The organism is Pseudoalteromonas sp. KG3 (genome assembly GCF_030436385.1).
GTDB classification, from domain to species: domain Bacteria; phylum Pseudomonadota; class Gammaproteobacteria; order Enterobacterales; family Alteromonadaceae; genus Pseudoalteromonas; species Pseudoalteromonas prydzensis.
On sequence record NZ_CP098524.1, the window covers coordinates 922,743 to 1,153,428 of the forward strand.

Here is a 230,686-nt window from a genome sequence, read left to right on the forward strand (position 1 = left end):
GCCCGTTACGCGGCTAATTTTGCGGTAAAACACTTTGCAGCAGTTGCCAGCACGGCACGGTTTGGCTTAACCAGTTTGGCCGTTATACGTAATATTATTGGTGCGCCTATGCTGCGCAGTTTAAGCAAACCTGCTAATAAGTTGCTTGGCACGCCGCTTTATTACTCCGCGTGGCCGCGAGGGGAGCAGCCAATTAATCGTAAACAGCAGCAGTTACCGCAACTAGATAAAGTGGTGTACTTACCAAGCTGTGCCAGTCGCGTTTTTGCCCCAGATGAAAGCGCGGCGGATAAACGTTCAATCATGCAAATCATGCACAGTTTAACGAGTAAAGCGGGGATTGAATTATTATTACCAGAGCAAGCCAACGAACTATGTTGTGGAATGCCATTTGCGAGTAAAGGCTTACCCCAGCAAGCAACTAGCAAGGGGGAGCAGTTACTCGCTATTGCAGAGCAGTTGTCTGAAAATGGCCGTTATCCGGTTGTTTTTGACGCTAGCCCATGCGCGCTAACCACGACCTCAGCGGCGCAACAACGCGGGCTAACTGTGCTGGAAAGTGCCGAATTTGCGTATCAGTATTTATTGCCTAAATTAACACTCACAGCACAATCAGAACCGGTAATGCTGCATGTCACGTGCAGCAGTAAACGCCGTGGCAGCGAGCAACAATTGGTGGATCTAGCAAAAGCGTGTTGCAGTGAGGTGATTATTCCAGCCGATATTGAATGCTGCGGTTTTGCCGGTGATAAAGGTTTTAACTTACCAGAGCTTAATGCTAACGCGTTAAAAACCTTGCGCAGCCAAGTGCCTAACAATTGCAGCTCGGGGATTTCTAATAGTCGCAGTTGTGAAATTGGTTTAACACAACACAGCGGCATTAATTATCAATCCGTGTTGTATTTACTTGATAAAGTGAGCTCAAAAGCCTGTTGATGAGGCTTAAACTTTCCAAAAAATACGGCGTTTATAGCAAGCATACATCACTGCATAAGAGAGTAATAAAAATAATACTGAGAAAGCAAATGAGCCCATGTAATTTCCTAATAGTGGTTGCAGGGCTTTGCTAAAAATAACCCCTTTTAAGCTCGTTTCTCCAACAGGGATCATAATTAAAATACGGGCAACTACCCCAGCAAACATAAAAAATAAAATCGCATTAGCACCAAACACTAAAAAAGGTGCGCACCATAAGCGAACTTTACGAATATCGAGAATATAGCTACACAGTGCATAGCACAACATCGCGAGTCCTGAGCTGATCATTACATAGCTTGGCGTCCATAGCGCTTTATTTATTGGTGTTACAAATGAAAGTAAGCACCCGCAAACAATGCTTGTAATAGCCACTATGGTAAATATTTTGACTTGTTTGCCAAGGTTTTTTTCAGTACTTATATAGTATCCGCATAATACCCCTGATAACGCCGTTGCTATGGCTGGTAAGGTTGAGAGTAGACCTTCAGGATCAAACGGCAAAGGCTCAGCATTGGCATAGTAAACATGTTGTGCGCCAAGTAGTAAATTATCGAGCCAAGCGCTGAGATTATTACTATGTAACCACAGCCCTTTAACGATTTCGCCGTTAGGCAATGAATAGGGCATATATACCATTAATGTGCCGTACCCGATTAATAAGTTAACAAAGGTGAGTGCAATATACCTTGGTTTTATATAAAGGTAACAAGCTAAGGCAACGAGATAAACTAGACCGATGCGTTGTAAAACGCCCATGATCCTAATACCTGCTAAACGTTCATCTAGCCAGCTGAAATTAGGGTCGCGAAAATTGTAGTAAAACAGGGCTAAAAACCAACCTAATGCAATTAGCTTTAGCGTGCGTATTACGCCAGCTCTGAGTATGCTTCGCTTGGTAATTTCTTTGGCCTGCATGGCATTAACCGATAGCGTGATCGACATCCCAACAATAAAAATAAAAAATGGGAAAATTAAATCAGTGGGTGTGAGGCCATGCCAATCAGCATGTTTAAGCGGCCAGTATAGATATAACCAACTTCCTGGGTTATTAACTAAAATCATCGTCGCGATAGTCAGCCCTCGCATCACGTCTAAGGCGAGCAACCGATGACTGGGTAATTGCTGTAATATTTTTTGGCAGTGAACAGACAGCATAATTATTTTTATTTCATTTAAATTGGATTCATTATAATAAATTATTCCTGAAAGGGAAGTCGTAAATCAATCGCTTTTAGCTAAAAACTCCTGTACCTTATATGTGGTTTTTTAAATTAAGGATTGATAATGGTTACTAAATACTCACTTGGCGGCATGACTTTGCTTATGTTAAGCACAATGACGATGGCAAAAACGACTTATGCTGATGTACAAATTAGTCACTTAAAGCCATCAAAAGAGCAGATGATATGGATACGCGAAAATCCAAATACGCCTAAATATCCATTAACACTTGCAAAAGCTGGCGTGCGCGGATGTGCCGTTTATAGTTTTGATATTACGGGAGAGGGTGATATCGAAAATATTGAATTGATGTCAGCAATACCAGGTAAAACATTGTCAAAAGAAGCTAAGAAATTGCTAAATAGTTGGCATTGGCAAGTTGCTAACAACAAGCAAGCAGCGCTTGAACATAAAGTTATTCGGCTAGATTTTTGTATTGGGGGCGACACTATTGAGCAAGCCCAGCAGCAATGTATTGCTCAGTCTCAATTGGCTTGCAGCGCAAACGGTTAGTATAAATACACTGTTAACTTGTGCTAAATCAAGTTTAGAGCAAATTGAATTGGAGCTGGTGAAAGTAACTTGCTAGTATAGGTTGTTTAGATAATCGCCAAGGAAATACAAGGCCAGCATAGAGTAGACCTATTTTGCGAAGCCTTATTAATATCAACCTTGATTTAAAAAAATTAATCTTGTTTTTAGCTATTTCAGTGACGATGATCACCTTTTTAAATAGCTTTTATTCCAGCTACCAAGTACAAAAGCAGCAACTGCAATCCCAGACCTTAAAAAATCATAATGCGTATGCGGCTAAACTCGTCTCTGCAACGGATCGGTTTTTATTGGCATCGCAACAGCAACTCGCTTATTCAGCAAAAGTCCTTGCGACTGAATTTAATGATGCAAACACGCTCGAACAAGAGGCGCAGCGACTTAGGTTGCAAACTGATAGCTTTAACTCAACGGTGATCGTCGATAAAAATGGCGTGGTATTAGGACTTTCGCCATTGAGTCTAAAGATAAAAGGGCAACTATTAGAAAGTGATGGTGCAAAACAAGCGTTGGCGTATAAAAAACCAATGATCAGTGAGCCTTATATTTCTGTCACCGGCAACCTCATAATATTTATTTCGCATCCTATATTTAACCTTCAAAATGAATACCTTGGCTATATAGGAGGGACCTTATATCTCAAGCAAAAAGGAATTTTACATGACTTACTGCAAGTACATTTTCATAAAGACGGTTCATATATTTATGTAGTTGATAAAAGTAGACGCTTACTTTATCACCCAGATGTTTCTCGGGTCGGTGAGCAAGTTTTTAACAATCCAGTGATCGAAGCGGTGCTAAGAGGTGAAAGTGGCACTAGGCAGTTAACCAATAGTCAAAACATAGTGATGTTGGCAGGTTATGCACCATTAAAAAGTGCTTCTTGGGGCATTGTTACGCAACGACCATTAGACGCTACATTTGCGCCATTAGACGATTTAATGATGAATGTTTTATATCGAACTCTGCCGGTCGGATTGGCAACCTTTGTGTTTATTTGGGTGTTAGCTCGGTTAATTGCAAAGCCTTTACGGCAACTAGCAGAAACCGCAAAAACACTTGATAACCCGTCTACATCGCAGCAGTTAAAACAAGTACGCTCTTGGTATTATGAAAGCTCTGAACTGCGTTTAGCGATGCTAAAAGGGGTTGGTTTATTACAAAACCAGATTGGTTTATTAAAACATGAAGCACAAACAGATCCCCTTACAGGCTTGCATAATCGACGTAGTCTGGAGCTCATGTTAGAGCAACTCACTTTACAGCAAACGCCATTCACTGTGCTTGCTATCGATATTGATTTTTTTAAACGTGTGAATGATGAATTTGGCCATGATATTGGTGATATTGTTTTACAGTCGTTGGCTAAAATTGTTGTTGATGTAACCCGTGAAAATGATTTTGTTGCACGTACGGGGGGTGAAGAGTTTATTGTTATATTACCTAATATTAACGCCAAATCAGCTTATTTACTCGCGGAACGACTACGTATGCGGGTATCAGAAACAATCATCGAACCAGTAGGAAGTATCAACATATCGATAGGTATTTCTGGCTGGCCACTGATGCAATTAAGTGTTGAAGATATACTCAAACAGGCGGATCAGGCTTTATACAAAGCGAAAAAAACGGGTCGTAATCGGTGTATTATTGATTCTCAGCTTATCCAATCTGAGTTTGTCGAACAGCAATAATATGCTGATAGAGTATTCCGCTGATTTTATTTTTATGTCAAGTTCCATGGAATAATTTATTGGCAATGGTTTTTAATTATGCAATATTAATAGCCTGTTTTTAATATTCAAAGTCACAACTATGTTGTTAAATATCAGTTTTAAATTAATCTCACTGCTGGGTGTTGGTACGTTTAGTTGTGCGGCAATTGCCAGCGAAGCTAACAATACAAATGTTGACCCAGCTCAAAGCCATCGCAGTGAGTTTGTTGATGTGGCAACCTTAATACCGACCGCATTATTTGATATCCGCTACTTTAGCGAGCGGAACTTTGTCGGTGAACCAATTGCAGGTTATAACGCGCCTAAATGCTTACTCCATAAAACAGCAGCTGCAGCGCTGCTAAAAGCACACTCTCAGGCGGAGCAGGCTGGCTACAATTTTAAGATTTACGATTGCTATCGTCCGCAACGTGCGGTAGATCACTTTGTCCGTTGGGTGAATGATGAAAACGACACCAAAACCAAAGCGGCTTATTATCCTAATCTAGGAAAAGATCAGTTGCTAGGCGGTTATATTGCTGCCAAGTCTGGTCATAGTCGTGGTTCAACCATTGACTTAACATTAACCGATCCACAAGGACAAGCGCTAAATATGGGCTCGTTATTTGACATGTTCGATACTATTTCAAATACTGACGACCCACGTATTACCGAAGAGCAAAAAGCGAATCGTTATAAACTTAAAAATATTATGATGGCTGCAGGGTTTTCGCCTTACTCTATGGAGTGGTGGCACTTTACCTATAAACCGCAAGCATACCCTGATACTTACTTTAATTTTGTGGTGAAATGATTAAAACTGCTCTTCTATAGGTGAATAGTTAACAGCGATTTCAACACTTTCAGTTGATGTAAATTGTTTTAAATCACTCGTTGTTAATTCTAAGTCGATACTTTTATCAACTATAAAACGATAAGTATGCTTTGTAATTCTTTTTAAATCGTAGGTATTTTTAAGTTCCAATGGCATCTTATCGTCTTTCAAAGTGATATAAACTGTCCCAGTCACAACTCCTTTCTCATTGGTTGCATGATTATAAACCACAGTACCTTTAACTAATTTATCTGCCTTATAGCTAATTTTATCTCCATTATTATTGATAGATTTGCTTACTAATTGCTTTTCAACTGAATCACTTTGTTTTATTGAAGAATTAAGCGTCTGCTGTTTGTTTATTGCGCTTGAGTTGATTGTATCATCACCAGTAGTTAAGGGCTGTTCGTTTTTTTTGCATCCCCCCATTAACGCAATTGAAATTATAACTATTTGTAATTTATGCTTATTATTCATTTTAACTCGCTTTTCTTTACTTTCATTTACATTTTTATGTGTTTTTTGTTAATGCTATACGGTACTTTAACTTTGGTTATGATTGTTAACCGAAATTAAAAATATAACAACAGGGAATCAATAATGTCTCAATTTAAGGTAACAGCTGTTGCTACAATAGTCACTGCTATTTTGGCTTCGACTCAAATTCAAGCGAGTGAACAAGTTCGATTTTATAATGCGCCAAGTGTCGGCTCTCAAGTGCAGTTTAATCCTAAAGTGACACAGCAACGAGCATTAGCAGAACGAAGAACTATCTCGGGGCATAATTCAATTTTTGATGCTCAGCTTGGCAAGGCCACTTTTCTTTGGCAAGCTGTAGGTCAAGCAAAACCTAATATGTCAGTTGTTTTACCTGAGCAACGCAATGCTTATGCAGCAGATTATTATCTAAATGCATTAACAGGCGTTAGTACTGCTAAAAGAGGTATTGCAAATGCGGTATTGACCGACTTGTCAGAACAAAAACTTGGTTCTATAACTGCTAAATATAAACAACAAGTACATGGTGTGGAAGTATTTAACCGCGAATATAACCTTATCATGGATAAGGAGCATAACTTAGTTGCAGGATCTGGTTACTTCGCTAATACCAGCTTACATGCTAGTCGCTCATTAGCACCATTAGCTGGTTTTGTTGGAGCTGAACAAAGCATTTTGCAAGCGATTAAAGAGCTTGCAGATATCAATGTATCTCTTACAAAATCAGCGGAACAAGGCGATTACGTTAAATATAATGTAATGAATCAAAGCGGTGATAAAGTAGTACTAGGTCAACCACGTGCCAAAAAAGTATTTTTTGAAGTAAATGGTAAGCTTGAATCAGCTTATTATGTTGAGGTTGAAGTCGCTAATAAAAACAGTTTAGAAAGTGACTATTTCAGCTATGTTATTGGTGCTCAAAACAGCAAAGTCTATTTCAAAAAAGACTTAAAAGCACATGCGGCTGATTTTAACTATCGTGTCTGGGCTGATGCTGATGGTTACCCGTGGGAAGGACCTCATGGGGATGTGATCCCTGCCGATGGGCCAGATCAAATAGATGAAACTGAAATTCTTGATGCTCCTTTGGTTAGTCTTTCTTATTACAGTAAGTTAAGCACAATGGACCCATGGCTTGCTGATGACGCTACCACTACATCTGGTAATAACGTATTTGCATACGCAGATGTCATTGCTCCACAGGGCTTCACTGAAGGTGACTTCACTGCTGAAACAACCTCTGATTTTACATTTGATTACCCATATCAAGTTGATCAAGTAGCTAATAGCTACGACAACCGTAAAGCTGCAATTGTTAACTTATTCTACATGAACAACTTTCTGCATGACTTCTTTTACGACCACGGTTTTGATGAAACTTCGAATGTAGCTCAGCTTTCTAACTATGAGCGTGGTGGTGTTGAAGGTGATCCAATTGAGGCACAGGCGCAAGATAATAGCGGTTTAAATAACGCAAATATGTCAACTCCAGCTGATGGCGCAAGTCCGCGTATGCAAATGTATTTATACAATAGTAAAGATGCAAAGGTTGGTATTGATTTTGGCGTAGTAGTTACTTCTGATGAAGGTATTGGCCTTCTTAATTCTTCGAAAGTATCTGGCTTTGGTCAAGCCCAGTTTTCAGATATTACAGCTGAAGTTGTAAGGCTAGTTGATAGTAATGATATTGATTCAGGGAGCGTTTTCGATGGTTGTGAGCCTGCAACGAATGGCGCAGAGTTATCTGGAAAAATTGCTTTAGTTGATCGTGGCTCGTGTAATTTCACTGCAAAAGTTTTGCATGCACAAGAAGCGGGTGCAATTGGTGCTATTGTCGTAAATAATGATCCAGACTCCGCCGAGCCCGCTCCTATGGGGGGAGAAGATGATGCCGTGTTAATTCCTAACATGGGTCTGAACTTCGTTGATGGACATATGATGTATGACTCTATCGATGCAGGTAACACTGTTACAGTTAATATGTTCAATAATGCGAAATTAAAAGATGGCACACTTGATAACGGTATTATTGCTCACGAGTGGGGTCATTATATTAGCAACCGTTTAGTGGGTAACTCTGCTGGCCTAATTAACTTCCAAGGCCGTGCTATGGGTGAAGGCTGGGGTGATTTCCATTCACTTATGTTTATTGCCAAAGCAGACGACATAAACATTGCAGGTAATGACAAGTTCCAAAAAGCATATGGTAGCGGTACCTTTGTAGAAGACTTCTACTATGGTATTCGTCGTGTTCCTTACTCTACAAATAAAGAAGTTAACCCGCTATCATTCCGCCACATTACTCAAAATGCCGGTGAGGATGTGGGCATTTCTCCAACTAGTGTTGAATCACCTCATGCTGCAGGTGAAATTTGGGCAACGATGCTTTGGGAAAGTTATGTTGCATTAATCAATGAACATGGTTTCGAAGAAGCGCAAAATCGCATGGCTAATTACCTTGTTGCGGGTTATAAACTCACACCAATTGCACCTTTATATACAGAAGCACGCGATGCAATATTGGCAGCAGCCTACGCTGTAGATAGCAAAGACTATGAGCTAATTTTAGGCGCATTTGCGAAACGTGGTATGGGCTTAGGTGCGGTTGCACCAGATCGCTTTAGTGAAGATTTAACGGGAGTTGTAGAGTCGGACAAGATGGAACTAGCGAGCTTTAACCTAAAAGATGTTGCTGTAGATGCAAGTTACAACGGTGTAGAGCTCGGTTTTTGTTCAAATGACGGTATCGTCGATAAGGGTGAAACAGCTACATTGACTGTGAGTATTACAAACACTGGTAGTAAAATGCTTACGGGTACACAAGCTCAATTGACTGTAGTCAGCGATCATGATGTAACATTTGAAAATGACGGCTTAGTCACATTTGCCGATACAATGCCATTTGCAACCGCAACGAGCTCGCCAATTGAATTCACATTAAATGAGTCAGGTACAGCCGAGAGCCTAAAGATAGAAGTTTCATTTCCTGAGCTATCAGCAGATGATGAAGTTGTTGAAGCGCAAAGCGAAACATTTACTTATACGGTCAACATGGACTTTGAAGAGAAGCAGCCTGTAAGCGCTAAAACGATTGATGATATGGAAGTTGCTACTACGTCACTGTTTGATCTACAAGAAAATGTAATGACTGGCGGTGATTTAGCCAAAGGTACACAGAGTATGGCGGCTGATGATAATGTTGCCTTCTTCAATAGCTTTGGTTTTGGTCTTGGTGAGCAAACTATGTTCATACAAAACAATGATTTTGAATCAGACGTAGCTGTAGAAACAAAAGCATTCGATATTGGTTTCTCTGGTAACTTTGAAGTGTCATTCTGGCATTTTTATCTAATTGAAAATGAATGGGATGGTGGTGTTGTTGAAATTAGTGTTAACGGTGGTAATTGGGTTGATGTTACTGAAATGGGCGGTACATTTAATCGCGGTTATGATGGCCCGTTAATTGAGAACGACTCACAAGCCATTCAAGAGCGAGATACGTTTACTGGTAATAACATCGACGAGAATGGTGTGTACGGCAACTACGAAACAATTAATTTTGGCAGTGAATTAAATGGTAACAGAGCTAAGTTACGTTTCCGTCTTTCATCTGATGGCGCTGTAAGTGAGTTTGGGTGGTGGATAGACAACCTTACATTTAGTAATGTAACAACACCTATTTTCACTTCTCTAATTGCTGGAGACTCAGTTGCGTGTGATAACGCAGCACCTATTGTAACAATTACTGGTGAAACGAGTGTTACTGAATCTGCTACGAGTACTTTAACTGCAGTTGTTACTGATAGAAATAAAGATGAACTTACTTATTCTTGGACACAAGTGAGTGGTACATCAGCAACTATCTCTAATACAGATACTGCTGTTATGAGCTTTACTCCTGGCACAACCACAAGTGACGAAGATGTTGTATTTGAAGTTACGGTAAGTGATGGTCAAGCATCAGTTACTGAGCAAGTAACTGTTGCTGTGAGCAACGAGGCTGAACCTGTAGTTGAACAGCCGCAGTCTAAATCAAGTAGTGGTAGTTTCGGCTTCTTGATGTTATTGCTAACTCCATTTGCATTACTAGGTCGTCGCCGTAAGCGTTAATCTAAACAGTTTACAGTGATAAAAAAAAGCCCTTGTAGTTCGCTACAAGGGCTTTTTTATTAATTTAGATTGCTACTGAACTGTTGCTTTTAAACCACGGCGTTTTAATAACGCAGAGGTGTCAGGCTCTTGTCCACGGAACGCTTTATACGACTCCATTAGGTCACGTGAGTTACCAACCTCTAAGATTTCTTTACGGTATTTATCACCCATTTCACGGCTTAAACCACCTTGCTCTTGTACGAAAGCAAAGGCATCCGCCGCTAGAATTTCACTCCACATGTATGCATAGTAGCCCGCTGAGTAACCGCCACCCATTGAGTGAGAGAAGAATGCAGACTTATAACGTGGTGGTATAAATGGCACGTTTACACCGTGTTTTGTTAAAGCTTGTTGCTCGAACTTCTCGATATCTTGTAATGGCGCATCTGCAGAGAGTGAGTGCCATTCCATATCTAAAAGTGCAGCTGCAACGTACTCTAAGGTATCGTAGCCTTGGTTGAAGCTACGCGATTGAATGACTTTAGTCAGTAACTCATCAGGAATTGGCTCACCTGTCTCATGATGTTTCGCATAGTTTGCGATAACTTCAGGGTGCATAGCCCAATCTTCTTCAAACGTTGATGGGAACTCAACGAAGTCACGAGACACCGACGTGCCCGATAACGTTGGGTACTTCACTTTAGAGAGCATGCCATGTAGGCCGTGACCTAACTCGTGGAAGATAGTAGTCGCTTCATCATAACTAATAAGCGTTGGCTCACCTTTAGCGCCTTTTTGGATGTTCATGACATTCACAACTACCGGCTTTTGCTCTTTTAAGCCAGATTGTTTTACAAACGAGCTCATCCATGCACCACCACGTTTACCTTCACGGGCAAAATAATCCGCAAAGAAAATCGCCAGACTAGTACCATCAGCATCAAATAACTCATACGCTTTAACATCTGGGTGATAAACTGGAATGTCAGTGCGTGGTTTGAAAGTAATGCCGTATAAGCGGTTCATTGTGAAGAATACACCGTCTTCAAGCACACGGTTAAACTCAAAGTACTCTTTTACTGCATTTTCGTCTAGGTTGTACTTATCTGTGCGCACTTGCTCTGCATAGAACAACCAATCCCAAGGCTGTAGCTTAAATTGCTCGCCAGAGGCATCGATTTTTGCTTGGATAGTCGCAGCTTCGGCATTCACGTTTTGCATTAATGCTGGGATCATGCTGGCAAACATATCAAATACAGCTTCTGGTTTTTTCGCCATTTGTGACTCTAAACCAAACGCTGCCCAGCTGTCGTAACCCAGTAATTTGGCTTTTTGAGCGCGTAACTGAGCAAGCTCAGCCACAATTTCGCGGTTATTATTTTCGCCAGATAGTGCACGCTCTGCAGATGCGCGCCATATTTTTTCACGTAGCTCACGGTTTTTAAGCGTAGCTAAAATAGGTTGACGGGTGGTGTTAGTGATTTTGATCAGGTACTGACCAGGGTGACCCGCTTGTGTTGCTGCATTGGCAAGTTGTTCAATTTGACCCGCAGGTAAACCATCAAGTTGGGCTTTATCTGCAACGAGCACAACATTACTTTTAGTCAGTGCTAATAAGTTTTGCGAGAACTGTGTTGTTAAGCTTGAGTGTTTGGTATTGATATCACGAATTTGCTGTTTTTGTTGATCGTTTAATTGCGCACCAGCGCGTACAAAGCGTTTGTAGTAAACGTCTAACAAGCGTGTTTCTTCAGGGCTAAGTGTCAGTGTTTCTGACTCTGCGTGGAGCGCGGCCACTTTATCAAATAATGCTTTATTTAAGAAAATGTTATCGTTGTGTGCGGCCATTTTAGGCGCGAGCTCTTTTTGTATTTCACGACGCGTTTGGTTTGAGTCACTGCCAGCAAGGTTATAAAAAATGCTGCGAGTGCGGGTTAATAACTCACCACTTTGTTCAAGCGCAACAATGGTATTTGTAAAATCAGGCTTTGCAGGGTTGTTGATGATCGTCTGCACTTCAGCCATTTGCTCCGTCATGCCTTTATTAAACGCAGGCAAGAAGTGCTCGTCTTTAATGGCATTGAAGTCAGGTGTTTCGTACTGTAATGCGCTTTTTACGAACAGTGGATTAGCTGGCTGTACTTCAGCGGCTGTTGTTGCTTGCTCAGTTTGAGTATTGTTATTGGTTGTTGTTTGAGGTTCAGAACAGGCCGTTAATAATAACGCTGAACTGATCGCGGTTGCGAGTAATAAATGTTTCATTGTTTTTCTCTTGTCATTTTTAAAAATTAAATTATGCCGATAGTGCCGTGAGCGCTCTGAAATCATCTAGATTGCTTGCTGTCCTATACTGAAATTGTATAAAAGGTGCTAGCAAAGCGAACTGAGACAGAGCAAATGCCTCTCGATAGTTAGTCCCCGAGCATACTGTGAATAGCGACAAATGACCTCATCCGTTGCGATAAGGCGATTACAGGCTGCGATAAGTGGTGAGATTTCACAAAAAATCGCCATGCTTTTTATTACTTTTAACATTTAATCTAATTTAAATAAACCACAAAGTGATTGACATAGCTAATTAACTCTATATAGTGGGCCGCAGCTAGAAAGAAAGCATGAAAGCTATAAATCTCCATTTCGATGTTGTATAAGTAATACTTGTAGTACCGTCCTGAAGTTTTTAAAGTACCATCTCATTTTTTGCTACACCCGCTCATATGAGCAATTTATTTTATTTTTATATCAGGATATTACTATGTCTAACATCGTATCAGGTACAGTTAAGTGGTTCAACGAGTCTAAAGGTTTTGGTTTCATTGAGCAAGAAAATGGCCCAGACGTATTCGCTCATTTCTCAGCAATCAAAAGCGAAGGTTTCAAAACTTTAGCTGAAGGCCAACGTGTAGAGTTCACTCTTTCACAAGGTCAAAAAGGTCCACAAGCTGAGAACATCACTCCAGTTTAATTTTACCTTCTAGGTAAAATAAGAAAAGCAAGCTACGGCTTGCTTTTTTGTGTCTGAAAATTGACGTAACTTCGCCTTCCACCTATATTTATCTATTATAAATTCCTCTGTAGTGAGACGAGTTATCTTCCGACCTATTTTTCTCGTATTTAGTTTTATTTTTGCGGCTTTTTGCAGCGCGAAACCATTAATTACTATTTATACTGAGCAGTTTCCACCCTATAACTTCTCCAATAAAGGGCAGCTACAAGGGATCAATTTAGATATCACTCGTACTTTGTGTGAACGTGCGCAAGTGGAGTGTAAGTTTGAACTACTACCTTGGACACGCGCCTACAACTTAGTGCAAAAAAATTCGCTCTCAGGTTTAGTTTCGACTGCGCGTACAGCGGAGCGTGAAGAGTTGTTTTATTGGGTTGGCCCATTAGTTTCGTCCCGAACTTTTTTTTACCGTCTTACGAGTAATGATCACATTAACCCAACCAACCTTAGTGAAGTAAGTGCTTATACATTAGGAGTTGTTAGAGGTAATATCTATGCAGAGTTAGTGGAGGGGATTGGCTTTGAAAAAGATAAAAACCTTCTAAAAGTGTCTCATCACTATGAATATATGAACTTATTTTTTAAAAACAAAATTGATTTAATACTAGGTTCTGAATTAACGCTAGATTATCAATTACAGCAATTTGGCCACGGTGGTAAAGAAGTTGTGAAACTTGTAGAGCTGCCAGTTGACGCTGTCAAAGGCAATTACTTAGTGTTTAATAAAGCAGTGCCACTTGAGGTTGTTGAACGTTTTAACCACCAACTACAGCTACTCAAAGAGCAAGATAATTTAGCTACCTACCGTAACCGCTATATGAAATAAGCTAGTTAGCTAGAGTTCAGGTTAGTTATTATTAATCAGCTGCTGGTATTGCGGGGTGTTTTTGACTTTAACAAAAGCCTGACGTAACGCCTTTACCACTTTCTCATCGGTATTAATGTTTGCAGCTAGATAACCGTCCCCCGTCAATCCCTCAATGGCATGAACAAATGCCAGCGTATCAGCATTGATAGCTAATTCCTCGCTCATTGCGGCAATATAGTTGGCATCATCAATCACAAGGTCAACTTTTTTTGCCAGTAATAACTGATATGACTTTTGAATATCTGTGGTCATGAGAAGTTCGAAACCGCGCTTTTCCAACACTTCTGAGGCTAGGTCGTGGCGTTGTACTGCAATCTTATATTGTTTAGCTTGGTCAGTGCTATTAAAGTTTATATCACTACGCTCTGTAAGCTTTACAAAGCCCATTTTAAACTGTGCGACTGGGCCTATCCAATGAAATAGTGCTTCGCGCTTTGGCGTGCGCGCCATACTATAAATGAGCGTGTTGCTGTTATGACTTGCCATCTTATATGCCCGTGCCCAAGGGTACATGCTGATTGGTGCATTGAGCTGCGCTTCTGATATTATCATTTTTACTAATTCAGTGCTGTAGCCAGTTACCTGATTATTTAATAACATTTGATTCGGCGGTGACAGCTCGGTGACAACGGTTAAATTTGGCTGTGCAACACTATGAATACTGATGATGAGTAGAAAGCTAATCAATAGTCGCATTTATTTACCCAAATTAGAACAAGAATACTAAGTATAACAATAGCAAAGAAAAGGTTGATGAAACTAATAAAAATTTTGCGTTAAAACGATAAAAGGGCCTTGCGGCCCTTGGTGAAGTATCGTTCAATTCAGATAAGGCTTTAACCCCTTAAAGCGTTATCCTATTGTTTTGCAACATAAGGTTCATCTCAAAGTTTCTAAGCTAGCGAGAGGAAAAAACCTGCAATTGCGGCGCTCATAAGGTTAGCCATAGATCCTGCTAACACTGCTCTGAGCCCTAAGCGTGCGATATCCTTTCGCCGACTAGGCGCCATACCGCCTAATCCACCTAGTAAAATGGCTATCGATGATAAGTTAGCAAACCCACATAACGCGAATGTGACAATCGCTTGTGTGTGTGCGCTTAACGTATCGCGATAATTTATAAAGTCTAAATAAGCAACAAATTCATTAACTACTAATTTTTGACCAATAAAGCTACCGGCTATAATTGCTTCACTCCACGGTACGCCAAGTAACCAAGCAACCGGCGCAAATATATAGCCTAAAATTTCTTGTAGTGTCAGTGTTGGATAATCAAACCAACCACCAATACCACCTAACAATCCGTTTAATAATGCGATAAGGGCTACAAATGCCAGTAACATAGCACCTACATTCAATGCCAAATGCATGCCGTTAGCCGCACCCGATGCCGCAGCATCGATTACATTAACTGGTTTGTCTTCCACATCGTCTAAGTCAGCTAAAGTATCTTTAGGGGTTTCGGTCTCCGGCACAATCATCTTGGCCATTAAGAAACCACCTGGTGCCGCCATAAAGCTGGCTGCAATTAAGTACTTAAGCTCCACACCAATAATCACGTAACCGGCCATGACAGAGCCTGCTACCGTTGCTAAGCCACCCACCATTACGGCAAATAACTCTGACTTAGTCATGGTTGCTATAAACGGCTTTACAATCAGCGGCGCTTCAGTTTGGCCAACAAAAATGTTAGCAGTTGCTGAAAGCGATTCTGTACGCGATGTTTTTAACAGCTTTTGTAAGCCACCGCCGAGGATTTTTATAATCCAATCCATAATGCCAATGTGGTAGAGCACTGCAACCAATGCAGAGAAAAACACAATAACGGGCAAAACTTGTACGGCAAAAATAAACCCTAAGGTATCTTGGCTGGCAAGCGGACCGAATAAAAACGCTATCCCGTCATTTGCAAAACCAATAACCGATGATACGGCCTTTGACATGCTCACTAAGGCGTTTTTACCTGCATCAAAAAACAGTACAAAACCACCGATAATAAATTGCATGGCAAACGCAATACCAACCGTTCTTAAACTAATCGCTTTGCGGTTGGTTGATGCCGCAAAAGCAATGGCTAGCAGCACGCACATGCCGACTAAGCTCATAAATGTTGTCATGTTTAGTTATTTCCCGTTGTTATTTTTGCAGTAAATATTTTATTTTACTTTTAATTATATCAATCGCAACACGATTCATACCACCGCGCGTAACCACTAAATCAGCGTTGTGCTTTGAAGGCTCAATAAACTGATAAAACATCGGTCTCACAGTTGCTTGATACTGCTCAACAACGGACTGTAATGTTCTGCCTCGTTGCTCCATATCACGTTGCATACGGCGCATCAGGCAAATATCAAGAGGTGTATCAATAAACACTTTAATATCAAATTCTTTACGTAGCGCTTTATCACTGAGCAATAAAATGCCTTCCACTATGAGTATTTCAGCAGGCATCACAGTGCGCGTTTTGTCACTGCGGGTATGCTGCGCATAATCATAGGTAGGTACTTCTACCGCTTTACCACTGCGTAATTGCGTTAAATGTTTATACATTAACTCATGTTCAAACGCATCAGGGTGGTCGTAGTTAGTTTGCGTACGATGGTCAAACGGCAAATGCGATTGATCTTTGTAATACGCATCTTCTTCGATCACGGCGATGGCACCAGGTTCAAGCTCATTAACCAATTCATTATAAATAGTTTGGCTAAAAAGAGATTTGCCTGACGCAGAAGCGCCAGCAATGGCTATTATTGTTCGTGTCACTAAAGTTCTCATCCACACAGAAGGATACATTGTTGGTAGATCACAATAGCAAAAAAGACACGAATAATCTCTCTTGCTTCGTCTTAAGGAGTGAAATTTATAATGTTTAGGTTTTATGAAACAGGACTTATGTCCTGTACGCTAAAAAGCAACAGCAGATAAAGTAGCCATATTGGATAGACGAGGTAAGTATGGCAAGAGCAATTATATTGATGGCAGATAGCCTAGGCATAGGTGCAGCTCCAGACGCAGATAAATTTGGCGATTTAGGTGCAAACACGTTTGCGCATTTGCTTAAAGCTTACTCAGAAGAAACAGGCGAACAGTTATCACTCCCTAATTTATCATTATTAGGTTTAGTGGATGCCTGTGAAGCCGCAGGCAATGAACCATGCCTAGTTAGCGACCGTCAAACACCGATTGCAGCGTGGGGTTATGCTAAAGAGCTCTCAAGCGGTAAAGACACGCCATCAGGTCATTGGGAAATGGCAGGCGTGCCAGTGTTATTTGATTGGGGTTACTTTCCTAATACCCAACCTTGTTTTCCACAAGAATTTATTGACGAGCTAATTGCTCGTACAGGGATCCCTGGCATTTTAGGCAACTGCCATGCTTCAGGAACCACTATTTTAGAACAGCTAGGTGAAGAGCACGTAAAAACAGGTAAACCAATCTGTTACACCTCAGCTGATAGCGTGTTTCAAATAGCCGCGCATGAACAAACTTTCGGTCTAGAAAAGCTTTATCAGGTCTGCGAAATCACACGGGCGCTGCTTGATGAAATGAACATAGGACGAGTGATTGCGCGGCCATTTTTGGGTTCCACTAATCAAGACTTTGCCAGAACGGGCAATCGTCGTGATTATTCAGTATTACCGCCAGCACCAACATTGCTTGATAAATTAGCAGAGGACGGCGGTGAAGTAATAAGCATTGGTAAAATAGCGGATATTTACGCGCACCAAGGTATTACCCAAAAATACAAAGCCCCCGGCTTACAAAATTTACTCGAAAAAACCTCTGAGGTGATGGCGTCAGCGCCTGATCATAGTTTGATATTTACGAACCTCGTTGATTTTGATGAAAAGTTTGGTCATCGCCGCAACCCAGTAGGGTATGCCAAAGCGCTTAAAGAGTTTGATGATTATTTACCAACGATCCTTAAGCAGCTTAAACCAGACGACGTACTAATTATTACGGCGGATCATGGTTGTGATCCTACATTCCCGGGTAGTGAGCACACTCGTGAATATGTACCTGTACTTGCTTATCAACCAGGGCTTGAAAACACCCCGCTTGGTGAACGTGCTAGTTTTGCAGACATAGGTCAAACCCTTGCCCAGTGGTTTAACTTACCTGCACTTGAATATGGTGATGGCTTTATCGATAAGCTAACAGCACCAATTGTAAAAGGAAACGAATAATGAGTACTCCGCATATCGAAGCGAACAATGGTGATTTCGCGCAAACGGTTTTAATGCCAGGCGACCCACTACGCGCGCAATATATTGCAGAAAACTTTCTTGATGACGCAGTTAAAGTAACAGGCGTTCGTAATATGTATGGCTTTACCGGAACCTACAAAGGTAAGCCTGTCAGTATTATGGGCTCTGGGATGGGTATTCCATCTATGTCAATTTATGCCCGTGAATTGATAGTTAGCTATGGCGTTAAAAACCTTATTCGTATCGGCACTTGTGGCGGTATTGGTAGCGATATAAAAATACGTGACGTTATCTTCGCACAAGGTGCCAGCACCGATTCAAATGTAAATCGTGCTCGTGTTCGTGGTTATGATTTTTCCGCAATCGCCGATTTTGACCTACTTGTAAACGGCGTTAACGCTGCAAAAGAGTTAGGCATTAAAGCAAAAGTGGGTAATGTATTTACCACCGACACGTTCTATCAAGCTGACAACACTTTTTATCAAGAACTTGATAAATTAGGCATGCTAGCGGTTGATATGGAAACTGCAGGTTTATACGGCGTAGCCGCTGAATATGGTGCAAAAGCAATGGCGTTATTCACGGTTAGTGATCATGTGATCACTGGTGAAGCAACACCAAGCGATGAACGTCAAAGCACCTTTAATGAAATGGTTAAAATTGCGCTTGAGTCAATCGAAGCGTAATAAGCAAAAAGTTCCTTGGTAACGTATTCACTCGTTTGGAGACACGCCCAAATACAGTGAGACTAACCTCCAAAGCCGCCTAGTAACCCTAGGCGGCTTTTTTTATAAAACAAGCCGTAAGCTATCAGCTTTCAGCCTGTCTCTTGATCACAAGTCGAGTTCCTTCATAAAAGCATAGGACTCGACTAAAAATACCAACTTCACCCAGCCATCCCACATGGCTTTTGTGCCAACACGCCCTGTTCGTTTACTATCGTGCCAACCTCCCAATTTGGCTATCGCATAATATGCCCACTTTAACGACGGGGCTTTCTTCGGCAGTGCAGCCTGCTGATTTGTCGCTTTAAAGAGTAATTTCCAACTTAATGTGTCTAAATAGACTTCGCAGCTGATTTTTTCTGCTTCTTCTCTATTTTGAGCAAGCTCCCTTAATTGCAAAAGTCTGACCGCTATAAATGCCTCTATTACTGCTGCCTTTTTTAAATTATCTAAGTGTTGCATGCGTAACTTTTCAACTTCTGTTCCTTCCGTTTTCCAAATCTTATGGAACTCTTCTATGCGCCACCTTAACTCGTAATAACGCGCTATTTTTCTTGCTTCTACTGCATTTGTAACCGACTCTGTTGTATACAGTAACCACTGTAATTTATTCTTGTTGTCGTTATTTTGTTCCGTGCATACCACGAGGGTCAGCGGGGCTTCTTTTTCACCTTTTGCTCTTTGTGGTTTTTTCAATTTAATCGATGTAAAGCTTACATCTATATGGGCTGTTCGTGCTTTTCTCCCGCCTCTTTGTTGAATATCTATTTCATACTGACCTGCGGGAGTGAGTGTCGGTAAAATATCTTCTAATTTATGATATTCACCTACAAGACGACGATTGTCTTTTGCTCTGACAATAAAGCGGTGTTCATTTTGTATTTGGTAATCAAGGTATTCATACATGTCCGCTTCGCGGTCACATACGTCTATTACATTACTTAAATCACCAAGGCGCTCTTTAACTTCTTCAACATTATTTTGCCATTTGTAGCTTTCTTTTAGCTCTCTATCACGGCATTGCAGCGTATTTTGTTTACCCGTTTGTTTCTTCTCTCTATACCAGTAATGTTGGTATGCAAGCCCTATTGCTTTTTCTTCATTTGCATCGAGCATCAGTGTTGAGTGAGCGTATAAAGTGCGACCTTTAGAGCTGCGCTTTTCATCAGATGCCGAATTGACCTCACCTAATTCATCACATACTGAATGTTTATAGCTCAGCCCTGTTGTATCTTGAAGAGCAAGCACGAGTGGTCGCTCTTTAACGATGGTGTCAGTATGCGCAAACCCAGCTTGCGCAATGTCATCAGCAGAAATATTATCGTTACGGATAAAGCGATATGCGCCTTCAATACTTGCAGGGTCTGGACAAGATGACATTAAGGACTTACCGGCATTACTTGCCAAAGAAGCGGCTATCTTTACAAGGCGTTTAGTGCGGCGAGGATCGTTAAGCTTAGCTTTACTGAAAATAAGTTGCGCCCATTCGAGAGATTCATTGCTTACCATATTCATGACCTATTTTTTTTGTATATTAGATCATGAATATAAGAAAATAGAAACTTCTGTATAAGAGACAGGCTTTCAGCCATCAGTTTTAATACGATCAACAATTCGTAGGTTCTAGAGCATTAAGAGTTTGACAGAAATTAATGAGCTTTTATTTTTTGACCGCTGACCGCTGACCGCTGACCGCTGACCGCTGACCGCTGACCGCTGACCGCTGACCGCTGACCGCAAACATTGACACCTCCCATTCCCTTTGCCACTGTTATATAAAGTAATAATAAAAGGAGTGTGAGTTGTGTCTAATTGGATTGAGGCGAATGTTAAAGATATTGTTTGGTGGACAGATACCTTATTCAGCTTAATTGTAAATGCGGATGTAGCGCCGTTTAAAGCGGGGCAGTTTACTAAGCTATCTATAATGATGGATGAAAAACGTATTGCGCGCGCTTATTCTTATGTAAATTCGCCAAGCTCGTCCGACTTAGAGTTTTATCTTATCAATGTCGCTGATGGCTTGTTATCACCGCGTTTAGCTAAGCTTAAACCAGGTGATACAGTGATGATTGAAAGTCGTGCCAGTGGATTTTTTACACTTGATGAAGTGCCTGCCAGCGAACAGTTATTTATGCTCAGTACCGGCACTGCAATTGGTCCGTTTTTATCTATACTTGAACAAGGTGATGTGTGGCAGCAATTTAGTGAGATTGTTTTAGTTCATGGTGTACGGTTAAATGCTGATCTTAGTTATCAGCAAAGGATCACTCAGTTGCAACAAACTTACCCACGATTGCAGTATCTGCCAGTGGTCAGCCGTGAGCAGCCTAAAGCTGGTTTAAGTGGCCGGATCACAACTCATATTGCAGATCAGAGCTTATTTCGCTATTGCAAATTGACCCCTTCACCGAGTACTACGCAATTTATGATTTGTGGCAACCCAGAGATGGTAAAAGAAACCAGTGAGATATTGACTACCGCAGGCTATAGCCGCAATCGGCGCCGAGAGCCTGGACAGATCACCGTGGAGCAATACTGGTAAACCTGTTACCCGCAGTCGAGGTTAAATAACTATCGCGGACCGTTAAATTTTGTTATTTTAGCGTTTCTTAAATTACTCAGGAACCGTATGAAACCGTTATTTTTTGTCGTTAGTTTATTATTTTCGTGGCAATTATTAGCAACTGAGAGTACATCAGTTGAGTCACAAGTTAAAACTGAAACAAAAGCAGCTGAGACAAAAGCTGCCGAAGATAAAGTCGAGCCAGTTAAAACCACAGCGCCAGTTACTGCGATAAAACCGACTGAGAGTGATTTACAAGATGGTCCTGCGGTGATCACCTTAACACCTGAGAATGCAGAGCAGTCAACGCCGACAGATATTGAACCAACACAACCCATAGTTGTTGACCCCTATAAAAACAATATGATTGAAGTGGTTGATACCAGTAAGATACTTGGCACTGAAACAGCAAAACCTGCAGATACACCTAAAACTCAACAAGAAAAAGAAGTGGCGGTAGCGCAAGCAGAGCAAGCCGTTATTCAAGCGAAAGAAGCTCTTACTTTAAAGCAACAAGTTAAAGCAAAGCAGTCGCGAGAGTCGCTTGCGGTTATAGAGCAATTAATTAAAGCCTATAACGCCAGAAACATAGACGCATTTATTAGCATGTATGATGAAAACGTTGAGTTTTATGCTTTTCCAAATGAGCTACTATTTAAAGGTAAAGAAAAACTGATCGCCCGTTACGGCATCGTGTTTAAAAAATTAAAGTGTATTAAATCATCACCGATTAAACGTATTGTGCACGGTAATATCGTGATTGATCATGAGCTGTCAGAAACCTGTTCAACCGATCCTAACGTGGTTGATAAGCGCACAGAGCTGATCTCTAGTTACCAAGTTGAAAATGGCAAAATAACCAAAGTACTGTTTTTTAGATAAGCTTTTATAGACAAATTTTTTATAAGTAAATAACGGGGCCGTAACGAATATGGAGATCAGCGAAGATAAAAAAATTCAGTTACTTTATCGGGTCGAGCCAGGTTGTTTAGGCCCGACCGGTGCACAAATAATTGAACACTTCTGCGTCTATGCTAATCAGCACCTAAGCGCCCCTTATTTTGCCCATTATCACTTTATCCCACGGTTTGATAAAAGTAAGGCTGAGCGCGAATACAGCATTAACGCCCGGCTGTTGTCAGAGCCACAAGTGCAAACGTATTTAACTCACTTTAAAACCACGAAAGATGGATTTGAAGAGCAACTCGACGAGCTACTCACCCAAGCGATTGAAAGCTTCTTAGAACGATAGCAGCATAAACAGCGACTAAGCTTTATCCCCAGCGACAATGGTATTAAAGCTGTGATTGTCGTGTAAACTGGCAAACGCACTTTCGTGTAATAGTTCGTTACGTAAATTGGGTGAGTATTCCAACGCCATTTTTATATCTGCCAACGCATCCGCATGTTTGTGAGTGAGCGCGTAAGCGCATGCTCGTTGCCAGTATGCATAACCGTAGTCGCTGTCTATATCGAGGGCTTGGTTACATAGCTCAATCGCTTGCTCAGTTTGGTTTAGCTCCAGTAGTGCATCAGCTTTATAGGCAATCGCTTCAACATCTTCGGGTTTGCGATTTAAAATCTCATCAAAAATTTCAATTTTATTCGCAATATCGCTTTCTAAATTAGCTCGCATCCATAATGAGTGAACCTCATTAGTGACTGATATTTTTTCTTGGTTATTAAGGATTTCTTCGGAGCGTTCACGTAACTTTTCTTCAAAGGTATTTAATCGCGCTTCGTATTCATTGGTGATCACACTAACACGGGTATTTACAATATCTTCGACCTTATTTTTTACATCTCTGAGCGAGTTCCAACCCACTAATACTAAAATAGAGGCGGTAGCGGTAATGATAAAAAATACATTATTAATGGTATCTGTAGTGTAAGTCAGCGCGCGATCAGCGGTATCGAGTTGCGCATGCGTTACTTGTTTTGTGACATCTTCGCGAAGTTTTTGCTGATCCTGGCGTACAGCTTTAAGTTCATCAAGAATATAACGCTCCATCAATGGCTTATACATTGGCTGTTGCAGCTTTTCGAGCGCTTGCTGTTGCTGGTGTGGATCAGGCTCAGCGCGAGCTTCCTCGGCCATTGATGGAGCCGTAACTAAAGTAGCAAAAAGAACTAAAACGGATAAAAAATAATGGTGCATAGTGCTGCCTAGTCGATAATTGAGACTGTAAGAATAAGTTAAACTGTAACATGACAGCCTAGGAGTAACTAGGGCATGACGGGCTTTATAGTAGTAATGTGTGCTTGTTAGCAAAGGCGCAGTCGCTGAAATAATACCGTGTGATTTATTCATCACAGGGTAACGTAGCAGCAAAAGCGAGCAGAATTGTTAAATTGCAGACAAAAAAAACCAGCTCAAAAGGAGAGCTGGCCAAACTGCTTAAACAACATAAAGTCGTCAGGGGTATCAACAGGAGTGAGTCTGTATAATACCCAAGTCTATCTGAACAATGTCTTAATATAGAAACGCTTATAAAATTTAGGTGGACTTTAATTTCATCAACTAAACTAACCTTAAGATTATAAATAGAACAAGGTTTTTGTAATGCGGCAGCAGCTTGTGCAATTACTTTATAAAGTATCTACCTCATCCGCGTTGGATGATGGCTATATAGAGCTTGCAGAACAATTGATTGTAAATGCCATCATAGACGGCCTTAATACTGCGCGTGCCAGTATATGGCTACTCAATAACGATAATAGCCAATGTCATTGCCAATTACTGTTAGATAAAAATAACGCAGAATCAGTTCAGTCGCTAATTTTAACCCGTGCTAATTTTCCTGCTTATTTTAGGGCACTCGATACGCAACGTGTGATCATTGCTAATAATGCGCATACAGATCCAGCAACCGCTGAATTTTCTGAGCATTACTTAACACCACTGGGTATTAATTCTATGCTGGACGCGCCGCTGCGCTTTAAAGGTAAAATGATTGGTATTTTTTGCTGTGAGCACACCGGCGATTTTCGGCAATGGGAGGACGACGAGTGTACATTTTTGTCGGGATTGGCAGATCTCTATGGTCGGGCTTTGTCGGCACAAGAGAGTCGCTTAGTTAAACAAGAGCTAGAAGCGGCAAACCGCTACCTTGAAGAACGTGTTGTTGAGCGCACCAATACGTTACAAAAAACTTTAGAAACACTCACGGGCACGCAAGAAAAACTAATCGAGTCGGAAAAAATGGCCGCATTAGGCAACCTTGTGGCAGGGGTTGCCCACGAAGTAAACACCCCAATTGGTGTTGCCGTTACTGCCAATAGTTCGGCAACCGATAACCTCAAACAACTAAAGCAACAGTTAGAGACAAATACGTTATCGAAAAATAGCTTGATGACTTTTCTCACCCACATTGATGAGTGTTTAACTATCTCAAGTAGTAACTTGGATAGGGCGGCAGCGTTGATCTGTAGTTTTAAGCAAACAGCCGTTGATCAATCGTCTTTAGATATTAGCTCTGTGATGCTAAAAGAGTACTTAGCTAATACTATCCATAGCCTCACACCACTTACCCGCAGCCATCATATCAGCACTGAAATTGACTGCGACGAAACACTCAGTGTAGTGACTGTATCAGGCGCTTTAAGCCAAATTATAATGAACTTGGTCAGCAATAGCTGTGTGCATGGCTTCAAAGAGCGAACTAATAACCAGATCAACATTACCGTCCAAGTAGATAAACAGCAGGGCAGTTACTCTTTATGTTATCGCGATAACGGTCACGGTATGAGCACAACCGTATTACAAAGTGTCTTTGAGCCCTTTTTTACCACTACCCGTGGCAAAGGTGGCAGTGGTTTAGGCATGGCGATTGTGTATAACCTCGCAACTCAAGCACTACAAGGCGATGTAAAAATTCATAGCCAACCACAACAAGGTATAACCATCATTTTTACTTTTCCACTTAATTTGAGCTGAGTGAAAACAGTCCGCTTGGCGAAGATATATTCTGGTGACAGGGTAATTAAAATATAAAGGAGCGGTGGGTTCGGGCTTCGAACCACGGGCTACGGGCTGCGTGTAAATCCTAGCATCATTTCCCGTAGGAAACGGCTTTAGCCGTGAATGTTACTTAAAACCAATTTGCACAAAGAGAAGATAATGAGGGTAAATGAGAAGACAAAGTGAATTATCAGTTTTTGTGTTCACTATAAAACTGATCGGTTATGATAATTACAGTTTACTATTAATGGTTTTGTATTGTGGGAAATGACGTTATTCAAGAAGTCGGTAAATATTTGCAGCAAAATAGCGACATTGAAGTGGTTTGGTTATATGGATCTCACGCTAAAGGGTCTGCGCAATCACATAGTGATATCGATCTTGCTGTCGCTTTTAAGAATTTTGACTTGAGTTCATTTGATAAACGGCTCAGGCCTAAAGAACTTGAGCTTGAAATCAGTAATATACTTAACTTGAATGAACAACTTATTTCGATTGTAGATATAAATTTGATCCCCAGTTACCTTGCCTTCAATGTAGTAGAATACGGGCGTATAATTTTAAGTAAAAATAGCCTTAGAGCAATGAAAGAACAACAGCGTATTTATAGCCAATTTGAGTTTGAAACAATAGCGAGCAAACATGACTGATATAGGGATCTCACTTTATATAAGCGAAGTAACACGTCATATCGAGGAATATATGCAAGAGCTCGACGAATTAAGCCAAGTAGAGCAGCTTAATAGTCGAGATTACCGTGCTGCAGAGCGTTTGTTGCAGTTGATGACGGAAGTGTGTATTGGTTTATCAAAGCATTGGCTTAAAAAATATAAAAGCAGTACCAGTAGCAATGCATATCAAACATTTAGCGAGTTAACTCAGCTTGGAATTTTAACCGATGAAGAGTTGCTGTCATGGCGTAAAATAATTGGTTTACGCAACGCGCTTGTGCATGATTATTTGAATATAGATCAAGAAATAGTAAAAACGATTATTAAGAAACAGCATTACATAACTATGCATGCGTTTAGCCTAAAAGCGATAACTGCGTTAGCCAAGTGAAATAATAAAATGCCGGGGGCGATTTCGAGCCACGAGCTTGTGTAAACAACCTAGCTCCTAGTTACTTCCCTAGAACCTAGCCACTTTTATGCACAAAGAGCAGTGAATGAGAGTAAATGAGCAGACAAAAGCGGCGGGTTTCGGGCGGCGGGCTAATCCTAGCACCTGCGATTTTTTAAAAACCTTTTTACCACCGAGGGCACCGAGACGCTGCGCTACACAGAGAAGACAAAAGCAGAGGGCTTCGAGCTATGAATTAACCCTAGCACCTAGTCACTTCCCTAGAACCTAGTGCCAGTTACTCCTATAACCTAGCACTTTTCTATTCTATATCTGGTATAACACTTTCTAAGCGTTTTATATCTATATCGCTGATATCAGCAAAGCGCTTAAAGTGGCTCGGCCATTGCTGCGTGTAGTCTTTGAACTGGCTGATTATTTTTGTCGCTTTTGCCCTCGTTAAACCAAAGCGTTTAGCTTGTGATAATAAATTGTCGATACTGGCATATCGGCCATCATCGCCAAGGCCTATACCATGTTGTTTTGAGTTATTGATTGGGGTGATGTCGTAAGCTGGGCTCAAGCGCCATGTTTTATCAGTAAGGTGATATAAAAAAGCATGGTTGCGGCTGTGATCGTCAGTGTTACCAATCAACGCATTAAACACCATGCGCTTGTAAAGCTCTGTTGCATCATCAGCATACTCACCAGTATGGTGGCGAATAAACTCAGCCAGTTCACCGTAACTGTAGTACGTTGCTAAATCACTCATCGCCACTTTAGGCTTTTGCAGTAAGCTGTTAGCACTTAAAAAGTGATTGGTGGGTAAACCATTACTCACATCAAATCGTTCGACTAATAGCACATCCCCGTTTTCCGTTTCATGAACTTGGGTATTTGCACAGCGAATACCTAACTCTTTCGCCATACACATGGCTGCGTGTTCAGCTCGTACTAAATTGAATAAATCATCTTGACGATTAAACTTAGCCAAATAAAGCTTAGTGCCAATTTGCACTGAGGTCTTAGGCCTTGCGCCCCCCATGCTTTGACCAAATTCAAATGCCTTTTTAGCCTCATTTGAAATAGCTTTATTAGCTAAAAGATCATCTTTTGCTTGATCCAGCAATGCTAAATCAGCCAAAGTATTTTTATTGGTTTTATGTTTAGAGGCACTGCGCGATAAGCTAAATACCAGTGCGCCCACGCCATAGCCTGAGCCTGCAAGTAAAAATTCCAGCTCATTTTGTGGTTTGGTTGTATGCAAAGATAAAATCAGCTTACGCCCCCACGAATCAGCGCCCGCATCACTTAAAACGCCAAAAACACCGTTATTAGCGGTATAACTGACAATGCCTGGCTGTAAAGGCAGATGAATTGGGTCGAGTGCAAAGGCATCATCGCGGGATAGATAACTTTTACCATAGTTAAACTCACCTCGGCCGGTTTGTGTATTTAACTTAAAAAAGCCACAAATAATGGGTTTGTCTTCTAGCCCATCAATAAACACATAACACTCAGAAGTCATCGTTAATCACCTGGGTTTTATTGGTTTTACGTTGCCGTGCATTGTAGCCGCCTACATCAGCCGCTAATTCGTTAATTTCATCGAGCAGTGATCCTTGTAATTGCAACACCACCAGTGCTTCAAATAAAACATCACTTTTAACCACTTCCCCTTGCTCCAGCTTTTGCACTGTAGAGCGCGATACGCCAATCATCTTCGCAAAGGTGCTCTGCGTGTAATGCAAAGTACGGTGCTGGCGGATTAAATCCCCCAAACGTTGCGCCATTTTTAATGCTTGTTCAGATTTCAAAATGATTACCTACTCAGTCATTAGGTTGCTAATGATTAGTTTAGCGGTATTTGATGTGTTTGCAAGGTGATTTAAAAAGATCAGCGCCGAGATGCGGGTGTCGAGTAAATCTTGCACCTGTGATTTTTTTAAAGCTATTTTACCACCGAGAACACCGAGGCGTTGCGCTACACAGAAAAGGTAACGGGCGGCGGGTTAATCCTAGCGCCTAGTCACTTTCCTAGAACCTAGGGCCTTTTACATACCTAGCACCTTCGCTCAATAAATATAACCAAGACTAAATTCTTAATTTTAACTAAATAGGCCCTATGTACTCACGGCTAGCGCATTTTAATCCCAGATTCTAACAGGGTTGAGCGATAATCATCGTCTAGCCCTGCCATTTTCTTTTTTCTCGCCATACTGGCTGTTTTAGTTGTATCTTGTTTAAATAACGCCATGGCTATTTTTCTCATTACGTTAAAAACAAGGGGTCCTTGCTTCTTACGGATTCTTGATTCATCTTCCCTAAAGTTCATATCCAACATCCAATGCATACTTTCAACCTGCCAGTGGCTTCGTACCGCATTAAGTGCTTGCTCCGCACCTAACGCTAACGAACTAATATACCAACGCGTTTCTATCGTGTCTGTACCTGATGATTTATCGTGAACCTCAGCGGTTACTTGAATAACACTCTTTAAGCCAGACCATTGGTAGATTTTATCTAACCAGCTTTTATCAATAAGCAATTGCTGACAAACCCTTGTTTCAATGCGCCCATGCCCTGAGCTTATTTCGGTATGTTTATCATAGTTGCTATTGGTCAATCCTTCGCGCTCACTCTTGTGCCACCAAGCTTCTAATTCACTCTGCATACCTGAATGGTTACCTTTGAGCGCTAGGATATAATCAGCTTTTTGTTTAATTATTTGTTTCGCTATTTCTTGCTGGCAGCCCATAGCATCAAGTGTAATGATGCTATTTTCAATATCTAGCATGGTGAGTAACTCAGGTATGGCTGTGATTTCATTTGTTTTGCTATCAACGGCTGTTTGCCCTAAAACTAACTGGTGTTGGCAGCTCCATGCACTGACGGTATGTAAAGCACTTTTTCTATCTTTGGTTGTAAATGAACGACGTGCAGTTTTTCCATCCATAGCAATAATATCAGCACCCGTGGTTTCAATAAGTGAAGATATCCAAGATTGAAATGCATGCTCTATTTCATCTGATTTTAACCGACAAATGACACGGGCTATGGTGTCGTGTCTTGGAATACCCGCGTTGAAAGCGCCATATCTTTTTAACCAATCAAGTTTTAGATGCCCAAAGTCTTCAATATCCTCCCATCCTTGTGCACCGGAGATTACTGCACTAATGGCTAAAAGGAGAATATCGATAAGCTCATGCTTTTTACAGCGTTCAATGCGAGGATCGGTAATTGAATTAAAGTGTTTCAGAAAAGTAGCGCTCATATTTTACGTGACCAAGGTGATTATTATGCCTTGATCTGATCACTACATATTCTATAAGTTCAATTTATAATGATCTTGCCGTGCCTATGTACTTGGTGCTCATCGGAAAACTCTATATTTTTAATACATTTTCATGTTAGGTTAGAGTTAAACTTAATGAAAGCTTAACACTCTAATCATTAAGTACCATTAATTAACCACGGAGCGGTAGATTTAGTGCCTACTAAAACACTCAGTTACTACAACCAAAACGCACAGAGCTTTAGCGACTCAACGCTTAATGTTGATATGTCGGCGCTTTACGCTGAGTTTTTACCGCTTATCCCTAAACACGGCCATATTTTAGATGCAGGCTGCGGCTCTGCCCGCGATGCCATGTATTTTAAACAGCAAGGCTTTACCGTAAGCGCGTTTGACGCAAGCGAAAATCTTGCAAAGTTAGCAAGTGATTACTTACAGCATCCTGTTGAAGTTAAAACCTTTCAGCAGCTTGATTGCAGCAACCAATACGATGGTATCTGGTGTTGTGCCAGCTTATTGCACGTGCCTAAAAACGAACTCCCGCAGGTATTTGTAAACCTACAAAATGCCCTTAAACCAAATGGTGTTTTGTATGTGTCGTTTAAATACGGCACGCAAGAACGCGTGCATAACGGCCGTGAGTTTACAGACTTAAACGAAGCGGGTTTAACCGCGCTGATTACCCAGCACACCGAATTTAAAATAATAAAACAATGGCAAACGGTTGATCAGCGCCCAGGTCGTGAAAGCGAAGTGTGGCTCAATGCATTAATCAAAGCCGTGCCTGTTTTATGATGAGCGCAATGCAGCAGCAACTCGACTTTATTGCGTATATTCAGCGCATGCTCGTTGAGGGTGATTTTAGTGCAACCTACAAATTTGCATTGCTGCATGCTTTGGCTGATGTATGTGTAGAACAGCCAATTCAGTCAGAGCAAAGTGAACTAGTCATAGAACTGCCAACTCTTGCTGACAAACTCATTACCTTGTATTGGCATCATGCAATGCCGTTTCCCTCAGAACATACTGGTGAAAGTGCATTGCTTTTACAAAATACCGGCACGCAATCAAAAGTAATTAGCGTATTGTTTGAATGCCAACAAAACAATATTCGTAACTTACGCCAGCTAAAGCAAAGTGGTTTTTACAAGTCGACTTTTAATGCAGCTATGGCCACATTAAAAAGTGGCCCACTTTGGCGCTTACAAATACTTGCCAAGCAAGAAGAGTGCTTTTTATATCCGCACACTAAAAGTTCTAAATACATTACTTTGAATGCAGGCATTGCCAGTTGTTTTAGGCGTTTTTACGATCTAGTAACGTATTTAGCTAAAAATGCGTGGCTACAAAAAATTCAAAGCATAAAGCACAACCAAACACTTATTGGCCCGCAAAGCCAACTGCATGATTTTTTATTTGGCTTTGACCGTAACGCACTCACCAAAGCAAAACCTGTTTTGGTAGAGCTGCAATCAAACAGCTGTTTTTATTGCCAAAAGCCAATGAAAAACGATGTTGAAGTCGATCATTTTATACCGTTTGCCCGCTACGCAAACGACTTAGGCCATAATTTTGTGGCAGCGCATCGCACATGTAATAACAATAAACGTGACTTTTTAGCTGCACAGCAGCACCGCGAGCGTTGGCAAAACCAAAATTTGGTTGTTAACAGCCAAGTTATTAGCAACGAGCTAAGTGCGTACTTTCACTGCGATGCAGATAAATCTCTCGCAGTAAGCAATTGGGCCTATCAGGTAGCACAAGCAAACAACGCAAAATTATGGCTTGGAAATAAAGACCATTTTGAACAAGCAAAACCAACTGCTGAGTTGTTTACGTTTCCAAATGCACCACAACCTGAGTTAAATCAAGTTGTTAAGCCCGAAGTTAGCTTAAAATCAATAGATAATGCATTAAAGCTGCCGTACTTCCCGAATATAAAAATTGCCTGTGGGCATTTTAAAACAGGGGATGAAAGCGATATGGAATTAATGGACGCGCCACTTGGCGCGGGCAAGCTCGATCCGCAAGTGCATTTTTTAGCGCACGCATCGGGTAACTCAATGAATGGCGGTAAACACCCAATACTTGATGGTGATTTACTGCTACTTGAGCTTATAACCTCCGATAAAGCGGGATCGCTGCGCGGGCAAATAGTGGCGATAGAACGAGATGATATAGGCGGAGAAGGGCAATATTTACTGCGTAAAGTGAATAAGTTACCCAATGGGCAATATGAGCTAATTGCACAAAACCCAGATTATGAGGTAATGATTGCAGATGAAAGCATGCGAACCTTCGCGCGGTTTAAACAAGTGGTTGCAGAGTAGTTTGTAGTCGCGCTTTAGCTTGCTCACGCGAAAAGCGAAGCTTTTAGATGTGTAGGTCGTGGCGTAGGCGGGAGTTTACCTCGAGCATTTAAATTGTAGGTCGTGCTTTAGCGCGTCAATGTGATTGATAATATTAGGAATTGTGAAGGGATTAATAACCTCTATTCGAGGTTTATCGCGTTGGCGATGGCAACCAAAGGGCGGCTGCCGCCGACCGCCCTTTGGAATCCCACGGCGCACCCGAGGATCACACTGTGTCCTCAAGTTAAAAATTGATGTGAACGTAAACGCCGTGTATTCGCCATCCATGGCGAAGTCACGGCTTAACTTGCATCCATGCAAGTGATTACTCATCAATTTATAACTTTCGGGTGTGATCACGGGGAATTGGAGTATGTTGGTAGATTGGTGTTATATAGTTTTAAAAAGATAAGTTTTGATAGCAAAGCTCAAACGTATTCGCTCAACTTAAATTTGAAAGGGATTTAAAATGCATTATGAGAACCTTTACCCTTCACCATCCTCACTTATGGAGTCCTTGCGTGATATCGGTTATTCAATGGAAACAGCTTTAGCTGACGTTATTGATAATAGTATTACTGCGGAAGCGACAGACATCAACATTGATTTTTCTTGGAATGATGCAGAGCCTTGGCTAGCAATTTCCGATAATGGACACGGAATGGATTACCAAGAATTGCTGCTCGCAATGAAACTTGGCAGCCTAAATCCGCTTGAATCTAGAGAGGATAATGATTTAGGTCGATTTGGACTAGGGCTTAAAACAGCTTCTTTTTCCCAGTGCAGAAAACTAACTGTCGTATCAAAAAAAGAAAATAGCATCTCTGCGATGGAGTGGGATCTCGACCAAATAACTGAAAACCCTGATACAGGTTGGAAAGTAATAGTTTTAGACTCAAATGATTTACATCAAGTTGTAGAGTTAAATGAGCTGCTTTTAAACTTAGATCAAAAATCTTCCGGCACAATTGTATTATGGAGGAAGCTAGATAGATTAGATTCGTTTGATTCTCTCGCCATTAGGGAAAAAAAGCTAAATTTAATCATTGATCATTCAAGAAAGCATCTTGAATTAACATATCATCGTTTTCTCAATGCAGGGCCCGGCAAAAAATCTATACGAATATTTTTAAATGGTGGCAACCTTGAAGGTATTGATCCCTTTAACATTTCTCATAATGCTACATTGGAGCTTCCATCACAGTCTATTTATGTAGACTCAAAAGAAATTAAAGTCCAACCTTTCGTGCTCCCACACTATACAAAAGTTTCTCCTCAAGAATATGAGAAATATTCTGGAGATGGAGGGTACCTTCATAACCAAGGCTTTTATGTATATAGAAACAAAAGATTAATTATCAAAAGTACTTGGTTTAGATTAATGCCCAAAGAAGAGTTGACTAAATTAGTTCGAGTAAGAGTAGATATACCAAATTCACTAGATCATATTTGGAAAATTGATGTTAAAAAATCAAATGCAAGCCCTCCTGAAGTCGTAAGAAGAGGATTAAAGCAAATTATCTCAGAAGTAGAATATTCAGGAAAACGGGTATTTAAACAAAAAGGTCACCGACTTAAGTCAAAAATTTTAGAGCCATTTTGGAATAGGAATGTAGCTTCTGGAAAGGTGAGTTATGAAATAAGCAAGAGCCACCCTTTAATTGAGTCTCTCAAAAATAAGCTGGGAGATGACTTACAAAAAGAATTTATCAATATTTTAACGTCTGTAGAGTCTTCTTTCCCTTCAGACTTATATTTTAATGATTTTGCAAATTCACCTGAAAACGTTGTTAAACCAAGTGTGCCAAAAGAAGAATTGAAAAATATTATTCAAGTATTTTTGCCGATCTACAAAAATGAAAAGTTATCTAAAGAACAAATTGTAGAAAAGATTACTCAGATAGAGCCAATGGCTTCACATGCTGATTTAAGCCTTAAAATAATCGAAGAAATGGAACTCTAATTATGACTGATATCGTTAAACTAAACCAAATAGAAGATTTAAGTGAAAAATTTTTAGTAGCTAAAGTCGGCGAAAAGGAACTAGATCAGATTGACTCAGAAATGATTCTTGAGACAGTAAAAATGATGGCGTATAGCTTATCTGTTACTGATGAAAACGATATAAATTTGATAGTCACAAAACTGGAAGAACGATTTGATATAAGTATGACTTTAGGGTCCTATTTTGAAGCACAAGACTATATTCCTTGGTTAGAGGATAACCGTGGCGACATTGATTGGTTCTTCTGGAATAGATATAAAAGACACTTATCGCATTCAAATTTCCCACCGAAAGTAGTAACGCAGTTAGATCTAGTGACTGACAAAATATTGGACCATTTAGAAAACCCCAAAAAAGAAGGTGATTGGTCAAGAAAGGGGTTAGTTGTTGGTCACGTGCAATCAGGTAAGACTGCTAACTATACTGGTGTTATAAATAAAGCGGCAGATGCTGGTTATAAAGTTATTATTGTACTTGCTGGTATATTGAGTGCTCTCAGAAGTCAGACACAAGAAAGGATTGATGAAGGCTTTAGAGGGGTTGATAGCTCTAAGCAATTAGATGACATCCCATTGAAAGATAGGCTTGTTGGCGTAGGTAAATATTCACATGACAAAGTTCCAATTTCATTTACAACTACTGTTCATGACTTTAAAAACAGCATAGCTAAACAAATAGGATCAACTTTAGATAATTTTAATCAGCCTGTTGTCTTAGTTATCAAAAAGAATAAAGCTATACTACAAAACCTCATAAACTGGTTAAAAAACAATAACCTTAACTTAGACCAGTTTCCGTTTCTTCTAGTTGATGATGAAGCTGACCATGCTTCAATAAATACAAACAGAGAAGACTCTGATGTGACTGCGATTAATAGTAAGATCCGCGAGTTACTTAAGCTATTTCGACAAAATATGTATCTAGGCTACACAGCTACACCTTTTGCAAATATTTTTATCGATCCAGATAACAATGATGAAATGATAGGTGATGAGCTTTTTCCAAGAGATTTTATTATTAGCTTAGACGCTCCCTCAAATTATGTTGGCTCGAAGAGAATATTTAGCTCAGATTCTGATTTAGACATAGTTCGAGAGCTACTAGATTTTGAAGATTTGCTTCCTCCTTCCCATAAAAAGGATTATGTACCTGAAGCTATTCCTGCGTCACTGGAAGAGGCAATTAGGGTATTTACCTTAATTAGAGCTATTCGGATCTTAAGAGATCAAGAATTTAAACATAATTCTATGCTGATAAATGTTAGTCGGTTTACTGATGTACAAAGCCATATAAAATTATTAGTACATGATTATGTTGATGAACTTAGAAGAAACATTATTAATCATTATGCATTGGATGAATTACAAGCAATTAAAAATGAATCTATTAGAAGCTTGAAAGAAACTTTTGATAAAGAGTTTTCAGAAGTTGAATTTGATTGGAAATCGGTTCAATTAACTTTAAAAAGAGCGGTATCCCCAATTAAAACAATTGAGGTCAACGCATCAAAAAATTCAGAGCCTTTAGATTACAGTAAAGAAAATTACCCTAAAGGAAGAAGCATTATAGCTGTTGGTGGATTAAGCCTATCTAGGGGGCTAACTTTAGAAGGCTTAACAGTTAGTTATTTTATTCGAAACACGCAGATGTACGACACTTTAATGCAAATGGGCCGATGGTTTGGCTATAGAGACGGTTTTGCTGAACTTTGTCGGTTATATATGCCTTATGATGCAATTTCTTGGTATGAACATATCTCTGACGTTACCGAAGAACTAAGAGATGAATTTAAAAGAATGGAAAATGCCAAGCTTACGCCTGAAGAGTTTGGATTATGTGTTCGCAGCCACCCTGAATCACTTATTGTAACAGCAAGAAATAAGATGCGTACGGGTACAAGTGTATTGAGGCAAATTAGTTTACATGGACGACATGTTGAAACAACTGTTTTAGGTACTTCTAACAGCTTACAGGACAGCAACAAAACAGCTTTAGATTACTTAATAAAGGATTTACTGCTTACTAATAGCCTGATTAATACCTCAAGTACCAATTATTTATTTCAAAATATTAACGATGAGCCTATTAAAAGGTTTATCGATGCCTATACAAATCATCCAGCTTCCATAATGACAGAACCAAAGCCTATTTTAGATTACATCGGAAAAATTAATTGCAATTGGGACGTTCAATTAATCAGTAACTCTAAGCCTCAGAATGAATATAAGGCCCACACAAGGCAAAGCATTATCATGCACCCCTTAATGCGGACTGTAAGTCTGTATAAGGAAACGAAAAGTGCTATAACATCCAGCAAAAGGCGGTTTAGTGATCCCAAATGGGAAAGAGCAGGAGTAGACAAAGCAAAAATAGATGCGCATATTAAAAAACTAGAGAATCCTAGATCTCTATCAGGAAAGTTATTACGACAATTAAGAGATCGTCCATTATTGACCGTTTACCTATTAGATTATGAGTTAGGGGAAACAAAAGAACCTGCAATAGAGCAAACAGCTTTAGCATGGAGTATTAGTTTTCCGGGCGAAGCAGGTAAAGGCAGACCTGAAAACCTTGTTGAATACATCGTTAATACAACATGGTGGAAGCAAGAATTTTCCAGCTTACTTGAAGAAGAGGATGAATTAGAAAATGATTAATCCTTGGGAAAGCATCAAAACACCAAAAGCAGACTTATCGGCAAGACGAATTGACCATAAGCATCCGTTAGATATTTATTGGGCTAAAGATAGGTTGGGTAGGTACTTATTTGTTTGTAAATTAACGAATGAATGTAAATTGCCACCAAAATATCCGTCTCTATTAGGAATAGAGGTTACTTCTATAGCAGAGACTAAACAATTAGTTTTGAGTCTCAAAAATCCCAGCGACTGGGAACTATTTTTTTCGTTATGCAATGACATTATTTCTGCTACGCGAGTGTTAAAACCATCAGCAGTAGTGCCTGTTATTTTTAGAAGAATTGAGCGCTGGAGAGAATTCTTAAAAAAAGATAAAGAAAAGTTATTACCAGAACGAATAATTAAAGGGCTAATAGGAGAGTTGGTCTACTTAAATCATCATTTGGCAAAAAAGTATGGAGTAGCTCAAGCAATAGACTTCTGGACCGGGCCGGAAGGCAGTCCGCAAGACTTTAATATTCAAAATGCGGCTGTAGAGGTAAAGTGTCAAATAGGCACATCATCGCCAAAAATAAAAATCTCATCCGCAGAACAGCTGTGTGGGCAGTTAGATGAACTCTATTTATTCGTGATCACTCTAGGAAGAACTGAGCCTGAAGCTCAAGACGCACTGTCACTTCCTAACTTAATTTTGAGTATTCAAAGCATACTTGAAGAAGAGGGACACTCACAACAGCTTGAAAAATTCCAAGACGCTTTACTAAACATAGGGTACGCGCATAGCGAAGAGTATTCCACTTTTAGTTATATAGTAGCTTTTAAGAAGTTCTACTGCGTATCAGGGGACTTTCCGAGAATTACTTTATCAAATATTCCAAATGGGGTTTCCAACGTAACTTATGATTTGGAATTGACAAATTGTGAACCATTTTTAATTGAAGAACCGTGGGTATCAGCAGTATGAGTTTAGAATTATTTTACACAAACTTTATGCAGGAAATTTATAGCGAGGCTGAAGTTGGAAGTAAGTTTAATGAACCTGTTTTTGTTGAAAAAGTTTGCGATTATTTGGTTGAACAAGCTGTTATAGAAAATTACAGTCTTTGTAGTTATAAAAAAGACTCTTTAGGGCTTAAGCTAGATGCGTGGCACCAAAATGATGAAAATGGAGTATTAACATTAATCGTATCCCATTATAAAGATAGTCTAGAAACTTTAACGACTTCGCTAGCGACACAAATTTCAAAAAGGGCTGTTCGATTTTTTGAAAGAAGCCTAGATAGTAGTTTCTATCAAACTATGGAGGAGACAGATCTTGCGTATCCACTTGTACGGGAGATATGTCTTAAGTCGTCTGGGATCACAAGTATTAAAGTTATTATAATTACCAACGGTGAAACAAGTAAGTCAATTAAATCTATTCCCTCTGTTGATAGCGATAACGGCATAAAAATTAATTTTGATATATGGGACATTGAGAGAATTTATCGTATTGACTCATCTAAAACAGGTAAGGAATCAATAGAAATTGATTTTAAAGAAGAGTTTGGTAACTACCTTCCTTGTCTGAAGGCGTTTTCGCAAACAGATGAATACCAGTCATATTTATTAGTCTTACCCGGCTCACTACTATCCAAACTTTATGACAAGTATACCGAGAGGCTACTAGAGCAAAATGTACGAACATTTCTTCAATTTAAAGGAAAAGTAAATAAAGGAATGAGGAATACCATTATAAATCAGCCAAATATGTTTTTTGCATTTAATAATGGTTTAACAGCTACAGCGGAAGAAATCACGACATATGAAGAGCATGGCAATACCATGATCTCCAAACTAAAAAATTTACAAATCGTGAATGGCGGGCAAACTACAGCGTCAATATACAATACATTGAAAAAAGAAAAAGCAGATTTATCTCAAGTTTTTATTCAGGTGAAATTAACCATCGTGCCGCCGGAGTTTGTAGAAACAATTGTTCCTAAAATTTCGGAGTTTGCTAATACTCAAAATAAGGTTAATGCCGCAGATTTCTTCTCTAACAGCCCTTTTCACTGGCGTTTTGAAGAGCTTTCTAGAAGAATTTGGGCACCATCTTCTGAAGGTGGGCTTCAAGAAACTCATTGGTTTTATGAAAGAGCACGTGGTCAATACATTACAGCCAAAACTAAACTAACTCCTGCTGAACAGAAAAAGTTTGAGAAGGTTAACCCTAAGCCACAAATGCTAACTAAAACAGATTTAGCTAAGTTTTATAATTCATGGGAAAAAATGCCACATATTGTAAGCCTAGGTGCTCAGAAAAATTTCGGTAGATTTGCTGATGTAATGACGGAACAATGGAATAAAGATGATAAACCATTCAATGAGTTATTCTTTAAAGAATCAATCACTAAAGCAATTCTATTTAAAGAATTAGATAAAAAAATTATGAAACAGCCGTGGTATGGCGGATATAAGGCCAATATTGTTACTTATACAATATCGAAGTTCCGACATATGATTGATGGCAAAGGTAAGTTACTAGACCTTATGGCAATTTGGAATAAACAGTCTTTGCCTCCTGAGTTGCTAGAGAACCTTCTTGATATCGCAGCAAAAGTAAATGAAGCTATTAAAGATACGCCTCAACACGTTACTAACATTGGTGAATGGTGTAAAAAGCCCGATTGTTGGGAGAGAGTGATAAACACGCATGTTCCTTTAAATAGTGCTGTAGAAAATATGTTAATAGATCCAATCGTAGCTAAAGAACAAAAAAAAGAAGCTGCTACTGTCCAATGCATCGATAATGGTATCGAAGCTCAGAAATATGTTTTCGATAAAACTGATAAATACTGGAAGAAAATGCAAGATTGGAATAAAACTTCGTTTGTATTGAGTCACAAAGAAAAGGGGATTTTAGATATAGCAGCAGCCATTCCTACTAAGATACCAACTGAGAAACAATGTTTATCTTTATTAGACATTGAAAAGAAAGCCTTAGTAGAAGGCTTTCACTTTGCTTAACAAAACTATTGTTTTGCGTGAAGTAAAAAATTACTTATTAATTGCCCTATTTGGAAAGCTAAGTATGGTGGTACAGCATTACCTATCTGTACGTATTGATTTGTCCTTGTACCTTCAAAAAGATAGTTATCAGGGAATGTTTGTAAGCGTGCGGCTTCTCTAACGCTTAAACTTCTGCATTGCTGTGGATCGTAATGCACGAAATAGTGGCCATCTTTTGAGATATGGCTTGTTACGGTAGTAGCGTATTTATCTGCTACTTGAACCCTAAAACGGTCTGCGTGTGTGCCTGTATCCCAATTTGCATGGGCTGGAGCTAACTCTTGTGGAAAGTGACGAGATTTAGGTGATGAGCCTTCTATTTGGGCATATGCGGCACAGTAAGCGTAGCGAAGTAAATCATTGACCATATGCCCTCTGGTTTCATGGTTTAGCACTACATTTAAGCTAGGGTCTATATACCAGGCTTTTAATGACTCTGGCATAGCTGGAGTTTTGTCGCTCAATGCAGTTTCTATTCTAGATAAACCGATTTTTGGTTGAAGATTTAAGCTATTTGCTGATTCTGGGTCAAATTGCTTTGTTAGAATCTGTTTTAATTTCTCTGCATTTTTAGTAACAGCTGCTTCCCAATCTTTTGCGTTATCTTTTTGTTTTGAAAAACCGCTGCGTAAACTTGGTAAGTCACTAATAGCTTGCTCTACGGTAACTTGGTGTTCGCATAGTTTTAGTGTTTCTGGAGTTGCTTTTATATCCTCACGCACACCCAGTAAAATCACACGATGCCTTGCTTGAGGTATACCGTATTGCTCACAGCGAATTAAGAAATCGGCAGAGTCCTTGTATTGTGGATCTTTTGGGTTCTCGGCATCAACCACTAATGAATAGATTTTATATTTTGGAATCTTTTTTTGTTTAGTTACTGAGCCAGGGTTACGCAAGTCTTCCAATATTTGCGGAAACATAACTTGGCCATTAACTTTGGCTGTTAGGATTCCGCGAACATTCTCCATTACAAAAATATCTGGTTTAGCTAGGCTTATTACCTGTAAATATTCTTTGTATAAAAAGTGACGAGCATCATCTTCTGCAATATAGCTTTTATTTCCGGCATTACGTGAGCGGCCAGCTAATGAATATGCTTGGCAAGGAGGGCCACCGATTAAAACTTTCGGACCTTTATGTTTTTTAACCAGCTCTGTAATTCGCTTGTGTATAAGCTCATTGTCTTTACCAAGCTCTTTTGCGCCGTTTAATGTTTCTAGATTGGCTTCGAATGCAATATCGGGGTGAAGCTCAAATAACTCATCTCGTGTAATTTTTCCATGTAGGTAATCATAGTAATTATCTAACGGCTGAGACTTGTTTTTGAGTAAACGAAAAAAAGCGCGAGTGGTTAAAGTTTGATGTGCATTAGTATCTTTTTCAACAGAAATACCAATTTGAAAAGGTGTTTTACCGTCATCTGTTTTAGCTGCGGAAATCCCTTCACCAAGGCCGCCAGGCCCTGCAAACAAATCAATGACAAGAATTTCACCGTTTTCCATAACTAAGCAACTACAAAATAAAAAAGACAGAGAATCATACCAGGCATGATCCGAGTCATAAAGAGTTATATGAGATTAAAGAGGATGACTGGCTAAAATAGCAGCTAATTGTATAAATATGAACACAGAAGCTAAGCAATTCCCCCGTGATCACACCCGAAATTGAATTAATGATGAGTAATAGCAGCGCATGGATGCGCGTTAAGCGATGCTTACACACGGACGTGTTTCATCGCGTTTACGTTCATATCATTAATTTAAATTGAGGAAACAGTGTGATCCTCGGGGCGCCGAGAGATTCCAAAGAGAAGTCGGCGTTTACTTCTCTTTGGTTGCCGTCGCCAACGCGACATAACTAAAAATTTGCAATTAAAAAAATTGATCGCGATTTAAGTTTTGTTCAATTACCTGAGTAATTAACTGCTCGTAAATACCAATTTGCTGCATTAAATCGCTCCCTGTTTGCGAACATTCAGTTTACTAAAAAATGCAATGTAAACAAGCATTAACTCATTATTGAATTAAAAGCTAATGCTAAGACAATTCCCCCGTCATTTTGCCCGAAAAACCTTAATTGATGAGTAATTAATTGCATGGATGCAATCAAAGCCGTGACTTCGCCATGGGTGAAAAACGCAGTTTTGAACGAGAGGGTAGGGATACCCGAACTGGGGAGCGTACAGGGATGTGCAAGTTGGGCGAATACACGGCGTTTACGTTCATATCAATTGAGGTTTTGAAGAAACTGCAAAATGCTCGGGGCGCCGTGGGGTTTCAAGGGGCGTACGGCGCTATGCGCCCCTTGGTTGCCGCCAGCAATCTGGCAAAAACCTCGAATGAGGTTATATTTTAAAAGTTAAGCGTAGTCTTATTGCTAACTACAATATAATAAAAATATGCCCGCCCGCGCTTTTCAAACTTAAGCTCACCACGTTCACGGCGGTGCATAAGCTCACAGCCTGATATTTTCAGATACGCCATCGCCTCTTTACTCGAAAGCCATTTACCTTTTTGATCTTGAACAGCCATTTTAGTTACTCAAACTAAGTTGAATTTAATATACATAACTCTTTGTACATCGACAAACTTTGTATAAAGACTGCTGTTAAGACAATTCCCCCGTGATCACACCCGAAATTAAATTAATGATGAGTAATAACAGCGCATGGATGCGCGTTAAGCTGTGACTTCGCCATGGGTGAAAAACGCAGTTTTGAACGAGAGGGTAGGGATACCCGAACTGGGGAGCGTACAGGGATGTGCAAGTTGGGCGAATACACAGCATTTACGTTCATATCATTAATTTAAATTGAGGAAGCTGTTTGATCCTCGGGGCGTCGTGGGTGACGATTGACCGAAACGAAGTTTCGCAGCGTGAGGAAGTGGAAGCATGGATGCTGACAGGAACCCAGCTTCATGGATGAATTATTTGCAGCAGAGTTGATTTAAAGACAAATCACACTTTGGTTGCCGTCGCCAACGCGACATAACTAAAAATTTGCAATTAAAACCCAAAGCGCGATATAAAATCGCATCTACCTATTTAAAAATTGCGCTTTTCGCGTCAGCAAGTTTAACGCCTACAGTAAATTTAAACGCTGCTGACAAGTTAATCCCTCGTTACTTTGCCCTAAAACTCAATTGATGAGTAATAGATTGCATGGCGGAATTTAATTTTCTCATTGATTTTTAGTCTTTAAATATATACATTGAACCTAAATTAGGAAATATAAAAAAGGATTTTTGCTATGTTGAAAGTACATGTTTGGCTACCTCATGGTAATATGGTTGGCCATGCCTCAATCTCATTTGGCACAACTTATATTAGTTTTTGGCCGGCAGATGGCGCAGGTAAAAAAGATTTAAAAATAAAACGACGCCAACCAGGGCATTTTATGCGGGCTCTTGAACTCGACATTGAGAGTGAAGGTAACCGTCGCCCACTAACTGTCACCATTCCAGATGCTAATACAGATGCCTTGGAAGATTATGTGGTTTCTTTGATGGAGAATATACCACAATATCAACTCGCCAAATTTAATTGCTCAAATGTTGTGGCTGATTGTTTAAAAGTAGCTTGTAATAAAGAACCCAGTTTTAAACCAAATGCAGCTGCATATGGCAAATTAGCAAGAGTACTAGGAACGGGTATCTGGACACCTCATGAAGTATTACGTTACGCTAAAGAACTTGCTGATACGGAAAACGCATAAACATGAAAGTTATTTATGAACCACGCTTTAACTATCAATTAGGGGTACTGAAATACTTGCATCCATTTGATGGTGAAAAATTTGCTAAGGTCGTTTCTGAGCTTGATGGCTTAAACATTGAAATAATCCATCCAAATGGACCTATTTCTACTAAAGTGATCAATGAGTATCTTAATGAATTAATGAGAAAGTTGGTTTTAAGTAAAACACTTGTTCTCCGTGCACTTGAAGTTCCAAAAATTCCTTTTGTTGGCTTTGATTTTCTAGATAAAAAAATCCTGACACCTATGCGCTTAGCTGTTGCTGGTACTTTATTAGGGGCTGAAAAAGCCTTGGAGTCTGGTGGGATTATGTGGAACTTATCAGGCGGCTTTCATCATGCTAGTAATTTAAATATGGAAGGTTTTTGTATTTATAATGATATTGGTATTAGCTATCAACAATTGCGAAAGAGTGGCCACTTGAGTGAAACTGATAAAGTATTAATTATCGACGTTGATGCTCATCATGGTAACGGTAATGCGTACTCATTCAAAGACAACGAAAATGTGCATTTACTAGATGTATACAATGAGGATATTTACCCAACCTCACAATTTACTCGTAACAGGGTGAATTTTCCGGTTCCGTTAAAAAGTGGTGTAGAAGGCTGCGAATATTTAGAAAAGTTAACCCAAGCGCTTGAGTTAATAACGGGTCATTATGCTTTGGCCTTTGTTATAGCAGGGACTGATGTATTGGCTGTTGATAAATTAGGTGGTTTTAAGCTTACTGTTGAAGATGTTGCTAAGCGTGAAAAAATCATACTGTCTCACTTAAAAACGCTTGAAATACCAACAGTGGTTACTGGTGGCGGCGGATATTCAAAACAAAGTGCTTCTGCCATAGCGGCTGCGATTAAGGCATGTTCAACATTATAAGCTTACCCATTAAAAATATAATAAAATCAAGGCCGGATATAAGCTCCCGCCTATAATTTAAAAACTGCGCAATACTCCGAAAACAATGTGTCATGTGAATTTAATTTACTATTAGCTATTTTGAAGATAGGTAATTATACAAAGACACACTACTGTGCCTGCCACTGAAATAGAGTGAATTGCGCCAATTATTTTATCAACAGGTCTTGCATGTTTGGCTACAAAGCGGCCATCAAACATCGGAGTCGGGGTTCGGGACCTTTCAAAAAACATGGCGAAAATATAGAATGAGGCACTAGCACCGATACCTCTATCCCAACTAGGTGGGTCCACGCCATCTTTCTCCATATTTTTATTAATATACTTAATCGAAATTCTTGAAAATAATATCGATGAAGCAAAAGTACTAATGCTTGAATTCAAGTATTAAGTGCAATCATTATGCAGCCACCAGAACTTCTGATTGCCCCGTAAATAATTCATGAGGGGTTTTATACCCTCTTGTTTTTCTTGGCCGATGGTTGAGCTTATCAACTGCCGCCTGTATCTCTGCTTCACTTAGCGCCATAAAGTCAGTTCCCTTGGGGAAGAAGCGTCTAAGTAAGCCGTTGGTATTCTCATTTATGCCCCGCTCCCATGATGAATAGGGATGAGCGAAATACACATCAGCTTCTAATTTTTGTGCAACATGCTCATGGTGAGCAAACTCTTTTCCATTATCTAACGTCACGGTAATAACCTTACCTTTATATGGTGTCATACACGTGATCAGCGCATCGGCTGTTATTTTCGCATGCTTGCTTTCAATTCTGTGAACGACTGTATATAACGTTTTACGTTCAACCATTGTGACAAGCGCATTTTTACGCCCTTTACCTATCACTGTATCGCCCTCCCAATCACCAATCCTAGACTTTGAATCCACAATACTTGGGCGTTCATCAATGCTGACTCGATTAACTATCTGTCCACGTTTATCATAGCTTCCATAGCGTTTTTTATACTTTTTACATGCACGAGTGAGTGTCTTATGTAGCTTGCCACCACGAGCCTTGTCTCTGTAAATATATTGATAAATTGTTTCATGATGTAAAACGACCTGTTTCTCTAAAGCTAAGCGGCCTGCCACTTGCTCAGGGGAAAGTCCGTCATGCAACAATTTATTAATCCAGTGAGTGACGTCCTCTGTTAACTTACTTGCTTTGAAAGATGACTTACGTCTTTGTTCAGCAAAGTTATTGGCTTGGTTAGGCCGATAGCCTTTAAGTCCTTTATTGCGTTTTAGCTCTCTAGAAATAGATGACGGTGAACGAGTTAGTTCTTCAGCTATCTGCTTTTGGTTATTTCCTGCTTTTATTAACGCGTAAATCTGGTATCTTTCTTCTTGTGTCAGCTGTTTATATTTCATTAAAGCAATTTCCTTTGGCGAGAAAATGGCCGAATTATAACAGCTGGCCATCTAATCTGAGAAATTGCACTTATTATCCGAATTTAGGATGAGAAAAATATAGAATAAGTAAATTAAAAAAGGTGCTAACTCCATCTATAGAATATTCCTGTGGATAGGCTTACGATCATAAATGTTTTCCGTTGTTTTTTTGAAGACAAATCGTCCTTGGTTGCCGCCAGCAATCTGGCAAACACCCCGAATGAGATAGTTACAATAAAAATCCAAGCGCGAGGTAGGCTTCTATCTATAATTTAAAAGCTGTGCTTTCGCATATTTCAGTTATTTTTTACTTACCAAAAAATTGCAAGCTTAGTAAAAAAAAGCCTCTAAAACGGAGTTTTTCAAGTTAGTTGTCGCCTCAAGTTAAATTTTATGCCGCCCGCATTTCTTCTTTTTTCTCAGGATTCAAATTTACTTCGTTTATCATTGACCAATCTCGTGACTTTCCTGACCAACGACTTGGGTTATTCAATTTAGCAGCATCGTTTACCTGCTGACGCTTGGCTAATATCTCTTTATCTAAACCTGAATGACGTTGATTTGGCGTCACAAATTTTATACCACTGTGTAGGTGCTCATTATTGTACCAATCAACGAATCCGCTTACCCATTCTCTTGCTGCGCTTATATCTTCAAATGCCTTTTCTGGGTATTCTGGGCGATACTTTAACGTTTTAAATAACGACTCAGAGTACGGGTTGTCATTACTTACTGACGGTCGGCTAAATGATGGCACAATGCCTAGCTCCTGTAATGTTGCCAACAATGTCGCGCCTTTCATTGGGCTGCCATTATCTGAGTGCAACGTAACTTGCTCTCGCTTTATTTGCTCTCGACTGCAAATATCCTTCATTAAATCTGCGGCTAATTCACTTAATTGTGTGTCGTGAATTTGCCAACCGACAACCTTTCGACTAAAAATGTCCATCACTAAATATAAGTATAAAAATTGCCCTTTTACGCTCGTTGGTAAATAGGTGATATCCCAGGTATACACTTCATTTGCACGCACTGCCTTCAATGCTCTTGGCTTTTTCATCGGCTTTGCCGGCTTTACTTTTTCTCTATGTGTTAATAAGTTATGTGCCTTCATGACACGATAAAATGAACTTTCAGACGCTATCCATATGCCGTTATCAAGCAGCTTAGGGACTATTTTACTGGCCGGTAAATGCCCATACTCAGTTGAGTTAACCGTATTAATAATACGCTGTCGCTCTAACTCTGTGAGACGGTTTGGTGGCCGTTTTATCGTACTTGTTCGCTTGTCAGTCATATTGTCAGCTTCAATCCAACGTTGAACGGTTCTTACCGTCAGCCCAAGTAACTCACATGCTTTTTCTTTCCTTGCCCCAGAATCCTGCGCGTTTGTAATAAGCTTTATTAATTCATGTCGCTCAGCCAGTGTTGTTAATCGTCCTCGTTGAAACCCCAGAGTGCATCCGCTTTTTTTTTGAGAACAAGCAGAGCGGCTGTTTCAGCTAAGGCCTTATCTTTACGATTCAGTTCTTTTTGCAGCTGTTTTATCTCTTGCTTAAGCTGTTTACTGTCTGATTTAGCTAGTTTCGTTGTAGGTCCTTGGGCAAAATCTTGCTTCCACTGCTTAATATGATGCGGGTAAAGCCCTTTATTACGACAGTATTCATTAATGGCTGTTTCATCTAAATGACCACAGTCAATAATCGCGCTGAGTCTTTCTTCTAAACTCCAGTCTTGTGGTCGTTTTTCTGCTGTCATTTGGCTACCCGTCTGGTGTGTTTCAAGTTGATGTTTTTTTGCGAGTGCTATCCAACGCTGTAACGTTGAATAACCGACACCTAAATCATCTGCAATATCTTCTAAGCGAACATCATCACATTGAGATAATGCTTTTTCAACCGCTTGAACTTTAAATTCTTGTGTAAATCGACGTCTCATTATATCTGCCTCTATTAAAAGTTAGAGGCGACAACTATCCTGACACAGGGGGAAAATCATCATAGAAAAAACACTCAACAAAAAGCCAGTGGTAGAAATAAGGTGTAAAAAAGCTAAAAACTTGTCTATTGGTCTTGCATACTTTGCAACATGACTTCCATCAAACAGTGGTGTTGGTTTTCGTGCTCTTTTACAAAAAATAGCCATAGCATAAAATGGCGCACTTGCACCTATACCTCTATCCCAGCTTGGGGAGCTAATTCCATCTTGTATCATTTTACTATCAATGTATTTAATTGAAATACGTGGAAATAAAACAGCCATTATCATTAGATAAAAAAAGAAAAAAATGGTGCTGTATAATAGTATTTCTAGTATGTGCATTAGAAAACAACAAAAGCTAAAAATAAACACTCTGATAAATGAGTCGAAGTCACCATAACGCTCCCTAAATTATAGTTTTACTTTATTTGATTAACCAACTGAAAAATAAGAAACAATACAAAGGCAAAGCATCATTCCTGTGACTGAAACCAAATGGGTTGCGCCTATTACTTTATCAACTGGGCCTTGCATACTTGGCTACAAAACGTCCATCAAACATTGGTGTTGGTATGCGGGAGCGTTCAAAAAACATCGCAAATATATAAAATGACACACTAGCATCGATACCTCTATCCCAACTAGGTGGGTCCACGCCATCTTTCTCCATATTTTTATTAATATACTTAATCGAAATTATTAAAAATAATATCGATGAAGCAAAAGAAATAACAAGAAAAATTAAAAGCGAATACCCTGCAAGCTCAGCTAAAGGCATCTAAGAGCCTCCTTTAAATAGAGGTTTTCGATCGTATATATCCTCAGTGGTTTTTTTAATAAAGTTGTTCATTTTTATGCTCGCTGTTAACCCTGCTATAAGACTTACTCCAATAACAACTGCCCAGCCATAAGGTGTTAAAATTAATATTGAGCTTAGCGCTGTTATTAAAGATGTACCCACAAATAATCCGAATACAGTAAAAGCCCCAAAACTAGTTAGTTCAGTTGATAAGCTCCTATGCCTCTAAATACATAGCAGTAAACGTACTTATGAGTAGTCCCATTGTCGTTATTAGATGAAAAAATGCTAAAAATCTATCAAGAGGTCTCGCGTATTTTGCTATATAACGTCCATCAAAAAGTGGTGTTGGGACGCGCGAGCGTTCAAAAAAAATTGCCATAGCATAAAAAGGAGCACTTGCTCCTATACCTTTATCCCAGTTGGGTGAGTATACGCCTTCTTTTTCCATATTTTTATTAATATGTTTTATTGATATTCGAGTAAATAAAACAGCAAATAAAAATGTCATTATCATAAAAAGGAACATAATGGATAGTGCAATTTTAAATGGTGGCATTAGTATCATGCTCAAAATATTGGTTTGCGATCATATATATTCTCTGTGATTTTTTTAGTATTATTATTAATGAAAAGTGAAGTTTCAAACCCTACATACAACCCTACAGCTATCGCAACAATCCATCCATAAGGAGTTAGCATAAGTATAGAGCTTAGTGCTGTGGTAGTGATAGAGCCTAAAAAAATACCAGATGCAGTAGAAGCCCCAAAACTAGCCAATTCAGTTGATAAACTTCTTTGCCAGTCGTCACCATTTCTATAATCGTTGTAAACCGAGTTAGCTCTAAAAGCACCATCGAGTAAGATCATACCATTACCAAGCCAACGCCCTGTGTTTTCAATGTATTTAATTTTTTTAAATTCTGCGGTGCTGCTTATATCTAGTTTAGTTGAGTGTCTGGCACTTTTTGCTATGTGAACACCACGATTAGGGTTAGACCAAATAGTGCCTCTTCGACTGGCACGGTTTGTATTCATAAAACGTTGTAATTCAGCTTGATATTTAACTTGCAGCTCTTTAAATATAGCAAGCGCTTTTTGCTCTAAAGCGACCATGTGGTATTTGGGTGTGCCTGACTTATGTGCAGCTCGTATGTCTTTTAAAGCTACTTCATATTTAGACGCTAAAGCGACAAACTTTGAGCTGCGGGCTTGAACTGATGTAGCACCAGAGCCGACAAGGCCATGTGTGTTGTTTGCTAAAAAGGGGATAACTTGGGCTTGAAAGTCTGAAATTGCCAGCAATGTTTCGCTGCCAAAATCACGCAGCATACCTGCTATATTTCGTCTGGATTGTGCTGGTAGAAGCGAAAATTGATTGACTATATTTTTTTGTTCAATTGAGGGGGCATTCAAGGAATTTGAGTATTCCTTTCGCCAAATATAAGGTGTTCCAGAAGTTATTACTTCATTCTTTATATGGCTATTGTCTTTTGAGAAAGTATCTTTTTCGTCAGTTTTGCATTGAACTGCTTTTTTTGTCACTGGATCAAAACAAATAACTATATCTATCGCCACGGTAATTCCTTTTACGTTGATGGGTACGCTGTGATAATAAAGCGCACAGTAATTTTAGTCAAATACATGAACTCATTAAAGTGATAGTTTAAGGTTGCTTTGTGATCTAGCTTTTTTTGCCATTTTGCCCGAAAAGACTCAATTGATGGGTAATCGATTGCATGGAAGCAATTAAAGCCGTGGGGTTCCAAGGGGCGGGCGGCGCTTTAATTTGCTAAAGAACGCTCCTTGGTTGCCGTCGCCAACGCGACATTTACACATAATTTGAAATTAAAACCAAGGTGTGAGGTAAACGCCGCCTACAATTTAAAAGCTGCGCTTTTCACGTCAGCAAGCTGCACGCCTACGGTGGGAATAGGTAAAAGGTTTTAGGTTAAAGGCGCTAGGCTGAATTCATAGCACGCCGCTCGCGACTCGTAGCCCGCTGCATTTTTGATCTTCTCATTTACTCTCATTATCTTCTCTTTGTGCAAATATGTTTTTAAGTGATTCATTCACAAAGAAGTTATGAGGCGCTGCGCTGAAGAGGAAAGACTAAACATAGATTTGAATACATTCACGGCTGAAGCCGTTTCCTACGGGGAAAGGGCCTAGGTTCTAGGGAAGTGACTAGGAGCTAGGGTTTGCGCAAGCTCGTTAACTCAAACAATGAGGCAATTAAGTTGGTTATTCGCCTCATTGTATGAGGCGAATAGTTGTCATATACTGGTCTTAATTAACCTTGAGGTGAATAATAATGTGGATATGGCAACAACAAAACTGGCCTGATTTTAGTTGGGATCAACAAGCATTGGCGTCGATTTTGCGTGAAGTCACGTATAACCAAGGGCTGTTAATGGGGCAAATGGGCTTGCAAAACGTTAAATTAAAGCAGCAAGCGCTTGATACCTTACTCGCTAATATTATTCATTCAAGTGCAATTGAGGGGGAGAAACTTAACGCATTTTCTGTACGCTCGTCACTTGCTAAAAAACTCCACATTGATGAGCAGCCTTATCCAACGACAGTGCAAAGTGATAACCTTGCTGAAATGATGTTAGATGCAATTAATAATACCCATACTCCACTTGATTTAGAGCGAGTACTTAATTGGCATCGTTTATTGTTTGCTGGTGAACAGAGTTTATTTACGCAAATAGAAGGTGGCCAATTACGTGGGAATGAGCCAATGCAAGTAGTGTCGGGACGCTTAGATAAACCGGTATTACATTTTACAGCGCCACCTAGAGAGCGGATTGAAAGTGAGCTATCGGGGTTTTTTAATTGGTTTAACAGCAGCCTTAATGACACAACGCTAGATCCTTTTATTCGCGCAGCTATTGCACATTTATGGTTTGTAACTTTACATCCACTTGAGGATGGTAATGGGCGTATTACGCGACTTATTACTGACTTAGCACTGGCGCAAGAGCATGCCGAGGCAATCCGGTTTTATGCGATGTCGGTGGCTATTTTAAAGGACAGAAAAAGCTATTACGAAGTACTTGAAGCGACCCAACGCGGCGATCTTTGCATTACGCAGTGGATCTGCTGGTTTTTGGGCACGCTTAATAAAGCAATACAGCATACGCTAAAAAATATTGAGCAAACAGTTTTTAAAAGTAACTATTGGCTTAGTAAAGACCAAACAAAGCTAAATGAACAACAAGTCAAAGTGCTTAATAAATTACTTGATGGTCAATTTGAACACGGTATAAGTGCTAGCCAATATCAAAAAGTGGCTAAGGTGAGCCGTGCTACCGCTACGCGCCATTTAGCTGATTTGCAGAGGTTGGGGTTTATTGCAAAAACTGCAGCTGGGGGGCGAAGTACACGTTATGCTGTAACGCAATCACACAGTGAGGCAATTAAGTGAGTTTATTGCCTCATTTAGTGAGGCGAATAATAATTATAAGTGCTGTGTTAAAAACGCAAATTGAAAAGTTTGCGCTAGTAATAGCTCTATGGCTGTGTTTATGGGATGCGTTTGCCATTAACCTTTTGTTTTGGGTCAACGGTTATAAACCCAAGCGCGTTGTGAGATGCACGTAGCCCGCTGCATTTTTGATCTTCTCATTTACTCTCATTGTCTTCTATTTGTGCAAATATGTTTTTAAGTGATTTATTCACAAAGAGGTTATGAGGCGCTGCGCTGAAGAGAAAGAATATAAAGACCGCGTCAGCAAGCTTAACGCCTACGGTAGTAAAAGGTGCTAGGCTTCAGGGAAGTGACTAGTGGCTAGGGTTAATTCGTAGCCTGTTACCCATAGCCCGCAGCATTTTATCTTCTCTGTGTAGCGCCGCGCCTCGGTGAGCTCGGTGGTAAAATTGGGTTTAAAACAATCACAGCTAAAGCTGGTTCCTACGATTTCAATTCGCAAAATACACAATGAGGCAATTAAGTTGGCTATTCGCCTCATTAGGTGAGGCGAATAAAATGTGCTCTTTTTATATATCAAACGCAAAGGTTTGCTTTAATAAAGGTTGTATATTTGCTTTTATTGCAATGGGTTTGCCATCTGCAAATCGTTTAGGATTAACCGTGATAAATCCCCAAAACTCTAAAAACCGCTCTATAAAACGGGATCTGATTAAAACACCTAACAAATCTTGGGGCTCTGTGTATTCGGTCGCCGGTGTTTCATTTAGTAGAGCAGGAAATGCGGTAATGACTTCTTCTATCAATTGCTCAACCGATCCGTGAGTTTGGATTCGCCACAGCATAAATACCCAAAAAGTGCGTAGATCGCTATCACTGACAAAGCTATCAAAATAGCCCCAATTATAGTGTGTGGTGGCGGCTTCAAGCATAGGTAAGAAAAAGGCTTTAATACCATGAGTTTGATACTGTTTTTGGGCAGTTTTTTTAACATGGAAGCGGCCGTTTTGAAGGTAAATAATACCTGCAATATCTGCCAAAATTCGGGTGTAATGTAAGGCGTTAATTTTGTCTTCGTTACTACCGGCAAACTCACTGATACTTACGGGCTTTTCATACTCAGATATGGCAAACTCAGGAAGTAATTCACTAGCTTGCTTGGCTATTTGAGCTGGTAAATTACCTTTGGCTGTTGCTTTAAATGAGCCACCTTGTTGCATCGCTTCATCTAGTATTATCGCTAAGTAGCGCATTACGGGGCTTGCTGTTAGCTCATTAGGTATACTTATTGTTACCCCTGCCAACTCATTAAATGGTGCTCTTAGCCAATTATCCATTTGATTAGCGGAAAGGCCGCAAAAATCATCTAATAAACTATTGTTGATCCCTGAAATTTTATGTTGAGCTATCAGATTCATTTCATCTAGGCTTAAGTCAGGGTTAGTAGCAATGGTTTGTGCTATTTCGTCATATACTTCGCAGTGCTGCTTTGATGCGCTATCCATACAGCAACGTTTATACTTTTTACCGCTATTGCACGGACATGGATCGTTTCGGCCTAACTTCATTTGAAATACCTCTGAGTTTTAAAACTTTACGTGAGAGTAATCAATTTACTGCCGTTAGGTCAAATGGCGCAAGAGTAGCAAAGGTTCTAGGTTTTGGGTTCTAGGGAAGTGACTAGGCGCTAGGCTTATTCTGCAGCCCGCTGCATTTTTGATCTTCTCATTTACTCTCATTATCTTCTCTTTGTGCAAATATGTTTTTAAGTGATTTATTCACAAAGAGGTTATGAGGCGCTGCGCTGAAGAGAAAAAATTAAAAACTAGGTTATAGGGAAGCAACTAGGAACTAGGATTAGCCCGTCGCTCGAAACCCGCCGCTCGTATCCCGAAGCCTCGTCTGCTCTTTGAACCTAGAACCTTCCTAACTCAACCGTTTTACCTTGCAAGCTGGGCGTTTGCGCAATTTTTGTTTGTACTAAACTAATTAATTGCTCTGCCGCATAGCTGGGCTTACGAGAATGTGGCCATAGAGCGTATATAGGCCTTGCTGGGAAGTTTTTTGGTAGTTCAACATAACTAAAGGCATGTTTTTCACAAATAGTGTCAATTTCACTCATCGGCAGTAGGCCTACGCCATACCCTGACTCGACCATATTTTTAGCAATGGTTATATCAAAACAAAAACTAATTTGCGGGTAGGTTTGTTTAAGCTGTTTTAAAAGCCCTGCAGGGAACTGCGATTCAGTATAGGGTAAAACCAGCCGAGTAGTGGGCGCATTATTTTTAACAATGAGTTTAATAGCAATTGAACCTAAGCGTTTTTGGTAATAGCTCGAATCTTGTTGTTCGCCAATGCGAATGGCTAAATCAAAACGCTTTTGGCTGAGCTGACTATTGGCATTGCTTGGGTAAATGTGCAGATTGAGCGCCGAATTAGTGGCTGCGAATTCGTTGATTGCCGGCATTAGTGGCCCTGCCATAATGTTTTGTGGGCACAGTAAGTAAAAATCACTCAGGCCATGCTCGCTGCTGTTTAGTTGATTGAGCTGATCATTGAGCGCCAGCACTTGCTCGGCAAGTTCGCTATAAAGCAGCTCGCCTTTTGTGGTAAGCACAATCCCTCTTGCTGTGCGTTGCAATAATGGCTCTGCGAGCTTGTCCTCTAACCCTTGAATACGCCTTGACAGGGTGGATAAATTTAGCCCTAGATCCTTCGCTGCTTGGCTCATGCTATTACGCCGCGCTATTTCAATAAATAAATGAAGATCATCAAGCATATCAATTTCTCAATCTTAGTTTGCGTTTTCGTGACTGTTTGCCTGTCTCGGCTTTGAATATAGTAACGCTAAGGAGGAGATATGAAAATTCATTTAACATTTACCGCGGCATTCTCATTTTTGATGTCGTTTTTATTATCGGCTTGGGTGACTTACGTAAACTTAGGCTTAACTGAAACATTTATGCAAAGTTGGATGACAGCTTTTGCTAATGCGTGGCCTGCGGCGTTTGTGGTGGCCTTTAGTGCGGCACCCCCGATCCGTTTAATGGTTATGCGTTTGTTTAGTAAGGAGCAAAAATGATTAATATTGTGGCAAAAATAACCCCAAAACCTGAGCAGTTTGATGATTGTAAAGGGCGTTTACAGGGGATCTTAGCAGCAACTTTGGCAGAAGCTGGTTGCATGCGCTTCGAGCTTTATGTCAATGCTGAGCAAAGCTGTTTGTTTTTAGTTGAGCAATTTGCATCGCAAGAGGCACTTGATACGCATTACCAACAACCTTATGTTACAGCGGTGTTTACATTTTATGAGTCAGCACTTGCTTTACCCGTTGAGGTGAATTACCTGCAAGCAGTAAACTAAGCTACGCAGCGGTAGTCGATATTTGGCTGAAACTGCAATTACAACAGTAATAAAACTGGGCTACTGGGGAAAGTACTGGTTTTTCGTAGCCCAGTTTGTTTAGGTTGAAACTATAATTAGTAAAGTGACTACAACATATTTAAAGTAATTCAATAAGTCGCAGCTTTGCAGTTTAATAACTAACTGGTATCTTTAATTGGATGAGTAAAAATCAACCTAAAGTGTTGAGCTGGGATAGGGAAAATAACAGTGGCAAAAAACCTAAAAGTAGCGGCTTTAATCTTGCTTAGTGGTTGTATGGGGCTTGCTCATGCTGACGTAACGCAGATGAAGTCGAGTGTTAACCGCGAAGAAACTCCGAATAAAATCCAAGAAAACCTCATTTTGCCGTACTTTTTTAGCACCGAGACCATGGGGTTTAACTTAGGCGTAGGCGGTATGCTTAAAGGTTGGCATCAAGATCAAATGACAATTGGTGCTACCGCATTTAAAGGTGATGTGAGTCATGGCTTTTGGGCTGGGGTATTTAATTATCGTATCAACGATAGTGAACGTTGGTATTTAAGTGCCAATGGTTTATTGGCTTATTTTCCTGATCAACGGGCTTATACCGGTGCTCGCCAACCCGTTGCTCCTGGTGACGTCACTCCAGGCAGTAATGAATCAAACAATGAGCAGTATTTAGAAGCTGATGGCGATTCTAATTGGGTTGATATGAAGCTTGAATATGCTCTGCCGTTTGGCGCGACCAAAGATAGCGGCATAGTTGATTACCAATTAAAAAATGGCATGTTAGTGTCTGCTCCATCAGGTGGTAAAGAGTGGAACCCACTGACATCGGGGGCGATGGTTGCCACCATGCGTTATTTTAGCCGCTTCCAAAGTTTTGAATTTGAGTCACAACAGCTCAGTGGTGATATGTCAGCGGTTGAATTTGGCTTGTTATATGACAATACGGATTTTGGCACTAACCCGAGCTTTGGTAGCCGTCAGTATGTCTCTTACACAACATCATCGCCATGGGGGGATAAAGAGTATGATTGGGACTTATGGCAATTTAGTGCCAGTAAGTTTTTTTCCTTTGGTGAGTCTGAATATGCTCATCAGCGGGTGTTAGCGCTTAACTTGTGGACCGCCTATTCACCGAGTTGGGATCTACTTAAAACCCCTAATGGCTCAACGGTAATAACTGATGCCGCCCCATATAATGAGGGGGCAACCTTAGGTGGTTTTAAAAGAATGAAAGGTTACGATTTTTATCGTTTTCATGATAAAGCGGCTATTTATGCCACGGCAGAGTACCGTCATACCCTTAAATATAATCCAATTGAAGATGTGCAATGGCTGAAATTTTTAAAGCTCGATTGGTTTCAATTAGTGGCATTTGCTGAAGCTGGGCGAGTCGCACCTGAGTACGATTTTGGCACGCTTACCGACGATATTAAATTTGACTACGGGGTTGGTTTGCGCGCTATGTTGGCAGGTTTAGTCGTACGCACTGATTTAGCTATTTCCAACGAAGGCACAAATATGTGGGTGATGGTTGATCATCCTTTTTAAGCTCAAAGCTAGGTTGCTTAAGCACTGCTTAGTGACACGATTTTCTTTAATTGTTTATCGAGAGTGTTTAAGCAAAACGGCTTGATAATAAAGCCGCTAACTTTTGCGGCAATAATCTCTTTGATTGCGGCAGAGTTATCTTCGCAGGTAACCATAAGCACGGGGATGGCTTTTAACGCTTGATCGTCACGAATGCTGTTTAGTAAGGTTTTACCATCCATTTTTGGCATGTGTAAATCGGTGATCACTAGATCAAAGTCTTGGTTTTTTAAAAATGAGAGGGCCTGCACGCCGTCAGTAGCCTCGACTAGATCTGGAAAGTTAAGTGCTCTGAGCATGTTAATCAATACATGGCGCATTAACGGCATATCGTCAACGACGAGTATTTTCATGAAGTTTAATAATCCGTAGTTTGTTAACTTATTTAAGATTAGCTAACAAAATGATACTGCGCCATATTATTCAAAACACTCGGCAACTAATTGGCTGAGTCGGGCTATTTTAATATTGCTCAATTGGCGATAGTCAAAATATGGGCAAACAATGAGTTTGTTGGCTTTATCTATTGCAAACTCATCATCTAGCCAGTCTAATTCTGCCGTTAGCAGCCCTTGGTTTATGAGCGCTTTGGCATAGGTTCGTCCTGTAATAATATGCAAAGTGTTACGGCAATTAAATTGGGGCGGACTGAATAATAAGGCGGTGTGACTATTGCTTTGCAATAATTGGCTATCGCGATATTGCTGCCAAGTTGGGGCGAGTTTAGCAAATTGATAATGCTCACTTGGCAGTGCAAACAGTACCTTAGCATACACGTTAAACACTTTACGCCAGCCATTACCACATGCTTGATTAATGGTGTTTATTTGCCCGTTATGCAGTGGTGTAACCGCGCTTAAATGGCTATATTCAGGCATTGGTGGCAGATTTGCGATGTAGACCGCAACAGTAAAGCTGGTATCACCAAAGCCGATATTAGTTACGCTGTTACTCATGTGTTTTTAGCTAAAATGCGGTCAAGATTATTGGCGAAGTTTTGCCGATCACTTTGACTCAGTGGTGGTGGCCCACCATTCATTTCTACGCCACTTGAACGCATAGTGTCCATAAAATCACGTACATTAAGTAATGAGCGAATATTTTCGCTGGTATAGAGTTCACCACGCGGATTAAGTGCTTGGCCGCCGTTATCAATCACTTCAGAGGCCAGTGGAATATCACCGGTGATCACTAAATCATTGGCGGCTATGCGTTTCACGATTTCGTCATCGGCGACATCAAATCCTGATGATACTTGCAAACGGCTAATATATTTAGAGGGCGGAATACGCATGGCATGGTTAGCGACTAAAATGGTCTCAGTTTTGGTGCGCTCTGCTGCGCGAAATAAAATTTCTTTGATCACCACCGGACAGGCATCGGCATCAACCCATATCTTCATTATTAGCTCATTTAGTTAGTAAAAGAGTGATCCTAACCTAAGCTTTTTCTAACCACTAGTATTAAGTGAACTTTTTTGTAGGTTATTACGTAAATTCAATCATGAACTATTAAGGACTCGACGATGAAAAATCATTATTTTATTAGCTTTACTTTATTTGTTGGCAGTTTGCTTAGCGGGTGTACAGGTTTACCTGAGCAAGTCACCGCTGTGAGCCCTTTTTCGCTTGAGCAATATCAAGGTAAGTGGTACGAAATTGCCCGTTTGGACCATTCTTTTGAGCGTGGTTTAGAAAACGTCACTGCGGATTATGCTATTAATGATGACGGCAGTGTCACTGTGCTAAACCGTGGTTTTAATGCTCAAGATAAGCAATGGAGCGAGGCGCAAGGTAAGGCGAAATTTGTTGATGGTGATAATGTAGGACATCTAAAAGTGTCGTTTTTTGGGCCGTTTTATAGCTCTTATGTGGTGTTTGGTTTAGATCAACAAGATTATCAGTATGCTTATGTGTCTGGTTACAACAAAGATTATTTATGGTTATTAGCGCGTACTCCAGAAGTGAGTGAGCAGCGCTTGGCTGACTTTAAAGCCAGCGCAAAACAACGCGGATTTGATATTGAACAGCTAATTATGGTGAAGCAAGACCCTAAGTGACTGTAAATCCCCTTTACAGCCACTGTAGTCGCTAATAAATGCTTAGTGCAGAAAAAGTTAGCACAGTAATAAATATGACACATGAAGTGAGTATTATACCTTCATAGCTTAAGTAGCAATTGCCCTAAGCTATTTGTAGACATGTGTATCCCCCTACTTTTTATAACCAAATTATTTGGCTATATAGGCAAACTAACTTAGTTTGCCTTTTTTTATGTTCAGATCATAATTTTACTAACTAAGCTTAAAAAACACTTAAAAACAGCCCACTCAGCATTATTACCGTGATATTTAGTACACTCATGATTTTTACCCATGATGCTTTAAAACTATAAAAAATCATTAAAACTAAAAGACTTACAGCAATATAGCCACAAAAAAGCAAGGCGCCATAGCCGTTATGTTGTACAACACTCAGCACTAAACTTAGTAAAATACTGATCCAAGCCGCCAATAAAAATTGTTTACTCTGTTTTTCATTTGGGCGCGTTTTAAATACCTCTCGATAATGATTGAATTTTGCTAAAGCAAAACAATTAAAGGCCAATAAACACAGGCTAAACTGCAATAACTCATGCATTATTGTTGCTCCTGTAAGTTAGTTTTAGCAGCACGTCGTGAGCTTTGTCGCTGTGCTTTAGGTTGTGCTCGAGTTGGTATTTTTTTGGCTTGGATCACAAATAGCCCAGCAAAAATGATACATAAAAAGTCAACACTAAACAGCGCCCATTGGCCATTCAGTAAGTAGCTGATGATATTGCCATCGGTTGTGAGTGCATTGATAAGTACCACTGCAATGCACGCTACAGCATTGAGCCATGCAAGTTGTATCCATTGCGCTGTAGCGCGTTTAAATAAGGCAAATAACGCAACTGCAAGCCAAGTTAAAAAGAACGCTAAAATCTCTTTGTCAGCTCTCTCTGCAACATTAATAGGTAGCAGCCGATTAGCAATAAAGAATGCACAAGTAGCCAGTGGCAGGCCCATTAGTGTGGCCAAATTTAAGCCTTCTACCAGTTTTAAACCAAACGAGGCGGTTTGTTGTTTTTTCATCCGCTCACGAATACGTTTAGCCCACATTATACAGCCGCTAGCGATCATCACACAGCCGGCAATGCCGCATAAAAAATATAACCAACGTAGTAGTGGGTTGGCTAAGCGACCGGTATGCAGTGCCGTCATTGAATCGTAAAACACTTCTGTGTTGCTCAGCTCAGTGGCACTTTTAGCTATTAAGCTACCATCAACGCCATTGAATAATAAGGTGGGCGTTTGATCTCTAAGCATGGTGCCTGTAGAGGCGCGAACCGTGATAGTGGCCGAGGCTTTGTTTGGATCGCGGATTGATATTTGCGTTAAATCAGCATTAGGCCAGTTAGTATAAACTTGATCTAAAATGCCTTCGATACCAGCAAGTGGGGCACTTTCAGGGCTGCTTTTGCTACGCACATTGGTTGGCAGTACATCATTAAATAAGCCGCGTACACCGTCTTCATAGGCGGTCATTGCAGGGTAAGGAAATAACATAAAAATTAGTGTTATTAAGCCGGTGTAGGTGATCATCAGATGAAAAGGCAGGGCTAAAACCGACGATACATTATGGCCATCTAACCAACTGCGGCTGCCTTTATTAGCGCGAAAACTAAACATATCTTTAAATATACGTTTGTGGATCACAACCCCAGATATAAGCGCTACCAACATAAATAAGCTCGCAAAGCAGACTATCCAGCGCGCGGTGAGTACATCGATATAATGTAAGTCAAAATGAAGTCGGTAAAAGAAGTTTCCGCCTTTTGTTTCACGTGTTTGTGCGATGGTTTGGCCTGTGCTTGGGTCGATATTATGTTCTTGCCAGCCGCCAAATCGCTTGCCTTCAGGGCGAGGCTTTTCATAGGCGTAATTAAGCTGCGGTTCGCGCTGTGTGGGTAGGTAAATTCCCCAGCGCTGAGAATCAGCCGCGACATTTTGCAGGTATTTAACACCTGCGATGATCTGCGATTTTTGCTGCGTAATACGGGTATCCGTTGTTTGCACATTATGTAAAGCGGGTTGATTCCACAGAGTTATTTCGTCACGGAAAAAACTTAATGTACCGGCATAAAAAATTAAATACAGTAACCAGCATACCAGTAAGCCAACCCAGGTATGCATCCAGGTCATAGAGCGAAAAAAATTCTCTTTCATAACCAGCCCTTTAGTAACGATAAGATCAATGCAAGTGCCGTTGTCGTTAGTAAAATAGTGATCCAAATCTTAGTGAGAGACTTAACGGCAAACACCCAAATAAACACGCAGCTATAAATAAAAATAGTCAGGCTGATACTAAGTAACACGGCGTCTGATTTTTTCAGCGGTAAGATAATACTCAGTAATGAGCTAAATACAGCAGTAAAGACGTAGCCACCAACGATGGCAGCTAAAAATCGTGAGACTACCGCAATACGATAGCTATAAGCTTGATAAGCATGACTTAATTTAGAAGCTATCGAGAATGTTTGACCGTTTTTGACCGATTGAGCGTGCATAATGATCCCTCAAAGCCCCAAAGTTGGGAGCGAATAAAGAGGGTATTATATATTCTCGATACAGAAAAGATAGTGATTCGTATTACCTTTTCTTTTATTATCTAATTAAAGCCGCAATAGTCATTACTTTTTACTTAGTAAAATCGTGATCTCTAGCGGATTCTCAATTGTTTTAATTGAAAAGTTCGCAAATTTTTCAACTGCTTGTATGCTTAGTGGTTGGTTGCATTATGATTGTTATTTTTTCAGGATTTATTATGAGTGCACATGAAAAGTTAAATTATGTTGAATTTGCGGCAGCCGACTTAACGGCAACGAAGGCGTTTTTTACTGCGGTATTTGACTGGCAGTTTATTGATTATGGCCCAGAATATACTGCGTTCAATAGTGACTGTGCAGGGCTTGATGGTGGATTCTATCAAGCAAATGCCAGCTCATTAACGCAGCATGGCGGCGCATTACTGGTGTTTTATAGTGAAAATATTAGCCAAACGCTCAGTAAAGTTGAGCAACATGGAGGACAAGTTATAAAGCCTATATTTGAATTCCCTGGGGGATGTCGTTTTCATTTTACAGAGCCAAGCGGTAATGAATTTGCAGTGTGGTCAGAGCAGGTATAGTTCAAGTATGACAGATCATATTTTTACTAACTCAGGGAAGGAAATTACATGGCAAATATAACCCAGATCATGCTAATAACTTTATGATGCACCTTTTAGTTGCAGATGTGAACGCATGGTATGCGCAGTTACAAAGTGCAGGATTAGCGCAAAAGTATGCGGTAACAATAACAGAGCCTACTTTACAGCCGTGGCATATGATTGATTTTGTAGTTTATGATCCAAGCGGTGTGTTGTGGCGGATAGGGCAAAACAGTGAGCCAATGTAACCTGCTAGCTCAAGTTAGTAATTGCGTGATTTGTGAAGCTGATTTGCCGTTAGGGGCGCGTCCGGTGATCCAGTTTAACCCTAGCGCACGAATTTTAATTGCTGGGCAAGCACCTGGGCTTAAAGTGCATCAAACCGGAATACCTTTTAATGATGCCAGTGGTCAGCGGCTACGCCAGTGGTTAGGGCTCAGTAAAGACGATTTTTATGATGCGACTAAAATTGCTATTTTACCGATGGGGTTTTGTTATCCCGGTAAAGGTAAGTCGGGCGATTTACCGCCACGTAAAGAGTGCGCGCCTGCTTGGCGAGCGCAGTTGTTAGCTGCGCTGCCTAATATTAAGTTGACTATAGTGCTGGGTAAATACGCGCAAGCGTATCATCTGCCACACACTAAGCATTTAGCGCTTACTGAGTTAGTAAAATCGTGGCGTGAGTACTGGCCGACAACTTTGCCGCTACCCCATCCCAGTCCGCGTAATAATATTTGGCTCGCTAACAATCCTTGGTTTGAGCGTGATGTAGTGCCACAATTAGCGCAAGCAGTGCAATCAATTTTAAAATCTCAGGGTGATTAGCCAGATGATCAATACGCAATTTGAGCAACACGGCTTTTTCCATGTTAAAGGTTTTTACACTGAGCGTGAGCTTGTGCAGCTGCGCGAAGTGATCAAATGCTTTCATCATCAATGGATTGCTGATAATAAAACGTTTTATCAAACCAAGGCGGTTAATAGTGCTTACTTAACTGCAAACACCTATTTAGACGAAGCGCAACGATTAGTATTGTTTAAGTTTATTGCCAGCCATAAGTTAATGGCGCAAGTAGACTCAATTTTAGACTCAGCGGCATTTATCAATACGCAGCTATTTTTTAATCCAGTCAATCCTGAGCAAGAAAATTATTGGCACCGTGATATGCAGTACCATTTGAGTTTGCTTGAGCAACAAGCTGCGTTATCAGGCCCTGAAGTTATTCATTGCCGGGTGGCACTTGAGGACGAACCAGGTATTGAGCTGGTGCCGGGTTCCCATCGTCGTTGGGATACAAAAGCTGAATTAGCGACCCGATTATCAGAGCAAGGCTATAGTTCTAGTGATGATTTAGCCACCGGCCAGGTGATTGAAATGCAAGCGGGCGACTTACTGATTTTTTCTGCGAATATGATCCACCGTGGTTTATATGGTAAAGATCGTTTAGCGCTGGATATTTTGTTTTGTGAGCCACAGCCGCATGTGTTGCATTTTGTGCAAGATATTTGCCTGCCTAGTGCCAAAATGCTGAGCAGGCTTGAAGATGACAGTGCGTTTGCGGTTACGCTCGCGCACCAAGAGTAACCTTAGCATTACCAATCATTGTTATTTAACAAGGCCAATAATTGGTCTTTAGACATTTGCCCCGCATCACCACTGCCCGCTAATACTTTATCTGCTAATGCTTGTTTATGTTCATGCAATTGTAGAATTTTTTCTTCAATGGTGTTTTGTGCAATTAGCCTGTACACAGTGACGGGGCGCGTTTGCCCGAGACGATGTGCTCTATCAGATGCTTGTTGTTCAACCGCTGGGTTCCACCATGGATCTAAATGCACGACATAATCGGCTGCGGTTAAATTAAGCCCAGTCCCACCGGCTTTTAGACTGATCAAAAACAGCGGCGCGTTGCCTGCTTGAAATTTATCAACCTGTTGTTTGCGTTTGTTGCTGCTCATACTGCCATCCAGATAACAGTAATTGATACCGCGTTTTTGCAAACGTTGCTCAAGCAGTTTTAATACATCAACAAATTGGCTGAAGATCAGCGCTTGGTGGTTGTTCTCTAGTAATTCTTCAATAATGGCTTCGGCGGTGTCGAGTTTACTGGATGGTAACTTACTATTTTCCAGTAACAACTGCGGAGCAATACAGGCGCGGCGTAATTTAGTTAATGAAGCTAAGATAGTGATGTATTGACTGTCATCCTGTGACGCTTGCTCAAGCGCATTTAAGCGAGTTGCTTCGTAGAGTGCTTGCTCTTTATCACTGAGCGCAAAGGTTAAGTTTATTTCGGTTTTTTCTGGTAATTCAGTTAACACAGTTTGCTTAGTACGACGCAGGATAAACGGTGCAATTAAGGTTTTTAGGGTGTCGGCTTGCTGCTGATTTTTATCGGCATTGCCAAAGCGCTTTTTAAATACCGGCAGGGTGTGTAAAAAACCCGGCATTAAAAAGTTAAATAAACTCCACAGTTCACCTAAGTGATTTTCAATCGGCGTGCCCGACAGTGCTATTTTAAATTGCCCATTGAGTGCAAACGCGGCTTTTGCCCGTAAGCTCAAAGGATTTTTAATTGCTTGTGCTTCGTCAAAGACAATATTGGCAAAACTAAATTGACAGAGCTGCTCGCCAATCAGCGGCAGTAAACCATAACTGACAATCACTAAATCGTGTTTGCCCGCATTGGCGAGTACTTCAGCGCATGTCGCAGCGTTTTCAATAATTTTTACGTTCAAACTAGCTGCAAATCGCTCGGTTTCGACTCGCCAGTTATGACACACTGATTTTGGTGCCACCACTAAACTGGCGCCTAAATTACTGCGCATTTGTAGGACAGTTAAAGTTTGCAGCGTTTTGCCCAGTCCCATGTCATCGGCTAAGCAGGCATTGAGCCCCCAGTTAGCCAATTGCATGAACCAGTTCACGCCTACTATTTGGTAATCACGCAGCACATTGATTAAATGTGCAGGTAAAGTTGGCTCGACTGTTTGGTTAAACTTAGCTAAACGAGTTTGCCAGCTTTCACCAAATGTGACATCACCTAAGTCGGCAATCGTTTTGTGCAATGGCAGGGCGCGCGCATTGGCAATCCTTAGCTCATCAGTAGGGTTGTGTTTATCAAGGTTTTGCATACCTTCTAAACGATTTAACAAGTTAGTTAAACGCTGATCCAATAACAACGAATTACCTTCTGAAAACTCTAGAATGCTACCGCGTCGAGGTGCTTTGAGTAGCGTTTGTAATTCGTATACTTGGCCGCTGGGTAGTGAGATATTGCCACTGACACTTAACCAGTCATTATCGTCATTGAGGTTCAGTGACAGGTGCTTGCTCTTCGCCACTTGCATGCCTTGGCTGCTTTCATCCCAGCTTAGTACCAAGGACTGTTGTTGCTGTGCTGTTTCGAGTAGCTCTATAGCTTGGCTGATATCTTCTGGTAAGTAAAATTGTTGCAGTGACTTGTTATAGTGCGGCGCTTGTTTATCTGCAAATACACCCGCCATACCTGTTAGTAGTTTCTGTAGGGCTTTCTGTTCTGCTTTTAAATCGCGCTTGATTACAATGCTGTCGGTTTGTTCATCTATACTGTGCGCTAAGGTTAACGCACCAATACCGGGCTCAAGCCAAGGGCCGTCAACGCCAATAGGCATGCTGTAAAAGTTAACATTAATGCCTAATTGAGTCAGCGCAATCACTGCGGCAATGTCGCAGAGCCCTTGGCGTACGTTATTAACCTCGGCAAACTCGCTACGTTGGCTACTAATATGGTGCTCGTTGGCCAGTACTTGTAATGCGGCGTTGAGTTGTGGCAATCGTTCTTCGGTAAGGTTATTGGGTTGCTGTTCAAGTAATTGCAGTAGCTTGAGCTGTTTATCATCAATAGTGAACACTTGATAACAATGAGCATGGCTGTGTAAAAGTAAAAAATCACAATCAATATCGCTAATACTCGGTTGCATCACTAAGCGGTAGCAATCATTTATGTCTTGTGCAATTTCAATAACAAACTCGCCTTTAATTAGGCTAATTGGCTGGGCGTTGTGATCTTCCAGCCCTTTAAATCCGATTAGAGCTTGTAACACTGCACCAGTTGCATGGATTTCATTGTAACCAAACCCTGCATGACTGTTGAGCACCTGAATGAATAGACGATCGGCACTGGTTAGGGCGTCTTCATATTGGCTGTAACTCAGTTCATGGGCGTTAATTTTACGGCCTTTGGTCCATTCGCCCTTGGCGTTGAGTTGCTGCACTTTGGCTTGAATAATCGGTAAATCTAGATGAGTGACATCGAGTTGCCAAATTACTCTTTGCGTTGCCGTGGCGGTGTCTATTTGGCTAATTTCATTAAGCCAACGTTGCCAGTGTGGCACGCGGGTAAAGTGCTGTAGTAAACCAGTGCTGGGTAATGGTATGTCATCGCTAAGCCAATTAACGAGGTGCGAACATTGCTCTGCTAACCAATGTTGCTGTTGGCTAGCGGCTGTTTTAAGTTGAGTTAATAACTCAGTATCACCTCTTAGGTGATTTACTTGTTCATCGGTGGCGTTTTTAATGATTGCCAGCAATAAGCAAAATAGCGGCGCCAATGCATTTGGGTTATTTATATAACGATATAAATCGTTATATAAACGATGCTTCTCACAGCTTGCTAAGTCATCTTCGAGTAGGTGAACAATCGCTTGGTTGGCATGGCTGAACTCGCCGAAATTTTTCTTATACCATTTTTGACAGGTATTAAGCTGCTTTACATCGGCAGGTCTGCCGCTGATAAATAAACATACTGTATAGAGTAATCCACTCAGTTCGCCTGGGTAAATTCCTTTGCCAAATTGTTTTCTGTACGCGGTTAACGCGCTTTTATATTGTATGAGTGCGACATCAATAGACTCACCTTTTATGGTGTTGGTATTTGCCTCAAAAAAGGTGGCTAAAACAGCATCGCGTTTGTCATCAAGCAACTGTGCGTAGTTGTTATTTTGCAGTAAAACGGCTAAGTTTTCATTGAGGTAAATGCGTGTATGTCTTGTAAGTGCTGGGTTTGCTTGGTTGATTAGTGTCGGCCAGGCTGGAGTGGCAGTAAGATTAAAAAACTGCCCGCGAATAAAGTTTTCTAAACACAGTTGTTGCCACTGCTGGGGTAAACAGTGCCACACTTGGCTGCTATACTGTGACTGTGCGAGTGAGTTAATATAATTAAAATCAATCGCTTGTGATAAGTCCTTGAGTAATTGTGGTTTACCATTTTGGGTACGGCTAATGTGATCAAATAAGCATTGTAAAAAAGCAACATTGTTATCGTAATAAAAACAACTTTTTACTGCCTCTGTCGCAAAGGCATTCAGCAAGTTAGGGTGTTTAGTGACATTAACGATTATAAAAGCGATGGCATTGATTGAAATACGAAAGCGATCCCCAAACGGGTATTGCCAAATGAAATCTTGTGCTTCAAGTTGTTTGGTGAACTTGGCGACTTCTGTTTTAGAAAATGAATAGCCTGTTTTAATGTTGTTATAAAGGCGTTTAGTCACTTGCTGGATCGAATTATCATAGCCGCTCGAGGCACCGCTAATTACAATTGCAAGTAATACACACAGTTGTTTTTGTTGTTCGTCAGTTGTGGCGGGTGGCAAAGTGTTAAATGACATAAAATCAATAATTAAAGCCGCTAATAATTGCAGTCAGTATAAATTTCAGTAGTGTTAGTTACAACCAATAAAAAAAGCGACCAAAAGGTCGCTTAATAAGTGTTTACAAAAAACTTATTGCACCATTGCAAAGAGTTTTTGCAGTTGCGGCATATATTCTTTCACGAGGTTTACATTGTTTTCGCTAACAACCGGCGTATCTGCACTGGCAGCATTCGCAGAGTTAGCAACTGAACCTAACATTGAGCTAGCACTGTTGTTTTGCGAGCCACCCATACTTTGTAAACCACCCATTAGTTGATTTACTTTTTCTTTATTCTCTGGCGATAAATTGCCCTTAAGGTTTTCAAGGTAAGCCATTGATACTTCAGAACCTACAGAAATAAGTTGCTCAGGTGTAAAACCATATTGATTAGTTAATGCGGCAAATTCTTTGTATAAATCGTTATCTTTGATCATACCAAGTGCACCTAAAGCCATTGCACTAGTACCCTAAAGTATCCCCAAAATTAGCCTTTATATATCAATGAACTAATAGTGTTAAAAAATATGGGTAGTGAGGGAACATTCATGGTGTTTTGTGATCTTATGAATCGCTTAAAAACAACAGAACTAAACACCATGAATGCGTCTACTATTTTGCACAATATGCTCCGCGCTGTCACCCCTAACTCTATTCATAAAGCCAGATTTAATACTCTAGTCGCTGCCGTTAAATCTCTTTTGCACTGTCAGCAATGCACCTTGACATCTATTGGTCGCAATTTGGATTCAAAAACAACTGAAAAACATGATATTAAACGTATTGATCGACTACTCAATAACCACGAGCTTTTGCGTGAGTCGACATCGGTTTATGTTCGCTTAAGCCGTTTTGTGGTCACTGAAAAGCATCCCGTCATTTTGGTTGATTGGAGTCATGCAGATACACAAACCAAATACTGTATTCTGCGTGCCAGCATTGCCAGTGAAGGTCGTTCTTTGACCCTGTATCAGGAAAGTGCATTCAGTTTTCAGTATCATTGCCCAAAAGTTCAAAAACGGTTCTTAAAGATGCTCAAACTGATTTTGCCGGGTGACTGCCGGCCCGTAATTGTGACGGATGCGGGCTTTAAAGTTCCTTGGCTCAAAGCCGTGCGAAACAATGGCTGGCATTATATTAGCCGTGTTCGAGGTACGGCACATTTGAAAACGCAGGGCAGCGATGAGTTTGTTCCATGCCAGTCACTATTCAAGAGCAATCAACGTAAGAGCCAGTATCTTGGCGCGACCGAGTTGACCAAAAGTGCAAAATATCAAACTCATGCAGTGCTGGTTGGCAAGGGACATAAGTTATTAAAAAGAGATAAAAAACGTGGTTATAAGGAGCCTTGGCTACTCGTTTCTTCTCTTCCAAAGAGGCACCACTTTCTCGAAAAAGTACTCAAATTATATGGTATGAGAATGCAGATAGAAGCAGGATTTCGAGATCAAAAAAGTGTTAGGTTCGGCTTAGGCTCAGATCTGCACAGGACAAACAAACTCTATCGATTAGACATACTGTTGCTGCTTGCCACACTGGCTCATTGGTTCTCAATGATGCTGGGGGCAGTGATAGACAAAGCAGGAAAGACAGGCGCTTTTCAAGCTAATTCAACCAAAAAAAGACGAGTAGTGTCATGGGCATTTGTTGGGCTGCGATACTTCAAAAAACAGTCCATTAAACTGCGACGGCGAGATTATTTGGCAGGACTAGGCTATTTCGTACAGGTGGTAGTGCAACTCGATTGGAAAAATATGGATGTGAGTGATGTAATTGAAACTTAATGATTATTTCTGGGGATCCCTTAGACTAGTACCGCCTTCTGAGCCCCCTAGCATGCTACCTAAGTCCATACTTTTTAATGCATCTTGATTTTGCGACCAGTCAACTACTGCTGGCAGTGCTTTCATGTAGCCTTGCAGCTCACTTTCAGTAATGTCTGCAGCTAGGCTTGAAAAGCTCATTGCTAATAAGCTGATTGATAATAATAATTTTTTCATAGTTAGATCCTTTGTTATTTCCTATTGCGCATTAAAAACTAAATATAGCTTTACCGCTATTAATATTAGTTGATTTTGGTCTCTATGCAGCAAATGCTATAATGCATTTTTGCCAAATGTAACTGAACCTAATGTTAACTATTTCAAACGCTGTAACAATTGATGAGTGGGAAGTTGAACTAACTGCTATTCGTGCACAAGGGGCTGGTGGGCAAAACGTTAATAAAGTAGCCAGTGCAATACACCTGCGCTTTGATATTAATCGCTCAAAACTCCCAGAATTTTATAAAGAACGTTTACTCGCACTTAATGATAGTCGTATTACTAAAGACGGGGTGATTGTGCTTAAAGCGCAAAGTCATCGTACTCAAGAATTAAATAGAGAAGATGCGCTGGCGCGTTTAAAAGAGCTGATTGTGTCTGCCACTAAAGTGCAAAGAGCACGCCGCGCGACTAAGCCCAGTCGTAGTTCGCAGCGTAAACGCATGGATAAAAAAACCAAGCACGGCAATACCAAAGCATTGCGCGGTAATATTAAATTTTGAGTAGGCACTAAAATGCGCCTACTCAGGGGTTTTAAAGCATTGGTTTAAGCACATCGATTAGTGCGTTAATATGATCGTCGCGGTCATTAAGCGCTGCAATATAACGGTATTTTTCGCCGCCGGCATGTTCAAAAATTTCACGGTTTTCACTTTCTAATTCTTCAAGTGTTTCAAGGCAATCGGCGCTAAATGCAGGGCTGATAATAGCCACATCTTTAATACCTTCACCAGGCAAGCTCTCAAGGGTTGCATCTGTGTAGGGTTTTAACCACTCGGCTTTACCAAAGCGGCTTTGAAAGGTACTGACAACTAAGTCTTTATCAAGGCCAAGTTTTTCGACCACTAAACGGGTGGTTTGCAGGCATAAGCAATAATATGGGTCGCCACGTTCTAAAAACAGTTTCGGCATACCATGATATGAAAACACTAATTTTTGTGGCATCCCATTAGTTTGTAAGTCTTCACTAATGCTATTGGCTAAAGATTCTATGTATGTGGTGTTTTTATGGTAGCCATTTATAAAATACTGCTACCTTTGAAAGCGTTTAAGTTCATTATAAAACTCTATTTGATGATTTATACAGCTATTTTTTTTCATTCTATTATTCGTAATTTTCTTTAATATTGGCATCATAGTAATTTCAATATCATACTGACTATATAATTGTGCTAAATCAGTATTAAATGTATGAGTAGCTATTTTTGGAATATCTACTTCAGATATAGGATCTAAGTAATTTTTTGCCCTTTCCTTATCAATAGTATATTTAAGTTTAGATAATTCAGCAGCAATTATATCGACATCGTCATTATCTAAAATATTTGAAGGATGAAATTCACCTTGAAAAAATGGTAACTCTTTAGTAAGTCTTAGATAATTCGCTAGAGCGGAAGTATCGAGTCTTTCTAAGCCATATGAAACATAGACTAATGCATCTATAAGGCGTTTTTTTACTTCACCTGTTACCTTCTTATTATATTTTAAATTATGTTCAGCAGTGACAAGCTCTTCAATAACTAAAGTTTGTAGACTTAGTGCAGTAGCATCCATGACGATTAATTTTTTAGCGATTTCTTTACTCTTTACAGAGTCAAAGTCATTATATTTTTGTAATATCATAGTCATAGCTAAAACGTCATTGTTATCAGCTAGGGTTAGCAATTCTTTTGAGTCCATTTCTTGATAAGCTTCTATATAGCTATTATTCAAAGGATAGTTGTCTCTTTGAATACTATTGTCATAGCTAAGAGCGAGTCCTTGCTTTAAATACCATGCTTGACTATCAATTTTAGCTAATTTTTTATCCTTTTCGCTCAAATCCTCAAGGGGAATACACCAATTATCTTCGTAAGAGAGTTTGGTCGATTTTATTTGAATTATTGCTTGGGAAGATTTTTCAATTTTAGGTACTTTCGCCTCGGTTTTTATTGTAGAGGTGTTTACATGATCAAGCTTTTCACTGGGTTTAATTTTCTCAAGATCTCTAATTTTAGCTACTGAATTGTTTTCTAACTGTACCGTATCTGCAGCATAGTATCTGTACAATATGATTGACACAGCTAATGCAAGAAGGGGGAGGGCTTTTTTATACATAATATCCACTTTATGTTTAGGGGCTGTAGATCTTTCGCATTGGTAATCAAATTACCTAACACGCCAGTGCTAGTATGTTCTCAAATTGAGATTTTAACTTATAGTTTAGTGTGGCTATAAAAAAGAAATCTTTCAAAAGCACTTTCAATTAATTATCTTTTTATCAATCTTTTTAGGTCCTATCTTAAAGTAAAGAGGTTTTTAGCTTCGTCTAAAAATCACACGTGAACATTAATAGGAGCATAGCAATTTCGTAATTTTTTGCGAAATAAATTATATATGATTATAGCTTGAGGGCAAAATGTAAAAGCCCCCAATTAATTTATGAACTTATTGTAAATATAAGTTTGTCATTAACATTGGAGTTTCTGGGTCGCCAGAAAGACTTTACATGTGCCAATAGATGCGTCACGAATAGATGCAATTTCGTTTATACAGCGTCCATACGGATCATATGTAAGTCCACCAGATATTTTTCCTACACCAATTCCAATAGAGGATGCAATTAGAGGTTTGCATTCATCTTTTAGACTCATTGAAAAGTCAACTAATTGTTTAGCTTCGCACTTAGAAAAAATTACGTCAGCCTTAAGCTCACACTTACGGCGCTTTTCAGCCTTTTCATTGTTTGATGGATTAGCTTTTGAACCACTACCACCACTACCACCTTGCGTTCTAATAGGTTCATCTTTAACGAATTCACTAGTATCCCTAAATACAGTATCCCTTGGTCTCTTGCCCGTGACGACATAGCACTCTTGAGAAGACGTTGCTTGATCATGACACCATGCAAAGGCCTTATTAAAGCCCCAACCCCAACCTGATTTCAACTCGTTTGATACTAAATCGAAATCATGGTCATCTTCATAATAATTATCTGATGGGGGAGTTATATTTCCCATTACTAATGCAATTGAAATTGCGACTTTTGTAGTTTTTTTAATTATTGACACCTGATTTCCCTATATATTAATTTTAATATTACCAACTAAAGATTAGACTACACAGTCACCTAATTTCAGTCGGCGCATTATACATAGGATTGGTAAGTTGTCAGTATAAAATTACCCATTTTAGTTAAATAAATTTTATTGCTATACCGATATATAGTTATAATAAGGAAATTATAAATATTTGAGATATTTAAAATGAATGTAATTACATGTAGTCAAAATGTAAATGGTAAAAAAGTAGAAATAAAGTGCGTGATACCTTTATCCTTAGTAGATAGAAAAATAAATATTAAGGCGAATTTCCAGCTAAATGATTTTAAGCGATCAAAATATGGTGAGTTCTGTTTAAATACTTTTTTAAATCGATATCTAGCTGGGAATAGAAGTCTGAAAGAGTCACGTTCTTTATCGCGCAAGCGTTTAGCTTTAGTGACGAGCCACATAGGATATTTAGATCCTGAAGCTGTTGATCTAGTAGCGCAAATGAATAATTATGAAAATGCGAAAAAAATATTTAGTTCAACTTCCACAATATCTATTGAAACATTATTAGATGCAAATAAATTAGTTGCATCTGAAAATATAAAGTCAGGTAGTATTCGTGAAATGCAAAACTGGATCGGAGGGGATACTCCGAATAAAGCTCTTCATGTGCCTCCTCCACCAGAGTATCTTGATGAGTTAATTAATGATTGGTTAGCTTTCGTTAACTGTTCTAGTTTGGCAGAAGAGGTAATCGCAATTATAGGGCATAATCAATTGCTAAGTATACATCCTTTTACTGATGGAAACGGTCGTGTGGCAAGATTATTTCTGCATGTTCTATTAGAAAAAAAGTACGGAGATATAATTCACCCTATTTTATATCGGATCCATGAAGAATATGGGGAATATATTAATGCAATTAATTCAACACTGGAAGAAGAAGGTTTGTCTAATAATTTACACGATTTTTGGAACAAAAGCCTGTTGTGGGGTAATAATTTGATGAAAAAGCTTCATGAAATATTAGAAGTTGGGCAAAGTGAAATCTTCAGAATAATTAGTTTGAGACCAATATCTAAAGATGCTCAAATTTTGATCGGTCATTTGTGGTCTCAGCCAATTGTATGTGAATTGGGATTATTCAAACACTTTGGATGGAACTTTTATACATCTCAAAGCGCTATTAAAGAATTAATTAATGCTAATTTATTATTCCCTCGGAAATTACGTCAGCCAGAAAATGCAATAATTTATGATTGCCCTTTGATATTTGATGTTTGGAAAGAACTAGATAATTTAATTTTTTCTTATAAAGAATGAAAATCAACCAATCTTCAAATTTATTAGGTATAATTTAAAATTGAAACCTTAATTTATCCTCGGACTCTCTACAAGTCTAAGAAGTTATCAGGCGTGAGCATACTTTGATTAATTTATAATCCAAAGAATGTTCTCGCCCGATAATCATCACTCCAGACTGTCTTTTTTGATTTTGTTATGTTGACTTGAGAGCCTCGCATTAGTCCTGTTTCAATATGTTCATTACAAAGCGCCTAGATAAAGTGTTCTCATATACTAAAACTTATTTCAGACGCTATACCATGTTGACGGCATGCTGTGATCATTGTTAATCGCGCAAGCTGGCAAATGGATAATGTTGATGAAGGTATTCAAAATGTTTCGGTGATACCGTTGGCCCCTTACTCACCAGAACTTAATCCGGTTGAGTAAGTATGGGCATAGATGCGAAATGAGAGTTATCAAATCGTACTTTTTAAATTATGAATACATTGCCTAGAAAGTTAATGGAGCGTAAGTTTGTTTCTCTAAATATTACTGGTGTTAAGCGTATGTGTTATGGTGTTTAATTAAATGGTGTTGGTTTACATCGCGCTTGATTACGTTCCGACCGCTTAAAGCAGATATTTACAGTATTGGTTTTAACACATCAAATAACGCGTTAATATGATCGTCGCGGTCATTAAGCGCTGCAATATAACGGTATTTTTCGCCGCCGGCATGTTCAAAAATTTCACGGTTTTCACTTTCTAATTCTTCAAGTGTTTCAAGGCAATCGGCGCTAAATGCAGGGCTGATAATAGCCACATCTTTAATACCTTCACCAGGCAAGCTCTCAAGGGTTGCATCTGTGTAGGGTTTTAACCACTCGGCTTTACCAAAGCGGCTTTGAAAGGTACTGACAACTAAGTCTTTATCAAGGCCAAGTTTTTCGACCACTAAACGGGTGGTTTGCAGGCATAAGCAATAATATGGGTCGCCACGTTCTAAAAACAGTTTCGGCATACCATGATATGAAAACACTAATTTTTGTGGCATCCCATTAGTTTGTAAGTCTTCACTAATGCTATTGGCTAAAGATTCTATGTATGTGGTGTTTTTATGATAGCCATTTATAAAGTGTAGCTCTGGTACCCAGCGCCATTTTCGCAGTACTTTTGCTACTGCATCAAAGGTCGAGCCAGTAGTCGGGCTTGAATACTGAGGATACAAGGGGAGCACTACAATACGGGTAAAGCCTTTGTCGCGTAATTCTTCTAAGCCTGCTTCAATAGAGGGGTTACCGTAGCGCATCGCCATCACCACTTCGGTATTTTCATAACCTTGGCTTTTTAACTGAGCGGCGAGTTTGTCTCGTTGTAAGCGGGTAATATGGGTTAATGGCGAGCCATTTTCGGTCCAAATGCTTTGGTACAATTTTGCCGAGCGCTGAGGGCGTACTCGCAAAATAATGCCATGCAAAATGATCATCCAAACTAATCGGGGGATCTCAACGATGCGCGGATCGGATAAAAATTCTCTCAAGTAAATACGTAATGCCTTTGCTGTGGGTGCATCTGGACTCCCTAAGTTGGTCAGTAAAACGCCAGTTTTTTGATGGAAACGCTGATCATGAGGGTTATCAGTAACGGCTGAAAATCGCGACACACACTGCTCCTAAAGAAAAATAACCAGTTATGGAAAATATAATTATTGGCCTATTGTAACGAATCAAAGGCCAAATAGGATCACTGATTTATGATGATTTGATCATGATCCCACGGCTAGCGCATTTTAATCCCAGATTCTAACAGGGTTGAGCGATAATCATCGTCTAGCCCTGCCATTTTCTTTTTTCTCGCCATACTGGCTGTTTTAGTTGTATCTTGTTTAAATAACGCCATGGCTATTTTTCTCATTACGTTAAAAACAAGGGGTCCTTGCTTCTTACGGATTCTTGATTCATCTTCCCTAAAGTTCATATCCAACATCCAATGCATACTTTCAACCTGCCAGTGGCTTCGTACCGCATTAAGTGCTTGCTCCGCACCTAACGCTAACGAACTAATATACCAACGCGTTTCTATCGTGTCTGTACCTGATGATTTATCGTGAACCTCAGCGGTTACTTGAATAACACTCTTTAAGCCAGACCATTGGTAGATTTTATCTAACCAGCTTTTATCAATAAGCAATTGCTGACAAACCCTTGTTTCAATGCGCCCATGCCCTGAGCTTATTTCGGTATGTTTATCATAGTTGCTATTGGTCAATCCTTCGCGCTCACTCTTGTGCCACCAAGCTTCTAATTCACTCTGCATACCTGAATGGTTACCTTTGAGCGCTAGGATATAATCAGCTTTTTGTTTAATTATTTGTTTCGCTATTTCTTGCTGGCAGCCCATAGCATCAAGTGTAATGATGCTATTTTCAATATCTAGCATGGTGAGTAACTCAGGTATGGCTGTGATTTCATTTGTTTTGCTATCAACGGCTGTTTGCCCTAAAACTAACTGGTGTTGGCAGCTCCATGCACTGACGGTATGTAAAGCACTTTTTCTATCTTTGGTTGTAAATGAACGACGTGCAGTTTTTCCATCCATAGCAATAATATCAGCACCCGTGGTTTCAATAAGTGAAGATATCCAAGATTGAAATGCATGCTCTATTTCATCTGATTTTAACCGACAAATGACACGGGCTATGGTGTCGTGTCTTGGAATACCCGCGTTGAAAGCGCCATATCTTTTTAACCAATCAAGTTTTAGATGCCCAAAATCTTCAATATCCTCCCATCCTTGTGCACCGGAGATTACTGCACTAATGGCTAAAAGGAGAATATCGATAAGCTCATGCTTTTTACAGCGTTCAATGCGAGGATCGGTAATTGAATTAAAGTGTTTCAGAAAAGTAGCGCTCATATTTTACGTGACCAAGGTGATTATTATGCCTTGATCTGATCACTACATATTCTATAAGTTCAATTTATAATGATCTTGCCGTGGTTGGTATGGCGTGTGGGCTGCTTTACCATTTGCAATGTGGTTATTTTTGGCGGTTGAAGGTGTACCGCTTGCGGCAGAAGAAGCAAAAGATCCTGGCAAAGATGTACCAAAAGGGATCATCGGTGCCATGCTGTTTTTATTATTTACCGCGTTGTTAGTTGTCGTATTGATCCCCGCAGCGGCTGGCGCCAGTGCAATGGGAGCAAGTGCGGTGCCGTTAGTTGATGCCCTAAATGCAACAGATAATCCAAACTTGGCGACCCTAGTCAATATACTTGGTTTAGCGGGATTAGTGGCATCGTTCTTTTCGATTATTTATGGGTATAGTCGCCTTGTATTTGCACTTTCAAGAGCTGGATATTTTCCAAAAAACTTGTCAGTTACCACAGCACGAAAAGTGCCAGCGCGAGCATTGATTGTACCGGGAGTGTTTGGTTTTATAGCATCGTTAAGTGGCGAAGGTGATTTAATGTTAGCAATGGCTGTGGTGGGAGCAACGGTTTCCTATGCGTTAATGGCGTTAAGCCATATTTTGTTGCGCATCAAACAACCTGAACTCGTCCGCCCTTATAAAACTCCCGGTGGTGTGGTCACCTCATCGGTGGCACTGATTTTATCCTTGGTGGCATTAACAGGCGTGTATGCATTTGACCCTAGGGCGTTTTTATTTACAGTGGTGCTATTTTTGATTGGCGCTATTTATTATTTTGCTTACAGTAACAGGCACTTAGTTGCGCACAGTGCAGATGAAGAGTTTGCGATGCTTGCACAAGCTGAAGCAGATCTTGCAACAAAATGATATGCTTTTAGTAGGCCGTTTATACGGCCTACTAATTACCCAAGTCGAGTTACATTAATTTTTATTCGCCCAGCGTTTGCCCCGTAAAAACGCATTAAATCATTTGCAAATGGTGTGAACTCACCTGAATGGGTCATTTTAAAGTCGCCGCCATCAGCAATTTCAAATGCATCATTATCACTTTGGGCGATAGCACCGATTAAGGCAAACCAGTTGGCATGAGGTAGGCGCCTAAACGGTTCAAGTAAAGCCATCGGGATCTCTTTAACCCCTAGTTGCAGGTTGTCTCGATGCCAGCCTTGCGGTCCGCACTTTACGCCATCGTCATACCAAAGTTGCTCGGGGTAAGGGCTAAACCGATAAGTTGCGCCTTGCTCTAGCATCAGCCCTGTCGCATTGTATTGTTCTGAGGCATAGACCAATACGTCTTGGTTTTGACCAATTTGCAGCACCGACATATTTTGGTTTTGTAGCGCGATATGCGCAGATAAGCCATTAAACTCAAGCGTGCTTTGGTCGGCATATAGCAGTTGGTAAGCAAGATTTTTAATTGACTCTGGGCGATAGCTGGTCAATTTATTAATACGGGTAGCAACACTGTGGTGGATAGTTGGCAGCAATTTACTTTGCTCATCATCGACTAATACTGTGCATTCTCGATCAATTAATTTAAATAAAGGATTAAACCAAAAGTAATTTTGTTGATGACTTAATGCTAATGGATCAGGAGTGATGGTCATATCATCTTGCGCAATTACGCTGTTGTGACCTCCAGGAAATAGCGATGAATAATCAATTGCTTGGCTTGTTAAAAAAGCAAGAGAGAGGGGCTGCTCCAGTAACCATTCCATTGCAAAACGTAAGCAGATATCGGCTAAGCCATCTCGATAATAACCACCGCCAATATCAGAGTGAGCCCCTGCAAACCACACTTCTTGTGCATTGTTTTGGTAGTTGATAAGTGTGGGTTCAAATGCACGGCGTTTTTCATCTAATGCGACACAATGCAAGGCTTGGTCAATATTCGTGGCTAAAGTATGGTTTTCAAAAATAACGTGCTCAGCGCCACGGGTGGCCTTGGTAACCTTGGATAAACCAATGGATGCAACGGTATCAAATACACATAAATAGATACTATTACTTATTAGTGGTTCTAAGCACTTTGCAAAACGCCTCGCAAGTGCCGCGCCGCGACTAAAACCTGTAAGTAATACTGTATCACCTAGCTGGTAGTGTTGCTTAAAATCGTTGATCGCATGCTTTAAAATACTGGCTACGTCATCATCGCGTGGGGCTAAGGTTTGATTAAGTAATCGCTTTAAACGACTTCCCTTAGTGCCAATTCCTTGATAATAAAAGCTAAGTTGAGAGCTAAACACGGTAGTGGGTGCTAAATTTAAGCTACCGCCAAATAGTAAGTGTAGCTTGAGAATATTAGAGATACTGGCGTCTTCTTTAAAATGTGCAGAACTGAACTGCTCAGCATCACGGGGCTCACTGCCGGTACCATCAAAGTTGAAAATCAGCGTTTTAGCCGTCATAGCATCATTCCTTTTAGTTGGTTTCTCCTAATTTACAGGGGAAATATTAAAATTTGAAGACAATATTAAAAGTAATGATTTATTGATGCTGCGAATGCGTCCGTTGACATGGCCCTAATGGTATTTAAATAAATAGTGATTTAACTCAGTATCTTTGGCTGGTTTTAGCGCTGGATTTTCAGTAATGATTTGATTATAAATATCAGGATAAAACGTTCTTAATCGAGCCATGCGTGCAAAATGATTTTTTAATCAACTTTAAAGCCAGTGGCAATAATGTGCTAACTGAAGCGTTTTTATAGCTTTGTTCTAATGCTAAATCGAGTGTATCTACACCAAGCTTTTGCGAGTCTGTAGGAATATTTTTATCAATTAAAAACTTTACTGCATCGCTTGAAATTGAGGCTGCAGTTAAATAAGCATCGTTGCCATAGATATCTGTCAGCGAAAAATCAAAGCCTGCGTTTGCAAGTTGCTGCCATTGCTTAAGCGGTATTCTTTGCAGCACTATTAGCGTTGTAGGTTGTTTAGCTAACACACGATTATTCCAGATTGCAATTAAATCATTAGGGGCTCAGGTTAGTTGCTTGAACAGGTAATCAGTTTCTCCTTGGCTCAAAGGGTTGGCAAGGCTATATTCATATGCTTTTTGGAGTTCTTGGTTAGCTAAAGCCGCGATGAACTGACTATCGTTTTCATTTGCAGGGCCTGTTTCAAGAGAAAATCTTAAGCTATTCCACCAATAGTTAACTAAAACGGGATCAATGTTTTGTAATACATGTTCAAAGTCACTACCGTATTGTTGTTTTATTAATCGCACTTCTTTGTAGCCTTGACGAGTGGTTTTTAGCTCTTTAGCTGCAAGAAGTTCGTTTGTTAACTGTTGGCATTGTTCAGAGTGTTTGTTTAAGGCGGCTTTAGCTTGTTTTACTTCCATTAATGCATTAGCAATCGCAGAGTTATCAGTTTCGGATAATTTGGCCAACATGTTTTGTTTTACAACGGGGAATTGGCTGAAATATTGGTACCCATCAAAATTTGTATTTTGTTGGATATAGATCCCTTGTGTCGTATTAAAAGAGCTGTGTAAGAACAGTCCTTTACCCATGTCGTCATGGTTTTCAAAGCCACCGTGTACTTTGTAACCATTGGCGATTAAATGATCTAACATATCTGTGTGATTTTTATTTAATTCGCCTAAAGTGAGGTTGCCACTTTTTGGTAAGCTTGCAATTGCAATATCTAGAGGCGTTAATAAACCTTGTTGGTTAGTTGGCGTAACAGCTAAATTACTAAGTGCTTTTAAGATGGGTAAATTAAATTTACTTACTGCTAAATCGGCTAAATTAAAAAAGACCGTGTTAGTTAAATGGCTATAAATAGGCATATCGTTGACAGATGAAACCTGATTTAGCAAGGCAAGAATATAGTCATTTTCTATCTCTTGCTCAATCGCCAGAGCAACTTCATTAACAGTGAAATTATTTGTGCTAATTGCCTGTTCAAATTCAGTAAGTGATAACTTTTCGGCATTTAAAGTAAATAAAATTGATGGTGAAATAGCGGGGCTACCCTGCACGTGCAAAGGACTCTCAAAGTAAGTTGTGAAATTGTCGGTATTATCAAGTAGCGCGTAAAGGCTTTCTTTTTTTATATTATCGGCTAATGAAATATTTATACTTAGTCCAGGAGCATTTTTAAGGGTATTCATTTGCTCTACTATCATTGCTATTTTTTCTTTATTAAAGCCTTCAAGTACTTCAAGACCCTGCCACTTAGCTAAAATGGCTGCTGATTGTGCAAAATCATAATTAGTTCTTCGCTCACTAATGATTGCCTTACGTAATAAATCGTCATAAGAGCTATAAAATGTTTGATATAAATCGGAGTAACTTAGGAGTGTTTGAATAGATGTGCCATTTGCTAACTCTGTTTTTAATGCTTTTATGAGTATTTGATGAATCTCATTTACTTGCGCGTCAAAGTTATTTGGGCGTTTTTGGCATTGCTGCACTGCATTTTCAAGCTTGAGTACTTTTTCTATAGGGGATGCGTTATCAGATTGACTTTCATTGATTTGCGGTAGGACTTCGCTTTTTAGGTTCGCGCTATCATCATTACTAGATTGCTCATTTGGAGCACTTGTTTGTGTAATAAACAAATAGGTAGCGCAACAAATTATTGCAACGATTATGAAAATGCCCTTTTTCATTCAATTTAATCCATTGTTTATTATAATACTAATTATAAGTATATTGCGGAAAGTCTAAGTTGTTGTCAATTTTCGATAAATAACTTTAGGTAAGTGAAGCCGCGGCTTCACTTACTAATAACAAGTCTAATGTAGCTTCATTTTAGGTCTTACCACCCGTAGTACTTTCTCGCTGATCCACAACGCAAAGGTTTTTGCGCTGCCATGAATAGCGCGTTGGTGCATTCTATACAGTGAAATATACATAAACCGAGCGATCCGCCCTTCAATAAAAAAACTATTGCTGGTGAGGTTACCCATTAAACTGCCTACGGTACTGTAGCGCGATAAGTTAACTAATGAGCCATGGTCGTTATATTCAAATCCGCGCAGTGGCTGTTGGCGTAACGTCGCGATTAGGTTTTTTTCAACACATTGTGCCATTTGGTGAGCTGATTGCGCGCGCGGTGGTACGAGCTTGCCGTCTTGTTGGGTAAAGGCGCAGCAATCACCCAGCACATAAATTCGCTCGTCACAGTTACTTTGTAAGTAATCATTGACCATTATTTGGTTATTACGAGTGAGTTCAAAAATTCCTAGCTCCTTAACAAAGTCGGGGGCTTTAACACCTGCTGCCCAGACCATAATATCGGCGTTTATCTGTTCATCATCTTTGGTGATAAAACCTTGTTCAGTGGCTTGTTTAACTTGGGTATTTTCACGCACGGTTACACCTAACTTTAACAGTTCGCGTTTTGCTGAATTAGCAATTCTATCTGGTAGGGCAGGCAGTATTCGTGGGCCTGCTTCAATTAAATGAATATGTAAGCGTTTAGCCGACATATTGGTAAGACCGTACAGTTTTAATAGATCGGATACATGGTAAAGTTCAGCCGAAAGCTCGACTCCCGTTGCGCCACCACCAACAATGGCAATATTTAATGCATGCTGTGGGTCGTCGTCTTGATGTAGGCGAGTAAAATTATCGAGTAGCGCGTGTTGAAAGCGTTCAGCCTGTTGATTTGAATCAAGATAAAAACAATGCTCTTTAATACCTGGAGTGTTGAAATCGTTACTGACGCTGCCAATGGCGATGACTAGGTAGTCATAGTGAACGGTACGCTCTGGCAAAATTTGATGACCCAATTCATCATTTAATGCACTTAAGGTAATGGTTTTATTAGTGTTATCGAGGTCGCAGAAAGTACCCAGCTGAAAGTTATAATGGTGCTTTGCAGCATGGGCTGAGTAAACTACACCGTCTAAATCGGCATCAATAGAGCCCGTTGCTACTTCATGAAGTAACGGCTTCCAAATGTGAGTGCGATTTTTATCTATGAGTAGAATATCTGCTTGTTTTTTCTTTCCTAGTTTATGTCCTAATTGCGTTGCTAGCTCTAAGCCGCCTGCGCCACCACCGATGATGACGATTTTAGGATGTGTAGTTATCATTACGTTGCCCTCAAAAGAATTATACTTAAATGCTCTAATGACGTTACAAAGGCAGAGAACACTTAGGTATTGAGCAGAAAAAAGCATTAAAACACCTTTTCAAGCAACGCTTTAATAATGCGCCTTTTTAATTGATTTGTCAGTAAAATTAATGGGAACAACTAGATAAGCCAAGAAACTAAACTAAAAAAAAGTTACCATGGCGAATATTGAATTTTCAAACTATGATTTCCTTTATTAGGGAATTTTAATAAAGGGAATATTATGAGCGCAACGCTACTTTCCTCGCTTGAGCAGCACTTTGATTTTAAACAATTTCGTCAAGGCCAGCAACAGACCATTGAGCAGCTGTTAAATAACCAGTCATCACTTGCTATTTTTCCTACTGGCTCTGGTAAGTCGTTATGTTATCAGCTGACTGCCTTACATTTACCTAATTTAACTTTAGTCGTTTCGCCATTATTGGCTTTGATGAAAGATCAAATCAGCTTTTTAAATGACAAAGGGATTTATGCGGCAAGTTTAGATTCAAGCCAAACAGCAGAGCAAAGTCATACAGTGATGGGCGATGTGCGTGCTGGTAAAGTAAAAATTTTAATGGTGTCGGTAGAGCGTTTTAAAAACGAACGGTTTCGTGAATTTATTAATCAAATTGCTATTTCTATGTTGGTGATTGATGAAGCGCACTGTATTTCTGAATGGGGTCATAACTTTAGGCCTGATTATTTAAAGCTGCCCCGCTACCGAGAAGAACTTAATATTCCATTAGTGTTGCTGTTAACTGCAACCGCGACTAAAAAAGTTAAACGCGATATGAGCGAACGGTTTGCAATTGCCCCAGAATGTATTGTGCAAACAGGGTTTTATCGTAGTAATTTAGATTTGTCGGTATTGAGTGTAAAAAGTGCTGATAAGAGCGAAACACTTGCTAATATTGTACGTGAGCAACAAGGGCCTGGTATTGTTTATGTGACCTTACAGCATACCGCTGAGCAAGTCGCTGAAGCGCTTAGTCGCCAAGGCTTACACGCTGTGGCTTATCATGCAGGGCTTGAAGACACCTTGCGTTATGGTATTCAAGATGACTTTATGGCGGGTAAAATTAATGTAGTTGTTGCCACTATTGCGTTTGGAATGGGGATTGATAAATCAGATATTCGCTTTGTTATTCATTATGATTTACCAAAATCGATTGAAAACTACAGCCAAGAAATTGGCCGTGCTGGGCGTGACGGGCAGCCTTCACAATGCTTTACGTTGGCTAATTTAGATGGCTTAAACACGGTTGAAAACTTTGTTTACGGCGATACTCCAGAACTTAGCGGTATTGAGCATGTTATAAATGACATTCGCCAACATCACGATCAACAACAGCACTGGGAGATGCAAGAATACAGTCTCTCGAGCGACAGTAATATCCGCCAATTAGCGCTGAAAACCTTACTCGTACAGTTGGAAATGCAAGGTGCAATAACGCCGCTATATGCTTATTACGCAGATTTTAAATATAAATTTTTAGAAGATAAAGCCACGCTGCTAAATCACTTTGATGCTGCTCGCCAAGAGTTTTTAAACTTAATCTTCAGCCATACGCAATTTAAAAAAGTATGGGGTACATTAAATTTTGATAGTCTAACGCAAGGTGCTCAAGTGGATCGCAAACGGGTTGTTGCAGCCCTTGATTATTTAGCTGAGAAAAACCTGATAGCCCTTGAAACCAAACGTATTACTCAAGTTTATCAAGTCCATAGCGATGTTATTAATAATCCTGAATTAGCACCGCAATTACACGATTACTTTGTTGATAAAGAGCAAGCTGAAATTAAGCGTATTGCGGCACTTATTCGCTTTTTCGAGCTTAAAACATGTTTGAGCTATAACCTTGCTCGTTATTTTGATGACAACCAAGCACCGCAGCAATGCGGCCATTGCTCGGTATGTCGAGGCCAAGCCGTAACACTTGAGTATTCGTTGGAGCATCGCTTTGCTGACGATGCTGTAATTTATCAAAAGGTTGATGAGTTACTTACTCACCTCGCCAGTAAAGGCATAAGCAATGTAGGTATTGAAACCCAATGTCGCTTTTTAGCGGGTATGAGCGTACCGTTATTTGCGCGTAACAAAGTGCGTCAACTCAGCGGCTTTGGCTTATGTGAGCAGCAGCGTTACAGCGAAATAAAAACGAAATTACTGGCGCGTTAAATTCACTCAGGTATGCTAGTGGCTTATTCTTAAAAGTAAGCCTTTATGCCCCAGATTGTTCACCCCGATGAAACCATCATTGCAATAAAAAATGTTACATCAGCCCCTGAGCCTGTTACTTGTGCTAATTGCCAAGCATGCTGTTGTCAGTTAGAAGTGCGTATTGTGACCGACACTGGTGTGCCATTTCATTATATTGAGTATGATAAATGGGGCAGTGAAGTGATGAAACGCGCAGATGATGGCTGGTGCCAAGCGCTTGATCGCAACACCTTAATGTGTTCAATCTACGAAAATCGCCCATTAGTTTGCCGCGAATTTGAAATGGCATCGGACGAGTGCATCACCGAGCGTGACCTTGCAGGGATCTGATGGTTGCTTTTTGCAGTACATCACTAAGTTATTGAATCATAATCGCTATTCGGCTATGGTTGGTAACTCAATAAAAACATTAAAAAATCATGCATAAATTAATCACTATTGTGTCAGTTACTTTTCTTGGCTTTATTATATGGGTCATATATCAAGCTAATACGGGGCAACATAGTATTTTCTTTGAGCTTGTTAGAAGTATCCCTTATGGCGATAAAGTAGGGCACTTTTGTTTATTTGGTTTGCTTGCTTTAGGTGCTAATTTTGCGTTTAAGCTAAAATCATATTCAGTATTGTCATGCAATTTGTATATTGGTTCGAGCGTCGTGTTTCTATTCGTTTTATTGGAAGAACTAAGCCAATACTTCATACCTAGCAGAACGTTAGACATCGCTGATCTACTTGCTGATGCTTTAGGTATCCTCACTTTTAGTTTGATAACCAAGCTGATAAATAACGCTTCGCGATGACGAGTTTTGTTAGCTTACATTAGTTGATTACTGCAAATGAACAGCTTTTCCCTGCGTAGCAAGCGCTTAAACTATCATGGTTAATTTTTGGCTGTGTGCCATAAGTTAATAGTAGGTGTCTGCGTTATTAACCTTCTACGTTAGTAATCTCTGAAAATCGTTTGTTAGTATGTGGCGAATTTTAAATGACATCAGGCGAGTACGTCACTGAGCGAGCATTAGCTGGGATTTAGTTTGAGACTCTCCCAGCTCTGCTATTTAGCCGATTGATAATGGGGTGCTGGGATATCTGAGTTTTTTGCTTCTTGGACTTGCTAAGAAGTAAGCAATAGTGAGCGGGCCAATGCGGCCTATAAACATTAAAAACATAATAATGAATTCTCCTATCGGCGATAACGAACCGGTAAGCCCACGGGATAAACCCACCGTGCCGATTGCTGACACTGCTTCAAACGCTATATCAATAAACGGCGCATCTTCTACCAAGAGTAAAGTGAAAATAGCTAACCAAGTGACTCCCGCTGAAATAATAGTCAATGCCAATGCTTTGTAAATGGTTTCCTTATCAATTTCTCTACGCAGCACTGTAACGCCTTTATCGCGGCGTAAGTAGCTGTAGGTCGCTAAAATTAATACTACAAAGGTTACCACTTTGATACCACTGGCGGTGCTGAGTGAGCCACCACCGATAAACATTAGCATCATAGTCAGTGCAGTGCTGGCATTGCGTAGCTCTTCGATTGCGAGGGTATTAAAACCAGCGGTACGGGGGGTTACTGCCTGAAACCATGCCGCTAACCATTTTCCAAGCTCACTTAGTGGTTGTAAGGTATTGGGATTGTTGTATTCAATGGCATAAATAAGCAACAGCGCAACTACGTTAATGACTACCGTGCTGATGATCATTAACTTACTGTAAGTACACAGCCCCGCCCAGCGCTTTGATTTGTATAAATCCATCCACACAGTGAAACCAAGGCCACCGACAATAAATAAACCAGTAATAGTGAGGTTGACGACTGGATCGGCAACATAGTCCATCAAGCTGTTAGGGCTCAGGGCAAAACCAGCATTATTAAAAGCACTAATGGTATAAAATACGGCGTGCGAGAAGGCTTTTAACCAGCCCAGCTCTTTGCCCCAATACAAGGTTAGAATAATAATACCTAAGGTTTCAACTAATAATGAAAACAGCAATACGGACTTGGCGGTGCTGACTAAGGTTGACGTATCAGTTTGATTAAATGCCGCTTTAGTAACGGTACTATTTGCACCCGCTGCTGCTTGTGGCAACTTAGCGGTAATATCTTCAACATTTACAGCACGATCTAAATGTATTTGTGTCTCGTCAACACTCACCACAGGGCTACTAGACACTAATTCAGTGCGTTGAATACGCGAACCTGTCACAGTGATAACTTCAGGTTTCTTTTGCTCAACAGCTTGTTCCGCGGCTATTAATGCAGGGCTGGTTGTAGTAATAATTGCCAATGCAATAGGAGACAGTAAATGCAGTGGCCGTATTGAGTTATGTTTGCAGTATTTTATTGTCGATTCCCGTGGTTATGTATTTTTTGCTATTATGGGTGTTGATTAGTTTTAAAGCATTTTTAACGTGTTTGCAATAATTATTCTTTAAATATTTAAAGTTAAGGTATAAAGTATTCCTTGCGGTTTGACACGGTTATAAAAAATAATATATTGATTTAAAAGGTAAATATAATGCATCAGCATATATTAAAGCTGTATAATAGTGCTAAAAAGCAACAAAGATTGATAATTGGTCTGATGAGTGGCACATCACTTGATGGCCTCGATGTTGCGTTATGCCAGATTTCAGGCCAAGGTATGGAGACTCAAATTTCAGTCTTGGCCTTTGAAACTGTTGATTATGACGATGACTATAAGCAAAAAATAAAAAAGGTGTTTGCTAAGCGTGAATGTGACCTTGAACTGGTCACTTTATTGCACCCTTGGGTAGGTGCGTTACACGGTAAAATGGTGAACCAGTGTTTAGCAAAATGGAATATAGCCGCGGATGACATTGATGCAATTGCCAGTCACGGGCAAACCATTTATCACTGCCCTAAAAGCCAACATAGCCACGCTGATTTTAATCACGGTACCTTGCAAATAGGTGATAGCGACCATTTAGCAGTAACAACCGGTATTACCACGATTGCCGATTTTCGCCAAAAACACATTGCTGCTGGCGGCGAGGGGGCACCTTTAGCGGTGTATGGTGATTACTTATTCTTTACCAGTGCTGATGAAAACCGTATTTTGCTGAATATGGGCGGTATTGCAAACTTAACCTATCTGCCCAGATCTGCCGATGCCAGTGCGGTGTTTAGTTCCGATATTGGGCCTGGTAATACCATTATGGATGCGTATATTCAGCGTTACTTTGCGCCACTGCATTATGATAAAGACAGTCAAGTTGCAGCTCAAGGTACGGTTAATCAAGCCTTGCTAACAGCGCTTTGTGATAATGAGTTTTTTAGTTTGGCGTTGCCAAAAACCACCGGACCTGAAGTATTTAACTTGCAATACCTAGCACGTGCGCAAGCTGCAACCAATACTACAGAGCTCACCCATCCAGATGTTATGGCCACCCTAAATCGCTTTTCAGCCCAAGTGATTGCTAACGCTATTAATGATTGTAGTGCAAAGCTTGATAATGTTGCGGTTTATGCAAGTGGCGGTGGAATTCATAACCCATTATTTATGCAGCATATTTTATCTTTATGTCCGCAGTTGCAAATGATCAAAAACACCCACGCATTAGGCATTGATCCCGATGCTAAAGAAGCGGTGTTATTTGCCATTTTAGCAAACGAATGTTTAGCGGGAGGGCAGCAACGTTTTGGTAATCAAGCACAAGGCATACCCACTATCACTATGGGTAAAGTGAGCTTTGCTGATTAAAAAAGTGATAAAAAAGAGCTGCTAAAGCTTGCTAGATACTGGCGAAAATCATGACTCTTTGTGGTTTTTTTAGCAGCGATCACAGCGATCACAGGGATCACAAAGCCACTTTCATAAGGGGTGATCAATACATCAAACTCAGCGCTATCTTTTAGGGTAGCGTGAAGACCATGCAACATGAGCTGTAATACATATTCATTGCTATCATCATGAAAACCAATCTCAACTAATACAAGCTGCACTTCGCCTTTTTCAATATCTGCTAATGTAAGGGGGCGCTCTACATAATAACGTGCATCTCGGGCAACCAGATGAGTAACACTTAATGAAATGATATCTCCTTCATGCGCGTCTTCGGGTAAAACGCACAGCAGGCTGATCTCGTGGCGATCATTGGCAAGCAAATGCAACGTGTCATACTCCGTGGTGTGTGACATAGCTGCAGATAATAGATCTTCAAAAGATTGCAGTGCAAAGTTTAATCGCACTAAAGGGTTGCTCATTTCGTTTAGTCATCTTTCACAATAAGTTAAATTGAATATAAATTATCCATTAATTAGATTGCAAAATTATGACTAAATCTACACGGGTATAGATTATGAGAAAAAGAATTAAAATTTGTATTTTTTATTCTAAAGCAGTGGTTTTATCTTTAGTCACAATCATTCATTTTAATAGTACACTGCAAATAACAAAAATAATAAACAGGAATAATGATGAGCCACGTAATTGTTGCAGGTGTAGGCATGACCAAGTTTCAAAAGCCAGGTCAGCATCAGCCTTATCGTGTCATGGCTGCTAATGCGATTAAAATGGCAGTGAAAGATGCAGGTATTACCGCCAAACAAATCGAGCAAGCATTCGCAGCTTATATTTATGGTGATAGTACATCTGGACAGCATGCTTTTTATGATGTTATTCAAAGTGGTATAGCAATCGTCAACGTTCATAACAATTGTTCAAGTGGTTCATCAGCGCTATATTTAGCAAGGCAAGCTGTGTTGTCTGGTGAAGTTGAATGTGCACTTGCATTCGGTTTTGAAGAAATGCAACCGGGGGCGTTAGTGTCACATTGGCAAGATAGAGAAAGCCCATTTGATCGCGTTGAGCCTGTTTATGAGCAATTTAATGTACCACAAGGGCCTATCGCTTTAAGGACATTTGGCAGTGCGGGGCGTCATTATATGGAAAAATATCATGTAGATGCGAGCTTATTTGCCAAAGTGGCTGTGAAATCTCGCTCTCACGCTGTCAATAATCCGTACTCGTTGTTTAATACCCCATTAACAATGGCTGATGTACTCAATGATAAAGTTATTTTTGATAACTACTTAACGCGTACTATGGCTTGCCCACCAACCTGTGGAGCGGCAGCTGCGATTATTTGTAGCGAAGCGTTTGCCAAACGAAATGGCCTATCGCATGGCGTGAAGATCCTAGCTCAAACCATGACGACAGACACGCAAGTGTCATGGCAAGATCCAATTTCTTCAGTGGGTGCTGATATGACTAAGCGCGCTGCGAATAAAGCATATAATAGTGCGGGTATTGGCCCACAAGAGATAGATGTTATTGAATTACATGACTGCTTTACGCCTAACGAAATAATTAATTATGAAGCCTTAGGTCTGTGTGCAGAAGGCGCAGCAATAGAGTTAGTTGAAAAAAATGATAATACCTACGGCGGTAAATTTGTGGTTGGTCCCTCAGGGGGGCTGATGTCGAAAGGCCATCCCATTGGGGCAACAGGGTTAGCGCAATGTGCTGAATTATGTTGGCATTTGCGAGGTGAGGCCGGTAAACGCCAAGTAACAGGCGCAAAATTTGCGCTACAGCATAATATTGGTTTAGGCGGCGCTGTAGTGGTGACTATTTATGGTCAGTAAGCTTCGTAAGGTAAACACCTAACCAATTAGACAGCTCGGTGATTACCGTGCCATTTATTTTAAAGGAAGTGTTTTTAACTAATTGGTATGAAACTGAATAGCATGAGGTAGGTATAATTTAATTTCCCAATACATATACCTAGGCAAGGTGCTGGGATTAATCTTAACAGTGATATGGAATGTCGTATCTATGTAATGTATCTGGTAGTTTAATTTATTAGTAGAGGTGATAATCGTATGATGATAGCGTTCAGATCGAGTCTCTCGACGCTAAAAGCTCAACCTAGTTGTTACAGACACCACCTACGGCATTAAAAACACTGAGATATTGTTCGTAATAACCTTCATTTTTTTTCTGCGTCAGAGAGGGTTGTCATAAAGTATGAAAAGCTTAAACACAACTACAATTATTTAATGCTCACTGAGCCTAATAATGAAAGTTTATTCCCAGCTAAATTATTTTCTATATCTATATTCTCTTTTGTTATATTTTTCATTTAAATATATCTTTTTTGGAATATCAAATAAATGCTAATCTAGTGGGATAAATTATAATTGGAATAATAAAGTATGAGTTTTTCCGGATGGCTTACTTTAGGCTTAACACTCTTAGTGCTTTTAACGTTGATCAGAACGAAAATCGCGCCTCATGTTGTGATGCTGGCAGCACTGACAATACTCAGTGTGAGTGGTATTTTAACAACCAGTGAGGCATTAGCTGGGTTTAGTAACTCAGGGTTGATAACTGTTGCAGCAATGTTTGTGGTCGCTGCTGGAATACACCATTCAGGTGGGATAGATATTTTAGTTAATAAACTATTAGGTTCGCCCAAAAACTTACGTGCAGCACTGCTTAGGATTTTTATTCCAGTGGTGCCATTGAGTGCGTTCCTAAATAACACACCTGTTGTTGCCACCATGATCCCCGCAATAATGGCGTGGTCAAAGAAAAATGATTTAGCTCCTTCGAGGCTATTAATACCGCTTAGCTATACTGCGATACTGGGAGGAACAATTACCCTTATTGGAACAAGCACTAATTTGGTAGTAAATGGTCAGTATCAAAGCATTACTGGTAACCCAGGATTCGGACTGTTTGATATAACCCTTATTGGTTTACCTATTGCAATCTTGGGAATGGTGTTTATTTACTTTATTTCTCCCTTCTTGTTACCAAATAAGCGTGAGAGTAAGCCGTTTTCAGATCTCAGAGAATTTACTCTGGAAGTGTGTGTTTCCAATAATGGTCCTTTGGTTGGGAAGTCAATTGCAGAAGCTGGACTTAGAAATTTAAAACGAATTTATTTAGTTGAAATTGAAAGGGATAACACAACTCTTAGCGCAGTTTCATCCGATGAAATACTCTATGGAAACGACAGGCTAGTATTTGCAGGACAGACCGAAGCCATCACAGATCTATTAAAAATCAATGGTATTGAGGCGCCTTTAAATCAGGATAAATCTTCATTAGATGAAAAAAAATCAGGGCGCACATTAGTTGAAGTCGTCGTGTCACCGCATTGTGAAGCATTGGGAAGCGCGATTAGAGATTCAAAGTTTAGAAATAGGTATGGCGCAGTCGTACTTGCGGTTGCAAGAAATGGCGAACGTTTAAAGTCTAACTTAGGAGGCATAAAAATCCAAGCGGGCGATACATTACTACTTGAAGCAAGACCAGCATTTATATCAAGGCAAAAGTATAACAAAGACTTTCTCCTTGTGAATGTTTTAGATCACGAGCAGCCTAATCATGAAAAAGCCAATTTATCATGGGGAATATTAGTGTGCGCCGTATTATCTGCTGCATTTGGTATCACCTCAATGTTAAATGCGGCGTTAGTTGGTGCGGGACTTATGCTAGCAATGGGGTGTTTATCGGTTAAGCAGGCAGAAAAAAGCCTCGATTTGACCGTCATATTGACCATAGCCGCCTCTTTTTCATTAGGTCTTGCACTGCAAAAGACCGGTGTCGCCAGTTTTATTGCTGATAATATTGTAAATATTAGCGCGGGCAATGCACTGTTGTTATTAATTTTGACCTATGTGACCGTTTCAATACTGACTGAAGTCATTACCAACAATGCCGCCGCAGTTTTAATTTTACCAATTATTATTGAAATCACAGATAAGGCAGCGTTAAATGCTGAACCTTATATTTTTGCCATTATGATGGCGGCATCAGCAAGCTTTGCAACTCCGCTAGGTTATCAGACTAATTTGATGGTATTGGGGCCTGGTAACTATAAATTTAATGACTTTCTAAAAATTGGCCTGCCAATGAATTTATTCATTGGCACAGCTACAGTAACCATTTTATATCTATTTTGGCCTTTAACCTTGGCATAAAATCATAGCAGTGGCTAGCCACTGCTATACTAATTTACTGGCTTAAAATTGAGTCACTTGATTAGCTTTGAACCAAATATTTTGTCCGTCACGTAATTCTAGCGCAAGAAAGTCTGCTCGTGACAATTCAATTTCTATATCTGTTTTATCCTCTAGCACAACGTCTAACCGTGCAGTCCCCCCAATTAATAATGAACGTAATAATGTTGCTGTTTGGGTATGAGGTTGCTCTTCGTTATAAACGCTAAATTGATGGGGACGGCAATAGTGTGTTAACGTTTTTTTGTCTTCTTCTGACGATTGCAACGATGCAGGCAATTTATTCGTTGTACCAATAAATTGATAAACAAATTCACTGGCGGGTTGTTCATAGATTTGCTGCGCGGTACCAATTTGCTCAATCTTCCCTTTGTTCATTACTACGATTTGATCAGCGACCTCCAGCGCTTCTTCTTGGTCATGTGTAACAAATAAGCTGGTGATATGCAGCTCATCGTGCAAACGGCGTAACCAGCGGCGCAACTCCTTGCGTACTTTGGCATCCAGCGCCCCAAAAGGCTCATCTAATAACAACACATTTGGTTCAATTGCTAAGGCTCGGGCTAATGCAACCCGCTGACGTTGACCGCCCGATAATTGTGCGGGATAGCGATCCGCCAACCACTCTAGTTGCACAAGCTCTAGCAGATGCATGACTTTAAGGTTAATTTCGTCATCAGTTGGACGATCACCTCGCGGCTTTGCTTTAAGTCCAAACGCGACATTTTCAAATACCGACATATGTTTGAATAATGCGTAATGCTGAAAAACAAATCCTACTTGTCGAGAGCGAATATCCTGCCCAGCTGTATTCTTACCGTTAATTAACACTTCGCCAGCATCGGCTTGCTCTAACCCTGCAATAACACGCAGTAGGCTGGTTTTACCACAACCAGATGGCCCCAATAAAGCCACTAATGAACCGCTTGGAAAGGTAATACTAACATCATTCAAAGCTGTAAAATTACCAAAATGTTTAAATAAATTATTTACTTCAATACTCATGATTTCACTCGTTGATTCTGTAGGTTACGGTGCAAAACTTCTTTTATAATCAGGGTAATAATGGCTAAAAACGCCAATAACGATGCACAGGCAAATGCCGCTGTAAATTGATACTCGTTGTAAACTACCTCAACATGTAATGGCAGGGTATTTGTTACCCCACGAATATGCCCAGATACCACAGAAACAGCACCAAAGTCGCCCATAGCACGGGCGTTACATAAAATGACTCCGTACAGCAAACCCCATTTAATATTTGGTAAGGTTACTTTTTTGAAGATAGTCCAGCCAGATGCCCCTAACACTCTGGCAGCTTCCTCTTCATCTGTACCTTGGCTTTGCATCAGTGGGATCAATTCCCTTGCGACAAATGGAAAGGTGACAAATAGTGTGGCCAACACAATCCCTGGTACGGCAAAAACGATTTGCCAGCCCATAGCCGTAACTTCGTCACCAAACCATCCGCCTGCACCAAATAGCAATACAAACACTAAGCCAGCAATAACGGGACTGACAGAAAACGGCAAATCGATTAGTGTTAATAAGAAACGTTTACCGAAAAAGTCAAATTTAGCTATTGCCCATGAAGCCATCACGCCAAATACTAAGTTAAGTGGCACCGAGATCGCCGCAACTAGTAATGTCAGACGAATAGCCGCAAGAGCATCTGGTTCAGTGATTGACGCAAGGTATACATCCCAGCCAGAGCGAAGCGCTTCGTAAAGCACCATTAATAACGGTAAAATTAAACAAGCAACTATAAATGTCAGTGCGAGCGTCAATAATGTCCTTCTAACCCATGTTTTTTCGGTTACCGCAGGCTGATAAACCGTCATTGTTGGTCGATCTTCAAACCACTTTTTGGTTGCTATAATCATCAGGCCATTACTCCATCAAATTGTTTTTCTCTGCGCTCAAGCCAACCTTGCAAACCATTGATCACCAGTAACATCAACAACGAGAATAACAGCATGGCACAGGCAATAGCCGTGGCACCAGCATAATCATATTGTTCCAGTTTGGTGATGATCAGTAGGGGGGTGATCTCAGACACCATTGGAATATTTCCAGCGATGAAAATTACCGAACCATATTCGCCAACGCCTCGTGCAAATGCCAGGGCAAAGCCGGTCAACATTGATGGGAACAAGTGCGGTAATATCACCCGACGAATGGTATACCAGCGGCCTGCGCCTAGCGCTGCTGAGGCTTCTTCAAGTTCTTGTTCAAAGTCCTCCAAAATTGGCTGCACCGTACGAACTACAAAGGGAAAGCCAATAAAAATCAACGCTAGGGTAATACCAATAGGGGTATATGCCACTTTTATTCCCCATTCCAGTAACACTGACCCTATAGGTCCGTTAGGCCCATAAATGGCGACCAGGGCAATACCCGCTACCGCCGTTGGCAGTGCAAAAGGTAAGTCAATCAGGGCGTCCACAATCCGCTTGCCTTTAAATTGGTATCGCACCAATACCCATGCGACTAATGATCCAAATACGAGGTTCACACTTGCTGCGAATAACGCTGTTCCGAATGTTAATTTATATGAGGCGACTACTCTGGCATCGGTAATCACGCTCCAAAACTCGCTCCAACTCAGACTCATCGTTTTTACCACCAACGCACTTATTGGCAGCAGCACTATCAGCCCTAGATAAAAAAGGGTATATCCCAAGCTTAATGAAAAGCCTGGTAACACCGAGTAAGTTTTCAACTTGCTCAAAGACATAATTAACGCCCTGGCTGATAAATTTTGTCAAACACGCCGCCATCATTGAAGTGCTTCTTTTGAGCTTGTTGCCAGCCCCCAAATACATCATCAACGGTAAACAGGGTTACATCAGGGAAGCGCTGTAAATCTTTCTGATCAGCGAATTCAGGATGCACTGGACGGTAAAAGTGTTTAGCTGCCAAACGCTGAGCTACAGGGCTGTATAGATATTCCAGATAAGCCTTAGCTTCTTCTTCAACGTTATGATTTTTAGCATGCTTATCCGCAAGAGTAACCGGAGGACGGGCGAGAATACTCAGTGACGGTACTACAATTTCAAATTCAGCAGCATCACTAAGCTTAGTTGTGGCGAGCAGCGCTTCGTTTTCCCAAGCTAATAACACATCACCAATACCATTACGCACAAAGGTATTGGTTGAACCTCTGGCTCCCGAATCCAACACAGGTACATTGCGATATAATTTGCTGACAAACTCACTGGTCTTTTCTTCACTGCCGTAGCGCTGTTCGGCATAAGCCCAAGCCGCTAGATAGTTCCAGCGAGCACCGCCAGAGGTTTTCGGATTTGGGGTAATTACCTCTATACCAGGTTTTACCAAGTCATCCCAATCACTAATATTTTTAGGGTTGCCCTTGCGTACCAAAAATACAATGGTAGAGGTGTAAGGAGCACTGCCATAAGGTAAGCGCTTTTGCCAGTTCTTATCAAATAGCCCCGCGCGTTCCGATATGGCGTCAATATCATAAGCCAGTGCCAGAGTTAGCACATCAGCCTGCAAACCGTCGATCACTGCGCGGGCTTGTTTGCCAGCCCCTCCGTGAGACTGACGCACCTGTACATCAATACCAGTACGAGCTTTATAGTAAGTGGCAAATTCCTCGTTATATTCTTTATAGAATTCGCGGGTCGGGTCATAAGACACATTCAATAATGTTTTTGTTTCAGCTAAAGCTATAGGTGTTAATAATACACTGCTAGCGAGTGCCACAATACTTAGTAGTTTTCTCATTTTTACTTCTCCGTTATAAATTAATGTATTAAAAGGTTAATTGCAGGCGTGCAGAAAGCAGTTTTTCATCAAGGCGATCTAGGCTTACAGATTTTCCATTATCAAAATCACTGATTTCATAGTTTACTAATACTTTCACATTGTTATTGACATGCCAGTTCACCCCCACAGTGGCGGACCGAATATTGCTTACGGAACGTGCTGCATCGGCGTGAGCTATGAAAACATCCTCATCTATATTCAGCTCAGCCAGACGAGCAACCACTTCCCAAGCTCCACTATCTGATGCAGGTTTCACCCCACCCCAGCTGTTCTGCTCACCGCTGACGATCCAACTGGCGACGACTTGCCAAGCGGTGTTGGTAATGTCAACTTGCTGGTTCTGACTATTGGTCAGCTCCAATGAAGATGCAACATACTCACCAAATGCGCCAAACTGACCGTTGTAATAAGTAAAATGGGGAGCTACACGAGTTTCCTTACCATCTCGCAGAACATCACTGTTATAGCGAAACACAGTAGCTCGGCTGGAGGTTTTATAGGTGGGTAAACTGCTGTTTAGTTCTGATTCAGCGAGGCTGCTCGCGATACCTATTCCTAAACCTCCTAAATATTCAGGCTGCCAGTAAATACGAGCATAAACGGCTTTAGTATCGTCGTTATCTACGCCAGCGTCGATACGATCTCCGGCGTTGTTAGCGATGCCAATAGTTACTTGTTGCTCTTTAGTTTTATAATTCCAGGCAATCCCTGCATCACGATTAGGCACTAAGTTGTCAGTTAAGCCGCGCTCAAGAAACAATAACCTTGAGCCTGATTGCACACGCTCCAAACCGATTGATGATTTAAACTTACCTATACGCAATGCTGCACTTTCACTGGTTTTCCAGTCAAGGTAAGCATCTAGTAATTCGCCATTTTTACCATCACCAAATTCCGGCAAAATACGAAAACTAAAGGTGTTATTGATTTTGCCACGTACATCTATACGCGCTCGGCGGATCAAAAACGTATCGGTTCCGGTATCGTCATCAGTAAAATAGCGGGCATCTGCCTGAATAAAAGCACCCACTTTTAAATTATCGACCCAACTTGATTGGGAGCGCTTTTCTAGCGCCGCAATTTTGTTGTGTAAATCATTAATTTCTTCCGCTATCGCTTCATTTTGTGAAGCGTTAGAGTTTGCAAGTACCGGAGCTGTAATTCCAAATAAGAGTAAACTTGTAGTAAAAAATGGTATCGTTCGCATTGAGTTAAATTCCTAATTTATTAATAGCTTACATAGCTAAAGCTATATTCGTGCCATTTTTAAATTGTTGATTTTTATGTATATTCTAAAAAGTGTTTTTATAAGCGTCCTATATAACCAATTGTTTTATTAAATGTAGTGAATCTGTCTTATTTAACGATTTTTGATCATAAGCGAAATAGCCAAATCCTTGTTTACAAATATATGGAAGTTTAGCGGTCTGGACCTCCATATATCTAAAAGTTATATTATAACCATTTAATATATCAAATAGTTATTAGTTAGTTATCCAAATATCGATAAAGCAATACACTCCAGCTCAAATTACATATTGAAATGGAGTGATTCATGGAACAATTACCGGTATTGAATTTAAGCGATTGGCATGGGGATGGACGAAGTCGTCAGGCTTTTATTAGTAAACTTGCAGATGCAGCTAGAAAAATAGGTTTTTTTTACTTGACTGGTCATGGCATTGAGCTTGCGAGACAACAGCAAATACTGCAACTAACAAAAGATTTCTTTGCATTACCAATGCCTGAAAAGCTAGCAGTTGAGATGACGAATAGTCCTCATTTTCGCGGTTATACCCGCTTGCAGGGTGAATTAACACTCGGTAGGCCTGATTTGCGCGAACAATTTGACATAATGAAAGAAGAGGCGATTCATATGCCAAGTCACGATTTACCTATCTGGTGTCAGTTACAAGGGCCTAATCAATGGCCGCAAAACTTACCGCAGATGAAATCGATTTTATTGAGATGGCAACAAGATTTAGCTGCTATCAGTGTATCGCTATTAAAAGCTCTTGCAGTAGCATTAGAACAACCTGAAACTGCATTTGATGCCACGATAGGAAATAGCCCTTACCAACACATGAAACTTATTCGCTATCCAAATAGTAAAAGGCATACTTCAGCCCAAGGTGTTGGAGCGCACAAGGATCCAGGCTACCTCACCTTAGTGTTGCAAGATGAGCAATCTGGTTTAGAAGTTCAGACTGACAACGGCTGGTTAAGTGTACCGCCTGTTGCAGGCGCTTTTGTTGTTAACATAGGTGAATTACTTGAGTTAGCCTCTAATGGATATTTAAAAGCGACTTATCACAGAGTCACTAGTCCACAAGCTGGAGTTGATCGCTACTCTTGCGCCTTTTTTATGGCGGCACAGTTGAACGCAACGGTGCCATTGTTACCTTTGCCTGAATATTTGGCACGCCAAGCTCAAGGGCCGGCAAGCGATCCATTAAATCCACTCTTTAATCAAGTTGGGCAAAACGTATTAAAAGGGCGTTTACGCTCACATCCTGATGTTGCGAAAGCTCATTATGCCTCATTTGCCGATGCTATTTAATTATAATTAGGAGCTATTATGCAGTTCAAAACTAAATTACTTCACACCAATCATACCGCTGAAAACTCAACAGGAGCCCTTACGACACCTATTTATCAAAGTAGCACTTTTGCTTATGGCAGTGCCGAAGATGGGCGAGCTCGTTTTGCAGGTGAACAGCCTGGTTTTATCTACAGTCGCATGGCCAATCCCACCGTACAAACACTTGAACAACAATTGGCACAGCTAGAAGGAGCAGATGAAGCACTCGTTGTTGCCAGTGGTATGGCAGCAATCAGTAGTATTTTTTATTCATTGGCAAGTCAAGGTGATGAAGTTGCATTTATTGATCCTGTATATGGAGGCACCGCAGCATTTTTAATTCAGACGCTTACTCGAGCGGGCATTACAGTACGTCGTTATCAAGATGATGCTCACCTATTGTCAGAGATAACCCCCGAGACAAAAATTATTTTATTTGAACCAATTACTAATCCGACTTTAAAGGTCAGTGATTATCGTAAGGTCATGTTAGCAGCTGAGCGGGTTGGGGCAATCACCATTTGTGATAATACTTTTTTAACACCCTATTTATTCAAACCATTGGAACATGGTATAGATATAGTAATGCACAGCGCTACTAAATATTTAAGTGGTCATGGTGATCTAATCGCGGGTGTGGTCGCCGGGCGTAAAGCGTTAATGCAGCCAATTCGCACCATAGCACTTAAGCATATAGGAGCTGCTATTGGGCCACAGGAAGCCTATTTACTTCAGCGTGGTTTACGTACTTTAGCACTTAGAATGGATGCACATATTGCGGGCGCTGCTAAAGTTGCTGCTTTTCTTGCGGCACACCCAAATGTTGTAAAAATCTATTATCCTGGTCGCTTAGAGGATCAAGGCTATCAAGTTTTGAGGGAAACAATAAATGCCTTTGGCGGGATGGTGAGCATTGAACTGGAGGGAGGATTTAGCCGAGTAGCACGTTTTTTAGACCATTTAAAGCTGTTTACTCAAGCTGTTAGTTTAGGTGATTTAGAAAGCCTAGCCTGTCACCCTGCCAGCACGACTCATGCTGCAATGGATGTTGAAAGCAGGTTAGCTTCTGGGGTTAATGATAATCTGATTAGGTTGAGTATAGGAGTGGAAGATCCTGACGATTTAATCGCTGATCTTGCACAAGCTTTAGCGCGTTAAACATTTTTAAATTAAATATAAATATTATAATGTGAGTTTAAGCCGAGATTTTATATATCTCGGCTTTTTACAACGCTGTTTCTTAAACGGTCTAATCTCTCACCTCAGACAGACTCTATTCTTTAGTTATTTCGAGCAGAATGGAGTTTTTGCTATTTTTAAAAAAGCACAAAACTTATGAAACTCGACTCTTTAAAAATGGAAGTGTAAACTCGCTTTCTTTTTTGTTTCCAGTAGCGAAAAATATCGCATTAAGTAACTCTTCTCCGTCAGGCCATGCTCCATGACCTGACGCTTCATTAATATGGCCGCTAAATCCGGCGTCATAGGTTGCAAGACCCCAGTTATTAGCCCAACTTTGTGCTTCTTCAAAAGGCATCCACGGATCATCTCGGCTCGCAACAAGCACACCAAATGTATCCAGATTTTGATAAGGAATAGATGCAGATATATTTATTTCATTTCCGGGAACACCTTCCTGTATTGGCCCCGCTAAAGTAAAACGTCGTGGTGTAGCAGGTGCGACAAACAACACGCCGGCAATTTTATGTTTCCAATCTTGTATCGCAACAGCACTTGCAAGGCAGCCAAAGCTATGGGCGACGATCCAAACTTTTCCTGTTGTTTTTGCTATTTCTGCGCTTAATACTTCAGCCCATTTCAGCAGTTCTGGTGAATCCCAGTCAATCCCTGTTACACGATGACTATCTTCGATCCGGCTTTCAAGCCAGCTTTGCCAATGTTGAGGTCCGCTGCCGCGATAACCAGGCACTATCAATGTAGTCGTTTTCATTCCCTCTCCTAATTAAAAGTAAAAAATATATACATGACTAGTGAGCTACATCAAATTTCGAGCCAAAGGTAAGGTTTTGATTTTTTTGTATATATTAAATTGATATAAGTATTGGTTTTTATATATCATCAATTGTTGGTTTATTGTGATAGATTCGTCTTATTTAGTAAGTACAGGCCATTTACATGATATTAACGTCCGAATTGCTCGCCATTTTTTGGCGAAAAGTTGCAGAAACACCGGAGTTGCCTAAATTACTCGAAGAGTTGCTCCCCTTCCTTAAAAGAGAATTTTCTATGAATGAAATTGGGGTGGTAAGGTGGCAACAGCAACCTGAAAAAATTCGTTTTTTAGCAAGTTCATTCTCACAAAGCAAAAATGTTGAACTCAGTTTATTGCATGGAGAGATTCAACAGTGGTTTGCTGACGAACGATTTCGCTCTCAGGTAACACGTGTATTACCACTGCAACAAGATCAGCAACATTGTGTGATATTAAGTAAATTAAGTTGCGCAGCAGATCAACAAATACTACTTGCATTTATTTATCGTCGAGAGCAAGTTACATTTGCTTTTGATTATATTCCCGGGTTGCTCCCTATTTTTTCAGTTGCTGCCAACAATTACTTACAGCATCAAAAATTACTACAAGCGACTAAAGTTGTGCAATCACAATGCCAAGATCTGTTATCCAAAATGGGCAAGGATAATATGGACAATCAAATAATTGGCTCATCACATGGGTTAGCTCAAACTATGGAGCAAGTGAATATCGTGGCTCCATCTGATTTAACAGCTTTGATTCGAGGTGAAACAGGCTCAGGTAAAGAAGTCGTTGCCAGAGCCATTCATGAGCAGTCCCCTCGAGCAGACAAAGCATTTATCAGAGTAAACTGTGGTGCTATTTCGCCTGATTTAATTGATTCAGAATTATTTGGACATGAAAAAGGCAGTTTCACGGGGGCAGCCGGTGTTAAGCTAGGTTGGTTCGAACGTGCTGACGGCGGCACATTATTTCTGGATGAGATTGGTGAGCTGTCATTAGCTGCTCAAACACGATTACTAAGAGTATTGCAAGAAGGGACACTTAATAGAGTGGGTGGTGAACGTGAAATAAACGTTAATGTGAGAATAATAGCTGCCACACATAGAAACCTTTCGGACATGGTCAATGAAAAATTATTTCGTGAAGATTTATGGTACCGAATCAATGTTTTTCCAATTTACTTACCTTCATTGAGAGAAAGAAAACAAGATATTTCCGCTTTAGCAAATCATTTTTCTGAACGTGCAGCAAAGAAGTTAGGGCTACCTTATATTCCTCCAACTTCACATCAAGCTACTATGCTCCAAGCTTATCATTGGCCGGGGAATGTGCGTGAGCTGCAAGTTGTTATGGAACGAGCTGCAATACTCGGTCAAGGAAAGCAGTTAGATATTGAAGCATCTCTTGGTCCCAGCTTTAAAGTGACGGCACCTGCCATCCCTGCTGAAAATAACAATCATGAAAATAAGCTCGATAAAAACGTAGCAATCGAGCCTCTAGAAAAAACCATTGTCTCTTCGATAAATAATGCACTCAAGGTCACCAATGGAAAAATAAGTGGTGAAGGGGGAGCAGCTAGTTTACTCAATATAAACCCCAACACACTACGCTCAAAAATGCGCAAATATCAGATTGAAATAAAATATTTTCCAGGAAACTCAAACCTACTATCTTGACTCAAATAATGCTCTATCGAGTAGCAAGAGAGGCAAAAAAATTGTTTAACCATTGCCAAACGGAAGTATGTTGCTGTTTGTTTCTACCGGTATTATGTTTTTGCTCCCAGCGACGTTTTTCCTCAACCCTTTTTTTGCGTCGCTCATCGGCACGGTTAGCTACTTCTGCAAAGTGCAACCGTTGCTCTTTAGAAAGATCTTCTCCAAACGCTTTTATTGGTTTACTAACACTAACTGCTCGACTTGATTTAGGGGATGAACACATATGAATTTCTTCTGTTAGTATTACTCTCATGTAGTTAGACAGGATGAGAAGTAAATTTCTTTCATTTTTTTGGTAAGTTAAAAATATTTGAAAATGATACTGACAAAAAAGCTCAATAATAAAAACTATCCTGTTGTGCTGGATAAATATAGCAAAATCATTTTTGCCTTTGCCTTATTTTCCTTCTAGCTAATTAGCAACTTGCTGATTAGAATAGAGCTATTAGTTAAATAACAATAACGAGTCACCGATGTTGCAACACGTAATCGCATTAATTGATGAGGCAAACAGCCAAGATCCAAACCAAGAGCAGCATAACGATAATGTTTGGCCTAAAGAGCGCTTATACTCAGAGCGGATGACAGATATGCTCAATCGTTTTCAGCCTGATGCCGACGAGTTAATGCATATAGCAGTTCGAGCGCAACACATTAAACGCTGGTGTTCACCGCGAAGTGATTTTCCGCTCAATAAGCAAGGTTACCACCAATGGCGTAGCGCCTTATATATTTTTCATGCTGATACTGTGGTTGAATTAATGCAGCAAGCGGGTTGCTCTGAAGCCCAGCAGCAACGTGTGTATAATGCGGTGGCAAAAAAGCACATTAAGCGTAACCCTGATAGTCAGTTGGTTGAAGATATCGCAAGTTTAGTGTTTATCGAACATTACATGTTGGCGTTTGCGCAAAGCAAACCGGATTACGATGAGCAAAAGTGGATTGGCATTTTACAACGTACGTGGCAAAAAATGTCTACAGAAGCTCACAGTTTCGTTTTGGCGGGTAATGTTACTTTACCAGCGCCGTTAGTACCGTTAATTGAAAAGGCACTTGCACCGAGTTAATATCTCACTGGAATGAGTAAGCAAATGCTAAGGAGCTGGATATGCGCTGCCCAAGGACAAATATAGAACTCACTAAACTAGTGGTTGGGGAGATCGAGGTTTTCTCATCCGCCAATGGCGGGGTATTTTTTGATAATTGCCAGATTTTTAATTTTAGTGATCCATCCTTAAAAAGAGCGGTGGTGCTTGCTGAGCACTTGGCTACTTTACCTGACACTGATGTTGATTTAACTGCACGAATTAATTGTCCTAAGTGCCCGAATATCGTGATGATGCGGCGTTTTTTCACACCTCTTCATGTGGTCGAAATTGATGAGTGCCCAAGCTGCGCAGGTATTTGGCTAGATCCAAGTGAGCTGCATAAAATTCACGAAAATCACTTAACAGTGAAAGAAAAGCAATTACTATTGAACCAGCAAGCCAATAATCATGGCTTTACACAATTTGAAATACCGACTAATCGATTTAGCCAGCGCGGTATTAAGAAAAGCCATAATAGAAATACCGAAAGCTTAGTTGAGCTCGCTTTAGCTTCGTTTTTGGACTAATTCAGCAGAGCAACTTAGTCTTGGTTAAGTTGCTGTTTTACATTTTGTACTTTCGCTAAAGTTTGCTGATCAACAATTACAGGCAATACCAGTTCCATATTCTCTAATGTCGTGGTGATTTGCTTTTTCAACATTGCTTTATTTTCATTCTGCATAACGTGAAGAGTTTCAGTTGTTTGTAGTTTTACTTGCTCACTTAATAATACTTCACTAGGGCTTAGTAACAGTAATGTCAGTAGTAGTGTATTCATCGCCATCTCCTTATTTAAATTACCGCTAAGATAAGGAAAATTGATGACAGTTGTGTGTGGCTTATATTGCTACAAAGTTAAACTTTAGTGCTGTTTTGATGAAGGGCTAGGCTTGTAATAAGCAAATCAAGGTACCTTCAATTGCACGCACATAGGCATAATATTGAGTTTCTCTATAGCTTGGTGGGCAAAGTGGCTCAGCACCCGCCAATACCGCTCTATCATAGCTTTCGCTGAGCTCACTACAGCTAAAGCGCAGTTCAAAACCAAGCGCTGGCTGTTTTGGGTGAGCACGAATGTAGCCTTGTTTAAAATGAGCTTGTGCATAAGGGTGATTAGCAAATGCTATTTTGACAGCACCTGTTGCAAGCTCACCATATTCGGCATTATCACTGATTGATGAGGTACTCAAGCCAAATGCTTGATAGTAAAAGTCTAAAGTTTCTTCAACGTTATCAACGTAGATTATTTGGCTTATGTATTCCATTAACACCTCTTTGAATATATTTAACCTAATAATAGATGATTATTTTGTTAACACTTAATAATTTATTTAATAGCTTGAATAGTTTTTGGAATTTCAATTGTTAATCATATTGCAAATGATAATTCTTTGCATTATGATCCCGATAGTTATTAACGGGGAATTGACATGAAATTAAAACTTTTATCTATTGCGATTAGTGCAGTAGTGCTCGCTGGCTGTGGCTCTAGCGGTGAATCGAACTCAGCACCAACATTTTCACAAGCTCAGTATTCTGTATTTTTAAATGAAGATGCTAGTGCAAGTTTATTAGTGAACGCCTCTGATAAAGACAATGATAGTTTGACTTACTCTCTAGCAAATGCTGCGAGTAACGGTTCGGTCTCAGTAAGTGCTAGTTCAGGCGAAGTGATTTATACACCTGATACAAACTTTAATGGAGAGGACTTTTTTGCAATAACGGTATCTGATGGCGAAGATACAGCGACTACAACTGTCAGTGCAACTGTTGCAGCGATCAATGACTTCCCTGTCATTACCATGGATAAAGTTCAGGTTAGTGGTGGAGAAGTTAAAGTTGGTCAAGTTAGCGCCAGTGATGTTGACGGCGATACACTCACTTATTCTATAACAAAACAACCATTTAATGGCGAGCTCGTTATAGACGCGCAAAGTGGAGAATTAACTTATACCCCTTCAACATTAACAAATGCCATTGATAGCTTTGAATTGACCGTAAATGATGGAAATAATGGTGTTGTAGCAAAAACGCTAGAAATAGCCACTAACTTGGCAACTAATGCTGACCGTGCTTACTATTATTATGCTTCTGAACAATCTCATCTTAAACGTTCTGAAGTTCTTGCTGCCAATATCGAAAATGATATTAATCTTGGTGGTGTCTATACAGCTTTAGCTACCGGATACGCTGAAGCAGGGTTAGATAATGAAGTTGAACGTTTCATCACTGCTGACAGTATTATTCGTGATGACCTACGTGCTGTTGCACTTGTTAATGTTGCAAATCAGTACAATTTGCAAGGTAAACTTGAGCGAGCAAATGAGCTCCGCTTAGAAGCGAGTAATTTGTATTCGCAATACATCGCTGCCAAAGGCATTTCTGCATTTGCGGTTGAAGATCAAGATTTCTTTTATGAGCTTGCTGATTCTTATTTAAATGCCGGTGAGCCTGCACTTGCACTACAAAGCTATAATGTTTTAGATATATTATTAAGTTCAGCCCTTAAAGCCGAGCAAACAACACAAGCATTACGGCTGTTCTTTGGTTTTAGAAACTCAGTTGATGAAGTGATAGCAACATGGCAAACCAGTCGAGAGCAAGCTGATTTTGACTATGCGCTTAGCATGGCCGACAGGCTTTATGAATTTGCTAACATGATAGGTTACCGATACGTATCGAATGACCGAAATGGTAATGAAGGAAAACCTTATTTTAGTACCCGCCAAGTTGCATTAGGTGATGTGGTTGAAAACTATCGTTTACTAGGGCAACTTGATAAAGCTAAAAGTGCGCTTGCTGATGCACTGGCGCTTCATGGTGTAGTCAATTATGACGAAGCTTATACCCGCGAAAAAGATGAATATGCTGACGTTACAATGGTCGAATATCCATTTGGCTTGATAAACTTTGCAGAGTCCTTTGTAAACTTATACCCAAATTTAGACTTAGAAACGAGCTTTTTAACCCCATTTGAACAAGGAAGTACATATTACGATTGGGCTAAGGAAGATGCTGAAGACGCGCGGTTATTTGCGTACGTTAGAAATATTGAAGATGCAGATGAAAGCTTAGCGTTAATTTTGGCCGCAAAAGATGATAGCGATCTAAGACGATTATTTACTAATATCATTGCGTTTAATAGTTCAAATCCTGGTGGCTCACGTATTTTAATCGACCAGGGGCGCTATGCTGGTGCTGCAAAGTATATCGCGGAAGGCTTGAAATTATTGAGTTCTGAGCAATATATAGCGCAAAACATTGGGGAACAAGTTTTCGTAACAGGTACTACTGGGTGCCAGCTATTGCTTGAGCAACTGTTCGAAGTTATTCGTTTAACTGGAGAACAAAGCTATCGAGAGCAAGCGAATAAAACACTGACTACATGTCGTGAAATATCACTAAATAACTATGCACAAGTCAATGGCACAGAAGTAACAAAAGAGGATGTCGTTGCTTCGAGTGTTGATCTTATTAAATACCACAACCCATTGGGACAAAATGAAGCTGCCACGCCACTTATCGAAGTAGCTAAAAGCTTTTTAGCAACTTATGGTGAAGAAGATCTTGCACGAAAGGTTTCAGATACAGGCCAATTAGCTGCTGCGTTTGGTAAAGGTGGCCAATTTGAATTAGCAAACCAATACTATTCAGACTACGCAAATCTAATTAAACAAGTTGAAGAGGCGGTGACAGTAGACAGCCAGTTTGCAGTGACACAAGATTTTTTTGATGCATCAAGCCGAAGCACTTACAACTTTTCGCAGTATTACCGAACGCTAAAATCACAAGCCGGAAGAATCAATAATTACCAGCAACTTATTAGTGATGCAACGGCAATTTGGGTTGATTTGATTAATTGGAACATCAATCGGTTGGATGAAGCTTCGCTACAATTACAATTACAGTATTACCCTGAATTCGCTAATCAATATTTAATGTTAGGTCAATTTGATGCGGCATTAGCATTAAAAGATAAAGCCGCATTAGGAGTGGTAGAGCATGACTCTATAGTTACAGATGTCATTAATTATCTGAGTCAATATGATGCTTTTACAAGGGTGACTATCGCGACAGTTGATACTGATAATGACGGTAAGGCTAACTTCTTTGCACCTTATGCTAGTGATGAAATGATTGCTCAGTCTGGCATCGAACTTGATTTAGACAGTGATGGTGACGGTGTAAATGATGACGCTGACACTTATCCTTTGGATGAGACTCGTCAGTAAAATGAATATACGATATTTTACTTTTGGGCTGCTCAGCATAATGCTGAGTACGCCTGTATCCTCAGCCGAACCAAGTGGACAGCTTGAGAAAGAAATCACAAAGAGTCGTTATGAAACTTGTGAGAAAAAAGAGCCAGATTGTATTAAAAACATTGAAGTAATAGAAGTGAGGGGGCAGCAGCCGAATCCAATTTCAGTGAGTAGTCAAGGTGTGTATACCTTAAATAGAAAAATGATTGAAGATTATCGTTTTGGTAACGGTAATTTAAATGATTTGTTGGGGATTTTGCCAGGAGTTCAGTATGGCGAAGCTGCTTACTCAGCCGAGCAAGTAAGTAATATTAAACCATCTGAAGTGTCTATTTCTGGAACTGAAGGTAAGGCAACCGCTTATTTAATTGATGGTGTATCGAATAACTCTAATTTAAACAATCAACTAGGGAATACCGATAGAAACTTGCTGCAAGATGTGTCAGGGCATAGCCAAGAGTTATTTCTTAATCTTGATTTAGTTGAGAGTATTGAGGTTTACGATAGCAATATTCCCGCTAAGTATGGCAATTTTAATGGTGGTTTAGTGCAGGCACAAACGCGTAAAGCAAGGGATGAGGTTTCGCTTGGGATTAGCTACCGGCAAACAGCTGACGACTGGGTGGATTATCATAATTTTTATGCTCCAGATTTTGATGGCTCAGACACCTTAGATAATGCCGTGTTTCAAAAGCGTAGTTTTAGTACTCATATCGCGGCACCTCTGACAGATAAGCTTGGAGTGATTGCGCAATTTCAATACTTAAAGTCCCAAGAGTCACTCGAACAATTAGGTCATTTACGTTTACAAGAGCAAACTAATTATAACGGCATGGTTAAGTTTGATTATGCTGTAACCACCAATGACGATATTTCATTTAATTATTTATATGCACCTTACGAAGGAAATTACTTTGATGTTAATGCCATAAATAGTGATTACACAGTGAAAGGTGGGGGAAGTACCGCCATTTTAACCTGGCAAGCTAATCGTCATTGGGGCTACATGGACTCGCAAATTAGTTGGCGTAGCAGTAGAAACTCAAAAGATGCTAGTTCAGCTTGGTATAACTGGATAAATATTCCTGGTAAAAACTGGGGTGATTATGATGGCTCAATGACGAGCAATGAAGGTGGTTTCGGTGATATTACCAAAACACAAGAAACCTATACAGCAAAGCAAGATTTCGAACTCCCATTAGGGGAAGTATTGTTTGCAGACTCTCAGTTATCACTGGGTTATGCAATAGATCATCAGGTTTCAGTCTTTGATCGTTTAGAAAACGCGACTATTTATAACGGCGCTATCGTGTCACCTATGATCGATTGTGCCGGGTATCAAATTGACTGTGTTGAAACTGTTTTCAACCAGCCGATAGCTGATATTGAAGCTGAATTAGGTCGCCCTTTGGATTTGTCAAACGGAGATGATTTTTTATTGTATCAAAGCAACATAAGTCAGACTGGGCAGTATTTTCAATATCGACAAACTACACCAAAAGCACGAGCTGAAGCCAGTGTGAATAACTTTTCAGCTTATGTAGAAAATGAATTTGAATGGCAACAATATTCATTAACAATTGGTGCCCGGTATGATTATAACGACTTTTTTGAAAACCATAATGTGGCTCCAAGATTACGAGGTAGTATCTCGTTGTTTGAAAATACCGGTAAATTTATTTTTGGTGCAAATCGATATTACGCAAGCGATGCAATCAATTATAAGCTTAATGAAGCTATGGTACCTACGTTTACAGAGGTGAGAGCGATTTATCAGCACCGCCCACAACAATGGCAGGCCGAGTTATCTAATCGTGGTTACCGTTATGTTTATAAAGATTTAAAAACACCATACAGTGATGAGCTTTCAGCAGTATATCGTCACCAAGTACTAGGTGGGACGTTAGAGTTAAAATGGTTATACCGTGAACAGCATGAAAGTATTAACCGCGTAAAAGGAACAAATGAGTTAGGGGAAGCAATTTTATATGGTGCAAACTCTGGAAGTAGTGAATATCAGCGTCTTAGCTTATCCTGGATGGCTACTTTTGATACTCAGCACGTTGAGTTTAATGTTTCTCACGCCAGTAATACAACAAGTGCAGAGCAATTTGATGGTAGTACGCAAACCTATGTCAACAGCACTGATTACTTCTTAAATTTTTCCTATGACGATAATGAGTTAGTTTATATTAGAGGTGATAATTATGACTTAAATAGCCGTGAAAACGATTCGACATATAACTTAATGACACGACATGATATGGAGCTAGAAAAGCAAGACTTTAATCGCCCAATTATTGCCAATTTGAGTTGGGGTGGGCGTTTTGATAATTGGCAACTATCAGCTTATGCCCGCTTTAATGGTGAGCAAGATGCTATTTACGCCACAGGAACAACTCAATCGATAAAAGAGGCAACATCTATTTGTGATGGCTGCTCACCAAATCGTCGAGAATATCCAGTTTACCGCATAGAGAAAAGGCCTAGTTTCTGGTTATTAAGTGGCAGTGTAAAGTACACACTGGCAGTCGCACGTGATTATCGAGTCACTTTAAGCTTTGAAGGCGAAAATATTTTAAATAAACGTACGTATCAAGTGAGCCCTTATAGTACAGGGGTGGAGCTAGGACGGCGTTTTTGGTTAGGCCTACAACTTGATTATTAAGAGGATACAATTATGACAACCATTTATGCTTTAGCGCTTATAACAACGCAACTATGTTATGACGCAAGTGCTGATACACACGCAATTAAATTTGAAGAATTTTTTGAAGGTGCTACCGAATTACAAGTGGCGCGCCAAGAAGAAAAAGACCTCTGTATTGACCTTAAAAGTCATCAATTAGTAAGCGCAAAACGACTAGTTGCAACTGATGAGCGTGTTTTTTCAATTGTTGAAAGTAACAAATGACAAAAGCACGGCAACTATTTATAGTTTTTATTGTAGGTTTGGTTTTTAATTTACATGCTGAACCTATTAACTTTTTACAATTACGTGCACAGTATGAACAAACCTCAGAAAACTGGCCTGAGCCTTGGCTTGAAGAGGGAGTGGAACATAGTGAAATAGGTGCATTAACTGAGGTGATATTTCCAGTTGAAAACCCCTTTACCATAGCTAAAATGAGGTTAGGTGAAGCTCTATTCTTTGATCCTATTTTATCTCGATCTGGACAAATAGCATGTGCAAGTTGTCATGACCCTGATTTAGGTTGGGCAGATGGAAGGAGAGTTTCGTTTGGTCATGATCGTCAAGTAGGTCAGCGAAATGCACCTAGTATTGAGAATGCTGCTTTATGGCAAAGCTTGTTTTGGGATGGTAGGGCTAGGTCGTTGGAACAACAAGCGTTAATCCCTATTCAAGCTGGTAATGAGATGAGTTTGACTATTTATGAGTTGGAATTGAAATTAAATAGCACTTATCAATATAAACAGAAGTTTAAACAAGCTTTTGCTAAGGAATACATTTCTGCTGAAGATGTTGCTAAAGCATTAGCGACATTTCAGCGCACTATTCGTTCACGAAAATCTGATTTTGATTTTTTCTTGCTTGCAGCAAAACAATCAGACCCTAAACGTAAGCGTGTTTTATCGCAAAAGTTAACAGATCAAGCTTTGTGGGGGATGCATTTGTTTAGAACCAAAGCGAGATGTATAAACTGTCACTCAGGCTCTTTGTTTTCGGATAATAAATTTCATAATATAGGCCTGACATACTATAAAAGGGAATATGAAGATTTAGGTTTATTTAACTATACTGGAAACCCCGCTGATGTTGGCAAATTTAAAACACCGAGTTTACGTGGCGTGATGAATACAAAGCCTTGGATGCACAATGGTTTATTTATCAGCATGGCAGGTGTAATAAATATTTATAATGCTGGTGGGGTCAGAATATTAAAAGATGAAAATGATGTGTTTTCGCCAGAAACATCAACTTTATTAAAGCCTTTGGCGCTAACACAAGATGAAAAAATGGCGTTAGAGACATTCTTGCACTCAATCACAGCCCATCCTGCAAATGGACCTCATTTTTCATTTTTATCTGAAAGCTAAACAAAAAACCTTGTAAGGGCGTGCCCAACAAGGTTTAATTTTTACAGCTTACAGCTTACAGCTTACAGCTTACAGCTCTATCATTTATTACGGTTTTCTTTACTAAACGCGCGGATCTTACGTTTTTGCGAAAGAGTCACTTTATTAGTACGTCCTGCAAATGGGTTATCACCTTCTCTAAATTCGATTTTGATAGGGGTGCCCATAATTTTTAGCGCTTTACGGTAGTAATTCATTAGGTAGCGTTTATAGCTGTCTGGTAAATCGTGTACTTGGTTACCGTGAATAACGATACGTGGTGGGTTATAACCCCCCGCGTGCGCGTATTTTAGCTTAACACGACGGCCACGCACCAGTGGTGGCTGGTGATCGGCTTGTGCCATGTCCATAATACGGCGCAGCATCGCGGTACTAATACGCTTAGTTGCTGATTCATAAGCTTCGTCAATTGACTCAAACAAATGGCCAACACCTGTACCATGCAGTGCAGAGATAAAGTGTAAGCGAGCAAAGTCGATAAAGCCTAAGCGACGGTCAAGCTCTGATTTAATACGGTCTTTCACGTAATCATCAAGGCCATCCCATTTATTCACCGCGATAACCAGTGAACGGCCTGAATTCAGCGCAAAACCAAGTAAACTGAGGTCTTGATCTGAAATCCCATCACGGGCATCAACAACCAACAGCACTACGTTACAATCTTCGATTGCTTGTAGGGTTTTGATCACTGAGAATTTCTCAACCACGTCACTGACTTTCTTACGTTTACGAACACCTGCGGTGTCGATCAGTACGTATTCTTTCTCGTTACGAGTCATTGGGATATAAATCGAGTCACGCGTTGTGCCTGGCATATCGTAAACAATAACGCGTTCTTCACCTAATATACGATTAGTTAGCGTTGACTTACCTACGTTAGGACGACCGATAATAGCGAGCTTTACTGGCTTATCCGCAAATGCTTCATGCGCAGTTGAGTCTTCATCATCTTCAGAATATAAATCGATTAACTCGTCGTCATCGCCTTTACCATCATCATTTTGTGCACTCAGCTCTGCTAGCAAAGGCTGTAAAGTGTGCTCAAGTAATAAGGTAATACCACGACCATGAGCGGCTGCAATATGGTGTACTTCGCCTAATGACAATTGATAGAACTCAGCACAGTTCGAATCGGCATCAATACCATCGGTTTTATTGGCAACAACAAAGCTTTTCTTTTCTTGTTTACGTAAATGATTGGCAATAGCTTGATCGGCTACAGTCATACCTACGCGGGCATCAACTAAGAATAATACGATGTCAGCTTCTTCAATCGCCAGTAGCGATTGATCAGCCATTTCGATTTCGATGCCTTCTTCAGAACCATCAATACCGCCCGTGTCTACCACGATAAATTCATAGCCATCGTAATTAGCTTGGCCGTATTTTCGATCTCGAGTTAAGCCAGGGAAATCGGCAACGAGTGCATCACGAGTACGTGTTAAACGGTTAAATAATGTGGATTTGCCCACATTGGGTCGCCCAACTAGAGCGATCACGGGAAGCATAAACTACCTCTTAAAAAAACAACAAAAGGCTTCGCATAGCGAAGCCTTACAAAAAATAAATTAGCTATTAATAAATTATAGCTATTTTAGCAAATTAGTTTGGTATTTTTACCGCGCTAATTTCACCGTCTCGGGTGTATAAAATCAGTTTATCGTCTGCAACAACTGGCTCAATAAAAAAGCCTGAGCTGTCGAAGTCTTCACGCGATACCAGCTCGCCTGATTCTTTATTTAGCCAATGTAAGTTACCTTCTTGGTCGCCCATGGCTAAATAATTTCCTGCTACCGCAGGCCCTGTTAAGTACCAACCACGAAGGGCCGGTTGGCTCCAGCGTTCAATGCCAGAGGTTTTATCTAGTGCGTAAACAACGCCGTCACTATCTACAACATAGATAGTTTGGGTGTCCATGGCAATTTCACGGTAACTGCTGTACTCACGTTTCCACACGACGTTACCAGAGCGAATGTCTACCGCTGCTAAGTTACCATTATAGGCAATAGCATAGGCATATGGGCCGCTGATCAAAGGCTGGGTATCAACATCTACTAAACGTTCGAACTCCGACGCGCCTTTGGGTGTTGCAATTTCAGCACTCCATGCAGAGTAACCGCTATCAGAAATGAGTACGCTTAATTTGCCGGTTTCAAGGCCAATTAATACACCGCCATTAGCAACGATAGGTGAGCTTTGACCACGTAATGTTAATGGAGGTACTTCTTGCTCATGGCTCCAACGCTCTTCACCTGTGTCTGGGTGCAGCGCGAGTAATTTACCTGAACCTAAATTAACGAATATAAGGCCATCGCCCGCAGCTGGTTTTGCGAGTACTTCACCTGGCACTTTTTTACGCCAAACAATTTCACCTGTTTCGCGGTCAAGGGCGAGTAAATAACCATGCTCTGAACCGATAAAAATTTTACCATAAGCTTGTAAAATACCGCCTGATAATTTGGCACTGATATCGCTTTCCCAAGGCCAAAAGCTTGAGTTTTCGCGGATATCGGTTTCCCAAATAGTGTCGCCATTTTCAAGTGATAGTGCTTCTACTTCACCATTACGACTTGCTACAAAAACACGGTCTTTATATACCGCTGGTGTTAAGCGTGAAAAATAGTGCTCAACACCATCGCCAATGCTTTCTTGCCAGACAACGTTGGTTTCAAACTGATTAACGATTTCAGGCAAGACGAGTTCTTCTTCATCGCTTGATGAACAACCTACTAAGGTAGCCATACATAACGCTATACTTGCCGCTGTTAATTTTTTCATGGTAACCCCTTACGCCGCTGGGCTAGTTACTGCTAAGTCGTCAAGTTTGATTTGCAATAATGGGTTATTTTCAAGACCACCCGCATCTGCGGCCGCTTGATATGCTGTACGCGCTTGGTTTACATCGCCTTGAGCGGTGTAAATATCACCCTTAAGCTCAGCAACAGTCGCTGTAAATGAGTCAGCAAACTCGCCATTTAGCGTCGATAATGCTTGGTCGTATTGCTGTTGGGCAATTTGCACACGTGCTAAGCGAGTAGTCGCGGTTGCTTTTAAATCAGCATTGTTTACGTTTTCTACAACCCAGCTAAGTTTTTCACTCGCTACATCAAGTTGGTCTTTTTCTACAGCTTCTTTTGCTGCAACAAAAGCTGCAAGTACGCTGTAATTAGTGTCTTTGTGCTCGGCGATAAACGTATCGGCTGCACCTAACACGGCACCACCTTCAACAAGCTGAGTGTACGCATCAGAGGCGTTTTCAGCAGTTGTGATTTGACTTTGGTTATAAGCTTTCCAGCCATACAGGCCGCCTAAACCAATGGCGACACCCAATGCTAGTGATAAACCATTTTCACGGAAAAAACGTTTGATCGCTTCTGCTTGTTGTTCTTCTGTTGAATAAATATCCATTCTTACCTCGTCTTTTTTAGCTGTTCACAAGCTCAGCTAAAAGCGTTTTAATTTGTTCTAATTCTAAGGTGACTTGTTCTTTACGCTCACGTAAATACTTAACTGTCACTACGCCTTGTTCTAATTCATCTTCGCCGATAATCAGTGCAACTAGTGCATCACTTTTATCTGCGCGTTTAAGTTGTTTCTTAAAGTTGCCACCGCCAGCATGTACCATAATACGCAAGCCAGGTACTTCAGCGCGTAATTTAGCGGCAATAATAGGTGCTTGAATACTGGCTTTATCACCCATCGCAGCCAAATATACATCAGCGCTGCGGCGAATGTCACCCACGCATTCTAATGCTTGTAACATTAACACTAAACGTTCCAGGCCCATAGCAAAGCCAACCGCAGGCGTTGTTTTGCCACCAAGCTGCTCAACTAAACCATCGTAGCGGCCACCGGCACATACAGTACCTTGTGCGCCAAGGCTATCTGTTACCCACTCAAAAACAGTGCGGTTATAGTAATCAAGACCACGGACTAACTTTTCGTTAACCGTGTATATGACGCCCGCTGCGTCTAAACGTTCACATAAATTTTCGAAATGTTCTTTTGATTCAGCATCTAAGTGCTCAGACAGTTTAGGCGCATCAGTTAAAATAGCTTGTACATCAGGGTTTTTGCTATCTAGTACGCGCAGTGGATTGGTATGCATACGACGTTTTGAGTCTTCATCGAGGGCATCAACGTGCTGTTCTAAATAAACAACCAGTGCATCGCGATACTGAGCGCGCGCTTCATTCGAGCCTAAAGAATTCAACTCTAAACGAACGTGCTCGCTGATGCCAAACTGCTTCCATAACTGAGCCGTTAATAAAATAACTTCAGCATCAATATCTGCACTGGCAATACCAAAGGTCTCAAGACCAAATTGGTGAAACTGGCGGTAACGACCTTTTTGTGGACGTTCATGGCGAAACATCGGACCCATATACCAAAGGCGTTGCTCTTGGTTATACAGTAAACCGTTTTGATTACCAGCACGAACGCACACTGCGGTGCCTTCTGGACGCAGTGTTAAGCTGTCGCCATTGTGATCAGCAAAGGTGTACATTTCTTTTTCAACGATATCGGTAACTTCACCAATTGAGCGTTTAAAAAGATCGGTTGATTCTACAATTGGAAAACGAATTTCTTGATAACCGAATGAGGCTACAGTCTCGCGTAAGATGTTTTCTACTTTCTGCCAAACTTGAGTATCGCCCGGCAGACAATCGTTCATTCCACGTATTGCCTGAATTTGTTTTGCCACTGCTAAATCCTAAAAACTGTGTTTGTGTAATAAACAAGACTACACAACAAGAATGCTAAAAATTGACCCGCTATTATAGCTGGCATGCGTGCGGCAAACCACCCAGTTTGCCGACTATATTAACTTTATTCGACGATTTTAATGTCGATTGGGGTCTGTTTTTCTTTTTGAGCGATAAAGTCGCGTACATAACCTTCCAGTTGATCAACAATATTGTTGTTATCAATTCGGGCTTTTTGACGTTCACCATTAATATAAAGGCCAGAACGACGGTTTGCACCAGCTAAACCAATATCGCTCACTAACGCTTCGCCTGGACCATTGACCACACAGCCAATCACCGAAACTGACACTGGTTCGATGATATCTTCCAAGCGCTCTTCAAGCTGGTTCATGGTACTGACTACATCAAACTCTTGACGAGAACAACTTGGGCAAGCAATAAAGTTAATCCCACGCGAACGAATGCGTAATGATTTTAAAATATCAAAACCGACTTTGATCTCTTGCACAGGATCTGCCGCGAGTGATACACGTAAAGTATCACCTATCCCTTCAGCTAACAGCATACCTAAACCAACAGCTGATTTTACTGAGCCTGAGCGCATGCCGCCCGCTTCAGTAATACCTAAGTGCAAAGGTTGGTCGATTTCTTTAGCGAGTAGACGATAGGCGCCCACGGCTAAAAATACGTCGGACGCTTTCACTGAAATCTTAAACTGATCAAAGTCTAAACGACGCAGTATATCAACATGGCGCATGGCTGATTCAAGTAAGGCTTCAGGTGTTGGTTCGCCATATTTCTCTTGCAAATCGCGCTCTAATGAGCCGCCATTGACACCAATACGAATTGGAATATTGTGCTCACGAGCTGCATCGACTACCGCACGAATACGTTCTTCGCTACCAATATTACCTGGGTTGATGCGCAAACAATCAACCCCGTATTTTGCTACTTTTAACGCAATACGGTAATCAAAGTGAATGTCTGCAACCAATGGAATAGTCACTTGCTCTTTAATACTTTTAAATGCTTCTGCAGCATCCATCGTTGGTACAGAAACGCGTACTATATCGGCGCCGGCATCTTGGATTGCTTGAATTTGTGCAACGGTGGCATCAACATCCATAGTGTCGGTGTTGGTCATTGATTGCACAGCGATTGGTGCACCATCTCCGATAGGGACATTGCCGACGTTAATACGCGTTGATTTTCTGCGTTTAATTGGAGATTCTGAAAACATAACGACTACTCTGCTAACGGTAAATTAAATTTTGCTAAACGGTTTTTTGGAAAATTTGAAATATCAACTTTTTCACCATTGAGGGTGATATCAACAGCTTGGTGTTTTCCCAGTACGACAGAAAAAGGTAGATGTCCAGTGACAGTCATCTCATAGCCTGCTTTTTTGACACCAAACGCCACTTTATCTCCTTTACCATCATGGATCTCAACCCAGCTTTCTTCATTGAAATGCATAACAATCGTGCCGAGTCCATCCGCTTTCGGCTGGCTCGCTGTTATTGCTGGTTCAGTTGTATCGGCTTGAGTTGCTTGCTGCTCATCTAGCTGCTCATCGAGTTGTTCATCAGCTGGGGTTGCAAAGTCATCAATGGCCTCATCGGGACCCGCTTGCTCAAGTTGTGAAACAAGCACTGTATCAGGCTTCTGCTCGGGCAAAGTGATTGTACTTTCAGGCGTATTATTTATTGACGGTGTCACAACTTGCTTATCAATAGGAGCCGAGTTTTGCCACCACCATACTGCTGAAGAGCCAATAACAATCGCTAAAATAGCGTAACTTACTAGCATTAAGCGATTATCGTGCGCTTCTTTTTCTGTTCGCTTAGAAAAGCTTTGCATATTGGTTTTTTTAAAGGTTTCCTGCGGCTCTGGAAACAAGGCCATGATGACCGCTGTATCTAGATTAAACTCACGACAATAACTTTTAGTATAGCCTTTAATAAAAGTCGCAGGGCCGATTAAGTGGTGTTCGTCATTTTCAAGACGTTGTAATTGCAACACCGATAATTTTAAATTTTTAGCCAGCTCTTCAAGACTGACATCCGCTTGCTCTCGACTACTTTTTAAAGTTTGGCCAAGGGTTAAGCTGGTTGTTTCCGTATTTTCATCATTCATAATGCGTATGATTCAGGGTCCACTAGTAATAGTCTATGCCCAGGTTTAAGTGCAACATCTGGGCTTAATTTATTCCATCGCATTAACTGATCAATTAACAAACGACGCTTGGTGGCAATACTGTATAAGGTATCGCCGGTGTTAATCTCGTAATATATATTTGGATCATTGAGATAAATTTTTGTCCCATTGATCACCCGATCAGATTCTTTCAACGCATTCCATTGCAGTAATTTTTGTAGTTTAACATTGTATCGCACTGAAATGCTAAATAGGTTTTCACCATCTTGTAAAACATGGTAAGGCGTTGTCAATTGCGGGATCTGCGAGTTTAGCAACGGCGCTTGGGTATTTTGTTGTGGATCTTGAAAGCGGACCTCAGGTTGAGAGCTGCTGTTTGAACCAGAAAACACGGCCGCATCTCGTTGTGGCTGATAAAAAACAACTTTTTCACCGTCGCTTAAATCATTGCCAAACTGGGATTGATTTGTTGCTATCGGTTGGCTGTTTTTTGCTATGCTTAGATTGTCGGCAGCCGCACCAAAAGACACTATTTTAACCCCGTCTTGTGACTTATTTACGCGAGTTGACGTCTGCGATGACGGCGTTGTTGCTAAATGCACGGTTGGAACGGCTAATGCTTTTTCAACCTGTTCATCAGATGAGAGTGACGCAATATCTATCATTTGCGCATCGTTTGTGGTCGTTTTAGCAGGTACTTGCACAATTTCCAGCGCAGACATCACCGCTGCCGCGTCATTGCTTTGTACCGTTTGCTTGGTTGTTGTGTCAGCGCTGCTTGGCAGTGCTACAGCGACAGTCGCCGTATTTAAAGCGGCTACGACAGAGCCGGTATCCACAGGGGGTGCAAATGTTTGCATAGCCGTACTTTGCACTGTGCTGTTTTGAACCTCTGCAATCACAGGTGTTACTAAGCTGGCGTTTAACTCAGCACTGTTTGCATTAGCTGTGCTCTGAGTTGTGGCTGTTGTTTGAGCCGCTATTTCTTGCGCCGTCGTACTAGTTGTTGGCGCTTTTTTCTTTTTTATAATGCGTATTTGCGGTGCTGAGTTCACCTCTCCCACAGGGCTATTTGCTTGTAATTCATCTAATTTCGCTTGGCGATATTGCGAGCGCAGCATTTCAAACTCACTGCGTTTAGTTTGTTGTTCACGAATAAGCCTTGCTTCACTTGAGGTCGGGTAAGTTTGTAATATGGTGGCGGCTGTGGTTTCTGCTTTTTCAATATGGCCCATGCGTTGTTCAACTAAATAGCTGAGTAATAATGAGCGAGAGGATACTTGGCCACTGTTTTCATAACGCAGCAGCACTTCTTTTGCTTTGTGTAAGTCACTTTTTGCGTAATACAAGGCGGCTAAGCTGATCAGTGATGAGGCACGCATTGAGCTGTGGTTAATCGCTGATTTAAAATAGTTTTCTGCATTATCAAAGTCATCAAATTCAATGGCGCATAACGCTAAGTTTTCATAGCTTTCAGCAACACGGATATAGCTTGGGATCTCAATGGCTATTAGCAGTTGCTCAGTGGCACGGTCATACTCGCCAATACCGCATAAAAATACCCCATAGTTATTGCGTGTGTTCGGATCGTTGGGATCAATTTTTATCGCTTTTTGATAGGCTTTGTCTGCCAGTACGTTTTCGCCGACTTGTTGATAATAATATGCAAACGAGTAGTGGACTTCAGGAAGATCGGGAGAGAATGCGGCGGCTCGTTCTAGGTTATACTTTGCTTGTGAGCTGTTCCCTGTACTCAAATACTCTAGTGCTAAGGCAATACGGGTGCGAGCTGCGCCGGTATTATTGATTTTATTTTCAACAACGGGTTTGTCATTGCCATCATAACTATTTTCAGTTACACATCCTGTTAAAGCTAATGCACTGATAGTTATAGCAAGTAAAGATCGCATTACTTCGTCTCTTTATTAGTGTCCATGGCGCTATATTACCGAAAAGCCCTTATGTTGCATCCTTTATTTCAAAAATAAATAGGCATAAAGGGCTTTAGACAGTTTTAAAAACTAGGCTTGCTGAATATTTACGGCAATCGCATTATCTGCACGCATTTTCTTTTTCGCCAAACGCTTAGTACGGTCAACAACATCGCCCGCTAATTGCCCACAGGCTGCGTCAATATCGTCCCCTCGGGTACGGCGTACAATACAGGTAATGCCAGCAGCTTGTAATACTTTAGAAAAACGGTCGATGCGGCTGTTGCTCGAACGTGTGTACTCATTACCCGGGAACGGGTTAAACGGAATAAGGTTTACTTTAGAAGGAGTACCCTTTAATGTTTTAACAAGTTCATGTGCTTGATCAGTGCTGTCGTTAACACCATTAAGCATCACGTATTCAATGGTCACGTCTTTATTTGCTTTAGAGCCATCAATATAACGACGACACGCCGCTAAAAATTCTTCAATCGGGTATTTTTTATTAATGGGTACTAAAATATCACGTAACGCGTTATCAGGAGCGTGCAAAGAAATCGCCAGTGCTACATCGATTTTTTCTTTCAATAAATCAAGTGCAGGCACCACCCCAGAAGTACTTAAAGTAACGCGGCGTTTCGATAAACCAAAACCCCAATCGTCCATCATCAGTTCCATTGCTGGAACAACGTTTTTAAGGTTAAGCAGCGGCTCGCCCATACCCATCATTACCACGTTGGTGACAGGGCGTTTCTCACTATTGCCGTCAAGGCCAATGTCTTTTGCTACGCGCCATACTTGGCCGATGATTTCAGATACTTTTAAGTTACGGTTAAAGCCTTGTTGTGCGGTCGAGCAAAAAGTACACTCTAATGCACAGCCTACTTGTGAAGATACACATAAGGTTGCACGTTCTTTTTCTGGGATCCATACAGCTTCAACTTCTTGGCCGCCATCAAGTACTAATGCGTACTTGATGGTACCGTCACTTGCTTGCTGACGAACTGAAATTTCCGGTGCTACAATCTCACATTCTGCTTTAAGTTTCTCTTTAAGCTTTTTATTAACGTTGCTCATATCGTCAAAGTTATCAACGCCAAAATGATAAATCCATTTCATCACCTGATCGCCACGAAATGGCTTCTCACCGAACGATACAAATAGTTCGCGCATTGCATCTCGGTTTAAATCTAATAAATTAATCTTTTTTTGCTCAGTGGTCATGAAACAACCTTAATCAGTGACGGTGGTGATAAAAATTTACGGGGATGAATTGTACACAATTCGACCAGCTTAGTCATTAGCTAAACAGTTGTTTAATTGCTTAGCTAATGACTAAAAAAGGGCCCGAAAGCCCTTTTCTTACTTTGCATCACAGGGTTAGCTGTGAAACTCGAATTAACGAGTACGTGGGCAAAGCTCTTCGTCAGCGAAGAAATACGCGATTTCGCGAGCAGCAGATTCAACAGCGTCAGAGCCGTGAACAGCATTTTCGTCGATGCTATCAGCGTAGTCAGCACGTAAAGTGCCAGCTAGTGCTTCTGCAGGGTTAGTCGCACCCATGATTTCGCGGTTTTTAAGAACAGCGTTTTCGCCTTCAAGAACGGTAACCATTACTGGGCCAGACGTCATGAAAGATACTAAAGCACCAAAGAAAGGACGCTCGCTGTGCTCTGCGTAGAAACCTTCAGCTTTCTCTTGTGAAAGGTGAACCATTTTAGCTGCAACGATTTTAAGGCCAGCAGTTTCGAAACGGTTGTAGATAGCGCCAATGTGGTTTTTAGCTACTGCATCAGGTTTTACGATTGAGAAAGTACGCTCTAAAGCCATCTTTATGCTCCAATAATTTTTAAGTAAAAGTGTGAATATTAACGGGCGCGAATTATACGCGTTTTAAACAAAAATGCCTAATTTTATTCATGAGGCGTGTGCTGTATTTTAATGGATGAGGGGAAAAGCGCGCCTCGTTACTTTAATTTAAAACTCAATCAGGCACCAGAATTTGAAAGTAGCCATATATTTTATATAGAGATAGGCATTGATGAGCAGCAAATCTTGCTTGAAACGACGGAACTATTAATCTCTCAACATTAAAGGTGTTGGGATAGAGCAAAATAAGCGGTTATTATTTTTTTGGTTTAATTATCAATTACCTAAAACGAGTATCAAAGTGAACAACTTAGACTACACTAACGTATATTTAGGTTGTATGGCGGCTGTTCTGGCTCAAGTGATCAATGTTTATATCAGGAAGTGAGTATGTTTTTTAATAAAACGCTAAAAAGTGAGAATGCTGAATTAAAAAGTAAGCTTTTTAAGCAAGAGCAGGTTAAAAAAAGCTTAGACGAAGAGATGCTGGTTTTAATCATTGATAAAACAGGGCTAGTCACAGCACAAAATAAGAACTTTGCAGACGAGCTAGGTTACTCTGATCAGCAACTTATTGGAAAAAAGCTACTAGATTTTGTGCCAAGTAACGCCAGAGATACTGGGCATTTTAAAAGCTTAAAAAAAGCAATAGAGCAGCGTGAACATTGGGTTGGTGCATTGCAGTTTGTTAATGTCAATGGCGAACAAGAGTGGTTAAGAAGTATTTTGCAACCAGTTGTGGACGAACAAGGCAAGCCTATTGAGTTTACTTTGCATTCAAATGTGTTAACGCGCACGATTGAAACCTCTCGCGAGCATCAAGATTTAATCAAAGCCTTGCATCGGGCCATGGCGGTTATTGAGTTTGATACCAATGGCATTGTATTAACTGCAAACGAAAACTTTTTAGCTGGCATGGGGTATTCACTTAAAGAGATTGTTGGTCAACATCACCGTATTTTTTGTGAGCCTGAAGAGGCAAACTCTGCTGAATATGACGCCTTTTGGAAAAAGCTCAAAAGAGGCGAGTACGTTTCAAGCCGTTTTAAACGCATAGATAGTTATGGGAGAACGGTTTGGCTTGAAGCTTCTTATAACCCGATTTTCAATGAGCAAAACGAACTGTATAAAGTGGTTAAATTCGCGACTGTTATTACTGAGCAAGTTGAGCGCGAGCTCGCTATAGCTGAAGCTGCTGATATTGCGTATAGCACTTCAATTGAAACTGATCACCTTGCCGACCAAGGGGCTGCGGTTATTGAGCAAGCAGTCAAAGTGATGAACGAACTTGCGGTGCAAATGTCGCAAGCAGGGGATGAAATATCAGCATTGGATAAACAATCACAGTTAATAGCAAGCATAGTACAAAGCATTAGTAGCATTGCCGATCAAACTAATTTGTTAGCATTGAATGCTGCGATTGAAGCCGCAAGAGCAGGTGAGCAAGGGCGAGGTTTTGCGGTAGTCGCCGATGAAGTGCGTCAATTAGCATCTAGAACCAGTAAAGCCACAGAGGAAATTGTTGAAGTGGTACAAAAAAATCAATCCTTAACGCAGTCAAGTGTGAAAGCCATTAAGCAAGGTGAAGATAAAGCACAAGAAGGGTTAGAGCTGTCAAACGAGTCTGGCATTGTGATGACCAATATTAAAAAAGGTGCCCAGCAAGTGGTTGATGCAGTGAGTCAATTTGCCAATCAATTAAAGTGAGTTTTATGATTTCGATCAAAACATCCCTATTTAACTAACTTTATACTCCCGCGCTTTATTATCATGCCACTGGCTTGACCCCAGTTTTATATATGGAGCGCGCATGTCGTCAATTATCACCCCGTTTACCCCAGAGTTACTTTCACCTGCTGGCAGTTTAAAAAATATGCGTTACGCCTTTGCCTATGGTGCCGATGCTGTTTATGCCGGGCAACCTCGTTATAGCCTAAGAGTGCGTAATAATGAGTTTGATCTGGAAACATTAAAAATAGGCATTGATGAAGCACACGCACTGAATAAAAAGTTTTATGTAGTATCAAACATCGCGCCACATAACGCTAAAGTCAACTCATACTTACGTGATATTGAACCGGTAATTGCGATGGGGCCCGATGCGCTGATCATGTCAGATCCGGGTTTAATTATGCTAGTGCGTGAAAAGTGGCCTGATATGCCTATTCACCTATCTGTGCAAGCCAATGCGGTAAACTATGCAACTGTTAAGTTTTGGGCAAAACAAGGTATTGAACGAGTAATATTATCGCGCGAGTTATCGCTTGAAGAAATCGCTGAAATTCGTCAGCTATGCCCAGAAACAGAGTTAGAGGTATTTGTGCACGGCGCATTATGTATGGCGTATTCAGGGCGTTGCTTACTTTCAGGCTATATAAATAAGCGCGATCCTAACCAAGGCACTTGCACCAATGCGTGCCGTTGGAATTATGATGTAAAACCTGGCACTGAAAACGAAACCGGCGAAATAGTGCACAAGTTTGACCCAAGCACGGTTATTCCAACCCTAGGCGAAGGCGCGCCGAGCGATGATATTGTAATGCTTGAAGAGCAAGGCCGCCCTGGTGAATACATGCCAGCGTTTGAAGACGAGCACGGCACATATATCATGAATTCAAAAGATTTACGCGCTGTACAATACGTAGAGCAGTTAACAAAAATGGGCGTACACAGCTTAAAAATAGAAGGCCGCACTAAGTCGTTTTATTATGTAGCGCGTACCGCACAAGTTTACCGTAAAGCGATAGACGACGCCGTAGCAGGTCGTCCATTTGATACTAACTTATTTAAAACGCTAGAAAACTTAGCACACCGTGGTTACACCGAAGGCTTTTTAAAACGCCACGCCCATCAAGATTATCAAAACTATGAATACGGCCATTCAGTATCAGATAAACAACAATTCGTTGGCGAAGTACTAAGTAGAGATGCCAATGGTTTAGTGGAGATAGACGTTAAAAACAAGTTCTGCGTTGGGCACTCTTTAGAGCTAATGACGCCAAAGGGCAATATCAGCTTTGTGCTTGAATTGATGGAAAACAAAAAAGGCGAAAGCATCACAGACGCCAAAGGCTCAGGCCATATTGTAAAAATCCCACTGCCTGAAGGCATCGACTTAGAACACGCGATATTAATGCGTAACCTAGACGAAAACCAAGATACCCGCAATCCGTTTAAAAAAGCCGTGGTTGGTGGTTAAACCATGGCTTTACTAATAAACAACAAATGCATTAACTGTGACATGTGTGATCCCGAGTGCCCAAATGAAGCCATTTATATGGGCGCTAAAATCTACCAAATAGACCCAGATAAATGCACCGAATGCGTAGGCCATTATGATAACCCCACCTGCGTTAGCGTATGCCCAATTGACTGCATAAAGCCCGATCCTAATCACCGTGAAAGTATAGATGAGCTGGCAGAGAAATATGTGAGGTTAACGGGGTAGTTTGTCGATTGGTTTTTATGCTTAATGGGTTACGAAGCGAAAGTGGCGATACTGTCGCAATAATCAAACTGCTCGCATATTGCGTATTGTGACTAATAAATATCTCCTCATATATTTTTAATTAAGTCTCAATAATTCACGCTATTTACGGTATGATAACTCAATAATTTGTATTGATATTCTGGTCTGAGATAGCTATGGAAACCGCACCTAAAAAAACCGCCACAAAGCCCGCTACTAAAAAAGTTGCTAAAAAAACCACAAAACAAGCACAAGTCGGGTTTGAAGAATCGCTTTGGGATGCCGCCAATAAACTACGTGGCAGTGTTGAATCAGCCGAATATAAACACATTGTTTTAAGCTTAATCTTTCTTAAATTTATTAGTGATAAGTTTGAAGTACGTCAAAAAGCCATTATTGCCGAGTATGGTGATGAATACATCGATATGGTTGACTTTTACGCGATGGATAACGTGTTTTACCTACCAGAAGACGCTCGCTGGTCATACATTCAAGCCAACGCTAAGCAAGGCGATATCGCTGTAAAAATAGATACCGCCCTGCACGGCGTTGAAAAAAACAATAAATCACTCGCGGGCGCATTGCCCGATAACTACTTTTCACGCTTAGGGCTTGATGCCAGTAAGCTCTCAGCACTTATCGATACCATTAATAATATCGACACCATTGCCAACCAAAACGAAAAAACAGAAGAAGACTTAGTTGGCCGTGTGTACGAATACTTTTTAGGTAAATTTGCCGCCTCTGAAGGTAAAGGCGGGGGCGAGTTCTATACGCCTAAGTCAATCGTTACACTCATTGCTGATATGATTGAACCATTCGAAGGTAAAATTTACGACCCCTGTTGTGGCTCGGGCGGTATGTTTGTGCAATCGCTTAAGTTTATTAATAGCCATAACGGTAACCAAAAAAATGTGTCTATTTATGGGCAAGAGTACACCAACACCACCTATAAATTGGCGAAAATGAACCTCGCCGTGCGCGGTATTTCGGGCAACTTAGGCGATGTAGCGGGCGATACCTTTTTTAAAGATCAACACCCTGACCTAAAAGCCGATTACATTATGGCAAACCCACCGTTTAACCAAAAACAGTGGCGCGCCGATAACGAATTAGTTGACGATGCCCGCTGGGCGGGTTACCCAACACCGCCTACCGGTAATGCCAACTATGCGTGGATCATGCATATGATCTCAAAACTCAGCGAACATGGCACCGCAGGCTTTGTACTGGCTAACGGCTCAATGAGCTCTAACACCAGTGGCGAGGGCGATATTCGCCAAAAAATAATCGAAAACGATTTAGTCGATTGCATGATAGCCCTACCAGGGCAGCTGTTTTACACCACACAAATTCCGGTGTGTTTATGGTTTATCAGTAAAGATAAACGCGGTAATAACGAAAAAGGCCTACTAAAACGCCGCGACCGCCAAGGCGAAACCCTATTTATAGACGCCCGCGAAATGGGCTCTATGGTTAACCGTACCTTAAAAGAACTCACCAACGACGACATAGCTAAAATAACCCAAACCTACCATATTTGGCGCGGCGAAGATCTAACTACAGCAAGTACCGAGCCAGAAAGCGCAGATAAAGAGCAAAGCGAAAATAAAGAGCAAGAGTACAAAGATGTCGCCGGTTACTGTAAATCAGCCACCCTTAGCGATATAAAAGCGAACGACTATGTACTTACTCCAGGGCGCTATGTAGGCGCGGCCGATATTATCGACGATGGCATCCCGTTCGAAACTAAAATGAGCGAACTTAGCCAAACCCTTTATAGCCAAATGAATCAAGCCGATGAACTTGATAACGCCATTCGTAAAAACTTGCAGGCCTTAGGCTATGGTGAAGAGCGTGATGGAGCAAAACGTAATGACTCATAGTGAAGAACAGCCATCGATTCAAAACGAGCTCTTATTAGTTGATATTCGCCGCATTGTTGAGCAAGCCCGTGGGCAAGTTAAACAAACTGTTAATACCGCCATGCTACAAGCGTATTGGCAAATAGGGCGCTTAATTGTAGAGGATGAGCAAGGCGGTAAAACACGCGCAGCCTACGGCAAAGCAACATTAAAACGGTTATCGCAGCAACTCAGCACAGACTATGGCAGAGGATTTGACATAACCAACCTGCGTAATATGCGCCGCTTTTATCTCGCCTTTGAAAAACGAGACGCAGTGCGTCTCGAATTAAGCTGGACGCATTATCGTGTACTATTACGGGTTGATAGTTCAACTGCGCGCAACTGGTATCGAGATGAAGCCATTTTACAAAATTGGTCGGCGCGTGCGTTAGAACGCCAAATTGGTACGCTTTACTACGAGCGTTTGCTCTCAAGTAAAAACAAACAACCCGTAGAGCAAGAAGCCCAACAAAACACACAAGTATTGGCAGAGTCCGCAAAAGACTACCTGCGCGACCCCTACATTTTAGATTTTTTAAACCTGCAAGACAAAAGCTATCAAGAAAACGACCTAGAGCAAGGCATTATAAATAACTTACAACAGTTTTTATTAGAGCTAGGTAAAGGCTTTGCTTTTGTAGAGCGCCAAAAACGCATCCGTTTTGACGACGAAGATTTTTATATCGACCTCGTTTTTTACAATTTTAAACTCAAGTGTTTTTTATTACTCGACTTAAAAATTGGCAAACTTAAACACCAAGATATTGGCCAAATGGATACCTATATTCGCTTGTACGATGATCGATACACCAGCAGCGACGACAACCCCACTATTGGCTTGGTCTTATGCAGTGAAAAAAGCGAAGCGGTTGTTAAATACTCGGTACTGAGCGATCAAAAACAACTGTTTGCTGCAAAATATTTAGCCCACTTACCTAGCGAAGAAGAGCTGCGCATAGAGCTACAAAAAGAGCGCGAACGTGTGCAAGCGCAATTGCTTAACCAGCAAGCCAGAGGCCAAGATAATGAATAAACAAATAGAGTGTGTTGTTGATAGCCAAATGAACCAAAGCGATGAGCTTGATAAAGCCACCCGTAAAAACGTGGAGGCACTGGGTTATGGGGAGTGATTGGATTGATTGCGAGCTTGGTGATTTAATAGAGTTGAAGCGTGGCTATGACTTACCTAAAACAAAGAGAGTGAATGGTGGTGTTCCCGTTGTGTCTTCATCTGGATCTTCTGGTGAGCATAACGAAATAAAAGTTAAAGGTCCGGGTGTCGTTACTGGACGATATGGAACTATTGGTGAAGTATTTTATATCGAAGATGATTTTTGGCCATTAAATACAACATTGTACGTTAAAGATTTTAAAGGGAATGATCCTTTATATGTTTATTACTTTCTAAAGACAATCAGGTATTCCGACTACACAGATAAAGGAGCTGTACCTGGAATAAATAGAAATCATATACATAAAGCAAAAGTAAAAGTGCCTGTTGACCCTGTACATCAAAGAAACTTGGCGCTTAAACTATTTAATTTAGACAAAAAAATAGAGCTCAACCAAAAAAACAACCAAACCTTAGAAAAAATGGCGCAGGCGCTGTTTAAAAGTTGGTTTGTTGATTTTGATCCCGTGTTCGACAATCTACTTGCCAGCGTTGATTTTAACTTAGACAACCTTGAAACTAGTCTGCCTGACGAGTTAATACAAAAAGCACAGTGCCGCTTAGCGGCACTGAACAGTTTAGAAAATGCGGCCGAAATAAAAACCTCACTCAGAGCGCTCGCTCACGAGTTACAAGCACAGCTACCCACAAAAGAAGCAACACACGCAGCTGTGCAAGTATCAGAAAAAGCCGCTGAAACACCCGTTAAACCAAACTTTAACGCCAACCCTAATATATTGGCCAAACACGCCAACACCCACGCCCACTTCCCCAATGAGTTCGTACACAACGAACAACTAGGCTGGATACCAAAAGGCTGGGAAGTACTTCCTTTAGAGTCATTAATTATATTAATTGGTGGAGGCACACCTAAAACGAGTATTGAAGAGTATTGGAACGGTGAGATTCCTTGGTTTTCGGTAGTTGATGCACCTCAAGATAGCGATGTATTTGTTGTTGATACGGAAAAGCATGTTACGCAGCTAGGTGTAGATAAATCATCCACAAAAATACTTCGCGTCGGTACTACCATCATAAGCGCACGAGGAACCGTTGGGAAATGTGCATTTGTAGGTACACCTATGGCTATGAATCAGTCCTGTTATGGTATTAATGGCATTAATAATATATCGGATGAATTTATATACTATCTTACAAGGCATCAAGTTTCTGACCTACAGAAAAGGGGTCATGGATCAGTTTTTAATACTATAACCCGTGAAACGTTTAAATCTATTTTATTGCCATTTTCCGGTGATAAACTGACGGAAGAGTATGGTAAAGCTGTAACCTCATTATTTGATAAAATTTTAATGAACAATCGGCAAAACATAGAGCTAACAAAACTTCGAGACACGCTATTACCCAAACTCATCTCAGGCAAATTACAAATACCTGACTCGGCAAATGTTAGTGATAACAATATATAATACATAAAAGCAAAGAGCTTACTTTTGTATGCTCAAAACTAAATACAACTAAGTAACTACAATTTAAATAATTAGAATTAATAAGAAGTAAATATGGATATAAAATATTGGCAGGGCGGCCTTGAACGTCATGAAATAGATGCAATTGAAAAAATAAAGAATGTATTAACTGGACCAAAAAAACAAAGTAACAAGGGTAAAAATAATAAACCAGACCAAGGTTTTGAAGCGCTAAAAACATTAAAAACCTCATTTAATGAGGGTTGGAAAGGGTATGCGGGTTTTAGGTTTATTAATAAAAATCAGCAAGGCGAAATAGACTTACTGATTGTAACTCATTGTAATATTTTAATTATTGAACTAAAGCATTGGAATGGACAACCTATTACCTCAAATAACGGTAAATGGTTTTTTGGTAATGATGACAGAGGCAAGTCGCCTGTAGAAATAACCCGCAATAAAAAGTTTTTGCTAGATAATTTACTCAAGCCTTTTAGGGGCAGATTTAGCAATGGTCACCATATACCGCGTGTGTACCCCTTAGTGGTTATGACAGGTACGAGCGATTTTACTAAGTTACAAAAAAATGATTTAGCCGAGACGATGAGCTTAAATGACTTTTGTAAGTTATGTACCAATGAACATGTTTTTAATGAGCGTTTTAGGCCTCATCCTGATTCTACTGTTTTACTTAACGATATTCCTTTATTAGAAAAACAGTTACTGAGTGCTAATAAAGTAGAATCGAAACCATTAACGGTTGATGGCTGGGTTGGGCAAGACGAGATATTTAAACATCCTAATAATATTTATACAGAGTTTTATGCGCAGAGTGAGTCGGATAAAAACGATCATGCCATTATTCGTCGTTGGGAGTTTGATAAGCTTACCAATACAGATGCTAAAACGCCGGATGGCCGCTTTAAAATAGTATCGCGTGAACGCGAAGTGTTAACCAAAATAAAACGTGAAAACCGTGACTTATACGATCACTGCGTATCGTCACTCACTATCCCTTCTAAAGACAAAATAACTTCGCAATACAACGAGGTAGTTGAGCTACCCGAAGGGCAAGAGCGTCTTAACGATTTTATTACTACCTACGGGGAAAACTTATCAATTGATGAGCGAATAAACCTAGTGAGAGTGTTAATTGCCCGCTTTGCTGATTTACACCAATTACATTTAGCCCACCGTGATATTGGCAGCCATAGTGTGTGGTTGAGTACAGGGCAGCGTGTGGCGCTTTCTAATTTTATTTCGGCTTTTGAGCGTAAAAAAGAAACGGTTGGTGAAATACGTGATGAGCTTTCGGTTTATGAGCAGAAAGAAAGCTTTAGAAGCCCTTATAGCCATGACGTTTCTCGTTTGGCAATTATTGCTTGGGCAATTATTAAGGCTGAACGTTTAACGCCTAAATTTGAAAAAAATATAGCACAACAGCTTAGTGATTGTGATGAGTGGTTTGGCCCTGTATTGCTTAATGCGTTTACTGATAAAAGCTATGCTAATGCAGGTGAGTTATTTGATGCGTTAATTGATAGCGCGCCAAGCCAAGAAGAAGCATTTACGTTTTCGAGTAATCAGCTTGAGCGTTTTGTACAACATAGCAAAATAAGCAGATTACACCCTGAACTTGAATTTATTAAAGAAACCGATAGTAAAGAAGTTTACAAAGCCGAGAGTGGTTTAGTTAAAGTTTGGAATAATATTAATCCAACCGATATAAGCCCAGGGCTTGGCCAGCGAACGCTGTTTTTTTTAGAGCGAGCTGAAAAACTACAAAACTTGAATTTGAGTTTTGTGCCAAAAATAGTTGATATTGGTATAACCGCACGAGATAGCGCTTTATATTTGGTTGCACAATGGATTGAAGGAAACACCCTTGATACAAGCTTGAGGTTTAGGGTGGCAGATATTGTCGCCAAAGCTCTTATATCAAATGTGAGGCATATGCATTCACTTGGTTTTGCTCACGGTGATTTGAAACCAGAGAATATTATAGTTAATGGCGGCGATGTTTTTATTATTGATGTACTCGATTTTCATCATGATGCTAACGAGGTATACAACTCAGAATATAGCCCTATAAATAGCGAAAACTGCACGGCATTTGAGCGAGATAACTTTGCCGTTATGAAAATATGCGCAGAGTTATTGAGAATTGACTGGGGTGAAGAAAGTTCAAGCCATCCTGCAGTAAGCAGCGCAATAATTAAAGAGCTGCAAGATGTAGATTATGGCTTTAAGGAGCTTACGCGCTTTGAGGATGCTTTTTTAAATCCAGAACAAAACTTAGAAGTTAAAGCTGAAACCATAAATATTGAGATTGGCGGCGCGCGAACTGATTTTGAGGATATTACTATTTATCCGGATAACGGTAAGTTGTATGTATCAATTGAACAAAGCAATAAAAACCCAGCAGACTTAGTTTTAAGTTTTTGCGGTTTAGGTGGAATACAAAAGTTATTTTTTAATAGAGCACAGTTTGAATTTGAACACGGTATGCCGCCTATTAAAAGAGAGAGTATTTCTAGACAATATATTACTAGTGCAGACTTTGAGGTGCCTTTTGCAATTAAAGTTACACAAGGTAGGGCAAGTAACTTAGGTACTTTAAATCGAAGAATTAAGCAGCTTTATAGCTTTGAAAATGCGATTAAGCAGTTTGAATTAAAACGAAAAGAAACCAACTTACCAGCTGAGACTACGAGCAATAATAGCGTTGAACCATTAATTAGCTCAGAGCTTAAAGCTGATGAAAGTGCAGTTGAGCCAATTTCTACACGTGAGTTATGGAAAGCTATTATACAAACAGAGTCGGAGTCTCATCCTTATGTTGAGCTTGCCAGTGAACCAATGGCTTATAAAGACAATAAAGACTTTATTATTTTGCCGTATGAAGCAGACAAAGATCCGCTAGATGCTTTTACTGCAAAAGATGATGTTGAAGCTTATATAGTTGATGGGGATGATGAGTTTATTATTGGCCAAGTGAATCTATCAAAATCAGGGCTTAATAAAGCGACACTTTCAAATAGCTCATTTCACGCTAAAAGACTAAAAGAAGAGGATGTGATCTTTTTTAGGAGTAAGGCCGATAAGTCTTCTTTTGTTAAGCGTAAAAATGCGCTGACCCGCATAATTGAGAACGACTCAGTTATTGAGAATTTAGCCGACTATTTTGAACCTGATTGCCAGCACGCTCCTATTGATTACGAACATAATGTTACAAGCGAAGATTTTTCCCGTTACGACAGAAGCGATGATAATGGCAACACAATAAAACTAAACGATAAGCAACGAATCGCGTTTCAAAAATTATTACGCTATGGTCCGCTTTCAATGTTGCAAGGACCGCCAGGCACAGGTAAAACAGAGTTTATTGCTGCTTTTGTACATTACTTAGTAGAAAAGCTAGGGACGCAGCGTATTTTATTAGTTAGCCAATCACACGAGGCGGTAAATACTGCGGCAGAACGTATTCGAAAACACTGTAGCAGATTGGATACTCCGTTAGATGTGGTAAGGTTTAGTAGCCGTGAGGCGGCTGTTTCTAGCTCGCTACGAGATGTGTTTTCACCCAATATGGTTAATAAAAAAGCGGAGCAATTTTCTTCTCATTTAAAAAAGCGTGTAATGTCTTTAGCTAAATCATTAAAAGCACCTAAAGAGTATTTAGAGGCGTTTGTAGAACTAGATAAAAGAGTTCTCTCGATTATTGATGAACAACTCAGTGCGTTAAAAGAACTAGAGAACAAAGAGTTAGAGCCGAAAGATAAAAAAGAGCTTAAAAAGGGAATCAACGAACGTAAAACTTTAATTAATAGTCGATTACCTAGAGATATCAGAACGAACAAAGATTGGCACGACGATTTAAGTATTGTGGGCGATACCTTAGTTAAGAACTTGAACTATGAGCATGCAGTACAGGCTAATGTTGCTCATAGCGTTAAGCGTTTAATAGCATTATCGAAAGATATGCTAAAAGTAATGAATTCTGGTAATGCAAACTTAGATGAATTTTTTGCTCGGTCTCGCCAGCTCGTAGCTGGTACATGTGTGGGTATAGGTAATTGGCATATAGATATTGCAAGTAACCAGTATGATTGGGTTATTATTGATGAGGCTGCACGCTCAATAGCGAGTGAATTGGCAATTGCCATGCAAGCCGGTAAAAGGGTTTTATTGGTTGGTGATCATCAACAACTACCCCCTTTGTATTCAGAGCCGCATAAACAAGCACTGGCTAGAAAGTTAGGGATTAAATCGGGCAGTGATGTTGATGAGTTAATTGAAAGTGACTTTGCTCGAGCTTTTAATTCTTATTACGGTGAGCAGATAGGCGCTAAATTACTAGTGCAATACCGAATGGCTCCCGCCATTGGAACTTTGGTATCGCAATGTTTTTATAAAGGCGAGCTTGAGAATGGTGAACGAAAAATTCCAGATATTTACTCAGATGTTCCTCCCCCATTAGATGCTGCTACAACGTGGTTAGATACTTCTTCATTAGGAAAGAAAGCGCATCACCAAAAAGGCTCTGGTACAAGTATTTTTAATGATGCCGAAGCTCAAGCTATTGTGGATTTATTACAGCAAGTTGATGAAAATCAGGAGTTTGTTAGCAATCTTAGTAAACAAGTAAAAGAAGGTGAAGCAGCTATTGGTGTTATTTGTATGTATGGGGAGCAGAAAAAGCGTATACGACAAAAAATTAAGAAGGCAAGAGTTTCAGAGTCACTTATGTCGCTGTTGAAAATTGATACTGTTGATAGTTATCAAGGTAAAGAAAATCGGATAATTATCTTATCAGTGTCACGTTCTGAACAAAGGCAAAGCTCAGGCTTTTTAAGATTACCAAACAGGATAAACGTTGCATTATCGCGAGCGATGGACAGACTTGTAATTGTAGGTGATAAGAGAATGTGGCAAGGAAAAAATAGCGACTTACCGTTTGGTCGTGTAATTAAATTTATGGAAGAAAATAACGCCCCAGGTGATTATGCTTTCGTTGATGTAACCCCTCAAAAGCATAAAAAGGCGGTGTAATTGTTATGGAAAATAATTATATAGAATTTAACGAAGTTGATTATATTGTTCCTGCTGAGACATACAGTATTGAATACTCTTACTTGAGTAAGCAGGGATTTGCGTTTACAAAAGATTTTTTACTTCGTGCTTTGCATATATCTCCATTGTCTAAATTTGAGTTAGCATCGTTTTTTGGATTCAATCCACGAGAGCTTGATGTAGCGTTAGAGGAGCCAATTAATAAAAATGAGGTGACTTACTTAGAGGATGGCAGATTATCTCTGACTGTATTAAGTAAGGGGTATTTTTCTTCTTTAGACGATAAACCTATGGTAGAAAAGCCTCAACCTGACTCATCGACGATTTCTTTTGAACTACTAGGATTTAATAAAGTAAATAAGCAACATGGAGGTTGGAGCACCGGGCTTAGGTTAGCTGCTAATAATGAAATTAAAAGCATGAGCGAACAGCATGCAAAAAGCATGTTTAGTAAACATTTTCACCGTTTAGTTGAGTCGGGTGACTTAGGTAAAATTAGGACTGAGGGCAACTCGTTACCAAGCCTTTACTCCGTAGATAAAGTAACAAGAAAAAGAAGTGTTGCCCATAGAATAAAACGAACGTTTGAAATAGATTTTGATAATAAAGTTAAGCCATTTTACGTTAATAAGATATATGAGAATGATGAGGCAATTAGTCAAGCGATAGCTCAGGATACGGATAACCTTAGGTTGGGTGACAACCTGCCGAGCATTAAACATGCTTGGGATGCGTTTAAGGATATGTCTGTAGAGCGTTTTGTTAAAAGTGGTGAAATTGATTTTCGTTCAATGATTGCGGAGATGGCTGATACTTCAGGGAGTAAGCCATATGAATTATTAATAGGTTCATTTTATAGTAGTCAGCCGTGGAGAAAGATTGAGGAGCACCTAAAGCGACTTAAACCTTCAAAAAAGCAAGGTGGACTAAAAAAATTAAAATGGATTGGTGCGAATACGCGTTACTGGGGAATGAGTGAAAGCTTTACTAAAGCTAAAGACAGTTTGTTATCGCATCAAAAGAATAAGAACGAAAACTGTTATGATTTTATGATGTACCTAGCATGTGATGACAGGCCTAATGCTGCAGTCAATGGTAGTAAAGCGTGGAAGCATAAGCTTGGCCAATTACCTAATAGCACAGGTGTTTTAAACGGTTTATTTGATGGCAATGTTGAAGTTATGCTACTGGATAATGAGTTTGCAGCAGTTTGCTATCACCTTTTAATTCCTGACTTAAGCCCAGTACATATTCCTTTAGGTTTTTTTACTAGGGATAAGCAATTAATTAAGCAGGTATCTAGTGTTGTAGATGATTACTTAGAAGGCTCAGCAGCATATGATAAGCCTAATTTATTAGGGTTGTTAAACTCAGGTAGCTAGCTCAAAGGACTGAATTATGAAATTTACTGAAGCCAAATTAGAACACGCTGTGGTTGAGTTATTAGGTGAGCAAGGCTACCCGCATCTACTAGGCGGTGAGCTTACTCGCAATAATAGTGAGGTATTAATTAAAGACGACTTACGTGCTTTTTTAACCAAGCGCTACGCTAAAAATAATATTACAACGGGTGAAGTAAACTCAATAATTGCAAAACTTGAAAAGCTGCCTGCCAGTGACTTATACGAGAGCAATAAAACCTTTTGTAAGTGGCTAAGTGATGGCTTTTTACTTAAACGGGAAGTGTTGAGCCGCGAGCGTGGCAGTGTAGCAGGGAGTCAATCACAAAAAGATTTATACATTCAGCTACTTGATTACGATAACGTTGAGCAAGGCATTAAAAGTAGCCTAATAGCAGGCAGTGCGATGGCAGCTTTAGATAAAGTAAGTGAAGCGAGTGTTACTTACCTGCAAGACGATAATATTTATCGCTTTGTTACCCAGTTAGAAATACAAAGCCCCACCAGTTACGACAATATTGAACTGCGTATTCCCGATGGCATTTTATATGTAAATGGCATGCCGCTGGTGGTGTTTGAATTTAAAAGCGCAATACGCGAGCAAGCCCCTATATTTGAAGCGTATGAGCAGTTAACTGTGCGCTATAAACGCGCTATTCCGCAGTTATTTGTATTTAATACCTTGTGCGTTATGTAGTGGTCAACTAATTTTGGCCACAGTTTTAGAATCTTGGTATCTAACCTCAGATTCATTTGGCGCTAAACCAGCATTATAATGATGCGGTCTAACATTATTGTAATATCCATTTATGTAATCGCTTACGCTATATTTAGCTTCTTTAAAGTTTTCATATCCAACCTTTGGCATCCATTCCGTTTTAAAGCTTCTAAAAAATCGCTCCATAGCCGCATTATCCCAACAATTTCCGCGTCGACTCATACTTTGTGTAATTTTATAGCGCCATAAACGTTGGCGGTACTTCAAGCTCGTATAATGGCTCCCTTGATCTGAGTGAAACATCAACCCACTTGGCTTACCTCTACTTTCATAAGCGAGTTCAAGCGCCTTTAGTGTTAAATTAGTATCTGGCGACAACGACATTGCCCAACCAACCACTTTACGCGCAAATAAATCAATAACGACCGCTAAATAAGCCCAGCGATTGCCTGTCCAAATATACGTTACATCACCGCACCACACAGTATTCGGTTCAATAACATCAAACTGCCTATCAAGCAGGTTTGGGATTTCAAGGTGTTCATTACCACCGCGCTTATATGAATGTTGAGGAATTTGGCAACTTTCAAGCTTTAACTTAACCATTAGCTTAGCAGCACGATAACGGCTCAATTCAAAATCATTGTTTGTCGCTATTGTAGCTATTGTCCTTGCACCTGCTGAGCCTCCACTCATTCTATGTATTGCTTTAACTTCAGCCTCTAACCTTACTTGCTCAGGTGTCGGCGTTGTATCGCGTATAGCCCAATATTTATAGCTGCTGCGATGCACATCGAATACGCCACATAGCACGCTAATGGGATAATGCTCTCGTTGATTTAACTTCTCGATTAACGAGAATTGTTCAGGGAGTCGGACATCAAGAGAGCGGTAGCCTTTTTTAATATGTCCTTTTCTAATTCAATGCGTTGGATTTGCTTTTTAAGTTCACGAATTTCAATTTGTTCGGGCGTCATTGGTGAAGCCGATAGTGACTGACCATTACGCTCTTGCTTTAATTGAGTAACCCACTTACTTACGGTTGATTTACCAACACCCATAGCCTTGGCTGCATCTTCTTGCGTATAACCTTGGTCGACTACAAGCTGAGCCGTTTCTAATTTGATTGCCGCAGAATACGTTGCGCGTTTTAATTTCGTCATTTTTTCACCCAAATTTGTATGCTTATTAGCATAACATTTCTTTCTTAATGGGTGGCCAAAATCACTGTACCACTACACAGCTTATAACTTAAAAATAGTTAAAAGCTTTAATTCTTAAAAGGATATCTATGAAAGTTAATGAACAATATGTCTATATATACAAAGATCAAAAGACTTCCAAAATTAAATATGCGGGAAGAGGCAAGTCTGCTACACGTGCCTCATCGCACCAAAAAAAGACACATAACATTGAACTTGAGAATTGGCTGAAAAAAGCAAGCTATAAGCTTGAAATAGCAGGTCCGTATGAAAATGAACAAACAGCGATTGCGGTTGAAGAAGCACTAATTTCTACTCATCAGCCTATATTTAATAAGCGAAAAGAATCTTCTAAGTACAGTTTTCGCCCTTTGGGTGTGCCAGAAAAATACGTTACTAGGCTTGAACAACAACCTTTAGAATATGGCGGTTTGTTTAAAGGGAATACAGAGTCAATTATATTAGTTAAGGTCACAGATAAAACGTTAGGTGATAGAGTTGGGTATAATTTAGTAGAGCCACCTAGTGATGCTGCAATCGTCGAAAGAGTAGAAAAATACTGGCAATTAGGAAATGATAAATATCTAGGTACTTGGATTAAAGATAAAAAACTGTCTCCGACGTTAATACTTGGTATTACGGGGAGTCCTGGAAACCAAGTAATAATAGCCTCTCTTGAAGTTGATATTTCTGCATGGGATGCGGTTGAAGTTATGAAAAAAAAGCTCATAACAGTCCCTTTAAAAGATCGATCAAAGTTAGATAAACATTATTTACGTGGGTACCGCATAGCTTTATCTGCTGACATAAAATTTGGACGAAGTATCCAAGAGCACTTTAGAGTAATTCAAAAATGACTACTTCCCACCTAATTTAATGAATTCACATCGTCATTTATCAATTTTAGAGCTTGTGCCAATAGAGCCAAGCTCTATCTCGACCCAACAGCTACGGCAAAAACTGCTTGAACGTGACTTTGATATTTCAACCCGCATGCTCCAGCGAGACTTGCAATCACTTTACGATCAAGGTTGCTTTGGGCTTGAAAAGGACACGCGAAGTAAACCGTATGGTTGGTCTATTAATTCACTGTGGCGAGGTGGTAACGCGAAAATAATGAGCAGTGAGGTCGCTGAACATTATTTATTGTTGGAGCAGTTACTACCGCAATCTGTACCGAGCGATGTTAAACGCTCAGTGCATACTAAAGCAGAGCAGGCGCTTAAACGGTTTAATGGCCATGTGCCCGATTGGCTTTCAACTCTGCCAAAACCTCCTTTAAAAGTTAATATTGATACTCAGTTGGTTGCGCAAATTGAGCATGCGATTAAACATAAACGTGTTGTGAGTGCTGAGCTATATAGGGTGCTTTACGATGAGGCGCATTGGTTAAAGTTTGCTGAATTAAGCTTTTATAACTTAGTTGAGCAAGGCGGCGTGTTGATGGCGCACTTTATGGTGGGCTCGCTTCACGATAAGTGCTACCAGATGCCGATTTATCGTATTCGCAATGTGCAAATTTTGCAAAAAACACGACGAGAGCCAAGCATTGAGCAATTGAAATCGTTACGTAGTGCGATTAATAAAGGTATGAAGCAATCAGAGATTGAGTTAGTTGTGAAAGTGCCCAATCATTCTGCGGTGAATCAAGGTTTTGTTGAACTTGGCGAATTGATTGATAAACAACATATTGACGATAAAAACGTATTACTCACCTACCAAACGATTGATACCGAACAGCTAACCAATGAGCTATTTAAATGTGCTCATTGGCTTGAAGTCATAAAGCCTGAGCAAATCAGGAAAAGAATCATCACAAAACTTAAAGCGGCTGCTAGTAACTATCAATAACTCTAATTAGTTTGGATGCGTCAATTTTTGACGCACCGGTTTGTTATGCTCCTTTAAAAGTTAAGGAGTAGTTATGTTTCAATTAATTGAGCAGCAAGATGGTTTATCTATTGGTGTATTTGGCATTGGAGGTTGTGGCTGTAATACGTTAAATAGTATTTATGAGCAGCGCGAGAGTAAACAAGCAAAGTTATTTAGTGTTAATACCGATAAAGTAGTGCTCGAACATACTCAAAGTGATGATGCCGTGCTGATTGGCGCTGAACTGACACATGGTTATGGCGCTGGTGCCGATCCTGAGGTTGGTTTACAAGCGGCGCAAGAAAGCAAAGATCAACTGTTAGCATTAATAAATAACTGCGATATTTTATTGTGCGCAACAGGTCTTGGTGGGGGGACTGGCACCGGTGCAAGCCCGTATATCGCGGAACTTGCTCGTGTGCAAAACAAGCCAGTGATATTTGTAGCGACTTTGCCTTTTAGCAGTGAAGGGCAGTTTAGATCAAACGTTGCACAAGCAGGGTTGAACACTCTAAAAGAGTATGCCAATGCGGTGATCACTTTACCCAATGATCAACTTATTGAGGTTTTAGGCAATGATGTGGGTTTGTTTGACGCATTTAAACACTCAAACCAAATACTCCACTCACTAATTAAGTCATTGATCGATATGCTGTGCTATCAAGGTTTGATAAACGTTGATTTAAACGACTTTGCTAAAATCATGGATTGCCAAGGCGATGCTGTTTTAGGTGTGGGCAAATGTGATAGCGAAGATGAATTTACCACTGCACTTGACAGTGCCCTTAATAATCCCTTGGTTAATCAAGTGGATATGTCATCTAGCTCGGGCGTTATTGTGCAAGTTAATTGTAAAGAGGAGATTTCATTGGGCAGTTATAACCTCATCACCGACACGGTACGCCAGCAAGTAAGCCCAAATGCGCTGGTGATTTGCGGAGTGTCTAAAATCGAGAATTTAGCCAGCAATTATGAATTGTTGATCATAGCGACAGGGGCGAGCGCAAAGATGGTTGTAGAGCAGCACGATAAAGCGGCAGATAGCGAATTAAAAAAGCCCGAAGCGGTGATCACTCAACCTCAAGCCTCAGATATTTTTGATATACCCGCATTTATACGTAATCAAGCCCCGCCGCCCAATGTAAATTAATGACAATATCTGAGCCGAATATCTACAGATTGAGCACAGGCAGCTGATGCTCAAGCCTGTACTTACATAAAGTAACTCAGGCTTGATAGCAGGGCGGGATCGCACTTTAAATAAAAATATGATCTAATAGAGAAAATTCACTTATAGCATTTAATTTTGAGCATCTTAGACCACCTTACTGTTATTGAAGAAACACGTTCTGATATCAACCAAAAACATAATCTAATTGATGTTATGTTCTTGATAATTACAGCCATATCCTCAGGATGTGAGGGATGGCAAGATATTGAAATTTATGGTGATGAAAAGCTATCATGGCTCAGACAGTACCGAGCTTTCAGACATGGTATCCCTCGGCGGCATACGATAGCACGTATACTACGCAGTGTTGTTGCGGAATCCTTATTAGAAGCTTTAGCCTTGTGGTTAAATGAACAGCGCCAGTCATTAAATAAACCCATTATTGCCTTTGATGGCAAGGTGCTACGCGGCTCTTATCGAAATGATAGAAAAACAGCACTGCAATTAGTAACGGCGTACGATACTGAGCGAGGGTTAGTATTGAGTCAAAAACCGACAAAAACAAAAAACGGCGAAATAAGTGTTGTTCGTCAAATGCTTGATATACTTGATGTAAAAGGAAGTGTCATCACGATGGATGCACTTCATTGCCAACGTGAAACACTCGAAATAATTTCAGATAAAAAGGCACATGTAGTTGTTCAGGTTAAGAAAAATCAACCCAAACTGTTTGATGCTGTATCGAATTCATTTCAAGCAGTATTTGATGCAAATAAAGAAAAAGTCGTCACACACATTAAGCAAGAGATCCATGGTCGCAAAGAAGAGCGCTACGTCTATCAATTAAAAGCGAACCTGCCGACAGAGCTTGCACAGAAGTGGCCAACAATAAGAAGTATAATCGCAGTTGAACGCCACAGAACAGTAAAGAATAAGTGCAGTATAGACACGTCGTATTACATAAGTTCAATGTCACCTAAACACAAAATGCTAGGGCATTATATACGACAACATTGGCGTATTGAAAATAGCCAGCATTATGTTTTAGATGTTGTTTTCAAAGAAGATGATTCAAGAATAGCGTTAGAGGGTGCAGTTGAAAACATCGCTTTATTTAGGCGCTTTGTAATGAACATTTTGAGGCAATGCGAATGCGGGGCCCCAAGTCAACGTAGCAAAATCAAAAAGGCAAGCTGGAGTGATGATTATCGGGCGAGAATATTTTTTGGATTATAAATTAATCAAAGTATGCTCCCGCCCTGGGCTTGATAGGGAGTCATTTATTATTAATTTGCTTGGAATGTCACACTAGTAATATTGTAAGTGCTATCAACTTTATTGCCAGCAATCACGGCTTCACCGCTCACAGGGTAATCACTTGATACGACATATAAACCAGCTTGATCGGTTTTTACTGTGATTTGACCGTCTTTGTTGGTTGTCATTTTTATTTGAGCTTTACTTGGCGTTAAAACGGTTACATCATGTTCAACAACAGGGGCGTTTTTATAGGTTAGAGTAAAAGTGTTGCTCTGTGGCTCTATAGGCACAAACTCAAATTCTACTTTACTTTGCGTATTACTTCGCCCCGCCTTTGCATATAACTTAGCGGCTTGCTGTTTAGGCGATCTCCAGAATTGCCATGTAGGTACTTCTTCGAGATCCCATGGCTGCCATAAGTCATCAACTGTAGCAAGTATATCGCCATTATGAGCAACATTTGCGCTCCAGTGAGTTGCGTGTTGTGTGATAGGAAAGGAGGCTTCTTTTTGATTAACATAGATTTTTGTATTTTTTAGACCTGCAATTTTATCACCAGATTCCGGCTCTCCTGGTTCACCTAAAAATAGTTTAACCTGCGTATTGTTATGCTTTTCTAACCAAATTTCATGTGCTTGTAGATTACTTGCGCTAAGCAATAAAAATAATGTAAGAGGTGTAGCGATGCTTTTCATTTTAACTCCTTGTTAAGAATTGATTAGAGTAAACCTGAGGTGGTTTATAAATTAGGTGCATGCGAACTATATGGTAACGCATAATTAAATGCAAATAATTATCAATTACTTTTATTGTGAGATCCAAAATATACCAAGGTTGTTTTTATACTTCCGTGTTTAGCTTGTGTGTACAGCACGTAACTTTATTGCAGTGTTGCGCATTTAGACTTTAAAAATTCTAAAAATACTTTTACCTTTTCTAGCGGGTATTTTCTGCCTGCATAGAATGCATATAGCACCAGATCTTCTGGCTCATGGTCGAGTTTAATGTTGATCAATGAACCGTTGTCTATATGTTCTTGGCATGCGTGAATGGGTAAAATAGCATAGCCGAGTCCTTTTAGTGCAGCGGCTTTGGCCATGTTGCCACTGTTTACTTTAAAACTAGATTTTACTTGCACTGCTACCTACTTCGGGGCAAAGGGCATGTCAGGCGCTGGAAGATGCTTGGCATCTTGTACGGGTGTTAAAAAAGTATGATGATTTATTGGTGAGGTGGTTATTTGTTCGCTTATTCAGTTACTTGCAAGTTATGGTTAACAATCCATTAAGTCTGGCTGTGTACAATTGCCGCTTTTACAATTGTTAACCAGTAATGGACTCGCACATTCAATGGCAACTTCAACGTGTTACTCACCTTTAGCAGCATCGCTGCGTTTTTCTGTTCTTAGTTTATCGGTTTTTAGTGCTATGAATGTGGCTGCTGCCGAGCAGTTAACAAACACGCTAACTGAAAAAGATATGGAAGTGATTGAGGTGCGAGGTATTCGCTCTAGCATGGCTGAGAACTTAGCGGTGAAGCGTTTATCGAGTTCTGTTGTGGATGCTATTACCGCAGAAGATATTGGTAAATTCCCTGATAAAAACGTGGCTGATTCATTAGCACGAGTGCCGGGTGTAGTGATTGACCGCGAAGGCGGTGAAGGCTCAACGGTGAGCATTCGTGGTTTATCGTCTGATCTAACTTACACGCAGTTAAATGGTAATTTTATTGCCTCATCACCGGGGGAGCCATCGCGTTCATTCGATTATGCTTTGTTGCCATCGGCGATGATCGCAAGTGTTGAAGTATTCAAATCACCTGAAGCGCGCCTTGATGAAGGAGGCGTGGGCGGTACGGTATTAATGCATAGCCGCAAACCGCTGGATATGGAGGCTAATTCGGGGGTTTTTAATGTTGAAACTACTTATGCCGATGTAACAGAAGATTATGAGCCTCAGTTTACTGGTTTGTATTCATGGAAAAACGATAGTGATAGCGTTGGTTTTTTACTTGGCTATACGCGCCAACAGCGTACCAATCGTACGCTCTCTGGTGGTACTGATGCTAATGTATGGCGCTACAATGGCGCGCAGCCCAGTGATGTGAATGGCAATGCGGTTAATAACAGTAATGACTGGGGCGCGGTGACTGATGCCAACGGGCAAAATTATGATGATATATGGTTTCCGCAAGTGGTGCGCAGCTCTGTTGTGAATGAAAAGCGTGAGCGAGAAGGCGTGCAGTTTACATCCCAGTGGCGACCAACTAATCGCATTGAACTGGGTTTTAATTACTTTGGCTTTAGTTTACAGCAACAACGCAGCGACTCGGTCGTTGATATGCCGGAGTGGGCGCTAAATCCGGACTTTTTAACAGGCGTTACACTGGATGAAAGCGGCACAATTGTCACAGCAATGGATTATAGTGCAATCGCCAGTGGCGTTGAAAAAGATATGCAATTGCCGTGGCTACGTGGTAGTTATGTCGATGAAGAATCAACCTCTGATACTTTTGATTTTAACTTAAGCTACGAAGGCGATAACTTTACAGCGCGTTTTGTGGCGGGTAAAACTAAAGCCAAAGGCGGGCCAAAAGAAAGTTGGCAAGCAGCGTATAAAAGTTCAAACGCGGGTGAAGGGCAAAGTAACATTGAGAACGCAGCGCAAAGTGCTGCTTGGTCAATCAGTGATGACCGTATTTCGATGCAGATTGACCCTAACACGCTGAATAACTTACTCGCAGGTGTGGGCGGTGGTCGTGATGCCGGCTCATCGAATTCAAGTTTTGTACGTAGCACCTTAGCAGAAAACTACTACCAAGCTGACGTTGATTTTTATGTTGATTGGGGCATATTGACCACTATTCGCACTGGTGCAAAATACCGTGATGCGTCACTGCACCGCGAAACGGGCAACAACTTTTTCCTTGATCCGAGTTTTGATATTGCTGCAGGTGAGGCAAGCGCCGGCGGCATTACGCAATTTGATAGTTACCAATGGAATAACGGTATGCCAGCAGCGCAAGATGTGTTTAACAGCGCGGGCGAGGGCAATATTGCTGGTGGTTTTAATATCAACCTCATGCCGACTATCAATTGGCATAAATATCGCGATTATATTTACAGTAACTATGTGCCGTATACCCGCATTGAAGATAATTTTGTCTATGATATTGCTGAGCAAATTAGCGCGTTTTATTTGCAAGGGGATTTTGAATACAGTGATCTGCGCGGTAATTTAGGTGTGCGGGTAGTGCAAACTAAAACCACCAGCGCCTCAACTGATCTCTATACCTTTTTATTGGATGAAACCGATGATGAAACGGGCGAGCCGATCATAGGTGATGATCGCTTAATTGAGCAATACCAATTGATCACTCAACAAACGACAGACACCCATGTATTACCCAGTTTAAATATTGCGTGGGATGCCAGTGATGATGTGGTGGTCCGTGGCGCGCTTGCTAAAGTGATGTCGCGCCCCGATTATGGTGATTTAGGCAGTCAACAGCGTATTACTTTCGTATCTGATGAATGGGCTGCTGATCGTGCTGCGTTTAACGAGCAACCCGGGTTTAGCGGCAGTGGGGGTAATAAAAATTTAAAAGCGTTTGAGTCAGTACAAGCCGATTTATCTGTTGAGTATTACTATGCGCCAGGCTCTGCATTAGGTGTGGCGTTATTTCATAAAAAGGTGGATAACTTTGTGGTGCCATTGGTGATTGATTCACAGCGTGAATTTACAGGGCAAGTCGGCGTTGTTGATGCTGGTACTATCACTATTTCACCTTATAGCACGGTAGGTAATGGCAGCGATGCCGTCTCTAAAGGGGTGGAAGTGTTTATTCAACATGCCTTTGAGAGCGGCTTTGGTATTTATGCCAACTACACATATAACAATACCAATCAGGCTGATGTAACGGTTGCTGGTGAAAAGTATGGGAAATCGCCATTAATAGGCAGCGCTGACTATCAATATAACACTTCGGTTTATTATGAAGGGGATAGCTTTAATATTCGCGCGTCATACAATAAACGAGGCGAAACCGTGCTCGGTATTAATAGCGGTTTAAACGTGTATCAAGACCCTTACCAGCAAGTAGATGTAAATGCCGCGTATAACTTTACCGATAGCTTTAGCTTTACCGCAGCGGTAATTAATTTAACGCAATCAGAGTCGGTAACCCGTTTGGGTAAAGATACCGATGCTCGTTTATTGAATACCAGTTACTCAGGTCGTCGCTATTACGCTGGGTTTAATTACAGTTTTTAAAGCAGGAATGAGTGATGACTGCAACAAAATTAATTGAGTGAAGGCTTAATTGATACATCGGTATATTGGCTTTTACGCACACGGGTACGCAGTTTTTCTTGTTCTAAAACGTGACTAGCGTCGATATCATTTAACGGTATGGTATCTTCGCGGCTGAGATTGCCATCGGCCACTAGCGATAAGTAACGAGAACAACACACTCGCAAAAATGAGGTGAAGTTACCGATATCATGATCAGCATCAAGAGACTCAAGGTAGAGCTTAGTGATCATTTGATTTACGGTCATTTGATCGCGAAAAGCCACCTCTTCTAAAATATCCCAAAAAAATTCTTCGAGACGAATTGAGGTAACCACGCCATCAATGCGTAAAGACTTGGTACGGCAGGTCCACAATCGACTGTCGGCATTAATAAAAAGTTGGCACATAGGTTACCTCGTGATGCTGCTAAATTACGATTATAGCAAGGCTACAAACTGTTTTAACATGGCTGGGTGCGCAGGCCAAGCAGGGGCTGTGACTAATTTGCCATCGGTAATTGCGCCATCCATAGGTAACTCAACGTACTCGGCACCCGCCATTTTTACTTCAGGTTGGCACGCAGGGTAGGCAGATACTTTTTTACCTGTGATCACACCTGCAGCAGTGAGCATTTGCGGGCCGTGGCAAATAGAGGCAATTGGTTTATCCGCTGTAGCAAAGTGTTGAATTATTTCGATTACTTTCGCGTTCAAACGTAAATACTCAGGGGCACGGCCACCGGGTAAATACAAGGCATCGTAATCAGCGGCATTAATGTTGGCAAATGTCGCGTTAAGTGCAAAATTATGACCGCGTTTTTCGGTATAGGTTTGGTCGCCTTCAAAATCATGAATCGACGTTGCGATAGTGTCACCCGCTTTTTTATCAGGGCATACAGCATCAACCTGATGACCCATTGCCAATAATGCCTGAAAGGGTACCATGTTTTCGTAGTCTTCAACAAAATCACCAGTGATCATAAGTACTTTAGCCATATTTAGCTCCTTGTATTGAGTGTGCAAATGTATTTTAGTGCTGCTTGATAACGCGCTTTAATGCACTGAGTATTTAGTAGAGCATAGCTAATTATTGAGCGGGTAATATAGGAATACTACAAGCCATTTTTAGGTTATTTAAAGCGAGATTGATTGTTTAGTGCGATTGATTTGAATGAAAAACTAGCCTACTATCTCAGCAACTATTACTGATAAGGCTCGTTATTTTGCGCATTACGCGGCCCTAGGTTTTCCCCTCTCTAAATTGCCATAATTTAAATGGCTATCAATTGCTGCCTTGCAGCAGGTGCTTTTATGCACCATCAAAAATACTTAAACAACATTGTTCAACTTACTAGACACTTTACTTAGGTATTGTTGTGTTGACTGTGTGGTTTATCAGATTTTATCAATCTCAATTATGTTTTTAGTTAAAGCTAAATGATTTTCTTATCAAAGCGGATATGACTTTGTAGGTGATCTTTTAATTGGCATGAGCCTCACATAATGAGAGCGCTTATTAGCGGCACTTTCAGGAAGTAACACGCGACTATTGTGGGTTGGTGGTGCGGGCAGCTTAGAAGTTTCTCCTAGCGTAACTTTAGTATCATCACCCGATTTTCCTGCCGAATATAAAGCTGAAGCATTAGCACAGGGTGAGGCGTTAAAGGTATTCAGATCAACAAGCACATCAACCCAATGGACGTTTGTAAGTCCTGCTGCGGTTATTTACCCTGGCACGAGTGAAGGTGCGTATCGTATTGGTGGCGATGCTTTTTTCACTAATGAGCAAGGTGAAAGTAAAATTTCGGTCACCGATTACGCTATTGCGATGCTGGATGAAGCACAAAATGCAGCGCATATTAATCAGCGCATCAGTGTGGCTTATTAAGCTATTTGTCGGGCTTTTAAAGCATTACTGTTAATCAGACATGACTGGTGGATAATGATTAAAAGCCTAATTTTTGCATCTGTGGTCCGATAAACGTGGGCTAAAATGCCCATTGGCTCAGCTCAGTAATACGAACATATTATTCGTATGTAAGCTAATCTTTAGCAATTATTTCTTCCTTCGCTTTTACAATGCTCTTATGTTTAGACTATATTTTTACAGGTAACTGATTAATTATTTATAATTTTAGTGCAATCTTATAATCAGTTTATTCATGCAAAGATTGCCTTCACTACTTTAGAAGTGACGCACTGTATTGATGATTAGCTATTCCGATTTGGCCGAACGAAAACTCACCATTAGGTTCTTCTCCGTAGTTGGCTCGGTGACAACCCTTGGTATGGCGATAATCGCTTTATATAATAATCAATTTATTTTGGCTTGCTCGTTATTAGGCTCATCGGCTTTATTTGCTTCTCCTTTTTGTCTTGGTGATAGAGTCGCTGTTTCCTCCTTAATCGTTTTATACACCTTATATACCCTAATGATTTATTTAGTGCTTACAGGTGGAAGCCATGGTACAGGGCCAATTTGGATTTTCATTGTATCCCCAGTTACTTTTTTTGTTCGCGGTTTTAGACGTGGCATTATTGATTTAATTATTTTTGTAACTTGTGTTACCGGTGCTTTTTACTTATCGAATTACTGGGAACTTTATAGTGGTTATTCGGTTTATTTTCCAACTCGGATTATTGCTTCTTTTATCATTGTTGCTTTATTGAGTGGCTTTTATGAATATTTTCGGCAAATTTACAGCCAACGTTTGATTGAGCTAATACACAAAAATGAATATTTAGCGACTCGCGACCCTTTAACTAACCTACCTAATCGACGTTATGCTATGGCGGAACTTGAGCAATTTGCAAAGCAGCAGCAAACGGCGAGTATCATTATTGCGGATGTAGATAATTTTAAAAAGATTAACGATCAATATGGTCACTTAGTTGGCGATGAAGTACTAAAACATCTGGCTGATTTATTTGTTGCTCAGTTAGGTGAAAATGATATGGTGGCGCGCTGGGGAGGAGAAGAGTTTTTATTTTTTCTACGCCATAAAAATAAACAGCAAGCTACACAATTTGCCAATGAGATCCACCTTGCTTTATCACACAATCGTTTAGATATAGGTGCAAACCAACTGGCTGTTACCGTGAGTATGGGTATTAGTACATTAACAACGGCTGTGTCTATTGATAAAGCGATGCACAAAGCTGATGAACTGCTTTATCAAGCTAAGGAGCAAGGCAAAAATCAAACGTGTGTTTAAAGGAACGCAATGAATACTTTATATATTACAGGTGCGGGTGTGAGTGCAGCCAGCGGTATTCCTACTTTTCGTGGTGAAGATGGCTATTGGACTATCGGTAGTCAAAATTATACGCCGATGGAAATGGCTACACGTGGCATGTATGAAAATAACCCGCGAGAATTTTTAGCTTGGTATTATCACCGCTTTGCCACTTATCGACATCATGGCCCTAATGAAGTGCATTATTGGCTCAGCGATAAAAACTTAATCACGCAAAATATTGATGGCTTAGATGGTAAAGCGGGGAATAGTAATTATATTGCGATTCACGGTCGGCTTGATCAAATGACCTTGTTTCATACCCAAGGTGATGATGTTAGCGCGCATCTCACCCCTTGGGATAATGTAGATGAAAGCCGTTTGCATGACTCACTGCTGGAATTATTTAACATCGAAAACCAACAGCCGCAGCTTAATCATTCCTTTAAACCCTATGTGCTGCTATTTGATGAATATTACACTGAGCTTTATCGGATCACGCAAGCACAACAGCGGATAATCGCAGCCGATAAAATCGTATTTATCGGCACTTCGTTTAGTGTAAATATCACCCAAATGGCATTGGAGATAGCCCGCAGTTACGATATTCCAATTGAAGTTGTTGATCCACAGCCTGCGCACATAATGCACCCTAATGTGAGTTATAAAAAAATGACTGCATTAGAGTACATTCAATTTAAGGGCTAATTACTGCTGTGCTTTCGCTTGCGCTACATTGAGTCGCAGACCTAGCGGATCAGTAACAAATTCTGCCACGCCGGATTTATTTAACTCCAAAATAGCTTTAGGTGCTTGCTGAAAACTTTGCCAATTTATTAGGCCTGGGCCATTTGGGTTACCTGCTTTGATAAAGTTAGTGACGTAGCGATGCATGGTTTTGCCCGCTTGTTTATCTTGCTCAGTAGTGACATGGCCATATTTAGTGGCCACCGTATTAAAAAAGTAAGGGATCTCGCTCGCGTGCGCTGCACCTTTTGCATCTAACGTTTGTGCGACATAAGCGAACCGATAAAGGTAAGCATTTTGGCCACGTTTACTAAAGCGTTGCGCAGTAAAACGAGCAGGTTCTTGCATTCGCTGGTCTTGGCCAACTTGGTAGTTTAATAATGCCAGTGGCTTGTTATTTTCAGGATCATAGGCAAGCTGAGCTTGTATGGCATTATCGCCAAAGCTGTTAAACAAAGCCTGCTTAGTGTCATAATTTGCATAGCCGATATCATGATTAGTGGTACCAACCATCAACGGCACTTTACTAAATTGACCACTAAGTAGGTTATCGCTGGTGCTGCCAGTTATGAGTGTACCGTCTAAAATTGGCCCGCCAGAGTAAGTTACAAGCGAATCATTAATACTGCTTAAGGTACTTAGGTTTAAATTACCAACAATAGCTTGGGCAGGAAGCGCTCGCAGTGCTGTTAGGCTTTTTTTATCGCTACCGGTTATTTGATGTTGGGCGGCAAAGTTAACGCCTACTTGCTCGGCTGATAATGTGTCTGGATCATCACTGTGCAGCGGTAACTGATTAAATAACTCACGACCGCCGCCAGACATTATAATTGCTTTATTAAATAGCCCTTGCGCGCTTGGTGTTTGCAACATGGCGTGTACTGATTTACCACCAGCGGATTCACCCATAATGGTTACTTGGCTTGGATCACCAGCAAACTCAGAGATGTTATTCTTTACCCATTTTAAGGCGGCAATTTGATCCATAATAGCGTAATTGCCAAGCGCGTCGTTCTCAAGGGTACTCAGTGCTGGGTGGGCAAAGAAACCAAATCGTCCTAAACGGTAATTAAAACTAACAAATACCACTCCTTGTTTAGCAAAGCTTGCGCCTGAATAAACCTCAGGAGACGCGCCGCCGTTAACAAAACCTCCGCCGTAAAACCACACTACCACAGGGTAGCCCGTATCGCTTTGTTTAGCGGGTCTTATTACATTTAAATACAAGCAATCTTCTGCCGGTGGAGTACCTAGTGGTGCGGCATCGCCTGCAAATGGTTTTTGCATGCAGTCGGATGCGTAGTGATCAGCTTGCTTAACGCCTTGCCACTTAGGCACAGGTTGTGGAGAGCGCCACCGGTAATCACCTACAGGAGGTGCAGCATAAGGAATGCCTTTAAAGGATATTATTTTGCCAGACTCGGTGCCTTGCACTGTCCCGCCAGTTACATCCGCGGTGGTGTTTGGGGTGGCTTTAGTGCAGCCTTGTAATGTCATTGCTGCAAGCGTAAAGCAAGTAATAAAAGCAAGTGGTTGTAGTGAGCGCAATAGCATGGTTAACCTCTATAAAAATCAATGCGTCGTATTTGAGAGCCAATCGATATTAGCATAAAAAATAGTGGGATAGATAAAGGCGTAAATAAACCAAGGTGATTATATAGGGGGTATAACCACCTTGGTTAAGTATTTGGCAAAAGGCTAATTTAAAACCTTTAATCTCCTGGGCAGAAGTGTGCCAAATTTGTTGCTCTAGCAGTGATAGAAAAGCTTAAAAACGGGTACGAATACCAAACGTAATACGACGCTCAAAGATATTTTGGGTGATCACATGATCTGACCATTGTGCGTAAATATCTTCTTTTTCCTCAGTTAAGTTGCTTACCGAGGTATAAATGCTCATATCTTCGGCAAATTCATAGCCTGCATACATATCAAAGTATAGTGTGCTGTCGGTCCAAAATGGCACTACGCCTTCGCCCATTGGCGAGCTTAAGCTGTCTAAACGATCACTACGGTAGTTAGCTGCAAGACGCAGTTGTAATGGGCCTTTTTCGTACCAAAGTACGGCATTGGCTGACTTTTCTGAGTTATCTTGAATTGGTAAGCTTTTGCCATAAACATCAACGTTAGCGCTGTCACTTGGCGCATAGGTAAAGTTAACTGATGTGCCTAAACCATCAAATGGTGCCGGTAAAAAGTCAAACGCTTGTTGATAAACCACTTCAAAACCTTTTATGTCACCACCTTGGCCATTTATTTCTGTGGTTACAGGCACTTCACGACGAATAACGCCATCAATGTCAGGTAAGCCTTGCATGACAATACCGTTTTCAACAAAGGATTCTATATCCATTAAAAACGCTGAAATGCTTAGTAAGCCGCTGTCATTAAAATACCACTCAGCTGATAAGTTATAGTTAGTAGCGCGCCATGGCTCTAGATCAGGATTACCATTTTGACGACCCTGCACGGCAACTAATAAATCAGGGCTCACACCAAGCTCAGCGGCAAGTACATCACCTGCGCGGGTACGACCAACGCTTACCCCTCCGGCGAGCTTGCCAATATCGAGGGTGGTCATTGTTTTACCGTAACCGGCACGTAAGATCACGTTATCGGTAACATTTAAGTTAAAATTCATTGATGGTAAAAAGTCAGAGTAATTTCTGTTTAGCCATTTTTCACCGGTTTTTTCACTGGCAGTACACAATGAACAAGGACGTGCTGAGCCTAGCTGATTTTGCAGCATGTCGAGTTCAGTTTTAATGTATTGCGCGCCGATATTAGCGGTATAACTTAAATCCCCCAATTCACCGGAAAAGTTTGCTTTAAAGTAAGCGGTTTGGGTTTGCTCTTTCACTTGATAGGTACGAGATGGGTTAGCTAAACGCTTATTACCTGGGTAAATAGCGTTTTGGAATGCCATTGGATCGTCCATCACTTTCGGATCGATTAAGTAAAAACTATGCCCAGCACCGCCAGGGCCTAAACCATTGACTTGGTTAACCCAACCCGCGGGCATATCACTAAAAAAGTTGGTTTTACCTATGGTTAAATCACCACCTGCTACGCTATTTTCACCGTCGCCATTGGTGTCCCCCAGTGATGCGCCAGAATCTTTCCACATTACATCGGCACTAATATCGCCAGTGGTAAATGGTGCAACGAGAATATAGGTTTCACGCTCTACGTCACGTTTTGATGCCCGCAGACCAAAATCAAGATTCTGCAGGTGATCTGTGTCAAAGGCGTAATGGCCATCAATACGGGCAACATCAAGTGTGGCCTCTTCTTCAAAGTTATTTTCAGAGTAGGTTGATACGAGATTATATTGGCTTATATCATTGCCAAACCCTTCAGCAAAACCAAGGGTGAGGTATTCGCCACTGCGAGAAAAACTGACATCAACGTCTTCTGGGCCGTAACCGTTAGGGTTAACAGGCTAAGGGATCCCCAGAAATAATCATTAAGTTTCAATTACATCACTCACATCCATATTTTTCCAATCGAGTTTCACTACCACCTGTACGAAATAGGCTAGCCCTTCCAAATAATCTCGCCGTCGCAGTTTAATGGACTGTTTTTTGAAGTATCGCAGCCCAACAAATGCCCATGACACTACTCGTCTTTTTTTGGTTGAATTAGCTTGAAAAGCGCCTGTCTTTCCTGCTTTGTCTATCACTGCCCCCAGCATCATTGAGAACCAATGAACCAGAGTTGCGAGCAGTAAAAGTATGTCTAATCGATTGAGTTTGTTCGTTCTGTGCAGATCTGAGCCTAAGCCGAATCTAACACTTTTTTGATCTCGAAACCCTGCCTCTATCTGCATTCTCATACCATATAGCTTGAGCACTTTTTCGAGAAAATGGTGCCTTTTTGGAAGTGAAGAAACGAGTAGCCAAGGCTCTTTATAACCGCGTTCTTTATCTCTTTTTAATAACTTATGTCCCTTGCCAACCAACACTGCATGCGTTTGATATTTTGCACTTTTGGTCAGCTCGGTCGCGCCAAGATACCGGCTCTTACGTTGATTGTTCTTGAATAGTGACTGGCATGGAATAAACTCATCGCTGTCCTGCGTTTTCAAGTGTGCCGTACCTCGAACCCGGCTGATATAATGCCAGCTATTGTTCCGCACGGCTTTGAGCCAGGGAACTTTAAAGCCCGCATCCGTCACAATGACGGGGCGGCAATCACTCGGCAAGATCAGTTTGAGCATCTTTAAGAACCGTTTTTGTACTTTTGGGCAATGATATTGAAAGCTGAATGCACTTTCCTGGTATAAGGTCAAAGAGCGACCTTCACTGACAATGCTAGCACGCAGAATACAGTATTTGGTTTGTGTATCTGCATGACTCCAATCAACCAATATGACGGGATGCTTTTCAGTGACCACAAAACGGCTTAAGCGAACATAAACCGATGTCGATTCACGCAAAAGCTCGTGGTTATTGAGTAGTCGATCAATACGCTTAATATCATGTTTTTCAGTTGTTTTTGAATCCAAATTGCGACCAATAGATGTCAAGGTGCATTGCTGACAGTGCAAAAGAGATTTAACGGCAGCGACTAGAGTATTAAATCTGGCTTTATGAATAGAGTTAGGGGTGACAGCGCGGAGCATATTGTGCAAAATAGTAGACGCATTCATGGTGTTTAGTTCTGTTGTTTTTAAGCGATTCATAAGATCACAAAACACCATGAATGTTCCCTCACTACCCATATTTTTTAACACTATTAGTTCATTGATATATAAAGGCTAATTTTGGGGATACTTTAGGCAACCAGCAGTAACAAACGCCGATGTGAATGCTTTACTTACTTTTAGTCAGTTAATTGAGCCTGTGCATTATTATACTTTGCACCATTTAGCGTTTTTAAGGGGTGACTACCATCAACAAGCGCCACTAAACAAATTAGTGGATGTATTACCGGTAGAGAGCTTAGCTCTTAAACAGTTTGATTATGCGGTTGCTGATTACCAACAACAGTGCGACAGTCAACAGCTTGCAACACTGCAAAAGCAATTACTTAGATGGCAGCAAGTACTTAACGATAACCGTCAGTTGTTTTTAACCATCAATGAATGGCAAGCCAGTTATTTGGCAATCATGACGGCGCTGAAAAATAAGGATGAGCTAAATAAACCACAGAGTATAGAAATAAATAATGGCATGATTGCGCAAGTTATCCAATCAATAAGTTTGTTAAAGCAAGCGCGGCTAAGTTGCAGTCACTAACTGATTATTGATGCTCAAATTAAATGCCCTATTTAGGGCATTTAAAAGACTTAATTTTACTTACTTGGCATTAAAAAGAGCTCTCGAACATTACAGCGTTTGTCTGCTTCGATTGCGAATAGCACGGCATCAGCTACATCTGTTGGGTCGAGTTTGTCGGGTTTGGCTTCATCAAAAAATGGGGTATTGACCATGCCTGGGGCAATTGTAGTACAGCGGCCTTGCCACTCTTTCATTTCTTCTGCGAGGTTTTGTCCAAAGCCGTAAGCAAACCATTTTGTTGCACCATACACAGAGCCTTTTAGCGCTATACGCCCTGCGGCGGAGCTGGTTAAAATAAAGTGTCCAGTGGTTTTTTTAAGGTGTGGCAGAGTGAGTTTTGCAGTGTAAAGCAGTGCGTTGATATTTATATCAATCATTGTTTGCCATTGCTGCGGCTCGCCTTCTTCAACTCCTGGGGTTTGTACACCCATACCGGCATTGGCAAATGCGACATCCAGTCGGCCAAAGTGTATTACACCTGCATTAACGACTTTTTCAAGCGATGAAAAATCAGTGGCATCTGCGCAAACGGCTAATGCATTATCAGCCCCTAATTCTTCAACCAGCGCATTGAGTTTATCTTCACTGCGCGCGGTCAAAATTACTTTATGACCGTTGTTTACTAAGGTTTTTGCTGTTGCTTCACCAATACCACTGGAAGCACCTGTAATTAGTACGACTTTTTCTTTGCTCATGACTTTCTCCTAGATTAGAGAGCGGATAATGAGTTTGATCACCTCTGGTTATGACTCTAACAGGTGCGGATTAACCTCTATTGAATGTATGTTATATAAACATATTTCAATTGTTTTTTTACTTTGTTGTTAACTTAAGTTGCTGATTTTTTAATTGTTTTTAAATAATAAAATAAAAAGTTAGGTTTATATATATTATGCTATATAATCGCGCGGTTTCGCTTTGAGGCAGGCTTATTTTTTAGCAGGCTACAAATCGCAACGGGTTATATCGGCTCAAACCTTTTGGCTTATAACAATGTGGTTTTAATCTTGTGTAAGCTATGTTAAACCTTGCTTAATTACAGCAATTATTATCGGAAATAAAACGTGAAAGATAAGCTTTTAGTATTTTGGCAAAACCATTCAGAAACCATAATGACTTTAGGTTATAACCTGATTTTAGCGTTGGCTATTGTTATAGCTAGTGTGCTTATTGCGCGCTCTGTTAAAAGAGCGATCCAAAACTCTAAGTCGCCTCTAAAGAAAATAGATAAAACCTTACTGCCGATCCTCTCGAGTGTGGCAGGCTACTTGGTGTATATCATTGCTGGATTGTTTATTTTAGATATTTTTGGCGTTAATACAGCAAGTTTAATAGCGCTGATGGGGGCGGCTGGCCTTGCAATAGGCTTAGCACTTAAAAATACCTTAAGTAACATAGCTGCGGGTATCATGTTACTGATACTTAGGCCATTTAAAGTAGGTGATTTTGTTGACGCCAGTGGCACTGTCGGTTCAGTTAGTGAAATAAACCTCTTTACCACCATTTTTAAAACTAATGATGGCCTGTATATCGCCTCACCCAATGGTAAAGTGTGGGGTGGTAATATTAAAAATTTCACCCGTAATGGTAAAAGACGCATGGATATTGTAGTGGGCATTTCATTTGCAAACTCAATAGACGATGGCTTAAAGGTACTTAAAGAAATAGCCGCATCAGAGAGCCGATTATTGCCAGAGCCTGCACCAAAAGTAATGGTGGCATCAATCGGTGAAAGCGCGGTGAATATTCAATTGCGTGCATGGACTGTGAATGGCGATTATTGGCAAACTGTGTGGGATCTTAATAAACGGGTAAAAGAGTCTATTGAGCAAGCGGGTCTGACTATTCCATTTCCGCAACGAACTTTGCATATCGCTGAGTCTATGGCATCGGCGGTAACCGTTAATAAAGATGTGTAAAACATAGCTTGTAAATGTATCTAAATAAAGCCAGTCAGCTAACACTGAGTGGCTTTATACTATTTGTACTAATAACCTATTGGCTAACAGTGAAAGTCACGTCAAGATCATCACCCGCGGTTACCGTAACAGGTTTAACTTGGTAAAGCGTAAATGCTTCGTCTTGTATTTCAGCGTCATCAATATGTGCTGCACAGGTATAAGCTAATTGATAATCACCAGCAGTGATGAAGGCAAGCTCAAACTCATATTGATTGTCGTCACTATCAAATACCACATTTGCTGTTGCCAGCGGGGCATCAGCAGGTGTTTCATCTTCGGTTACTTCGTAAATATCCAATGGCTCTGCTACATCACTGTTATAAAGATACACAGCATGGCCAAATGAGCCATCTTCAGCGGCTAGTGCGATATTATCTGTTTCGCAGTTGGCGATAAGCGCATCACTTACAGTACCTTCAATATCTTCTGACTCAGCTAAGTTCTCTAAACGAACGCCGCGAGGTTTTAAGAAGATTTCATCACTGTTTTGTGGATCGACAAGCGACTTTTTCAAATCAAATTCAAGTACAAAATCATTATCAGTTTGATTTAGGGTAAAGCCGTCAAGTTGGATTTCACCAATGCCGTCATTCCCTTTGCGTTTAACAACCAGTGGGGCGATGCTACCGTCTTCATAAACAACGTGCGAGGTCATAGTTAAGTCGTTCGCATCGCCATTAATAATATCGGCACGGATCCATGAATATTCGCCTGCAGGCACGTCTTCATCATCTAATAATGAGAAAATATCGTCGCCAGTATAGTCAAGCAGGTTTACCATTTCAGGTTTAGTTTCGTCATCTGCTTCACGTGTTGCAAAGGTAATATCTTGCCCACCTTCAGCTTGCCTTAGGGTGATAGAGTTAAATACGACATTCACTTCCCGTAAGCCGCTTACAGGTGCATCAGAGACGCCTAAACTAAATTTTGCAGATTGCGGTAGTGTAGGTGAGTCATTGTTATCTGAACCACCACATGCAGTGAGTGCAACTAAAATAGCGCTGCTTAATAGTGTTGTTTTGATATTCATAATTTAACCTTTTCCTCAGTGTTGGCATCAGTATAGAGGGTCATACTTAACGCAACTTGAATTGGAGTTAATACATTGTTTCAATATTGGGGGTAGGTATACATTTTGGCAAGGCTAAGCAGTGTTTTGATGGTGTGACTCAACTTGAATTATGGCATTCGCGGCTGCTTTAATAGTCATGATGCAAACGCGATAGATCAATAAAGCGAGGAACAAATATGCAAGTCTTAGATTTAGAAAACAAGGTGAAGTAAACATATTAATGCTGCTTGTTATCGACTCATTATTGCTAAGAATTAAGCTCTCGCAGCGAAAAAGCCCGCTGTTTGCTTACCTCAATGGCAATTTTCCACCAATAAATCCAGTTTAGTGTAACTGGAGCAATTGGTGGCTAGATCATAATGTGAAACTCACTCGCAGCACAAATTAACGCTGGAATGCATACACAGAGCCTAAATTTAAAATGTGGGTTAGCTCATCAAGCGCTTGCCAGCTTTCGGTCAATAAATTAGCATCGGCAAAGTCGTCATTACTGAGCTTGTCACGATAGTGTTTATTTGCCCAAGAACATAATTGTTGGTACTTACTATCATTTAAAATCACAGCTGGGTTAACCGCTGCCAACTCTTGTTGATTTAATGCCACTCTTAAACGTAAACATGCTGGACCCCCGCCATTTTGCATGCTCTGTTTAAGATCAAAAAACTGCACTTGATTAATTGGGTTATCAGCACTAATAAGCTCATTGATGTAGGCATTAACGGCGCTGTTATTATAGCACTCTTGAGGTGCTACCAGCAGCATTTTACCGTTGCTTAAACTCACCAATTGACTGTTAAATAAGTAACTGGTGACAGCATCTTTAATGCTTACTTTTGCACTGGGCACTTCAATAATGTGAAGTGTTTCATCACCTTGGTATGCATTTCTAACCTGCTTTAAGGCATCAATTTGATTTAAAAAAGCTTGCTCATGGCACAGAAGAACATTGGCGTTACCTACGGCAATAACATCATTATGGAACACACCTTGGTCAATTACTGCAGGGTTTTGTTGCAGTAATAATTGGCTTGATGGTTTTAATTGATGCAATCGGCAAATGGCTTGCGATGCTTCGAGTGTTTGACGAGCTGGGAATTTACTTGGCTTGGGTAATGCGCTGTTAAAGCTACTTGCACCAAATACGAACAACTCTAACCCTTGCTTACCATGTGCATCGGTGAGGCGAGTATGATTAGCTGCTCCCTCATCACCAAAAAAGCCCTGTTCGGGTAAGTGCTCATGATGACTAAAGTAGCTGTCGTTATTGAACATGGCTTTGAGTAAGCGAGTTGTCGTTGTCGGCTCTAACGAGCGGTGAAATTTATTATTCAAATTAGCTGCAGTAAAGTGCACTTTACCATCGAGGGTATCAGCTGACGGAGAAACCGTGGCAGCATTTGCAGTCCACATTGCTGAGGCTGAATAGCAGGCACGTAAAAGTACTGGATCAGCCTTAAATGCTTTACTGATCACTTCATTATCTTTACCTGTAAAACCTAAACGTCGTAATACGTTGATGTCAGGTCGTGCATGCGGAGCAAAAACACCTTGGGTCAGCCCTAAATCATGCATTGCTTTCATTTTTGCAAGGCCTTGCAACACCGCCTCTTTTGGATTTGAGTAACTGGCTGCATTACTTAATGATGCAACGTTACCATATGATAATCCCGCGTAGTTATGAGTCGGGCCTACAAGGCCATCAAAATTTACTTCTACTGCTGTCATGATCATCCTGTAATTTTCTTATAGTAAGTGATTAAACTATACAGAAAATAACCTACGATGGTTTAATTAAAATTAGCTAACTCTAGCTCTACTGTTTGCAAGTTGTGTTGCAAACGTTTTTGCGCCGCGAGTAAATACGTTTTCTGTTGCGATATTCTTGCTTGCTGTTGACGCAGTGCTTTATAAATAACGCGTTTCGGTAAATCATAATGCTCAGATGCTTCGCTGATTGTTAATTGATGCACCGATAGCTTTTTTAGCGCTTCGTCTAAGAGCGGGTAGTTATTTAACATATCTGCGCTCCTTTTCCGATGTTGTGTGTGGATCGTTAGCATGATGTACATGCCAAACACTAATGTCTAAGCGCCATAATAAATACAACATGTGATAAAAGTTAGCCATAGCTCGCTCCCTGTAAACGAGGTAAATGAAATTAAAACTCACCATTAATGAGTTACCTTTATCTATAAGGAAGATCTATGCCAGCCTGTGTAAGTATTTTTAGTTAAATAAGATCAATAACTTGTGTTTATTCTGCTTATTGTCGATTGAGTATAAGCACTAATGTAGTGAAAAGTGATGATGGCTTTGCACTTTTGTGATGCATGTTTATTAGTTTTATAGGGCCAGGTTAAATACTCAGTGCGTGAATATCGCAGGTTGGCACAGAATATGATTCCCGTTAGTAGAAGTGGGGAGTAGGCGGATTTTTTGTGTAAGCATGTTTAGGTAAGTTAAAGTGTGTTGTTCATTTTTTTATATGTTCAATATAAGTGAACATAAAATATAAATGAACGGGCTGTTTGCTTTTTGTTCAATTTATAGTATTGTTCAATATTAGTGAACGTGTTTAGGTGTTGAACAAATGTTAGAGCAAGAGCTAATACAAAATGCCATTAATAAATTGAATAGGCAAACTGGTTTAGGGATGACTTTTAAAGCTTGCGAGAAAGGCAGCGATGACGGGGAGATCAGGGTACCAGGTGTGGAGGAGTGCTTAGATGTTGAGTGCAAAAAATGGTTAAACCCTGCGACCTTACACAAGCACCTTGCAATCATAAAAGCTAAGAAACTGATCTCAAAAGTTGTCTTGTTGACAGACTATATCAATCCAAATCAAGCTACTTTATTAAAAGAACAGAATATTCCATTTATAGACTTAGCAGGGAATACCTATATCAATCTACCTCCCGTATATATTGACATTCAAGGTAAAAAACCAGAAAAACCGCATATTGAAATGATTTTGAAAAAGCAACTGGGTAAAGCATTTCAGCCTAAAGGTATGAAAGTCGTTTTGATGTTATTAATTCAGGCTGATTTAGTGAAAGAGCCTTTGCGTACTATCGCTGATGTTTCAGAGGTTGCACTTGGCACAGTAAAACAGGTTATCGATGATTTAATATATCAAGGGTTCGTTGTTAAAAATGGACAAAACACTAAAGTTTTAGTCAATAAAACGGGTCTATTGGACAAATGGTTAGATGCTTATCCTACGGCAGTAGAGGCTAAGTTAGAGCAAGAGGTTTATACCACTGATAATATAGCGCTGTTAAAGAAGCTTGAGTTAGGAAGTCTTAAAGCATTATGGGGAGGTGAGTATGCAGCTGAACTCTATGATAATTATCTTTATGCCAAAGATTATCTGGTTTACGTAGAGCCTGAAAATAAAAAAGATGTATTGAAGGCGGCAAGATTACGAAGAGTTAAAACAGATGAGATCTCAAATGATTCGATAACTAAAGTTATTTTGATCAAGCCACTTTTAGCTACAAAGAAGCTTACTGGATCGCAAGCGGGTTTGGCTCATCCGTATTTAATTTATGCCAACCTAGTTGCAAGTTTAGATCCAAGAAATATTGATGCAGCAGGAAGATTCTATGCAAAACACATCGCTTAATGTAGCCAGTAAGTTACCACGCGGACTGGTTGAACTTTATCGGTTAATAAACGCTCAAGCAGATGCGTTGGCGATTTCTTATTTAGTGATTGGAGCTACCGCAAGAGATATTATTTTGCATCATGGTTTTGGTGCGGCAATCGAGCGAGGTACACGAGATGTTGATTTTGCTATACAAGTTAAAAGTTGGCAACAGTTTGAGCAGCTTAAGGCTAAATTGTTTACTAATGGTTTTAAAGCTCATGAAAAAAAAGCGCACCAATTAATAATATCGCTTACTGGTGATGACGAATGGGAGAGCACGAAGCGCTCAGCTAAATTTTCACAACAGGTAGTTCCTAGTGAATTGTCAGGTCTAATACACATAAATAATGGCGCAGTGTGTTTGCATTAGTTATATGCTTACTTTTTGAATATATCGATTAATTTATTGGCGTTGTCTAAGTGGACCTGACATTGCTCAATTGATAGAAGCTGTTGATCTAATGATTTATTTTTATCTATATTTGCAAATGAATCAATATAATCAACTTGCGCATTAAAAAAACTATGGCTAAGAACTGAATCTTTTTCTAACTCTAATTCTATGTAACTATTTAGCTTTCTATCTGTATTATTATATTCTTGTAACTTCTCTGAACTAACTTCAGTATTGAGCCGCTCACAAAGTATCAAGCCTGATGACGTTTTACCAGCAAGCTCAAAGTCAGAGTTTAAAAATGCAATTAGTAATAGGCTATAGATCACTTTTAACTTCCTTGGATAAAATATAGAAATATGAAACAATAAACTCAGCTAGAATAGCTAGAAATAGAATAAATAATAGTAAAGAATCTGGCACTGAAAAAAGAGCAATTACTGGTAAAACTATACCTAACCCTAGCGCTGCACCGCAGTGGATTGTGTATAAGATAAATAGTTTATTTATTCCGTTTTTAGAGGCGATGCTTGTAGGCTTAGTAAATTTAATTTTTCCATAATAGATTAATATAACTAAGCCTAATATAATGAGCCCTATCATTTTGGCTCAATCATCCCTCTAAGATATAGTTCATTTAAAGCTTTCTCTTCATCAACTAAGGCCATTGTACGAACCCCACTTGCTAACACGGTGACTAAGGCTGCAAACATCCCAAGCTTCGCTGCTGCTGTTGTTTTAACTTTAGCTTGGCCGGCTAACTCGGCTGTTAATTTACTGTTTGAAATTGAATTGAATGCTGCTTTCCCCCCCGCTTTCATTCCACTTTTAGAAATCTCTAGTAGAATTCCACCTATTATTGGTGCTGATCCTACAAAAGTTCTCATATCTAAACCAATAAAACTTAAAGCAGAGGAAACACCATTACTACTTTCATAATGTGCTTTTAATTCAACATCACTTAATGACCATTTAAATTTGTATTTATCAGCTACGATTTGTGGAGGAATTTCAAAAAGAGCACCATGGAGCCTTGGGCTAACTCTACGAACTTTTTGGATTTCGGCCATCACTTGTTGGCGCGCAATATGATCAAGTTGCTTATAAACTACAATACCTGTCAAAATATAATATATATTATCAATCTGACGTAATTCTTTTTCATGCGTTCTTAAGCCTATTAGCTTTATGTAAAACCCTAAAGGATCAGATTGTGATAATTTAGTTGCGTAACTCCGTTCGCTCATACTTCTTCCTTAATTTTATAGTTTGCAGGAAATCATCATATTTGATTAATATACTTTATTCCAAAGTCTACTGTTGGTACCTAAAACAATACCTATACGAGCAAAAATAACAGATAACTTTTCAGAATTAAAGTATTTTTTAAATCTTATAGTTAGGACATTCGAGATTGTAATATACAGCGCTTTAAAACCCTTCAAGTACCAGTTTACCGCGTGATTGATGAGACTCTAATATTGCGTGCGCTTTAAGTAGGTTTTCTATATTAATTTTCCCTAAATGTTGGCCTAAGGTGGTTTTAATGGTGCCGTTATCAACCAATTCTGCTAATTCAGTCAGTAACTGATGTTGGGCTATCATATCGTCGGTTTGAAACATTGAACGGGTGTACATAAACTCCCAATGCAGTGAAATACTTTTGCGCTTGAGTTTTAAAATATCAAAGCTGGCTGGGTCGTCTATTAACGCTAATTTACCTTGTGGCTTGATCACTTTGATGATTTCATCAAGATGTTGATCGGTATGAGTTAGGCTAATAACGTAGTCAAACTCTGCAAGGTTATGCTCAGTTCGTTGTGCATCTAAACCTTTTGAGTGCTCAAGTACATGTTCAACACCTAATTCGTTTAGCCATTTCACACTATCAGCTCTTGATGCAGTACCAACAACCGTTAAGTTAGTAAGCTGCTTTGCCAATTGCACTAAAATCGAGCCAACACCACCTGCAGCACCTATTACTAATAACGAGGCCGGTTTTGCATCTTTGGTGCGTGATACTTGCAAGCGGTCAAATAATAATTCCCAAGCGGTAATGCTGGTTAATGGCAGTGCTGCAGCTTCTGCGTCACTCAACGATACCGGTGCTTTACCGACAATACGCTCGTCCACAAGTTGAAATTCAGCATTACTGCCAGCGCGAGTTAAATCTCCGGCGTAATAAACGCGATCGCCTACATTAAATAAACTAACTTTTTCACCAACGGCTTTAACAATACCCACCGCATCCCAACCAATGATTTTATGACCTTGTTCTGGGCTGACATTAGCGCGAATTTTAGCATCAACAGGGTTTACTGAAATAGCATTTACCGCGACCAATAAATCACGGCCTTGTGCCGTTGGTGTTGGTAATTCGATAATTTCGAAAGAATCTTCGCTGAGTGTTTTTGTAGCTGCTTGGTAACCAATGGCTTTCATGAGTTGCTCCGTTGAATCAAATTTCTATATGCACACTATAGCGCAGCTTTATAATAGAAAAAGGGTGTTATGACTGAATCACTATCAAATGTTTTTTGATAATTGCCTTTACCTAGGCTAAATCTGTATTGAGTTTATCGAGCAGAGCAATTAACTGCATTGCTTCATGTTCATTGATAGATGGGAACTGGCAGCGTATTTGCTGCGGAATATCAGCTGCTTGAAGTTGCATTTTCACCCCATGTGATTGCAGTTTTACAAGTTTCTTGCGCTTGTCATTATCATCTTTAATAACCATTAATAATTGCTTATCGGTCATTTTTTTTAAAATTTGGGTCATTGCCCCACCATCTATGGCGGTTTTTTGCAGTAATTGGGCTATGGTTACTTCATCTTCTTCCCACAACGCCATCATCACCACGTATTGAGGGTAGGTCAGTTCAAGTGCCTTGAGCGCATCTCGATAGGCGCGCACAACGGAGTTGGATGCCATATATAAGCGATGACATAGCTGGTTATCTAATTTTAGTTGTGGGTATTTCATAGCGACTCTCAAATAGTGAATTTGCATTTTAGTTTGTATGCAAAGTATTTGCAATGTTCAATAAATTGGTCTATTGTTTTGCACGCAAAGTAAATTTAATTCTCACTTAAACAAGGAAAATACCATGAAAGAATTACTACAAGTCGCATATACAGCTAACGCAACTGCAACAGGTGGCCGTGAAGGCACTGCAAAATCTGACGATGGCCGTTTAGATGTTGCACTTTCAACACCTAAAGGTTTAGGTGGCGATGATGGGCAAGGTACAAACCCTGAGCAATTATTTGCAGCGGGTTATGCGGCGTGTTTTATTGGTGCATTAAAATTAGTGGCAGGCCAAGCTAAAGTAAAATTGCCAGCAGATACACGCATTGACTCAGAAGTATCGATTGGTCCAATCGAAGGTGGTTTTGGTATTGCGGTAAAATTAGCTGTGTTCGTTGGTGATGTTGATAAAGCCACTGCAGAGCAACTAGTGGCTAAAGCGCATGAAGTTTGCCCATATTCAAATGCGACCCGTGGCAATATTGCGGTTGAGTTATCAGTAATTTAGTTTTCTCATATGCCAACTTAGCAGCTTGTTAAGTTGGTATCCTTTCGCTTCTCTCACTTAAATATGCAGCTAGCATAAGTGGTTTTTATTACTCAGTTAATCAAGTTTTTTCAATAATCTACTGTATCATTTCATAATTAGACTAAACTCTAAATGTAGTTAAATTAGAGGAAAACAGGAATGCGGCAGTTAGCGTTAGCAAAAAAATTACTTTGGCTCACTTTAGGTAGTATATTTTTAACCGTCTTGGTGTTGTCTAGTGTACTGTGGTGGCAACTTTCAAGTAGTAATAAAGTACTTTCAGTGCAGGCTGAAAAACTGATTGTTGCAGAAGTAGAAGACAAACTCGTTACTAATGCTGCGGCCTATGGTGAAAAGATTGCGGGTTTTATTAATGAAGCGTATCGCGTGCCTTTTTCTCTGGCAGCAACATTAGGTAGCCAAAGTGCCGCAGATACTTTAACCCGCGAATCTGTGGAGCAGATCAATCGTTCAATCATTGCTGGTAACTCATTACTCTCGTCAATTTACTCTCAGTTTGAAGTCAATGGCTTTGATGGTAACGATCAACAATATATGAATGGGTATGACCATTCAGTGGCAGGTCAAGGCACCTTAGAAATTTCCTTTACGCGCAGCCGTGATGGCGTGATCGAACAGCAGGTAGTTGAAGATGCCAAAGAAAAATATGTGACAACGTTAAATGAATTTGGTCAACGGGAAGCCGAATGGTATTTATGCGCCAAAGAAAACCAAAAACCCTGCATTATGGAACCCTATCTTTACGAAATATCGCCAGGCTACTCAGAAATGATGACCTCTTTGACTGTGCCTATATTGCGCTCAGGCAAGTTCATTGGTTTAAGCGGTGTTGATATTGCCTTGCCGGTATTTCAAACTATGACTGAGCAGTTATCAAAAGAACTGTATAACGGCCAAGCACGCGTGACATTACTCAGTTCGCTCGATTTGATTGTTGGCAGTAGTCATTATAAAGAAAAACTAGGACGTCCGCTTAAAGAAGCCGTACCTGCAGCAATTTTTAATCATTATAGCGGTTTAAATAAACAAGCCAGTGTGCAAAAGGTAAGCAGTGAGTATTTAGTTAACTATCCGATAGACATTAAATTAGCAGGAAAAAAATGGACACTGTTAGTGGAAGTCCCCGCAGCCCTTGCTTTAGAAGGTCCACAACAGCTTAGTGCAAGTATGCAAGATAACGCCAACACCCTTGGTGGATTGATTTTGATCTCTGGTTTAGTGATTGCCGGTGCTGCATTTATCATTATGACCTTAGTGGTAAAAAGTATTGTGGCGCCACTACAACAAATTCAATTACGAGTTGATAACTTAGCCAGTAGTGAAGGGGATTTAACGCAAACATTAAGTGTTGATAGCCATGCTGAATTAATAGCGCTTGCTGTAGGCTTTAATGCATTTTTAGAAAAATTACGTGATTTGATTGCGCAATTAAAAGATGTCTCTGGGCAAACTAAAGAACAAGCGCAAATTGCCGCCCATGTTGCGGTTGATACAAAACAGAACGTACAGGCGCAATTTCAAGAAATTGAAAGTGTGGTAACGGCAATGAACGAAATGAGTGCGACGGCACTTGAGGTCGCCCGTGCATCTGAGCAATCAGCGCAACAAGCCGATGAAATTAATACCTTAGTGGTGCGTAGTGAAACAAGTTTATCTTCTGCGGTATCGCAAGTAAAAACCATGTCAGAAGAAATAAAACAAGCTAATCAGGCAGTTGAAAAAGTAGCCGCACGTAGTAACGATATCACCCAGATTTTAGATGTGATCCGAACCATTTCAGAACAAACTAATCTATTGGCACTCAATGCAGCTATTGAAGCAGCTCGCGCTGGTGAGCAGGGTCGTGGCTTTGCCGTTGTTGCTGATGAAGTCAGGGCGCTTGCTTCAAAAACACGTGCCTCAACAGATGATATTAGTGGCTTAATTGACAACTTACAGCTAGAAGTGGGTAATGCATCTAAAGTGATTGAGCAAGGTGTGGTGAGGGCACAAACTGCCGTGGATGAAACCACCGTTGCCTTTGATGCCTTGCACAGTGTGGTGGTTAAAGTGGAAGAAATTACCAACCAGATCACCCAAATTGCAACCGCTGCTGAGGAGCAAAGCTCTGTCACTGAGGAGATCAATCGTAATTTAACGTTGATCTCCGATGCCGCGTCACAATTGGCCGAACTATCAACTCAAGCGGGCGATGGTAGTCAGATGTTAAATCAACTCGTTGCTCAGCAAGATGATGAGCTAAATAAACTAAAAACCTAGTGAATTAATCGCATTTAGTAAGAGTAAAATAGCCTTTAACATGTATGGTCGCATGTTTAAAGGCGTATTTTATATCGTTTGCCTACTAAATATCTTCGGCTTTATTTAACTCAACGGTTAAAATTGTTCTCTTATCAACCACTATCCATTCACGGTATGTACTATAACCAGGCTTACTTACTTCTACATCATACTTGCCTTCTTTTAACTCAATACCACTTTCATATTTTGGTTTGATATTCATAATGCGTACGCGCGCATCAGCAGGTTGAGTTGCCACAGTTAAAGAAATTACATCAACTACGTCTTCAACAGGTGGTTGAATTTCTGTCGTGGTATCCTCAGTTACTTGAGCTGTTTCGTCTACTGTAGCAGTAGTCGAGCAACCACTTAGGATTAATATTGCAGCTAAGGTGCTTATCTTTTTCATAAAAACTCCATATAAATTTAAAATGCTGAAAGCCCTTAAGGAGTAAGTGGAAGTTAGATAGCCTCCAAGTCATCCTTGACTCTCGTTATACTAATTACATCGAATTAGTGGTCTATTAGTAAGTTATTTTATTCGTGAGAATAATCATATTTTTTAAGCTAGTAGAGCTATACAGCCCTGGCTAGCTTAAGATATTAATATCAGTAAGTGGCTGCAATTAGTGAGTGTCAGCCTGTGTACTTTTATAGCAAACTATCAAGCAAGCGAGTTATCTCTTCACTTCGCTCAACTAATTTTTCAGCTGTTTTATACATCTTTTGCTTTAATAAGCCATTTGCCATTGTGATGTAACGCTTAGAAAGCTCTTCTTTAAAAGCGACTAACAAAGTAAAGTCATTCGGTAAATCCGTTGACTCTGAATTAACTAATTCTTCAAAGGCTAATAACTCTTGATAATTTTTAATTGCTGCTAACTTTTCAAAGTAACGGTCAAAGCGAGGTTGATAGAAAACTATTGCATCTTTAGTCGGAAAAGTTGCTTGCTCACCTAAATTTAATTTCTGCTGATAAAGACTTAGCACTTCTATTGCTGATTCCCTTTTTAATAACTCATTAAATTGTAATTCAGACTTCTGCTCGGCTGTGAAGATAGCTTTCCCTACATCTAATAACACTTTTTGAGCAACCACATTGTCATTTTCAATTGATTGCTCTAAGGCGATTTTGAAGTTATTGATGTGTATTTCATTTGGCTGATATACATAGTTACTATCAACATCTTTTAAATCATCAATTAATTTAATAATGTTGTTATTTTCAAGTTCATCATAGCGTGATTGTTCTAATAACAAGTCAATTCTTGATGTTATGTCAAAGATTATTGATTGGCGCTCTCTTAAGATGCTTTCTAATTGAACCGTTAGCTTTTCAGAATCTGGATAGTATTCCAACGCATCGGAATATAGACCGATCGTGCCATCAAAATCCTTGAATTTACTAGACTGATTATTTAACTGATTAGCTTTAGCATTGAAATCTTGTAAGATGCTTGCTTGATTGACTCTTAATAACCCCTGTTTAAGCACGTCATACTGAGGAGGGATTTCCGCAAGTTTAGCCAGGACCTCAGGGCCGTGCCAGGACATCCAAGTTGCAACTTGCTGGTTAATTGCATTGGCATTTTCCAGCTTTGCCTCTAACTGCTTTATTTGGGTCGAATTTGAGGCATAAAACTGGCTAATAAAAACGGTAATGGCGACTACACACACACTTGCAGCGATAGCTGGTTTAAAATTGCTTGTAAGTTTAGTTGATACAGCCTGTAATGAGCCTAACCTTTTTGTGGCATCCAATGACATCGCTTTTTGTAAACGACCCCAAAGCCATAGTGGACAATTACTAGGGCGTTTTGCTGTTGTCTCTTTGGCAAGCTTATCTGCGGCAACTCGATCAAATGGGTGCTTACTGCTCAATAGCTCATAGGCAATACATGCATACGAAAATATATCATCTTTTACAGATGCGTCAGCCCCTTGAAGTTGCTCAGGGCTTGCATAGGTTGGCGTATAACCACCAACTGCTGCGACATTTTTACTATTATTAAACGCATATGCATCTTCAATTGTTTTATGTTTAGCAATGCCAAAGTCGAGAACTTTCAAGCGTCCATTTGAATCAAAAATAATGTTAGAAGGTTTTAAATCATTATGAATAACGTTTCGTGAGTGAGCATAAATCAGTGCATCTGCAAGTTGTTGCAGGATAACATGTGCTTTTTTAAAAGGCATACCTGAAGGTTTGTTACGTTTGATTATTTGCTCTAATGTTTCGCCATCAACGAGTTCCATTGTCACATAATGCAGATCACCATCAGAACTGGCTGAAAATACTTTTACAATATTAGGGTGTGAAAGTTGTTGAGTTTTAGTCGTTTCATCTTTAAGTAATGTTATTGCCTCTTCAGATTGACTAAATTCCTCTAGTAACACTTTGAGTGCAACATGTACTTCTGGACTGGTAGGACTTTCTAAAAATAAATCCCTAGCTCTATAAATGTAGCACATGCCACCTTGCCCAATGAGTTCCTCAACTAAATATCGTCCAGATATTTTTTTACCAACTAAATTGAGTTTACTTTTTGGTTGGGAAGATCTAACGCTAGACTCCAGCGAAGCGATTTGAGTTTTATCATTTGAGTTATTGATACCGCTCATTATAAATCCTTTTATTGTAGATAGTTAAATAATTGCAAAGGTGCTTTTTGTAATTTTTATCAATATTCCCTTTGATTAGCCCGCTATTTTTACAAAATTTAACACTATAAGCAATGTTTCTATTGTAGTACTTCTACTAATTATATATTTATTTTATTCATTAGATATAATTTCTGATGTTATTTGTATGTAAAACAGTGTTGTAAAGTGGTTTCTCTGGTTTCAAATAGGAACATACAGGCTTAATTTTATTGATTTTAATAATTTAAATAAACAGAAAATAAGACTATATTATTAATCTCTATTTGTCGTTTTAAATGAGCCTCTAATATCCCCAAGTATTAATTTCAATGTTGACAATAGTTTCTCTTCTAATTTATTCTAATAGGAATGTAGAATATGGGATGAACGCATCAAATGGAACTGATACTAAACATTACTAGTTATCATCGACTCTCGCCTGAAATAGAAGCATCTAAAACTGTAAAAGATTCACTTATCTTTGGCCGCTCGGAAGCATGTGACTGGCATTTACCTGATCCTGAAAAAATTATCTCAAGTAAACATGGTCGTATCGAGAAGGAAGGTGACTCGTTTGTTGTGATTGATACTTCTACAAATGGTATCTATTCAAATTATAGTGTCTCAGCCATTGGCCAAGGTAATAAGCAAAAGTTAGCTGATAGTGATATTTTAACGGTAGGTGATTTTCAAATAGAAGTTAAAATCGCAGCAGCAAACTCCGTTACAGCTCCTATCGATGAGTTTAGCTCTGTGACAACGGCAAAAAATAATAACGCCGCTACTCAATCGCAACATTTTGATTCTGCTAATCGTGATTCAAACTCTGAGCACTTTTATAATGATTCAATTATGAATGAACCAATGCCAAAAGTTACTATGGCGCATGCTGAACATTCACAATCACAGAGCCAGATCCCGGAAAATTGGGATGAGATCGCACATTTATTGAATCCTGAAATGGCTAATTCTAGCAATCAGAGTGGAATAGCCAGTCATACAACCGCGAGTACAACAGAGCCTAAGATCGAAGCTCCTGCAGCTGTTGATATAAAGCCAGAAGTCGCGAAGGAAGTTCAAGTCTCGACTCCTGCAGCTCAATCCGCTCTCGAAACAAAGCCAATCGCAAACAGCGCAGAACTAACAAGTGCTTTTTTAAAAGGGCTTGGCGTCAAACCTGAACTGCAAAATGCTATAACGACTGAAAAATTATGGTTTGAAATGGGCCAAGGGTTAAATCTTCTTTTAACTGAATTGATGGAATCGTTACGCCAAAGAGCATTGGTGAAAAATCAATTACGTGTTAATCAAACTCTGTTTCAAACCCAGCAAAATAACCCAATCAAATTTTCGGCCAATATAGACGATGTTATTCAGAACTTATTCATAATTAATAGTGCAAGCTTCCTATCTTCTCGAGAATCGATTAAAGAAAGTTTCATCGATACTCGTAGGCATGAACATGCTTTATTAGCAGGGGCTGATGGTGTATTAAAGGGAATATTAGAGCAAGTTTCACCTTCTCACATAAATCAACAAGTGAATGATAACTCTAATATTTTGAAAATAATTCCTGGCCAATCAGAATCAAAAAGCTGGAAGTTGTATCAAAACCTGCATGACGAGTTATCACGTGACGTTAATGCTAAAGGTGCAATGGCATTATCAGATGATTTCCTCAAAGCATACAATGATAAAATTCAAGAAACTTTTTAAAAAAAAGGAAAGTAAATAATGCGTAACATTAAGCTCTACTTACTGAGTTTTAGTTTACTATTTTTGATAATGGGCTGTTCGACAATGAATAAGTTTGTTCCGCCATCAACAGAATTAATTATTAATGTATCAGAAAATGTAAACCCTGATACTTCTGATCGACCTTCTCCAGTTGTGATGAAAATTTTTGAGCTAAGCTCAAGAACTATATTTGATACACAAGACTTTTTTAGTTTGTATGAGGCGCCAGAGAAGTTACTAGGCCCTGATTTACTTAAGAAAGATGAATTAGAATTACAACCTGGTTCAGTGCAAAACTATGAGATGAGCCTTAATCGTAATACTCGCTATGTAGGAGTAGTGGTAGCGTATAGGAACATAGATCAAGCCCGATGGAGAGCGGTAATAGAAGTTGATCCTACCGGTTATGACGATATCGATGTAAATGTTGAATCAATTGCAACATACATGAGAGAGCATTAATAAGGATATAAAATGAGTGATACCACTCGTGTTGCTTGGACTGAAGGGATGTTCTTAAGGCCGCAACACTTTCAACAATCAGATAAACATTTTTCACATTTAATTAAGCAAGTGTGTAATGGTAATTTAGCTGATCCGTGGGGAATTCTAGAGTTAGATATTGACACTGAGTTGTTAAATACAGGGCAGTTTGCAATCGACTCGTTGTCGGCAATTACTCCTGATTTATTACCTGTTGATATGCCAAGGTCAACGTCATTACCTGAGCCTTTGGTTGTCAACAAAGACACCTATAATGAAATTGTTTATTTGGCAATCCCAGCACTGAAAGCCAGTGGTATTAACATCTCAGCTGCGGACGAAAATTTAGTTACGCGTTATAAGCTCACCGATTTAGCGGTAAATGATGATTCATTGGGTCCGCAATCACAAGAGACTATTCAAGTTGCAAAAATTTATAGCAAACTGGTATTAGGTTCAGATGATCACGCTGGATTCATACTTTTACCTTTAGCTAAAATTACTGAAGTAAGCACTGAAGGTCGGATCAAGCTTGATAGTAAGTTTATTCCTGCCTCGCTAAAAGTTGCACAGTGTAAGCCTCTGCTAGGATTAGTAAGAGAAATTGGTGCAATGATCAAACAGCGTTCAGAAAGTATTGCTGTACGTTTATGTCAAGGCTATGCGGGCAGTACTTCAGTTGCTGATTTTATTATGCTGCAAACACTAAATAAGTATGATGCGGTATTTGATAGTTTGTTAATGGTCAATAATTTACATCCAAATATTCTTTATACGCGTTTAATTGAACTATCAGGTGAACTGGCAACATTCAGTACTGCCAATAAACGCGTTCCAAAACTCCCTAAATATGAACATGATAATTTAGGAGCTGTATTTGGTGAAATCGTGAATTTCTTATATCAATCTTTAAGTCACGTGATTGAGCAAACAGCAACAGAAATTAAGTTGGAGCAAAGTAAATTTGGTATTTCATTTGGTGCTTTAAAAGATAAGTCGATTCTTGATTCAGGTCAGTTTATTCTCGCTATTAAAGCGAGTGTACCCCATGAAGAGTTGCGTAAAGTTTTACCTTCCCAGGTTAAAATCGGTAGCGTTGAAACTATTCGTGATCTAGTTAATAACCAGATCCCAGGTATAACAATCAGCAGTTTACCTACAGCACCAAGACAAATTCCGTATCATGCAGGTTTTCATTATTTTGAGTTGAACAAGCATGGTCAGCATTGGGAAAAGCTTCGCACAAGTGGTGGGATCGCCATTCACTTATCTGGTAGTTACCCAGAGTTACAATTAAGCCTTTGGGCTATACGAACTTAACTGTTAAAAGGAAGAGTTTCAATGGATGAAACCATTATCAAACCACGCCCTGGCAGACTTGGGCGTGACACTTCAAATAACTCAAAAACAGCAACTGATCCTGAAAAGACAGTTATGTCTATTGAGCCAATAGCAAATGCTGTTGCTAGTAATACGAAAGTTTCTATTTTCAAAAACCCATTATTAGAAGCTGCTACCGATTGTTTTTCACTGGTTATATCGATCAACCAAGCTAAAGAAATGACAAATTTAGCCGCTTTGAAGCATCGTTGTGTTGAAGCGATTAAACGTTTTGAAGTTGAAGTCAGAAACCAAGTGCTGCCCAAAGAAGTAATTGAAAATTCGCGCTATTGTTTATGTGCAATTCTGGATGAATCAGTTCTAAACTCTAAGTGGAGTTCGATGGAATGGGCTGATGAAAGTTTGTTGTCAACGTTTCATAAAGAAACCTTTGGTGGCGAGTATTTCTATACCTTATTGGATAATGCTCTTGGGCAACCAGAGCAACATAAAGCGTTTTTAGAATTACAATATCACTGCTTAAATTTAGGTTTTAAGGGCAAGTATCGAGTTGATAGTGTCGGCGATAATAAAGTTGAAGAATACCGCTCTCGCATTTATCACCTACTAAACCAACTAGATGGACCTATTAATAACAAGTTATCGCCTAATTGGAAAGAACGGGTTGCAGCAGGTGTTGAGCTTAGAAACCAAGTACCTCTATGGGTTATTTTTTCAGTTTTAGGTTTAGCATTATTAATTGTTTACCTGTTTATCAATATGAAACTTAATGATCAAGTTGTGTTGGTGAATGAAAAGTTGGCGGTGATCCATCCATTAGCCCAAACGCACAGTATTGATAAAAAAGATCAGCAACTGCAAGTGTTAGAACAACTTTTACAAACCGAGATTCAGATGGGGATTGTCTCTGTAGAAAAGAGTAATGATCGCATTCGGATCACTATCAATAGTGAAAGCTTGTTTAACCAAGGTGACTCAAAACTATTACCTTCATTTCAGCCAATACTTGAAAAACTAGCACTGAGTTTAGAAGGTACAAAGGGGCGGATTTTAATAACAGGCCATACAGATGACACGCCTATTCGCACCGATAAGTATCCCTCTAACTGGCATCTTTCTTTAGCTAGAGCAACTCAAGTTGCTAATTCTATGGCTAAAAGTACTAACCTTAGTGGCCGCTTGTGGCCTGAAGGAAAAGGTGCTGCCGAACCAATCGCTAGCAATTCAGATTCAGCTTCTCGGTCATTAAACCGACGAATTGAAATTGATTTATTATTTTAATGGGGCTGGAATGAACTTTTTACAGAAAATCACATACCTACTTACATCGCGTACAGCAATCCTAATTATTGGTTTTAGCGCACTGTCATTACTAATTTGGTTTGGCGGCCCATTAATTGCCATTGCTGGTAATGTGCCATTGGCGAGTGTTGCCTCGAGATTACTTACTATTTTAGTGGTTATTCTTATTTTTGCGATCACGAAAATATACCGTTTGACTCGTCAAAGTAAACGTGATGAAAAAATGGCTAATGAGTTAATCGACAGTGATGACGCAAACAGTAATGAAGTTAATGAAGAGATTACGACCTTAAAAACAAGAATGGGTGAAGCTATTGATTTACTTAAAGATGTAAAACTCTTTAAGGGAAAGAATATCTATCAATTACCTTGGTATATCATGATAGGACCACCGGGTGCAGGAAAAACAACGGTGATCAACAATTCTGGCTTAGATTATCCATTAAAAGATAAGCTTGGGGTTGATTTAATTCATGGTGTCGGTGGCACGCGAAATTGTGATTGGTGGTTTACTAACAAAGCTGTACTCATTGATACGGCAGGGCGTTACACCACACAAAGTAGTCATGCAAAACATGACTCACGTGCTTGGGAAGGCTTTTTAGGTTTACTGCGTAAATACCGTCCATTACGACCAATCAATGGCGTAATGATCAGTATGGGTATCTCTGAGTTAATGAGCCAAACTAAAACAGAGCGAAACCTACATGCGCGTGCAATTAAGCAACGTCTGCAAGAGTTACAAAATCAGCTCGGAATGACTTTTCCTGTTTATGTTATTTTCTCAAAAGTTGACTTAATAGAAGGTTTTAGAGAGTTTTTTGCTGAATTAAGCGAAGAAGAGTGTGAACAAGTATGGGGGGTTACATTTGAACTTGATTTAGATAAAAACACCCAAGTTGATGCATTTAATAAAGAGTTTCATACACTTATAGCTAAGTTAACAGAGCTGTTAAATCGGCGTTTGATTAATGAACGCAATGAAGAAATAAGAGCAAAAATTTTTGAATTTCCAAGACAGCTTCGCGTATTGCAAGGTGTAGGCGACGCATTTTTGAAAGAAATTTTTACTCCTAATGCATATGAAGAACTCCCTATGTTTAGGGGAGTGTATTTAACCAGCGCAACTCAAGAAGGGACACCGGCTAGTCTTTTAAGTGAAGGAAATAACACAAGCGGCAGCTATATAAATCAATCGAAAAGTTTTTTCATAAAAAATGTACTAGAAAGAGTCATTTTCCCTGAGCAAAACTTAGCAAGTACTAACAAACATCATGATAAGCAAAACAAATGGTTGCGCATAGCAAGTATCTCTTTGGCGTGTGCTTGTGTGATTGGTTTTTCGGCATCATGGTATTTTAGCTATGCATGGAATAATAACCTTATCACGGTCACTGAAGAGGCAATTGAGTCATATCAAGAAATCGATGCGGCATCTTTTGATCGCAGCAATGTACTGGTACTTAATGACAGGCTCAATTCATTACGAGCACTTCCTGCGCGTAGTAATGCGTTTAATAATGAGCAAGACTCGTCATCAGTTGGTTTTAATAAATTAAACGAAATTAAACAGTCGTCGAACGATGCCTACGACAGAGCGTTACAAACTTTCTTGGCGCCTTTTGTTCTCAATACCTTGACGAAGGAAATGGAAACTCACCCTGAGCACTTAAGCTATTTGTACGAGACACTGAAGTGTTATTTAATGTTGTTTCAACCTGAGTATTTTGAGCGTGATGACATAGTCGTCTGGTTTGATGCATACTTAGAACGTAGCTTTCCTGGTGAGAAAAATACACAAACTCGTCTCGATTTAATGGATCATATTGCGGCATTACTTGAAAAAGGTGTTGCTTATGAAGAAGTTGATAATCAAGCCGTTAAAATTGCTCGTGCTGAGCTGACAAAATTACCGATTGCTGAGAGAGCATATCAAAGGCTTCAAGCAGACTTTCTCGACAGTAGTATTCCACCATTTAGATTGACGGATATCATTAGTTTTGAAAGCGCCCAAAAGTTTTCATTTCGCAATAACAGTGAGTTAACTCGAAGCATCCCTGGCTTATATACGTTCAATGGTTTCCATGGCATTTTTAATATCGAAAAAAGTAAGATGCTAGGAAACCTAATGGCGAGCAGTTGGGTGTACGGAGAAGAAGCATCTGGAACTTATGATATCTCCAAAGATGAGATAGAAAAGAAATTAGAACAGCGTTATTTTCAGGACTATATCTACTATTGGCAGTCATTTCTTGATGATCTAAATTTAAACCAATATAGCTCTCCTGCTGAAGGGGTTAATATCACTGATGTGTTAGCTGGTTCAGAAACTCCAATTAAAAACATCATTCTAGCAGTGCAGAAAAATGTGCAGTTAACTCAATTGCCAGTCTCTGAAAATCAAAAAGCAGCCGGTAAAGTTGCAGCCAATGCTGCTGAAGTTGCGATGCAAACAAAGGCGAATCGCATCAAACGGTTCTTACCTGACGAAACGCCAAAATTTGATATCAAGTTACCAGGGTATCAAGTGGAAGAAGCATTTGAGGATGTGCTTAAAATTGACGCTCAGCAGTTAGATAATATGCAAAAGAACCTTAGGGAGCTGAATGTTTATTTAACTAAACTTGACCGTGGCGATCAGTTGAAGTCATCCATTAAAGATCAAATCAGCGGTAAAAGTAAGCCTAGTTTTATCCGCCAACTAGAATTCCAAAGTCGTGACTTACCGTACCCTTTTAATAGCTGGCTGTTAGATATTAGTCGAGATACCAGTAATATCACTAAAAATAGTGCCAATAGACACTTAAATGAGATTTGGAAAAGTAAAGTTTTGCGAGAATACAATGCTGCAATTATTGGTCGTTACCCATTCTCACCTTATGCAGATAAAGAAGTGAATTTAAAAGACTTCACTCGATTCTTTGGACCTGGCGGTACGATTGATAGCTTCTTTAATAGCTATGTTGCCCCCAGTGTTGATATGAGCTCACGACCATGGAAGTTTGAAAAAGACATCGGTATCAGTCGAGAAACTTTGGCAATGTTTGAACTTGCAAATCAAATACAGCTCGCATTTTTTGATGGTGGTAGCAGCACACCAAGGATTGAGTTCGGCTTGAAACCTTTAGAATTAGACCAAACAATCTCGAGTTTTATGCTTGAGATTGATGGTCAATCAATGACCTATAGACATGGGCCATTAAGAGTGAGTAATTTTGTCTGGCCTGGCGCCACAGGCCAAAGTAAAACACGGGTAGTATTCACTCCACCTAATGGCGGACGCTCTATAAATACCACTTACCAAGGTGAATGGTCGCTATATCGGATGCTTGATGAACTAAGTGCTAAACGAAGTAAAACACGGGAAGATCTAACGTTGCATTTTGCTCTGATGGGCAATAACGCAAAAGTAGAACTATTACCGAATTCAATTAGGCATCCATTTTGGAATAAGAGTATAGAGAAGTTTTCATGTCCGACCCGATTATAAATATTGGCTATTTGGGTAAAGTCCCTAGTTTAGGTGATTTTGTACAAGATAGTGTATCTAAAGAGTTCGCTGAACATTGGGAAAAGTGGCTGCAAGCTGCGATTGCTGTAAGCAAAGAGCAGCTTGGTGAAGTGTGGCAAAATAATTATTTAACAGGCCCTGTATGGCACTTTGCTTTGTCCGCGAATATTGTTGGAGATAAAGGGGTAATGGGGACTTTAATGCCAAGCATGGATGCGGTAGGACGGCATTATCCATTTACTGTAGCAAGTACATTAGAGTACGCACCTATTGATGTTCTTAACTCTGGCGTTTTTTCATTAGCTTATGAAGATGTTGTGTTGAAAGTACTTGATAACTCAGTTGATCTTTTTGCTTGGCGCAAAGAAGTTGCGAAAACCTTAGGTACTGTTCAAGGAACCCAAAAAGCGGTGACTTACTTTAATACGGCAGATAAGAATAAAACTGGCGAGGCATTTGAGTTTTCAGGTGATGAACTTACAGAGACAGCTTTGCAAGATCTAATGCATGCTGTCTTAAGTAAAAAATATGGTGATTACAGCGTTTGGTGGACTCATGGTTCATGCAGTATAAAGCCTATGGTACTTATCACCGCAGGACTTCCTGCCATTAATCAAGTTGCAGCAATGTTAGATGGTCGATGGAAGCAATGGGAGTGGAATTATACACAGGTAAAAAGTACTGATGAGTAAGTTGAGCACTAGTTATGCGATTACCCATCGCGGTGTTGTTAGGCAGCTAAATGAAGATGCTCATGTCGAAATAAATAGCCATAGTCTCTGGGTTGTTGCTGATGGTATGGGCGGCCATGAAGCTGGTGAAGTGGCAAGTCAACTCGTTGTCGATACTATCAGGGCAACCGTTGAAGAACTGACATTTGAAGAGCTTACTGTGTCGCATATTGTCGTTGCTATTGAAAATGCAAACCGCCAACTAAATGAATACAGTGCGCAATATTTAGGGAGTAAAACAGCGGGTAGCACAGTGACCGTTTTGTTCATCAAAAATGAGCAATACTATGTGCTCTGGGTGGGAGATAGTCGAGCGTATTTACTGCGTAATGGTCAGTTGCAGCAAGTTTCAAAGGATCATAGCCAAATCAACGATCTAATCGATGAAGGGGTTATCTCTGTTGAGGAAGCCAAAGATCATCCATTATCCAATGTCATAACCCGTGCAGTGGGAGTTACACAAGATGTTAACGTTGATATGGTACAAAATGAAGTAAAATCAGGCGATATATTTTTATTGTGCTCAGATGGATTAACTGGCGAATTATCCGATAATGATATTCGCCGCTCATTAGAGCCTACAAGTATAATCGATTCTGGTATGGCACTTATGCATTCATCTCTTGTTAGAGGTGCAAAAGATAATGTCACGTGTATTTTGATTAAATACGACAAAGAGCTTAGTAATTACAAAGCCCATTCATTTAATGTTCAGGATGAGGCTACAATCCCATTATTTACAAAGTAAATATTTAAATTTATTTTTAATGGTTATATATTAAAAAATAAATAACTTTATGGACTTATATATAATATACCGGTTTATTGTTTAGTAAACCGGTATAAACTAGAATGTAACTAGGCTTGTAATTTAAAATAAAAAATGTAATATGAAAGCCGCTTAACTTTAACTTTGTTTTGGTTTTATGGACAGTTATTAGGACAATGGAATGTTTGTTTTTGAAGAGTATGTTTCCCCTATTTCAGACACTGAGATTGCAGGTATTGACCCGCGCTCAGACGTCACTCCTGCGTCTACCTATTACGCGTTAAAAGATTTACGAAACCAATTACGTGCGGCAGAAAGAAATGCGCTTGTTGATGAAGAAGGCATTGCCACTCTAGCCAGAGATTGGTTGCCGTTGTTAGAGCTATCCAGTAAAGCGTTAAAAACAGAAAGTAAAGATATTGACTACTTAGCCTGGTTCATTGAAGCACTGTGCCGCGTGCATGGCTTTAAAGGATTAGCATTTGGTTTTCAAGTTGCCCACACCTTACTCGATAATTATTTTGATGATTTATATCCAGCCCTAGATGCTGATGATGAAATCTCTGACAAAGTTTCAGCGTTAGTTGGCTTAAATGGTGTGGCTGGCGAAGGCACCTTAATTATACCGATCAAAAGTATAGCTATTACGGATAGTGTAAGCTTGGACTCTTTTTCTTTTTGGGAGTATCAACAAGGCCACAATATATCAAGATTGAGTGAAGAAAAAAGAGATAAAAAATTAACACAAGGTGCTGTCGATTTTGAGCTAATAGAAAAAAGCGCTGCAGAAACAAGTACTGAGTTTTTTGTAAATCTTAGAGACGATATAACGACTGCAATTGAGCAATTTACAATATTAAGTGATGTACTAGATCGCGTTACAGCTCAGCCACAACCGACTTCTAATATTAAACAAGCATTGGAAGAGAGTTTAGCCGCTGTAAATCATATTGCGGCTGATAAATTCGCTGCCGTTCAAAAAGCACAAGACTTAGCGCAAGAATTACAAGAAGTGGTGTTAGATGATGGTGACGTTACTCAAGTTTATGTGGAAAAAACACGTAATTTAGAAATAAATTCTAGAGAAAATGCTATTGAGAAGCTAAAAGAAATTGCTTCTTATTTTCGTAAAACAGAACCACATTCGCCTATGTCTTATACCATAGAGCAAGTAATTCGATGGAGCGAGTTATCGTTACCTGAATTATTAAATGAATTAATTACAGATAGTGATGCTAGGACTGGATACTTTAAGTTGTCTGGCATTAAAATCAGCGAAACTGAAACATAAGTAAAAGGAGTTCTCAATGAGTGTCCATGATAAATTAAAGCGAGTTCGTAAACCTCGAGTACACATCACTTACGATGTTGAAACTGAAGGTGCAGCGGTAAAGAAAGAGTTACCTTTTGTTATAGGTGTAATGGGGGACTTTTCAGGAGATAATACAGAGAATATTAAACCTCTTAAGGATAGACGATTTATTCAAATAGATCGTGATAACTTTAACGACGTTTTAAAGCGTATGAGCCCGTCTTTGAGATTACGTGTCGATAACACGTTAAACGATGATGGTACTCAATTTGAAGTTAACTTGAACTTTAAATCGATTGATGACTTTGAGCCAGCAGCCGTTGTGAATCAAGTTGAACCACTGCGCAAGTTAATGGAAACGCGGAATAAATTACGCGATCTTATGACTAAAATTGACCGCTCAGAAGAACTTGAAAATGTTCTTGAAGAAGTTTTAAGTAACACTGCAAGTTTAGATTCAATTGCTAAGGAACTGAAATTAGAGGAGACTGAAAAATGAGTACAGAACAATTAAGTGCTGAGTTAGAGTCAACTTCAGAAGTAACTTCTTCGCTATTAGAACAAGCTATTGGTGCTACTAAGCAAACAGATGCGAGCCGTGCAGAAGAGTTACTAAGAACATTAACTGAAGAAGCAATGAAAGGTACAGTTCAATGGAATAAAAACCTAACGGTTACATTTAACGAAGCGATACAATTAATTGATGATAAGATCTCAAAGCAACTTAGTGCCGTCATGCATACAGAAGGCTTTCAAAAATTAGAAGGCTCTTGGCGTGGTTTACATCATATGGTTTCTAACTCAGAAACAAGTTCAACGCTGAAAATTAGAGTTTTGAATATGAAGAAAAAGGAACTTCATAAAGATTTAAGTAAGGCCGTTGAGTTTGATCAAAGCCAAACTTTTAAAAAGATTTATGAGTCTGAGTTTGGTACGCCTGGTGGTGAGCCTTATGGTACTATTGTTGGTGATTTTGAATTCACTAATCACCCAGAAGATGTCGAAACACTCAGCTTAATGTCAAATGTTTCAGCCGCTGGTTTTTGTCCATTTATCTCTGCTACAGCACCTTCACTATTTGGTTTTGATGATTGGGATGAGCTTACAAGACCACGAGATTTAGAAAAGATATTTGAATCAGTTGAGTACACTAAATGGCGCTCATTTAGGGAAAGTGACGACTCTCGCTTTGTTTCTTTAACGATGCCTCGTTTCTTATCTCGTTTACCATATGGAGCAGCTTCGAAACCTGTCGAAGAGTTTAATTTTGAAGAGTTTGAACTGGGAGCTAAAGATGGTCGAGCTCTAAGTGCAGCGAACAATGATTACTGTTGGAGTAATGCGGCCTATGCTATGGCTACAAATATGGCTAAAGCATTCTCTCAATACGGTTTCTGTACGGCAATACGCGGCGCTGAGGGCGGTGGTAAGGTTGAAGGTCTTCCTACGCACGTTTTCACTAGTGACGATGGTGACCCAGATCTAAAGTGCCCTACTGAAATAGGTATTACTGATCGTCGTGAAGCAGAGCTAAGTAAGCTAGGTTTTTTACCATTGTGTCATTATAAGAATACAGATTACGCTGTATTCTTTGGTGGTCAAAGCTGTCAAAAGCCACATGTGTATACATCACCAGATGCAACTGCTAATGCTGCTATTTCAGCTCGTTTACCATATTTAATGGCGACATCTCGTTTTGCACATTACCTAAAAGTGATGGCACGTGACAAAATAGGTAGCTTTATGGAAGCTGACGATGTTGAAGCTTGGTTAAATCGTTGGATTCTTACATTTGTAAATGCTGCAGAAGGTGGTGGACAAGAAGTGAGAGCACGGTATCCTTTAGCCGATGCAAAAGTATCTGTTAAAGAGATTCCAGGTCAGCCAGGTTCTTATAATGCAGTCGCGTGGTTAAAGCCTTGGTTACAGATGGAAGAGCTTACTTCTTCGTTACGTCTCGTCGCTAAAATTCCTGAGATTGGTTAATTAACCAATCTTGAGCGTTAAGGATAATGCAGTAGTATGAATCACGAAGAGTTTTCATTTATAAATCAAGACTTCACTTTTATAAAAAGGTCGAAGTCTCGTTTAAGTGATAATGATGCTTTACTTGATAGATTTTTGAATGAAAAAAATCTAGATAAAGCATTATTACTATGGCTAGAAGGCTCTTCTGATTCACCTATTTCATGGTCTAAGGAATCTTTAGCTCCTTACTTTCATAGAGTTATCGTTGAGCTTGATCAGCTTATTTCAAATCAATTAAATACAATAATACACCATAGTAGATTTCAACAATTAGAAGCAGCTTGGCGTAATTTGCAGTGGTTATTATTACAGACAGAAGTTTTAGATAAAGAAAACAGAGTAAAAATAAAAGTATTAAACTGTGATTGGGCAACGCTTTCAAAAGATGTCAATAAAGCAATTGATTTTGATCAAAGCATCTTCTTTAAACAGATATACCAAAATGAATTTGATAGTCCTGGAGGTGAGCCGTTTGGTGTTATTATAGGTAACTATGAAATTAGTAATATGTTTTCAGGCGGTGCATTCTACAATGACATAGATACTATAAAAGAAATATCTAGGACAGCAGCAGCAGCTTTTTCTCCATTCATATGTTCAGTATCACCTAGTTTATTTGGAGCCAATGATTTTTCAGAGTTAGGTTCTTATTCAGATCTTTTTAGCCAGTTTGAGCAGGTAGAATATACAAAATGGCAAAGTTTCAGAAGAATGGAAGAGTCCCGTTTTATAGGTTTAACATTACCTAGGATTTTAGTTCGAGCTCCGTATAAAAATGACGGAAAGCGTCACCAAGAATTTTATTTTAAAGAAAGTATTGAAGATCCTGAATCAGATATGCTTTGGGGTAATGCGTCATTTCAGTTTGTTTTAACCATTATTCGAGCATATTGTGAAAGTGGGTGGTTTGGTAATATGAGAGGAATTGTTCCTGGAGAAGTCTCTAAAGGGCTTGTTACTGGACTCGCTAAGGATACCTTTGCAAATGATACATACCAAAAAGAAGCAAAACCTCCTTTAGACTTATTAGTCACTAGTAAATTTGAAAAACAATTTTCTGAACTAGGATTTATACCAGCTTCATCAGTAACAAATAGTGAGCATGTTGTTTTTTATAGCAATGCCTCTGTTCAACAAGCAAAAAACTACGGATCAAGTGCTGCAAATATTAATGCTCGCTTATCATCAATGCTGCAATATATCTTATGTGTATCGCGTTTTGCACATTATTTAAAACTAATGGCTAGAGATAATGTCGGCTCCTATAGTAGTGCTCAAGAATGCGAAAAGGATCTGCAAAAGTGGGTGAACAACTATACAGCTGCACCTGATTCAGCTTCTGAATATATGAGAAGTAAGTACCCATTAAGTAATGCACAAATTAAAGTGAGTGAGAATAAAGCTAATCCTGGCCAGTATTTTTCAGTTTTAAAGCTTCAACCACATTTTCAGCTAGATCAAATGATTTCGAGTATTAAGTTAATAACAGAGCTCAGTCCACACCATAAAATAAAGGAATAGAAATGAAAAAAATACATAGCTTAATTCGCGAAGGAAAACTCGTTGATGCTCTATCTTGCTGCGCTAAAGAGCTTCAAGATGACCCATTAAATTTTGATATTAGAAGTATTTATGCGGAATTACTTTGTATTAATGGTGAGCTTGAGACAGCAGATAAGCAGTTGGATTTTATGGTTCAAAAGAATCCTGAATTTGCTGTTGGTGCAGTTAATCTTAGACATTTAATACGCGCACAACAATCACGCATTGACTTTTATCAGGGCAAAGGTATTCCTAAATTATTTCATGAGGCAAATGCAGTTGATTCATTATTTCTAAAAATGCATATGACTTTGCTCGAAGGTAAAACTAACGAAGCAGCTAGCCTTGCCAAACAAATGGAAACGCTTCGCATTGAAAATATTGTCGATGAGCATTCAGCTATTAGAGATTTAGATGATAGCTTGAGCCCGTATTTAGAAGTACTAGGCACCAATGGTGAGTTTTATCTTGCGAACTTTAATGAAATTGAAACATTAAAAGTAGAGCCTATTACCTCTTTACTAGAGAGCATTTGGTTAAGAGTTGAAATCACCATTAAAGATGGTCCGTCAGGTACAGCTCATTTACCTTTGGTTTATGCTAACTCAAACACTGAGCTTGAAAAGTTAGGTCAGATCACTGACTGGGATGAGCTGCAAGAGGAGTTTATTTTAGGTAAAGGAATGAAAATGCTATTTGTTGACGATGAAGCTATTACTATTCCAAATTTAAAAATAGACGCCGTTGAAACAGCTGAGTAAGTGCAGTAAATCATAATGATTGAACATAAACAGCAGCTTCAAGCATCTATTTTAGATAAACTAATTGATAATGAACCTGATTTTCAGGATGCGCCTTCTCGTACTGAAGGGATTACAATTAGTGAGATGAGAAAAAGTGTGCGTCGAGATATTGAGGCGCTACTTAATGCGCGAATTCAGTGGCACACTTGGCCGTCGCAATATACAGAGTTAGCGACTTCGTGTTTATCTTATGGGTTGCCTGATTTTTCGAGTATGCCTGTTAGTTCTCATGAAGGGCGTGTGCTGTTATGTGAGATAGTTAGAAATACAATTTTAAAGTTTGAACCAAGATTTTTAGAAGTCGAAGTTTTTTCCGATGAAGATACGCCAATAAATAGAGTACTTAATTTAAGGATTAATGCGCTTCTTTACGCTGATCCTGAGCCTGAATTTATTAGCTTCGATTCAGAAGTAGAGCCTATAAACCTTGGCATGAAAATTATTGAGGCGTCATTATGAACGATGAGTTATTAAAATATTACAATCGTGAATTAGCATTTGTGCGTCACTTAGGTAAAGACTTTTCTGAAAAATACCCAAAAGTAGCTGGTCGTTTAAAGTTGAGTGAGGATCATATTGAAGATCCACATGTATCACGATTAATCGAGTCTTTTGCTTTTTTAACAGCTAATATTAGACAAAAGCTAGATGATAGTTTTCCTGAGTTGACTGATGCATTACTAGGGCAAATGTTGCCTGATTATCAGGCGCCAATTCCATCAATGTCAGTTGTTAAGCTAGAGGCTGAAAATCTATCGACAACGGGAATAGTTATTCCCAGAGCGAGCGAAGTAGAAACTAACGTTGAGTCAATGAAACAATGTAAATTTCAGACATGTTATGAAACATATTTATGGCCTGTAGAAATAACACATGCTCAATTTGACAACAGCCCGTTTGTGGCGCCTAAACCAAGATGGCATGAAAAAGCTAAATCAATATTTAAACTTGAGCTAACAGGAGAGTACACAGGTGTTTCTCTGACTGAGACTGGACTTGAAAAGCTGCGTATTTTTATTAATGGTCAATGGCTTCACTCTTTAAAAGTCTATGAGCTGTTATTTAAACATTGCATAGGCATAGCTTTTGACAATGGTGACGAGGGCATAAAGTATCTTTCTAAAAGTCAACTTAAAGCCGTAGGTTTTGATGCAACAGAAGCGGTTGTCCCTTACTCTCAGCGCTCTAGTGCTGGTTATCGTTTATTAGTTGAAAATTTTACTTTTCCTGAAAAATTTCGCTTTTTTGAACTTGATGGGATCCGCTCATCGTTGCCTAAAAATTCTAATAAATGCAGTGTGTATATTTACCTTGATGCGGAATCTACAGAGCTTGAAAAGCAAGTAGACAAGAATATGTTTTTAATGGGATGTACGCCCATAATCAATATGTTTGAGCAAGAGTTAGAACCCATTCGTCCCGAGTTGAGTGAATACGAATATCAATTAACACCACGCTATATGGACTCTGAAATCTCAGAAGTTATTGGCATCACAGAGGTTATTGCTTTTGATCACAAAGGTAACAAGCAAATAGTTTGTCCTTTTTACGGGCAAACACATCCAAGATACCAAGGACATGATGATTTATTTTGGCATATCCGCAGAGAAACGGCTTCATGGGCTGGCGGCTATGTTGAGTCAGGTACTGAATCGTTTTTATCTTTAGTCGATGCGCGATTTGAAAATAGTGCTATGGACTACGCTGAAGGTAATACTGTACTTACCGTACGTGCCAATTGTAGTAACCGTAACCTTCCCGCAAGTATGCCTTTTGGAGACGACGAACTCGGGCTATTGATGCCTTCACGTGGTGATGTTATTAAAAAAATTCGTTGCTTAATTCCTTTTACTCATGCAGTTAGACCTATTTTAGCAGATGCAACGCGTTGGCAATTGGTTAATCACCTAACTCTCGATGCTTTTAGTGGTGGTAACGCGAGCAATAAACTGAAAGAGGTTTTACGTCTTTATGACTTTAGAGCTTCACCGCAAACGAAAGGGCTTATTGACAATATATATAGGGTCATTGTTGAACCTGCAACTGCTCGAGTTGTGCAAAAAGGGCGTGTTAGTTTTGCTACAGGAAGTGAGATTGAAATTACTTTTGCCAATGATGACTTTTCCGGTAGCGGTATGTTTTTCTTTGCTTCTATCCTCGATCATTTCTTTGCGCAATTCGCGGCGATAAATAGCTTCACCCGTGTGAGTTTAAGACTCAAAGAGCAAGAACAAGTTTACTATCAATGGCCAGCTCGGGTTGGGGAAAGTCCGTTAATATGATCCCACATATTATTTCTAAAGCAGCACAGGTTGATTTTTATAAAGCTGTTTTCATTATAGAAAACCAGCTTAAGAGGCATGGCTTAGAGTATCGCTATGTGGGTTATGATAGTAGCCCAAAGCAAGAATTAATTAAATTCACAGCAACGCAAAAATTTGGTTATCCAGGTAATGCGATAACAAAATTAGAGCAAATAAGCTTTGAAGATGGCTTACATAAAGTCAACATGCAAATCTCTTTTATGGGATTGACGGGTTGCTCTGGTGCTTTACCCCAGTTTTACAGTGAGCTTGTGATGCAACGTATTCGTTATAAAGATACAACGATGCGTGACTTTTATGACATGTTTAACCATCGTTTGATCTCTTTGTATTATCGTGCATGGAAGAAATATAAACCCTCTTTAAATCATGTAAATGAAGATAAAGATAAAGATCCATATACTCAAATTATAGGACTGCTAAGTGGTGGTTATAATGATCATCAACTGCATTTTTCTGGTTTATATAGTCGGAAAATTCGTAATGTTTTTGATTTGAAAAGTATATTGAGCTCCTACCTTGGTTGTGATGTTGGTATTAAGCAAATGGTAGGCCAGTGGCATGATCTTCAACTACAAGAGCAGACATGTTTAGCTAGTGAACGTCTTTACGAAGGCCAGCATGCTCGCCTTGGAGTTGATACCGTAATCGGTAAGAAAATATGGGATATTTCTTCTAGTATCGAAATCCATATTAGTACAAATAATATTGAGAAAACTAAATCCTTATTACCGAAAGGCAAGTTATTTGAATTAGCTAAAAAAATTGTAAAAGATTACGCCGGAAATGCAATTTCATTCCGACTTATTATTGAATCTGATTTTAAACAACTTGATGCGGTGCAGTTGTCTAAAAGTGAATGCCAGCTTGGCGCGAACAGTTTTTTAGTTGCGCGTAAAGATAACCCTAAAACTAACCTTACTAAGTTATCGTTTAAAGGATAATTAAAATTAAAAGGAGCATTGTATGTCTACGATGACATTAAATAAACTAGTTGAAAAACTGAGTCCAGATTGTAGAAAAAGCTTAGAAGCTGCCGTCGCTATTTGTAATAGTCGAAGTCATTTTACGGTTGAGCTAGAACATTGGCTATTAGCCATGATTGAGCAGCAGCTTGACGATGTTAGACTTATATTTGGTGCATTTGATATTGATATTGATCAGGTACAGCATGATTTAAATCAATCATTAGAATCATTTAAAACAGGCAGTGACTCATCACCAAGCTTATCGGTTCATGTTACAAGCTTATTAAGACAGTCATGGTTAAGCACCAGTATTGAATTTACCGACCAGCAAATTCGCAGTGCTTACGTTATTTATACATTAACGAAAGACGATACATTATCTAGTTTGGTAACACGCTGTAGTAAGTTATTTAATAAAATTGATCCCGGCCAGTTATTACATGCATGGCCTGAAATTGTGGCGCAATCACAAGAGCGAAATCACGCATTGCAAAATACGACAGCGCAAAGCGGTGTTAGTTCTAAAACTCCGAGTTTAGATCAGTTTACAGTCGATTTAACCGCACAAGCACGTGCTGGGAAAATTGATCCAATTCTTGGGCGTGATTTTGAAATTCGACAAATGATCGATATTTTGACCCGTCGCCGTCAAAATAATCCCATTTTAACCGGCGAAGCTGGGGTTGGTAAAACGGCTGTTGTAGAAGGTTTAGCACTTAGAATTGCGCAAAAAGATGTTCCCGCTGTGCTGCAAAATGTAAAAATTCATAGCTTAGATTTAGCGCTTCTACAAGCCGGTGCCGGTATGAAGGGTGAGTTTGAGAATCGCTTAAAATCATTAATTAATGAAGTTAAGAACTCTGCTGACCCTGTTATCTTATTTATCGACGAAGCACACACAATGATCGGTAGTGGTGGTCAAGCAGGTCAAAATGATGCTGCTAATTTATTAAAACCAGCACTAGCACGTGGTGAATTACGTACTATTGCTGCAACCACATGGGCAGAGTATAAAAAGTTTTTTGAAAAAGACGCCGCGCTGACTCGTCGTTTCCAAGTTGTTAAGGTCGAAGAACCAACTCCAGAAAAAGCGGTTGCGATGTTACGAGGTTTAGTGCCAGTGATGGAGCGCCATCATAAAGTATTTATTTCCGAGCAGGCGCTGGAAAGTGCTGTTCACCTTTCGCATCGATATATCACTGCCCGACAATTGCCAGATAAAGCCGTTGCACTTTTGGATACTGCTTGTGCCCGCGTTGCGATGAGCCAAGCGTCTACACCTAACACGATAGAGCAGTTAGTGAATCGCCTGAGTGTGATCGAAACGCAAATTAAAATGTTGAATCGTGAGCAAAAAACGGGCTTAGATCATTCGCAACAATTAGACGACCTTAAAGCAGAGCTACTAAGTATTGATCAGCAATTACAGCCACTCAATGAGCAATTTAAACTCGAAAAAGAAATTGTTTCAGAATTAAATGAGACGCTTGCACTTGTTAATACACAAGATCAAGAAGCTTCTCAAGAAATGCTTGAGTCACTTAAACTTAGTAAAGAAAAACTCGCTGCATTTGAGCAAAATATGGTTTATTGGCAGGTTAATGAAGAGCTTATAGCACAAGTGATTTCAGACTGGACAGGTATTCCGGTAGGCAAAATGCATGAAGATGAAATTCACGGTATTTTGAACTTAGCATCACATATGAAACAACGTGTTGTAGGTCAAGATCATGCACTGGATTTAATAGCTAAAGTTGTACAAACTTCTCGGGCACAACTTGCTGATGAAAGCCGTCCTAATGGTATATTTATGCTTGCCGGCCCAAGTGGTGTAGGTAAAACAGAAACGGCTTTATCACTAGCTCAGGAAGTATATGGTAGTGAAGAAAATGTCACTGTTATCAACATGTCTGAATTTAAAGAAGAGCATAAAGTTTCATTATTATTAGGCTCGCCTCCAGGCTATGTTGGATATGGTGAAGGTGGCATTTTAACCGAAGCAGTACGAAGAAAGCCATACAGTGTGGTTTTGCTAGATGAAATGGAGAAAGCACATCCGGGTGTGCAAGATATCTTCTATCAAGTTTTTGATAAAGGCACCATCAAAGATGGCGAAGGCCGTGATATTGACTTTAAAAACACCATTATCATTATGACTTCAAATGTGGGTACAGATACCACTATGAGCCTATTTGAAGATGAAGAAAGTAAGCCAAGTATCAAAGGATTATCAAAAGCTCTGCAAGATGATTTACTGACTGCTTTCAAACCTGCATTTTTAGGTCGTATTAATGTAATTCCTTATATCCCATTAAGTGACGATATTCTTACAGAGATTGCAAAGATACAATTGGCTAAAATAATCAAACGTGTAGAGAAAAATTATAATGCAGTATTGACTTATAATAATGATGTTATTGATTATATAGTTGCAAATTGCCAAAACGCTGGCTCAGGCGCTAGGAATATTCATACAATATTGCAAAACAAAGTGTTACCAATGCTGTCTGAAGTCCTACTTTTCAGTATGATAGAAAATAACGAAATAAATAATATATTGTTGAAAGTTAAAGATAATGAATTTGAGCTTAATATTAATTAAAAATAATTTAATAAATAACCGCTAATAAGGTTGTTTATTAAATTTTATGGCATTATAATTTTGGTGCCTTAAATCACTACATGGAATTTTGAGACATTGTCTTCGTCTAAGGAAAGGATTTTTAGGGCCTTTTCATTGCAGTATTAGAGATAATGATTTCAAAGGAATTTTGGGTACCCCAAAGAAAAGAATCCAGGCTAAATGGATAACATCGTTTAATAAAAAGGAGCATTATCAAATGCAAGCAAATACATATTTAAAATACGGATCAATTGAAGGCGAGACTACAGCTGATGGTTTTGAAAAAATGATCACGGTTTTATCTTTAGATTTTAATGTAAGCCGTGAAATTACCTCATACACTGGTACAGCAATGGACCGTGAATCTAGCTCTACTCGTTTAGGCGATATAACAATCACTAAACTTCAAGATAACGCATCAACACATTTGTTTAGAGAAGCAACGATTGGTAAAGGTTTACCAGCTATGTTTCATATCACTAAACAAGGTGATGTAGTTGAAGAGATTGTTAGCATCAAACTAACTGATGCGATGATTTCTAGCTACTCAGTATCAGTTCAAGGTGATCGTCCAATCGAAACTATCACTATCAGCTATACTGAGCTAGAAATGGCTGTGACTCCAACAAATGATAAGAATGACACTACTGCTAAAAGTGTATACGGTTATAGTGGTGTTACTGGTAAAAAAATGTAATATTTTTTACCTAATAATAGCTCTGGGTTTTGCTCAGAGCTTTTTTTGATCTTTAGGATGGGAAAAGCAAGGAATGCAAAAAGCAACACAAGATAAAAATGTAATTCAAATTAGCACCCCTGCTGGTAAAGATGCCCTTTACTTAACTCGCTTTGTTGCCCAAGAGGCAATGTCTGATTTATTTGTTATGTCGGCTAACATGTATACAATCGGCCAGCAAATAGCTCACGAAGACTTAGTCGGTAAACCCGTATCCATTAAAGTAAAAAATGCTGATGGTGGTGGTGAGCGTTATTATCACGGTATTGTTAGTCACCTTGTGTCAAATGGCAGCCGTACCGCCGATATTGACGAACAAAAAAACTATATTGATTATCAGGCAACGATTGTTCCATTTGCCGCCTCGATGCGTAACCGTAAGAACAGTCGCATATATCAGAAAAAAACCATTAAAGATATTTTTGCTGATTTATTTGGCCAGCATAATGTCGCTTTTTCAGATAAAACCAGTAAAACTTATCCCAAATATGAATACTGTGTCCAGTACCAAGAATCAGATTTTGACTTTATTCAACGCTTACTGCAGCAAGAAGGTATTTTCTATTTTTTCGAGCATAGCAATAGTGCTCACACGCTTGTTTTAGCAGATGATATTACCGCTTATGAAGTCTGTGATGAAGGTAAGGTTGTGTATTCAACTGGTCACTTAAGTACATCACATATATCACGCTGGCAAGGAGGGTTAAGCTTAGCTCCTGGTAGTTTTAAACGTGTAGGTTATGACTTTAAACAGCCTTCAAGGTACCCTGATGGTGAGCAAGCTAATCCTGAATTACCGACTCAATCCGTAGCGGAAGTTTTTCAATACACAGGTGAGGCAGAATGTCACCCGCGAGCAGCAAGTTTAGCATCAATGCAATTAGAGTCGCTACAACGCGACATGAAGTTATCAAGTGGTAAAAGCGATTGTCGCTCTTTTACTGTTGGTAAATTATTTAGTTTTAAAAAGCATGAAGACCCAAGGTTAGAGGGTAAAACATTCGTTATTACCTCGATGATGACCTCTATAACCGTACCAAATCAATCTGGTGCACAGCAAAGTAGTGCTGAAGAAGTGTATTCTAACCACTTTGAATGTGTACCAAAAGAAATTCCATACAGAGCACAAATTAATAAGAAAAAGCCTGTAATAAACGGAGTTCAGACAGCAATTGTCACTGGCGATAGTGCTGATGAAATTATGATTGATCAGTATGGTCGCGTAAAAGTACAGTTTGATTGGGATCGCGAAGGGAAGAAAGATTCAAAAAGTTCATGTTGGATACGAGTTGCTCAGAACTGGGCTGGTAAAAAGTGGGGCGCATTTTTCTTTCCCCGTGTAGGGCAAGAAGTCTTAGTTGATTTTATAAATGGTGACCCTGATCAACCTATTATCAGCGGTGCTATTTATAATGCTGATTTAATGCCTCCTTATGCGCTACCCGCTGAAAAAACGCAAAGTGGTATAAAAACGCGCTCTACCAAAGAAGGCGGTGCTGATAATTTTAATGAACTGCGCTTTGAAGATAAAAAAGGCAGTGAGCTTGTTTATATGCAAGCTGAAAAAGATAAGCAGCTTTACGTTAAAAACGATCAAAATGAAAAAATCGATAACGACCGCAATGTAGAGATTGGCAACAACGACAACTTGAAAGTAACGGCTAGTCGTATTGCTGAAATGGGTGAAAACGATACACTCAAAGTTGGTAAAACATTAAATATTGAAGCTGGCGATGAGATAGTTATAAAGACTGGATCTGCGCAAATTAAAATGAGCAGCAGTGGTAATATTACAATTGAAGGTACTAATATCGATATTAAAGGTAGTAATATTAAAGTTGACGGTAGTGCAATTACGTTGTCTGCTGGCATGATTAAGTTGAATTAGTGCAAATATGGAAATAATTAACGGCTTTAAATCAGGAGTTAGAAGTGGAATCAACAATAACGGATATGTTGTATATTGTCGTTATGGTCTGCCTCATTTAATTTGTTTACCTATTAACAGACCCGATGATCCACTGCTTAATCCTGCATTAAGTCATTTTAAAGCATTGAATGGTTATTACGCAAAGCAGTTTTTTGTTAATTTACACCCGGCTTTAAATAGCACAGATATAGTGTCTGTTCTATATCAGTATGTGATGCAAAGTTCGGTTGCACTTGCTGATTATAATCAAGCAGAGTTAATAGAACTGCTATCTATTTTAACTTCACAAAGTAAACTGTTAATTATTCCATTATTTGAATAATACAGCATTGTAAATGTGAATAACGTTGTTGTATAAATATCAATAAGACAAGGAGTCATAATGGGTAAACCCGCCGCTACAATTGGTCACATGCACGTTTGTCCTAAAACCACGGGAACAGTTCCTCATGTTGGAGGCCCTGTGGTTGTTGGCTCTGGTAACGTATTAATTGGTGGTATGCCGGCTGCGCGTAAAGGCGATATGTTGGTATGTATTGGCCCTCCGGATAGTATTAAATCAGGATCAGGAAGCGTTAAAATTAATGGCAAGCCAGCAGCTCGGATGGGTGATGATAGCTCACATGGTGGGAAAATTGTGATTGGTAATCCTACTGTATTGATCGGTGGCTGATTTTGTTATCTATCTATTTAAGTGATCATCAAGCGCAGCTTATGAAAATTAGCGATGCTCAGCGCTGTCCGTTTACTTCTGTAGGTTATGTTAAAACACAACAAAAGCGGCTGTTAGAGTCATGTTGGCTAACGGCTAAAAAAAAGCAAATTGCGCAACGATTCATTCAGCCAAAATTAGAACAACTAGTCTCTTTATTGAGTGACGATATAAGCCCAGCTGCAATCTCACAAGCATGTATCGAGATCATGGCTAACTTGCCGCAAAATATTAATCTTATTTTTATTAATAATTTGCTTAAGGAGACTAGCTTACAAAGTGTTGCCAAGCTGATTATTCGTAAAGTGTTATTGCAGCAGCATAGCTATAATTTAATCGCATTAATTGATTTACAAACCTTATATTTTGCTTTTTCAACAAGCCAAAATCCAGCAGATCAAACACTTGCTAAAAGTGAGTTGACGATTTTAGTGGATAGTCAATCGGATATAAAAAATTTAATCACTGGCTTTAATTTTTTATGCCAAAGTGAGCTCGTTAATTCCCCGTTAATGTCACTTTTTTTATTGTCGTTATCTTGGGAGCAGGTTAATGCGATCGGCAATCACGCGAGTCGTAATTTGCCGACAGTGGATGTACTGCAAGTATTGCTACAAAGTGGCTTTGTTAAATTGCTGCCACTTGTCAATGCATCCCTCAATAAAATAGAAAACCCGAGTAGTTTAATTGCCCTGATGAGACGAATGTTAGGTGACAAGCTTGATCTGCTCGTCGATTTTGAAACGCAAATAAGCGCGTGGCAGGGTGAACAACAAGCATGTGCTGACTTTAAACAGCAGTTGCAGCTCAACTGGCCTAAATATGAGGAACAGTTAGCCTCGTTGCGGTTAATTGCAGGTAATGCTCTGAATGCCAAGCTCAATGCAATCGAAATATCAGCAATGGATTGCTATAGCCAAGCGGTGTTTAATTTACATCGTTACTATCAACATTTAGCTGCGAAAAAGTTAAATGCAGGAGTACCGGCATGAAGGCGTTTAGTGTTTCGATTGAATCGTTTTCGAGTTTGTCTACACACGATATTGATGAGTTGCTATACGGTGAAACGTCATCGATTAATGAGCATCACGGTTGGCAATCTTGGGATGCGTGTTTATATGATTGCATAATAAAATCCAAAGAATTATTTGCTAAGGTTGAAGACCCACAAGCGCCATTAGTCTGGTTATTACCTGCGCTTGCTTATCAAGATGAACTTAAGCAACTTTTAGCAAATAGTTTAAAGCGGTTGTACCCAGAGCATGCCAGCCACCTGCTATTTTATGGGGCAACTGGCGGCAGTGCATTAATAGCGTTAGTACAAAAAAATGCTTGGCAAAAAGTAAACGTAATAGCACTAGATGCAACGTTTAAAGCAAATAAGCAGGGGGAATTTAGCTATCAAGGCGTGGCTGGAATTCTCGCTGTGGTTAAAGCTAAAAAAGCGGGCTGGGTGCAAACAAGCCATTATTTAGCGCCTTCAATTGATTTTATTAAACACGATCAGTTGTCTGGCATGTTTGTTAAAACAGCACAGACTGCACAGCAAGCAATAGAGGTTATTTTTGCCCCTGGAAATGGCATTGAGCCTGACAGTGACGTGTGGTTAAACAATTTACAGTTACTTGATCAAGTAATAAATGAACATACACATTATGAATTACCTAATTATAAATTAGGTAAAATGGGTGCCTTAGAAGGAATTGTCAATTTATATCAATTGACCTCGAGCCCCGCTATTGTTGAGCACTACACGCATGCGTTAGTGATTTCACAAGAACAAGCAAAATATCAAGCTACGGCATCATACTTATGGATAAGTGAGGAAGTACACAACAATGCAAAGTAATACAGTTGTTTTACAAGGAGCAAGTTACCCTATTTGTTTTGTTGCAGGCAAAGGCTCTGCTTTGCCTGGTTACTTTAGTATTGCTGCTAACACCCAAGATAGTGCAAAAGCGCAAATTGCACAAATTGGCGGTACATTAACTACTGATGTAGCAAAGCGTCTTGATCTTATAAACCTATTAAATAGTGCGGGTGTAAATTGCCCACGTAGCGCATCAGCACGTGAAACAGCAAGCATGCTAAGTAATGCGTTGATTGCAGGTAGTGTGAGTTGTTTTCACCAAAAAGCCAAAACCGCAATTCAGGTCAGTGATAATACCAATAGTAGTACTGCTAAAAAGCCTGCCAAAAAAGGAATTACTAAAGCCTCAGGTAAAAGTGCCTCCCAAGCGCCGGCTAAAAACAGCGGTGGTGCAAGTAATAATACCCCAAGTGAAGAACCGATCACCAAGCAAGAGTGTCGTTCTGATCCGGTTTCTATGCTCTCAGGTGAAGAAATACTCCCACTGATTGATTTCACCTTAGCAGGCAGCAAACAACTAATTTGGCGACGCCTATACCGCTCATCGCATGCAGATGTGTGCAGTGTAATGGGTAATGGTTGGCGACACGACTTTATGGTGCGATTAACTGAACACTATTTACCGCCACCCAAAGTAGGCCCAAAACAAAAAGGTACCTACTGGTTAGAATACCAAGATGAACATGGCGCTAAGCACCGGTTTGAAAAAGTAAAACCAGGCCAATCAAGCTATCAATTAAGCAGTAATTTGGCTTTGCATTACCAAACCAATGGTAAGCAAGTGTTGGTAACGCCAGATGATCAGCATCTTACGTTTAAAGCTGGCGAAAACTCATGGTTGCTCGAAAAAGTTATAAACGAAAAAGGCCAAAGTATTGGTTTTTATTATGATGCGAAAGAGCGCTTACACCGCGTTGAAGTAAATAAAGCACGCGGCTGTATTTTAAAGTATAACCCGCACGGCCTTCTTGCCAGTATTTCAGCGTATCGTACAGACGATAAAAATAAGCCAGTATTACTGCTCCCGTTGCTCGCGCAATATTATTATGATGAAAACAAAAACCTAGTGCGCGCGATCAATCAGCAAGGTGAAACAGAGTATTATGGCTATAACGCGGCTAACTTATTAACTAAGCGTACCCGTGCCAGTGGTTTTAGCCATCATTTTGAATGGGATAGTTATTCATCAAATGCTAAATGTATAAAACAGTGGGGTGATAACAACACCTATACTTATCAGTTTGAATATAATTTAGACTCTGGTGAAACAACCTGTATAGACTCGCGAGGTCATAAGGAACACTTTGTACATAACGCGCAAGGTAAGTTAGTTAAACACACTGACCCTAATGGTAATATCTGGCAATACACATACAATGGTCAAGGCCAAAAAATAACGGAAATAAAGCCAGATAGCAGTGAAATAAAATACAGTTATACGCCTTATGGCCAATTGGAATCAATAACTCAGCCAGATGGTAGTGTTACCAAATTTGCGTATAATCAACTTGGGCAACGAGTTTTAACTACTTTGCCAGATGGCCAAACAATAACACGCAAATACAGCGTGACGGGTTTGCTGCAAAGCGAAACCTTTGGTGATGGCCGTACTGCACTTTATAGCCACGATAAATTAGGGCAAATAACTCAACATGTGAGTGTGACTGGGCAAATAACTAAGTTTGTTTGGAACGAGCAGGGTGAGCTATTAGCCAAGCATCATAACGATGAACTTGTTCGCTACAGCTATGATAAGTTGGGCCGTGTAAATGCGACAATAAATAACGCCGGGCTGCTTACTCAGTATAAATACAACGACCACGGGCAACTAACGCAAACCATCGCCTTTGACGAAAAAGACCCTGAACACAAGCAGCATCAGCATTTTAGTTATGATGAAGCAGGGCGGTTGATTAGCTCGCAAAACAGTAACGGTGACACCACAGAGCAACACTTTGAAGGGCTAAGTCAGCCCCATTGTGTTATTCAGCCCGATGGCAGTGCGCTGCATTTAACCTATGATAAAGAGCGTAACTTAACTGCCATTGAGCGCAGCGACGGCCATGTATATCGTATTAGTTACGACGCGAACGAAAACCCAACGCAAGTCATTGGATTTGATGGCACATTGCAGCGTTATAAATACGATGCCTGTAACCGTTTAACGTCGGTAACACAAAGTGATAAACGCCATGTAAAAATAGAGCGTGATAAATTGGGCCGCGTGATTGCGCAGCATGCAAGTTTGGCAACCGATACGCACATAGTGAATAACGCCAATTACTACAGTTATACTTTACAAGGCAAAATTGCTCGTGCCCATAATGCGCAATCAACTTTAAAACAGCAGTTTGATAAAGGCGGCAGGCTGCTACGTGCTGAACAAATTCATAATCAGCAACAAGCGCATACCCTCAAATACAGTTACGATGAATATGGCAGAAGGCAATCCCTTACTTTGCCAGACTCAAGCAAACTGAACTACAGCTACAATAAATTTGGTCAGCTAAGTAGCATTCATTTACAACAAGCCAATAGCACAGTTAGTACTGCACAGCCGCTCGTAACATTAACTTACGACAGCCAAGGTAATATTCAAACTCAACAATTTGGTAATACTGTAACCCTTACCCAACAATTTGATGTATTTAACCGCTTAACACAGCAGCAGTTAACCCATCCTGCGCAGGCGTTATTTGATACCTGTACGTACAACTACGACAGTGTTAACCAACTTATTGCCCGTAAAGAGGAAGGCGTTAGTAGTCATGACATTAATTTTGAGTACAACAGCCTAGGCCAGTTAATTCAGCAAAACCTAGCGAGTTCTGAGGTTGATACAACCACCCAATACCAGTGGGATAGTTTTGGTAACCCTGTCAGCCAGTCGACGGTTCAAAATAACGAACTGGCCGAACAGCAAGCTACTCAGCACAATGATGATAGCGATGCTAGTGACGCCAGTAATAAGATTGAAAGCAGTCAGTCAGCTAACATAAATAATGTGCTTCCCAGTGAGTATAGTGACTCAAAGTCAGCAACGCTTGCTAGTGAGCTAAGTGATAATGATGATGTCATTACAGGCACCACTGATGCCGACCGTTTAACTCACTTTGGCGACAGCGACTTTCATTATGATGAGTTTGGTAACCAAATCCGCGAAACCGGCAAAGGTATAAAAACCCGCCGTGAATACAATGCGTTCAACCAATTAAGCTGTTTTAATAATAACGGCACCCTTACTCAATACGATTACGACCCACTCGGTCGCCGCATTGCCAAGCACACCGAGCAGGGCAAAATTGACTACATTTGGGATAACGACCAGTTAATTGGCGAATACCAACACGGTGAATATACCTGGTATATCAACCTGCCAAACCAATTTCACCCTGTAGCGTTAATAAAGCAAGGCGAGGTGTACTACTACCACCTAGACCAACTGAATACTCCACGTTTTGTAACCAACAACAAAACAGAAGTAGTCTGGGAAAACCAAGCAGATGTATATGGTTATGAAGAGTCAGAGGCAAACACTACAAATAGCTTCACTCAGCCAATCCGTTTTCAAGGGCAATATTTAGACGAAGAGAGCGGCTTACATTACAACCGCTATCGCTATTACAGCCCTAAACAGCAAAGGTTTATAAACCAAGATCCAATTGGTTTAGTAGGTGGGATAAACCACTATCAATATGCGCCAAATCCGGTTAATTGGGTGGATCCGATGGGGTTGTTGTGTAAAGAAGGGCAGGCAAAAGTAGCAGAGGCAATCAATAACAGTGATAATATAAGCCCAGACTTAGCTAAACAATTGATTGAAATTGCTCAGCTGATTGATTCGCCTTACACTGCAGATGAAATGGTCGACCATATTAATTCAGGCACAGCTAAACAATTAATTGCAAAGGATAAACCTGAGCCTAATCCAGAACCAAAGTCTTTAGAAGAATGTCAGGAGAGGTTAAATACTGCCAGAGAAAATATCATTAAAAATGGTTATAAGGCTAAATATAGTGATGATGAACTGTTGGCTATGGCAAAAGCTGGTGATGTTGCAAATGAAAGATTTCATGTTAGGTTTATGGATGCTAGTTACCTTGAATATAAAGGGAAGCCTGGAAACTTAGGTCAACCATTTGAGGGAGTATCAGGTTATGGTGCTAAGTATTGGTCTACTACTTTCGATCAAATTGAAGATGCCGATACTGATCCAAAAATTATTAGCGAAAAATTAGGGTTAGATTACGATCCAAGTAAAGAATTTATCATGGTGATCGTTGATACAGATAAAGCAAAAGTAATAGCCGATACTCATAGTATTATTCCTACACACGAAAGGTTGGGTAATTTTGCGAAAGAGGAATTGCCCGATAGTTTCTCGCATGAAGAAATCAATATTTTAATGACGCCTGAATTCCAAGCAAACTATTCAAAACAATATCAGGCGGCATTAGATTCTGGTGAGATGAAAAATGAATGGGATAACGCTGGTGCGGTAAAGTACTTTAAAAATAACACAACCGATCCTACACAATATAAGCTAATGAAAAAACGATTAGATATGCAAAAGAAACTAGGGAATAATCAACATTTCTTAGGTAACGGCTTAACTAAAACTTTGCTCCCTAATAATGGAGAATTTGGTGCTGTCGAAACTTTTAATTTCGAACGTAAGCTTATTAATTTAGAAGAGTTTGGTGATGCCATTCAAATTTCTGACATATTAAAACCTATAGGTAGTTAACATGACAAAACAATATTTACCGCCATTAAGTGAAATTACCGAACCTGATAACCCAGATCACGGAATTCAACTCATAGCACGAATTAATGATGTATTAAATTACCCTAATCGTTCATATTCATTTTACAAACAAGGTAACTTCTTATCTATCGTTTACCACTGGATCATCACGCCAAAAAATAAAGCCTCCTATTTAGCCACTGAACAATTTGATGCCCCGTTAGAAATATTACCGTGGTTTATTAATAAACTTGAATTCTTTAGGAAACCGTCTAAAGAAAATGGCTTACCCGCTAATAAAATAGCAACAGATAAAGAAAAGGTTAATGGGGAGTATATTATTCTGGGAAGAGCAATGGATGCAGGTAATGCACGTCGCGAAGGAGGGTATATTCTGGATAATTTAGACCGAAAGGATCATCACAAAATCAGTACTAATCCTCAAGATATTACTTTCTCTGATAGTTTTTTATTTGAGGGTGGCTTGATGGATTTATGGAAAGACTTAACTGAAAAATATCAAAAGGGTACATTATAAGATTTCACTGTTAGTGTGATATTTCAGGCCAAACAGTTACTTAATTAGACCCTTTTAATAATTTGTGCATATTTTCACCAAAGAAAAATAGAATACATCCATCATTAATTGTCGATTCATTTCTGCAAATAATGATTTTGTTGGCTTCTAATAAGTGTAAATAAAACAATAGGGGTAATCCCCCCGAAAAATAATATGTATCAAAGCAAGATAGCTCCATTTTCCGTTAACAAGGGCAACCACTACCGGAGTGAGGGGAGGCAAACCATTTTAATCAACAGAGAGAAATTTAGTTCTCCAAAGATGATGGTAAAAAATGAATAAAATGGCTAAATTAAAAAAAGAGCGAATTGACTTAGAAAGTATGCTTTTAGCAAAACCCTATAGTAAAGCAGCCTATGAAGCATTAGAGGCTCTGAGACCCTTTTTTGATAAAATTGATTGTATGAAGAGCTATTATCCTTTAGGTAGAATTAGATTGGTATATCTATTTTTAGAAAGTGATTTAGGCGATGATAAAGACTTATTTAATAGCTATGGTCGATTTGCAAATCTTATTGAAGGTATAGAAGTTTAGTTTAAGTATTTGTAAACATTCTTAGAAGAAAAATAACCAGACACGCTTCTTAAATACAAGATAAGTCGCTCTTTAATAACATGGAAGTTTTAAAGGCTTAGGCAATTTTGTTTATGTCTTTTATGGCTATGCAGCCAAGGTAATATTCAAACGCAAAAGTTTGGTAAAGACATAACCCTTACTCAACAGTTTGATGTATTTAACTACAAAAATAAACTAGACACCCACACTAATTTTTGCAGGTTGGTGAACAAAGTGCTACCACTGTATCGTTGCATTCGGGGTGCATCTTGTATGGATGAGCATTTTACAGGTCAAACCTGGTACATGAATAAACTAGATACATGAATAAACTAGACACCCACCCTAATTTTTGCAGTTTGGCTAACTAAGTACTAGGCTTTTATCAGTGCAAAAAAAAGCAGGGTGTCTTATGGCAATCGCAAGAAAGCGTCAAGTAAGTTTGGTTGATACAAAATATTACCACTGTATCTCGCGTTGTGTTCGGCGTGCTTTTTTGTGCGGTGAAGACCATTTTACAGGGCAATCTTATGAACATCGACGAGGCTGGGTTGAGGATAAGCTGCTTGAATTAGCCAAGATATTTTGTATTGATGTGTGTGCTTATGCTGTTATGAGTAACCACACGCACTTAGTGTTGTATGTTGATGATAAAAAAGCAAATAGACTGAATGATAAAGCAATTGTTATTCGCTGGCATAAACTGTGTAAAGGCACGTTACTCACGCAAAAATACATACAAGGTGAAAAGTTAAGTAAAGCTGAGCTTATCTTTTTTAATCAAACAGTCAAACAATATCGAGAGCGCCTATCAAGTATTAGCTGGTTTATGCGCTTATTGAATGAAAATATTGCTCGTAGAGCAAATAAAGAAGATAACTGCTCAGGCAGATTCTGGGAAGGTCGCTTTAAATCTCAAGCACTCCTTGATGAAGCCGCACTTGCGGCCTGCATGGCGTATGTAGACTTAAACCCCATCAGAGCCAAAATGGCAAATACACCAGAAGACTCTGACCATACGAGCGTTCAAAAGCGGCTAACATACGCAAAAGATGGCAAACAAACAAAAAAATTGCTCCGCTTTGCAGGTATGCCACGTCAAATAATGCCAAAAGGATTACCGTTTGAACTTAAATCGTACCTTGAACTTGTTGAGTTAACAGGGCGAGTAATACAAGAGGATAAACGCGGGTATATTAATAATATGAACCTCCCTTTGCTAGAAAGGTTAAATATATCGCCAGAAAACTGGGTGAAACTGACTACGCAATTTACACGCGTATTTCATGGTGCAGTTGGCCGCCCGTCTTCACAAGCAAGTTACTGTGAAAATCTAAACAGAAAACGGCGAGCGGATCTTAGTAACTGTGAAAAGCTATTAGCATAAACTTTAAATTACTCATTAGAAAAAGTTGTTACTGCAATGGTGCAGTTGTTTCTATGCGTGTAATTTAGGTTTAAAGGTGATAATGGTTTATTTACTGGATGAAATGAAGTAACGCAGTCGTAAAATATTAATTATTAGCCTAAAAAAATAAATCTAGAAAAACAGCTTTGCTTGCAGAATTAGAGTGGATGTCTTGTTTGGTTCGAATTAGAGTGGATGTCTTGTTTGGTTCTTGTTTGGTTCTCTCGACGCAATTCCAAACCAAGGATATGTTAGAAATAAATTAGCAGTGAAAGATGCATGGAAACCAGAATTAGATCGTGTTGTTTCTTTTGAATTGACAGAGGAACTCCGCGTGAAATCAGGACCAGTTGGTCCTCAAGTAGATAAAGAATCTGGCAAGTACCTATCAGGAGGTGGCTCACAAGTAGAAATGCAGGTTGCACCTCCGGAAAGGATGAAGTATTTGAAAATTATTAATGAAGAACCATTATAGAGATGAATATGACAAAAATTAGTAACTTTGATGTAACTGATAATGCTGTAAGTTGGAGCTTAGGTGATGAAAGAATACGGATACCTTACACTAACTTGGAGCATGCTGTCGTTAATGAAAACCAAGGGTATGTATTGGTTTTGTTAAAAGGTGAAGAGTTACCTGAAAAACTGATCGTTCTAGATAGTGCGAGCCTGTAACGGATTCTGTGTAACTGCCCGTTTTACATTTTAAATATGCTTGCTGAGTCGTTCCTCAAATTCAATGATAAAACGACTCATTGCATTTCGCCAGTCACGAATTGGCATCGTCCATTTTTTCGATGCCTCTTTTATTGCCAAATAAATCATTTTTCTCGCAGAGTCGTCATTTGGAAATATCTTACGCTTTTTAATCGCTCGGCGAATAACGCTGTTGAGTGACTCAATGGCATTCGTTGTATAAATGGCTTTTCGTATTGCATCCGGATAATTAAATAACGTGTTTAAATTGTCCCAATTCGCACGCCATGACTTTGCTATTTGAGGATATTGATTGTCCCATTTCTCTGCAAATCGCTCCAACTCCAGCAACGCCTCCTCTTCTGTCGACGAGCGGTAAATCAGCTTCAAATCAGCCGTCACGGCTTTATAATCTTTCCATGAGACATATTTCAATGAGTTGCGAACCATATGCACTATACACAATTGAACATGAGTTTGCGGGTAAGCAGTATTAATTGCATCAGGAAATCCCTTCAGGCCATCTACGCACGCGATTAAGATATCTTCAACGCCCCGTTGGCTTAATTCGGTGAGCACGCTCAACCAAAACTTAGCCCCTTCATTTTCTGAAATCCACATGCCAAGCAATTCTTTATGGCCGTCAATATTAATACCTAAAGCAAGGTAAATAGACTTTTTGATAACGCGCTTATCTTGGCGTATTTTTACAACCAGGCAATCCAAATAAACAATAGGATAAATCGCATCCAGGGGGCGAGATTGCCATTCAGTGACCTGCTCCATAACAGCACTGGTAACACGTGACACCAATGTGGGAGAGATATCAGCGCCATACCACTCATGAAAAGCATTCACGATATCGCGTGTGCTCATTCCTTGGGCATACAGCCATAAAATTTTATTATCCATTGAGGTGAATCGAGATTGATGCTTTTTAACAAGCTGCGGCTCAAAAGAGCCTTCACGGTCGCGGGGCGTATCAAGCTCAAACTCACCGTCTTCTGTCTTGATACGCTTACTTGTTTTACCGTTTCGGCTATTACTGCTCGTGGATTTACTGTGTTTTTGATAGCCTAAATGTTCATCCATTTCTGCATTAAGTGCGGCTTCAACGGTTATCTTTTTTAACATCTGACTAAATTGATTTAAATCGTCAGGTGTTTTAATGCTTTTAGCTGCTTCTTTTGCAAACGCTTCAAGTTCTTCTTTATTCATGTTCATCGCCTAATCCTTAAACTCTTGATAGAGTAAATTATGATAGGCATTTACACAAAATTAGTTACATCCTCGATAGTGCAGGAAAAGAAATTGAAAATATTACGTCAATTGATAATTTTAAATTATATTATTTATCTTCACATCCTAAAACTGAAGTGTCTATAGTATGTATATCTGATTCGCCAGTTGATCATTTTACTGATTGGCACTTCGGGTATGATATAAAGCATCATCAGTTTGTTCGTTTAAATCGAGCTTATTGATTTTAAAGAGTTTAGTTGGTCTTGAATTCATTATCAATTAATTGGAAAACCCGACTCTATATAACGAGCATTAAAGTTATGTAAAATAACAACTTTAAAAAGAGAATAAATTAGATACCCATTTTAACATTTGAGTGAAAAACTGACAGAAACTCATCTTAAACATAAGATAAAATGCTCTTTAACAACATAGAAGTTTTAAAGGCTTTGGCAATTTTGCTTAAGTCTTTATGGCTATGCAGCCAAGGCAATATCCAAACGCAGCGTTTTGGGAATGATATAACCCTTGCTCAACAGTTTGATGTATTTAACCGCTTAACATAGCAACAGTTAACCCATCCAGCGCAGGCACTATTTGACACCTGCACGTACAATTACGACAACGTAAATCAGCTGATTGCCAAAAAAGAAGAGGGCGTTAGCAGCCACAATATTAATTTTGAGTACAACAGTCTTGGCCAGTTAATCCAGCAAACGCTTGCAAGCTCTCAGAATGATACAACCACGCAATACCAGTGGGACAGTTTTGGTAACCCAGTTAGCCAATCAAAAATTCAAAATAACGAGTTATCCGAACAACAAGCTACTCAGCACAATGATGATAGCGATGCGACCAATAAGGTTGAAAGTAATCATTCAGAAAGCAAAATTAATGTAATTCATAGTGAGTATAACGATTCAAGTGCTGAAGCGCTTGCTAGTGATTTAAGTGATAATGATGCTGTTATTACAGGCATAACTGATGCCGACCGTTTAACCCACTTTGGCGATAGCGACTTTCATTATGATGAATTCGGTAACCAAATACGCGAAACTGGCAAAGGCATAAAAACCTGCCGCGAATACAATGCATTTAATCAGCTAAGTTGCTTTAACAACAACGGCACGCTCACTCAATACGACTACGACCCACTCGGTCGCCGTATCGCCAAGCACACCGAGCAGGGCAAAATTGACTACATTTGGGATAACGACCAGCTAATCGGCGAATACCAACACGGTGAATATACTTGGTACATCAACCTGCCAAATCAATTTCACCCAGTCGCACTGATTAAACAAGGCGAGGTGTACTACTACCACCTAGACCAACTGAATACCCCACGTTTTGTAACCAACAACAAAGCAGAAGTAGTATGGGAAAACCAAGCGGGTGTGTATGGTTATGAAGAGTCAGAGGTAAGCAATACAAATAGCTTCACTCAACCAATCCGTTTTCAAGGGCAATACCTAGATATTGAGAGCGGCTTACACTACAACCGTTATCGTTACTACAGCCCCAAACAGCAACGCTTTATCAACCAAGACCCGATTGGCTTAGTAGGTGGCATAAACCACTATCAATATGCGCCAAATCCGGTCAATTGGGTGGATCCGATGGGGTTGATGTGTGAAGAGGGTGAGAAGAGCTTAAAAGAAGCGTTAGATACAAGAGTTGCTTCTGGGTGCATAAGTCCAAAACTATCTGAAAAATTATTTAAAGCAGCTCAAGATGGGCAATTAACTCCAAAAGAAATTAAAAATAGTTTAATAGAAGATAGCTCTCATAAGCTTATTAAAAAAGTAAATGATGCCAAGCCTGAGTATTCTATAGAGGGTCCTAGTTCTTTAGCAGATGTTCTTGATAAGTTAGAGCTGGCGAAACAGAGAATTGATGATAATGGCGGTTATGTTCCTAAATACTCAGATGATGAATTGCGTTCAATGGCATCATCGGGGCAACCTCCAACGGATAGGTTCGTTGTTAGGTTTTCCACAGCTCCTAAAAATAATGAAACTAAGGAAGTAATTATACCTGAATTGAATGAAGGGCCTGTTGGTCATTTACGAGAGTCTTCAGGCCGCCATCCTCTCTGGATGAGTACTTTTGATCAAATAGAATATGCTGATAGTGATCCTAAAATAATTGCTGATGTGTTTGGCACCAATTATGATCCTAACCAAGATTATGTTTTATATGTTATAGACAGAGGAGAAGATCACGAACAGAATGGTTCTGATGTTTTTGTACCTACTTTTTCAAATATAAAAGAAAAGTTAAAAATTGAGTTCGCAGGTGAACTAGATCCACATCTAGTTGATAAGGTTATGACGCCGGAATATTCTAAGAAATTTAGAAAGCATTGGTCTGACTTCAATACACATCTTTCCGATAGGGGATTACATTGGACTGAAAGTTTTAAAGAGGATAGAGCTCAAGCCTTTGCTGTTGAGCACTTCTCAGATTCTGGTCAAGCAGATGAGTTTTTAACTAGGCAGGTGATCTTATCTGAGATCGGTGCTTGGGAAGTCTTCACAGGGGATGGTTTAACTGAAATGAAGTCGAAACAAGGTAAACCTGGTGCACTTGAAATTCTTGAGATTCAGCATAGCCCAGTGTCAGTGAAAGAGTTGATAGCACAGAAAAAAATATTAGAAATACCATTAAAACATAGCTAGTTACCGGATTAATATGAAACAGTTTAGTTTAGTAAACACAGAAAAAGAAAGACTTAAATATAAGCATGTGAAGTTGATACCACAAAATAAAAGTGGCAATGACTTTTTTGATCTGTATTTAAGTAAAGAGCATATAATTATCTATATTTACTCGATAAATAAGCTTGATATATTAGAAAATCAAATTGAAATTCCAATCGATGCTGTTGAATGGCTTGAAAATACTATTGTCAACGGCTTCTGGAAAAAACCAACAGATGGTGGTTTACCAAAAAATCAACACGCGGTTTCCAAAGTCTTTAAAAATGAAGAAATTCTAATTAGTCGTAGCTCAAATGCAGGCACCTATGAAAAAGGAGGCTTTAATATTAGAAATAAAGCCAGAAGCTCATATATCCTCTCATCTAGGCCACAATCTATCCAGATAACTGATGATGTAGTTAAATTACATCTTTTAAAATTTTTTAGAGAGATTTTATTGTAGGTCATTAATTTTAAAGTGATTTAAAATGCAATAATTGGAGAAGAAGAATAAACTAGAAATAAACTAGACACCCATCCTAATTTTTGCAGTTTGGCTAACTAAGTACTAGGCTTTTATCAGTGCAAAAAAAAGCAGGGTGTCTTATGGCAATCGCAAGAAAGCGTCAAGTAAGTTTGGTTGATACAAAATATTACCACTGTATCTCGCGTTGTGTTCGGCGTGCTTTTTTGTGCGGTGAAGACCATTTTACAGGGCAATCTTATGAACATCGACGAGGCTGGGTTGAGGATAAGCTGCTTGAATTAGCCAAGATATTTTGTATTGATGTGTGTGCTTATGCTGTTATGAGTAACCACACGCACTTAGTGTTGTATGTTGATGATAAAAAAGCAAATAGACTGAATGATAAAGCAATTGTTATTCGCTGGCATAAACTGTGTAAAGGCACGTTACTCACGCAAAAATACATACAAGGTGAAAAGTTAAGTAAAGCTGAGCTTATCTTTTTTAATCAAACAGTCAAACAATATCGAGAGCGCCTATCAAGTATTAGCTGGTTTATGCGCTTATTGAATGAAAATATTGCTCGTAGAGCAAATAAAGAAGATAACTGCTCAGGCAGATTCTGGGAAGGTCGCTTTAAATCTCAAGCACTCCTTGATGAAGCCGCACTTGCGGCCTGCATGGCGTATGTAGACTTAAACCCCATCAGAGCCAAAATGGCAAATACACCAGAAGACTCTGACCATACGAGCGTTCAAAAGCGGCTAACATACGCAAAAGATGGCAAACAAACAAAAAAATTGCTCCGCTTTGCAGGTATGCCACGTCAAATAATGCCAAAAGGATTACCGTTTGAACTTAAATCGTACCTTGAACTTGTTGAGTTAACAGGGCGAGTAATACAAGAGGATAAACGCGGGTATATTAATAATATGAACCTCCCTTTGCTAGAAAGGTTAAATATATCGCCAGAAAACTGGGTGAAACTGACTACGCAATTTACACGCGTATTTCATGGTGCAGTTGGCCGCCCGTCTTCACAAGCAAGTTACTGTGAAAATCTAAACAGAAAACGGCGAGCGGATCTTAGTAACTGTGAAAAGCTATTAGCATAAACTTTAAATTACTCATTAGAAAAAGTTGTTACTGCAATGGTGCAGTTGTTTCTATGCGTGTAATTTAGGTTTAAAGGTGATAATGGTTTATTTACTGGATGAAATGAAGTAACGCAGTCGTAAAATATTAATTATTAGCCTAAAAAAATAAATCTAGAAAAACAGCTTTGCTTGCAGAATTAGAGTGGGTGTCTTGTTGGGTGTCTTGTTTGGTTTTGGTTCCTTAACTCAGCCAATTCGCTTTCAAGGGCAATATTTAGACGAAGAGAGCGGCTTACATTACAACCGCTATCGCTATTACAGCCCTAAACAACAGCGTTTTATAAACCAAGATCCGATAGGTTTAGTGGGTGGAATCAACCATTATCAATATGCGCCAAATCCGGTTAATTGGGTGGATCCGTTCGGGTTGAGTTGTAAGGATGGTAATGCTTCACAAATAAAGCAGGGTTTGGTTAAAGCTATGTTAATGGGAGCGCTCGTAGCTGGAGTCTTGATGCAATAGCACAACACGTTTTGAATGGAGAAATTGATCCTGTTTCTGTCGCTGTTTCAGCGGTCGTTGGCGCAGTTGCTGGTGGTGGAAGTTCAATATTTGTAAATGCAGCTTCGATTGGCAGAATTTCATCTACTAAAGCTATTGCTTATACTGCAGTTCTGGCTAGTATATCTAATACAGGAGGAACTTTTACTTCAAATTATATTAATGGAAAAGAAACAACTATAACAGAAGCTTCAATTGCTGGAACTGTTGGTCTGTTGGGTGGTACCTTTGCTGGACGCTTAAATAGCGGGAGCATTTTAACCTTAGAAAAAGGTTTCGGAGGACTCAACAGTGCAATATCAAATGCAACGAGAAGTTCAATGGTCGGTTCTACCCCTGTCGCAGCCAAAACTTCAGCTTTAGTCGAGGTAGGTAAATTTTCTACAGATAGTATAACGATGTTTGGTCAGAAGTTAGCCTCCGAATCTGTCTTGATACCAGAAAGTGAGGGTTGTATTACTAAAGTTAACTCAGATAAGTAAATTGTAAATCTTTTTACAGAATAAAAATTACAGAACTAATTCATGAGCTGGAGTTATTAGTGGCGTTTATGTCTGACAAAAATATTATTAGGAAGAGTAATGAACAATAGAGCAAAGTTATTGCATTTATTAAAAGAAGAGATTATTTACTTATCTATAGCTCTTATATTTGGCATTATGACGTATTTGAATCATGATATTTCGAAGTCAGTTGAGATGTTTCTATATGTAGCATTGTTTTTTCAGTTAATAATTTTAATAACTAACTGGAAATTAATATTTAGTAGTGATTGACTTAAGGTTTCTAAGAAAACTAAAAATAACCTAAATACGTATTTAAAACGTAAAAATACAACGCTCTTTATAAACATGGATGTTTGAAAGCTTAGGTAATTTCCCTTAAGTCTTCTATGCTAATGAGGGCAAGGAAGTGCCTTACTTAACTCGATTCAAGCAAACTGAATTATAGCTAAAATAAATTTGGTCAGCTAAGTGCTATTTACTTGCACCAAGCCAACAGCACAGTTAGTACTGCACAGCCGCTCATAACATTAACTTATGACAGCCAAGGCAATATTCAAACGCAAAAGTTTGGTAATGACGTAACTCTTACCCAATAATTTGATGTATTTAACCGCTTAACACAGCAGCAGTTAACTCATCCTGCGCAAGCGCTATTCGATACCTGTACGTACAATTACGACAGCGTAAACCAGTTGATTGCGCGTAAAGAGGAAGGTGTTAGTAGCCATAATATCAATTTTGAGTACAACAGCCTTGGCCAGTTAATTCAACAAAATCTAGCCAGTTCTGAAGCTGATACAACCACCCAATACCAGTGGGATAGTTTTGGTAACCCAGTTAGCCAATCAAAAATTCAAAATACCGAGTTAGCCGAGCAGCAGACTACTCAGCCAAATGATGATAGCGATGCTAATGACGCCAGCAATAAGGTTGAAAGTAATCAGTCAGAAAGCACAAATCACGTGCTTCCCAGTGAGTATAGTGACTCAAAGTCAGCAACGCTTGCTAGTGACCTAAGCGAAGATGATAGGGTTATTAAAGGCACCACGGACGCAGACCGTTTAACCCATTTCGGGGATAGCGACTTTCATTATGATGAATTTGGTAACCAAATACGCGAAACCGGTAAAGGTATAAAAACCCGCCGCGAGTACAACGCGTTTAATCAGCTAAGTTGCTTTAACAACAACGGTACGCTCACGCATTACGACTACGACCCATTGGGTCGACGCATCGCCAAGCATACCGAGCAGGGCAAGATTGATTACATTTGGGATAACGACCAATTAATTGGCGAATACCAGCACGGCGAGTATACCTGGTACATCAACCTACCAAATCAATTTCACCCGGTCGCGCTAATTAAACAAGGTGAGGTGTATTACTACCACCTAGACCAGCTGAATACCCCACGTTTTGTAACCAACAATAACGCAGAAGTTGTATGGCAAAACCAAGCGGATGTGTATGGTTACGAAGAACTAAAAGCAGAATCAGAGTTAAATAAAGAAAACTCTTTTACTCAACCAATCCGTTTTCAGGGGCAATATTTAGATGAGGAAAGCGGTTTACATTACAACCGTTATCGCTACTACAGCCCGAAACAGCAAAGGTTTATAAACCAAGATCCGATAGGCTTAGTGGGCGGCATAAACCACTATCAATATGCACCGAATCCGGTTAATTGGGTGGATCCGTTTGGGTTGAGTTGTAAGGAAAATACATGGAATACCTTTCAGAAAAATACTAAAGGACATTTTAAAAATAGTTCTGAAGCTTCAACCAGTTACCAGATGATGCAAGAAGTACAAAATATGAAAAATGGTGTTCGGCCAAAGCCCGCTAAATATCTTCCTCAGTCATATATTGATGCTCATATTCAGCAGTTTAATGGTGGAGCTTCACGATTTATGACAAAGTCCAATTTGGAAAAATATGGACCGGGCAGCGTGATGGAACTTCATTTGTTATGCCTAATAGTGAAGCTGATGCATTGATGTTTCAAGCTGCTGGAGACCCCGGTGCGCTAGCTGAAGCAATAGGTTTACCTCGAGAGATGTTAGAGGGTAATGAATTAATGCGTGTTGATTTTGCGGATCCTGATAGTTTGGGGCTTAGAATGCCTTCAGGTAATGAAGCTGGTGCTAATGATCAATGGCTTGTTGGTGGAAGATTACCGGATGGTAGCTCTGAGGCTGTGATAGACGTTGGTGATATTCCGACAAGCAGGTTTAGTGTTAAGAACGTAAAAGATTAAGGGGAATATTATGAAATTTAAAGATTTATTTTTTTCTAAAGAAAAGTTTTTTTCGGTTGGTATTGAAGAAAGCTCTGGTGATTATTATGTGTCTATTCCGGTAAGTAATCGTAAAGTTGATTATGAAGAGTATTATCGTATAGATAAAAGTCTTTTTGATAGAAATGCATCTGATCTAAATCAATTAGAATTTGTTGCCGATGAATGTCGTAAACGATTGCGTGATAATGATCTTATAATTAAACCAGGTGCAGACCGAGGCGTGCCAATTTAGTTCGTTTTATAGTTTAGCAATAAGCCATGCTCATTTATGTCTAGATTATTTCCCAAGATAAAACGAAAGAAATAAAACAGGCACCCACTTTAAGACATAAGATCAATACGCTCTTTAACAATATGGATGTTTAAATGGCTTAGGCAATTTGCTTATGCTGGTGACTAACAGCAATATAAATACGATGCTTGCAACCGCTTAACCTCGGTTACACAAAGTGATAAACGCCATGTAAAAATAGAGCGTGATAAATTAGGCCGCGTGATTGCGCAGCATGCAAGTTTGGCAACCGATACTCACATCGTTAATAACGCCAATTACTACAGCTATAACCTGCAAGGTAAAATTACCCGTGCCCATAATGCACAATCAACCTTAAAGCAGCAGTTTGATAAAGGCGGGCGATTAGTACGTGCTGAGCAAGTACATAATCAGCAACAAGCGCATACCTTAAAATACAGTTACGATGAATACGGCAGACGCCAAACACTGATTTTACCCGATTCAAGCAAACTGAATTACAGTTATAATAAATTTGGTCAGTTGAGTGGCATTCACTTACAGCAAGCCAACAGCACGGCTGTTGAACTTGCAGCGCTTAGCTACGACAGCCAAGGTAATATCCAAACGCAAAAGTTTGGTAATGATGTAACTCTTACCCAACAATTTGATGTATTTAACCGCTTAACACAGCAGCAGTTAACCCATCCTGCGCAAGCACTATTTGATACCTGTGCATACAATTACGACAGCGTAAACCAGCTGATTGCGCGTAAAGAGGAAGGTGTAAGTAGTCATAACATTAATTTTGAGTACAACAGCCTTGGCCAGTTAATCCAGCAAAACTTAGCGAGTTCTGATGTTGATACAACCACGCAATACCAGTTAGCCAGTCAACTGTTCAAAATAACGAATTAGCCGAGCAGCAAACTCCTCAGCCAAGTGATGCCATCAATAAGGTTGAAAGCAACCAGTCAGCGAACATACCTAGTGAAATTCATAGTGAATATAACGATTTTGCACCGAATAGCGATGAAACTGATACAACTTCAAGTGATTTAAATGATAATGATGATGTTATTACTGGCATCACTGATGCCGACCGTTTAACTCACTTTGGTGACAGCGACTTTCATTATGATGAATTTGGTAACCAAATACGCGAAACCGGCAAAGGCATAAAAACCCGCCGTGAATACAACGCGTTTAATCAGCTAAGTTGCTTTAATAACAACGGCACGCTTACTCAATACGACTACGACCCACTCGGGCGTCGTATTGCCAAGCACACCGAGCAGGGCAAAATTGACTACATTTGGGATAACGACCAGCTAATTGGCGAATACCAACACGGTGAATATACTTGGTATATCAACCTACCAAACCAATTTCACCCAGTAGCACTAATTAAACAAGGCGAGGTGTTCTACTACCACCTAGACCAACTGAATACCCCACGCTTTGTGACCAATAACAAAGCAGAAGTCGTGTGGGAAAACCAAGCAAATGTATATGGTTATGAAGAGTCAGAAGCCGATACTGACTTTAATAAAGAAAACACCTTCACTCAACCAATCCGTTTTCAAGGACAATATTTAGATATCGAGAGCGGCTTACATTACAACCGTTATCGCTACTACAGCCCCAAACAACAACGCTTTATAAATCAAGACCCGATTGGTTTAGTGGGTGGAATTAACCATTATCAATATGCACCAAACCCGGTTAATTGGGTGGATCCGTTTGGGTTGAGTTGTAAAGAGAATACATGGAATGAATTTCAAAAAGATCATAAAGGCATGTTCTCAAGTTCTTCGGAAGCTGCAGCAGCCTATAAAGATTTAGTTGAAAATATGTCTCCATGGCCTATTGGCTTTGATTACAAAGCGACCATAAGGGATATGAAGGTAGGCGAGACCTTCAGTATGATAGTCGACGATGGTAGTGAAGATATGCCGGGTAGGTTTGCTACATTCGACAATATTACAAATACAGAATATGGAAGGCAAAAACTAGCTATTAAAGAGTCATGGAAGCCAACATTAGATAATGTTGTTACTTATGAAGTGCTAAGGCCATTTAAAGTATACGAAGGCCCTGTTGGCCCGCAAGTAGATAATGGGAAGTATCTCAAGGGTGGTGGTACGCAAGTTACTTTCGCAGATAATAAAGATTGGTCATCTGCACGCCCAAATAAATATAATGACTATACAGAAGAGCCAAAGTTAGATGTTAAGTCAAAAAGAGAATTAGCAGACGATGAGCTTGATCTCACAGATGAATCCGTCAGAAAAGCATTATATGAAAAGCATGGAGTGGTTGTTGGCCCTTATAAAAAATTACAAGGAATAACAAAGGAAGGCTACCAGCGGGAACACTTTATTCCCCACTCTTGCTTTATGGAAAGATCTAAGTATGCAAAAGAAAAGCGCTCTAATGTACCAATAGGCAAAGACTTTGGTAATTACAATGAAGCCGATGCGATAACATACTTTGTATTTGATGATCAAAGTAAAGGCACTGAGCATAGGTACCTTACTGATGTTGAAAAAGACTATGCTAAATCGCTTGATAAAAAAGGCGAGTACGCCACAGTAAATGAATGGCTAGACCATATGGAGAGTGAGACGGCAAAGTCGCTTAGTATGGAGACAATTGAGAGGGCGCCAGGCGTATACGAGGCGAGGATCCCAGAAGAGGAAGCAGCTTTAGTGGCTAAGGCGATTCGAATAGATGCTGAAAACTACTTAGATAATGCAGGGGTTAATAAAGATGCCAAAATGTCTAATTTAGTTGGCGGTGGTGGTGTTCCTGATGATGATACCATTGAGATAGGCGAAGATTTTTAATGAATTTGGAAGTATAAATAATGCGTAATGATTATGAGATAGTACATGTAATTGATCTTAAGGTATCAAACCTTGGTGAGCATAGATTAATAACATATTACAATGAGGCGGATGCGTTAAATGCTGTAGGCGGTGTAAGCTTAAAGGAAAAAACACACGTTAAGACGTGTTTAGGTGCAAATTTTCAGCTTAACGCTATGTGGTCATCACAAAACGGTCATTTATGGGTTGTAGATGACCAAGGTGACGTATTTACTAATGCTAATATTAATTTTAAGCAGCCGCCTTTTGAGCGATTAAAATTTAATTCAGGTAGTTTTGATATTAAGTGGAATGTTACTGAAGTATTTAAAGGTCAGTTAAATGCAATTTGGGGAACAACAGACGAAGATGTATGGGTAACCTCCTTTGCAGGTCCTGCGTTTCACTGGGACGGTCAGTCTTGGACTAAGTACACACTTCCAAAAGCGCCAAATGCAATAGATGGCTCAGCTTCTGATGACGTATATGTTGTTGGTTATGATGGAAACATACATCATTTCGATGGGAATGAATGGTTGAAAATAACTTTACCTTCAGGCATACCGCAGCAAGATGCGTTCACTGATGTAAAAGTGCTTTCTCGAGACAAGGTTTTTATTACTGGTCGAAGTGGCTGTTTACTAGTAGGTAATGCAAAAAATGGCTTCACAGATATTGGATCTGCTAAATATTCATGGTACGGAGTTGGGGCAATTGAAGAGCGTATTTTCCTTGCTGGTGGCGAGCAAGGTATATTTGAATTAATTGATGGGCAATTTGTATGTTTGAAAGATAAAGGGCAGCCTGTAGGTGTTTTTGAAACGCCTAACGCCATTAATTTTATACCTGCAGAGCAACAACCAAACCCCTGGTTTGTAAGGTATGAACCTGGGGCTAGCAGAGAGTGGACGAAAGTAAATACTTAAATAGCTAGCAAAACCTGATTCATATAAAGTCAAATTTCAAAGTATATTTAATAGAGTTATTTAGGATTTATGAAAATAAAAAGAGTGTTTAACAGAGAAGGTGATTCGCCTAATACAACCCTGTCATGGGTCTATGAAGGAGAGCTAATTGAAATAAATTTTAGCTTTGATGCTAGTGCAGTTTTTTCTAAAAAGCTAAACCGAGTTTTTGTTGAAGCATATGCCGATATGGAAGTTCAACTTTTTAAGTTAAATGGTGAGTATGTTGAAAAATACAAAATTGCTACTTTAGAGCATTATAGCTTTCGCGGTTTAAATCAAAACATGGATTCAAAAACAGGTGTTTCACTATTATTTCACCCAGATACTAATGAAGCTGGTAATGAATGGGGAGATACAGAGCAATATGAATTTATTATGGGAGATAACACTCTCGGTAAGTTTTTAGATATATATAGATGATTGTCATTTTTATGGCTTGATATCTGTTTAGAAATTGTAATCCCGTCGGTAGGGAGGAAGCTGTATAATAATATAGTCGATTTTCATCGAAATGTTCAAAATTTGAATAGTACTAATATAAATAGTTAAAAAAGTATTTTTATAGAAAAGGAATTTCATGTTTAACTTAAATATGACTGCAAGTGTTGGGTTAAAATCAGCAAATAAATCGGCTGACGTAAAACTGATACGTTCACTCTTAAATGCTTATGCACGTAAAACGGGATTACCTCCTATTGCAAATAGTAAGGTAGATAGTAACTTTATAGATTTAATTCAGCACTTTCAAAAAAGAATTATAAAAATGGGGAATCCAGATGGTATTGTTGCTGCAAATCGAGGGACTTTTAGAAAGTTAGTTGAATTTTTGTTTAGTACTTATACTACGGTTTCAATAACTAAACCAACTTATGGCATTTTAACATGGGATGCAGAAGGAACCGAAGGTGGGATTTATCATAGCCGCTGTTTTCATGTTCCATCTAATAGGTCTGGGCTAACCATTGGTCGAGGTTATGATATGCGTGATAAGACATTTTCCAAAGTTAGTGGTCATCTTATTCAAGCGGGTATCGATAATAAAGTAGCTAACGTTATAGCCCTTGCTGCAGGTAAAATGGGTAATACAGCTAAGCAGTTTGTTATAGAAAAAGACTTACTTGATTTTGAAGTATCAGCACAGGTGCAATTAAAGCTATTTGAAATTGTTTATAAAGAAATGGAAGCTGATGTAAAGCGGATATGTAATAAAACTATAACAAGTCAAACATATGGAAAAACAGATTGGCTAAATTTAAACTCGAAGATAAAAAACGTCCTGATAGATTTAAGGTTCAGAGGAGATTACCACCCTGCAAGCCGTAAAGTTTTACAAAAACATGTTGCGAATAATGATTTAATTTCTTTTAAAGCTGAAATTAATAAAAGTGCTAACTGGAGTGGTGTTCCACTAACTAGGCAGCAGGCTCGGACTAAGTATATAAATTCATAGGTGCTTGATGAAACTAATAATTACTAGCGTATATTTTATTTTAATTTTCTTTTGTACTGACTCTGAAAGTAATGATGACAGATCTTATGTGAGCCTTGATGTTATAGAGATGAATGTGGAAAGGGTTAATGATAACTTATTCCGCTGGATAAAATTTCATCCTGATAGTTACTTTCCATGTTTACGGTTAGAGATTTTAGAAGCAGGTAGTAATGCGCTTATCAAACGAAAGAATATTTGTAGCGTGTATGATGAAGCTTTAAAAGTTACACATGATTTTAAAAAGTTATCATTTTTAGATACCTACAATCTGAGTGTTGAATCTCAGACTCTAACATTTGAGTTGGAGCTATCTCTACTAAGCCAAAATGTGGTTAATATGAATTGTTCAATTAAGATTGAAAATACAGACTTTTCTCCACTTGTTTGTCACCGTTCAGAGTCAGAGTAGTTGGGATAAAGTGTGGTGAGAATACCGTCCACATTTGTGTATGATTTTAATGATTCAAGCTTTAATAGACAGAATTAGCGAAATATATTTAACATTTTAAATGTAATAACGGCTCCAAACTATCTAAAATAATTACTTAAATAAGTAGGTATGGTTTGGTACGTTTCAAAAAAACTCAAGAGTTTTGATTAGCTAAAATTTAAAGTTAGGTCTATGTGTAGTGGTACAGTGATTTTGGCCACCCATTAAGAAAGAAATGTTATGCTAATAAGCATACAAATTTGGGTGAAAAAATGACGAAATTAAAACGCGCAACGTATTCTGCGGCAATCAAATTAGAAACGGCTCAGCTTGTAGTCGACCAAGGTTATACGCAAGAAGATGCAGCCAAGGCTATGGGTGTTGGTAAATCAACCGTAAGTAAGTGGGTTACTCAATTAAAGCAAGAGCGTAATGGTCAGTCACTATCGGCTTCACCAATGACGCCCGAACAAATTGAAATTCGTGAACTTAAAAAGCAAATCCAACGCATTGAATTAGAAAAGGACATATTAAAAAAGGCTACCGCTCTCTTGATGTCCGACTCCCTGAACAATTCTCGTTAATCGAGAAGTTAAATCAACGAGAGCATTATCCCATTAGCGTGCTATGTGGCGTATTCGATGTGCATCGCAGCAGCTATAAATATTGGGCTATACGCGATACAACGCCGACACCTGAGCAAGTAAGGTTAGAGGCTGAAGTTAAAGCAATACATAGAATGAGTGGAGGCTCAGCAGGTGCAAGGACAATAGCTACAATAGCGACAAACAATGATTTTGAATTGAGCCGTTATCGTGCTGCTAAGCTAATGGTTAAGTTAAAGCTTGAAAGTTGCCAAATTCCTCAACATTCATATAAGCGCGGTGGTAATGAACACCTTGAAATCCCAAACCTGCTTGATAGGCAGTTTGATGTTATTGAACCGAATACTGTGTGGTGCGGTGATGTAACGTATATTTGGACAGGCAATCGCTGGGCTTATTTAGCGGTCGTTATTGATTTATTTGCGCGTAAAGTGGTTGGTTGGGCAATGTCGTTGTCGCCAGATACTAATTTAACACTAAAGGCGCTTGAACTCGCTTATGAAAGTAGAGGTAAGCCAAGTGGGTTGATGTTTCACTCAGATCAAGGGAGCCATTATACGAGCTTGAAGTACCGCCAACGTTTATGGCGCTATAAAATTACACAAAGTATGAGTCGACGCGGAAATTGTTGGGATAATGCGGCTATGGAGCGATTTTTTAGAAGCTTTAAAACGGAATGGATGCCAAAGGTTGGATATGAAAACTTTAAAGAAGCTAAATATAGCGTAAGCGATTACATAAATGGATATTACAATAATGTTAGACCGCATCATTATAATGCTGGTTTAGCGCCAAATGAATCTGAGGTTAGATACCAAGATTCTAAAACTGTGGCCAAAATTAGTTGACCACTACAATGGGGACGTTTTTAATGGCTAAAGGTACCGAAATCTTTTTATTATTTCCCCCATGGAAGCTTTTGCGTAGGTTCTTATTAGTAACAATCATTTTACTTTTGGGAACGGTTTATTCAGGAATGACATTGTTAACACAGTACTTTGATGCAAGTCCAGAGTGGCTGTTGGGCATTTTGTTTTCCGTTGGAATTATGTTTTGCCTTATAAATTTTAAAGTTAGCCAGGGCTCTTTCCTATGTGCAAATATATTAAAATACTATGCTGTATTTTTAGCTTTGATTTGCTTACCGTCTTTTATAATTTTAGAAGGAAGTAGTTATCATATTGCTACGGTTACCAATATAGCTTTTATGCTGCTGTCTTTTTATCTAATTAAGGGAAATAAATACCAAGGCTTAATTAAATATCAATATAACTTTTTTAAAGATATAAAAGATGCTCGGGCCGCTGTTGAAAAAGAGATAGCTAAAGGAAATAAAAGGAAGAAAAAGTAAGGCAGTGTAGCTTTGCTTACTTAATTGAAATACTGAGGAACATAAAGAAAAATGGGGTGACGAGTATGTAAGTCGCGCAATGTCACTATGGCGTGAAGTTAAGGAGTGTTATTCAACAAGTGAAGAATGTAACTTCACTGCACAAGAGCTTTTATTTGCAATGAGCTATGAATATGCAGTTGCTCCTTACAGCTCTGAGAATAATAACGCTATTGAATTTTATAGATGGTGTTTTGAAAATTTAAATAAAAAACAAGGATAGGTAATGAATAAAATAAACACGGATGTAAATTATAGAACAATGGCCGGTAATGCTCGTTTAGTTATGTTAGGCGAATCAAGCCATAATACCGCTGGCTATAAATATGAAGCTATTAAAGCCCTAAAGCAGCTTAAAGGAGCAGGATTTACTCATTTTGCGATGGAGATGTTGCCACGCTCTATGCAAGAAAAAATAGAGTTTTACCAACGTACGGGTAAAGGTTTTAGAGAAATTCAACAATACTTCGATGAAAACTGGGCTTGGGGTTATTTAGTTCCTAAAGCTTATGGTGAGTTAGCAAAAGCTGCTAGAGATATTGGCTTAAAAATTATAGCCTTAGATATTTCGCAAGAAATGATGGAGGCTATGGATAAGGAGTGCTCTTATGATCAATATATTGGAGGGGACTGTTTAAGCACGCACACGCGTCGTAATAAAATATGGGCTGATAATATAGCGGGTGTTTTAAATCAATCGAAAGCAAATCGTATCGTTGCTTTTATGCATCGATGGCATGCTGTACAGGCTTCAAACTACGAGCCTGGTTTAGATACCCTAATGCCAATTAGGGGAATCAATAGCATTAGGTTTATAGATTTTATAGGTGGTATTGCTTGTCTATCTCAAAGGCGTTGTGAAGGCGATTCAACTGAAATAAATACTCTCAAGCAGCAATATTTTTATCGTGAAGGTTTCCCTTCTAAACATTCAGTGAAATCATTTCAAGTTCATATTCCTGAACAAAGAGTCAATTCTGATGGAACTCTCAAATGGTAAAAAGAATATTTATAGCTTTTTTTGTTCTTTGCACAATCACTGCTCAAGTTCAGGCTAAGTCGTTATCAAAGACTTTATGGCCAGATCTTGATATCAACAATCCTGAGTTGTCTAAAAATACAGTGATGCTTCAATGTCAAAAAAGCTTAATGTACGCGCCTAGACAGCTTGAAAAGTGGTGCGAAAAAGCTTACGACATGGGTGAGTATGAAGCATTACTTTTTATTGGCCATCATACTGGGGACGGCTCACGTTATGTTAATGAGTTAAAGCGCCGTGTGCTGAAAAATGAAAATTTGGCTATTCGCAGGCTTGCATGGCTTTATGATGGTGGTTTGTTTGTTGAAGAAGATTTAAAGGAAGCCGCACGTTTATATGAGCTTTTTTTAACTCAGGCAGAAGAGCCATATCCAATTCTGTTAAGGTCGATTCATTACGATTTAGCAAAAATCTATACAAAGCTTGAAGATTGGCCAAATGTTATTATTAATGCGCAATATGTGATTGATCAAAAGTTAGACGATGGCTCTGATACTTTAGCTAAAACATTAAAAGAAAATGCCGTAGCAGCAATGAACAATTAAAAAATATCAAATCCAAAAAGGAGCTATAAACGCCGAAGTTAAGGCGCTATAGAATTATTATGGAACAACAAAACCAACACACACTAACCAACCTTGTATACGATATTTACGAGGATCCAACCAAAATTGAAGAGCATCAAGAGCTTATTCAACCACTATTGAGCGATTTAGTTGCAACTGCCCCTGCGGGTTTTGAAGGCATGGCGACGATGATTAATACTCACATATCAAACGGGTTTAAGTTTAAAAACCCTAAAATACAGAAGTTTGAGCTTGAGTCAGGCTTATTAAAGCTTAAAACCTACCTGCAAAAAATAAACCTTTAATTAGTTTCGTAATTGCCAATACTCTCGGCGAAGTGTGTTGGCTGTAATCAAGGATGATAAATGACTCTTATAAACACCTGCATTTTAATGCTATTTTTACAGCCATTATTTGTTTATTTAGCACTTTTTAAACAGTCAAAACACACTATTGAACCCAAAAGCTCGTTAGATAATGAAGATTCAATGTTTTTATTTATCGCCCCTGGCTTATCGGTTTTTTACCTTGATCAGTTTTGGGTCGCGCTGCTTTATTTAGGTAGTGTGTGCTTATTGGGTGTATTGCTAGCAAAGATTGTAGAAAGTAAAGCAAACAAGCGATTGACCAGAGATGATTCAATTGGATTCATCGTCGCAAGTTTTATCTTTTTTGGGGTTATAAAGTTAATTATTGTCGCGGCAGCTTATTTTTTTACCGATGATTCTACAAGCGCTATAGCGCAAGATTTAAGTCCAGCTGAAGAGTCCCCATTGACGGTTAGCCAAATTTTTAGTCTAGACTATTTGTATAGCCAGTTTAAACCTACGGTTTATTTTTTAGCATTAATGGTAGTGACCTTAGTGCTAAAAATTGTCGAATATAAGTTCTCATTAAAAGAAGCACTATCGGGTATCCTCATCATAATCAGCGCTGTATTAGTGGGTATTTCACCATTATTTGGAGAAGCTTATGTTTTGGGGGTAATTGCTAACTTTTTTATCTTTTTCATATTTTGCTCTGCGTGTATTGAAATAGATAAAATTGGCGATGCTTCGGGCGGCGCTATTGCTATTTTATATGGCTATATATTGATGATGGGGCTTGGGTTTAGCATTATTTGTAAACTTGTTTATGAAGTTTTATTTTAGTAATTAGCTTTATTTTTGATTGTTTTTTGCTCTTTATGCTTGCAGTTAATACTGTCCCTAATTAGACTGTATTTTAGTTAAGCGGCAACACTATTAAGTTTAATTGTTATCGATTTAGAGCCTAAAGCGGGATTTAAGAGCAATATAAAAAGTGTACATATAGGTATTTATTTAGGAGGGATATACTTTGTTATCTCGTTTAAAAGTTTATTCATTAGTGATTGTATCTATTACAGTTATTTTATTTACTTCAACACAGGCTTTGGCAGATATGTTTGGTTTCTTTAATAAACAAGAATTTGTTTTATCAGCTCCCGTAAAAGGGCGGTTATTGAATGATGGGCAGGGCGTTGCTAATACTAAAGTTGTTCGTTCACTCACTTATGGTGATGAATATGTAGATGAAGCAACTACGGATGAGAATGGTTATTTTGCTTTTGCAGAAAAAACCATTAAAACAGCTAAACCTTCCAATATGTTTGATAATGAATCGTTGATTCAGCACATCTATTTAGAAAATGGCACTCCAGAAGGCATTGTACTTTGGTATGTAACAGTATCTATGCATGAAGGTAGCGATACCTTAACCAACTTACTTGCAGATCTCACGTGTGATATTGCAGATAAGCCGCAAACATCTGATATACCAATTGCCGAAGCGAAAGAGCACTTTTTTACTATCTATGGCGCATGTAAAATTTAACTTTTACCAACTCATTTAAAGGGAATTTTATGAATACTTTAACACCTACTCAAGCTGTACAAATGGCATTACTTGCCTACAAAGCAAAAAGTATTAAAAGTACAACCTTGTTAAACAACTCTTTGCATCCAGCTTTACGTGGAAATTTTAATTTTGGGGTTAATCCTGAAGCAGTGCAGGGGATCTCGGGTGGGTTTTTCTCTCACTTATTTGGTTTAAGTACAGGCTTTGGTTTATTAGGTCATGGTCAAGGAGCCTATCAAGGGGATTCAGTGATCACCATACGTGGTACAGCTTCGCTTCGAGATGGTTTGACCGATGGTAACTTTGGTTTAAGCGGTGGCAGTAATGGCAGTATGGTCCATGCTGGATTTAATAAAACCTTTTACAGTATGAAGCCTGCACTACAAGAGTTCGTTGCTGCAAATATAAGAGATAAAATGACCGGCTGTGTACACATTGTTGGTCACAGTTTAGGTGGTGCGCTGGCGACTCTTTCAGCGGACTGGATCAAAGCGGAATACTCTTTACCGGTAAAACTTTACACATTTGGTTCGCCAAGAGTCGGTCTTGATAATTTCTCTCGAGCTGCCACTTCAAGAATTGATAAAATTTACCGTTGTACACATGGAGCTGATCCAGTAACAAAAGTACCTTTATGGCCATTTTCACATGCACCATATAATGGCCAGGAAATTCGGCTTGATAGTGGTCAGGGGCTTAAAGGAGCTGCGCACAAGCTAAGTGGCACACCTGGCTACGTTAATACCGCCAACAGTAATGATTGGGGAAATTTAACCGTTCGTGCTAATCATTTTTTAAGTACCCCAGTACGGTTAAATTTTGAAGACAGAAACCAAGCTTCATTCAATTCGCATTGGGCTGATAAGTTAGGTGCTGCGCTAGTAACGTTATTAAAAGATGCCGGATATTATAGTGCTGTAGCAGCGCAGGCTGCAATTGGTACCGGTTTAACGTTTTACGATATGTTAGCGCGAACGCTTGATAAAATAGCCAAAGCCTCAGCGTCTTTTGCATCGCAAACATTAGGGCTATTGGGCCATATGTTAGTGTTTGCTGGTAAAGTTATTAGCAAGGCAGTAGAGTTAACTTTCAGCTTTATTAAATCGGTATTCGATTCAACATTAGGTGCTTTATACAATGCGGCAAAAGCAGGTTTAAATGGCCTAGATTGATTCTTCAAAAGGGCTGTTTAGTTAAAAGCAGCCCTTGCTAACACGCCTAACAGTTAATCCAAGTTATAGCGCTCTGCATATCTTCACTGCTGATTTTTATTTAAAAATAACCTGTTTGTTACTGCGAGTGTAAATGCGTTTTTCAGGTTTTGTCCATTCACCCTTTTTTAAATAAGAAGTCGATACTACAAATTGGCCATCTTTAAAATCACTGGTTGATTTTACTTTTGTGATCCCTTCTTTAGAACCTGTTACTGTTTCGTACGCTACAAACTGAGTCGGACTCAATACGTTCATGGTGCCCTGCGTATAAAAACCTGCCGTGGTGAAGTAATAAAATACCAATGATTGTTTTTTGCTGTCCCAAAAAATCATTGATTCACCGCCGTATTCTCCTTCATTGATAGAGTGAGCAGTTCGAATTGCTTTCCCATTGAGCGCGCGTTCCCAGCGGCCTACATCTTGAATCTTTGGTTTGTTATCACCAACATCAAAATCAGCTTGCCATGTACCAAGGTAAGGTTTAAATACTTCCAGCTCTGGCGCTAAGTCAGTCGCTTGGGCGTGACTAGCCCCGGCGCAGAACAAGCAAAAAGATAGTAAAAGTGTTTTTAGATATGACATAATTGCAGCCTATTTTTAGAGTTATTTTATTGTAGTATAGGCGAGAGTTCTTTGATTAAAAAAACATTACTGCTTTTTTCTGTTAGTTTTTTAGCTGTATTAGTGATTGGCGGACTGCTTGGCTATTGGCCTTATTTTGTGGCGAGTATTTTCGGCACTATGAGTAGTATTACGTTTTTAGTGTATAAATGGGATAAACGGTTAGCGATAGAGTCAACTGAGCAACCTATTAGAGTACCTGAGCGCAGTTTACATATTTTAGCCTTATTGTGTGGTTGGCCGGGAGCGCTTATTGCCCAGCAATGGCTAAGACATAAATCACAAAAACGGTCATTTATTGCTGTGCTTTGGTTAACCATTTTGATTAATTGCAGCGTGTTAGCTTGTATCTATTATTGGCAATTTATCTAGTTTCGTGCATTATCAACTGACATAGAAATCATACCCTTTGGCTTATGCG

202 protein-coding genes and 6 pseudogenes (2 of these 208 only partly in view) are annotated in these 230,686 nt (G+C 39.7%); 129 read left to right on the forward strand and 79 right to left on the reverse strand.

Features of this window, described 5'->3' with window-relative positions:
• A protein-coding gene (locus NDQ71_RS22390; RefSeq protein WP_301562776.1) for an FAD-binding and (Fe-S)-binding domain-containing protein crosses the window boundary here: on the forward strand, nucleotides 1-936 show its 3' portion. The gene continues 987 nt to the left of window position 1, outside the view; only the last 936 of its 1,923 coding nucleotides appear in the window; its start codon lies beyond the left edge, outside the window; the stop codon is at nucleotides 934-936.
• A 6-nt stretch (nucleotides 937-942) separates the two neighbouring features.
• On the opposite strand, the gene NDQ71_RS22395 is transcribed toward NDQ71_RS22390, so the two are convergent.
• Nucleotides 943-2,133, reverse strand: a complete 1,191-nt coding sequence (locus NDQ71_RS22395) for an acyltransferase family protein (protein ID WP_301562777.1) — start codon at nucleotides 2,131-2,133, stop codon at nucleotides 943-945.
• A gap of 129 nt (nucleotides 2,134-2,262) precedes the next feature.
• Here NDQ71_RS22395 and NDQ71_RS22400 point away from each other — a divergent pair, with 129 nt between their 5' ends.
• The 3 genes from NDQ71_RS22400 to NDQ71_RS22410 all read left to right on the forward strand — a co-directional run bounded on the left by NDQ71_RS22400 (nucleotide 2,263) and on the right by NDQ71_RS22410 (nucleotide 5,280).
• Complete coding sequence (locus NDQ71_RS22400; protein WP_283708837.1) at nucleotides 2,263-2,712, forward strand: energy transducer TonB; 450 nt, start codon at nucleotides 2,263-2,265, stop codon at nucleotides 2,710-2,712.
• Nucleotides 2,713-2,846: 134 nt separating this feature from the next.
• Entirely contained in the window at nucleotides 2,847-4,445 is a 1,599-nt protein-coding gene (locus NDQ71_RS22405; protein WP_347177761.1) for a sensor domain-containing diguanylate cyclase, read from the forward strand.
• Nucleotides 4,446-4,566: 121 nt separating this feature from the next.
• On the forward strand, nucleotides 4,567-5,280 hold the full coding sequence (locus NDQ71_RS22410) for a M15 family metallopeptidase (RefSeq protein ID WP_301562778.1): 714 nt from the start codon (nucleotides 4,567-4,569) through the stop codon (nucleotides 5,278-5,280).
• Here the strand turns inward: NDQ71_RS22410 and NDQ71_RS22415 are convergent, their stop codons facing one another.
• A complete protein-coding gene (locus NDQ71_RS22415; protein ID WP_283708839.1) occupies nucleotides 5,281-5,778 on the reverse strand; it encodes a hypothetical protein in 498 nt (165 codons plus the stop codon). It abuts the gene before it with no gap.
• A 123-nt stretch (nucleotides 5,779-5,901) separates the two neighbouring features.
• Between NDQ71_RS22415 and NDQ71_RS22420 the strand changes: the two genes are divergently transcribed.
• Nucleotides 5,902-9,909, forward strand: coding sequence for a rhombosortase-dependent M36 family metallopeptidase (locus NDQ71_RS22420; RefSeq protein WP_301562779.1), 4,008 nt, complete (start codon nucleotides 5,902-5,904; stop codon nucleotides 9,907-9,909).
• 72 nt (nucleotides 9,910-9,981) lie between these two features.
• Here NDQ71_RS22420 and NDQ71_RS22425 read toward each other — a convergent pair whose 3' ends face one another.
• Nucleotides 9,982-12,153 carry a M3 family metallopeptidase gene (locus NDQ71_RS22425; protein ID WP_064664765.1) on the reverse strand — a complete coding sequence of 724 codons (2,172 nt, stop codon included), beginning with the start codon at nucleotides 12,151-12,153 and terminating at the stop codon, nucleotides 9,982-9,984.
• Between the two features lie 493 nt (nucleotides 12,154-12,646).
• Here NDQ71_RS22425 and NDQ71_RS22430 point away from each other — a divergent pair, with 493 nt between their 5' ends.
• Both NDQ71_RS22430 and NDQ71_RS22435 read left to right on the forward strand, forming a co-directional pair.
• Nucleotides 12,647-12,856 carry a cold-shock protein gene (locus NDQ71_RS22430; protein WP_016706454.1) on the forward strand — a complete coding sequence of 70 codons (210 nt, stop codon included), beginning with the start codon at nucleotides 12,647-12,649 and terminating at the stop codon, nucleotides 12,854-12,856.
• A 112-nt stretch (nucleotides 12,857-12,968) separates the two neighbouring features.
• Nucleotides 12,969-13,724, forward strand: coding sequence for an ABC transporter substrate-binding protein (locus tag NDQ71_RS22435; protein ID WP_301562780.1), 756 nt, complete (start codon nucleotides 12,969-12,971; stop codon nucleotides 13,722-13,724).
• Between the two features lie 21 nt (nucleotides 13,725-13,745).
• On the opposite strand, the gene NDQ71_RS22440 is transcribed toward NDQ71_RS22435, so the two are convergent.
• The 3 genes from NDQ71_RS22440 to udk all read right to left on the reverse strand — a co-directional run bounded on the left by NDQ71_RS22440 (nucleotide 13,746) and on the right by udk (nucleotide 16,532).
• A complete protein-coding gene (locus tag NDQ71_RS22440) occupies nucleotides 13,746-14,462 on the reverse strand; it encodes an ABC transporter substrate-binding protein (protein ID WP_301562781.1) in 717 nt (238 codons plus the stop codon).
• Nucleotides 14,463-14,659: 197 nt separating this feature from the next.
• Complete coding sequence (locus NDQ71_RS22445; RefSeq protein WP_283708845.1) at nucleotides 14,660-15,883, reverse strand: NupC/NupG family nucleoside CNT transporter; 1,224 nt, start codon at nucleotides 15,881-15,883, stop codon at nucleotides 14,660-14,662.
• Nucleotides 15,884-15,902: 19 nt separating this feature from the next.
• A complete protein-coding gene (gene udk / locus NDQ71_RS22450; RefSeq protein WP_192542729.1) occupies nucleotides 15,903-16,532 on the reverse strand; it encodes a uridine kinase in 630 nt (209 codons plus the stop codon).
• Nucleotides 16,533-16,723: 191 nt separating this feature from the next.
• Here udk and NDQ71_RS22455 point away from each other — a divergent pair, with 191 nt between their 5' ends.
• Nucleotides 16,724-17,956 (forward strand): phosphopentomutase, encoded by a 1,233-nt coding sequence (locus tag NDQ71_RS22455; RefSeq protein WP_064664751.1) that lies wholly within the window; start codon nucleotides 16,724-16,726, stop codon nucleotides 17,954-17,956.
• Nucleotides 17,956-18,663, forward strand: coding sequence for a purine-nucleoside phosphorylase (gene deoD / locus NDQ71_RS22460; RefSeq protein ID WP_192542730.1), 708 nt, complete (start codon nucleotides 17,956-17,958; stop codon nucleotides 18,661-18,663). The genes NDQ71_RS22455 and deoD overlap by 1 nt, the downstream gene beginning before the upstream one ends.
• 147 nt (nucleotides 18,664-18,810) lie before the next feature.
• Here deoD and NDQ71_RS22465 read toward each other — a convergent pair whose 3' ends face one another.
• A complete protein-coding gene (locus tag NDQ71_RS22465; RefSeq protein WP_301561664.1) occupies nucleotides 18,811-20,211 on the reverse strand; it encodes an IS4 family transposase in 1,401 nt (466 codons plus the stop codon).
• A gap of 295 nt (nucleotides 20,212-20,506) precedes the next feature.
• Between NDQ71_RS22465 and NDQ71_RS22470 the strand changes: the two genes are divergently transcribed.
• The 3 genes from NDQ71_RS22470 to NDQ71_RS22480 all read left to right on the forward strand — a co-directional run bounded on the left by NDQ71_RS22470 (nucleotide 20,507) and on the right by NDQ71_RS22480 (nucleotide 22,520).
• On the forward strand, nucleotides 20,507-21,247 hold the full coding sequence (locus NDQ71_RS22470; RefSeq protein WP_192542731.1) for a ferredoxin--NADP reductase: 741 nt from the start codon (nucleotides 20,507-20,509) through the stop codon (nucleotides 21,245-21,247).
• 87 nt (nucleotides 21,248-21,334) lie between these two features.
• The gene (locus NDQ71_RS22475; RefSeq protein WP_192542732.1) at nucleotides 21,335-22,150 is read left to right on the forward strand and encodes a nuclear transport factor 2 family protein; all 816 of its coding nucleotides are present in this window, start codon (nucleotides 21,335-21,337) and stop codon (nucleotides 22,148-22,150) included.
• Between the two features lie 49 nt (nucleotides 22,151-22,199).
• The gene (locus NDQ71_RS22480) at nucleotides 22,200-22,520 is read left to right on the forward strand and encodes a hypothetical protein (protein WP_064664747.1); all 321 of its coding nucleotides are present in this window, start codon (nucleotides 22,200-22,202) and stop codon (nucleotides 22,518-22,520) included.
• Between the two features lie 15 nt (nucleotides 22,521-22,535).
• On the opposite strand, the gene NDQ71_RS22485 is transcribed toward NDQ71_RS22480, so the two are convergent.
• Nucleotides 22,536-23,426, reverse strand: coding sequence for a tetratricopeptide repeat protein (locus tag NDQ71_RS22485; RefSeq protein ID WP_064664746.1), 891 nt, complete (start codon nucleotides 23,424-23,426; stop codon nucleotides 22,536-22,538).
• Nucleotides 23,427-23,831: 405 nt separating this feature from the next.
• Here NDQ71_RS22485 and NDQ71_RS22490 point away from each other — a divergent pair, with 405 nt between their 5' ends.
• The 3 genes from NDQ71_RS22490 (at nucleotide 23,832) to NDQ71_RS22500 (ending at nucleotide 26,291) form a co-directional block, all read left to right on the forward strand.
• Nucleotides 23,832-25,205 (forward strand): ATP-binding protein, encoded by a 1,374-nt coding sequence (locus tag NDQ71_RS22490; protein WP_301562782.1) that lies wholly within the window; start codon nucleotides 23,832-23,834, stop codon nucleotides 25,203-25,205.
• 284 nt (nucleotides 25,206-25,489) lie between these two features.
• Nucleotides 25,490-25,879, forward strand: coding sequence for a nucleotidyltransferase domain-containing protein (locus NDQ71_RS22495; protein WP_192542733.1), 390 nt, complete (start codon nucleotides 25,490-25,492; stop codon nucleotides 25,877-25,879).
• A complete protein-coding gene (locus tag NDQ71_RS22500; RefSeq protein ID WP_283708850.1) occupies nucleotides 25,872-26,291 on the forward strand; it encodes a DUF86 domain-containing protein in 420 nt (139 codons plus the stop codon). Before NDQ71_RS22495 ends, NDQ71_RS22500 begins: the two co-directional genes overlap by 8 nt.
• A gap of 322 nt (nucleotides 26,292-26,613) precedes the next feature.
• Here NDQ71_RS22500 and NDQ71_RS22505 read toward each other — a convergent pair whose 3' ends face one another.
• The 3 genes from NDQ71_RS22505 to NDQ71_RS22515 all read right to left on the reverse strand — a co-directional run bounded on the left by NDQ71_RS22505 (nucleotide 26,614) and on the right by NDQ71_RS22515 (nucleotide 29,565).
• Nucleotides 26,614-27,819 carry a type II toxin-antitoxin system HipA family toxin gene (locus NDQ71_RS22505; protein WP_301562783.1) on the reverse strand — a complete coding sequence of 402 codons (1,206 nt, stop codon included), beginning with the start codon at nucleotides 27,817-27,819 and terminating at the stop codon, nucleotides 26,614-26,616.
• A complete protein-coding gene (locus tag NDQ71_RS22510) occupies nucleotides 27,809-28,108 on the reverse strand; it encodes a helix-turn-helix transcriptional regulator (RefSeq protein WP_064664741.1) in 300 nt (99 codons plus the stop codon). The genes NDQ71_RS22505 and NDQ71_RS22510 overlap by 11 nt, the downstream gene beginning before the upstream one ends.
• Nucleotides 28,109-28,428: 320 nt before the next feature.
• The gene (locus NDQ71_RS22515; RefSeq protein ID WP_024602346.1) at nucleotides 28,429-29,565 is read right to left on the reverse strand and encodes an ISAs1 family transposase; all 1,137 of its coding nucleotides are present in this window, start codon (nucleotides 29,563-29,565) and stop codon (nucleotides 28,429-28,431) included.
• A gap of 216 nt (nucleotides 29,566-29,781) precedes the next feature.
• Here NDQ71_RS22515 and NDQ71_RS22520 point away from each other — a divergent pair, with 216 nt between their 5' ends.
• The 6 genes from NDQ71_RS22520 to NDQ71_RS22545 all read left to right on the forward strand — a co-directional run bounded on the left by NDQ71_RS22520 (nucleotide 29,782) and on the right by NDQ71_RS22545 (nucleotide 39,590).
• On the forward strand, nucleotides 29,782-30,381 hold the full coding sequence (locus tag NDQ71_RS22520; RefSeq protein ID WP_192542736.1) for a bifunctional 2-polyprenyl-6-hydroxyphenol methylase/3-demethylubiquinol 3-O-methyltransferase UbiG: 600 nt from the start codon (nucleotides 29,782-29,784) through the stop codon (nucleotides 30,379-30,381).
• Nucleotides 30,378-31,916, forward strand: a complete 1,539-nt coding sequence (locus NDQ71_RS22525; protein ID WP_192542740.1) for an HNH endonuclease — start codon at nucleotides 30,378-30,380, stop codon at nucleotides 31,914-31,916. Before NDQ71_RS22520 ends, NDQ71_RS22525 begins: the two co-directional genes overlap by 4 nt.
• Before the next feature lie 559 nt (nucleotides 31,917-32,475).
• The gene (locus NDQ71_RS22530) at nucleotides 32,476-33,900 is read left to right on the forward strand and encodes an ATP-binding protein (RefSeq protein WP_301562784.1); all 1,425 of its coding nucleotides are present in this window, start codon (nucleotides 32,476-32,478) and stop codon (nucleotides 33,898-33,900) included.
• Between the two features lie 2 nt (nucleotides 33,901-33,902).
• Entirely contained in the window at nucleotides 33,903-36,599 is a 2,697-nt protein-coding gene (locus NDQ71_RS22535) for a Z1 domain-containing protein (protein ID WP_192542738.1), read from the forward strand.
• Nucleotides 36,592-37,545 (forward strand): PD-(D/E)XK motif protein, encoded by a 954-nt coding sequence (locus NDQ71_RS22540; RefSeq protein ID WP_301562785.1) that lies wholly within the window; start codon nucleotides 36,592-36,594, stop codon nucleotides 37,543-37,545. The genes NDQ71_RS22535 and NDQ71_RS22540 overlap by 8 nt, the downstream gene beginning before the upstream one ends.
• Nucleotides 37,542-39,590: an AIPR family protein gene (locus tag NDQ71_RS22545; protein ID WP_301562786.1), complete on the forward strand. Its 2,049-nt coding sequence runs from the start codon at nucleotides 37,542-37,544 to the stop codon at nucleotides 39,588-39,590. Before NDQ71_RS22540 ends, NDQ71_RS22545 begins: the two co-directional genes overlap by 4 nt.
• A 5-nt stretch (nucleotides 39,591-39,595) precedes the next feature.
• On the opposite strand, the gene NDQ71_RS22550 is transcribed toward NDQ71_RS22545, so the two are convergent.
• Together NDQ71_RS22550 and NDQ71_RS22555 are read right to left on the reverse strand one after the other, a co-directional pair.
• Nucleotides 39,596-41,137: a DNA cytosine methyltransferase gene (locus NDQ71_RS22550; protein WP_192542608.1), complete on the reverse strand. Its 1,542-nt coding sequence runs from the start codon at nucleotides 41,135-41,137 to the stop codon at nucleotides 39,596-39,598.
• Nucleotides 41,138-41,986: 849 nt separating this feature from the next.
• The gene (locus tag NDQ71_RS22555; protein WP_192542609.1) at nucleotides 41,987-42,166 is read right to left on the reverse strand and encodes a hypothetical protein; all 180 of its coding nucleotides are present in this window, start codon (nucleotides 42,164-42,166) and stop codon (nucleotides 41,987-41,989) included.
• Between the two features lie 719 nt (nucleotides 42,167-42,885).
• Here NDQ71_RS22555 and NDQ71_RS22560 point away from each other — a divergent pair.
• Together NDQ71_RS22560 and NDQ71_RS22565 are read left to right on the forward strand one after the other, a co-directional pair.
• Nucleotides 42,886-43,350, forward strand: coding sequence for a hypothetical protein (locus NDQ71_RS22560; RefSeq protein ID WP_301562787.1), 465 nt, complete (start codon nucleotides 42,886-42,888; stop codon nucleotides 43,348-43,350).
• Nucleotides 43,351-43,352: 2 nt separating this feature from the next.
• A complete protein-coding gene (locus NDQ71_RS22565) occupies nucleotides 43,353-44,270 on the forward strand; it encodes a histone deacetylase (protein WP_301562788.1) in 918 nt (305 codons plus the stop codon).
• A gap of 439 nt (nucleotides 44,271-44,709) precedes the next feature.
• On the opposite strand, the gene NDQ71_RS22570 is transcribed toward NDQ71_RS22565, so the two are convergent.
• The 6 genes from NDQ71_RS22570 to NDQ71_RS22595 all read right to left on the reverse strand — a co-directional run bounded on the left by NDQ71_RS22570 (nucleotide 44,710) and on the right by NDQ71_RS22595 (nucleotide 50,056).
• Nucleotides 44,710-45,678, reverse strand: coding sequence for an IS30 family transposase (locus NDQ71_RS22570; protein WP_086959932.1), 969 nt, complete (start codon nucleotides 45,676-45,678; stop codon nucleotides 44,710-44,712).
• A 412-nt stretch (nucleotides 45,679-46,090) separates the two neighbouring features.
• Nucleotides 46,091-47,637 (reverse strand): IS3 family transposase gene (locus NDQ71_RS22575; RefSeq protein ID WP_301562789.1). Its coding sequence is split into 2 segments (ribosomal slippage): nucleotides 46,091-47,157 and nucleotides 47,157-47,637, totalling 1,548 coding nucleotides; the frame shifts between segments, so codons are not numbered across the junction.
• A gap of 21 nt (nucleotides 47,638-47,658) precedes the next feature.
• Entirely contained in the window at nucleotides 47,659-47,961 is a 303-nt protein-coding gene (locus NDQ71_RS22580) for a hypothetical protein (protein ID WP_301562790.1), read from the reverse strand.
• A gap of 235 nt (nucleotides 47,962-48,196) precedes the next feature.
• The gene (locus tag NDQ71_RS22585) at nucleotides 48,197-48,457 is read right to left on the reverse strand and encodes a hypothetical protein (RefSeq protein ID WP_301562791.1); all 261 of its coding nucleotides are present in this window, start codon (nucleotides 48,455-48,457) and stop codon (nucleotides 48,197-48,199) included.
• A 238-nt stretch (nucleotides 48,458-48,695) separates the two neighbouring features.
• Complete coding sequence (locus tag NDQ71_RS22590; RefSeq protein WP_301562792.1) at nucleotides 48,696-49,037, reverse strand: hypothetical protein; 342 nt, start codon at nucleotides 49,035-49,037, stop codon at nucleotides 48,696-48,698.
• An 11-nt stretch (nucleotides 49,038-49,048) separates the two neighbouring features.
• Complete coding sequence (locus NDQ71_RS22595; RefSeq protein ID WP_301562793.1) at nucleotides 49,049-50,056, reverse strand: hypothetical protein; 1,008 nt, start codon at nucleotides 50,054-50,056, stop codon at nucleotides 49,049-49,051.
• A 736-nt stretch (nucleotides 50,057-50,792) separates the two neighbouring features.
• Between NDQ71_RS22595 and NDQ71_RS22600 the strand changes: the two genes are divergently transcribed.
• Nucleotides 50,793-51,911 (forward strand): Fic family protein, encoded by a 1,119-nt coding sequence (locus NDQ71_RS22600; RefSeq protein WP_301562794.1) that lies wholly within the window; start codon nucleotides 50,793-50,795, stop codon nucleotides 51,909-51,911.
• A gap of 572 nt (nucleotides 51,912-52,483) precedes the next feature.
• Here NDQ71_RS22600 and NDQ71_RS22605 read toward each other — a convergent pair.
• Both NDQ71_RS22605 and NDQ71_RS22610 read right to left on the reverse strand, forming a co-directional pair.
• A complete protein-coding gene (locus tag NDQ71_RS22605) occupies nucleotides 52,484-53,482 on the reverse strand; it encodes an SEC-C domain-containing protein (protein WP_301562795.1) in 999 nt (332 codons plus the stop codon).
• 347 nt (nucleotides 53,483-53,829) lie between these two features.
• Nucleotides 53,830-54,696, reverse strand: coding sequence for a LysR family transcriptional regulator (locus NDQ71_RS22610; RefSeq protein WP_192542615.1), 867 nt, complete (start codon nucleotides 54,694-54,696; stop codon nucleotides 53,830-53,832).
• Nucleotides 54,697-54,777: 81 nt separating this feature from the next.
• Between NDQ71_RS22610 and NDQ71_RS22615 the strand changes: the two genes are divergently transcribed.
• The 3 genes from NDQ71_RS22615 (at nucleotide 54,778) to NDQ71_RS22625 (ending at nucleotide 56,840) form a co-directional block, all read left to right on the forward strand.
• Nucleotides 54,778-54,999 (forward strand): DUF2798 domain-containing protein, encoded by a 222-nt coding sequence (locus NDQ71_RS22615; protein WP_192542616.1) that lies wholly within the window; start codon nucleotides 54,778-54,780, stop codon nucleotides 54,997-54,999.
• Nucleotides 54,996-55,280 carry a putative quinol monooxygenase gene (locus NDQ71_RS22620; RefSeq protein WP_192542617.1) on the forward strand — a complete coding sequence of 95 codons (285 nt, stop codon included), beginning with the start codon at nucleotides 54,996-54,998 and terminating at the stop codon, nucleotides 55,278-55,280. Before NDQ71_RS22615 ends, NDQ71_RS22620 begins: the two co-directional genes overlap by 4 nt.
• Nucleotides 55,281-55,529: 249 nt before the next feature.
• On the forward strand, nucleotides 55,530-56,840 hold the full coding sequence (locus tag NDQ71_RS22625) for a BamA/TamA family outer membrane protein (RefSeq protein ID WP_227008958.1): 1,311 nt from the start codon (nucleotides 55,530-55,532) through the stop codon (nucleotides 56,838-56,840).
• A gap of 17 nt (nucleotides 56,841-56,857) precedes the next feature.
• Here the strand turns inward: NDQ71_RS22625 and NDQ71_RS22630 are convergent, their stop codons facing one another.
• From NDQ71_RS22630 to NDQ71_RS22640, 3 genes are all read right to left on the reverse strand, one after another.
• Complete coding sequence (locus tag NDQ71_RS22630; RefSeq protein WP_064664718.1) at nucleotides 56,858-57,232, reverse strand: response regulator; 375 nt, start codon at nucleotides 57,230-57,232, stop codon at nucleotides 56,858-56,860.
• A gap of 66 nt (nucleotides 57,233-57,298) precedes the next feature.
• Entirely contained in the window at nucleotides 57,299-57,835 is a 537-nt protein-coding gene (locus NDQ71_RS22635; protein WP_192542618.1) for a hypothetical protein, read from the reverse strand.
• The gene (locus NDQ71_RS22640) at nucleotides 57,832-58,281 is read right to left on the reverse strand and encodes a YaiI/YqxD family protein (RefSeq protein WP_064664716.1); all 450 of its coding nucleotides are present in this window, start codon (nucleotides 58,279-58,281) and stop codon (nucleotides 57,832-57,834) included. The genes NDQ71_RS22635 and NDQ71_RS22640 overlap by 4 nt, the downstream gene beginning before the upstream one ends.
• Nucleotides 58,282-58,404: 123 nt before the next feature.
• On the opposite strand from NDQ71_RS22640, the gene NDQ71_RS22645 reads away from it, so the two are divergent.
• Nucleotides 58,405-58,938 carry a lipocalin family protein gene (locus NDQ71_RS22645; RefSeq protein WP_064664715.1) on the forward strand — a complete coding sequence of 178 codons (534 nt, stop codon included), beginning with the start codon at nucleotides 58,405-58,407 and terminating at the stop codon, nucleotides 58,936-58,938.
• 244 nt (nucleotides 58,939-59,182) lie between these two features.
• Here the strand turns inward: NDQ71_RS22645 and NDQ71_RS22650 are convergent, their stop codons facing one another.
• From NDQ71_RS22650 to NDQ71_RS22660, 3 genes are read right to left on the reverse strand one after another with little or no spacing between them, the layout of a single operon-like run.
• Nucleotides 59,183-59,518, reverse strand: coding sequence for a DUF3325 domain-containing protein (locus NDQ71_RS22650; RefSeq protein ID WP_064664714.1), 336 nt, complete (start codon nucleotides 59,516-59,518; stop codon nucleotides 59,183-59,185).
• Nucleotides 59,518-61,125, reverse strand: coding sequence for a PepSY domain-containing protein (locus tag NDQ71_RS22655; RefSeq protein ID WP_301562796.1), 1,608 nt, complete (start codon nucleotides 61,123-61,125; stop codon nucleotides 59,518-59,520). The genes NDQ71_RS22650 and NDQ71_RS22655 overlap by 1 nt, the downstream gene beginning before the upstream one ends.
• Nucleotides 61,122-61,466 (reverse strand): hypothetical protein, encoded by a 345-nt coding sequence (locus NDQ71_RS22660; protein ID WP_301562797.1) that lies wholly within the window; start codon nucleotides 61,464-61,466, stop codon nucleotides 61,122-61,124. Before NDQ71_RS22660 ends, NDQ71_RS22655 begins: the two co-directional genes overlap by 4 nt.
• 257 nt (nucleotides 61,467-61,723) lie before the next feature.
• Here NDQ71_RS22660 and NDQ71_RS22665 point away from each other — a divergent pair, with 257 nt between their 5' ends.
• The 4 genes from NDQ71_RS22665 to NDQ71_RS22680 all read left to right on the forward strand — a co-directional run bounded on the left by NDQ71_RS22665 (nucleotide 61,724) and on the right by NDQ71_RS22680 (nucleotide 63,692).
• Entirely contained in the window at nucleotides 61,724-62,086 is a 363-nt protein-coding gene (locus NDQ71_RS22665; protein WP_192542620.1) for a VOC family protein, read from the forward strand.
• A gap of 83 nt (nucleotides 62,087-62,169) precedes the next feature.
• Complete coding sequence (locus tag NDQ71_RS22670) at nucleotides 62,170-62,355, forward strand: VOC family protein (protein ID WP_301562798.1); 186 nt, start codon at nucleotides 62,170-62,172, stop codon at nucleotides 62,353-62,355.
• The gene (locus NDQ71_RS22675) at nucleotides 62,342-62,932 is read left to right on the forward strand and encodes a uracil-DNA glycosylase family protein (protein ID WP_301562799.1); all 591 of its coding nucleotides are present in this window, start codon (nucleotides 62,342-62,344) and stop codon (nucleotides 62,930-62,932) included. The genes NDQ71_RS22670 and NDQ71_RS22675 overlap by 14 nt, the downstream gene beginning before the upstream one ends.
• 4 nt (nucleotides 62,933-62,936) lie before the next feature.
• Entirely contained in the window at nucleotides 62,937-63,692 is a 756-nt protein-coding gene (locus tag NDQ71_RS22680) for a phytanoyl-CoA dioxygenase family protein (RefSeq protein WP_192542623.1), read from the forward strand.
• Between the two features lie 8 nt (nucleotides 63,693-63,700).
• On the opposite strand, the gene NDQ71_RS22685 is transcribed toward NDQ71_RS22680, so the two are convergent.
• The gene (locus tag NDQ71_RS22685) at nucleotides 63,701-67,759 is read right to left on the reverse strand and encodes a DEAD/DEAH box helicase (RefSeq protein ID WP_301562800.1); all 4,059 of its coding nucleotides are present in this window, start codon (nucleotides 67,757-67,759) and stop codon (nucleotides 63,701-63,703) included.
• 114 nt (nucleotides 67,760-67,873) lie between these two features.
• Entirely contained in the window at nucleotides 67,874-68,239 is a 366-nt protein-coding gene (locus NDQ71_RS22690; RefSeq protein WP_301562801.1) for a hypothetical protein, read from the reverse strand.
• A gap of 108 nt (nucleotides 68,240-68,347) precedes the next feature.
• On the opposite strand from NDQ71_RS22690, the gene NDQ71_RS22695 reads away from it, so the two are divergent.
• A complete protein-coding gene (locus NDQ71_RS22695; protein ID WP_301563103.1) occupies nucleotides 68,348-69,565 on the forward strand; it encodes an IS4 family transposase in 1,218 nt (405 codons plus the stop codon).
• Between the two features lie 3 nt (nucleotides 69,566-69,568).
• Here the strand turns inward: NDQ71_RS22695 and NDQ71_RS22700 are convergent, their stop codons facing one another.
• A complete protein-coding gene (locus NDQ71_RS22700; RefSeq protein ID WP_301562802.1) occupies nucleotides 69,569-69,781 on the reverse strand; it encodes a hypothetical protein in 213 nt (70 codons plus the stop codon).
• A 131-nt stretch (nucleotides 69,782-69,912) separates the two neighbouring features.
• On the opposite strand from NDQ71_RS22700, the gene arfB reads away from it, so the two are divergent.
• Nucleotides 69,913-70,326, forward strand: coding sequence for an alternative ribosome rescue aminoacyl-tRNA hydrolase ArfB (gene arfB / locus NDQ71_RS22705; RefSeq protein WP_301562803.1), 414 nt, complete (start codon nucleotides 69,913-69,915; stop codon nucleotides 70,324-70,326).
• 31 nt (nucleotides 70,327-70,357) lie between these two features.
• On the opposite strand, the pseudogene hemH (NDQ71_RS22710) reads toward arfB, so the two are convergent.
• The 3 genes and pseudogenes from hemH (NDQ71_RS22710) to NDQ71_RS22720 all read right to left on the reverse strand — a co-directional run.
• Nucleotides 70,358-70,852, reverse strand: a pseudogene (hemH, locus tag NDQ71_RS22710) (ferrochelatase); the annotation flags it as partial.
• Between the two features lie 3 nt (nucleotides 70,853-70,855).
• On the reverse strand, nucleotides 70,856-71,920 hold the full coding sequence (locus NDQ71_RS22715; protein WP_192542625.1) for a hypothetical protein: 1,065 nt from the start codon (nucleotides 71,918-71,920) through the stop codon (nucleotides 70,856-70,858).
• 353 nt (nucleotides 71,921-72,273) lie between these two features.
• The gene (locus tag NDQ71_RS22720; protein ID WP_192542626.1) at nucleotides 72,274-72,873 is read right to left on the reverse strand and encodes a hypothetical protein; all 600 of its coding nucleotides are present in this window, start codon (nucleotides 72,871-72,873) and stop codon (nucleotides 72,274-72,276) included.
• A 195-nt stretch (nucleotides 72,874-73,068) separates the two neighbouring features.
• Between NDQ71_RS22720 and NDQ71_RS22725 the strand changes: the two genes are divergently transcribed.
• Nucleotides 73,069-74,178 carry a Fic family protein gene (locus NDQ71_RS22725; protein WP_192542627.1) on the forward strand — a complete coding sequence of 370 codons (1,110 nt, stop codon included), beginning with the start codon at nucleotides 73,069-73,071 and terminating at the stop codon, nucleotides 74,176-74,178.
• Between the two features lie 606 nt (nucleotides 74,179-74,784).
• Here the strand turns inward: NDQ71_RS22725 and hemH (NDQ71_RS22730) are convergent.
• Nucleotides 74,785-75,804: a ferrochelatase gene (hemH, locus tag NDQ71_RS22730; protein ID WP_301562804.1), complete on the reverse strand. Its 1,020-nt coding sequence runs from the start codon at nucleotides 75,802-75,804 to the stop codon at nucleotides 74,785-74,787.
• 116 nt (nucleotides 75,805-75,920) lie between these two features.
• Complete coding sequence (locus NDQ71_RS22735; RefSeq protein WP_024602346.1) at nucleotides 75,921-77,057, reverse strand: ISAs1 family transposase; 1,137 nt, start codon at nucleotides 77,055-77,057, stop codon at nucleotides 75,921-75,923.
• An 82-nt stretch (nucleotides 77,058-77,139) separates the two neighbouring features.
• Between NDQ71_RS22735 and NDQ71_RS22740 the strand changes: the two are divergent.
• Nucleotides 77,140-77,940, forward strand: a pseudogene (locus NDQ71_RS22740) (amino acid permease); the annotation flags it as partial.
• Between the two features lie 35 nt (nucleotides 77,941-77,975).
• Here NDQ71_RS22740 and NDQ71_RS22745 read toward each other — a convergent pair.
• The 4 genes from NDQ71_RS22745 to NDQ71_RS22760 form a co-directional block, all read right to left on the reverse strand.
• Nucleotides 77,976-79,481 carry a DUF2235 domain-containing protein gene (locus NDQ71_RS22745; protein ID WP_192543091.1) on the reverse strand — a complete coding sequence of 502 codons (1,506 nt, stop codon included), beginning with the start codon at nucleotides 79,479-79,481 and terminating at the stop codon, nucleotides 77,976-77,978.
• Between the two features lie 202 nt (nucleotides 79,482-79,683).
• The gene (locus NDQ71_RS22750) at nucleotides 79,684-80,019 is read right to left on the reverse strand and encodes a hypothetical protein (protein WP_192543090.1); all 336 of its coding nucleotides are present in this window, start codon (nucleotides 80,017-80,019) and stop codon (nucleotides 79,684-79,686) included.
• 36 nt (nucleotides 80,020-80,055) lie between these two features.
• Complete coding sequence (locus NDQ71_RS22755) at nucleotides 80,056-81,693, reverse strand: cupric reductase (RefSeq protein ID WP_301562805.1); 1,638 nt, start codon at nucleotides 81,691-81,693, stop codon at nucleotides 80,056-80,058.
• A gap of 126 nt (nucleotides 81,694-81,819) precedes the next feature.
• Nucleotides 81,820-83,124 carry an NAD(P)/FAD-dependent oxidoreductase gene (locus tag NDQ71_RS22760; protein ID WP_301562806.1) on the reverse strand — a complete coding sequence of 435 codons (1,305 nt, stop codon included), beginning with the start codon at nucleotides 83,122-83,124 and terminating at the stop codon, nucleotides 81,820-81,822.
• Between the two features lie 264 nt (nucleotides 83,125-83,388).
• Here NDQ71_RS22760 and NDQ71_RS22765 point away from each other — a divergent pair, with 264 nt between their 5' ends.
• The 3 genes from NDQ71_RS22765 (at nucleotide 83,389) to NDQ71_RS22775 (ending at nucleotide 86,168) form a co-directional block, all read left to right on the forward strand.
• Nucleotides 83,389-85,326 (forward strand): ATP-dependent DNA helicase RecQ, encoded by a 1,938-nt coding sequence (locus tag NDQ71_RS22765; RefSeq protein ID WP_301562807.1) that lies wholly within the window; start codon nucleotides 83,389-83,391, stop codon nucleotides 85,324-85,326.
• Nucleotides 85,327-85,371: 45 nt separating this feature from the next.
• The gene (locus NDQ71_RS22770) at nucleotides 85,372-85,698 is read left to right on the forward strand and encodes a YkgJ family cysteine cluster protein (protein ID WP_301562808.1); all 327 of its coding nucleotides are present in this window, start codon (nucleotides 85,372-85,374) and stop codon (nucleotides 85,696-85,698) included.
• Nucleotides 85,699-85,787: 89 nt separating this feature from the next.
• On the forward strand, nucleotides 85,788-86,168 hold the full coding sequence (locus tag NDQ71_RS22775; RefSeq protein ID WP_301562809.1) for a VanZ family protein: 381 nt from the start codon (nucleotides 85,788-85,790) through the stop codon (nucleotides 86,166-86,168).
• 258 nt (nucleotides 86,169-86,426) lie between these two features.
• Here the strand turns inward: NDQ71_RS22775 and NDQ71_RS22780 are convergent.
• Nucleotides 86,427-87,431, reverse strand: a pseudogene (locus tag NDQ71_RS22780) (TrkH family potassium uptake protein); the annotation flags it as partial.
• 459 nt (nucleotides 87,432-87,890) lie between these two features.
• On the opposite strand from NDQ71_RS22780, the gene NDQ71_RS22785 reads away from it, so the two are divergent.
• Nucleotides 87,891-89,096 carry an anhydro-N-acetylmuramic acid kinase gene (locus NDQ71_RS22785; protein WP_301562810.1) on the forward strand — a complete coding sequence of 402 codons (1,206 nt, stop codon included), beginning with the start codon at nucleotides 87,891-87,893 and terminating at the stop codon, nucleotides 89,094-89,096.
• Here the strand turns inward: NDQ71_RS22785 and NDQ71_RS22790 are convergent.
• The gene (locus NDQ71_RS22790; protein WP_301562811.1) at nucleotides 89,093-89,599 is read right to left on the reverse strand and encodes a hypothetical protein; all 507 of its coding nucleotides are present in this window, start codon (nucleotides 89,597-89,599) and stop codon (nucleotides 89,093-89,095) included. The two genes, NDQ71_RS22785 and NDQ71_RS22790, sit on opposite strands and share 4 nt — an antisense overlap.
• A 213-nt stretch (nucleotides 89,600-89,812) precedes the next feature.
• Between NDQ71_RS22790 and NDQ71_RS22795 the strand changes: the two genes are divergently transcribed.
• Nucleotides 89,813-90,982 carry a lipid-transfer protein gene (locus tag NDQ71_RS22795; protein WP_301563104.1) on the forward strand — a complete coding sequence of 390 codons (1,170 nt, stop codon included), beginning with the start codon at nucleotides 89,813-89,815 and terminating at the stop codon, nucleotides 90,980-90,982.
• A gap of 657 nt (nucleotides 90,983-91,639) precedes the next feature.
• A complete protein-coding gene (locus NDQ71_RS22800) occupies nucleotides 91,640-93,328 on the forward strand; it encodes an SLC13 family permease (RefSeq protein ID WP_301563105.1) in 1,689 nt (562 codons plus the stop codon).
• Between the two features lie 42 nt (nucleotides 93,329-93,370).
• On the opposite strand, the gene NDQ71_RS22805 is transcribed toward NDQ71_RS22800, so the two are convergent.
• The 5 genes from NDQ71_RS22805 to NDQ71_RS22825 are packed head-to-tail and all read right to left on the reverse strand — an operon-like array spanning nucleotide 93,371 to nucleotide 98,366.
• The gene (locus NDQ71_RS22805; RefSeq protein ID WP_192542451.1) at nucleotides 93,371-94,372 is read right to left on the reverse strand and encodes a sulfate/molybdate ABC transporter ATP-binding protein; all 1,002 of its coding nucleotides are present in this window, start codon (nucleotides 94,370-94,372) and stop codon (nucleotides 93,371-93,373) included.
• Complete coding sequence (gene cysW, locus NDQ71_RS22810) at nucleotides 94,369-95,208, reverse strand: sulfate ABC transporter permease subunit CysW (RefSeq protein WP_301563106.1); 840 nt, start codon at nucleotides 95,206-95,208, stop codon at nucleotides 94,369-94,371. The genes NDQ71_RS22805 and cysW overlap by 4 nt, the downstream gene beginning before the upstream one ends.
• Nucleotides 95,209-95,249: 41 nt before the next feature.
• On the reverse strand, nucleotides 95,250-96,104 hold the full coding sequence (gene cysT / locus NDQ71_RS22815) for a sulfate ABC transporter permease subunit CysT (RefSeq protein ID WP_301562812.1): 855 nt from the start codon (nucleotides 96,102-96,104) through the stop codon (nucleotides 95,250-95,252).
• A 2-nt stretch (nucleotides 96,105-96,106) separates the two neighbouring features.
• Nucleotides 96,107-97,117 (reverse strand): sulfate ABC transporter substrate-binding protein, encoded by a 1,011-nt coding sequence (locus tag NDQ71_RS22820; protein ID WP_301562813.1) that lies wholly within the window; start codon nucleotides 97,115-97,117, stop codon nucleotides 96,107-96,109.
• Nucleotides 97,118-97,145: 28 nt separating this feature from the next.
• Entirely contained in the window at nucleotides 97,146-98,366 is a 1,221-nt protein-coding gene (locus tag NDQ71_RS22825) for an OprO/OprP family phosphate-selective porin (RefSeq protein WP_301562814.1), read from the reverse strand.
• A 348-nt stretch (nucleotides 98,367-98,714) separates the two neighbouring features.
• Between NDQ71_RS22825 and NDQ71_RS22830 the strand changes: the two genes are divergently transcribed.
• Both NDQ71_RS22830 and NDQ71_RS22835 read left to right on the forward strand, forming a co-directional pair.
• Nucleotides 98,715-99,719: an isopenicillin N synthase family oxygenase gene (locus tag NDQ71_RS22830; protein WP_301562815.1), complete on the forward strand. Its 1,005-nt coding sequence runs from the start codon at nucleotides 98,715-98,717 to the stop codon at nucleotides 99,717-99,719.
• Between the two features lie 18 nt (nucleotides 99,720-99,737).
• On the forward strand, nucleotides 99,738-100,898 hold the full coding sequence (locus tag NDQ71_RS22835; RefSeq protein WP_301562816.1) for a PLP-dependent aspartate aminotransferase family protein: 1,161 nt from the start codon (nucleotides 99,738-99,740) through the stop codon (nucleotides 100,896-100,898).
• Nucleotides 100,899-101,073: 175 nt separating this feature from the next.
• Here the strand turns inward: NDQ71_RS22835 and NDQ71_RS22840 are convergent, their stop codons facing one another.
• Nucleotides 101,074-101,691, reverse strand: a complete 618-nt coding sequence (locus NDQ71_RS22840) for an alpha/beta hydrolase (RefSeq protein ID WP_301562817.1) — start codon at nucleotides 101,689-101,691, stop codon at nucleotides 101,074-101,076.
• 185 nt (nucleotides 101,692-101,876) lie between these two features.
• On the opposite strand from NDQ71_RS22840, the gene NDQ71_RS22845 reads away from it, so the two are divergent.
• On the forward strand, nucleotides 101,877-103,412 hold the full coding sequence (locus NDQ71_RS22845) for a sigma-54-dependent Fis family transcriptional regulator (RefSeq protein WP_301562818.1): 1,536 nt from the start codon (nucleotides 101,877-101,879) through the stop codon (nucleotides 103,410-103,412).
• 13 nt (nucleotides 103,413-103,425) lie between these two features.
• Here NDQ71_RS22845 and NDQ71_RS22850 read toward each other — a convergent pair whose 3' ends face one another.
• Nucleotides 103,426-103,677 carry a hypothetical protein gene (locus NDQ71_RS22850; protein WP_301562819.1) on the reverse strand — a complete coding sequence of 84 codons (252 nt, stop codon included), beginning with the start codon at nucleotides 103,675-103,677 and terminating at the stop codon, nucleotides 103,426-103,428.
• Between the two features lie 250 nt (nucleotides 103,678-103,927).
• Between NDQ71_RS22850 and NDQ71_RS22855 the strand changes: the two genes are divergently transcribed.
• Nucleotides 103,928-104,521 (forward strand): DUF4202 domain-containing protein, encoded by a 594-nt coding sequence (locus NDQ71_RS22855; protein WP_301562820.1) that lies wholly within the window; start codon nucleotides 103,928-103,930, stop codon nucleotides 104,519-104,521.
• A gap of 41 nt (nucleotides 104,522-104,562) precedes the next feature.
• Complete coding sequence (locus tag NDQ71_RS22860; RefSeq protein ID WP_283708900.1) at nucleotides 104,563-105,069, forward strand: zf-TFIIB domain-containing protein; 507 nt, start codon at nucleotides 104,563-104,565, stop codon at nucleotides 105,067-105,069.
• Nucleotides 105,070-105,083: 14 nt separating this feature from the next.
• Here NDQ71_RS22860 and NDQ71_RS22865 read toward each other — a convergent pair whose 3' ends face one another.
• The gene (locus NDQ71_RS22865; protein WP_283708901.1) at nucleotides 105,084-105,320 is read right to left on the reverse strand and encodes a hypothetical protein; all 237 of its coding nucleotides are present in this window, start codon (nucleotides 105,318-105,320) and stop codon (nucleotides 105,084-105,086) included.
• A 106-nt stretch (nucleotides 105,321-105,426) separates the two neighbouring features.
• Complete coding sequence (locus NDQ71_RS22870; RefSeq protein WP_192541999.1) at nucleotides 105,427-105,807, reverse strand: VOC family protein; 381 nt, start codon at nucleotides 105,805-105,807, stop codon at nucleotides 105,427-105,429.
• Between the two features lie 165 nt (nucleotides 105,808-105,972).
• Here NDQ71_RS22870 and NDQ71_RS22875 point away from each other — a divergent pair, with 165 nt between their 5' ends.
• Genes NDQ71_RS22875 through NDQ71_RS22890 form a run of 4 tightly spaced genes read left to right on the forward strand, consistent with a single transcriptional unit; the run spans nucleotide 105,973 to nucleotide 112,863 of the window.
• Nucleotides 105,973-108,774, forward strand: coding sequence for an Ig-like domain-containing protein (locus NDQ71_RS22875; protein ID WP_192541998.1), 2,802 nt, complete (start codon nucleotides 105,973-105,975; stop codon nucleotides 108,772-108,774).
• The gene (locus NDQ71_RS22880) at nucleotides 108,731-111,472 is read left to right on the forward strand and encodes a TonB-dependent siderophore receptor (RefSeq protein WP_301562821.1); all 2,742 of its coding nucleotides are present in this window, start codon (nucleotides 108,731-108,733) and stop codon (nucleotides 111,470-111,472) included. The genes NDQ71_RS22875 and NDQ71_RS22880 overlap by 44 nt, the downstream gene beginning before the upstream one ends.
• Nucleotides 111,473-111,484: 12 nt before the next feature.
• Nucleotides 111,485-111,718: a hypothetical protein gene (locus NDQ71_RS22885; RefSeq protein ID WP_145239716.1), complete on the forward strand. Its 234-nt coding sequence runs from the start codon at nucleotides 111,485-111,487 to the stop codon at nucleotides 111,716-111,718.
• Nucleotides 111,715-112,863 (forward strand): cytochrome-c peroxidase, encoded by a 1,149-nt coding sequence (locus tag NDQ71_RS22890; RefSeq protein ID WP_145239713.1) that lies wholly within the window; start codon nucleotides 111,715-111,717, stop codon nucleotides 112,861-112,863. The genes NDQ71_RS22885 and NDQ71_RS22890 overlap by 4 nt, the downstream gene beginning before the upstream one ends.
• 80 nt (nucleotides 112,864-112,943) lie before the next feature.
• Here the strand turns inward: NDQ71_RS22890 and der are convergent, their stop codons facing one another.
• From der to ndk, 9 genes are all read right to left on the reverse strand, one after another.
• Nucleotides 112,944-114,410 (reverse strand): ribosome biogenesis GTPase Der, encoded by a 1,467-nt coding sequence (gene der, locus NDQ71_RS22895; protein WP_064664664.1) that lies wholly within the window; start codon nucleotides 114,408-114,410, stop codon nucleotides 112,944-112,946.
• 94 nt (nucleotides 114,411-114,504) lie between these two features.
• Complete coding sequence (bamB, locus tag NDQ71_RS22900) at nucleotides 114,505-115,680, reverse strand: outer membrane protein assembly factor BamB (RefSeq protein ID WP_064664663.1); 1,176 nt, start codon at nucleotides 115,678-115,680, stop codon at nucleotides 114,505-114,507.
• A gap of 9 nt (nucleotides 115,681-115,689) precedes the next feature.
• On the reverse strand, nucleotides 115,690-116,310 hold the full coding sequence (locus tag NDQ71_RS22905; RefSeq protein WP_301562822.1) for a tetratricopeptide repeat protein: 621 nt from the start codon (nucleotides 116,308-116,310) through the stop codon (nucleotides 115,690-115,692).
• 16 nt (nucleotides 116,311-116,326) lie between these two features.
• Nucleotides 116,327-117,607 (reverse strand): histidine--tRNA ligase, encoded by a 1,281-nt coding sequence (gene hisS, locus NDQ71_RS22910; RefSeq protein ID WP_064664661.1) that lies wholly within the window; start codon nucleotides 117,605-117,607, stop codon nucleotides 116,327-116,329.
• Nucleotides 117,608-117,732: 125 nt separating this feature from the next.
• Nucleotides 117,733-118,851 (reverse strand): flavodoxin-dependent (E)-4-hydroxy-3-methylbut-2-enyl-diphosphate synthase, encoded by a 1,119-nt coding sequence (ispG, locus tag NDQ71_RS22915; RefSeq protein WP_064664660.1) that lies wholly within the window; start codon nucleotides 118,849-118,851, stop codon nucleotides 117,733-117,735.
• Between the two features lie 5 nt (nucleotides 118,852-118,856).
• Nucleotides 118,857-119,747, reverse strand: a complete 891-nt coding sequence (locus NDQ71_RS22920) for a RodZ domain-containing protein (protein WP_192541992.1) — start codon at nucleotides 119,745-119,747, stop codon at nucleotides 118,857-118,859.
• Complete coding sequence (gene pilW / locus NDQ71_RS22925) at nucleotides 119,744-121,678, reverse strand: type IV pilus biogenesis/stability protein PilW (RefSeq protein ID WP_192541991.1); 1,935 nt, start codon at nucleotides 121,676-121,678, stop codon at nucleotides 119,744-119,746. Before pilW ends, NDQ71_RS22920 begins: the two co-directional genes overlap by 4 nt.
• A gap of 111 nt (nucleotides 121,679-121,789) precedes the next feature.
• Complete coding sequence (locus tag NDQ71_RS22930) at nucleotides 121,790-122,923, reverse strand: bifunctional tRNA (adenosine(37)-C2)-methyltransferase TrmG/ribosomal RNA large subunit methyltransferase RlmN (protein WP_064664657.1); 1,134 nt, start codon at nucleotides 122,921-122,923, stop codon at nucleotides 121,790-121,792.
• A gap of 174 nt (nucleotides 122,924-123,097) precedes the next feature.
• The gene (gene ndk / locus NDQ71_RS22935) at nucleotides 123,098-123,529 is read right to left on the reverse strand and encodes a nucleoside-diphosphate kinase (protein ID WP_008111339.1); all 432 of its coding nucleotides are present in this window, start codon (nucleotides 123,527-123,529) and stop codon (nucleotides 123,098-123,100) included.
• A gap of 429 nt (nucleotides 123,530-123,958) precedes the next feature.
• Here ndk and NDQ71_RS22940 point away from each other — a divergent pair, with 429 nt between their 5' ends.
• The 9 genes from NDQ71_RS22940 (at nucleotide 123,959) to NDQ71_RS22980 (ending at nucleotide 138,715) form a co-directional block, all read left to right on the forward strand.
• On the forward strand, nucleotides 123,959-125,275 hold the full coding sequence (locus NDQ71_RS22940) for a methyl-accepting chemotaxis protein (protein ID WP_283708907.1): 1,317 nt from the start codon (nucleotides 123,959-123,961) through the stop codon (nucleotides 125,273-125,275).
• Between the two features lie 103 nt (nucleotides 125,276-125,378).
• On the forward strand, nucleotides 125,379-126,767 hold the full coding sequence (gene yegQ / locus NDQ71_RS22945; protein WP_192541989.1) for a tRNA 5-hydroxyuridine modification protein YegQ: 1,389 nt from the start codon (nucleotides 125,379-125,381) through the stop codon (nucleotides 126,765-126,767).
• A 3-nt stretch (nucleotides 126,768-126,770) separates the two neighbouring features.
• A complete protein-coding gene (locus tag NDQ71_RS22950) occupies nucleotides 126,771-127,016 on the forward strand; it encodes a YfhL family 4Fe-4S dicluster ferredoxin (protein WP_192541988.1) in 246 nt (81 codons plus the stop codon).
• Between the two features lie 197 nt (nucleotides 127,017-127,213).
• The gene (locus NDQ71_RS22955; RefSeq protein WP_192541987.1) at nucleotides 127,214-128,923 is read left to right on the forward strand and encodes a class I SAM-dependent DNA methyltransferase; all 1,710 of its coding nucleotides are present in this window, start codon (nucleotides 127,214-127,216) and stop codon (nucleotides 128,921-128,923) included.
• On the forward strand, nucleotides 128,913-129,977 hold the full coding sequence (locus NDQ71_RS22960; RefSeq protein WP_192541986.1) for a YhcG family protein: 1,065 nt from the start codon (nucleotides 128,913-128,915) through the stop codon (nucleotides 129,975-129,977). The genes NDQ71_RS22955 and NDQ71_RS22960 overlap by 11 nt, the downstream gene beginning before the upstream one ends.
• Nucleotides 129,978-130,063: 86 nt before the next feature.
• Nucleotides 130,064-131,545, forward strand: a complete 1,482-nt coding sequence (locus NDQ71_RS22965) for a restriction endonuclease subunit S (protein ID WP_301562823.1) — start codon at nucleotides 130,064-130,066, stop codon at nucleotides 131,543-131,545.
• 93 nt (nucleotides 131,546-131,638) lie between these two features.
• Nucleotides 131,639-136,597, forward strand: coding sequence for an AAA domain-containing protein (locus NDQ71_RS22970; RefSeq protein WP_301562824.1), 4,959 nt, complete (start codon nucleotides 131,639-131,641; stop codon nucleotides 136,595-136,597).
• 5 nt (nucleotides 136,598-136,602) lie between these two features.
• Nucleotides 136,603-138,000, forward strand: coding sequence for a hypothetical protein (locus NDQ71_RS22975; RefSeq protein ID WP_301562825.1), 1,398 nt, complete (start codon nucleotides 136,603-136,605; stop codon nucleotides 137,998-138,000).
• Between the two features lie 16 nt (nucleotides 138,001-138,016).
• Nucleotides 138,017-138,715, forward strand: coding sequence for a type I restriction endonuclease (locus NDQ71_RS22980; RefSeq protein ID WP_367318017.1), 699 nt, complete (start codon nucleotides 138,017-138,019; stop codon nucleotides 138,713-138,715).
• A gap of 3 nt (nucleotides 138,716-138,718) precedes the next feature.
• On the opposite strand, the gene NDQ71_RS22985 is transcribed toward NDQ71_RS22980, so the two are convergent.
• A protein-coding gene (locus tag NDQ71_RS22985) for an IS3 family transposase (RefSeq protein ID WP_192543254.1) occupies nucleotides 138,719-139,899 on the reverse strand; the annotation gives its coding sequence in 2 pieces (ribosomal slippage) (nucleotides 138,719-139,641 and nucleotides 139,641-139,899; 1,182 coding nt in all).
• 128 nt (nucleotides 139,900-140,027) lie between these two features.
• On the opposite strand from NDQ71_RS22985, the gene NDQ71_RS22990 reads away from it, so the two are divergent.
• The 4 genes from NDQ71_RS22990 (at nucleotide 140,028) to NDQ71_RS23005 (ending at nucleotide 144,217) form a co-directional block, all read left to right on the forward strand.
• Nucleotides 140,028-140,795 carry a hypothetical protein gene (locus tag NDQ71_RS22990; RefSeq protein WP_301562826.1) on the forward strand — a complete coding sequence of 256 codons (768 nt, stop codon included), beginning with the start codon at nucleotides 140,028-140,030 and terminating at the stop codon, nucleotides 140,793-140,795.
• A 19-nt stretch (nucleotides 140,796-140,814) separates the two neighbouring features.
• Nucleotides 140,815-141,789 (forward strand): YafY family protein, encoded by a 975-nt coding sequence (locus NDQ71_RS22995; protein ID WP_301562827.1) that lies wholly within the window; start codon nucleotides 140,815-140,817, stop codon nucleotides 141,787-141,789.
• 73 nt (nucleotides 141,790-141,862) lie between these two features.
• Nucleotides 141,863-142,960 (forward strand): cell division protein FtsZ, encoded by a 1,098-nt coding sequence (locus NDQ71_RS23000; protein ID WP_301562828.1) that lies wholly within the window; start codon nucleotides 141,863-141,865, stop codon nucleotides 142,958-142,960.
• A 156-nt stretch (nucleotides 142,961-143,116) separates the two neighbouring features.
• On the forward strand, nucleotides 143,117-144,217 hold the full coding sequence (locus NDQ71_RS23005) for an ISAs1 family transposase (RefSeq protein ID WP_192543258.1): 1,101 nt from the start codon (nucleotides 143,117-143,119) through the stop codon (nucleotides 144,215-144,217).
• 50 nt (nucleotides 144,218-144,267) lie between these two features.
• Here NDQ71_RS23005 and NDQ71_RS23010 read toward each other — a convergent pair whose 3' ends face one another.
• Nucleotides 144,268-144,936, reverse strand: a complete 669-nt coding sequence (locus NDQ71_RS23010) for a hypothetical protein (protein WP_301562829.1) — start codon at nucleotides 144,934-144,936, stop codon at nucleotides 144,268-144,270.
• Between the two features lie 185 nt (nucleotides 144,937-145,121).
• On the reverse strand, nucleotides 145,122-145,379 hold the full coding sequence (locus NDQ71_RS23015; protein ID WP_301562830.1) for a LysR substrate-binding domain-containing protein: 258 nt from the start codon (nucleotides 145,377-145,379) through the stop codon (nucleotides 145,122-145,124).
• Nucleotides 145,380-145,590: 211 nt separating this feature from the next.
• On the opposite strand from NDQ71_RS23015, the gene NDQ71_RS23020 reads away from it, so the two are divergent.
• Nucleotides 145,591-148,512 carry a TonB-dependent receptor gene (locus NDQ71_RS23020; RefSeq protein ID WP_301562831.1) on the forward strand — a complete coding sequence of 974 codons (2,922 nt, stop codon included), beginning with the start codon at nucleotides 145,591-145,593 and terminating at the stop codon, nucleotides 148,510-148,512.
• Between the two features lie 29 nt (nucleotides 148,513-148,541).
• Here NDQ71_RS23020 and NDQ71_RS23025 read toward each other — a convergent pair whose 3' ends face one another.
• Entirely contained in the window at nucleotides 148,542-148,940 is a 399-nt protein-coding gene (locus NDQ71_RS23025) for a ribbon-helix-helix domain-containing protein (RefSeq protein ID WP_192543062.1), read from the reverse strand.
• Between the two features lie 30 nt (nucleotides 148,941-148,970).
• Nucleotides 148,971-149,528, reverse strand: coding sequence for a DJ-1/PfpI family protein (locus NDQ71_RS23030; RefSeq protein ID WP_064664650.1), 558 nt, complete (start codon nucleotides 149,526-149,528; stop codon nucleotides 148,971-148,973).
• 547 nt (nucleotides 149,529-150,075) lie between these two features.
• Here NDQ71_RS23030 and NDQ71_RS23035 point away from each other — a divergent pair.
• The 3 genes and pseudogenes from NDQ71_RS23035 to NDQ71_RS23045 form a co-directional block, all read left to right on the forward strand.
• Nucleotides 150,076-150,420, forward strand: a pseudogene (locus NDQ71_RS23035) (NAD(P)-dependent oxidoreductase); the annotation flags it as partial.
• Nucleotides 150,421-150,757: 337 nt separating this feature from the next.
• Nucleotides 150,758-151,747, forward strand: a complete 990-nt coding sequence (locus NDQ71_RS23040) for a GGDEF domain-containing protein (protein WP_301562832.1) — start codon at nucleotides 150,758-150,760, stop codon at nucleotides 151,745-151,747.
• 9 nt (nucleotides 151,748-151,756) lie between these two features.
• A complete protein-coding gene (locus NDQ71_RS23045) occupies nucleotides 151,757-152,476 on the forward strand; it encodes a Sir2 family NAD-dependent protein deacetylase (RefSeq protein ID WP_301562833.1) in 720 nt (239 codons plus the stop codon).
• Here NDQ71_RS23045 and NDQ71_RS23050 read toward each other — a convergent pair whose 3' ends face one another.
• From NDQ71_RS23050 to NDQ71_RS23060, 3 genes are all read right to left on the reverse strand, one after another.
• Nucleotides 152,477-154,069 (reverse strand): carboxylesterase/lipase family protein, encoded by a 1,593-nt coding sequence (locus NDQ71_RS23050; protein WP_301562834.1) that lies wholly within the window; start codon nucleotides 154,067-154,069, stop codon nucleotides 152,477-152,479.
• Between the two features lie 214 nt (nucleotides 154,070-154,283).
• Nucleotides 154,284-155,855 carry a TonB-dependent receptor gene (locus NDQ71_RS23055; RefSeq protein ID WP_301563107.1) on the reverse strand — a complete coding sequence of 524 codons (1,572 nt, stop codon included), beginning with the start codon at nucleotides 155,853-155,855 and terminating at the stop codon, nucleotides 154,284-154,286.
• A gap of 126 nt (nucleotides 155,856-155,981) precedes the next feature.
• On the reverse strand, nucleotides 155,982-157,199 hold the full coding sequence (locus NDQ71_RS23060; RefSeq protein WP_301563108.1) for an IS4 family transposase: 1,218 nt from the start codon (nucleotides 157,197-157,199) through the stop codon (nucleotides 155,982-155,984).
• A gap of 121 nt (nucleotides 157,200-157,320) precedes the next feature.
• Here NDQ71_RS23060 and NDQ71_RS23065 point away from each other — a divergent pair, with 121 nt between their 5' ends.
• Nucleotides 157,321-157,755: a hypothetical protein gene (locus tag NDQ71_RS23065; protein WP_192543202.1), complete on the forward strand. Its 435-nt coding sequence runs from the start codon at nucleotides 157,321-157,323 to the stop codon at nucleotides 157,753-157,755.
• A gap of 56 nt (nucleotides 157,756-157,811) precedes the next feature.
• Here NDQ71_RS23065 and NDQ71_RS23070 read toward each other — a convergent pair whose 3' ends face one another.
• On the reverse strand, nucleotides 157,812-158,492 hold the full coding sequence (locus tag NDQ71_RS23070) for an SDR family oxidoreductase (RefSeq protein ID WP_192543203.1): 681 nt from the start codon (nucleotides 158,490-158,492) through the stop codon (nucleotides 157,812-157,814).
• 369 nt (nucleotides 158,493-158,861) lie between these two features.
• Here NDQ71_RS23070 and NDQ71_RS23075 point away from each other — a divergent pair, with 369 nt between their 5' ends.
• Entirely contained in the window at nucleotides 158,862-159,716 is an 855-nt protein-coding gene (locus NDQ71_RS23075) for a mechanosensitive ion channel family protein (protein WP_192543204.1), read from the forward strand.
• Between the two features lie 76 nt (nucleotides 159,717-159,792).
• Here NDQ71_RS23075 and NDQ71_RS23080 read toward each other — a convergent pair whose 3' ends face one another.
• The 3 genes from NDQ71_RS23080 to NDQ71_RS23090 all read right to left on the reverse strand — a co-directional run bounded on the left by NDQ71_RS23080 (nucleotide 159,793) and on the right by NDQ71_RS23090 (nucleotide 162,848).
• Complete coding sequence (locus tag NDQ71_RS23080) at nucleotides 159,793-160,788, reverse strand: DUF4382 domain-containing protein (protein WP_301562835.1); 996 nt, start codon at nucleotides 160,786-160,788, stop codon at nucleotides 159,793-159,795.
• 426 nt (nucleotides 160,789-161,214) lie between these two features.
• Nucleotides 161,215-162,555, reverse strand: coding sequence for an N-succinylarginine dihydrolase (astB, locus tag NDQ71_RS23085; RefSeq protein WP_192542298.1), 1,341 nt, complete (start codon nucleotides 162,553-162,555; stop codon nucleotides 161,215-161,217).
• 62 nt (nucleotides 162,556-162,617) lie between these two features.
• Nucleotides 162,618-162,848: a helix-turn-helix domain-containing protein gene (locus tag NDQ71_RS23090; RefSeq protein WP_192542299.1), complete on the reverse strand. Its 231-nt coding sequence runs from the start codon at nucleotides 162,846-162,848 to the stop codon at nucleotides 162,618-162,620.
• A 572-nt stretch (nucleotides 162,849-163,420) separates the two neighbouring features.
• Here NDQ71_RS23090 and NDQ71_RS23095 point away from each other — a divergent pair.
• Nucleotides 163,421-164,455 (forward strand): type IV toxin-antitoxin system AbiEi family antitoxin, encoded by a 1,035-nt coding sequence (locus NDQ71_RS23095; RefSeq protein ID WP_192542300.1) that lies wholly within the window; start codon nucleotides 163,421-163,423, stop codon nucleotides 164,453-164,455.
• Complete coding sequence (locus NDQ71_RS23100; RefSeq protein WP_192542301.1) at nucleotides 164,436-164,849, forward strand: hypothetical protein; 414 nt, start codon at nucleotides 164,436-164,438, stop codon at nucleotides 164,847-164,849. The genes NDQ71_RS23095 and NDQ71_RS23100 overlap by 20 nt, the downstream gene beginning before the upstream one ends.
• A gap of 8 nt (nucleotides 164,850-164,857) precedes the next feature.
• Here NDQ71_RS23100 and NDQ71_RS23105 read toward each other — a convergent pair whose 3' ends face one another.
• From NDQ71_RS23105 to NDQ71_RS23120, 4 genes are all read right to left on the reverse strand, one after another.
• The gene (locus NDQ71_RS23105; protein ID WP_192542302.1) at nucleotides 164,858-165,202 is read right to left on the reverse strand and encodes a hypothetical protein; all 345 of its coding nucleotides are present in this window, start codon (nucleotides 165,200-165,202) and stop codon (nucleotides 164,858-164,860) included.
• Nucleotides 165,203-165,472: 270 nt separating this feature from the next.
• Nucleotides 165,473-166,120, reverse strand: a complete 648-nt coding sequence (locus NDQ71_RS23110; protein WP_192542303.1) for a hypothetical protein — start codon at nucleotides 166,118-166,120, stop codon at nucleotides 165,473-165,475.
• Between the two features lie 184 nt (nucleotides 166,121-166,304).
• A complete protein-coding gene (locus tag NDQ71_RS23115; protein ID WP_301562836.1) occupies nucleotides 166,305-167,315 on the reverse strand; it encodes a zinc-binding alcohol dehydrogenase family protein in 1,011 nt (336 codons plus the stop codon).
• A 112-nt stretch (nucleotides 167,316-167,427) separates the two neighbouring features.
• Complete coding sequence (locus NDQ71_RS23120; RefSeq protein ID WP_064664627.1) at nucleotides 167,428-167,859, reverse strand: MarR family winged helix-turn-helix transcriptional regulator; 432 nt, start codon at nucleotides 167,857-167,859, stop codon at nucleotides 167,428-167,430.
• A gap of 124 nt (nucleotides 167,860-167,983) precedes the next feature.
• On the opposite strand from NDQ71_RS23120, the gene NDQ71_RS23125 reads away from it, so the two are divergent.
• On the forward strand, nucleotides 167,984-168,412 hold the full coding sequence (locus NDQ71_RS23125) for an organic hydroperoxide resistance protein (protein WP_064664626.1): 429 nt from the start codon (nucleotides 167,984-167,986) through the stop codon (nucleotides 168,410-168,412).
• A gap of 180 nt (nucleotides 168,413-168,592) precedes the next feature.
• Entirely contained in the window at nucleotides 168,593-170,713 is a 2,121-nt protein-coding gene (locus tag NDQ71_RS23130; RefSeq protein ID WP_301562837.1) for a methyl-accepting chemotaxis protein, read from the forward strand.
• An 85-nt stretch (nucleotides 170,714-170,798) separates the two neighbouring features.
• On the opposite strand, the gene NDQ71_RS23135 is transcribed toward NDQ71_RS23130, so the two are convergent.
• Nucleotides 170,799-171,143, reverse strand: a complete 345-nt coding sequence (locus NDQ71_RS23135; protein WP_301562838.1) for a PEGA domain-containing protein — start codon at nucleotides 171,141-171,143, stop codon at nucleotides 170,799-170,801.
• 242 nt (nucleotides 171,144-171,385) lie between these two features.
• Nucleotides 171,386-173,356, reverse strand: coding sequence for a serine/threonine-protein kinase (locus tag NDQ71_RS23140; protein WP_301562839.1), 1,971 nt, complete (start codon nucleotides 173,354-173,356; stop codon nucleotides 171,386-171,388).
• 417 nt (nucleotides 173,357-173,773) lie between these two features.
• Here NDQ71_RS23140 and tagH point away from each other — a divergent pair, with 417 nt between their 5' ends.
• The 28 genes from tagH (at nucleotide 173,774) to NDQ71_RS23280 (ending at nucleotide 208,065) form a co-directional block, all read left to right on the forward strand.
• A complete protein-coding gene (gene tagH, locus NDQ71_RS23145; RefSeq protein WP_301562840.1) occupies nucleotides 173,774-175,093 on the forward strand; it encodes a type VI secretion system-associated FHA domain protein TagH in 1,320 nt (439 codons plus the stop codon).
• An 18-nt stretch (nucleotides 175,094-175,111) separates the two neighbouring features.
• The gene (gene tssJ / locus NDQ71_RS23150) at nucleotides 175,112-175,576 is read left to right on the forward strand and encodes a type VI secretion system lipoprotein TssJ (protein WP_064664621.1); all 465 of its coding nucleotides are present in this window, start codon (nucleotides 175,112-175,114) and stop codon (nucleotides 175,574-175,576) included.
• 12 nt (nucleotides 175,577-175,588) lie between these two features.
• Nucleotides 175,589-176,917 carry a type VI secretion system baseplate subunit TssK gene (gene tssK / locus NDQ71_RS23155; protein WP_064664620.1) on the forward strand — a complete coding sequence of 443 codons (1,329 nt, stop codon included), beginning with the start codon at nucleotides 175,589-175,591 and terminating at the stop codon, nucleotides 176,915-176,917.
• A gap of 21 nt (nucleotides 176,918-176,938) precedes the next feature.
• The gene (gene tssL, locus NDQ71_RS23160; protein ID WP_064664619.1) at nucleotides 176,939-178,219 is read left to right on the forward strand and encodes a type VI secretion system protein TssL, long form; all 1,281 of its coding nucleotides are present in this window, start codon (nucleotides 176,939-176,941) and stop codon (nucleotides 178,217-178,219) included.
• A 10-nt stretch (nucleotides 178,220-178,229) separates the two neighbouring features.
• Nucleotides 178,230-181,730 carry a type VI secretion system membrane subunit TssM gene (gene tssM, locus NDQ71_RS23165; RefSeq protein WP_301562841.1) on the forward strand — a complete coding sequence of 1,167 codons (3,501 nt, stop codon included), beginning with the start codon at nucleotides 178,230-178,232 and terminating at the stop codon, nucleotides 181,728-181,730.
• Complete coding sequence (gene tagF / locus NDQ71_RS23170) at nucleotides 181,712-182,443, forward strand: type VI secretion system-associated protein TagF (protein WP_301562842.1); 732 nt, start codon at nucleotides 181,712-181,714, stop codon at nucleotides 182,441-182,443. The genes tssM and tagF overlap by 19 nt, the downstream gene beginning before the upstream one ends.
• Nucleotides 182,433-183,230, forward strand: coding sequence for a PP2C family serine/threonine-protein phosphatase (locus tag NDQ71_RS23175; protein ID WP_301563109.1), 798 nt, complete (start codon nucleotides 182,433-182,435; stop codon nucleotides 183,228-183,230). Before tagF ends, NDQ71_RS23175 begins: the two co-directional genes overlap by 11 nt.
• Nucleotides 183,231-183,432: 202 nt before the next feature.
• Complete coding sequence (tssA, locus tag NDQ71_RS23180) at nucleotides 183,433-184,542, forward strand: type VI secretion system protein TssA (protein ID WP_301562843.1); 1,110 nt, start codon at nucleotides 183,433-183,435, stop codon at nucleotides 184,540-184,542.
• Nucleotides 184,543-184,558: 16 nt separating this feature from the next.
• On the forward strand, nucleotides 184,559-185,062 hold the full coding sequence (gene tssB, locus NDQ71_RS23185; RefSeq protein WP_301562844.1) for a type VI secretion system contractile sheath small subunit: 504 nt from the start codon (nucleotides 184,559-184,561) through the stop codon (nucleotides 185,060-185,062).
• Nucleotides 185,059-186,549, forward strand: coding sequence for a type VI secretion system contractile sheath large subunit (gene tssC, locus NDQ71_RS23190; protein WP_301562845.1), 1,491 nt, complete (start codon nucleotides 185,059-185,061; stop codon nucleotides 186,547-186,549). The genes tssB and tssC (NDQ71_RS23190) overlap by 4 nt, the downstream gene beginning before the upstream one ends.
• Before the next feature lie 36 nt (nucleotides 186,550-186,585).
• The gene (gene tssC / locus NDQ71_RS23195; protein WP_301562846.1) at nucleotides 186,586-188,112 is read left to right on the forward strand and encodes a type VI secretion system contractile sheath large subunit; all 1,527 of its coding nucleotides are present in this window, start codon (nucleotides 186,586-186,588) and stop codon (nucleotides 188,110-188,112) included.
• Between the two features lie 2 nt (nucleotides 188,113-188,114).
• Nucleotides 188,115-188,894, forward strand: a complete 780-nt coding sequence (locus tag NDQ71_RS23200) for a type VI secretion system accessory protein TagJ (RefSeq protein ID WP_301562847.1) — start codon at nucleotides 188,115-188,117, stop codon at nucleotides 188,892-188,894.
• 15 nt (nucleotides 188,895-188,909) lie between these two features.
• Nucleotides 188,910-189,395, forward strand: coding sequence for a type VI secretion system baseplate subunit TssE (tssE, locus tag NDQ71_RS23205; RefSeq protein WP_301562848.1), 486 nt, complete (start codon nucleotides 188,910-188,912; stop codon nucleotides 189,393-189,395).
• Nucleotides 189,392-191,218, forward strand: a complete 1,827-nt coding sequence (gene tssF, locus NDQ71_RS23210) for a type VI secretion system baseplate subunit TssF (protein WP_301562849.1) — start codon at nucleotides 189,392-189,394, stop codon at nucleotides 191,216-191,218. The genes tssE and tssF overlap by 4 nt, the downstream gene beginning before the upstream one ends.
• The gene (gene tssG, locus NDQ71_RS23215) at nucleotides 191,215-192,204 is read left to right on the forward strand and encodes a type VI secretion system baseplate subunit TssG (protein WP_301562850.1); all 990 of its coding nucleotides are present in this window, start codon (nucleotides 191,215-191,217) and stop codon (nucleotides 192,202-192,204) included. The genes tssF and tssG overlap by 4 nt, the downstream gene beginning before the upstream one ends.
• Nucleotides 192,205-192,226: 22 nt before the next feature.
• Nucleotides 192,227-194,830, forward strand: coding sequence for a type VI secretion system ATPase TssH (gene tssH, locus NDQ71_RS23220; protein WP_301562851.1), 2,604 nt, complete (start codon nucleotides 192,227-192,229; stop codon nucleotides 194,828-194,830).
• 238 nt (nucleotides 194,831-195,068) lie between these two features.
• The gene (locus NDQ71_RS23225) at nucleotides 195,069-195,548 is read left to right on the forward strand and encodes a type VI secretion system tube protein Hcp (protein WP_301562852.1); all 480 of its coding nucleotides are present in this window, start codon (nucleotides 195,069-195,071) and stop codon (nucleotides 195,546-195,548) included.
• Nucleotides 195,549-195,621: 73 nt separating this feature from the next.
• Nucleotides 195,622-197,475 (forward strand): type VI secretion system tip protein TssI/VgrG, encoded by a 1,854-nt coding sequence (tssI, locus tag NDQ71_RS23230; protein WP_301562853.1) that lies wholly within the window; start codon nucleotides 195,622-195,624, stop codon nucleotides 197,473-197,475.
• 7 nt (nucleotides 197,476-197,482) lie between these two features.
• Nucleotides 197,483-197,839 (forward strand): hypothetical protein, encoded by a 357-nt coding sequence (locus tag NDQ71_RS23235; RefSeq protein ID WP_301562854.1) that lies wholly within the window; start codon nucleotides 197,483-197,485, stop codon nucleotides 197,837-197,839.
• A gap of 60 nt (nucleotides 197,840-197,899) precedes the next feature.
• The gene (locus tag NDQ71_RS23240) at nucleotides 197,900-198,190 is read left to right on the forward strand and encodes a PAAR domain-containing protein (protein ID WP_192542323.1); all 291 of its coding nucleotides are present in this window, start codon (nucleotides 197,900-197,902) and stop codon (nucleotides 198,188-198,190) included.
• 41 nt (nucleotides 198,191-198,231) lie between these two features.
• Nucleotides 198,232-199,221, forward strand: coding sequence for a hypothetical protein (locus NDQ71_RS23245; protein ID WP_301562855.1), 990 nt, complete (start codon nucleotides 198,232-198,234; stop codon nucleotides 199,219-199,221).
• Nucleotides 199,218-200,078: a hypothetical protein gene (locus NDQ71_RS23250; RefSeq protein WP_301562856.1), complete on the forward strand. Its 861-nt coding sequence runs from the start codon at nucleotides 199,218-199,220 to the stop codon at nucleotides 200,076-200,078. The genes NDQ71_RS23245 and NDQ71_RS23250 overlap by 4 nt, the downstream gene beginning before the upstream one ends.
• Nucleotides 200,068-204,846 (forward strand): RHS repeat-associated core domain-containing protein, encoded by a 4,779-nt coding sequence (locus NDQ71_RS23255; RefSeq protein ID WP_301562857.1) that lies wholly within the window; start codon nucleotides 200,068-200,070, stop codon nucleotides 204,844-204,846. The genes NDQ71_RS23250 and NDQ71_RS23255 overlap by 11 nt, the downstream gene beginning before the upstream one ends.
• Before the next feature lies 1 nt (nucleotide 204,847).
• On the forward strand, nucleotides 204,848-205,384 hold the full coding sequence (locus NDQ71_RS23260) for a hypothetical protein (RefSeq protein ID WP_192543207.1): 537 nt from the start codon (nucleotides 204,848-204,850) through the stop codon (nucleotides 205,382-205,384).
• 325 nt (nucleotides 205,385-205,709) lie between these two features.
• On the forward strand, nucleotides 205,710-205,961 hold the full coding sequence (locus NDQ71_RS23265) for a hypothetical protein (RefSeq protein WP_301562858.1): 252 nt from the start codon (nucleotides 205,710-205,712) through the stop codon (nucleotides 205,959-205,961).
• A gap of 433 nt (nucleotides 205,962-206,394) precedes the next feature.
• Nucleotides 206,395-207,369: a transposase gene (locus NDQ71_RS23270; protein ID WP_301562859.1), complete on the forward strand. Its 975-nt coding sequence runs from the start codon at nucleotides 206,395-206,397 to the stop codon at nucleotides 207,367-207,369.
• 232 nt (nucleotides 207,370-207,601) lie between these two features.
• Nucleotides 207,602-207,865 (forward strand): hypothetical protein, encoded by a 264-nt coding sequence (locus NDQ71_RS23275; protein WP_192543244.1) that lies wholly within the window; start codon nucleotides 207,602-207,604, stop codon nucleotides 207,863-207,865.
• Between the two features lie 8 nt (nucleotides 207,866-207,873).
• Nucleotides 207,874-208,065 carry a hypothetical protein gene (locus tag NDQ71_RS23280; protein ID WP_301562860.1) on the forward strand — a complete coding sequence of 64 codons (192 nt, stop codon included), beginning with the start codon at nucleotides 207,874-207,876 and terminating at the stop codon, nucleotides 208,063-208,065.
• Between the two features lie 30 nt (nucleotides 208,066-208,095).
• On the opposite strand, the gene NDQ71_RS23285 is transcribed toward NDQ71_RS23280, so the two are convergent.
• Nucleotides 208,096-209,304, reverse strand: a complete 1,209-nt coding sequence (locus NDQ71_RS23285) for an IS256 family transposase (RefSeq protein WP_192543251.1) — start codon at nucleotides 209,302-209,304, stop codon at nucleotides 208,096-208,098.
• A gap of 1,091 nt (nucleotides 209,305-210,395) precedes the next feature.
• On the opposite strand from NDQ71_RS23285, the pseudogene NDQ71_RS23290 reads away from it, so the two are divergent.
• From NDQ71_RS23290 to NDQ71_RS23410, 25 genes and pseudogenes are all read left to right on the forward strand, one after another.
• Nucleotides 210,396-210,473 (forward strand): annotated as a pseudogene (locus NDQ71_RS23290) (hypothetical protein); the annotation flags it as partial.
• A gap of 165 nt (nucleotides 210,474-210,638) precedes the next feature.
• Nucleotides 210,639-212,009: an RHS repeat domain-containing protein gene (locus NDQ71_RS23295; RefSeq protein ID WP_301562861.1), complete on the forward strand. Its 1,371-nt coding sequence runs from the start codon at nucleotides 210,639-210,641 to the stop codon at nucleotides 212,007-212,009.
• Nucleotides 212,010-212,022: 13 nt separating this feature from the next.
• A complete protein-coding gene (locus NDQ71_RS23300; protein ID WP_076918752.1) occupies nucleotides 212,023-212,493 on the forward strand; it encodes a hypothetical protein in 471 nt (156 codons plus the stop codon).
• Between the two features lie 143 nt (nucleotides 212,494-212,636).
• Nucleotides 212,637-213,611 carry a transposase gene (locus NDQ71_RS23305; RefSeq protein WP_301562859.1) on the forward strand — a complete coding sequence of 325 codons (975 nt, stop codon included), beginning with the start codon at nucleotides 212,637-212,639 and terminating at the stop codon, nucleotides 213,609-213,611.
• A 196-nt stretch (nucleotides 213,612-213,807) separates the two neighbouring features.
• On the forward strand, nucleotides 213,808-214,116 hold the full coding sequence (locus tag NDQ71_RS23310) for an RHS repeat-associated core domain-containing protein (protein WP_301562862.1): 309 nt from the start codon (nucleotides 213,808-213,810) through the stop codon (nucleotides 214,114-214,116).
• 11 nt (nucleotides 214,117-214,127) lie between these two features.
• Complete coding sequence (locus tag NDQ71_RS23315) at nucleotides 214,128-214,637, forward strand: hypothetical protein (protein WP_301562863.1); 510 nt, start codon at nucleotides 214,128-214,130, stop codon at nucleotides 214,635-214,637.
• Between the two features lie 716 nt (nucleotides 214,638-215,353).
• On the forward strand, nucleotides 215,354-216,658 hold the full coding sequence (locus tag NDQ71_RS23320) for an RHS repeat domain-containing protein (RefSeq protein WP_301562864.1): 1,305 nt from the start codon (nucleotides 215,354-215,356) through the stop codon (nucleotides 216,656-216,658).
• Nucleotides 216,631-216,918 carry a hypothetical protein gene (locus NDQ71_RS23325; protein WP_301562865.1) on the forward strand — a complete coding sequence of 96 codons (288 nt, stop codon included), beginning with the start codon at nucleotides 216,631-216,633 and terminating at the stop codon, nucleotides 216,916-216,918. Before NDQ71_RS23320 ends, NDQ71_RS23325 begins: the two co-directional genes overlap by 28 nt.
• 10 nt (nucleotides 216,919-216,928) lie before the next feature.
• A complete protein-coding gene (locus NDQ71_RS23330) occupies nucleotides 216,929-217,192 on the forward strand; it encodes a hypothetical protein (protein ID WP_301562866.1) in 264 nt (87 codons plus the stop codon).
• Between the two features lie 261 nt (nucleotides 217,193-217,453).
• On the forward strand, nucleotides 217,454-218,110 hold the full coding sequence (locus NDQ71_RS23335) for an RHS repeat domain-containing protein (RefSeq protein ID WP_301562867.1): 657 nt from the start codon (nucleotides 217,454-217,456) through the stop codon (nucleotides 218,108-218,110).
• 260 nt (nucleotides 218,111-218,370) lie between these two features.
• Nucleotides 218,371-218,448 (forward strand): annotated as a pseudogene (locus NDQ71_RS23340) (hypothetical protein); the annotation flags it as partial.
• 165 nt (nucleotides 218,449-218,613) lie between these two features.
• Entirely contained in the window at nucleotides 218,614-220,041 is a 1,428-nt protein-coding gene (locus NDQ71_RS23345; RefSeq protein WP_301562868.1) for an RHS repeat-associated core domain-containing protein, read from the forward strand.
• A gap of 20 nt (nucleotides 220,042-220,061) precedes the next feature.
• Nucleotides 220,062-220,988: a hypothetical protein gene (locus tag NDQ71_RS23350; RefSeq protein ID WP_301562869.1), complete on the forward strand. Its 927-nt coding sequence runs from the start codon at nucleotides 220,062-220,064 to the stop codon at nucleotides 220,986-220,988.
• Nucleotides 220,989-221,057: 69 nt separating this feature from the next.
• Nucleotides 221,058-221,450 carry a hypothetical protein gene (locus tag NDQ71_RS23355; RefSeq protein ID WP_198522809.1) on the forward strand — a complete coding sequence of 131 codons (393 nt, stop codon included), beginning with the start codon at nucleotides 221,058-221,060 and terminating at the stop codon, nucleotides 221,448-221,450.
• Nucleotides 221,451-221,607: 157 nt separating this feature from the next.
• Complete coding sequence (locus NDQ71_RS23360; protein WP_301562870.1) at nucleotides 221,608-222,480, forward strand: hypothetical protein; 873 nt, start codon at nucleotides 221,608-221,610, stop codon at nucleotides 222,478-222,480.
• 7 nt (nucleotides 222,481-222,487) lie between these two features.
• The gene (locus NDQ71_RS23365; RefSeq protein WP_301562871.1) at nucleotides 222,488-222,931 is read left to right on the forward strand and encodes a hypothetical protein; all 444 of its coding nucleotides are present in this window, start codon (nucleotides 222,488-222,490) and stop codon (nucleotides 222,929-222,931) included.
• Between the two features lie 293 nt (nucleotides 222,932-223,224).
• Nucleotides 223,225-224,405 (forward strand): IS3 family transposase gene (locus NDQ71_RS23370; RefSeq protein WP_192543254.1). Its coding sequence is split into 2 segments (ribosomal slippage): nucleotides 223,225-223,483 and nucleotides 223,483-224,405, totalling 1,182 coding nucleotides; the frame shifts between segments, so codons are not numbered across the junction.
• A gap of 23 nt (nucleotides 224,406-224,428) precedes the next feature.
• Nucleotides 224,429-224,908, forward strand: coding sequence for a hypothetical protein (locus tag NDQ71_RS23375; RefSeq protein ID WP_301562872.1), 480 nt, complete (start codon nucleotides 224,429-224,431; stop codon nucleotides 224,906-224,908).
• Nucleotides 224,909-224,987: 79 nt separating this feature from the next.
• Nucleotides 224,988-225,170 (forward strand): hypothetical protein, encoded by a 183-nt coding sequence (locus NDQ71_RS23380; protein WP_301562873.1) that lies wholly within the window; start codon nucleotides 224,988-224,990, stop codon nucleotides 225,168-225,170.
• Between the two features lie 3 nt (nucleotides 225,171-225,173).
• Nucleotides 225,174-225,947 (forward strand): ChaN family lipoprotein, encoded by a 774-nt coding sequence (locus tag NDQ71_RS23385; RefSeq protein ID WP_138686375.1) that lies wholly within the window; start codon nucleotides 225,174-225,176, stop codon nucleotides 225,945-225,947.
• Entirely contained in the window at nucleotides 225,941-226,531 is a 591-nt protein-coding gene (locus tag NDQ71_RS23390) for a hypothetical protein (protein WP_192543156.1), read from the forward strand. The genes NDQ71_RS23385 and NDQ71_RS23390 overlap by 7 nt, the downstream gene beginning before the upstream one ends.
• Nucleotides 226,532-226,590: 59 nt before the next feature.
• Nucleotides 226,591-226,857 (forward strand): hypothetical protein, encoded by a 267-nt coding sequence (locus NDQ71_RS23395; protein ID WP_090493392.1) that lies wholly within the window; start codon nucleotides 226,591-226,593, stop codon nucleotides 226,855-226,857.
• A 60-nt stretch (nucleotides 226,858-226,917) separates the two neighbouring features.
• Complete coding sequence (locus tag NDQ71_RS23400) at nucleotides 226,918-227,703, forward strand: hypothetical protein (RefSeq protein WP_301562874.1); 786 nt, start codon at nucleotides 226,918-226,920, stop codon at nucleotides 227,701-227,703.
• Nucleotides 227,704-227,890: 187 nt separating this feature from the next.
• Complete coding sequence (locus NDQ71_RS23405; protein ID WP_301562875.1) at nucleotides 227,891-228,406, forward strand: DUF6795 domain-containing protein; 516 nt, start codon at nucleotides 227,891-227,893, stop codon at nucleotides 228,404-228,406.
• 29 nt (nucleotides 228,407-228,435) lie between these two features.
• Nucleotides 228,436-229,602, forward strand: a complete 1,167-nt coding sequence (locus tag NDQ71_RS23410; protein WP_301562876.1) for a lipase family protein — start codon at nucleotides 228,436-228,438, stop codon at nucleotides 229,600-229,602.
• A 96-nt stretch (nucleotides 229,603-229,698) separates the two neighbouring features.
• Here the strand turns inward: NDQ71_RS23410 and NDQ71_RS23415 are convergent, their stop codons facing one another.
• Nucleotides 229,699-230,226, reverse strand: a complete 528-nt coding sequence (locus NDQ71_RS23415; RefSeq protein WP_192543152.1) for a hypothetical protein — start codon at nucleotides 230,224-230,226, stop codon at nucleotides 229,699-229,701.
• Nucleotides 230,227-230,277: 51 nt separating this feature from the next.
• Between NDQ71_RS23415 and NDQ71_RS23420 the strand changes: the two genes are divergently transcribed.
• Both NDQ71_RS23420 and NDQ71_RS23425 read left to right on the forward strand, forming a co-directional pair.
• The gene (locus tag NDQ71_RS23420; protein ID WP_192543151.1) at nucleotides 230,278-230,637 is read left to right on the forward strand and encodes a DUF1294 domain-containing protein; all 360 of its coding nucleotides are present in this window, start codon (nucleotides 230,278-230,280) and stop codon (nucleotides 230,635-230,637) included.
• A gap of 44 nt (nucleotides 230,638-230,681) precedes the next feature.
• Nucleotides 230,682-230,686: the start of an iron-containing alcohol dehydrogenase gene (locus tag NDQ71_RS23425; RefSeq protein WP_301562877.1), read on the forward strand. It continues 1,192 nt past the right edge of the window; the window shows 5 of its 1,197 coding nt (coding positions 1-5); the start codon lies at nucleotides 230,682-230,684; its stop codon lies off the right edge, out of view.

Excerpts from the sequence above, each read along its gene's own strand:
- NDQ71_RS22395 (WP_301562777.1), bottom strand. The coding sequence starts at position 2,133 with ATGCTGTCTGTTCACTGCCAAAAAATATTACAGCAATTACCCAGTCAT.
- NDQ71_RS22400 (WP_283708837.1), top strand. The coding sequence starts at position 2,263 with ATGGTTACTAAATACTCACTTGGCGGCATGACTTTGCTTATGTTAAGC.
- NDQ71_RS22410 (WP_301562778.1), top strand. The coding sequence starts at position 4,567 with ATGTTGTTAAATATCAGTTTTAAATTAATCTCACTGCTGGGTGTTGGT.
- NDQ71_RS22415 (WP_283708839.1), bottom strand. The coding sequence starts at position 5,778 with ATGAATAATAAGCATAAATTACAAATAGTTATAATTTCAATTGCGTTA.
- NDQ71_RS22420 (WP_301562779.1), top strand. The coding sequence starts at position 5,902 with ATGTCTCAATTTAAGGTAACAGCTGTTGCTACAATAGTCACTGCTATT.
- NDQ71_RS22425 (WP_064664765.1), bottom strand. The coding sequence starts at position 12,153 with ATGAAACATTTATTACTCGCAACCGCGATCAGTTCAGCGTTATTATTA.
- NDQ71_RS22430 (WP_016706454.1), top strand. The coding sequence starts at position 12,647 with ATGTCTAACATCGTATCAGGTACAGTTAAGTGGTTCAACGAGTCTAAA.
- NDQ71_RS22440 (WP_301562781.1), bottom strand. The coding sequence starts at position 14,462 with ATGCGACTATTGATTAGCTTTCTACTCATCATCAGTATTCATAGTGTT.
- NDQ71_RS22445 (WP_283708845.1), bottom strand. The coding sequence starts at position 15,883 with ATGACAACATTTATGAGCTTAGTCGGCATGTGCGTGCTGCTAGCCATT.
- NDQ71_RS22455 (WP_064664751.1), top strand. The coding sequence starts at position 16,724 with ATGGCAAGAGCAATTATATTGATGGCAGATAGCCTAGGCATAGGTGCA.
- deoD (WP_192542730.1), top strand. The coding sequence starts at position 17,956 with ATGAGTACTCCGCATATCGAAGCGAACAATGGTGATTTCGCGCAAACG.
- NDQ71_RS22465 (WP_301561664.1), bottom strand. The coding sequence starts at position 20,211 with ATGGTAAGCAATGAATCTCTCGAATGGGCGCAACTTATTTTCAGTAAA.
- NDQ71_RS22475 (WP_192542732.1), top strand. The coding sequence starts at position 21,335 with ATGAAACCGTTATTTTTTGTCGTTAGTTTATTATTTTCGTGGCAATTA.
- NDQ71_RS22480 (WP_064664747.1), top strand. The coding sequence starts at position 22,200 with ATGGAGATCAGCGAAGATAAAAAAATTCAGTTACTTTATCGGGTCGAG.
- NDQ71_RS22485 (WP_064664746.1), bottom strand. The coding sequence starts at position 23,426 with ATGCACCATTATTTTTTATCCGTTTTAGTTCTTTTTGCTACTTTAGTT.
- NDQ71_RS22490 (WP_301562782.1), top strand. The coding sequence starts at position 23,832 with ATGCGGCAGCAGCTTGTGCAATTACTTTATAAAGTATCTACCTCATCC.
- NDQ71_RS22500 (WP_283708850.1), top strand. The coding sequence starts at position 25,872 with ATGACTGATATAGGGATCTCACTTTATATAAGCGAAGTAACACGTCAT.
- NDQ71_RS22505 (WP_301562783.1), bottom strand. The coding sequence starts at position 27,819 with ATGACTTCTGAGTGTTATGTGTTTATTGATGGGCTAGAAGACAAACCC.
- NDQ71_RS22515 (WP_024602346.1), bottom strand. The coding sequence starts at position 29,565 with ATGAGCGCTACTTTTCTGAAACACTTTAATTCAATTACCGATCCTCGC.
- NDQ71_RS22525 (WP_192542740.1), top strand. The coding sequence starts at position 30,378 with ATGATGAGCGCAATGCAGCAGCAACTCGACTTTATTGCGTATATTCAG.
- NDQ71_RS22530 (WP_301562784.1), top strand. The coding sequence starts at position 32,476 with ATGGAAACAGCTTTAGCTGACGTTATTGATAATAGTATTACTGCGGAA.
- NDQ71_RS22535 (WP_192542738.1), top strand. The coding sequence starts at position 33,903 with ATGACTGATATCGTTAAACTAAACCAAATAGAAGATTTAAGTGAAAAA.
- NDQ71_RS22540 (WP_301562785.1), top strand. The coding sequence starts at position 36,592 with ATGATTAATCCTTGGGAAAGCATCAAAACACCAAAAGCAGACTTATCG.
- NDQ71_RS22545 (WP_301562786.1), top strand. The coding sequence starts at position 37,542 with ATGAGTTTAGAATTATTTTACACAAACTTTATGCAGGAAATTTATAGC.
- NDQ71_RS22550 (WP_192542608.1), bottom strand. The coding sequence starts at position 41,137 with ATGGAAAACGGTGAAATTCTTGTCATTGATTTGTTTGCAGGGCCTGGC.
- NDQ71_RS22555 (WP_192542609.1), bottom strand. The coding sequence starts at position 42,166 with ATGGCTGTTCAAGATCAAAAAGGTAAATGGCTTTCGAGTAAAGAGGCG.
- NDQ71_RS22560 (WP_301562787.1), top strand. The coding sequence starts at position 42,886 with ATGTTGAAAGTACATGTTTGGCTACCTCATGGTAATATGGTTGGCCAT.
- NDQ71_RS22565 (WP_301562788.1), top strand. The coding sequence starts at position 43,353 with ATGAAAGTTATTTATGAACCACGCTTTAACTATCAATTAGGGGTACTG.
- NDQ71_RS22570 (WP_086959932.1), bottom strand. The coding sequence starts at position 45,678 with ATGAAATATAAACAGCTGACACAAGAAGAAAGATACCAGATTTACGCG.
- NDQ71_RS22580 (WP_301562790.1), bottom strand. The coding sequence starts at position 47,961 with ATGGCTGTTTTATTTCCACGTATTTCAATTAAATACATTGATAGTAAA.
- NDQ71_RS22585 (WP_301562791.1), bottom strand. The coding sequence starts at position 48,457 with ATGCCTTTAGCTGAGCTTGCAGGGTATTCGCTTTTAATTTTTCTTGTT.
- NDQ71_RS22590 (WP_301562792.1), bottom strand. The coding sequence starts at position 49,037 with ATGCCACCATTTAAAATTGCACTATCCATTATGTTCCTTTTTATGATA.
- NDQ71_RS22600 (WP_301562794.1), top strand. The coding sequence starts at position 50,793 with ATGTGGATATGGCAACAACAAAACTGGCCTGATTTTAGTTGGGATCAA.
- NDQ71_RS22605 (WP_301562795.1), bottom strand. The coding sequence starts at position 53,482 with ATGAAGTTAGGCCGAAACGATCCATGTCCGTGCAATAGCGGTAAAAAG.
- NDQ71_RS22610 (WP_192542615.1), bottom strand. The coding sequence starts at position 54,696 with ATGCTTGATGATCTTCATTTATTTATTGAAATAGCGCGGCGTAATAGC.
- NDQ71_RS22615 (WP_192542616.1), top strand. The coding sequence starts at position 54,778 with ATGAAAATTCATTTAACATTTACCGCGGCATTCTCATTTTTGATGTCG.
- NDQ71_RS22620 (WP_192542617.1), top strand. The coding sequence starts at position 54,996 with ATGATTAATATTGTGGCAAAAATAACCCCAAAACCTGAGCAGTTTGAT.
- NDQ71_RS22630 (WP_064664718.1), bottom strand. The coding sequence starts at position 57,232 with ATGAAAATACTCGTCGTTGACGATATGCCGTTAATGCGCCATGTATTG.
- NDQ71_RS22635 (WP_192542618.1), bottom strand. The coding sequence starts at position 57,835 with ATGAGTAACAGCGTAACTAATATCGGCTTTGGTGATACCAGCTTTACT.
- NDQ71_RS22640 (WP_064664716.1), bottom strand. The coding sequence starts at position 58,281 with ATGAAGATATGGGTTGATGCCGATGCCTGTCCGGTGGTGATCAAAGAA.
- NDQ71_RS22645 (WP_064664715.1), top strand. The coding sequence starts at position 58,405 with ATGAAAAATCATTATTTTATTAGCTTTACTTTATTTGTTGGCAGTTTG.
- NDQ71_RS22650 (WP_064664714.1), bottom strand. The coding sequence starts at position 59,518 with ATGCATGAGTTATTGCAGTTTAGCCTGTGTTTATTGGCCTTTAATTGT.
- NDQ71_RS22655 (WP_301562796.1), bottom strand. The coding sequence starts at position 61,125 with ATGAAAGAGAATTTTTTTCGCTCTATGACCTGGATGCATACCTGGGTT.
- NDQ71_RS22660 (WP_301562797.1), bottom strand. The coding sequence starts at position 61,466 with ATGCACGCTCAATCGGTCAAAAACGGTCAAACATTCTCGATAGCTTCT.
- NDQ71_RS22665 (WP_192542620.1), top strand. The coding sequence starts at position 61,724 with ATGAGTGCACATGAAAAGTTAAATTATGTTGAATTTGCGGCAGCCGAC.
- NDQ71_RS22670 (WP_301562798.1), top strand. The coding sequence starts at position 62,170 with ATGATGCACCTTTTAGTTGCAGATGTGAACGCATGGTATGCGCAGTTA.
- NDQ71_RS22680 (WP_192542623.1), top strand. The coding sequence starts at position 62,937 with ATGATCAATACGCAATTTGAGCAACACGGCTTTTTCCATGTTAAAGGT.
- NDQ71_RS22685 (WP_301562800.1), bottom strand. The coding sequence starts at position 67,759 with ATGTCATTTAACACTTTGCCACCCGCCACAACTGACGAACAACAAAAA.
- NDQ71_RS22690 (WP_301562801.1), bottom strand. The coding sequence starts at position 68,239 with ATGGCTTTAGGTGCACTTGGTATGATCAAAGATAACGATTTATACAAA.
- NDQ71_RS22695 (WP_301563103.1), top strand. The coding sequence starts at position 68,348 with ATGAATCGCTTAAAAACAACAGAACTAAACACCATGAATGCGTCTACT.
- NDQ71_RS22700 (WP_301562802.1), bottom strand. The coding sequence starts at position 69,781 with ATGAAAAAATTATTATTATCAATCAGCTTATTAGCAATGAGCTTTTCA.
- arfB (WP_301562803.1), top strand. The coding sequence starts at position 69,913 with ATGTTAACTATTTCAAACGCTGTAACAATTGATGAGTGGGAAGTTGAA.
- NDQ71_RS22715 (WP_192542625.1), bottom strand. The coding sequence starts at position 71,920 with ATGTATAAAAAAGCCCTCCCCCTTCTTGCATTAGCTGTGTCAATCATA.
- NDQ71_RS22725 (WP_192542627.1), top strand. The coding sequence starts at position 73,069 with ATGAATGTAATTACATGTAGTCAAAATGTAAATGGTAAAAAAGTAGAA.
- NDQ71_RS22735 (WP_024602346.1), bottom strand. The coding sequence starts at position 77,057 with ATGAGCGCTACTTTTCTGAAACACTTTAATTCAATTACCGATCCTCGC.
- NDQ71_RS22745 (WP_192543091.1), bottom strand. The coding sequence starts at position 79,481 with ATGACGGCTAAAACGCTGATTTTCAACTTTGATGGTACCGGCAGTGAG.
- NDQ71_RS22755 (WP_301562805.1), bottom strand. The coding sequence starts at position 81,693 with ATGAAAAAGGGCATTTTCATAATCGTTGCAATAATTTGTTGCGCTACC.
- NDQ71_RS22760 (WP_301562806.1), bottom strand. The coding sequence starts at position 83,124 with ATGATAACTACACATCCTAAAATCGTCATCATCGGTGGTGGCGCAGGC.
- NDQ71_RS22765 (WP_301562807.1), top strand. The coding sequence starts at position 83,389 with ATGAGCGCAACGCTACTTTCCTCGCTTGAGCAGCACTTTGATTTTAAA.
- NDQ71_RS22770 (WP_301562808.1), top strand. The coding sequence starts at position 85,372 with ATGCCCCAGATTGTTCACCCCGATGAAACCATCATTGCAATAAAAAAT.
- NDQ71_RS22775 (WP_301562809.1), top strand. The coding sequence starts at position 85,788 with ATGCATAAATTAATCACTATTGTGTCAGTTACTTTTCTTGGCTTTATT.
- NDQ71_RS22785 (WP_301562810.1), top strand. The coding sequence starts at position 87,891 with ATGCATCAGCATATATTAAAGCTGTATAATAGTGCTAAAAAGCAACAA.
- NDQ71_RS22790 (WP_301562811.1), bottom strand. The coding sequence starts at position 89,599 with ATGAGCAACCCTTTAGTGCGATTAAACTTTGCACTGCAATCTTTTGAA.
- NDQ71_RS22795 (WP_301563104.1), top strand. The coding sequence starts at position 89,813 with ATGAGCCACGTAATTGTTGCAGGTGTAGGCATGACCAAGTTTCAAAAG.
- NDQ71_RS22800 (WP_301563105.1), top strand. The coding sequence starts at position 91,640 with ATGCTGGCAGCACTGACAATACTCAGTGTGAGTGGTATTTTAACAACC.
- NDQ71_RS22805 (WP_192542451.1), bottom strand. The coding sequence starts at position 94,372 with ATGAGTATTGAAGTAAATAATTTATTTAAACATTTTGGTAATTTTACA.
- cysW (WP_301563106.1), bottom strand. The coding sequence starts at position 95,208 with ATGACGGTTTATCAGCCTGCGGTAACCGAAAAAACATGGGTTAGAAGG.
- cysT (WP_301562812.1), bottom strand. The coding sequence starts at position 96,104 with ATGTCTTTGAGCAAGTTGAAAACTTACTCGGTGTTACCAGGCTTTTCA.
- NDQ71_RS22820 (WP_301562813.1), bottom strand. The coding sequence starts at position 97,117 with ATGAGAAAACTACTAAGTATTGTGGCACTCGCTAGCAGTGTATTATTA.
- NDQ71_RS22825 (WP_301562814.1), bottom strand. The coding sequence starts at position 98,366 with ATGCGAACGATACCATTTTTTACTACAAGTTTACTCTTATTTGGAATT.
- NDQ71_RS22830 (WP_301562815.1), top strand. The coding sequence starts at position 98,715 with ATGGAACAATTACCGGTATTGAATTTAAGCGATTGGCATGGGGATGGA.
- NDQ71_RS22835 (WP_301562816.1), top strand. The coding sequence starts at position 99,738 with ATGCAGTTCAAAACTAAATTACTTCACACCAATCATACCGCTGAAAAC.
- NDQ71_RS22840 (WP_301562817.1), bottom strand. The coding sequence starts at position 101,691 with ATGAAAACGACTACATTGATAGTGCCTGGTTATCGCGGCAGCGGACCT.
- NDQ71_RS22845 (WP_301562818.1), top strand. The coding sequence starts at position 101,877 with ATGATATTAACGTCCGAATTGCTCGCCATTTTTTGGCGAAAAGTTGCA.
- NDQ71_RS22850 (WP_301562819.1), bottom strand. The coding sequence starts at position 103,677 with ATGTGTTCATCCCCTAAATCAAGTCGAGCAGTTAGTGTTAGTAAACCA.
- NDQ71_RS22855 (WP_301562820.1), top strand. The coding sequence starts at position 103,928 with ATGTTGCAACACGTAATCGCATTAATTGATGAGGCAAACAGCCAAGAT.
- NDQ71_RS22860 (WP_283708900.1), top strand. The coding sequence starts at position 104,563 with ATGCGCTGCCCAAGGACAAATATAGAACTCACTAAACTAGTGGTTGGG.
- NDQ71_RS22865 (WP_283708901.1), bottom strand. The coding sequence starts at position 105,320 with ATGAATACACTACTACTGACATTACTGTTACTAAGCCCTAGTGAAGTA.
- NDQ71_RS22870 (WP_192541999.1), bottom strand. The coding sequence starts at position 105,807 with ATGGAATACATAAGCCAAATAATCTACGTTGATAACGTTGAAGAAACT.
- NDQ71_RS22875 (WP_192541998.1), top strand. The coding sequence starts at position 105,973 with ATGAAATTAAAACTTTTATCTATTGCGATTAGTGCAGTAGTGCTCGCT.
- NDQ71_RS22880 (WP_301562821.1), top strand. The coding sequence starts at position 108,731 with ATGATGACGCTGACACTTATCCTTTGGATGAGACTCGTCAGTAAAATG.
- NDQ71_RS22885 (WP_145239716.1), top strand. The coding sequence starts at position 111,485 with ATGACAACCATTTATGCTTTAGCGCTTATAACAACGCAACTATGTTAT.
- NDQ71_RS22890 (WP_145239713.1), top strand. The coding sequence starts at position 111,715 with ATGACAAAAGCACGGCAACTATTTATAGTTTTTATTGTAGGTTTGGTT.
- der (WP_064664664.1), bottom strand. The coding sequence starts at position 114,410 with ATGCTTCCCGTGATCGCTCTAGTTGGGCGACCCAATGTGGGCAAATCC.
- bamB (WP_064664663.1), bottom strand. The coding sequence starts at position 115,680 with ATGAAAAAATTAACAGCGGCAAGTATAGCGTTATGTATGGCTACCTTA.
- NDQ71_RS22905 (WP_301562822.1), bottom strand. The coding sequence starts at position 116,310 with ATGGATATTTATTCAACAGAAGAACAACAAGCAGAAGCGATCAAACGT.
- ispG (WP_064664660.1), bottom strand. The coding sequence starts at position 118,851 with ATGTTTTCAGAATCTCCAATTAAACGCAGAAAATCAACGCGTATTAAC.
- NDQ71_RS22920 (WP_192541992.1), bottom strand. The coding sequence starts at position 119,747 with ATGAATGATGAAAATACGGAAACAACCAGCTTAACCCTTGGCCAAACT.
- pilW (WP_192541991.1), bottom strand. The coding sequence starts at position 121,678 with ATGCGATCTTTACTTGCTATAACTATCAGTGCATTAGCTTTAACAGGA.
- NDQ71_RS22930 (WP_064664657.1), bottom strand. The coding sequence starts at position 122,923 with ATGACCACTGAGCAAAAAAAGATTAATTTATTAGATTTAAACCGAGAT.
- ndk (WP_008111339.1), bottom strand. The coding sequence starts at position 123,529 with ATGGCTTTAGAGCGTACTTTCTCAATCGTAAAACCTGATGCAGTAGCT.
- NDQ71_RS22940 (WP_283708907.1), top strand. The coding sequence starts at position 123,959 with ATGTTTTTTAATAAAACGCTAAAAAGTGAGAATGCTGAATTAAAAAGT.
- yegQ (WP_192541989.1), top strand. The coding sequence starts at position 125,379 with ATGTCGTCAATTATCACCCCGTTTACCCCAGAGTTACTTTCACCTGCT.
- NDQ71_RS22950 (WP_192541988.1), top strand. The coding sequence starts at position 126,771 with ATGGCTTTACTAATAAACAACAAATGCATTAACTGTGACATGTGTGAT.
- NDQ71_RS22955 (WP_192541987.1), top strand. The coding sequence starts at position 127,214 with ATGGAAACCGCACCTAAAAAAACCGCCACAAAGCCCGCTACTAAAAAA.
- NDQ71_RS22960 (WP_192541986.1), top strand. The coding sequence starts at position 128,913 with ATGACTCATAGTGAAGAACAGCCATCGATTCAAAACGAGCTCTTATTA.
- NDQ71_RS22965 (WP_301562823.1), top strand. The coding sequence starts at position 130,064 with ATGGGGAGTGATTGGATTGATTGCGAGCTTGGTGATTTAATAGAGTTG.
- NDQ71_RS22970 (WP_301562824.1), top strand. The coding sequence starts at position 131,639 with ATGGATATAAAATATTGGCAGGGCGGCCTTGAACGTCATGAAATAGAT.
- NDQ71_RS22975 (WP_301562825.1), top strand. The coding sequence starts at position 136,603 with ATGGAAAATAATTATATAGAATTTAACGAAGTTGATTATATTGTTCCT.
- NDQ71_RS22980 (WP_367318017.1), top strand. The coding sequence starts at position 138,017 with ATGAAATTTACTGAAGCCAAATTAGAACACGCTGTGGTTGAGTTATTA.
- NDQ71_RS22990 (WP_301562826.1), top strand. The coding sequence starts at position 140,028 with ATGAAAGTTAATGAACAATATGTCTATATATACAAAGATCAAAAGACT.
- NDQ71_RS22995 (WP_301562827.1), top strand. The coding sequence starts at position 140,815 with ATGAATTCACATCGTCATTTATCAATTTTAGAGCTTGTGCCAATAGAG.
- NDQ71_RS23000 (WP_301562828.1), top strand. The coding sequence starts at position 141,863 with ATGTTTCAATTAATTGAGCAGCAAGATGGTTTATCTATTGGTGTATTT.
- NDQ71_RS23010 (WP_301562829.1), bottom strand. The coding sequence starts at position 144,936 with ATGAAAAGCATCGCTACACCTCTTACATTATTTTTATTGCTTAGCGCA.
- NDQ71_RS23020 (WP_301562831.1), top strand. The coding sequence starts at position 145,591 with ATGGCAACTTCAACGTGTTACTCACCTTTAGCAGCATCGCTGCGTTTT.
- NDQ71_RS23025 (WP_192543062.1), bottom strand. The coding sequence starts at position 148,940 with ATGTGCCAACTTTTTATTAATGCCGACAGTCGATTGTGGACCTGCCGT.
- NDQ71_RS23030 (WP_064664650.1), bottom strand. The coding sequence starts at position 149,528 with ATGGCTAAAGTACTTATGATCACTGGTGATTTTGTTGAAGACTACGAA.
- NDQ71_RS23045 (WP_301562833.1), top strand. The coding sequence starts at position 151,757 with ATGAATACTTTATATATTACAGGTGCGGGTGTGAGTGCAGCCAGCGGT.
- NDQ71_RS23050 (WP_301562834.1), bottom strand. The coding sequence starts at position 154,069 with ATGCTATTGCGCTCACTACAACCACTTGCTTTTATTACTTGCTTTACG.
- NDQ71_RS23060 (WP_301563108.1), bottom strand. The coding sequence starts at position 157,199 with ATGAATCGCTTAAAAACAACAGAACTAAACACCATGAATGCGTCTACT.
- NDQ71_RS23070 (WP_192543203.1), bottom strand. The coding sequence starts at position 158,492 with ATGAGCAAAGAAAAAGTCGTACTAATTACAGGTGCTTCCAGTGGTATT.
- NDQ71_RS23080 (WP_301562835.1), bottom strand. The coding sequence starts at position 160,788 with ATGAATATCAAAACAACACTATTAAGCAGCGCTATTTTAGTTGCACTC.
- astB (WP_192542298.1), bottom strand. The coding sequence starts at position 162,555 with ATGACAGCAGTAGAAGTAAATTTTGATGGCCTTGTAGGCCCGACTCAT.
- NDQ71_RS23090 (WP_192542299.1), bottom strand. The coding sequence starts at position 162,848 with ATGTTAAATAACTACCCGCTCTTAGACGAAGCGCTAAAAAAGCTATCG.
- NDQ71_RS23095 (WP_192542300.1), top strand. The coding sequence starts at position 163,421 with ATGTTAGAGCAAGAGCTAATACAAAATGCCATTAATAAATTGAATAGG.
- NDQ71_RS23100 (WP_192542301.1), top strand. The coding sequence starts at position 164,436 with ATGCAAAACACATCGCTTAATGTAGCCAGTAAGTTACCACGCGGACTG.
- NDQ71_RS23110 (WP_192542303.1), bottom strand. The coding sequence starts at position 166,120 with ATGAGCGAACGGAGTTACGCAACTAAATTATCACAATCTGATCCTTTA.
- NDQ71_RS23115 (WP_301562836.1), bottom strand. The coding sequence starts at position 167,315 with ATGAAAGCCATTGGTTACCAAGCAGCTACAAAAACACTCAGCGAAGAT.
- NDQ71_RS23120 (WP_064664627.1), bottom strand. The coding sequence starts at position 167,859 with ATGAAATACCCACAACTAAAATTAGATAACCAGCTATGTCATCGCTTA.
- NDQ71_RS23125 (WP_064664626.1), top strand. The coding sequence starts at position 167,984 with ATGAAAGAATTACTACAAGTCGCATATACAGCTAACGCAACTGCAACA.
- NDQ71_RS23130 (WP_301562837.1), top strand. The coding sequence starts at position 168,593 with ATGCGGCAGTTAGCGTTAGCAAAAAAATTACTTTGGCTCACTTTAGGT.
- NDQ71_RS23135 (WP_301562838.1), bottom strand. The coding sequence starts at position 171,143 with ATGAAAAAGATAAGCACCTTAGCTGCAATATTAATCCTAAGTGGTTGC.
- NDQ71_RS23140 (WP_301562839.1), bottom strand. The coding sequence starts at position 173,356 with ATGAGCGGTATCAATAACTCAAATGATAAAACTCAAATCGCTTCGCTG.
- tagH (WP_301562840.1), top strand. The coding sequence starts at position 173,774 with ATGGAACTGATACTAAACATTACTAGTTATCATCGACTCTCGCCTGAA.
- tssJ (WP_064664621.1), top strand. The coding sequence starts at position 175,112 with ATGCGTAACATTAAGCTCTACTTACTGAGTTTTAGTTTACTATTTTTG.
- tssK (WP_064664620.1), top strand. The coding sequence starts at position 175,589 with ATGAGTGATACCACTCGTGTTGCTTGGACTGAAGGGATGTTCTTAAGG.
- tssL (WP_064664619.1), top strand. The coding sequence starts at position 176,939 with ATGGATGAAACCATTATCAAACCACGCCCTGGCAGACTTGGGCGTGAC.
- tssM (WP_301562841.1), top strand. The coding sequence starts at position 178,230 with ATGAACTTTTTACAGAAAATCACATACCTACTTACATCGCGTACAGCA.
- tagF (WP_301562842.1), top strand. The coding sequence starts at position 181,712 with ATGTCCGACCCGATTATAAATATTGGCTATTTGGGTAAAGTCCCTAGT.
- tssA (WP_301562843.1), top strand. The coding sequence starts at position 183,433 with ATGTTTGTTTTTGAAGAGTATGTTTCCCCTATTTCAGACACTGAGATT.
- tssB (WP_301562844.1), top strand. The coding sequence starts at position 184,559 with ATGAGTGTCCATGATAAATTAAAGCGAGTTCGTAAACCTCGAGTACAC.
- tssC (WP_301562845.1), top strand. The coding sequence starts at position 185,059 with ATGAGTACAGAACAATTAAGTGCTGAGTTAGAGTCAACTTCAGAAGTA.
- tssC (WP_301562846.1), top strand. The coding sequence starts at position 186,586 with ATGAATCACGAAGAGTTTTCATTTATAAATCAAGACTTCACTTTTATA.
- NDQ71_RS23200 (WP_301562847.1), top strand. The coding sequence starts at position 188,115 with ATGAAAAAAATACATAGCTTAATTCGCGAAGGAAAACTCGTTGATGCT.
- tssE (WP_301562848.1), top strand. The coding sequence starts at position 188,910 with ATGATTGAACATAAACAGCAGCTTCAAGCATCTATTTTAGATAAACTA.
- tssF (WP_301562849.1), top strand. The coding sequence starts at position 189,392 with ATGAACGATGAGTTATTAAAATATTACAATCGTGAATTAGCATTTGTG.
- tssG (WP_301562850.1), top strand. The coding sequence starts at position 191,215 with ATGATCCCACATATTATTTCTAAAGCAGCACAGGTTGATTTTTATAAA.
- tssH (WP_301562851.1), top strand. The coding sequence starts at position 192,227 with ATGTCTACGATGACATTAAATAAACTAGTTGAAAAACTGAGTCCAGAT.
- NDQ71_RS23225 (WP_301562852.1), top strand. The coding sequence starts at position 195,069 with ATGCAAGCAAATACATATTTAAAATACGGATCAATTGAAGGCGAGACT.
- tssI (WP_301562853.1), top strand. The coding sequence starts at position 195,622 with ATGCAAAAAGCAACACAAGATAAAAATGTAATTCAAATTAGCACCCCT.
- NDQ71_RS23235 (WP_301562854.1), top strand. The coding sequence starts at position 197,483 with ATGGAAATAATTAACGGCTTTAAATCAGGAGTTAGAAGTGGAATCAAC.
- NDQ71_RS23240 (WP_192542323.1), top strand. The coding sequence starts at position 197,900 with ATGGGTAAACCCGCCGCTACAATTGGTCACATGCACGTTTGTCCTAAA.
- NDQ71_RS23245 (WP_301562855.1), top strand. The coding sequence starts at position 198,232 with ATGAAAATTAGCGATGCTCAGCGCTGTCCGTTTACTTCTGTAGGTTAT.
- NDQ71_RS23250 (WP_301562856.1), top strand. The coding sequence starts at position 199,218 with ATGAAGGCGTTTAGTGTTTCGATTGAATCGTTTTCGAGTTTGTCTACA.
- NDQ71_RS23255 (WP_301562857.1), top strand. The coding sequence starts at position 200,068 with ATGCAAAGTAATACAGTTGTTTTACAAGGAGCAAGTTACCCTATTTGT.
- NDQ71_RS23260 (WP_192543207.1), top strand. The coding sequence starts at position 204,848 with ATGACAAAACAATATTTACCGCCATTAAGTGAAATTACCGAACCTGAT.
- NDQ71_RS23265 (WP_301562858.1), top strand. The coding sequence starts at position 205,710 with ATGGCTAAATTAAAAAAAGAGCGAATTGACTTAGAAAGTATGCTTTTA.
- NDQ71_RS23270 (WP_301562859.1), top strand. The coding sequence starts at position 206,395 with ATGGCAATCGCAAGAAAGCGTCAAGTAAGTTTGGTTGATACAAAATAT.
- NDQ71_RS23280 (WP_301562860.1), top strand. The coding sequence starts at position 207,874 with ATGACAAAAATTAGTAACTTTGATGTAACTGATAATGCTGTAAGTTGG.
- NDQ71_RS23285 (WP_192543251.1), bottom strand. The coding sequence starts at position 209,304 with ATGAATAAAGAAGAACTTGAAGCGTTTGCAAAAGAAGCAGCTAAAAGC.
- NDQ71_RS23300 (WP_076918752.1), top strand. The coding sequence starts at position 212,023 with ATGAAACAGTTTAGTTTAGTAAACACAGAAAAAGAAAGACTTAAATAT.
- NDQ71_RS23305 (WP_301562859.1), top strand. The coding sequence starts at position 212,637 with ATGGCAATCGCAAGAAAGCGTCAAGTAAGTTTGGTTGATACAAAATAT.
- NDQ71_RS23325 (WP_301562865.1), top strand. The coding sequence starts at position 216,631 with ATGCCTAATAGTGAAGCTGATGCATTGATGTTTCAAGCTGCTGGAGAC.
- NDQ71_RS23330 (WP_301562866.1), top strand. The coding sequence starts at position 216,929 with ATGAAATTTAAAGATTTATTTTTTTCTAAAGAAAAGTTTTTTTCGGTT.
- NDQ71_RS23350 (WP_301562869.1), top strand. The coding sequence starts at position 220,062 with ATGCGTAATGATTATGAGATAGTACATGTAATTGATCTTAAGGTATCA.
- NDQ71_RS23355 (WP_198522809.1), top strand. The coding sequence starts at position 221,058 with ATGAAAATAAAAAGAGTGTTTAACAGAGAAGGTGATTCGCCTAATACA.
- NDQ71_RS23360 (WP_301562870.1), top strand. The coding sequence starts at position 221,608 with ATGTTTAACTTAAATATGACTGCAAGTGTTGGGTTAAAATCAGCAAAT.
- NDQ71_RS23365 (WP_301562871.1), top strand. The coding sequence starts at position 222,488 with ATGAAACTAATAATTACTAGCGTATATTTTATTTTAATTTTCTTTTGT.
- NDQ71_RS23375 (WP_301562872.1), top strand. The coding sequence starts at position 224,429 with ATGGCTAAAGGTACCGAAATCTTTTTATTATTTCCCCCATGGAAGCTT.
- NDQ71_RS23380 (WP_301562873.1), top strand. The coding sequence starts at position 224,988 with ATGTCACTATGGCGTGAAGTTAAGGAGTGTTATTCAACAAGTGAAGAA.
- NDQ71_RS23385 (WP_138686375.1), top strand. The coding sequence starts at position 225,174 with ATGAATAAAATAAACACGGATGTAAATTATAGAACAATGGCCGGTAAT.
- NDQ71_RS23390 (WP_192543156.1), top strand. The coding sequence starts at position 225,941 with ATGGTAAAAAGAATATTTATAGCTTTTTTTGTTCTTTGCACAATCACT.
- NDQ71_RS23395 (WP_090493392.1), top strand. The coding sequence starts at position 226,591 with ATGGAACAACAAAACCAACACACACTAACCAACCTTGTATACGATATT.
- NDQ71_RS23400 (WP_301562874.1), top strand. The coding sequence starts at position 226,918 with ATGACTCTTATAAACACCTGCATTTTAATGCTATTTTTACAGCCATTA.
- NDQ71_RS23410 (WP_301562876.1), top strand. The coding sequence starts at position 228,436 with ATGAATACTTTAACACCTACTCAAGCTGTACAAATGGCATTACTTGCC.
- NDQ71_RS23415 (WP_192543152.1), bottom strand. The coding sequence starts at position 230,226 with ATGTCATATCTAAAAACACTTTTACTATCTTTTTGCTTGTTCTGCGCC.